This is a genomic window from Bulleidia sp. zg-1006 (genome assembly GCF_016812035.1).
In the GTDB taxonomy this organism is placed as follows: domain Bacteria; phylum Bacillota_I; class Bacilli_A; order Erysipelotrichales; family Erysipelotrichaceae; genus Bulleidia.
In genome coordinates this window covers 115343-346028 of sequence record NZ_CP069178.1, presented here as the reverse complement: position 1 = coordinate 346028, position 230686 = coordinate 115343, and the positions used below count along the sequence as shown (strand labels likewise).

The 230686-nt window shown below is 35.5% G+C and carries 233 protein-coding genes, 11 tRNA genes, 3 rRNA genes, 1 other RNA gene, 3 pseudogenes and 1 riboswitch (2 of these 252 cut by a window edge); of the genes and pseudogenes, 35 read left to right on the top strand and 216 right to left on the bottom strand.

Annotated features, from left to right (window positions below; translation table 11 throughout):
• The 3 genes from arcA to JOS54_RS01825 all read right to left on the bottom strand — a co-directional run.
• Positions 1 to 882, bottom strand: the 5' portion of a protein-coding gene (gene arcA, locus JOS54_RS01835; RefSeq protein ID WP_203245374.1) for an arginine deiminase. It extends 348 nt beyond the left edge of the window; the window shows 882 of its 1230 coding nt (coding positions 1–882); its start codon is at positions 880 to 882; its stop codon lies off the left edge, out of view.
• 164 nt (positions 883 to 1046) lie between these two features.
• Complete coding sequence (gene argS / locus JOS54_RS01830) at positions 1047 to 2705, bottom strand: arginine--tRNA ligase (RefSeq protein WP_203245373.1); 1659 nt, start codon at positions 2703 to 2705, stop codon at positions 1047 to 1049.
• 80 nt (positions 2706 to 2785) lie between these two features.
• A tRNA-Arg gene (locus JOS54_RS01825) sits at positions 2786 to 2859 on the bottom strand.
• 208 nt (positions 2860 to 3067) lie between these two features.
• Here JOS54_RS01825 and guaC point away from each other — a divergent pair.
• Entirely contained in the window at positions 3068 to 4054 is a 987-nt protein-coding gene (gene guaC, locus JOS54_RS01820) for a GMP reductase (RefSeq protein ID WP_203245372.1), read from the top strand.
• Between the two features lie 16 nt (positions 4055 to 4070).
• Positions 4071 to 4565, top strand: a complete 495-nt coding sequence (locus JOS54_RS01815; protein ID WP_203245371.1) for a phosphatase PAP2 family protein — start codon at positions 4071 to 4073, stop codon at positions 4563 to 4565.
• Between the two features lie 320 nt (positions 4566 to 4885).
• Here the strand turns inward: JOS54_RS01815 and JOS54_RS01810 are convergent, their stop codons facing one another.
• From JOS54_RS01810 to JOS54_RS01735, 16 genes are all read right to left on the bottom strand, one after another.
• Positions 4886 to 5107, bottom strand: a complete 222-nt coding sequence (locus tag JOS54_RS01810; RefSeq protein ID WP_203245370.1) for a DUF3784 domain-containing protein — start codon at positions 5105 to 5107, stop codon at positions 4886 to 4888.
• Between the two features lie 25 nt (positions 5108 to 5132).
• Positions 5133 to 5501 carry a DUF3021 family protein gene (locus JOS54_RS01805; RefSeq protein ID WP_203245369.1) on the bottom strand — a complete coding sequence of 123 codons (369 nt, stop codon included), beginning with the start codon at positions 5499 to 5501 and terminating at the stop codon, positions 5133 to 5135.
• A 340-nt stretch (positions 5502 to 5841) separates the two neighbouring features.
• Entirely contained in the window at positions 5842 to 6081 is a 240-nt protein-coding gene (locus JOS54_RS01800) for a hypothetical protein (RefSeq protein WP_203245368.1), read from the bottom strand.
• Between the two features lie 23 nt (positions 6082 to 6104).
• Entirely contained in the window at positions 6105 to 6533 is a 429-nt protein-coding gene (locus tag JOS54_RS01795) for a zinc-binding dehydrogenase (RefSeq protein WP_238928362.1), read from the bottom strand.
• A gap of 26 nt (positions 6534 to 6559) precedes the next feature.
• Positions 6560 to 7024 (bottom strand): hypothetical protein, encoded by a 465-nt coding sequence (locus tag JOS54_RS01790; protein ID WP_203245367.1) that lies wholly within the window; start codon positions 7022 to 7024, stop codon positions 6560 to 6562.
• Positions 7008 to 7661, bottom strand: a complete 654-nt coding sequence (locus JOS54_RS01785; protein ID WP_203245366.1) for a HEAT repeat domain-containing protein — start codon at positions 7659 to 7661, stop codon at positions 7008 to 7010. Before JOS54_RS01785 ends, JOS54_RS01790 begins: the two co-directional genes overlap by 17 nt.
• A 6-nt stretch (positions 7662 to 7667) precedes the next feature.
• Entirely contained in the window at positions 7668 to 8192 is a 525-nt protein-coding gene (locus JOS54_RS01780; RefSeq protein WP_203245365.1) for a PadR family transcriptional regulator, read from the bottom strand.
• A gap of 420 nt (positions 8193 to 8612) precedes the next feature.
• On the bottom strand, positions 8613 to 9455 hold the full coding sequence (locus JOS54_RS01775; RefSeq protein ID WP_203245364.1) for a nucleotidyl transferase AbiEii/AbiGii toxin family protein: 843 nt from the start codon (positions 9453 to 9455) through the stop codon (positions 8613 to 8615).
• A complete protein-coding gene (locus JOS54_RS01770) occupies positions 9448 to 10041 on the bottom strand; it encodes a type IV toxin-antitoxin system AbiEi family antitoxin domain-containing protein (protein WP_203245363.1) in 594 nt (197 codons plus the stop codon). The genes JOS54_RS01775 and JOS54_RS01770 overlap by 8 nt, the downstream gene beginning before the upstream one ends.
• A gap of 192 nt (positions 10042 to 10233) precedes the next feature.
• Positions 10234 to 10479 carry a hypothetical protein gene (locus tag JOS54_RS01765; protein ID WP_203245362.1) on the bottom strand — a complete coding sequence of 82 codons (246 nt, stop codon included), beginning with the start codon at positions 10477 to 10479 and terminating at the stop codon, positions 10234 to 10236.
• 189 nt (positions 10480 to 10668) lie between these two features.
• Complete coding sequence (locus JOS54_RS01760; RefSeq protein WP_203245361.1) at positions 10669 to 11253, bottom strand: MptD family putative ECF transporter S component; 585 nt, start codon at positions 11251 to 11253, stop codon at positions 10669 to 10671.
• Between the two features lie 10 nt (positions 11254 to 11263).
• Positions 11264 to 11968, bottom strand: a complete 705-nt coding sequence (locus JOS54_RS01755) for an energy-coupling factor transporter transmembrane component T (RefSeq protein WP_203245360.1) — start codon at positions 11966 to 11968, stop codon at positions 11264 to 11266.
• Entirely contained in the window at positions 11958 to 13475 is a 1518-nt protein-coding gene (locus tag JOS54_RS01750; protein WP_203245359.1) for an ABC transporter ATP-binding protein, read from the bottom strand. Before JOS54_RS01750 ends, JOS54_RS01755 begins: the two co-directional genes overlap by 11 nt.
• 2 nt (positions 13476 to 13477) lie before the next feature.
• The gene (locus tag JOS54_RS01745) at positions 13478 to 15187 is read right to left on the bottom strand and encodes an ABC transporter ATP-binding protein (protein ID WP_203245358.1); all 1710 of its coding nucleotides are present in this window, start codon (positions 15185 to 15187) and stop codon (positions 13478 to 13480) included.
• Complete coding sequence (locus JOS54_RS01740; protein ID WP_203245357.1) at positions 15180 to 16919, bottom strand: ABC transporter ATP-binding protein; 1740 nt, start codon at positions 16917 to 16919, stop codon at positions 15180 to 15182. The genes JOS54_RS01745 and JOS54_RS01740 overlap by 8 nt, the downstream gene beginning before the upstream one ends.
• A 102-nt stretch (positions 16920 to 17021) precedes the next feature.
• On the bottom strand, positions 17022 to 17594 hold the full coding sequence (locus JOS54_RS01735) for a TetR/AcrR family transcriptional regulator (protein WP_203245356.1): 573 nt from the start codon (positions 17592 to 17594) through the stop codon (positions 17022 to 17024).
• Positions 17595 to 18207: 613 nt separating this feature from the next.
• Between JOS54_RS01735 and JOS54_RS01730 the strand changes: the two genes are divergently transcribed.
• Positions 18208 to 18369: a hypothetical protein gene (locus tag JOS54_RS01730; protein ID WP_203244948.1), complete on the top strand. Its 162-nt coding sequence runs from the start codon at positions 18208 to 18210 to the stop codon at positions 18367 to 18369.
• A gap of 227 nt (positions 18370 to 18596) precedes the next feature.
• Here the strand turns inward: JOS54_RS01730 and JOS54_RS01725 are convergent, their stop codons facing one another.
• The 9 genes from JOS54_RS01725 to JOS54_RS01685 form a co-directional block, all read right to left on the bottom strand.
• Positions 18597 to 21119 (bottom strand): Cna B-type domain-containing protein, encoded by a 2523-nt coding sequence (locus tag JOS54_RS01725; RefSeq protein WP_203245355.1) that lies wholly within the window; start codon positions 21117 to 21119, stop codon positions 18597 to 18599.
• Between the two features lie 510 nt (positions 21120 to 21629).
• The gene (locus tag JOS54_RS01720) at positions 21630 to 21797 is read right to left on the bottom strand and encodes a hypothetical protein (protein WP_203245354.1); all 168 of its coding nucleotides are present in this window, start codon (positions 21795 to 21797) and stop codon (positions 21630 to 21632) included.
• 4 nt (positions 21798 to 21801) lie between these two features.
• Positions 21802 to 22419, bottom strand: a complete 618-nt coding sequence (locus tag JOS54_RS01715) for a hypothetical protein (protein WP_203245353.1) — start codon at positions 22417 to 22419, stop codon at positions 21802 to 21804.
• A 129-nt stretch (positions 22420 to 22548) separates the two neighbouring features.
• Positions 22549 to 24165: a putative manganese-dependent inorganic diphosphatase gene (locus JOS54_RS01710; protein WP_203245352.1), complete on the bottom strand. Its 1617-nt coding sequence runs from the start codon at positions 24163 to 24165 to the stop codon at positions 22549 to 22551.
• Between the two features lie 94 nt (positions 24166 to 24259).
• Positions 24260 to 24685, bottom strand: a complete 426-nt coding sequence (locus JOS54_RS01705; RefSeq protein WP_203245351.1) for a flavodoxin — start codon at positions 24683 to 24685, stop codon at positions 24260 to 24262.
• A 72-nt stretch (positions 24686 to 24757) separates the two neighbouring features.
• Positions 24758 to 25282 (bottom strand): anaerobic ribonucleoside-triphosphate reductase activating protein, encoded by a 525-nt coding sequence (gene nrdG / locus JOS54_RS01700; protein ID WP_203245350.1) that lies wholly within the window; start codon positions 25280 to 25282, stop codon positions 24758 to 24760.
• A 48-nt stretch (positions 25283 to 25330) separates the two neighbouring features.
• Positions 25331 to 27529 carry an anaerobic ribonucleoside-triphosphate reductase gene (nrdD, locus tag JOS54_RS01695; RefSeq protein ID WP_203245349.1) on the bottom strand — a complete coding sequence of 733 codons (2199 nt, stop codon included), beginning with the start codon at positions 27527 to 27529 and terminating at the stop codon, positions 25331 to 25333.
• Between the two features lie 202 nt (positions 27530 to 27731).
• Positions 27732 to 28184 (bottom strand): thioredoxin-dependent thiol peroxidase, encoded by a 453-nt coding sequence (gene bcp, locus JOS54_RS01690; protein ID WP_203245348.1) that lies wholly within the window; start codon positions 28182 to 28184, stop codon positions 27732 to 27734.
• Between the two features lie 32 nt (positions 28185 to 28216).
• Positions 28217 to 28741: a phosphatase PAP2 family protein gene (locus JOS54_RS01685; protein WP_203245347.1), complete on the bottom strand. Its 525-nt coding sequence runs from the start codon at positions 28739 to 28741 to the stop codon at positions 28217 to 28219.
• Positions 28742 to 28890: 149 nt separating this feature from the next.
• Here JOS54_RS01685 and JOS54_RS01680 point away from each other — a divergent pair, with 149 nt between their 5' ends.
• From JOS54_RS01680 to JOS54_RS01660, 5 genes are read left to right on the top strand one after another with little or no spacing between them, the layout of a single operon-like run.
• On the top strand, positions 28891 to 29310 hold the full coding sequence (locus JOS54_RS01680; RefSeq protein WP_203245346.1) for a Fur family transcriptional regulator: 420 nt from the start codon (positions 28891 to 28893) through the stop codon (positions 29308 to 29310).
• Entirely contained in the window at positions 29307 to 30311 is a 1005-nt protein-coding gene (locus JOS54_RS01675) for a metal ABC transporter substrate-binding protein (RefSeq protein ID WP_203245345.1), read from the top strand. Before JOS54_RS01680 ends, JOS54_RS01675 begins: the two co-directional genes overlap by 4 nt.
• A gap of 14 nt (positions 30312 to 30325) precedes the next feature.
• Positions 30326 to 30991 carry a metal ABC transporter ATP-binding protein gene (locus JOS54_RS01670; protein WP_203245344.1) on the top strand — a complete coding sequence of 222 codons (666 nt, stop codon included), beginning with the start codon at positions 30326 to 30328 and terminating at the stop codon, positions 30989 to 30991.
• Positions 30988 to 31818, top strand: coding sequence for a metal ABC transporter permease (locus JOS54_RS01665; RefSeq protein ID WP_203245343.1), 831 nt, complete (start codon positions 30988 to 30990; stop codon positions 31816 to 31818). Before JOS54_RS01670 ends, JOS54_RS01665 begins: the two co-directional genes overlap by 4 nt.
• Positions 31815 to 32240 (top strand): hypothetical protein, encoded by a 426-nt coding sequence (locus JOS54_RS01660; protein WP_203245342.1) that lies wholly within the window; start codon positions 31815 to 31817, stop codon positions 32238 to 32240. Before JOS54_RS01665 ends, JOS54_RS01660 begins: the two co-directional genes overlap by 4 nt.
• Before the next feature lie 5 nt (positions 32241 to 32245).
• Here JOS54_RS01660 and JOS54_RS01655 read toward each other — a convergent pair whose 3' ends face one another.
• Entirely contained in the window at positions 32246 to 32935 is a 690-nt protein-coding gene (locus tag JOS54_RS01655) for a DNA alkylation repair protein (protein ID WP_238928361.1), read from the bottom strand.
• A gap of 317 nt (positions 32936 to 33252) precedes the next feature.
• On the opposite strand from JOS54_RS01655, the gene JOS54_RS01650 reads away from it, so the two are divergent.
• Positions 33253 to 34419, top strand: a complete 1167-nt coding sequence (locus JOS54_RS01650; protein WP_203245341.1) for a CapA family protein — start codon at positions 33253 to 33255, stop codon at positions 34417 to 34419.
• A gap of 251 nt (positions 34420 to 34670) precedes the next feature.
• Here the strand turns inward: JOS54_RS01650 and JOS54_RS01645 are convergent, their stop codons facing one another.
• From JOS54_RS01645 to JOS54_RS01590, 12 genes and pseudogenes are all read right to left on the bottom strand, one after another.
• Positions 34671 to 35381 carry a DUF554 domain-containing protein gene (locus JOS54_RS01645; protein WP_203245340.1) on the bottom strand — a complete coding sequence of 237 codons (711 nt, stop codon included), beginning with the start codon at positions 35379 to 35381 and terminating at the stop codon, positions 34671 to 34673.
• A gap of 36 nt (positions 35382 to 35417) precedes the next feature.
• On the bottom strand, positions 35418 to 36014 hold the full coding sequence (locus JOS54_RS01640; RefSeq protein ID WP_203245339.1) for an NUDIX hydrolase: 597 nt from the start codon (positions 36012 to 36014) through the stop codon (positions 35418 to 35420).
• Between the two features lie 136 nt (positions 36015 to 36150).
• Positions 36151 to 36648 (bottom strand): hypothetical protein, encoded by a 498-nt coding sequence (locus JOS54_RS01635; RefSeq protein WP_203245338.1) that lies wholly within the window; start codon positions 36646 to 36648, stop codon positions 36151 to 36153.
• A gap of 118 nt (positions 36649 to 36766) precedes the next feature.
• Positions 36767 to 37435: a hypothetical protein gene (locus JOS54_RS01630; RefSeq protein ID WP_203245337.1), complete on the bottom strand. Its 669-nt coding sequence runs from the start codon at positions 37433 to 37435 to the stop codon at positions 36767 to 36769.
• 558 nt (positions 37436 to 37993) lie between these two features.
• Positions 37994 to 38395: a hypothetical protein gene (locus JOS54_RS01625; protein WP_203245336.1), complete on the bottom strand. Its 402-nt coding sequence runs from the start codon at positions 38393 to 38395 to the stop codon at positions 37994 to 37996.
• 23 nt (positions 38396 to 38418) lie between these two features.
• Positions 38419 to 38871 (bottom strand): hypothetical protein, encoded by a 453-nt coding sequence (locus JOS54_RS01620; protein WP_203245335.1) that lies wholly within the window; start codon positions 38869 to 38871, stop codon positions 38419 to 38421.
• 60 nt (positions 38872 to 38931) lie between these two features.
• The gene (locus JOS54_RS01615; RefSeq protein WP_203245334.1) at positions 38932 to 39801 is read right to left on the bottom strand and encodes a DUF2262 domain-containing protein; all 870 of its coding nucleotides are present in this window, start codon (positions 39799 to 39801) and stop codon (positions 38932 to 38934) included.
• 75 nt (positions 39802 to 39876) lie between these two features.
• A pseudogene (locus tag JOS54_RS01610) lies at positions 39877 to 40393 on the bottom strand (MobA/MobL family protein).
• A 240-nt stretch (positions 40394 to 40633) separates the two neighbouring features.
• Entirely contained in the window at positions 40634 to 40954 is a 321-nt protein-coding gene (locus JOS54_RS01605) for a DUF3847 domain-containing protein (protein ID WP_203245333.1), read from the bottom strand.
• 157 nt (positions 40955 to 41111) lie between these two features.
• On the bottom strand, positions 41112 to 41528 hold the full coding sequence (locus JOS54_RS01600) for a hypothetical protein (RefSeq protein WP_203245332.1): 417 nt from the start codon (positions 41526 to 41528) through the stop codon (positions 41112 to 41114).
• Positions 41529 to 41574: 46 nt separating this feature from the next.
• Positions 41575 to 41997 carry an Imm12 family immunity protein gene (locus JOS54_RS01595; RefSeq protein WP_203245331.1) on the bottom strand — a complete coding sequence of 141 codons (423 nt, stop codon included), beginning with the start codon at positions 41995 to 41997 and terminating at the stop codon, positions 41575 to 41577.
• A gap of 165 nt (positions 41998 to 42162) precedes the next feature.
• Positions 42163 to 43833: a recombinase family protein gene (locus JOS54_RS01590; protein WP_203245330.1), complete on the bottom strand. Its 1671-nt coding sequence runs from the start codon at positions 43831 to 43833 to the stop codon at positions 42163 to 42165.
• Between JOS54_RS01590 and JOS54_RS01585 the strand changes: the two genes are divergently transcribed.
• Complete coding sequence (locus JOS54_RS01585; protein ID WP_255520669.1) at positions 43832 to 44164, top strand: tyrosine-type recombinase/integrase; 333 nt, start codon at positions 43832 to 43834, stop codon at positions 44162 to 44164. The genes JOS54_RS01590 and JOS54_RS01585 overlap by 2 nt on opposite strands.
• A gap of 51 nt (positions 44165 to 44215) precedes the next feature.
• On the opposite strand, the gene JOS54_RS01580 is transcribed toward JOS54_RS01585, so the two are convergent.
• The 4 genes from JOS54_RS01580 to JOS54_RS01565 form a co-directional block, all read right to left on the bottom strand.
• Positions 44216 to 44295: transfer RNA gene (locus tag JOS54_RS01580), tRNA-Leu, on the bottom strand.
• A gap of 77 nt (positions 44296 to 44372) precedes the next feature.
• The gene (locus JOS54_RS01575; RefSeq protein WP_203245328.1) at positions 44373 to 44792 is read right to left on the bottom strand and encodes a hypothetical protein; all 420 of its coding nucleotides are present in this window, start codon (positions 44790 to 44792) and stop codon (positions 44373 to 44375) included.
• 146 nt (positions 44793 to 44938) lie between these two features.
• The gene (locus tag JOS54_RS01570) at positions 44939 to 45271 is read right to left on the bottom strand and encodes a hypothetical protein (protein WP_203245327.1); all 333 of its coding nucleotides are present in this window, start codon (positions 45269 to 45271) and stop codon (positions 44939 to 44941) included.
• A gap of 102 nt (positions 45272 to 45373) precedes the next feature.
• Entirely contained in the window at positions 45374 to 46300 is a 927-nt protein-coding gene (locus JOS54_RS01565; protein ID WP_203245326.1) for an FAD-dependent oxidoreductase, read from the bottom strand.
• Positions 46301 to 46392: 92 nt separating this feature from the next.
• On the opposite strand from JOS54_RS01565, the gene JOS54_RS01560 reads away from it, so the two are divergent.
• Together JOS54_RS01560 and JOS54_RS01555 are read left to right on the top strand one after the other, a co-directional pair.
• Complete coding sequence (locus tag JOS54_RS01560) at positions 46393 to 47025, top strand: hypothetical protein (RefSeq protein WP_203245325.1); 633 nt, start codon at positions 46393 to 46395, stop codon at positions 47023 to 47025.
• Positions 47026 to 47041: 16 nt separating this feature from the next.
• Positions 47042 to 47114 (top strand) — tRNA-Val (locus JOS54_RS01555).
• Between the two features lie 24 nt (positions 47115 to 47138).
• On the opposite strand, the gene JOS54_RS01550 is transcribed toward JOS54_RS01555, so the two are convergent.
• On the bottom strand, positions 47139 to 48248 hold the full coding sequence (locus JOS54_RS01550) for a DHHA1 domain-containing protein (protein ID WP_203245324.1): 1110 nt from the start codon (positions 48246 to 48248) through the stop codon (positions 47139 to 47141).
• A 128-nt stretch (positions 48249 to 48376) separates the two neighbouring features.
• Here JOS54_RS01550 and JOS54_RS01545 point away from each other — a divergent pair.
• Both JOS54_RS01545 and pyrR read left to right on the top strand, forming a co-directional pair.
• Positions 48377 to 48449 (top strand) — tRNA-Thr (locus tag JOS54_RS01545).
• Between the two features lie 632 nt (positions 48450 to 49081).
• Positions 49082 to 49624: a bifunctional pyr operon transcriptional regulator/uracil phosphoribosyltransferase PyrR gene (gene pyrR, locus JOS54_RS01540; protein WP_203245323.1), complete on the top strand. Its 543-nt coding sequence runs from the start codon at positions 49082 to 49084 to the stop codon at positions 49622 to 49624.
• 183 nt (positions 49625 to 49807) lie between these two features.
• Here the strand turns inward: pyrR and JOS54_RS01535 are convergent, their stop codons facing one another.
• The 4 genes and pseudogenes from JOS54_RS01535 to JOS54_RS01525 form a co-directional block, all read right to left on the bottom strand.
• Positions 49808 to 50263 (bottom strand): bacterioferritin, encoded by a 456-nt coding sequence (locus JOS54_RS01535; RefSeq protein WP_203245322.1) that lies wholly within the window; start codon positions 50261 to 50263, stop codon positions 49808 to 49810.
• A 56-nt stretch (positions 50264 to 50319) separates the two neighbouring features.
• Positions 50320 to 50519, bottom strand: a pseudogene (locus JOS54_RS07975) (DUF4368 domain-containing protein); the annotation flags it as partial.
• A 96-nt stretch (positions 50520 to 50615) separates the two neighbouring features.
• Positions 50616 to 50688, bottom strand: a tRNA-Lys gene (locus JOS54_RS01530).
• Between the two features lie 20 nt (positions 50689 to 50708).
• On the bottom strand, positions 50709 to 50912 hold the full coding sequence (locus JOS54_RS01525; protein ID WP_203245321.1) for a hypothetical protein: 204 nt from the start codon (positions 50910 to 50912) through the stop codon (positions 50709 to 50711).
• Between the two features lie 113 nt (positions 50913 to 51025).
• On the opposite strand from JOS54_RS01525, the gene JOS54_RS01520 reads away from it, so the two are divergent.
• Positions 51026 to 51874: an aldo/keto reductase gene (locus tag JOS54_RS01520; protein WP_203245320.1), complete on the top strand. Its 849-nt coding sequence runs from the start codon at positions 51026 to 51028 to the stop codon at positions 51872 to 51874.
• Positions 51875 to 51990: 116 nt separating this feature from the next.
• Here JOS54_RS01520 and JOS54_RS01515 read toward each other — a convergent pair whose 3' ends face one another.
• From JOS54_RS01515 to JOS54_RS01505, 3 genes are read right to left on the bottom strand one after another with little or no spacing between them, the layout of a single operon-like run.
• Entirely contained in the window at positions 51991 to 52239 is a 249-nt protein-coding gene (locus tag JOS54_RS01515; protein WP_203245319.1) for a heavy-metal-associated domain-containing protein, read from the bottom strand.
• On the bottom strand, positions 52232 to 54724 hold the full coding sequence (locus JOS54_RS01510) for a heavy metal translocating P-type ATPase (protein WP_203245318.1): 2493 nt from the start codon (positions 54722 to 54724) through the stop codon (positions 52232 to 52234). The genes JOS54_RS01515 and JOS54_RS01510 overlap by 8 nt, the downstream gene beginning before the upstream one ends.
• 8 nt (positions 54725 to 54732) lie before the next feature.
• Entirely contained in the window at positions 54733 to 55026 is a 294-nt protein-coding gene (locus tag JOS54_RS01505; protein WP_203245317.1) for a metal-sensing transcriptional repressor, read from the bottom strand.
• A gap of 98 nt (positions 55027 to 55124) precedes the next feature.
• Here JOS54_RS01505 and JOS54_RS01500 point away from each other — a divergent pair, with 98 nt between their 5' ends.
• Positions 55125 to 55862, top strand: coding sequence for an endonuclease/exonuclease/phosphatase family protein (locus tag JOS54_RS01500; protein ID WP_203245316.1), 738 nt, complete (start codon positions 55125 to 55127; stop codon positions 55860 to 55862).
• Here JOS54_RS01500 and nrdD (JOS54_RS01495) read toward each other — a convergent pair.
• The 14 genes and pseudogenes from nrdD (JOS54_RS01495) to upp form a co-directional block, all read right to left on the bottom strand.
• On the bottom strand, positions 55854 to 57380 hold the full coding sequence (gene nrdD, locus JOS54_RS01495) for an anaerobic ribonucleoside-triphosphate reductase (protein ID WP_203245315.1): 1527 nt from the start codon (positions 57378 to 57380) through the stop codon (positions 55854 to 55856). The genes JOS54_RS01500 and nrdD (JOS54_RS01495) overlap by 9 nt on opposite strands.
• Positions 57367 to 58470: an anaerobic ribonucleoside-triphosphate reductase activating protein gene (locus JOS54_RS01490; protein ID WP_203245314.1), complete on the bottom strand. Its 1104-nt coding sequence runs from the start codon at positions 58468 to 58470 to the stop codon at positions 57367 to 57369. The genes nrdD (JOS54_RS01495) and JOS54_RS01490 overlap by 14 nt, the downstream gene beginning before the upstream one ends.
• 61 nt (positions 58471 to 58531) lie before the next feature.
• Positions 58532 to 59211 (bottom strand): annotated as a pseudogene (locus JOS54_RS07970) (YaaA family protein).
• A gap of 179 nt (positions 59212 to 59390) precedes the next feature.
• On the bottom strand, positions 59391 to 60365 hold the full coding sequence (dusB, locus tag JOS54_RS01475; RefSeq protein ID WP_203245311.1) for a tRNA dihydrouridine synthase DusB: 975 nt from the start codon (positions 60363 to 60365) through the stop codon (positions 59391 to 59393).
• Positions 60340 to 61224, bottom strand: a complete 885-nt coding sequence (hslO, locus tag JOS54_RS01470; RefSeq protein WP_203245310.1) for an Hsp33 family molecular chaperone HslO — start codon at positions 61222 to 61224, stop codon at positions 60340 to 60342. The genes dusB and hslO overlap by 26 nt, the downstream gene beginning before the upstream one ends.
• Positions 61214 to 62761 carry a glycoside hydrolase family 2 protein gene (locus tag JOS54_RS01465; protein ID WP_203245309.1) on the bottom strand — a complete coding sequence of 516 codons (1548 nt, stop codon included), beginning with the start codon at positions 62759 to 62761 and terminating at the stop codon, positions 61214 to 61216. Before JOS54_RS01465 ends, hslO begins: the two co-directional genes overlap by 11 nt.
• Positions 62751 to 63113, bottom strand: coding sequence for a hypothetical protein (locus JOS54_RS01460; protein WP_203245308.1), 363 nt, complete (start codon positions 63111 to 63113; stop codon positions 62751 to 62753). Before JOS54_RS01460 ends, JOS54_RS01465 begins: the two co-directional genes overlap by 11 nt.
• Before the next feature lie 74 nt (positions 63114 to 63187).
• On the bottom strand, positions 63188 to 64189 hold the full coding sequence (locus JOS54_RS01455) for a hypothetical protein (RefSeq protein ID WP_203245307.1): 1002 nt from the start codon (positions 64187 to 64189) through the stop codon (positions 63188 to 63190).
• A gap of 125 nt (positions 64190 to 64314) precedes the next feature.
• The gene (ftsH, locus tag JOS54_RS01450) at positions 64315 to 66153 is read right to left on the bottom strand and encodes an ATP-dependent zinc metalloprotease FtsH (RefSeq protein ID WP_203245306.1); all 1839 of its coding nucleotides are present in this window, start codon (positions 66151 to 66153) and stop codon (positions 64315 to 64317) included.
• A gap of 2 nt (positions 66154 to 66155) precedes the next feature.
• Positions 66156 to 66704: a hypoxanthine phosphoribosyltransferase gene (hpt, locus tag JOS54_RS01445; RefSeq protein WP_203245305.1), complete on the bottom strand. Its 549-nt coding sequence runs from the start codon at positions 66702 to 66704 to the stop codon at positions 66156 to 66158.
• Between the two features lie 2 nt (positions 66705 to 66706).
• On the bottom strand, positions 66707 to 67909 hold the full coding sequence (gene tilS, locus JOS54_RS01440) for a tRNA lysidine(34) synthetase TilS (protein WP_203245304.1): 1203 nt from the start codon (positions 67907 to 67909) through the stop codon (positions 66707 to 66709).
• A gap of 19 nt (positions 67910 to 67928) precedes the next feature.
• The gene (locus JOS54_RS01435) at positions 67929 to 68450 is read right to left on the bottom strand and encodes a hypothetical protein (RefSeq protein ID WP_203245303.1); all 522 of its coding nucleotides are present in this window, start codon (positions 68448 to 68450) and stop codon (positions 67929 to 67931) included.
• Between the two features lie 47 nt (positions 68451 to 68497).
• Positions 68498 to 68689: a DUF1146 domain-containing protein gene (locus JOS54_RS01430; RefSeq protein WP_203245302.1), complete on the bottom strand. Its 192-nt coding sequence runs from the start codon at positions 68687 to 68689 to the stop codon at positions 68498 to 68500.
• Positions 68690 to 69310 (bottom strand): uracil phosphoribosyltransferase, encoded by a 621-nt coding sequence (upp, locus tag JOS54_RS01425; RefSeq protein ID WP_203245301.1) that lies wholly within the window; start codon positions 69308 to 69310, stop codon positions 68690 to 68692. It lies immediately after the preceding gene.
• A 101-nt stretch (positions 69311 to 69411) separates the two neighbouring features.
• Between upp and JOS54_RS01420 the strand changes: the two genes are divergently transcribed.
• On the top strand, positions 69412 to 70299 hold the full coding sequence (locus JOS54_RS01420) for a hypothetical protein (protein ID WP_203245300.1): 888 nt from the start codon (positions 69412 to 69414) through the stop codon (positions 70297 to 70299).
• On the opposite strand, the gene JOS54_RS01415 is transcribed toward JOS54_RS01420, so the two are convergent.
• Complete coding sequence (locus JOS54_RS01415) at positions 70291 to 70875, bottom strand: L-threonylcarbamoyladenylate synthase (RefSeq protein ID WP_203245299.1); 585 nt, start codon at positions 70873 to 70875, stop codon at positions 70291 to 70293. The two genes, JOS54_RS01420 and JOS54_RS01415, sit on opposite strands and share 9 nt — an antisense overlap.
• 52 nt (positions 70876 to 70927) lie before the next feature.
• On the opposite strand from JOS54_RS01415, the gene JOS54_RS01410 reads away from it, so the two are divergent.
• On the top strand, positions 70928 to 71959 hold the full coding sequence (locus JOS54_RS01410) for a low specificity L-threonine aldolase (protein WP_203245298.1): 1032 nt from the start codon (positions 70928 to 70930) through the stop codon (positions 71957 to 71959).
• A 7-nt stretch (positions 71960 to 71966) separates the two neighbouring features.
• Here the strand turns inward: JOS54_RS01410 and JOS54_RS01405 are convergent, their stop codons facing one another.
• From JOS54_RS01405 to ispF, 13 genes are all read right to left on the bottom strand, one after another.
• Positions 71967 to 72632 (bottom strand): UDP-N-acetylglucosamine pyrophosphorylase, encoded by a 666-nt coding sequence (locus JOS54_RS01405; protein WP_203245297.1) that lies wholly within the window; start codon positions 72630 to 72632, stop codon positions 71967 to 71969.
• A 10-nt stretch (positions 72633 to 72642) separates the two neighbouring features.
• On the bottom strand, positions 72643 to 73419 hold the full coding sequence (gene srtB, locus JOS54_RS01400; RefSeq protein WP_203245296.1) for a class B sortase: 777 nt from the start codon (positions 73417 to 73419) through the stop codon (positions 72643 to 72645).
• A gap of 20 nt (positions 73420 to 73439) precedes the next feature.
• Positions 73440 to 75731, bottom strand: coding sequence for an LTA synthase family protein (locus tag JOS54_RS01395; protein ID WP_203245295.1), 2292 nt, complete (start codon positions 75729 to 75731; stop codon positions 73440 to 73442).
• A 138-nt stretch (positions 75732 to 75869) separates the two neighbouring features.
• A complete protein-coding gene (gene prmC, locus JOS54_RS01390; RefSeq protein ID WP_203245294.1) occupies positions 75870 to 76724 on the bottom strand; it encodes a peptide chain release factor N(5)-glutamine methyltransferase in 855 nt (284 codons plus the stop codon).
• Positions 76721 to 77797 carry a peptide chain release factor 1 gene (gene prfA / locus JOS54_RS01385; protein WP_203245293.1) on the bottom strand — a complete coding sequence of 359 codons (1077 nt, stop codon included), beginning with the start codon at positions 77795 to 77797 and terminating at the stop codon, positions 76721 to 76723. Before prfA ends, prmC begins: the two co-directional genes overlap by 4 nt.
• Before the next feature lie 71 nt (positions 77798 to 77868).
• On the bottom strand, positions 77869 to 78081 hold the full coding sequence (gene rpmE / locus JOS54_RS01380) for a 50S ribosomal protein L31 (protein WP_006626362.1): 213 nt from the start codon (positions 78079 to 78081) through the stop codon (positions 77869 to 77871).
• A 95-nt stretch (positions 78082 to 78176) separates the two neighbouring features.
• Positions 78177 to 79439 carry a UDP-N-acetylglucosamine 1-carboxyvinyltransferase gene (locus JOS54_RS01375; RefSeq protein ID WP_203245292.1) on the bottom strand — a complete coding sequence of 421 codons (1263 nt, stop codon included), beginning with the start codon at positions 79437 to 79439 and terminating at the stop codon, positions 78177 to 78179.
• Positions 79423 to 80088, bottom strand: a complete 666-nt coding sequence (locus JOS54_RS01370) for an HAD family phosphatase (protein ID WP_203245291.1) — start codon at positions 80086 to 80088, stop codon at positions 79423 to 79425. The genes JOS54_RS01375 and JOS54_RS01370 overlap by 17 nt, the downstream gene beginning before the upstream one ends.
• A 92-nt stretch (positions 80089 to 80180) precedes the next feature.
• A complete protein-coding gene (fba, locus tag JOS54_RS01365; protein ID WP_203245290.1) occupies positions 80181 to 81047 on the bottom strand; it encodes a class II fructose-1,6-bisphosphate aldolase in 867 nt (288 codons plus the stop codon).
• 81 nt (positions 81048 to 81128) lie between these two features.
• The gene (gene rpoE / locus JOS54_RS01360) at positions 81129 to 81461 is read right to left on the bottom strand and encodes a DNA-directed RNA polymerase subunit delta (protein ID WP_203245289.1); all 333 of its coding nucleotides are present in this window, start codon (positions 81459 to 81461) and stop codon (positions 81129 to 81131) included.
• Between the two features lie 102 nt (positions 81462 to 81563).
• Positions 81564 to 81911, bottom strand: a complete 348-nt coding sequence (locus tag JOS54_RS01355; RefSeq protein ID WP_203245288.1) for a DUF1934 family protein — start codon at positions 81909 to 81911, stop codon at positions 81564 to 81566.
• Positions 81895 to 83118: an HD domain-containing protein gene (locus tag JOS54_RS01350; protein WP_203245287.1), complete on the bottom strand. Its 1224-nt coding sequence runs from the start codon at positions 83116 to 83118 to the stop codon at positions 81895 to 81897. Before JOS54_RS01350 ends, JOS54_RS01355 begins: the two co-directional genes overlap by 17 nt.
• On the bottom strand, positions 83118 to 83594 hold the full coding sequence (gene ispF / locus JOS54_RS01345) for a 2-C-methyl-D-erythritol 2,4-cyclodiphosphate synthase (protein ID WP_203245286.1): 477 nt from the start codon (positions 83592 to 83594) through the stop codon (positions 83118 to 83120). The genes JOS54_RS01350 and ispF overlap by 1 nt, the downstream gene beginning before the upstream one ends.
• A gap of 49 nt (positions 83595 to 83643) precedes the next feature.
• Between ispF and JOS54_RS01340 the strand changes: the two genes are divergently transcribed.
• A complete protein-coding gene (locus JOS54_RS01340; protein WP_203245285.1) occupies positions 83644 to 84831 on the top strand; it encodes a CCA tRNA nucleotidyltransferase in 1188 nt (395 codons plus the stop codon).
• Positions 84832 to 85180: 349 nt separating this feature from the next.
• Here JOS54_RS01340 and JOS54_RS01335 read toward each other — a convergent pair whose 3' ends face one another.
• From JOS54_RS01335 to dtd, 5 genes are all read right to left on the bottom strand, one after another.
• Complete coding sequence (locus JOS54_RS01335) at positions 85181 to 85504, bottom strand: cyclic-di-AMP receptor (RefSeq protein ID WP_203245284.1); 324 nt, start codon at positions 85502 to 85504, stop codon at positions 85181 to 85183.
• Positions 85505 to 85572: 68 nt separating this feature from the next.
• A complete protein-coding gene (ychF, locus tag JOS54_RS01330) occupies positions 85573 to 86676 on the bottom strand; it encodes a redox-regulated ATPase YchF (protein WP_203245283.1) in 1104 nt (367 codons plus the stop codon).
• Between the two features lie 3 nt (positions 86677 to 86679).
• Positions 86680 to 86874: a DUF951 domain-containing protein gene (locus JOS54_RS01325; RefSeq protein ID WP_203245282.1), complete on the bottom strand. Its 195-nt coding sequence runs from the start codon at positions 86872 to 86874 to the stop codon at positions 86680 to 86682.
• Positions 86867 to 87709 (bottom strand): bifunctional methylenetetrahydrofolate dehydrogenase/methenyltetrahydrofolate cyclohydrolase FolD, encoded by an 843-nt coding sequence (gene folD, locus JOS54_RS01320; protein WP_203245281.1) that lies wholly within the window; start codon positions 87707 to 87709, stop codon positions 86867 to 86869. The genes JOS54_RS01325 and folD overlap by 8 nt, the downstream gene beginning before the upstream one ends.
• A complete protein-coding gene (gene dtd, locus JOS54_RS01315) occupies positions 87697 to 88155 on the bottom strand; it encodes a D-aminoacyl-tRNA deacylase (protein ID WP_203245280.1) in 459 nt (152 codons plus the stop codon). Before dtd ends, folD begins: the two co-directional genes overlap by 13 nt.
• Positions 88156 to 88298: 143 nt before the next feature.
• Here dtd and JOS54_RS01310 point away from each other — a divergent pair, with 143 nt between their 5' ends.
• The gene (locus JOS54_RS01310) at positions 88299 to 89456 is read left to right on the top strand and encodes a CHAP domain-containing protein (RefSeq protein ID WP_203245279.1); all 1158 of its coding nucleotides are present in this window, start codon (positions 88299 to 88301) and stop codon (positions 89454 to 89456) included.
• A gap of 156 nt (positions 89457 to 89612) precedes the next feature.
• On the opposite strand, the gene JOS54_RS01305 is transcribed toward JOS54_RS01310, so the two are convergent.
• The 19 genes from JOS54_RS01305 to JOS54_RS01210 all read right to left on the bottom strand — a co-directional run bounded on the left by JOS54_RS01305 (position 89613) and on the right by JOS54_RS01210 (position 109749).
• Entirely contained in the window at positions 89613 to 89777 is a 165-nt protein-coding gene (locus JOS54_RS01305; RefSeq protein ID WP_238928360.1) for a type II toxin-antitoxin system mRNA interferase toxin, RelE/StbE family, read from the bottom strand.
• 45 nt (positions 89778 to 89822) lie between these two features.
• Complete coding sequence (locus JOS54_RS01300) at positions 89823 to 90092, bottom strand: type II toxin-antitoxin system RelB/DinJ family antitoxin (protein ID WP_203245278.1); 270 nt, start codon at positions 90090 to 90092, stop codon at positions 89823 to 89825.
• A 304-nt stretch (positions 90093 to 90396) separates the two neighbouring features.
• Positions 90397 to 91134, bottom strand: a complete 738-nt coding sequence (locus JOS54_RS01295) for an SIS domain-containing protein (protein WP_203245277.1) — start codon at positions 91132 to 91134, stop codon at positions 90397 to 90399.
• A gap of 3 nt (positions 91135 to 91137) precedes the next feature.
• Positions 91138 to 92388 carry a PTS ascorbate transporter subunit IIC gene (locus tag JOS54_RS01290; RefSeq protein WP_203245276.1) on the bottom strand — a complete coding sequence of 417 codons (1251 nt, stop codon included), beginning with the start codon at positions 92386 to 92388 and terminating at the stop codon, positions 91138 to 91140.
• On the bottom strand, positions 92388 to 92672 hold the full coding sequence (locus JOS54_RS01285; RefSeq protein ID WP_203245275.1) for a PTS sugar transporter subunit IIB: 285 nt from the start codon (positions 92670 to 92672) through the stop codon (positions 92388 to 92390). The genes JOS54_RS01290 and JOS54_RS01285 overlap by 1 nt, the downstream gene beginning before the upstream one ends.
• Positions 92669 to 93103: a PTS sugar transporter subunit IIA gene (locus tag JOS54_RS01280; RefSeq protein WP_203245274.1), complete on the bottom strand. Its 435-nt coding sequence runs from the start codon at positions 93101 to 93103 to the stop codon at positions 92669 to 92671. The genes JOS54_RS01285 and JOS54_RS01280 overlap by 4 nt, the downstream gene beginning before the upstream one ends.
• Before the next feature lie 5 nt (positions 93104 to 93108).
• On the bottom strand, positions 93109 to 94716 hold the full coding sequence (locus tag JOS54_RS01275; RefSeq protein ID WP_203245273.1) for a transcription antiterminator: 1608 nt from the start codon (positions 94714 to 94716) through the stop codon (positions 93109 to 93111).
• 576 nt (positions 94717 to 95292) lie between these two features.
• Complete coding sequence (locus JOS54_RS01270) at positions 95293 to 95439, bottom strand: hypothetical protein (RefSeq protein ID WP_203245272.1); 147 nt, start codon at positions 95437 to 95439, stop codon at positions 95293 to 95295.
• A 445-nt stretch (positions 95440 to 95884) separates the two neighbouring features.
• Positions 95885 to 96211 carry a phage holin family protein gene (locus JOS54_RS01260; protein ID WP_203245271.1) on the bottom strand — a complete coding sequence of 109 codons (327 nt, stop codon included), beginning with the start codon at positions 96209 to 96211 and terminating at the stop codon, positions 95885 to 95887.
• Between the two features lie 11 nt (positions 96212 to 96222).
• A complete protein-coding gene (locus tag JOS54_RS01255) occupies positions 96223 to 98505 on the bottom strand; it encodes a heavy metal translocating P-type ATPase (RefSeq protein WP_203245270.1) in 2283 nt (760 codons plus the stop codon).
• A 196-nt stretch (positions 98506 to 98701) separates the two neighbouring features.
• Positions 98702 to 100594, bottom strand: coding sequence for an ABC transporter ATP-binding protein (locus JOS54_RS01250; protein ID WP_203245269.1), 1893 nt, complete (start codon positions 100592 to 100594; stop codon positions 98702 to 98704).
• 1 nt (position 100595) lies between these two features.
• On the bottom strand, positions 100596 to 102353 hold the full coding sequence (locus JOS54_RS01245) for an ABC transporter ATP-binding protein (RefSeq protein ID WP_203245268.1): 1758 nt from the start codon (positions 102351 to 102353) through the stop codon (positions 100596 to 100598).
• Between the two features lie 150 nt (positions 102354 to 102503).
• Positions 102504 to 102812 (bottom strand): PTS lactose/cellobiose transporter subunit IIA, encoded by a 309-nt coding sequence (locus tag JOS54_RS01240; RefSeq protein ID WP_203245267.1) that lies wholly within the window; start codon positions 102810 to 102812, stop codon positions 102504 to 102506.
• Between the two features lie 2 nt (positions 102813 to 102814).
• On the bottom strand, positions 102815 to 103120 hold the full coding sequence (locus JOS54_RS01235; protein ID WP_203245266.1) for a PTS sugar transporter subunit IIB: 306 nt from the start codon (positions 103118 to 103120) through the stop codon (positions 102815 to 102817).
• An 83-nt stretch (positions 103121 to 103203) separates the two neighbouring features.
• Complete coding sequence (locus tag JOS54_RS01230) at positions 103204 to 103962, bottom strand: M15 family metallopeptidase (protein WP_203245265.1); 759 nt, start codon at positions 103960 to 103962, stop codon at positions 103204 to 103206.
• A gap of 38 nt (positions 103963 to 104000) precedes the next feature.
• Positions 104001 to 104108, bottom strand: a 5S ribosomal RNA gene (gene rrf, locus JOS54_RS01225).
• A gap of 82 nt (positions 104109 to 104190) precedes the next feature.
• A 23S ribosomal RNA gene (locus JOS54_RS01220) occupies positions 104191 to 107089 on the bottom strand.
• Between the two features lie 218 nt (positions 107090 to 107307).
• Positions 107308 to 108832, bottom strand: a 16S ribosomal RNA gene (locus tag JOS54_RS01215).
• Together the 16S, 23S and 5S rRNA genes form the textbook arrangement of a ribosomal RNA operon.
• Positions 108833 to 109215: 383 nt before the next feature.
• Positions 109216 to 109749: a DUF402 domain-containing protein gene (locus JOS54_RS01210; RefSeq protein ID WP_203245264.1), complete on the bottom strand. Its 534-nt coding sequence runs from the start codon at positions 109747 to 109749 to the stop codon at positions 109216 to 109218.
• A gap of 82 nt (positions 109750 to 109831) precedes the next feature.
• Here JOS54_RS01210 and JOS54_RS01205 point away from each other — a divergent pair, with 82 nt between their 5' ends.
• Positions 109832 to 110281: a GAF domain-containing protein gene (locus JOS54_RS01205; protein WP_203245263.1), complete on the top strand. Its 450-nt coding sequence runs from the start codon at positions 109832 to 109834 to the stop codon at positions 110279 to 110281.
• Here JOS54_RS01205 and JOS54_RS01200 read toward each other — a convergent pair.
• The 4 genes from JOS54_RS01200 to JOS54_RS01185 are packed head-to-tail and all read right to left on the bottom strand — an operon-like array spanning position 110278 to position 113466.
• On the bottom strand, positions 110278 to 111087 hold the full coding sequence (locus JOS54_RS01200) for an aminoglycoside N(3)-acetyltransferase (protein ID WP_203245262.1): 810 nt from the start codon (positions 111085 to 111087) through the stop codon (positions 110278 to 110280). The two genes, JOS54_RS01205 and JOS54_RS01200, sit on opposite strands and share 4 nt — an antisense overlap.
• On the bottom strand, positions 111087 to 111992 hold the full coding sequence (locus JOS54_RS01195) for a pseudouridine-5'-phosphate glycosidase (RefSeq protein WP_203245261.1): 906 nt from the start codon (positions 111990 to 111992) through the stop codon (positions 111087 to 111089). The genes JOS54_RS01200 and JOS54_RS01195 overlap by 1 nt, the downstream gene beginning before the upstream one ends.
• The gene (locus JOS54_RS01190; RefSeq protein ID WP_203245260.1) at positions 111989 to 112924 is read right to left on the bottom strand and encodes a carbohydrate kinase family protein; all 936 of its coding nucleotides are present in this window, start codon (positions 112922 to 112924) and stop codon (positions 111989 to 111991) included. Before JOS54_RS01190 ends, JOS54_RS01195 begins: the two co-directional genes overlap by 4 nt.
• Positions 112921 to 113466, bottom strand: a complete 546-nt coding sequence (locus JOS54_RS01185; RefSeq protein WP_203245259.1) for a DUF3783 domain-containing protein — start codon at positions 113464 to 113466, stop codon at positions 112921 to 112923. Before JOS54_RS01185 ends, JOS54_RS01190 begins: the two co-directional genes overlap by 4 nt.
• Before the next feature lie 91 nt (positions 113467 to 113557).
• Here JOS54_RS01185 and JOS54_RS01180 point away from each other — a divergent pair, with 91 nt between their 5' ends.
• A complete protein-coding gene (locus JOS54_RS01180; protein ID WP_203245250.1) occupies positions 113558 to 113935 on the top strand; it encodes a metal-dependent transcriptional regulator in 378 nt (125 codons plus the stop codon).
• 143 nt (positions 113936 to 114078) lie between these two features.
• Here the strand turns inward: JOS54_RS01180 and JOS54_RS01175 are convergent, their stop codons facing one another.
• The 7 genes from JOS54_RS01175 to JOS54_RS01145 all read right to left on the bottom strand — a co-directional run bounded on the left by JOS54_RS01175 (position 114079) and on the right by JOS54_RS01145 (position 120395).
• Complete coding sequence (locus JOS54_RS01175; RefSeq protein ID WP_203245258.1) at positions 114079 to 114684, bottom strand: SIS domain-containing protein; 606 nt, start codon at positions 114682 to 114684, stop codon at positions 114079 to 114081.
• A gap of 2 nt (positions 114685 to 114686) precedes the next feature.
• On the bottom strand, positions 114687 to 116771 hold the full coding sequence (locus JOS54_RS01170; protein ID WP_203245257.1) for a BglG family transcription antiterminator: 2085 nt from the start codon (positions 116769 to 116771) through the stop codon (positions 114687 to 114689).
• Positions 116772 to 116781: 10 nt separating this feature from the next.
• Positions 116782 to 117528: an HpcH/HpaI aldolase/citrate lyase family protein gene (locus tag JOS54_RS01165; protein ID WP_203245256.1), complete on the bottom strand. Its 747-nt coding sequence runs from the start codon at positions 117526 to 117528 to the stop codon at positions 116782 to 116784.
• Positions 117529 to 117591: 63 nt separating this feature from the next.
• Positions 117592 to 118884, bottom strand: coding sequence for a PTS ascorbate transporter subunit IIC (locus tag JOS54_RS01160; RefSeq protein ID WP_203245255.1), 1293 nt, complete (start codon positions 118882 to 118884; stop codon positions 117592 to 117594).
• A 22-nt stretch (positions 118885 to 118906) separates the two neighbouring features.
• Positions 118907 to 119191 (bottom strand): PTS sugar transporter subunit IIB, encoded by a 285-nt coding sequence (locus tag JOS54_RS01155; protein ID WP_203245254.1) that lies wholly within the window; start codon positions 119189 to 119191, stop codon positions 118907 to 118909.
• Positions 119184 to 119648 carry a PTS sugar transporter subunit IIA gene (locus JOS54_RS01150; RefSeq protein WP_203245253.1) on the bottom strand — a complete coding sequence of 155 codons (465 nt, stop codon included), beginning with the start codon at positions 119646 to 119648 and terminating at the stop codon, positions 119184 to 119186. The genes JOS54_RS01155 and JOS54_RS01150 overlap by 8 nt, the downstream gene beginning before the upstream one ends.
• 276 nt (positions 119649 to 119924) lie before the next feature.
• A complete protein-coding gene (locus JOS54_RS01145; RefSeq protein ID WP_203245252.1) occupies positions 119925 to 120395 on the bottom strand; it encodes a hypothetical protein in 471 nt (156 codons plus the stop codon).
• A gap of 524 nt (positions 120396 to 120919) precedes the next feature.
• Here JOS54_RS01145 and JOS54_RS01140 point away from each other — a divergent pair.
• From JOS54_RS01140 to JOS54_RS01130, 3 genes are all read left to right on the top strand, one after another.
• Complete coding sequence (locus JOS54_RS01140) at positions 120920 to 121102, top strand: hypothetical protein (protein WP_238928359.1); 183 nt, start codon at positions 120920 to 120922, stop codon at positions 121100 to 121102.
• Positions 121103 to 121198: 96 nt separating this feature from the next.
• Positions 121199 to 122914 carry an IS1634 family transposase gene (locus tag JOS54_RS01135; protein WP_203245251.1) on the top strand — a complete coding sequence of 572 codons (1716 nt, stop codon included), beginning with the start codon at positions 121199 to 121201 and terminating at the stop codon, positions 122912 to 122914.
• A gap of 354 nt (positions 122915 to 123268) precedes the next feature.
• The gene (locus tag JOS54_RS01130; protein WP_203245250.1) at positions 123269 to 123646 is read left to right on the top strand and encodes a metal-dependent transcriptional regulator; all 378 of its coding nucleotides are present in this window, start codon (positions 123269 to 123271) and stop codon (positions 123644 to 123646) included.
• Positions 123647 to 123765: 119 nt separating this feature from the next.
• Here the strand turns inward: JOS54_RS01130 and JOS54_RS01125 are convergent.
• The 35 genes from JOS54_RS01125 to JOS54_RS00955 all read right to left on the bottom strand — a co-directional run bounded on the left by JOS54_RS01125 (position 123766) and on the right by JOS54_RS00955 (position 152480).
• Positions 123766 to 123836 (bottom strand) — tRNA-Gly (locus JOS54_RS01125).
• 8 nt (positions 123837 to 123844) lie between these two features.
• Positions 123845 to 123917, bottom strand: a tRNA-Lys gene (locus JOS54_RS01120).
• Positions 123918 to 123935: 18 nt separating this feature from the next.
• Positions 123936 to 124007: transfer RNA gene (locus tag JOS54_RS01115), tRNA-Gln, on the bottom strand.
• A 35-nt stretch (positions 124008 to 124042) separates the two neighbouring features.
• A tRNA-Tyr gene (locus JOS54_RS01110) sits at positions 124043 to 124127 on the bottom strand.
• 4 nt (positions 124128 to 124131) lie between these two features.
• Positions 124132 to 124207, bottom strand: a tRNA-Thr gene (locus JOS54_RS01105).
• A gap of 13 nt (positions 124208 to 124220) precedes the next feature.
• Positions 124221 to 124296, bottom strand: a tRNA-Val gene (locus tag JOS54_RS01100).
• 237 nt (positions 124297 to 124533) lie between these two features.
• Positions 124534 to 125562: an IS30 family transposase gene (locus JOS54_RS01095; protein ID WP_203245249.1), complete on the bottom strand. Its 1029-nt coding sequence runs from the start codon at positions 125560 to 125562 to the stop codon at positions 124534 to 124536.
• Between the two features lie 55 nt (positions 125563 to 125617).
• A complete protein-coding gene (locus JOS54_RS01090) occupies positions 125618 to 126076 on the bottom strand; it encodes a hypothetical protein (RefSeq protein WP_203245248.1) in 459 nt (152 codons plus the stop codon).
• Between the two features lie 10 nt (positions 126077 to 126086).
• On the bottom strand, positions 126087 to 128417 hold the full coding sequence (locus JOS54_RS01085; RefSeq protein WP_203245247.1) for a type IV secretory system conjugative DNA transfer family protein: 2331 nt from the start codon (positions 128415 to 128417) through the stop codon (positions 126087 to 126089).
• A 299-nt stretch (positions 128418 to 128716) separates the two neighbouring features.
• Positions 128717 to 130063: a relaxase MobL gene (mobL, locus tag JOS54_RS01080; RefSeq protein ID WP_203245246.1), complete on the bottom strand. Its 1347-nt coding sequence runs from the start codon at positions 130061 to 130063 to the stop codon at positions 128717 to 128719.
• A 448-nt stretch (positions 130064 to 130511) separates the two neighbouring features.
• The gene (locus tag JOS54_RS01075) at positions 130512 to 130838 is read right to left on the bottom strand and encodes a DUF1778 domain-containing protein (protein WP_203245245.1); all 327 of its coding nucleotides are present in this window, start codon (positions 130836 to 130838) and stop codon (positions 130512 to 130514) included.
• A 29-nt stretch (positions 130839 to 130867) separates the two neighbouring features.
• Entirely contained in the window at positions 130868 to 131095 is a 228-nt protein-coding gene (locus JOS54_RS01070) for a hypothetical protein (protein WP_203245244.1), read from the bottom strand.
• 37 nt (positions 131096 to 131132) lie between these two features.
• Complete coding sequence (locus tag JOS54_RS01065) at positions 131133 to 131723, bottom strand: CHAP domain-containing protein (RefSeq protein ID WP_203245243.1); 591 nt, start codon at positions 131721 to 131723, stop codon at positions 131133 to 131135.
• 133 nt (positions 131724 to 131856) lie between these two features.
• A complete protein-coding gene (locus JOS54_RS01060) occupies positions 131857 to 132081 on the bottom strand; it encodes a ribbon-helix-helix protein, CopG family (RefSeq protein WP_203245242.1) in 225 nt (74 codons plus the stop codon).
• A gap of 56 nt (positions 132082 to 132137) precedes the next feature.
• Entirely contained in the window at positions 132138 to 134741 is a 2604-nt protein-coding gene (locus tag JOS54_RS01055; protein ID WP_203245241.1) for a VirB4 family type IV secretion system protein, read from the bottom strand.
• Positions 134707 to 135045: a hypothetical protein gene (locus JOS54_RS01050; protein ID WP_203245240.1), complete on the bottom strand. Its 339-nt coding sequence runs from the start codon at positions 135043 to 135045 to the stop codon at positions 134707 to 134709. Before JOS54_RS01050 ends, JOS54_RS01055 begins: the two co-directional genes overlap by 35 nt.
• A gap of 261 nt (positions 135046 to 135306) precedes the next feature.
• The gene (locus JOS54_RS01045; RefSeq protein WP_203245239.1) at positions 135307 to 136743 is read right to left on the bottom strand and encodes a hypothetical protein; all 1437 of its coding nucleotides are present in this window, start codon (positions 136741 to 136743) and stop codon (positions 135307 to 135309) included.
• Positions 136744 to 136780: 37 nt separating this feature from the next.
• A complete protein-coding gene (locus tag JOS54_RS01040) occupies positions 136781 to 137089 on the bottom strand; it encodes a hypothetical protein (protein ID WP_203245238.1) in 309 nt (102 codons plus the stop codon).
• Positions 137073 to 137369, bottom strand: a complete 297-nt coding sequence (locus tag JOS54_RS01035) for a hypothetical protein (protein WP_203245237.1) — start codon at positions 137367 to 137369, stop codon at positions 137073 to 137075. Before JOS54_RS01035 ends, JOS54_RS01040 begins: the two co-directional genes overlap by 17 nt.
• Complete coding sequence (locus tag JOS54_RS01030) at positions 137369 to 137647, bottom strand: hypothetical protein (protein ID WP_203245236.1); 279 nt, start codon at positions 137645 to 137647, stop codon at positions 137369 to 137371. Before JOS54_RS01030 ends, JOS54_RS01035 begins: the two co-directional genes overlap by 1 nt.
• A 12-nt stretch (positions 137648 to 137659) precedes the next feature.
• Positions 137660 to 138787, bottom strand: coding sequence for a hypothetical protein (locus JOS54_RS01025; RefSeq protein ID WP_203245235.1), 1128 nt, complete (start codon positions 138785 to 138787; stop codon positions 137660 to 137662).
• Between the two features lie 53 nt (positions 138788 to 138840).
• Entirely contained in the window at positions 138841 to 139182 is a 342-nt protein-coding gene (locus JOS54_RS01020) for a hypothetical protein (protein ID WP_203245234.1), read from the bottom strand.
• A 9-nt stretch (positions 139183 to 139191) separates the two neighbouring features.
• Positions 139192 to 141111 carry a zincin-like metallopeptidase domain-containing protein gene (locus JOS54_RS01015; protein ID WP_203245233.1) on the bottom strand — a complete coding sequence of 640 codons (1920 nt, stop codon included), beginning with the start codon at positions 141109 to 141111 and terminating at the stop codon, positions 139192 to 139194.
• 155 nt (positions 141112 to 141266) lie between these two features.
• On the bottom strand, positions 141267 to 141941 hold the full coding sequence (locus JOS54_RS01010; protein WP_203245232.1) for a hypothetical protein: 675 nt from the start codon (positions 141939 to 141941) through the stop codon (positions 141267 to 141269).
• A gap of 194 nt (positions 141942 to 142135) precedes the next feature.
• On the bottom strand, positions 142136 to 144931 hold the full coding sequence (locus JOS54_RS01005) for a SpaA isopeptide-forming pilin-related protein (RefSeq protein WP_203245231.1): 2796 nt from the start codon (positions 144929 to 144931) through the stop codon (positions 142136 to 142138).
• 190 nt (positions 144932 to 145121) lie between these two features.
• A complete protein-coding gene (locus JOS54_RS01000; protein ID WP_203245230.1) occupies positions 145122 to 145796 on the bottom strand; it encodes a hypothetical protein in 675 nt (224 codons plus the stop codon).
• A 495-nt stretch (positions 145797 to 146291) separates the two neighbouring features.
• A complete protein-coding gene (locus JOS54_RS00995) occupies positions 146292 to 146675 on the bottom strand; it encodes a hypothetical protein (RefSeq protein WP_203245229.1) in 384 nt (127 codons plus the stop codon).
• Positions 146676 to 146678: 3 nt separating this feature from the next.
• Entirely contained in the window at positions 146679 to 146999 is a 321-nt protein-coding gene (locus tag JOS54_RS00990) for a hypothetical protein (protein WP_203245228.1), read from the bottom strand.
• Between the two features lie 42 nt (positions 147000 to 147041).
• Positions 147042 to 147581, bottom strand: coding sequence for a hypothetical protein (locus JOS54_RS00985; protein ID WP_203245227.1), 540 nt, complete (start codon positions 147579 to 147581; stop codon positions 147042 to 147044).
• Between the two features lie 97 nt (positions 147582 to 147678).
• Positions 147679 to 148017: a hypothetical protein gene (locus JOS54_RS00980; protein WP_203245226.1), complete on the bottom strand. Its 339-nt coding sequence runs from the start codon at positions 148015 to 148017 to the stop codon at positions 147679 to 147681.
• A 12-nt stretch (positions 148018 to 148029) separates the two neighbouring features.
• A complete protein-coding gene (locus tag JOS54_RS00975) occupies positions 148030 to 148791 on the bottom strand; it encodes a hypothetical protein (protein WP_203245225.1) in 762 nt (253 codons plus the stop codon).
• Positions 148791 to 149561, bottom strand: coding sequence for a ParA family protein (locus tag JOS54_RS00970; protein ID WP_203245224.1), 771 nt, complete (start codon positions 149559 to 149561; stop codon positions 148791 to 148793). The genes JOS54_RS00975 and JOS54_RS00970 overlap by 1 nt, the downstream gene beginning before the upstream one ends.
• A 15-nt stretch (positions 149562 to 149576) precedes the next feature.
• Entirely contained in the window at positions 149577 to 150611 is a 1035-nt protein-coding gene (locus JOS54_RS00965; protein ID WP_203245223.1) for a hypothetical protein, read from the bottom strand.
• A 295-nt stretch (positions 150612 to 150906) separates the two neighbouring features.
• Positions 150907 to 151164, bottom strand: a complete 258-nt coding sequence (locus JOS54_RS00960) for a hypothetical protein (RefSeq protein ID WP_203245222.1) — start codon at positions 151162 to 151164, stop codon at positions 150907 to 150909.
• Between the two features lie 167 nt (positions 151165 to 151331).
• Complete coding sequence (locus JOS54_RS00955) at positions 151332 to 152480, bottom strand: CapA family protein (RefSeq protein WP_203245221.1); 1149 nt, start codon at positions 152478 to 152480, stop codon at positions 151332 to 151334.
• A 97-nt stretch (positions 152481 to 152577) separates the two neighbouring features.
• Here JOS54_RS00955 and JOS54_RS00950 point away from each other — a divergent pair, with 97 nt between their 5' ends.
• Entirely contained in the window at positions 152578 to 153837 is a 1260-nt protein-coding gene (locus JOS54_RS00950) for a methionine gamma-lyase family protein (RefSeq protein WP_203245220.1), read from the top strand.
• Positions 153838 to 154056: 219 nt separating this feature from the next.
• Here JOS54_RS00950 and JOS54_RS00945 read toward each other — a convergent pair whose 3' ends face one another.
• The 3 genes from JOS54_RS00945 to pnuC form a co-directional block, all read right to left on the bottom strand.
• Positions 154057 to 154812, bottom strand: a complete 756-nt coding sequence (locus tag JOS54_RS00945; protein WP_203245759.1) for an SDR family NAD(P)-dependent oxidoreductase — start codon at positions 154810 to 154812, stop codon at positions 154057 to 154059.
• On the bottom strand, positions 154796 to 155353 hold the full coding sequence (gene efp / locus JOS54_RS00940; protein WP_203245219.1) for an elongation factor P: 558 nt from the start codon (positions 155351 to 155353) through the stop codon (positions 154796 to 154798). Before efp ends, JOS54_RS00945 begins: the two co-directional genes overlap by 17 nt.
• Positions 155354 to 155425: 72 nt before the next feature.
• On the bottom strand, positions 155426 to 156640 hold the full coding sequence (gene pnuC / locus JOS54_RS00935) for a nicotinamide riboside transporter PnuC (RefSeq protein ID WP_203245218.1): 1215 nt from the start codon (positions 156638 to 156640) through the stop codon (positions 155426 to 155428).
• A gap of 199 nt (positions 156641 to 156839) precedes the next feature.
• On the opposite strand from pnuC, the gene ftsH (JOS54_RS00930) reads away from it, so the two are divergent.
• The gene (gene ftsH / locus JOS54_RS00930; protein WP_203245217.1) at positions 156840 to 158693 is read left to right on the top strand and encodes an ATP-dependent zinc metalloprotease FtsH; all 1854 of its coding nucleotides are present in this window, start codon (positions 156840 to 156842) and stop codon (positions 158691 to 158693) included.
• Here ftsH (JOS54_RS00930) and JOS54_RS00925 read toward each other — a convergent pair.
• The 19 genes from JOS54_RS00925 to JOS54_RS00835 form a co-directional block, all read right to left on the bottom strand.
• Positions 158690 to 159775: a CdaR family transcriptional regulator gene (locus tag JOS54_RS00925; protein WP_203245216.1), complete on the bottom strand. Its 1086-nt coding sequence runs from the start codon at positions 159773 to 159775 to the stop codon at positions 158690 to 158692. The two genes, ftsH (JOS54_RS00930) and JOS54_RS00925, sit on opposite strands and share 4 nt — an antisense overlap.
• Before the next feature lie 30 nt (positions 159776 to 159805).
• Positions 159806 to 161377 (bottom strand): FAD-dependent oxidoreductase, encoded by a 1572-nt coding sequence (locus JOS54_RS00920; protein WP_203245215.1) that lies wholly within the window; start codon positions 161375 to 161377, stop codon positions 159806 to 159808.
• A 130-nt stretch (positions 161378 to 161507) separates the two neighbouring features.
• The gene (gene rpiB, locus JOS54_RS00915) at positions 161508 to 161942 is read right to left on the bottom strand and encodes a ribose 5-phosphate isomerase B (RefSeq protein WP_203245214.1); all 435 of its coding nucleotides are present in this window, start codon (positions 161940 to 161942) and stop codon (positions 161508 to 161510) included.
• The gene (lgt, locus tag JOS54_RS00910; RefSeq protein ID WP_203245213.1) at positions 161939 to 162700 is read right to left on the bottom strand and encodes a prolipoprotein diacylglyceryl transferase; all 762 of its coding nucleotides are present in this window, start codon (positions 162698 to 162700) and stop codon (positions 161939 to 161941) included. The genes rpiB and lgt overlap by 4 nt, the downstream gene beginning before the upstream one ends.
• The gene (locus tag JOS54_RS00905; RefSeq protein ID WP_203245212.1) at positions 162693 to 163301 is read right to left on the bottom strand and encodes a DUF308 domain-containing protein; all 609 of its coding nucleotides are present in this window, start codon (positions 163299 to 163301) and stop codon (positions 162693 to 162695) included. The genes lgt and JOS54_RS00905 overlap by 8 nt, the downstream gene beginning before the upstream one ends.
• Positions 163302 to 163755: 454 nt before the next feature.
• On the bottom strand, positions 163756 to 164289 hold the full coding sequence (locus tag JOS54_RS00900) for a DUF1697 domain-containing protein (RefSeq protein ID WP_203245211.1): 534 nt from the start codon (positions 164287 to 164289) through the stop codon (positions 163756 to 163758).
• Positions 164290 to 164337: 48 nt separating this feature from the next.
• A complete protein-coding gene (locus JOS54_RS00895) occupies positions 164338 to 164844 on the bottom strand; it encodes a GNAT family N-acetyltransferase (RefSeq protein ID WP_203245210.1) in 507 nt (168 codons plus the stop codon).
• A gap of 360 nt (positions 164845 to 165204) precedes the next feature.
• Positions 165205 to 165564, bottom strand: a transfer-messenger RNA (tmRNA) gene (gene ssrA, locus JOS54_RS00890).
• Positions 165565 to 165597: 33 nt separating this feature from the next.
• Positions 165598 to 166050 carry an SsrA-binding protein SmpB gene (smpB, locus tag JOS54_RS00885; RefSeq protein WP_203245209.1) on the bottom strand — a complete coding sequence of 151 codons (453 nt, stop codon included), beginning with the start codon at positions 166048 to 166050 and terminating at the stop codon, positions 165598 to 165600.
• 14 nt (positions 166051 to 166064) lie between these two features.
• Complete coding sequence (gene rnr, locus JOS54_RS00880; RefSeq protein ID WP_203245208.1) at positions 166065 to 168374, bottom strand: ribonuclease R; 2310 nt, start codon at positions 168372 to 168374, stop codon at positions 166065 to 166067.
• 40 nt (positions 168375 to 168414) lie between these two features.
• A complete protein-coding gene (secG, locus tag JOS54_RS00875) occupies positions 168415 to 168651 on the bottom strand; it encodes a preprotein translocase subunit SecG (RefSeq protein WP_203245207.1) in 237 nt (78 codons plus the stop codon).
• A gap of 53 nt (positions 168652 to 168704) precedes the next feature.
• Entirely contained in the window at positions 168705 to 169337 is a 633-nt protein-coding gene (locus tag JOS54_RS00870) for a hypothetical protein (RefSeq protein ID WP_203245206.1), read from the bottom strand.
• Positions 169338 to 169566: 229 nt separating this feature from the next.
• A complete protein-coding gene (gene eno, locus JOS54_RS00865; protein ID WP_203245205.1) occupies positions 169567 to 170916 on the bottom strand; it encodes a phosphopyruvate hydratase in 1350 nt (449 codons plus the stop codon).
• 26 nt (positions 170917 to 170942) lie between these two features.
• The gene (tpiA, locus tag JOS54_RS00860) at positions 170943 to 171695 is read right to left on the bottom strand and encodes a triose-phosphate isomerase (RefSeq protein ID WP_203245204.1); all 753 of its coding nucleotides are present in this window, start codon (positions 171693 to 171695) and stop codon (positions 170943 to 170945) included.
• Position 171696: 1 nt separating this feature from the next.
• Positions 171697 to 172875, bottom strand: a complete 1179-nt coding sequence (gene pgk / locus JOS54_RS00855) for a phosphoglycerate kinase (protein ID WP_203245203.1) — start codon at positions 172873 to 172875, stop codon at positions 171697 to 171699.
• Positions 172876 to 172994: 119 nt separating this feature from the next.
• Positions 172995 to 173648: a uracil-DNA glycosylase gene (locus tag JOS54_RS00850; RefSeq protein WP_203245202.1), complete on the bottom strand. Its 654-nt coding sequence runs from the start codon at positions 173646 to 173648 to the stop codon at positions 172995 to 172997.
• Positions 173641 to 175431 carry a DUF885 family protein gene (locus JOS54_RS00845; RefSeq protein WP_203245201.1) on the bottom strand — a complete coding sequence of 597 codons (1791 nt, stop codon included), beginning with the start codon at positions 175429 to 175431 and terminating at the stop codon, positions 173641 to 173643. Before JOS54_RS00845 ends, JOS54_RS00850 begins: the two co-directional genes overlap by 8 nt.
• The gene (locus JOS54_RS00840) at positions 175428 to 177113 is read right to left on the bottom strand and encodes a phospho-sugar mutase (protein WP_203245200.1); all 1686 of its coding nucleotides are present in this window, start codon (positions 177111 to 177113) and stop codon (positions 175428 to 175430) included. Before JOS54_RS00840 ends, JOS54_RS00845 begins: the two co-directional genes overlap by 4 nt.
• A 57-nt stretch (positions 177114 to 177170) precedes the next feature.
• Positions 177171 to 177437 carry an HPr family phosphocarrier protein gene (locus tag JOS54_RS00835; RefSeq protein ID WP_203245199.1) on the bottom strand — a complete coding sequence of 89 codons (267 nt, stop codon included), beginning with the start codon at positions 177435 to 177437 and terminating at the stop codon, positions 177171 to 177173.
• Positions 177438 to 177607: 170 nt separating this feature from the next.
• Between JOS54_RS00835 and JOS54_RS00830 the strand changes: the two genes are divergently transcribed.
• Positions 177608 to 178093: a ferritin gene (locus tag JOS54_RS00830; protein WP_203245198.1), complete on the top strand. Its 486-nt coding sequence runs from the start codon at positions 177608 to 177610 to the stop codon at positions 178091 to 178093.
• Between the two features lie 266 nt (positions 178094 to 178359).
• Here the strand turns inward: JOS54_RS00830 and rlmH are convergent, their stop codons facing one another.
• The 14 genes from rlmH to rplM form a co-directional block, all read right to left on the bottom strand.
• Complete coding sequence (gene rlmH / locus JOS54_RS00825) at positions 178360 to 178836, bottom strand: 23S rRNA (pseudouridine(1915)-N(3))-methyltransferase RlmH (RefSeq protein WP_203245197.1); 477 nt, start codon at positions 178834 to 178836, stop codon at positions 178360 to 178362.
• The gene (locus JOS54_RS00820; RefSeq protein ID WP_203245196.1) at positions 178836 to 179081 is read right to left on the bottom strand and encodes a hypothetical protein; all 246 of its coding nucleotides are present in this window, start codon (positions 179079 to 179081) and stop codon (positions 178836 to 178838) included. Before JOS54_RS00820 ends, rlmH begins: the two co-directional genes overlap by 1 nt.
• A complete protein-coding gene (locus JOS54_RS00815) occupies positions 179023 to 179823 on the bottom strand; it encodes an MBL fold metallo-hydrolase (RefSeq protein ID WP_203245195.1) in 801 nt (266 codons plus the stop codon). Before JOS54_RS00815 ends, JOS54_RS00820 begins: the two co-directional genes overlap by 59 nt.
• Positions 179820 to 181310 (bottom strand): peptidoglycan DD-metalloendopeptidase family protein, encoded by a 1491-nt coding sequence (locus JOS54_RS00810; protein ID WP_203245194.1) that lies wholly within the window; start codon positions 181308 to 181310, stop codon positions 179820 to 179822. The genes JOS54_RS00815 and JOS54_RS00810 overlap by 4 nt, the downstream gene beginning before the upstream one ends.
• A complete protein-coding gene (gene dnaB, locus JOS54_RS00805) occupies positions 181307 to 182674 on the bottom strand; it encodes a replicative DNA helicase (RefSeq protein ID WP_203245193.1) in 1368 nt (455 codons plus the stop codon). The genes JOS54_RS00810 and dnaB overlap by 4 nt, the downstream gene beginning before the upstream one ends.
• Positions 182674 to 183120 carry a 50S ribosomal protein L9 gene (gene rplI, locus JOS54_RS00800; RefSeq protein WP_203245192.1) on the bottom strand — a complete coding sequence of 149 codons (447 nt, stop codon included), beginning with the start codon at positions 183118 to 183120 and terminating at the stop codon, positions 182674 to 182676. The genes dnaB and rplI overlap by 1 nt, the downstream gene beginning before the upstream one ends.
• The gene (locus JOS54_RS00795; RefSeq protein ID WP_203245191.1) at positions 183092 to 185071 is read right to left on the bottom strand and encodes a DHH family phosphoesterase; all 1980 of its coding nucleotides are present in this window, start codon (positions 185069 to 185071) and stop codon (positions 183092 to 183094) included. The genes rplI and JOS54_RS00795 overlap by 29 nt, the downstream gene beginning before the upstream one ends.
• A 5-nt stretch (positions 185072 to 185076) precedes the next feature.
• Positions 185077 to 185955, bottom strand: a complete 879-nt coding sequence (locus JOS54_RS00790) for a DUF2232 domain-containing protein (protein ID WP_203245190.1) — start codon at positions 185953 to 185955, stop codon at positions 185077 to 185079.
• Positions 185956 to 186271: 316 nt separating this feature from the next.
• On the bottom strand, positions 186272 to 189133 hold the full coding sequence (locus tag JOS54_RS00785) for an LPXTG cell wall anchor domain-containing protein (RefSeq protein ID WP_203245189.1): 2862 nt from the start codon (positions 189131 to 189133) through the stop codon (positions 186272 to 186274).
• Positions 189134 to 189801: 668 nt separating this feature from the next.
• Positions 189802 to 191493, bottom strand: a complete 1692-nt coding sequence (locus JOS54_RS00780; protein ID WP_203245188.1) for an FAD-dependent oxidoreductase — start codon at positions 191491 to 191493, stop codon at positions 189802 to 189804.
• A 24-nt stretch (positions 191494 to 191517) separates the two neighbouring features.
• On the bottom strand, positions 191518 to 192846 hold the full coding sequence (locus JOS54_RS00775) for an APC family permease (RefSeq protein WP_203245187.1): 1329 nt from the start codon (positions 192844 to 192846) through the stop codon (positions 191518 to 191520).
• Between the two features lie 5 nt (positions 192847 to 192851).
• Entirely contained in the window at positions 192852 to 194111 is a 1260-nt protein-coding gene (locus JOS54_RS00770) for a YeeE/YedE family protein (RefSeq protein ID WP_203245186.1), read from the bottom strand.
• A gap of 405 nt (positions 194112 to 194516) precedes the next feature.
• Positions 194517 to 194924 carry a 30S ribosomal protein S9 gene (rpsI, locus tag JOS54_RS00765; protein ID WP_203245185.1) on the bottom strand — a complete coding sequence of 136 codons (408 nt, stop codon included), beginning with the start codon at positions 194922 to 194924 and terminating at the stop codon, positions 194517 to 194519.
• A gap of 14 nt (positions 194925 to 194938) precedes the next feature.
• Positions 194939 to 195373 carry a 50S ribosomal protein L13 gene (rplM, locus tag JOS54_RS00760; RefSeq protein WP_203245184.1) on the bottom strand — a complete coding sequence of 145 codons (435 nt, stop codon included), beginning with the start codon at positions 195371 to 195373 and terminating at the stop codon, positions 194939 to 194941.
• 396 nt (positions 195374 to 195769) lie between these two features.
• Here rplM and JOS54_RS00755 point away from each other — a divergent pair, with 396 nt between their 5' ends.
• Genes JOS54_RS00755 through JOS54_RS00735 form a run of 5 tightly spaced genes read left to right on the top strand, consistent with a single transcriptional unit; the run spans position 195770 to position 200358 of the window.
• Entirely contained in the window at positions 195770 to 197596 is a 1827-nt protein-coding gene (locus JOS54_RS00755; protein ID WP_203245183.1) for a transcription antiterminator, read from the top strand.
• Positions 197593 to 198045, top strand: a complete 453-nt coding sequence (locus tag JOS54_RS00750; RefSeq protein WP_203245182.1) for a PTS sugar transporter subunit IIA — start codon at positions 197593 to 197595, stop codon at positions 198043 to 198045. Before JOS54_RS00755 ends, JOS54_RS00750 begins: the two co-directional genes overlap by 4 nt.
• Positions 198046 to 198089: 44 nt before the next feature.
• Positions 198090 to 198413 carry a PTS fructose transporter subunit IIB gene (locus JOS54_RS00745; RefSeq protein ID WP_203245181.1) on the top strand — a complete coding sequence of 108 codons (324 nt, stop codon included), beginning with the start codon at positions 198090 to 198092 and terminating at the stop codon, positions 198411 to 198413.
• Positions 198410 to 199501 (top strand): PTS fructose transporter subunit IIC, encoded by a 1092-nt coding sequence (locus JOS54_RS00740; RefSeq protein ID WP_203245180.1) that lies wholly within the window; start codon positions 198410 to 198412, stop codon positions 199499 to 199501. Before JOS54_RS00745 ends, JOS54_RS00740 begins: the two co-directional genes overlap by 4 nt.
• Positions 199501 to 200358 (top strand): class II fructose-bisphosphate aldolase, encoded by an 858-nt coding sequence (locus JOS54_RS00735; protein WP_203245179.1) that lies wholly within the window; start codon positions 199501 to 199503, stop codon positions 200356 to 200358. Before JOS54_RS00740 ends, JOS54_RS00735 begins: the two co-directional genes overlap by 1 nt.
• Positions 200359 to 200692: 334 nt before the next feature.
• Here JOS54_RS00735 and truA read toward each other — a convergent pair whose 3' ends face one another.
• From truA to JOS54_RS00600, 27 genes are all read right to left on the bottom strand, one after another.
• Positions 200693 to 201658 carry a tRNA pseudouridine(38-40) synthase TruA gene (truA, locus tag JOS54_RS00730; RefSeq protein ID WP_203245178.1) on the bottom strand — a complete coding sequence of 322 codons (966 nt, stop codon included), beginning with the start codon at positions 201656 to 201658 and terminating at the stop codon, positions 200693 to 200695.
• Positions 201655 to 202455: an energy-coupling factor transporter transmembrane protein EcfT gene (locus tag JOS54_RS00725; RefSeq protein ID WP_203245177.1), complete on the bottom strand. Its 801-nt coding sequence runs from the start codon at positions 202453 to 202455 to the stop codon at positions 201655 to 201657. Before JOS54_RS00725 ends, truA begins: the two co-directional genes overlap by 4 nt.
• Positions 202448 to 203305: an energy-coupling factor transporter ATPase gene (locus JOS54_RS00720; RefSeq protein ID WP_203245176.1), complete on the bottom strand. Its 858-nt coding sequence runs from the start codon at positions 203303 to 203305 to the stop codon at positions 202448 to 202450. Before JOS54_RS00720 ends, JOS54_RS00725 begins: the two co-directional genes overlap by 8 nt.
• Positions 203281 to 204111 carry an energy-coupling factor transporter ATPase gene (locus JOS54_RS00715; protein WP_203245175.1) on the bottom strand — a complete coding sequence of 277 codons (831 nt, stop codon included), beginning with the start codon at positions 204109 to 204111 and terminating at the stop codon, positions 203281 to 203283. Before JOS54_RS00715 ends, JOS54_RS00720 begins: the two co-directional genes overlap by 25 nt.
• The gene (locus tag JOS54_RS00710) at positions 204090 to 204779 is read right to left on the bottom strand and encodes a hypothetical protein (protein WP_203245174.1); all 690 of its coding nucleotides are present in this window, start codon (positions 204777 to 204779) and stop codon (positions 204090 to 204092) included. The genes JOS54_RS00715 and JOS54_RS00710 overlap by 22 nt, the downstream gene beginning before the upstream one ends.
• Positions 204780 to 204853: 74 nt before the next feature.
• Positions 204854 to 205333 (bottom strand): hypothetical protein, encoded by a 480-nt coding sequence (locus JOS54_RS00705; protein ID WP_203245173.1) that lies wholly within the window; start codon positions 205331 to 205333, stop codon positions 204854 to 204856.
• A 32-nt stretch (positions 205334 to 205365) separates the two neighbouring features.
• Complete coding sequence (locus JOS54_RS00700; RefSeq protein WP_203245172.1) at positions 205366 to 206103, bottom strand: hypothetical protein; 738 nt, start codon at positions 206101 to 206103, stop codon at positions 205366 to 205368.
• A 45-nt stretch (positions 206104 to 206148) separates the two neighbouring features.
• Positions 206149 to 206895: a 2,3-diphosphoglycerate-dependent phosphoglycerate mutase gene (gpmA, locus tag JOS54_RS00695; protein WP_203245171.1), complete on the bottom strand. Its 747-nt coding sequence runs from the start codon at positions 206893 to 206895 to the stop codon at positions 206149 to 206151.
• An 81-nt stretch (positions 206896 to 206976) separates the two neighbouring features.
• Entirely contained in the window at positions 206977 to 208344 is a 1368-nt protein-coding gene (locus JOS54_RS00690; RefSeq protein ID WP_203245170.1) for an NCS2 family permease, read from the bottom strand.
• Positions 208345 to 208408: 64 nt separating this feature from the next.
• A riboswitch (purine riboswitch) is annotated at positions 208409 to 208508 on the bottom strand.
• Between the two features lie 154 nt (positions 208509 to 208662).
• Positions 208663 to 209301 carry an ABC transporter ATP-binding protein gene (locus JOS54_RS00685; RefSeq protein ID WP_203245169.1) on the bottom strand — a complete coding sequence of 213 codons (639 nt, stop codon included), beginning with the start codon at positions 209299 to 209301 and terminating at the stop codon, positions 208663 to 208665.
• 15 nt (positions 209302 to 209316) lie between these two features.
• A complete protein-coding gene (locus JOS54_RS00680; RefSeq protein WP_203245168.1) occupies positions 209317 to 210705 on the bottom strand; it encodes an ABC transporter permease in 1389 nt (462 codons plus the stop codon).
• Between the two features lie 289 nt (positions 210706 to 210994).
• Positions 210995 to 212248 carry a HAMP domain-containing sensor histidine kinase gene (locus JOS54_RS00675; RefSeq protein WP_203245167.1) on the bottom strand — a complete coding sequence of 418 codons (1254 nt, stop codon included), beginning with the start codon at positions 212246 to 212248 and terminating at the stop codon, positions 210995 to 210997.
• Positions 212249 to 212391: 143 nt separating this feature from the next.
• On the bottom strand, positions 212392 to 213063 hold the full coding sequence (locus tag JOS54_RS00670; RefSeq protein WP_238928358.1) for a response regulator transcription factor: 672 nt from the start codon (positions 213061 to 213063) through the stop codon (positions 212392 to 212394).
• Between the two features lie 1033 nt (positions 213064 to 214096).
• The gene (locus JOS54_RS00665; protein ID WP_203245166.1) at positions 214097 to 214747 is read right to left on the bottom strand and encodes a metal-dependent transcriptional regulator; all 651 of its coding nucleotides are present in this window, start codon (positions 214745 to 214747) and stop codon (positions 214097 to 214099) included.
• Positions 214698 to 215825 carry a metal ABC transporter permease gene (locus JOS54_RS00660; protein ID WP_203245165.1) on the bottom strand — a complete coding sequence of 376 codons (1128 nt, stop codon included), beginning with the start codon at positions 215823 to 215825 and terminating at the stop codon, positions 214698 to 214700. Before JOS54_RS00660 ends, JOS54_RS00665 begins: the two co-directional genes overlap by 50 nt.
• A complete protein-coding gene (locus JOS54_RS00655; RefSeq protein WP_203245164.1) occupies positions 215822 to 216688 on the bottom strand; it encodes a metal ABC transporter permease in 867 nt (288 codons plus the stop codon). Before JOS54_RS00655 ends, JOS54_RS00660 begins: the two co-directional genes overlap by 4 nt.
• Positions 216682 to 217398 (bottom strand): metal ABC transporter ATP-binding protein, encoded by a 717-nt coding sequence (locus JOS54_RS00650; RefSeq protein WP_203245163.1) that lies wholly within the window; start codon positions 217396 to 217398, stop codon positions 216682 to 216684. Before JOS54_RS00650 ends, JOS54_RS00655 begins: the two co-directional genes overlap by 7 nt.
• A gap of 14 nt (positions 217399 to 217412) precedes the next feature.
• Positions 217413 to 218342, bottom strand: a complete 930-nt coding sequence (locus JOS54_RS00645) for a metal ABC transporter solute-binding protein, Zn/Mn family (protein WP_203245162.1) — start codon at positions 218340 to 218342, stop codon at positions 217413 to 217415.
• A 121-nt stretch (positions 218343 to 218463) separates the two neighbouring features.
• Positions 218464 to 219852 (bottom strand): Sapep family Mn(2+)-dependent dipeptidase, encoded by a 1389-nt coding sequence (locus JOS54_RS00640; protein ID WP_203245161.1) that lies wholly within the window; start codon positions 219850 to 219852, stop codon positions 218464 to 218466.
• A gap of 138 nt (positions 219853 to 219990) precedes the next feature.
• Positions 219991 to 220221, bottom strand: a complete 231-nt coding sequence (gene rpsR / locus JOS54_RS00635) for a 30S ribosomal protein S18 (RefSeq protein ID WP_006626602.1) — start codon at positions 220219 to 220221, stop codon at positions 219991 to 219993.
• A 14-nt stretch (positions 220222 to 220235) separates the two neighbouring features.
• Positions 220236 to 220709, bottom strand: a complete 474-nt coding sequence (gene ssb / locus JOS54_RS00630; protein WP_203245160.1) for a single-stranded DNA-binding protein — start codon at positions 220707 to 220709, stop codon at positions 220236 to 220238.
• A complete protein-coding gene (rpsF, locus tag JOS54_RS00625; protein ID WP_203245159.1) occupies positions 220709 to 221014 on the bottom strand; it encodes a 30S ribosomal protein S6 in 306 nt (101 codons plus the stop codon). The genes ssb and rpsF overlap by 1 nt, the downstream gene beginning before the upstream one ends.
• A gap of 195 nt (positions 221015 to 221209) precedes the next feature.
• Positions 221210 to 223192, bottom strand: coding sequence for an excinuclease ABC subunit UvrB (gene uvrB / locus JOS54_RS00620; protein ID WP_203245158.1), 1983 nt, complete (start codon positions 223190 to 223192; stop codon positions 221210 to 221212).
• The gene (locus JOS54_RS00615; RefSeq protein WP_203245157.1) at positions 223185 to 224705 is read right to left on the bottom strand and encodes a S41 family peptidase; all 1521 of its coding nucleotides are present in this window, start codon (positions 224703 to 224705) and stop codon (positions 223185 to 223187) included. Before JOS54_RS00615 ends, uvrB begins: the two co-directional genes overlap by 8 nt.
• Positions 224706 to 224753: 48 nt before the next feature.
• Positions 224754 to 225644 carry a permease-like cell division protein FtsX gene (ftsX, locus tag JOS54_RS00610; protein ID WP_203245156.1) on the bottom strand — a complete coding sequence of 297 codons (891 nt, stop codon included), beginning with the start codon at positions 225642 to 225644 and terminating at the stop codon, positions 224754 to 224756.
• Positions 225634 to 226326, bottom strand: coding sequence for a cell division ATP-binding protein FtsE (ftsE, locus tag JOS54_RS00605; protein WP_203245155.1), 693 nt, complete (start codon positions 226324 to 226326; stop codon positions 225634 to 225636). The genes ftsX and ftsE overlap by 11 nt, the downstream gene beginning before the upstream one ends.
• A 10-nt stretch (positions 226327 to 226336) precedes the next feature.
• The gene (locus tag JOS54_RS00600; protein WP_203245154.1) at positions 226337 to 227191 is read right to left on the bottom strand and encodes a YitT family protein; all 855 of its coding nucleotides are present in this window, start codon (positions 227189 to 227191) and stop codon (positions 226337 to 226339) included.
• Between the two features lie 107 nt (positions 227192 to 227298).
• Here JOS54_RS00600 and JOS54_RS00595 point away from each other — a divergent pair, with 107 nt between their 5' ends.
• The gene (locus JOS54_RS00595) at positions 227299 to 228516 is read left to right on the top strand and encodes a peptidoglycan bridge formation glycyltransferase FemA/FemB family protein (protein ID WP_203245153.1); all 1218 of its coding nucleotides are present in this window, start codon (positions 227299 to 227301) and stop codon (positions 228514 to 228516) included.
• A 24-nt stretch (positions 228517 to 228540) separates the two neighbouring features.
• Here the strand turns inward: JOS54_RS00595 and JOS54_RS00590 are convergent, their stop codons facing one another.
• The gene (locus JOS54_RS00590) at positions 228541 to 230010 is read right to left on the bottom strand and encodes a murein hydrolase activator EnvC (RefSeq protein WP_203245152.1); all 1470 of its coding nucleotides are present in this window, start codon (positions 230008 to 230010) and stop codon (positions 228541 to 228543) included.
• Between the two features lie 19 nt (positions 230011 to 230029).
• Complete coding sequence (locus JOS54_RS00585; RefSeq protein ID WP_238928357.1) at positions 230030 to 230506, bottom strand: aminoacyl-tRNA deacylase; 477 nt, start codon at positions 230504 to 230506, stop codon at positions 230030 to 230032.
• A 68-nt stretch (positions 230507 to 230574) separates the two neighbouring features.
• On the opposite strand from JOS54_RS00585, the gene JOS54_RS00580 reads away from it, so the two are divergent.
• Positions 230575 to 230686: the 5' portion of a ThiF family adenylyltransferase gene (locus JOS54_RS00580; protein WP_203245151.1), read on the top strand. 593 nt of this gene lie beyond the right edge of the window; 112 of the gene's 705 nt are visible here — the first part of the coding sequence; its start codon is at positions 230575 to 230577; the stop codon falls past the right edge of the window.

Here is a 230686-nt window from a genome sequence, read left to right as displayed (position 1 = left end):
TGTTCCCATGATACCTGGGTGAATTGTAAAGGCATCCTTGTCGATTTGTGTAAACACAGTGTCTAAGTGCATGAATGCACGACTTACTGGAATGTTGAAAGCCAAAATTGTTTCAATTGTGTTGCCTTCATTTTCGTAGAACATCTTCATTGCTAATTGTTGAATAGCATCTGGTTGGGTTCTTTGAGACATACCAATGAATAATAATTTTTCATTAACATTTAAGACGTCACCACCTTCAATGTGGAATGGGTTCTTACGACCATATAAGTCGGGAACATTTCCAGCATATTCTGGATGGAAACGGAAGATATAGTCCGCATAAATTGTTTCACGGTTACGTGTAACAGAGTACATTCTGTTAATAACAGCACCATTACCTACAGAAGCGAATGGATCACGTGTGAAGTAAAGGTTAGGCATTGGATTGACTAATAGGTAAGAATCCGAAGAAATACGGTCTACTAAGTAATTAGTCTTAATGTCACCTAATTCATCAAAACGAACACCAGACATTGTCTTCAATACTAAGTCTTTATTATTTGTAAACTTACCATAGAAATCTTTTAAAATCTTGTGGTATGCAGGTGTATGAATACCTGCTTCTTCGATAAATTGATCCAAGAATTGTTCTTTGATTTCCGGATGTGCATCTAATGTTTCTGCCATCAAATCTTCAAGATAAACAACCTCTACGCCGTTATCTCTTAAGATGTTCGCAAAGCGATCATGTTCTACTTGAGCTTCCTTTAAATCAGGAATATCATCAAACAACAACTCGCCTAATGTATCAGGAGTAAGATTTAATAATTCCTCTCCTGGCCGGTGCAAAAGCACTGTTTTTAATGGAGCAATTTCGCTCCTAACTCTAATACCTTTCATTTTTTCCTCCTTGCTGATTTAATCAGAAATGTAATCGGTATCATTTCTACTTATCATTATCTATCATTAAAAAAATAAAGTAGGAAAAAAAGTTATTTCATTTTTGTATATTCTAATAAAAAGGCTATATTAAAAAGCGATACATTTTGTACCGCTTTTCCAACTTACATTTGTTCTAAAGCTTCAACACCAATTAGTGCAAAGGCATTCTTTAAGGTAATCTTAAGAGCCATCAACAAACCAATACGTTGGATGGTCAATTCTGGATCATCAATGTTATTAACCTTAGCGCTACCGTAATAGCTATGGTAGTTCTTCGCTAGATCCATGATGTATTCTGTCACTTTATTTGGCTTACGCAAACGAGCCGCGTCCGCTACTAATTTAGGGAATTCAGCCATTAGCTTCATCAAATAAAGCTCCTTTTCATCTGTTAAACGAGTAAAATCATTTGTTGGTTTGAATTCAGGCAAGTCTTCTTTTCTTAAGATAGAACTCATACGTGTGTACGCATATTGGCAATAATACACTGGGTTATTATTGTCTTTCTTACGGGCTAAATTGAAATCAAAGTCCATGTGTGAAGCCACATCCTTAGATACAAAGAACCAACGAGCCGCATCAACACCAACATCTTCACAAAGTTCACGCAAAGTAATCGCATTACCAGTACGTTTTGACATCTTCACTTCTTGACCATCTTCGACCATACGTACCATTTGAATGATATCCACATCCAATGTACCCTCCGGATAACCAAGCGCCTTTAACGCCAACTTCATACGCGTCACATAAGAATGGTGATCAGCACCCCAAAGATCAACTAATTTTTCATAACCACGCTCTACTTTATAAACATGGTTAGCAATATCTGGTGTTAAGTAAGATAAAGTGCCATCGCTCTTTCTTAAGACACGATCCTTATCATCACCATATTCAGTCGCCTTAAACCATAAAGCCCCATCTTTTTCGTAAGTAAGACCCATCTTATCCATCTTCTCTAAAACCGCATTAATTCTTTCCATGTTATTTTCATAGAAGAATGTTTCCGGCATCCAAGATTGAAAATGAACACGATAAAGTTTAAGATCTCTTTCCATCTTCTCTAATTCTTTTTTCTTACCTGTTAATTTGAAATGTTCCAAACGTTCTTTAGGATCAGCGTTTAACCACTTATCTCCTTCTTCAGCTAAGATTTCTTTAGCAATGTTCTTTACATCTTCCGCATGGTAACCATCTTCCGGCAAAGGATATTCCTTACCCAATAATTCAAAATAACGGGCAATTAGGCTTTCTCCTAACATATCAATTTGATGACCAGCATCATTAATATAGAATTCTCTTAAGCAGTTATAACCGGACTTTTCTAATAGGTTTGAAATACAATCACCCCAAGCCGCATTACGTGCATGACCACAATGTAAATCACCTGTCGGGTTAGCGGATACCCATTCGACTAAGATATTTTGACCAACACCGGATGTGTTTTCACCGTATTTATCACCAGCTTTTAAAACTGTATTAATAACTTCTGATAACACTTCTTTTTTAATTCTAAAATTAATAAAACCGGGTTTTACCGCTTCAATTGAGGACGCTTCTGATAAGGTATTTTTTAAATCATTTACTAATTCTTCCGCAATCACAATTGGAGCCTTATGTAACACTTTCGCAAGACGCATAGCTGCGTTGGTTGAATAATCTCCCATGGAACGATCACGGGGTTCTTCCACCATCAATAAACCAGCCTCTGTCTGGATTTGGAAGACATTGTTGACACTCTTTTCAAGAGCTTTAATAATTGTTTCTTGTATTTGGCTCATTCTAAAACACTCCTTTTATAGATACCCTATCATTCTACTGTAAACATAAGAAAAAAGGAAGATTTCTCTTCCTTATTTAGCGCGCCGAGCAGGAGTCGAACCCGCAACCTTTTGATTCGTAGTCAAATACTCTATCCAGTTGAGCTATCGGCGCATGACTCTCTAACTAATATTATACAAATGTTTTTTAAAATGGCTAGAACTTTTTTTGCTATTTTATAAAAAATAATATAAATCTTGTAAATTTTTCATTTTTTGCAAAGAAATCTTCTCCTTCCCCTACGTCCTTAAGACCTTTCCTTTCAATCCATGTTATATTAGACGAGGATACTTTTTACTCCCCTATGAAAAGAGGGCTTTTTATGGATAATTTTTCTGTTTTTGATTATGAGGATATTCAGCTTATTCCAAATAAGTGCATTGTTAAGTCACGCTCTGAATGTAATCCAAATGTTACTTTTGGCAAATATCATTTTAAATTACCCGTGGTTCCAGCAAATATGCAGACAGTGGTGGACGAAGCTTTATCTGAAGAATTAGCGAGGAAAGGCTATTTCTATGTGATGCACCGTTTTCAACCAGAAAGACGATTAGCTTTTATTCAACATATGAAGGCACAAGGTTTAATTTCTTCTATTAGTGTCGGCGTTAAACAAAGTGAATTTGATTTCATTGAAGAATTAAAAGTACAGGGTTTACAACCAGACTATATCACAATTGATATTGCCCACGGTCATTCCAACTCAGTGGTAGATATGATTCATCATATTAAGAATAATCTACCGAATAGCTTTGTGATTGCCGGTAATGTTGGTACTCCAGAGGGCGTTCGTGAATTAGAGAATGCTGGTGCTGATGCCACAAAAGTCGGTATTGGTCCAGGCAAAGTTTGTATTACAAAATTAAAGACCGGTTTTGGAACAGGTGGTTGGCAATTAGCGGCTCTTCGTTGGTGCTCTAAAGCGGCGCGCAAACCAATTATTGCGGATGGCGGCATTCGTACCAATGGTGATATCGCAAAGTCTATTCGTTTTGGGGCTTCTATGGTAATGATTGGATCTTTATTCGCTGGTCACGAGGAATCACCTGGTGAAATTGTGATGCAAGGCGGGCAAAAAATGAAAGAATATTTTGGTTCTGCTTCGGAATACCAAAAAGGTGTTCATAAAAATGTAGAAGGGAAAAAAATGTTAGTGGCTTGTAAGGGGTCTATCTTTGATACTTTGCAAGAGATGGAACAGGATCTTCAATCTTCGATTTCCTATGCTGGCGGTCGTGATTTAAACGCTATTCGTCATGTAGATTATGTGATTGTTAAAAATTCAATTTTTAATGGCGACCGTTTTTAGTCTATAATTAGTTGTTATGGAACTGAAAATATTGCGCTTCTTACAAGATTTATTTCCAAATCCTTTTTGGATTCATTTGAACCAAGGTATGTCCTTTCTTGGCGATGGTGGTCTTATTTGGTTTATAACAATGATTGTTCTTTGGTTTATTCCAGAATATCATTATTTGTCAAAATTGATGTTAGTTACCATTGCTATTCAGGCTTTAGTAGTAAACGTTATGTTGAAACCATTATTTAAACGAACTAGACCTTTTTACAGTGAAAGGAATCGTTTATTGCTAAAAAAAGAGCCTAAGGATTCTTCTTTTCCATCGGCTCATAGTAGTTCTTCTTTCGCTATGGCTGGTTTAATGGTTTTTACAAAGTTTCCTTATTGGCCTATCTATCTAGTGATTGCTTGCGGGATTGCTCTTAGTCGATTGGTATTATTTGCACATTGGTTGAGTGATGTGATTGTGGGAATTATCATTGGCTTATTGATTGCCTATATTATGGTTTATTATTTCTAGGGTTCTAAGAACCCTTTTTTTGATATGTTTTTTACAAAAAACTCCCTAAATATAAAGCATTTAACTAAGCCTTGGATATTTCTACCCTCGCACTTGCTGTCAAAAATTTTAGCCTCACATTTCTTTCTAATCTAATTGTATTCATAAAACGCATACTAGAACCCGCAAAAAAAGAAAAGCCCTTAAAATCTATATTATGTGTCATTACAATTTATCTTTTGAGAAAATCCGTCCATTTACCCGTCCACTTCCTTATTATAAAAAATAAGTGCAGATGTTTCATTGACATCTACACTTATATAGTACGAAACCGGAATTTGTTATTTAGTAATCATCACACAAATCCCAATTACAACAAGGATAATTCCAATGATAAACTCCGCTAATCCAACCTTTTTAGCATAGGATTCTGTCTTTCTTCCAGATTTATAATCTTCTTCAAAACCATTAATCAAATTATATTTTTCTTTAAAATAAATGAAATAGCCCAATGTGGTAAGGACAACTCCTATTAATATCAATATTACCTTTAGTAAAGTCATTAAAATCACCTCTATAAATTCTTATCTATTTATCTAATATCTTCCCAAAAATAAAGTAGGCAACACTCCACAATACAATTCCAACTAACAAAAACATTCCAAATACTTTAAGATAATCCAAAGCGCTATTTAATTCATACCAACCGCTTATTAATAAGCATGGAAATACCGTCAGGAACATAATTATAAAGTGAACAATTGATTGCTTGAGTAAAGACCATTTTTCAATTTCATATATGACAGAAGCCGCAGTTATCGAAGTTGCGATAATCCCAACTAAAAATGTACCCTTAACTTGAAAAGTATCTATTCCTTGATATTTCATGATTATTGATAGTGTCGTCATTATGATTAATGGGATAATTCCCCTGATTATTGCTTTTTTTATTAACATTTTTCACCCCATCAGATTCTATTTTGCATATTGTATCATTTTTAAGCTCTTTTTTCTACTGTCGGATTCCCTGCTATTTAAAAATCATTTATGGAGATACATATGAAAATGATAGAAAGTATAAATGTAAAAACTTGAAACTATAGTTATATTCAATTATATTCATCTTAATTCTTAGCCCGATATATAGGATATCATATAGTGCATATTTTTCGGAATTGAAAAATATATATATCTCGTACTTCAAATCTTCCGCTTAATCCTTTACTCATGGCTGTCTGGTGAAAATGTGATAATGCTATTCCGATATCTAAACGTTTAATTTTTTTCACATCATCATTTAGGTTGTTCTTATAGTTCCATATGTTCCAAGTTGCACGTTTTTTGCGCCGGTATCTTTGCTGATATACTGTACCTTAACATCTATACCAAAAGGATTAGTCAAAGTTTTATTAAAATCCATCAGATTATTTTTATCTTCATCCGATAATGACCTTGCTTTAAAACTTCTGGTACTAACACGCTTTTCTATGGCTTTTTCAACATCAATTGGCAATTGATTTACTTCTTTAAATTCCATCTATATTTCTTCCCCTCTCTGATTTATTCTCTTTCCATAACAATAACCGTCTTACCCTTAGAGTGTCCATTGGCTACCTTATCTAAAGCCTTATTCACTTCTTCAAACGGATAAACAGTATCAATGGATGGTTTTATTTTAAGATTATCAAATATATCCGCCACTTCTTGTAGTTGTTTGCCATTTGATTCTACAAAAATAAAATCATACGTAACACCGTATTTTTCTGCTAACTTATCGAACTTACGCCCTGCAATACCTAATATAATTTGCTTCCACTTAGGCAACTTCATTCTTTTTGCAAAAGCCCCATTTGGCATGGCTCTTAAAGATACTAATTTTCCTCCCCTTTTTAAAATGCTCATCTGCTTTTTTGTTTCATTTCCTCCAAGCGTATCTAAGACATAATCGACATTGGATAGAACCTTTTCCCTAAATACAAATTTTATCACTAATCACAACTTCATTTACTTTACTTTTAATACATCTCAATCTTCCCCTTATACTTATTTGCTTTGTCTATTAAACTTCCCCTTGCCCCCATTGTAAAAGTAATATCACTGCTACGAATAGACAAGAGCCTATCTCCGACTTTTATTTCCAAGTCTTTCATTAACGTAGTTGAGAGATAAATGGAATTATCTTTTAGTGCAAGCCAGCCATATTTTCTTCCTTTGTAGGAAATTAACACGCCCTCTCTTAAACTTCTATCTGCTAAACTTGGATTTTCTTCTAATATATTTTTAAGTTTTGAATGAGAAAGTAAGGGTTCTGTCATTACACAAAATCCCCCTGTCTGCTTGCTACCGGAAATAATATAAATATAGGTTTCTTCTTGTAAATTATATTCTTTTACCGCCATTGTTGGAAATGTGAGTTCTCCATTTTCTCCTATCTTCGACCAACCAAAAATATATTTTCCGCCTTTAGTCATCTGTGGCATTGTCTTCACTCTCCTTTAATGCTCTTTTTGTAATTCGTATTGCACCGGCACTATGAATACGAACAACAGGGTTTGTATCGTTATCTGCAAACCATTGTAGTTTTTCTAAATAAGGCTTTACATACTGCGTTTTTCTTTTTCCCATTACTCGAAACATTTCTGGAGCTTCTATCCGCACTCTCTCCCCTTTGTCCTGTATCATTTCATAAAATAATTCCAGTTTTTCACAAAACAGTTCCGGAGCATTTGTTGCAATATTTTCACAAGCCCAAAGGAATGCGAGTCTTACTTCATCTACATTATCTTTTCTCATTTCCATTATTTTGTCTAAATATGGAACAATCAAATCCTTATCAGCTCTGCCTATTCTTCCAAGTGCATTTACTGAACGCTCTCTTAATTTAGGGCAATCATCATGTAAGTAACTTGCAATATCTGCAACATATTTTTTTACTTTTAGATGATAATTTAATCCCATTTCTCCAAGAAGCCATAAGACCTTTGCTTTCACATCATCAGAATGATTTTCATTCAAGTAAATAGAAACTTCATCAATAGTTGTTTTCCAATTCTCCTTATTTTTCGTTATCTCTCTTAATTTCTTTAGTAGCCCTCTATCTTCGCCTATATTTACCAATTCAAATTACTCCTCAAAATACAGTTTTCTAAAATCACTTATCCAATCGTTTAATGCTTCTGATAGCAATGCTTGTTGATTTAAGATAGATTTGGCGCAAACAGGAATATCTTCTCTTTCCATCTCTAACTTCCTTACTGCATTTTTGTACTTCTCAATCTCTGTTTCAATATTGCCTATAATCTCTTTACTTTCATTTTTTGATAACATTGCCATATTGATAATAACTGCATTAAAGTCTAAAAATACATTGACCATTTGAGCAGATATTTTCTTCATCAATTCTAAAAAATATTTATCTCCACTTTCCGTAATGTGATAAATCAACTTCTCAGGCATATTTCCATCTCTTGATAAATTGCCTTTTATATAGCCTTTTTCTTCCAACTGAATTACTTTTTTATAAATTGATGGAGTGCTGACTTTAACCCATTTAGAAATATTTCTGTACTCAACATTTTTTTGTAAGTCATAAGCACTTTGTTCTTTTTCCTTAATCATTCCTAAAACGATTAAATCTATTGTTGACATATTATTATTCCCCTAAACTAAAAACTACTATAAACTATATCACTATATTTTATAGTAGTCAATTTTTAGGCAGTTACAAAGCAAGCTGATTTTTCTTTTTTGTTTTCCCACTATCCCTATTTCTACATAATCTTACTCTTGTATTTTGAATCTTTATCTATCAAAAGCTTAAAAAAGGACTTCTGCACATGGGCAGGGATAGTCCTCTAAAATGAAAGAAACTTGCTCTTTCCCTATATTTTAAATTTGATTTTTTATGATAATTACCGGTATCAAAAAGGTCTATTGTTTTTTCTATATGAATAACAGACCCTAAATAATGCATAGCAATTATCTCCATTATTTAATCCGTTTTCCTGTTTTGGAATAACTTACATAAAAATATTTGACGCCTTCTTTTCATTGAAAAACGGTTATATGCTAATCTTCATTCTTTATTTTTTTCACCATTTTTATTCCATTATCCAATACTTCTTCAAAGGTTATATCCTTGGCATATATATTTTTTCTTGAATAGGCTTGCCATCTTTTCAAAAAAGCTTCATTTGTTTTCAAGTTTTCAAGCAAATCAATAATTTTACCTATGTCAAATTCTGTTTTTCTATACTGAAAAGTTTTTCTACAAGCTTCCCTTAATATCTCTGCATTTACATCTTTGTCCTTTAATTTATAAATAATATAAAGATCGTAATAATCCTTACTTCTACTATTTAAAAATCCTCTTGCATAAATGGTCTGTATTTTTTCTGCAAGCATAGTTTCTATCGGATAAGCCTTGATTATTATTTCTTCCTCTCCAAAAGAGCTTACATACTTATAATCTATCGGATGAGGTGTAATAACATCTCCTGTTGCAATGTCAAGTGGTACAATCTGTCTTATATTTTCCATTTTACATAAGATATTTGCACGAAACCCTCCATATTGATCTTCTTCTTTGATTGGCACAATACTTTGCAATTCATAAAATATATCGTCGGATTCTTCCGGTTTTAAAGTTTCGTTCAGCATTTGAACAATATTTTCTTCTGATAACTGCATGTTTCTCAAAAGAAAGTCTATATCTACAGTACTTCTTGAATCAATTCCAACTACACTTGATAACAAAAAGTCGCCCTTAAAAATAAATCGTTCACTATATTTGCTTCCTGCTAATTTTTTCAAAATACTTTCTAAAAAATAATACAGCATAACCGAATTAAACGAAAGACCGACTTCTTTGCTGACTTTATGGCAAAGAGTTGTTAATTTTGCTTTATTCATAAACCACCTCCATAACTTCTCTCACTTTATTTTCAATTCCCATTTTCATTGCAATATCATAAAGGGAATGAACATCTCTTTCTTCATAAGAGGAATACGAACGAATAAGTTTTACATAAACCTCTATATCCATTTCTTCTTTATGAGCAATAAAATCACAGAGTGTCCTCTCATATGAATATACCTTAACTTTATTTCCAAACATTGTAGGTTTTTGGATTACACCTAAGTCATAAATTGATTTTTTTACATAATGAATATTGAAACCATTCGGTTTTTCATTAAATTTATATCCGTTATAAACGGTTACATCGATATTCCAAGGAATTTTATCTGTTTGTCCAAGCAGATAAAGAGCGGTTTCATAAGAAAATATCGCCTTTTTATACTGATATTGAAAGAAATAATACTCATCATAATCTCCATCTTTTGTCATATAAATTCCTTTTTTAATTTTCAACAATCTCCCATCTTTCGATAGTCGACTGAGATATATCGTCGGTATATTATTTTCCTTACAGTATGCTGTTGTAATAATTCCACCTGATTGTTTTAGATGTTGTTCAATTTTATCTTCATAATTCATACCATCCACCCTTTTGTTGCGTTTACACTTGCATTATATCATTTTTTAAGTGTAACCGCAACAAGGTGGGTTGATAATTTATACCTACATTTTATTCCTCATCTTCTTCATCATCATAATCGTCATCTTCCTGTTTTTTCTTGTGAATTTTAAAGTAATATCCCGCTCCAATTACTGCAAGAACGATGATTCCTAAAAAAAATATAAGCACCTCTGCCTTTGCTTTCTTCCTTTATTCGGCTCTTCTTTTTTTACTTCACTTTTCGGTACAGTTTCTTCTATTTTTTTGACTTCTTCTTTTAGATTTTCCTTTTTCTCTACCATATTAAGAAGATCATCTTCAGATACTTCAGTTAAAGGTAATATTCTTTTGGCATATATGCTTCCTCCATTTCTTTTTTGTCTGCTTTTTAAGACAAAAAAGGAGGACTCCTGCACATAGGCATAATAAGTCCTCTGAAATGAAAGAAACTTGCTCTTTCCCTATATTTTAAATTTGATTTTTTATGATAATTACCGGTATCAAAAAGGTCTATTGTTTTTTTCTACATGAATAACAGACCCTAAATAATACATAGCAATTACCTCCATTATTTAATCCATTTTTCCATCACTAATAAAGATTGATTAAATCACTCCTGCTTTTTCAAAATGTTTTTTGAGTATCCTTGTTGCAACAAATGCTCCTATGCAAGCAAGAACAAAAGTTATCAAGCCAAATCCTACTGCCCATGAAACTTTGAAATAGGATAATGCTTCATTTATTTGTGCTTCACTCATTTTCCATTTTGATGCTCTTTCCACAAAAGAAGCTGTTCCGAATAAAATCACAGGAATTACTGTTCCTAAAAAATCTGCTAATGCAAATGTTCCATATCCAATAATCATTCGTCCCTTGCTCTCATAATTTCCTATAATCAAATCACATATAATTCCACCAATTACAGCAAAGGCTGCATGAGGCAAATGTCCTCCTGACAACGCAATTAAACCAAGAAGCGTTCCTGATATTGTAAATACGCCCTTCTTTTTAACTTTTACAGCCATAAGAATATAAACAGTGGCAGCTACCATAAAACTAACTCCTGAAGCAATAAATCCTCCTATAACTGTTGTTGCCATAGCAAAACCGGCTGCCATGTATATGACAATTCCAATTGCATTAAAGATTCCGATTGTAATAAAATCACGACCGTTTAATTTGTTTTTCATAAAAGTCCTCCTAATAAATTTTCTGTATTACTATCACGAGAGCAATCATCAAAGCTCCTAATAGTCCAATCAATAAATCTGCCCATCTAAACCGCAATTCTGTTAATGTTACCCTGTTCTCACCACTATCAAGACCTCTAATGAGTGCTGAAGCTGACAATTCATCTGAAATCTTAATCATTCTCATTAAAAGCGGAACAAGCGTATATTCAATATATTTAATTGGATGAAGCAATGGGAAAAATCTGCTTGTTACGATTCCTCGAATCTTCATATTCTCTTTTAATGCCTTAAATTCTATTTTTATAGTTGGTACAAACCTAAGCAAAACACTAAAAGGTATACCAATGCTTCGGGGTACTTTCATTCTATTTAATGCTTCCAGCATTTCACTTACACTTGTAGTCTTTGTTATATATCCACCAAACATAGCAATTAAGGTCATTCTTGACGCAAAGTAAATAAACATATATATTGCGAATACGATGCTTGCTTCACAAAACTTTCCAAGCCCTAACTCTATGCAGTATAAAAGCACAAAAAACAAAATAAAGCGTAATGCTCTTTTCCACATACTGCTATATACATACAGAAAAAAGGCAAAGACAATTAGTCCAAAAAGTAGAATTGTGTCGCTTATAAAAAAGCTCGTGAATCCAACAATTGGAAGTAGAGTAAGTTTTATTCTCGGATCGACTGTTTTTCTATCTATCAATCTCTCTACCTCCTCTCATCTTGTCTAATATGAGAAATTTATTACTTTCACTCATATTCAAAACTTTTTCTATTTTTCCATCTCCCATTACCCAGAGCTTGCTCACTGTGTTTGCTAAAAACTCAAAATCATGACTTATCACCAAAACTGTTGTCCCATTTTTTAATTGTTCTTCAATCAATTTTGCGACCGAAAGCATTGAGTCTTTATCACAACCTGATGTTGGTTCATCATAAATAAAAACTTTTGCCTGTTTCATCATTCCACAAGCTATTGTCAATCTTTGTTTTTCTCCTCTTGATAAAGCAAACGGATGCTTATCTATATATTTATCTAAGCCAAGTACATTCAAAATAGACTTTGCCTTTTGGGTATTTTCTTTTTTATCTTTACTTGAAATACCAAGTAACATTTCATCAAGTACACTCTCCGAAAATAACTGATAGTCTGAATCTTGAAAGACAAAATATGACATATCCATTAAATCTTTACGATTCAACTCTTTATCTTTTTCCGCCCATATTTTTCCCTCTTTTATCTTCTCAAGTCCTGAAATTACCCTTGCAAAAGTAGTTTTCCCGGTACCATTTAAGCCGATAAGACCGATGGCTTTTCCACACTCTATATTGAAATCGAGATGATTTAAAATGTACTGTTTTTGCTTCTTTCCGTCCTTAGCTACATTCGGATAGCAAAATTTCAAGCCTTTTCCACTAATACTTTCATCATTTAATTGATATGAATCTTTCTTCTCACTTATCCTGTATTCTTCTAATTCAAGAGTTCTTAGTCCATTCTCATCCCAAAACTCTTGGTTAAGAGAAATAACTTCTTCCCGACTCAAGTCCTGTGCAATTTCTCCATCTTTCACCAAAAGAAAACGGTCAAATAAAGACTTTACATAGTACAAACGATGCTCAATTAGAACAACCGTTGTACCTTTTTTCTTTAATTTCTCCAAAATTAAAAATAGGTCAAATGTTGCTTTCATATCCAAATTTGCTGAAGGCTCATCTAAAATTAAAACTTTCGGATTCATTGCATAGATACTTGCAATAGCTATCTTTTGTTTCTGTCCGCTTGATAATTCAAAAACGGATTTTCCTTTCAGTTCCTCAATATCCAATTCCACATATACTTCTTCTACTCTCTGTTTGATTTCATCTCTTGATTTGCAGATGGTTTGAAGCCCAAAAGCTATTTCTTCATCTGTCGTTGTCGTGAAAAACTGACTTCTTGGATTTTGAAATACAGTCCCTACAATATGTCCTACTTCATGAAGTAATAGTTTGCTTATATCTTTTCCGGACGCAAAGGCTTCCCCTTGCATTTTGCCTTTGTAATAATGTGGAATAAGACCATTCATCACACTTCCAAGAGTGCTTTTACCACTTCCACTTTTTCCTGAAATTAAAACAAATTCACCTTTTTTAATTTCAAGATTGATATTTTTTAAAGCAGTTCGTCCATCTTCCCATTCATAAGAAACATCTTTTAACAAAATCATGGTTACACCTCATACTGAGCTTTCCATAATTTTGTGTAGTAACCATTTTTCGCAAGAAGTTCGACATGCTTTCCTTTTTCAAGCAGTGTTCCTTTTTGGAATACAAGAATTTGGTCAGCTTTTTGAATGGTTCTTAAATGATGAGCAATCACAAGTACGGTTCTATTCTTTGCAAGTTCTGTAATGGCATCTTGTATCAGAGATTCATTTACAGGATCAACATTACTTGTCATTTCATCAAGTATTAAAATCGGGGCATCTTTTAGAAAAGCTCTTGCAATAGATATTCTTTGTCTTTGTCCACCTGACAATATTCCGCCGTTTTCACCAATATCCGTTTCATAACCATTTGGTAAACTCATAATGAAATCATGTATCCTTGCTTTCTTTGCAGCTTCAATGATTTCTTCTTTCGTTGCTCCTTTTTTACCTACTCTGATATTTTCTTCAATGGTATTATCAAACAGTTGAACATTTTGCATGACAATACTGATACGATCTAAAAGTTCATCATAAGGGATCTCTCTAATATCCACACCGCCAAGTGTAATTTTACCTTGCTGCACATCATAAAATCTTAGAAGTAAGTTGGTTATCGTAGTCTTTCCACTACCTGATTCTCCAACTAAGGCTGTCATTGTTTTTTCAGCAATAGAAAAGCTCAATTTTTCCATTTTAAATTCATCTTTTTCATAGGAAAAATCTATGTTTTCAAAAGCTATATCATTATCTTTCGGAACAATTCCATCCACTTTGTCCGATATTACATCTGCATATAAAATTCTTGAAAGTCTTTCGTAACTATCTACCGCCGAAACATAGTACATATAGTGTTGTTCCATAGAAGCAAACGGCTTATAAAACTCTTTTGAAATTACTGCAAAGATAATAAAATGAAGTACATCAAGACTTCCCTTTGTAACAAGTATTGCTCCTGAAATTAAAAGAATTAAATATCCAATATCCAGTAAAAAACCAAATATAGATAATTGTTTTGCCTTGAATCTTGAAGCTGCTTTGCTTGTTTCTCCAAACTTTTTTGTCTTATTCATAAGCTCATTATCCAAGCTCTTATTGTTTGAAAAACTCTTTAATACAGGTATTCCTCTAACATATTCAACAAATAAGCTAACCATATCAAGAAGTGCTGAGTTGTTCTGATTTTCGATTCTTTCAGATTGCTTAATTGTCAGATATAGAAAGATAAGTGCAATCAGAACAGGTACAGCCATCAAAATAGCAAGTTTTAAATCAATACTTGCAAGACCGATAAATACGACTGCACCTATCAAAAAATCACCAAACATTCTTGACCACATATGTCCTACAACAAGGGACATATTATCAACATCTTTGTGTAAAATTGTATTTATTTCCCCAAGTCGTTCATTGGTATAAAATCCCAAACTGAATTTCTTTAATTTGATAATCATGCGTTCTCTTATTTGCTGAACAATATCAAAGCCCGCACTATGCTTTTTCATATCTGCAACCATGTTACAAATGCCTTTGAATACTACAAGTAATCCAATCGCAATAAAATATTTATAAAGCCTATCTAAACTCGTTCCATCAAATATCTGAAACAGTATAAAAAATACGATAACAATCATAGCTATGGAGCTTAAGCCATAAAGGGCAAAGAATACACTTGATATAATCAAATCTCTCTTGCCGGTTTTTGTAAGTAGTTTTAACATTTCTCTAAACATTTTCTGTTACCACCTCTTTCAAATTCCATCTGTCAACCTTATTTTGAGCTTCCACCATATCACGATAAAAATCACAACGATTCATCAGCTCTTCATGGCTTCCTGTATCAAGAACAACCCCCTTATCCATAACTATAATTTGGTCTGAATCTCTAATCGTATTTAGATGATGAGCAATTGTAATGATGGTTTTATCCTTACTTAAATCATCAATCGCTTCACCGATTAGTCTTTCATTTTCACTATCAACAGCCGCCATTGCTTCATCTAATATTAAAATCGGTGCATTTTTCAGTATCATTCTCGCAATGGAGATTCTTTGTTTTTCTCCACCGGATAACTTAACTCCCATTTCACCGACTCTTGTATCGTATCCATTCGGCAAAGCGGAAATAAAATCATGGCATCTTGCTTTTTTAGCTGCTTCTATAACTTCTTCTTTTGTTGCATTTAGTTTCCCGATTGCTATATTTTCAAAAATACTTAAATCAAAAAGGATAACCTCTTGTTGCACACTACCAATCAACATTGAAATATTTTCTTGACTATATTCTTTTATGTCTTTTCCATTTATCAATATCTGTCCTTTGTCTGCATCCCAAAATCCCATAAGCAAATTAGATACGGTACTTTTCCCACAACCGCTTGCTCCTACAAAGGCATTCAAGCTATTTTTCTTAAAAGTCAAATTGATATTTTTAAGCTCAAAGCTATCTTTTCCGTATGCAAAATTCACATCTTTAAATTCTATGTTTCCAAATTCTAAACCTTGTTCTGTCTTTTTCTTTGGAAGTGGAACTGTTAAAACTTTTCCAATCGCCTTTAACGCTTCCTTAAACACAATAGAAAAATGTTGCAATGTAGCCGTCTTACTTATAGATGCAGTAAAAGCAGACGATAAAATTATTGCAAGAATAAAATTAGGTGTTGTAATATTCCCGTGATAAAGAAAGATACTTCCTAAAATCATGACAATAACTACTCCAATTTCCATAAATATGTCAATGAGTCCCATTGGAATTGTAATGGCTCCCATACTCTTTTTAACCCAGTAAATATACTCTCTTGCCGTTTTTAATGTTCTTTCGCTAATCTCCTCTTCTTTCGCAAAAGCCTTAATCACAGAGATATTTTTTACATATTCCATCAACTCTTCTCTCATCTTATTTTCATGATTAAAGTAAATCGAAAAGTTTTTATCCATTGTTTTCTGTGAAAGAACTTTTACCAAATACATGAGTGGAACTCCGGCAATCATTCCAAGAGCAAGACGAAAGTCCACAAAAATCATAGCTATGAAAATGATAGTAGGCAGAAGTGTAACTGACATTATTTCAGGAAGACCATGAGCAAGATATACTTCCACTTGTTCTACATCATGCTGAACAATGTTGGTAAGCTCTCCTGTATTATGTTCTTTAAAGAATCCCAAACTTAGTTTTTTTAAATGACCGATAATATCTAACCTAAGTTCTGTCAATTTTTCGTATGCCTTCTCATGAGCAACCTTTGCCTGTAAATAATAAAATACTCCTTTTAATACAAACGATATAAAGATTCCTAAGAAAATATATTTCAAATTATCTTCGCTAATATTGTTTGTGATAAAAGAACTAATCAAATATACAAGTAAGATTTGTGGTATCAAATCAAATACTATTTTTAAAGCAAGAAGTGAATTGGATAATCCGTTTTTCCCAATCACTTTTTTTCTTAATTCTTTTTCCGGCATGAACAACGCTCCTTTCAAAATTGAATAATATTGAATTTTAATTCAGTATTAGAGTTTAAAGTAAGACTTTGCCGATTAAGCAAAGTCTATTTTTTGTGCTGATTATAGGGATTCCACTCCCTTATAATAACACCTTGCAATAAGTTTTAGCATATCTTTTGCCCACTTTTCACTTTGATAGTGTCTTGCTATTTCAAGAAGCCCCTCTGTAAAGTTATTGGCTAAAATATGGGCAAGCATCAGATCATATTCCTCTTTCGATTGTCTTTTCAAGCTCACTTCAATATGAACCTGCATTTGTGAAATAAGTTTTTGTTTTGCTTCTGTATGCTTTGTACCTGAGCTTTTATCCATTAAAATAATTAACTTCTTACGCTCTTTTAAAAGTTCATGAATATAATTTTCTCCAACTTCATCAAACCTTTCATAAGCTGTTCCTTTTTCTAAGGACTCTTCATCATTAAAAGCTGACTCAAAATTTATATAAACAGAACTTACTACTGCATCAAACAAAACTTCCTTATTTTTGAAATAGGTATAAATTAGTGCCACAGGAATATCTGCTTCTTTTGCAATTTCTGTTAATTTGGCACCTCTATAGTCTTTTTCATAAAACACTTTTTCTGCTGCATCGAGTATTCTATTTCTAACTTCTTCTTTTAATACCTGTGCCATAGCACACCTCTTCCTATTTCAATACTGAATTTATATTTAATAATAAATTTCTATTCAATATTTGTCAAGCTGACCTTACTTTTTAACTATCTTTTCTCTCATTAATTTTTCGTTTTTCTTTAGTTTCTTCTTTTGTTGCTTCAAAGCACTAATAAAATAAAAATAAATTTCTATCCTTTACCTTGATATTAGCCTTTCTTTGTGTTTCTTTTATAGGCGAAAATTTTTGCGATAAAAACACATTGACTATTTTTGTTGCAAGTTCCTCAAACTTTTCATAGCAATTATTGCCCTCTTATTCAAAATCATATCTTATAAATTTTGCATATCAATCTTTCAATCTGTTTGGCTTTTAATAAAGCTTGCCTTTCTCTTTTTCTAAAATATTTTTCAAAACTTATCCATAATTTTAGACTCCCTTTCAGATTTTTGCTTTACTTAACTTATATCTAGTTTTAAACGCAAAAAAACGGCAAGTTGTCAAGTAAATAAAAATAATCATAGTGGGTAAACATATTGGCAATTTGAAATTTTGTAGGGTCTAGTTGTATAAAATTAAAAACTCCTTTTTAGAATGAGATTGAATCTTATTCTGAAAGGAGCTTTTTTATTTATGATTAACGATTCAATCAGTTCTATCATCGCTCTTAAAGATGATGAAGTAGAATACTGTAAAGAGGTAATATCTAAAAAGAATAATAAAGATGTACACACCTTCTATGTACGCTTAGTAAACCACGGAGGTAGATGCCCTTATGATACTAAGTTTAGATAACGGGTATACATCCTACTCACCGGATAAACCAACTAACAAGGTTAAGAAATCAAGTAATCACATAAAAAGGAAATGATAAATCACTCCATCATTTCCTTAACTTTAGGTAAAACCTTATGTTTTTTCAAAGGGTTTTCCTACAAAATTTCAAAGGTTTTTCTAATCAATCCTACGAAATTTCAAATTACCGATTCTTGGTCTAACTTTTGGGCTTCACTTCAAAGTCTTTATTGCTGTTGTCTTTTTCTAATACCCAACAGAACAAGTAAACTTCCTGAAACAAACATCAACCAAGCGTATAAGAACGGATTGGTTCTATCTTCTGTTTTTGGTACGGTTTTATTTGGTGGTGTTGGCGGAGCTTCTTTCTCGTTAGTGATGGTGAAACCTTCTTTCATGCTCCCTCCATAGACTACCTTATACTGCTTGCCATCAAATTTAATGGCATTTCCATCTTCTCCAACTTCTTTGACTGTGTATTTGTAGTAGTCTGTACTTCCAAGTCCATTTCCTACTGCTAGATTCTTAAACTCTCCACTCCAGTTATTGTCCTTTGTCAGCTCAAGTTTCTTTCCTGTAGGATTACCGTCTTTATACAGTTCCACTTTAATCTTTTCTATCGGAGCTTCGCTTAAGTTATTTCCTGAACTATCTTTCCACTCTTTAGTAACTTTGATAGTTCTTGTTGGTGGTATCATCGGTGTCCACGATGGGAATTTTTTATTGGTAACAGTTAATCCATTTTGTATATTTCCTCCGTAGGTAACCTTGTACCAATCTCCTTCAAGCTGAATGGAATTAGCCATTTCTCCTACTTCCTTTACAGTATAGATATACTCATTTCCTTGAGAATCCATTTTATCCAAGTCTGTCCAAGTATGGGTAGTTGTTCCGTTTGTCAGTTCAATCGGACTTCCTTCATTTTGTCCATTCTTTAAAAGCTGTAACTTAATGGTAGGATGCTCTCCTGTCACATCTTCCCATGCTTTCGTTACTTTTACTTTTATTTTGTCTTGCACATTCTTAATAATCAATGTGCCTGTCGGATCGGTTTCGTAATGAACTGTATAGCCTTGCGGTACATCTTTTTCTTCTACCTTATACTTAATAGGTGAACCATCTGCAGCATATTTTCTAAGCCCTGTAAAGGTATGTTTCCAACCTTCACTTTTTTTAAGCTCATATTCCTGCAAAATAGTCTCACTTCCTTCTGCTTTAAGCTGTACTGTTACGGAATCACCGATTTTTCCCACCCATTTCTTTTCTACCGATATTGAAATCTTTTCAATTTCTTCAGGTTGTTTTTTATTCACAACAGTTAATTCTACATTTTCTTTTTCTGATTCATATTCTTCTTGAAAATCCCATCTATGACTTTCCCCACCTATAATATTTACTGTATCTGCAATTATACAACCATCAACATTTTGTCCTACATTAATAGTATTCCCGACTGCTAAAATACTGCCTTGAAATCTTGCTCTATTAATATTTATGACTTGATTTATAGCTCTATTTTTAAAATTCCATAGAACTTTCGCATCACTAAAATCTTCTGTTTCATGATTATTTCTATCTGTCCCATCTGTATATTGCAATTTGATTTCTGCACCTATATTTATAGTTTGTGCATTTTTTGTATCAACATTTATAACTATGTTCGGACCATTTTTCTTTATACCTTTTATAGTTATTGGTCTGTCTTTTTCCAATTCTTCTTTTGTTAAATCTAGGTATATAGTTTTTGGTGAACCAATATTTTTATCAGTAATGGAAAAATTATGATTGTTTGTATTGAGAATATATCCTTGTAAAGTAGATATTTCCTTAAAGTAGTAATCACCTTTTTCTAAATTATTTACAATAATTTTCCCATTTGATGTTTTATGTTTTGAAATAGGTTTATTTTCACCCTTTTTATATAATGCAAATTCAACATTATCTAAAGGTTTCCCATCTTCATCAGTTTTTGTTAAAACAGCAGTGCCTAATTTAGAAGATTTAACTTTACTAACATCAAAATATCTGTTATTTTCATCATTAAAATTTTTTTCTACTCCATCAGTTTGCAAATTAGAAGCTAACTTGTCTGAGCTTTCTTTTAATAATTGAAACTCTTTTTCGAAATCTATATATTTACTGCCATTTTTATCTTGATAAATTTCATCTTTTGTCAAATGATCCAATTTATTTCCATTTGCGGCAACTTTATTCCCATTATCTACTAAGGTTAAATTTACTTTTTCTCCAAAAACCGCCTTATTTTTTCTGTTTTCATTTGAACTTACGAAAGAACTGCTTTGAATATAACCGGCATTTTGAATATAGGAAATATCTGTATTTAGCTTTCCTTCTTTAATTCTAGTTCCGAAGTTACTTTGTGCATCCAAATCCCCAACAGCAAGATTTCCGGCTGTATCAGCCGTTAGTTTTGCTTTATTAGCAAATATATGAAAATATTTAGCTATCCCTAAAAGACCATATCTCTTTAAATCAGTGTCAACTTGTCCTGCCTCTTTTGCTTCAAATGTGCCATTCTTATTTAATTTGGGATTAACAGACTTCTCAGCAACTTTTTTCTCAAAAGTAATGCCTAGTTTACTTTTTCCATTATTGTTATCAGTAACTCCACTTACAATCGCACTATCTGAAATTGTTTCATGTGCTTCTTTTGCCACAACAACGTAAGGAACAAAGTTTGACAAAATAATCATAATCGCTAGCAACAATGTAGTCATTTTTTTCTTCATTTTTCTTCTCCTTAATTTTAAAGTCAACCAAAATAGTACATAAGAAAATTTCGGATTAAACAAAACAGACTTTAAATGTCAATAATATTAGACTTTTTAAACCATTTTATAGTACAATAAATAAAACAGATTTGGCATGGATTTTAGAACTTTTGTAGAAGTGTTTTACCTGTAAATTAAAGTCTACCTTTATTGCCACTTTATGGTGAAATTTATTTGACAAAGATGTTATATTTATCCTTTTATTGTTGATATATGCTTTTCTTCCTTTAGCCATTTTGCCGGCAAGGTATGACTAATTCCCAAAATTTTTGCTCCTTGCCTTATACTGATTTCTTTCTTTTTCCATCTATATGCTACTTCGTGAAATTCCTTTGGAATTTCTTTTTTAGTTCTTCCATAAGTCCTCCTTTTCGTCCCACGAAAAATGAGTTGCTGGCGAATTGAGACGAGGGTATTTGTACCGACTTCCCTATCGTTAGATTTTGGTCTAACTTTTTGGGGGTCACATCACACTTCATCTCCTTTTTTTAAATCTAGGGAAGATACATCTTCTAAAAGACATACTTTAAAAGCACTGCCTACCATTTCTTCCAATTGCCTACGAATACAATCGACCACCGGTATAACACAAAGCTTATTTTTAAAAGGATGGAAACCAATTTGTTGACACTTCATAAAACTACCCTCTTCCTGTGTATAAGAACACCAAATTATTATCTTCTAACTTTTGCGAAATGAAAGTAACCCGATTTAACTTATGAATACCAATGTCTTGATCTGGTTCTGATAACAAAGTCCCCACAAAAGTATCCCCATTTACCCCTTCAATACGAATCCATGCGCACTCCACCTGTGTTCCTTCTTGAGCAAAATACACAAATATATCATCCACAAAGAACATATCACGGTATTTATCTAATAATTCTTGCGTTCTTGTCCAAGCAATATCATCCGCCACATTATATTCGGATAATACTGCCACTTTATTATGATAACGCTTTAATAATTGCTTATCTTGAACAATCTCAATTTCTTCATTCGGAATACGTTGAGCCCTAATGAAAAAACGATGTTCTTCATGGCTGTCAAAGAAATCATAACCATCTTTTCCACGCTTAGCAGCGCAAATTACTTCAAAAGTAAAACCGGCTGTATGATCAATATACCCATAGCTCAATAGACAATCAGCTTCTTGGATACTCGGGTAATCTTTTAATCCCTCTAAATAAATCTCCTGCATCGGGATGGTACAAAAATGATGGTCAAAGGGTCTAAATCCCGCCTCACAATACTTCATAAATTCACTTCCTTTTAATGACTATGGTCTACTTATTCTTTGTGCCTTCATGTTAGCATTACAACTCTTTTCATAACCGGCTAAAAAGGGGAGAAAAATTGTATAAAAAAGCACAAGTTTTCACTTGTGCTACTCCAATACTTTTGAAATCATCGGCACTACTTGTTTCTTACGAGAAATAATACCGGTTGCGAAGCATCCATCTTGGTTTTCCAGGAAAGCCTTTAAAGCTTCTTCTTTCTTTGGTCCAACCGCCATAATATAAGAACCAAGACCTAAAGGATCCGTAAATAAGAATAAAATCAAATCAAACTTCTGTTGACTCATGATGTCACTAACATATGGCTCAAAACGCTCTTTCACCGCTTCAAACTCTTCAATCGTGCGACATGGTTGTTGCCCAATTCCGACTTTAAAATCACCAAAGCGGAATTCCTTGAAATCATCGTACATAATCGCTACATTTTCTTTCGCCACTAAATCCGAAGTCGCATTCATCATTTCCTGATATAACTCTAAAGCACTAATGCCAGCAATCCTTTCCAACTCTTCAACCGCCACTTCATCCTCTTTCGTAGTTGTTGGCGACTTCAAGCACATCGTATCATTGATAACACCACCCAAAAGTAAACCTGCCATATCTTTAGAAATCTTAATGTGTTCATCTTTATAAAAATAATAAATAATAGTTGCTGTACTACCAATAATACGACAGGTAATGCGAATTGGTTCAGGAGAAATAAAGCCGGCAATACGATGATGATCCACAATTTCAATGACCCTCGCCAAGTTAATATCATCCACCGCTTGTGTCTTTTCGTTATGATCGACTAAAATCAATTCTTTCTTGTGGTAATTAAATAAGTGATAACGAGAAATAGCTGCCACAACCTTGCCATCCTTATCCAATACCGGATACGTACGGAAACGCGTTTTTGCCATCTTCTTACTAACTTCTTCAACACCCTCATTTTCTTTAAAACACATCACCTCTTTTTTAGCAATCGCTGAAACGGAAGGAACCTGATAAATCAAACGACTGACTTCTAAGACGGTTCGATGACAATGAAGAACAGAAGTATTATGTTTCTTAGCCAATTCTAAAGTAACATCATCCAACCAATTTTCACCACAAACAATAAGTAAAGAAACACCTGCTTCAATCGCAAAGCGTTGTGATTCTGGTGTATTACGAACAATCACTATCGCTTCATTTAATTCCCTTGAATTATCGCTTAGTGACGGTTGTACAAAGACCTTTCCATTTGTTTTAAAATCTTTTGTTTGATGAAAATAATGACCTTCTAAGACATGAAGGACATGATCCAAACGAATGGTAGAAACCAATTGTTCCAATTCATCCGCCGGTTTTAACCAAACACGGCTAAGGTCAGACATGGAAACAACTCCATCAAGTTGACCTTTTTCATCAACGATAAATAAACCTTTATTCTTTCTAGCTAAAACATATTCTAGCGCATCATGAATAACAGTATCTGCGGAGATACATAAAGCCTCATCTTTATCAATTTCTGCTAGTGTACAACTTCCTTTCAACAATAAAGATGGTGCTTCAAAATGATATTTCTTTAATAAAAACTGTGTTTCAGCTGGTGGACAGCCTTGTGCTCTTGCGACAGCGTTAATTCCTAATTTTTGTTTTAAATGAGCATAGGCAATCGCTGCTACAATCGAATCACAATCGGGGTTTTTATGTCCAACAACGTAAATTTCCTTATCTTTCATAATTTCATTATGGAGAATACTAGTTAGACAGTCCTAACAATTTTCCATCATTTTTTTGTAAAAAAAAGGATGATTTATCACCATCCTTGCTCACCTATTTTACTAAAGTAGCGCCTAATTGACGACAAGCTTCTAACCCAGCTTCATCTGGTGTTAAATTAGCAATAACACCATCTTGAACAAGATTAGCACCAACAGCGACTACGCGATCTTGCCATTCACGCATCCAGCCACCATCGCCCCAGTCATAAGAACCAAATAAGCCGATTGTCTTACCCGATAATTGACCCTCTACTTCTTGGAACATTGGTTCAAAAGTACCTTCTTCCAAGTTTTCAGCACCATAAGCTGAACATCCAAAAGCGATTGCATCGTAGTTCGCCACATCACTGGCTGTAAAATCACCGGCTTCAATCAATTCAACTTCAGCACCAGCACTTTGAGCTCCAGCCACAACAGCTTCCGCCATCATTTGACAATTTCCCGTAGCACTGTAATAAACAACTGCTAATTTTGCCATTTGTTATTCCTCCTAATTTTCTTTATAATCCTACATTAACAAGCCTAAAAGTTAGTGTCAACTAACAAGCTCTTATTTTGGCTCAAATAACACAACTTTCCCACTTTTTCTCGTTTTCTTGAGATCAATTAAACGCTGATTTTCTGACCCACGAAATTGCAACTGAATATTTTTCTTTTGCCACATAAACGGACCATCTACTAGAACATCCAATAAATCCAACATTTCATCGGTACAATAACCATATCTTCTTCCCCCAGTTACTAAATCCCGATCATAGACAAAGCCCGTATATGACCAATAATTCTTCTCTGGATAACGCTTCTTCGCTTCTCGTAATAGCTTTACAAGTTCCTTTTGATTTTCCAGTTCAAATGGTTCACCACCTAAAAGAGTTAATCCTTCAATATACGGTTTGTTCATGGCTTCTAAAATATAATTTTTTGTTTCTTCTGTATATGGCTTTCCATAACAAAAATTCCATGTTTGTACATTAAAGCAACCCTTACAACGATTGGTGCAACCTGACACAAAGATAGAAACACGTATACCCGGTCCATCCGCAATGTCATATTCTTTGATATTACCGTAATACATGGTCACCCCCCCTTTTAGAAAAAACGATTGTTTTAACAACCGTCTTTATTATAAATGTAAAACACGTTCCTTGATTTCTTGTGTACGACCTTGGTTCCAGAATTGTGTGCCAATATAACCGCAAGTACGACGAGCCACATTCATCTTATTTTGATCGCGATTTCCACAACATGGACATTGCCAAACCAACTTACCTCCCTCATCTTCGACAATCTTGATTTCTCCCGAATAACCACATTCTTGACAATAGTCTGACTTCGTATTCAATTCCGCATAAGTAATGGTTTCATAAATATGACTCATCAAAGCCAATACCGCATCAATATTATTTTGTAAGTTAGGGACTTCCACATAAGAAATTGCTCCCCCAGGAGATAAGGCTTGGAAATTCGCTTCTAAACTCAACTTATCAAAAGCATTGATTTCTTCTTGCACATGCACATGATAAGAATTTGTGATGTAATTATGATCCGTTACACCTTCAATAATTCCAAAACGCTCTTGTAAGCATTTCGCAAATTTATAAGTGGTACTTTCCATTGGTGTTCCATAAACAGAGAAATCAATATTGGTTTCTGCTTTCCATTTAGCACAAGCATCATTCAAATGTTGCATCACACGTAAACCAAATTCTTTACCTCTTTCAGAAGTAATGGTTTCACCGGTCATATACTTCACACACTCGTTCAAACCACCATAGCCAAGTGAAATTGTTGAATAACCATCAAATAGTAACTTATCAATCACTTCACCCTTTTCCAAGCGAGCAATCGCACCATATTGCCATAAAATTGGCGCAACGTCTGACGGCGTGTTCAACAAACGATTATGACGAATCATCAAAGCCTTATAACAAAGTTCTAGTCGATCATCAAAAATCTTCCAAAATGTTTCCTCCGTTTGACTAGAAGAACAAGCAATATCCACCAAGTTAACGGTAACAACCCCTTGATTAAAACGACCATAGTATTTATGTTCATACTGATAATTTTCCGCCTTCGCAAGATTACCTTTACCAGCATCCGTGAAACGGTCTGGTGTTAAGAAACTACGGCAACCCATACATGGATACACATCACCCTTAAGTTGTTTCATCACCTTCGCTGAGATATAGTCAGGAACCATTCGTTTTGCGGTGCATTGAGCCGCCAACTTTGTTAAGTAGTAATACTTAGAATTTGGATAAACATTGTCTTCATCCAAAGCATAGATAAGCTTAGGGAAAGCCGGTGTAATCCAAACCCCTTTTTCATTCTTGACCCCTTGCATACGTTGTTTCAACATTTCTTCAATGATGAGAGCTAAGTCTTGACGAGTTTGACCAGCTTCCACTTCATCTAAGTACATAAATACCGTCACAAATGGAGCTTGACCATTGGTTGTCATTAAAGTAATGATTTGGTATTGAATGGTTTGCACACCCGTTTTGATTTCTTTACGAACGCGAAGTTCCGCCAATTTTTCAATTTCTTCTTCACTACAAGTCACACCGGCTTCCACCATTTCCTTGCGGACACTTTCTTGGTGCTTCTTACGAGAAATCTGCACAAAAGGAGCTAAATGAGATAAGGTAATCGTTTGCCCACCATATTGATTAGAAGCCACTTGAGCAATAATCTGTGTCGCAATATTACAAGCCGTCGCAAAGCTATGTGGTTTTTCAATTAAAGTTCCGGAAATAACCGTTCCGTTTTGTAACATATCTTCTAGGTTAACCAAGCAACAGTTATACATTGGTTGCGCAAAATAATCGGAATCATGGAAATGAATAATGCCTTTTTCATGTGCTTCCCAAATCTCTTGTGGTAAAAGAAAACGCTTAGTAATATCCTTGGAAACTTCCCCAGCCATATAATCACGTTGCGTACTATTGACAGTTGGATTTTTATTGGAATTCTCTTGTTTCGCTTCTTCATTACTTCTTTCCAATAACGAAAGAATTTTCTTATCCGTCGTATTGGCTTTACGCACCAAAGCTCTTTCATAACGATAGGTGATATAGTTGTGCGCCACTTGATAAACCTTCGCTTCCATTAAGGCATTTTCCACCATATCTTGAATTTCTTCGACGGATACCGAACGGTTTAAAGCTTCACACTTTTTCACCACCTCTTGACTAACTTGTTCAACGGTTTCTTCACTTGTTTGATAACGAGCATCGGTTGCCTGATTAGCTTTTTGAATGGCTTTTTTTATTTTATTAGCATCGAATAAGACTTCTTCTCCACTTCTTTTAATCACTTTCATATAACTTCCCTCTCCATATCCAACAAATTAGTTGCGTATGCAACTAATTAAAGCTGTAACGATATAGTACAACTAAGAAATCAAAATTTCAATCCAAATCATCTCAAAAAACAAGTTTATTTTTTGTGAAGAAAAACACAACAATCAAAAGCTTTTAAACAAAGGACTTTTAGCTATTTTCATTTTCATAAAAAAGGAAATCCTATACGACTTCCAATACTTCCTTTGAATGCTCTTTTGGCTTCACCTTTTGAAACGTCTTTTCAATAATACCTTCTTCATTAATAAGATAGGTAGACCGTTCAATACCCATATATTTTCTACCATACATTGACTTTTCCACCCAAACCTCATAAGCTCGGATCGCTTGTAAATTCGGATCCGACAATAAAGTGAAAGGAAGATGGAAAGCCTCTTGAAACTTCTTGTGTGATTGCACGCTGTCCTTGGAAACACCTAAAATAACTGTTCCTTTTTCTTGAAATTGCGGGTAGTTATCTTTAAAACCACATGCTTCGCTGGTACAACCACTTGTATTATCTTTTGGATAAAAATATAAAATAACCTTCTTCCCCTTATAATCATCCAAACAATGTTTCTGATTATCTTGGTCCAACAATTCGAAAGTCGGTGCCTTTGTTCCTACTGCTAACATTTCAATCTCCTTTTCTCCTATTGTCTATATTTTCAAGCGTTTATTCCAGGGAAACGCTTGAAAGGTTTACTGAAAACAACGAAGTAGCTAATTCCTAAACCAATTCCTATTCCAGAGAGAATATCACTTGGCCAATGTACATAGATGACCATACGACTAAACGCCATCATTAAGGCAAAAGTCGTGACCCAATATCGATATTTGGCATGTGACCAAAGGAAAACTCCCGCTACTGCAAAAGCACTAGCGCTATGCCCCGATGGCCAAGAATAATCTTGTGGACAAAAGTTTCCTTTTAAGAAAACAGGATAAACCATACAAGGTCTTGGACGATGAAAAAGTGGTTTTAACATTATGTTAACAAGAATGAATTCAATCAATAATGATACTAGTCCCAAAAGTGCTATTTTTCTAGTCCTTTTAAAACAAAGTAAAAGTAATAAAAAGAAAATCCAAACTTCACCATGTTCTCCAATCCAACCAAGAAATTGGCTAATTTGAACCAGGAAAGATGCTCCAAAATATTTTTGTATTGCTAGTAAAATAGTTTGTTCCATACAATTTTATATTTTAAGCTTCTTTTCTAATTTTGAACATTCCCTAAAATACACATTTAATTGTACTAACTTGAAAATGATTTTCATATTGACATTCTGGTTCATTCTTTTAAAATGAAAATGGTTTTCAAATTCTAGGAGGTTTCAACATGAGTCAATCTAGATCTAATTACCATACCAAGCAAAAAGAATTGATTCAAACATTTTTTAAAGAACAGCCTGGTATTCATTTTACAATTGCCGGTGTTTACAAAGCTTTACAGGAAAAAAATAGAACGATAGGCATGACCACACTTTATCGTCAAATTGAAGCCCTAGTCAAAGAAGGTGTTTTACATCAGTATCCTTCTATTCCTGGTGAAGCCGCCTGTTATGAATACTTATGCGAACACCAACAAGTTTTTGTCCATTTCCGTTGTGAAAACTGTGGGAAATTATATCATCTTCCTTGTGAAGATATTAAAGAAATCCGGAATCGACTTCAAGAAAACCATCGTTGCCAAATTAATTTAACGAAAACCGTCTTTGTTGGAAAATGCCAACAATGTTTAGAAAGGGAAATTCAATGAAATTATTTAAAAAAATAGTATTGGCTATAGTTCTATTTACAACTATCTTCGTTAGTGCTTGTTCCACAAAGCCAACCAGTAAGACAAGTACCAAAAAAATGAAAGTTGTGGCCGCAATTTATCCAGCGTACGATTGGATAAAAGAAATTATGGGGGATAACTTTAAAAATGCGGAAGTTACTTACCTTTTAGATAAAGGGGTGGATTTACATAGCTACCAAGCCAGTGTGGAAGACATCGCAAAAATTAAAGAAGCCGATCTTTTCTTACACGTTGGTGGTGAATCCGATAAATGGGTAGCTGATGCTTTGAAGGATCCGAAAAATAAAAATCGTAAAGTTATCAACATGGTTGAAACGATTGGCAAAAAAGCTTTAGAAGAAGAAATCGTTGAAGGCATGCAAAAAGACCATGATCACCATCACGAACATGAACACAAAGAAGATCATAAACACGAAGAAGAAAAACCAGAACTAGATGAACACGTTTGGCTATCTTTAGAAAACGCAAAGAAGTTGGTACAATCTATTTCTGATCAACTGATTGCTCTTGATTCCAATCATAAAGAGCTTTACAGCAAAAATACCAAGGAATACCTAGCAAAGTTAGATAAGCTGCAAGGTCAATATAAAGAAGTCATTTCCCAAGCCCAAAATAAAACGTTGGTCTTTGGTGACCGTTTCCCATTCCGTTATTTAACTCATGAATTTGGTTTGAAGTACTTCGCCGCTTTCTCCGGTTGTTCAGCCGAATCAGAAGCAAGCTTTGAAACCATTGCATTCTTAGCTAAAAAGGTGGATGCCTTAGGCTTAAAGAACATTTTAGCCATTGATGGATCCAATCAAAAAATTGCTAAAACAATCATTTCCAATACCAAAACAAAAGACCAAGGAATATTAACTTTAGATTCCTTACAAACATCCACCACAAAGGATAAAACCTCTTATCTGGAGGCTATGCAAAAGAATTTAGAAACACTTAAAAAATATTTCAGCAACTAAAGAAAGGAGTAGCCATGGAACAACTTCTTGTTAAAGAATTAAGCACCGGTTATGAAAATCATGTCTTACATTCTCACATCAACTTCTCTGTTCATCAAGGGGATTATCTTTGTGTCATTGGTGAAAACGGAAGTGGAAAAAGCACACTATTAAAAACCATACTTGGTTTAATTCCTAATTTATCGGGGACCGTTCAATTCAACCCAAAGGTATCGATTGCTTATCTTCCCCAACAAAGAAATATCCAAGCTGATTTTCCTGCTTCCGTAAAAGAGGTTGTTCTATCCGGTTTTATTGCCCAGCTGAAATGGCGTCCTTTCTACAATAAAAAAGAAAAAGAAAAAGCTGCTTTCTTTATGAAAAAAATGGGTGTTTACGACCTGGCCGATAAAGCTTTTACCACCCTATCCGGCGGTCAACAACAGCGTGTTCTTCTAGCAAGAGCCTTATGTGCTAGCCAAGAATTTCTTTTTCTGGATGAACCGGTCGCTTCTTTGGATGAACAAGCAGCCAAAGAATTCTATGCCTTAATCGATCATCTTAATGAAAAAGAAAATATGACCATTGTTATGATTACCCATGATCGTTCTTATGCTTTAAAAAGAGCTAGCCATATTCTCAGTTTAGAAAAGGGCTTCTTCTTTGGCACAAAAGAAGAATACCTGGGAGGACAAGTATGAATACCTTATTATTGTATCTATCTTATCCTTTCGTTCAATATGCCTTTATTGTGACCATTTGTGTCTCTCTGTGTGCTTCTTTATTAGGGGTCACTTTAGTTTTAAAACGTTATTCTCATATTGGGGATGGTTTAAGTCACGTGGCCTTTGGGGCTATGACAGTTGCTGCGGTGACTGGTTTAACGAATGATATTTGGATCACTTTACCTTGTACCACCTTAGCGGCGGTAATCTTGTTATCTGGTCGCACAAAAATGAAAGGAGACGCAGGCATGGCTTTGGTGTCCGTCAGTTCCTTAGGTATGGGCTATTTGATTATGAATGTCTTTAGTAAGCGAGCAAATTTATCAGGTGATGTTTGTGCCTCATTATTTGGGGCAACCTCCATTCTTACGCTAAGTCTTGAAAAGGTGGTCTTATCGCTTGTTCTATCGGTTTTATTGATTCTTTTGTTTGTGTACCTGCACCACCGTATCTTTGCTCTAACCTTTGATGAAGGCTTTGTGAAAGCTACCGGTTTTAACACCAAGCTCTATAATCTTTTGATTGCAGTATTGATTTCTTTGGTTATTGTTTTAGCGATGAATTTAGTTGGCTCTTTACTTATCTCAGCTTTAATCATTTTTCCAGCACTTTCAGCCATGCGGTTGTACCATAGTTTTAAAGCGGTAACGATTTGTTCGACAGTGTTATCGGTTTTATGTTCTATTAGTGGATTGGTCTTATCCATCTTACTAGGTTCACCCGTTGGATCAACGATTGTGTTAATGGATATGATTGTGTTCATTGGTATATGGCTATGGGAAAAAGTGGAGGCTAAAAGATGAAGAAAATCATTGTGTTCATTACTGTATTTTTATTGGTAGGGGGTTGTTCCATGGTCTTTACAACACCAAAAAGTGATGTTCAAGTGGACTTAACACAACTATCTTCCACCATGGTGTATTCAGAAGTATCTCAGATGTTGATGCAACCAGAGGATTATATTGGTAAAAGTGTTCGGATAAAAGGCATGATTGTTCACTTTAAAGATGAGAAAACCCAGAAAACCTATGTGTCTTGCTTAATTATGGATGCTTTAAAGTGTTGCCAACAAGGGATTGAATTTGAATTAAAAGAAAATACTAAGTTACCTCGCGACGGAACGGAAATCACTTTAAAAGGAATCTATGATTTCCAACCTGATGACGTTGGTCATGCAGGAAAATTGAAAAATGCTGTACTAGAAAAAATAGAAGAGCCAAAATAGCCCTTCTATTTTTTTACTTTTAAAGTTCGCAAATAAGTCTTTTGTTCAAAGGTAATTCGATAACTCTCCAGAGCTTTTTGAATGGTCTTATTATGTGTCCATGTATCCAAATACTTTCCTTCCATATAAGGAAGTATTTTTTCATATTGTTTAGCTAGACCGGTCGCAAAATACCAAGCCACCATCATTTTGACATAATAGGAATCTAAGTGAACCTTTGTGACTAGTTCCACATATTCTAAAGTGAAATCATCACCTAAAAAATGTTCCATCAACATTCCTATCGCAAAACGAACTGTATATTCCTCTTCGGATTTTAACCATTTTCTTATGTAGACAAGTAGTTCTTGATGATATCTTTGAAATACCTTTGGTGACAGCATATCACAAACCGCCCAATTATTGATGTAAGGAAGAAATTGATTGACTTCCTTTAAGCACAAATCAAATTCTTTTATTTCTGCCAAAACGAGACCATGTAGTAAATTTTCATCCTGATATCTATGCGGAAGTGCCTTTAAAAAATCACGCACATCTTCTCTTTTAACTAATTGCTTCGCGTATTTTCTAAGCACAGGTGTACGAACACCAATGATTGTTTCTGGGTTTGTATTGGGAATTAATCTGCAAATAAAATCTCGATAGTTTAAATCCTGCTTACGAAAAAGCTCTTCTCTTATTTCTTCTACAATCATCTTTAGTTCCTCTCATGAAGATTAGCGATGGCTAAATGTCTTCGTATTCAATTTCTTTTTCTTCCAAGATATAAATGATTTTATCCTTTGGAATTTTTAAACACTAGAGCCTTTTTCAAGGTCATCATCTTACCTATGGTTTCTAACATCATTGACTTTAACTCTGAATGCTGCTCCACAAGTGTCGCAACATTTAAATCTAAATCAATAAATTTTTCCGTGAAGTCTCCTTTTCGTTAGTATACCATCGCTTCTTTAAACTCATAGGAAAGACATTCCCAACAATGTTAAAATGGTAGAGTACAAGGGAGAAAAAGATGAAGAAGAAACTTTGGAAAATACTTTATAGTGTATTATTACTTGCTAGTATGGTTGCAATATATGTTTTACATCCAAAACCAGCAAATAAGCTAACCCAAACCATTAAAACTCAAAAACCAACGGAAAAGAAAGAGGTGAAAAGCACAAAGACCTCTGCCACTTTGTTTATGGTTGGAGACTCCTTAATTCATAATTCTGTATATAAAGATGCGAAAAAAGGAAATACTTACGATTTCACGAAACAAATCGAACTCATAGGTCAAAGTGCAAAGCCTTATGATCTTCGTTATTACAATCAAGAAACCATCCTAGGTGGTAGTGCTTTAGGATTAAGTAGCTATCCGCTTTTCAACAGTCCGCAAGAATGGGGACAAAACATGATTGATCAAGGCTTTAATCTCGTTTCTACGGCAACAAATCATTCTTTAGATAAAGGTGAGGCTGGTATAATGGCGCAAAGAAAATTTTTTGATCAACATCCTGAAATTATTGCTGAAGGAACCTATACTTCCAAGCAAGCCCAACAAGCCATTCGCATTCATGAAGTCAATGGTATTAAGTACACGTTCTTTTCTTGGACCTATGGAATGAATGGTTTTAAAGCACCGGTCGGTAAAGACTATTTAGTGAATTGCTACGAAGGGCGTGAACAAGAAATGTTGCAACAAATTAAAGAAGCTAAAAAACAAGTGGATGTAGTTTTAGTGGCTATTCATTGGGGCATTGAATATCAAGATATGCCTAGCCCTGAGCAAAAGCGCTTAGCCCAAGCTTTAGCCGATGCTGGTACAGATATTATCATTGGTAATCATCCCCACACCATTCAACCAATCCAATGGCTCAACAATCGTAAAAGCATTGTCTTTTATGCTTTTGGTAATATGATTAGTGACCAATGGAATCGTGAACAAAGTATGAATGGTTACATGGCTTCCATTCGCATCAATAAGACGATTGATAACGGCATCACGACCATTACGCTTGATGATTTAAAAACCGAATTTATTTATACTTATTCTAAGCCACGCAATCATAATTTTAAGGTATATCCTTATAGTCAGCTAAGCACTAAACTTTATCCAAATAAAGAGAAGATGAATAAAACTTTAACGAAAGTTATCACCGCTTTAGATTCTTCTATTCCCGTTAATAACATGCACTAAAAAAGAAGAGCATTTTACCCTTTACGAACGGTTGCAATCAATCATTTCTCATCTTGGAAACTAATTTTTGAATGCCTTCTTTTTGAAATTAATCTATACCATCACTTCATTCCTTTATTTCTATCTTTATTAGAAAATGCCAAAACCATGTTATTTCTGATTGTGAAGTTCGCTAGTTCCGTTTCTTATCGAACCATTTTAGAAGAACCACTGGCTTGTGATAAACTTAAGTCATCATTCACTCTCATCAACTACCAAAGCCAAAAAAGCGCAATCAATAATGCAGGTAATAAATTCATAACTCGTATCTTTTTATCAAATGCCACATTTAAACCAATGCACATAATTAAAATGCCACCCATCATGGTTAAATTCGTTAAGGATTTTGGGTAAATCATATCGCCAAATAAACTGAAAATAGCTGTGAAAGAAATCTGTAGTAAGAACATTGGTAGATTTGCAAAGATAGCTCCTTTGCCTAAGGAAGCACTCATTAAAGAAACTAAGATTAAATCAACAATTCCCTTACAAATCAATAAAGAATGATCCCCACCTAAAGCATCCTGCACACAACCAAGAATACCCATAGCTCCAATCGCTATCATACAAGTCGTCGCTAAGAACGCTTGCACAAATTGAGGGTCTTTCGTGTTTCCACTTTTCTTTTTAACAAATTCAGCGAGGTATTCTAATGAGCGTTGGATATGGAGTATTTCGCCAATGAGCGTTCCCAAAGGTAAACCAGCTAATAATAACATGGTATTTTGTGTACGAAGATGGTTTCCTTCTAAATAAATCATGCCTGTCAATATATTTGAAAGACCTAAAATGATAAGCGACAGACCTACCACCGGTAATAAAACCTCTTGTAAATTTTTATTTAATCTAGGTCCACAAATAAGACCAATAATTCCTCCAACTAAACCTAGGGCTGTATCAATAAACGTTCCCAGCGCGAACATACAAAAATCCTCCATTTAGCTCTAAGAATAGCACTATCACCGCAGATTTCCTCTCCATTTTTCGTCAAAATATTGTATGATTCTACCATTTAATTTCTGATAAATTCTTTCTTTCATCCAAATTTCATTAACCTCACTCATAAAGGTGGCACAATCAAACCAAGCAAGCGCTGAATTTTCATCTTCTTTAATATGAAGCCTTTCTTGATCATTTGCTTGAAACAAATAGGTTACATTGAAATGAAGATGACTTGGTATATATTTCCCCTTCTTCTCATGACCATTGACCACTAATGTTTCAATCGATATCGGCTCTTGAGATAGAACTTTAATATTCTCTAAGCCACTTTCTTCTCTAGCTTCCTTTAAAGCAACCCCTAAACAATCTTCATCACCATCACAATGACCACCTAGCCAAGCATACGATTGGTAAATATTGTGGTAAGCCAACAGAACCTTTGTATAATCTTGATTCACAATCCAACAAGATGCTGTAAAATGCCCCACTTCATTTTCACGTTTAAAGATATTATCAATACTTAATTGTCTTAAAAAAACTTGTTTATCTTTTTCTTCTTGCTCATTAAAAGGAATAAATTCCTTTAATTGTTGAATTAAATCCGTTCGCTTCATAGACTCTCCTTTTTATCAAGAAAAAAGAAGCGATAAATCGCATCTTTCCTGTATCCTCCATGGAACAAAGATGAACCACTTGTCCCTATCTATATTACCAATTTTTACCCTTGTGTACAAATTCATTCCTAGCCTTTTATCTCACCCGAATTTCATAAATTCCATCGCAATAAAACTGATGAAACTGGTTTTTTCCCTTCACCATATAGAAGGTCGTATCGCCTGAAATTTTGTAGCAGATAGGGTAAAAATAAATCGCTATTTTACCTTCCTGTAAAGGAAAATCCTTAATATGACTAAACTTATGTGAAATTGGCAATGATGCATTCACTTTCAGCCATTGACTAAGCATTTCTTTATGCTGAAGAGTATCACTTTGTAGGCTAAAATCTGCCATATCTTGAAACCCATTCCAAGTGTCTTTAGATACTTTATAATCAGCCGTTAGTTTGATCGGTGAAAGAAGAGTTTCTTTAATAATTAGCTGTTTAAGAGGATTCTGATTCATATCATAAACCTCTTCTTTTAACAATATCGGTTTTTTAAAATCTATAGGATGAAATTCTAAATCATAGAAAAAAGAATTCTTTTTCACTTTTAAAGATTCGACAGAGATTGGCTTTAATGAACGCATATTTTGTACTTTTTGTGGTGGTACAGAACCTCTTTGCAAGGATGGTGAATTAGAAGTGGGGGCACAACCACAAAGTAAAACCAACCCACTCAATAACATGCAGAAATAAAGATGTTTTTTAGCGTAAGATAACTTCATATAAACCATCTGTAAATGAGCCTAATTTTTTTGGAAAATAGACACGTGTTGCAGTACCACGTCCGTGTGAATCAATATACTTACAATTTCCGACATACAAAAATGGCGTAAAATATACAGCACCGATTTTACCAGATGGAATACCGAAATGTGCTCCAAATGATTCTGCACTAGTGGAGGATCTCGTATACGATACACCAAATTTAAGGGCTACCGCTTTAAAAATTTTTAGGTTGATTTCTGCCCCAAAATTAACGCTATACCCACTGCTCGTCGTGACTACTCTTCCATATGTTAAAGTAGCTGGTCCTCGAACATCTGGAGTTACTTTTACCCTTGAACCCGAACCTTGATAGTGAGAAGTAACTAATACTGTATTGGTAAAGGGATATACAGGGACTCTTTTAATTGATGGAATTTCTTCCTGAAAATTCATCTTACTATTTAGTAAAGTTTTTGCTCGTTCAATTGTTACAGGGTTTCCATATATATCAAAGTATTGATGTGTATGCCCTTTATTATCAACATATGAATAAGTTTCTAAAGGTAAATTTTTTTGATTTTCAATTGCATAAGTCCTGAAATTAGAAACAATACACACGCAAAGAAACGCAAAGGTTGTAGTGATTGTTATTATCTTTTTAAACATAGCTAGCTTCCCTTCTACCCAACATATATTTATTGGGATATTTATTTCATATAATTTCGCTAATTAAATTTAAAAATTGACAGTAATCTCCTGTTTTATACCTTGCCATACATACATGATAGATATTATCCTTCTTCATATTAATATGATTCCCTCTCTCTAGCTTAATTGTATATGAATCATAATTTAAATAAAAGTCTTATATTTCTCGAAAAAGATTGCTATAACATGGCAGTTGTGTTGATAAGAGTTTTACTCCGAGATAAAGGTTGTCTTGGAGTTTTTTTCGTCCGCTTTTCATGATTCTCTAAACCTTCAAAATGGATGGAAATGTTGTAAAAAAGAGCTTTATACATCGCTCAAATTTGATTTTCATTAAAAACACGGCTATATAAGCATTCTAAAATTCTTTCATTCACAAAATTTTAGGAAAACAAAAAAGAAAGTACATTAATTGCTTGTCCAATTTTTGGGATTCACCTCATTGTGATTTACTGTTTCGGAAGTTGCTATGTTATTTTTTTATTTAATTATTTCATCTTGACAAACCGGGATTTATCAAGACAAAAAGTCTTGAGCTAATCTTCTTATTTCTTCTTCAATATCCTTATTATGAACAATGTCGTTTAAAATCTCAAAGTATACCTGCTGCTCTTGCTCTCCGTTTTTCACTCTGTTCAACATCCAAACAGTGTGCATAGTGGGACATCGTTTGGCAGAAGAGATTAAGAGAGGTTCATATCCCTGCTTATAAAATTTTTCTACAAAATGGACAATCGAACCCGGTGCTCCAAAATCAGAAAGTGGGTGTCGCTCTATAAATTGTAATAGTGGTTCCACTGCTTCAATGCCAATACCACTTTCTTCAATTTCCTGTATACAATTATCCATAATTTCAATGAAATTATCTGTATCTATTTCGTTTTCCATTCTTTCAATTAAGCTATTTAGATTGCTCATCGTCATCCCTCACAACTTCTAATTTATACTACAAAATCCATATTTTTATATCTGGCTGTAACAAAAACTGAAAGGCGAATCTGTGGGATATTCCACTCACCAGATAAATAAATCACACATTCAATCTCATCTCCCTTAGAGTTTGTAGTTATAAATTCGTATCTCCCTATTTCCTCATTATTTGAAATGCGTTCAATATCCGCTATATATGTTTTATCAAAAAATGCATTAAATTCACGCCAAATAGTTTCTACATCTTCCAATGACAGCTCAACTTTTGAACGATATTCTATCCCTGTTTTACATCTCTTTTTCTTATCATTTTCATCAGGTTGGCAAACTTTTGTTATTCCACTATCATATGTCCAGTCTGCAATTTCTAACGCTCTAACTTTGGTTGATAAAGTTTCCTTAAATTCACTAATTGTTTGTAAAAAATATTTACATGCCACCTCAAAAATTTCTAAATCTTCCATATAACAATGTCCTTCATAACTCCTTATTTACATATCCCTATAAACCGGGAGTTGTACGGATTATCCCTCCATATCCGCCGATACAATTCCCTTTTTCAAACTGCCACGTACTGTAACACAATGTCCAAAAAACATATAGTCATCATCGAAATAGGCGGAAAAAGAACCTCCCGAGGTTATTGATATGCTCTCGAGCGTAATTCGCTCTGAAAAGCTCTGCTCCGTAATTTCTGGAATCGGCTCATCTGCCGAATCACGCCATTCACATGCAAGAGTAGTGAGCTTATTTGCCGCAAATCGGCGCATTTCTTTATCCCATTTTTCCTGTTCTGATAACAAATTCTTCATGGCGTTTCTTGCCTTTGTCCAGTTGCTCTTATTATCCTTGTTTACTTCGAGTAAAATCTCTATCCTTTCACCCTGCCATGAAACATTACCCTCAAACCAACTAAATTCTTTATTCAGAGTCAGCTCTCCTAAAATTTTATCTTGCAAAATAATCGGCTTGTTGTATTCCGTGAGAATTTCTTCCAGTGGCATACAAGATACACTTTCTTCAAGAATTTCTGTTACAAGCAGTCGATTCCTTGCAGACTTGGTAATGCCCTCAGGAACATCTTCCTGCTTTTTCATCCGTACCTTTAAGCGATAAATCGTTTCATTCTTAAATCGATCGAGAATACGATTTTTTTCATATTCCTCATCGCTAACAGGATAGACCAGCCATCCCTCATCCTTGTATAATTCCCTTGTTTTGCAATCTACATAAGCTAGAAAATTAACTTGGGCTTCCCAAAAGCCGTTTCTCTTGCCTGCTCCTCTCGTCTTCTGTATCAAAGCAAGAACTTCAATCTCCTCTTTCTCAAAGGTATCTTCCCATTCTTGCCTTGTCATTTCGTTTCTCTTTCGTATATATTCAATTAAAGTCATTTGGTATACCCCTTTTATAAATACTAATTTGTTTTACTTAACATTTACAATATTGTACCATATTTAAGCCAAGTTTTATAGGTCTAACTCGTTCCTCTTTACCTGTGATAGTTGTTTTTCTTGTTCCTGTAACTGCTCTATACAGGTCTTAACTTTTTCAGCCTGTTCTACTTCTTCTCGTATTTCTAATATTTGACTATGTAGGCTCTTTTTATCTTTCTTCAAAGTGGTAAGTTCCGATTTCCATTTGGATATATTTAAGGTCTTGTTTTCTCCTAAATGCTCTTTGAGATGTTTCCTTGCACTTTCAAATAGAATAAGCTCCGCCGTATGCTCATTATAAAAATCTTCCTGTTTGTTTTTCTATTTTTTCCACACTGTTCCATAAGGCAGAACGGTTTATAAATTCCTGTGGTGCATTTTGTGGTAATAGGATTTCTGTATGGGCTATTCCGCCTTTTCTTGTAAAGTCATGGACTATGCCGTCATATTCATTTTTTATCTTTTCGCCACTTCGATAGGCGGAAGCTGCTACCGCACTTTTGCCTTTTCCTCTTGAGATAATCTTTATGCAAAGATGGTATATCGCCATAGCTAAAAACCTCCTCTTTTTTTCTTATATGGATATGGTGGCGATAGATAAGACTTCCTAAAAAAATCGGATAGCCTTTATCCGATTTCTTTTGGGAAGTACACAAGGGGTAGGAAATTTATTTCCGTAGGGGAGTGTAGCTCCCCTGTATCAGCGTTAGCTGATATGCCCTCTGCTAAGAACCTTCGGAGAACGCACACACCCTTTAGGGTGTATAAGTGCGCCCTTGTAAACAAGGGACTATTCCTCTGTGTCCATTTCTTTCTCTTGGTTTTCTGTATTTTGATTTTCGCTTTGTTCTCGTTCCTCTATGATTTTTAAGATTTTTTGATTGATTATTTCTTTGATATTTGGGAATGTGATTAGCTGATAAAATTCATCTTTGCTAAAGTCTTTGCTTTCAGTAAATATACTTTCAAAGACTCCTCCTTTTTCATAAAGCCGTCTATCTCTCTTTTTTCTTTCTTCCTGTTTCTGCTGACTGATGAGCTTTTTTCTTTTGTTTTGTAACTGCTTGATTTCTTCTTCTGTCATTAAAATTTTTTCATCTATATTTTTCATTTTCTGTTTTCCCTTCTTTCTGTTTTTAGGCAAAGAAAAAACAGTAAACCTTTGTGATTTACTGTTTCGTAAGTTGATATATTATTATTTTTATTTACTTATTTCATCTCGACAAACTGAAAATTTTTTCTAAATTTCTACAATTTAGCAATATACTTCAATTAAATTCCTTCTTGCAACATAACAAACTTTCTATCATAACCAAAAGCAAATTTTCTGGATTTATTTCAAATCCATTAGCTGTAATCCTATTATTAAAATATTCAACTGATTTATCGTGATTAAGAAATTTATTGATACAGAGATACTGTTCAACCTCATCAAGTACAAAAGCACTTTCTTTCAAAGACAAATCGCTAAAACCATTTGCATAATGAACACTTTTCATGATTGGTTTTAGCTTTATTTTTGGATATTCTTCCTTGAGCTTATCTCTTAATAAAATCACAAGATGATTAAATGTTTGACAATTCAAATCCTCTACGCTAATATCTTTAATAATATTTTCATTGTGTAAATGTTCAATTAGTTGAATCAAACATTGTTTCAAATCAGTAACGATATTTTCACTCATTAAAAGCATTTCTCCCTTACAAATTTAAAATTTAACTATTTAACTATCAAACATATATTTCCAAATTTTCAAAAACTCTTCTAATCATATCCTCATAACACTCATTATCAAAATCAGACTTACGATTCGCCATTTTCTTCTTAATGGTATTCGAGAGCTCCAAAAGATAATTCTTATAAATTTTAAGAAACTTACTTAAATTTTCTTCCCTATTAGAAGTCCACTCATTAGAGCAGAAATGAACATATACAACAAATTTCTTGGTTGTAAAATAATATCTTGGCTGATAAATTCCCGATTCCGAATAATATTTTGATATATTTCCGCTAAAACAAAGGCAAATATCCATCTTCTGCAATGCCTCTATCTCAATGCTTTCAAAAAAAATTTTCATTTCTTTTCTTACTGTTCTTGCGACAGATAATATATCTATTAACATATCATCCGTTCCGCCAACAATAATATTCATATTGACTTTCACATTTTTCCTCGACTTTCAACTGTGAAATCAAATTCCACACCAAAATTGACTACCAGTATATCATTTCCTTAAACTTATTTATAACTCTATTTATTTAAGATAGAAATCAAAGCAAATTTATCTTTCTAAATATTTAATGATATTATACCATTTTTAAGCCATTTTTTCCATATCTACTTTCTCTGGCACTTGACAGTTACCTATAAAGTTAAAGTACACATCAACTTGTTGTTTTCTATATTTGCCTTTTCTTCCTCCTGTGGCTTCATGGACTACTACTTTTTCTATATACTCATTTATCATTGGTACTGTCAATTCCTCAATATCGGTATACTTTTCTATCATTTTTAGGAATTTATCGGTGTCAACTTTTCTCTGATGGTAGCTTTCTATTTCATTTTCAAAATACTGTATTTGCTTTTCTAAGTCTTGTTGCTCCGTATCATAGATATTAAACAATCTGTCAAAGTGTTTTACAGGTATTTTTCCAAGAGCATGGTCTTCGTATAGCTTTGTAATGAGGGTTGTTAGTTCTTCATTTCTTGATGACAGTTTTTCTAATTTCTCTTTATCTTCTTGATACTTTTCTTCTCGTTTTTCATCGGATAGCTTGTTCATCACTTTTAGAAATTCTTGCTTTTCTTCTTTTGCAAAGTCGGTTATTTCTTTGATTGATTTTAAGAGTATTTCATTCACTGTTTTTACTTTGATATAGTGCATACTGCAAGTGCCTTTTCTGTGTCTGTAATGTTGACATACAAAAGAGTAATCACTATCGTATTTCTTTTCTTTATGTTCTGCCGGCTCTCTGTAGCTTAATTTACCTCCACAATCTGCACAGATTAAAAGTCCTGTAAATGGGTGTGAGGTTGTCCCGTACTTTGGACTTCTTCTTACTGTCTTTCTTAGCCTTTGAGCATTATTCCATGTTTCTTCGTCAATGATAGCTTCATGGGTATTTTGGAAGATAATGAGTTCATCTTCTTTTGCCTTTCTTCGCTTCTTAGTTTTGTAATCAAGGCATATTGTTTTACCAAGTACGGTATGTCCCATGTATTCTCTTTTTTCTAAGATATATCCTACTGTGGTCGGTGTCCAAAAATACGGGTCTTCTATTCCTCTTTTCTTTGAGCTATGATTATTTTCAGGGTAATGTATTTCTGCATAGGCTGACGGTATAAGGACTTTATCTTTGGTTAGTATATCTGCTATCTGTGTTACTCCATATCCCTCTATAACAAGCCTATAAATGCGTTTTACGACCTTTGAACTCTCTTTATCGACAAGTAGCTCCTGTTTATTCTTAGGGTTTCTGTAATAGCCGTATGGAACGCTTGGGGATACTCTTTTACCCTCTTCCATTCTTGCTCTGAAGATAGATTGTATTTTTCTTGAGGTATCTCTCGCATACCATTCGTTCATAATGTTTAGAAATGGGGTAAAATCGCTTTCTGCTTGTTTTTCACTGTCTATTCCGTTATTGATGGCGATAAACCTTACTCCCTTTTCTTTGAAAAGTATTTCGGTGTAAAAGCCTACTTTGAGGTAATCTCTGCCAAACCTACTCATATCTTTTACTATCACAGTAGATACTTTGTTTTCTTCTACTGCTTTTATCATCTTTTGAAATCCCTCTCTATCAAAGGTTGTTCCGCTTACTCCGTCATCGGTATAGTGATAGATATTTACAAAGCCGTTTCTTTTCGCATAACTTTCAAGTAGTTGTTTTTGATTGGTGATGGAATTGCTTTCTCCTTGCATTTCATCATCTCGACTTAAACGCTCATAAAGGGCTGTCTGTCCTATTCTTTTCGTATTTGACATGAGAATTACCTCCTTTCCAAGTTTTTATGATTTTCTCTGTCCCTATGAGGTTAATCCTTTAGCGACAGTTCGAACCTATCCTTCAATGATAGAAAGTGTTTTTAAAAAAGCTATTTCTGAATCAGGTGTTCAAAAAATACGTGTATACGATTTACGACATAGTCACGACACTTGGCTAATTAGCGAAGGAATTAATATTGTGGCTGTCTCAAAAAGATTAGGACATGCAACAATAGAACAAACTTTAAAAACTTATACTCACTTGTCAAGAAATTCAGAAGAACAATTAATCAAAAAAATTAATGAATATAATAATGAATATAAGAATTAATCCGTCCATAGAATGAAAAAAGCCCCATTTTACTGGGGTTTTTATATTAAATGCGGATAACAGGGGTCGAACCTGCACTCCGAGGAACTAGATTCTAAGTCTAGCGCGTCTTCCAATTCCGCCATATCCGCGTGCCTACCATTTTAACGAATTTCTATTCATCTGTAAAGTTAAAAAGACTGCCATTTTTAAAAATGGCAACCCTTTTCTACTTACTGGTGAGTTTAAATTGCTCTTTGTCTTTATCAAAGCTCAACTTATATTCTTTTCCACTTTCTACTTGAATTTCAACTTTCGTTGGTCCCCAAGTCCTACTAACCTTTTTGTACAATACACCAGGTCTTATGTAAGTATAGCTAACCTCTAGAGTGACGTTCCCTGGTGCTGCATAAATTATGTATTTTGTGCCTTCAGCAAAAAACGCCGCTTCGCCACTAATAACTTGTGCATGAAAATCCTTTTGTATAAAAATACCATTCTCTGAAGCAAGCTCGATTTTTGCAAAATCCGAATGCGTTGCCAACCAATTTTCTCTTGAATTCTGATTGACTTTCATGGAGATGAAGCTAATAACAGCCCCTAAAACCAAAGTGCCTCCTACGATTAATGCAATGATGTGTGGTTCCATTTTTTACTCTCCTTTCTTTTTATGATACCTATCAAAACTACATTTTTTCTTTTTCATCTGTGAGTTGAATAGCCTTACTTTTTTCACCAATGATGCCTAAATCTTCTAATAGTTCATGAAATCGCCGATACCCTAGCATAGATAAATCAAAATAATCTTTTTCTCCATTTATAGTAGTAACATATAGAGAATGTTTGATAATCAGCCGATTTTGATTGAATAGAAACTTCATCAAGATTATAATGATAAGCTTTTTTTCCATCATAGACTGAAAAATCGTTATCGTGAACAACAACCTTAATTCGACTTTCCTTATAAATCATTGTTAAAGCAAGCAATAAAGCAATGCCGGACGCAATAAACCCAGCCTTTGAACCACCAAAATACCCCACAAATAAAAAAACAAAAACGACCGCAAACACCATAATGATTAAATTAAGCATTACAGCCATAAGATTTCTTTTATATACTTTTTCCATCCAAACCTCCTCTTTTTTATTATAATATATCCTCTATTTGCTTTGCAATTTTTTACAGTATAAATTCTTTAATAAATTATTGAATTCATAAAACAAAAGGGCTTAATGCCCTTGACTTAAATATTCAAACACCTCTTCACTACAAGCTTTTCCATCTTTTATTGCGTTACCAATCATAGCTGGACCATACAAAGCATCTCCACAAACAAAGACCCCTTCTAAATTGGTCTTATGTTCTGATTTTGATAAAGTCTTTAACCCCTCATCCAAAACAGAGAAGTCAACCTTTTGACCAACAGCCGCAACCACCAAATCTGCTGGAATGAAATGTTTCGAACCTTCTTGCACATGCACAGAAGCTCGACCGCTTTCATCTTTTTCGCCAAGAACCATCGTGTCCGCTTGAACACCTGTCACAGACCCCTTCACATCCCGAACAATATCCGCAATATTTTCAAGGTAATGGAAAACAACACCTTCTTTTACAGCGTCCTTTACTTCTCCTTTACTAGCAGGCATTTCGTCTTGTGAACGACGGTACAAAAGTTGCACATCCGGCAAAATTCTTTTCAAGCTTCGGCAACAATCCATCGCCACATTGCCACCACCCCAAACAATTGCACTTTGGTACTTTTCTTGGTAATCCTTTTCTTGATGCAAAATATTTAGGTTATATAACAAAGTCAACCCTGCTTCGTAGCCATTCCCTGCTTCAAAGCCTGCTAAATTTTCAATCTGAGCACCAATCGCTACAACCACCACATCATTTTCTTCACGAAGCTTCGCAAAAGGAATATCTTTTCCTACTTCGACATTATAGTAAAACTGAGTTCCCTTCTCTTTTAATTCTTTTTCAACTCTATCTATAAAAGCTAAGCTAAAACGCCAAGATGGAATACCTGTGTAAGCAGCTCCTCCTGAACGATTATTTTTATCATAAATGGATATTTGATAATCCCCTTTATTTAATAAAGCCTGTGCTCCAAGTAAAGCAGAAGGTCCCGCTCCGATATACGCTATTTTTTTCATCACTTTTCTCCTTGCGGTCTAATTCTTGATGAAATGGATGAAAATGTCAATTTTAGTGCTACTTCTGCTAAAATAAAGCAAGGGAGAATATCATGAAGAAAATTGTTAAAATCTTGTTTGTTTTAGTCGTTTCAATTAGTCTTTTTGCTTGCAATAATGGTTCATCCGAAAAGAAAGAAGTACAAGCGATTACGGAAAAATTTCTACAATCCTTTGATAAGGGAGATTATGATAACTGTAAAAAGTTCATGACAAAAGAAGCTAGTAAGATGATTGATACAATCAATCAAGCTTTAAATACAGATGGCTTAGGTGGCAATATTTTTACTTTCACTATAGAACAAAAAACGCAATTGAAAACAATTTTCCATCAATTGTTAGATAAAATGATAAAGTTTTATCAAATAGGTGAAATCAAAAAAGAGGGTGATGTTTATGTAATAGACGTTACTTTTGAAGGCGTTAAAGAATTGGATACTGTTTTAGAGGTATTCCAAAAGAAATTTAATTCCCAAAGAAATAATTTCATTAAGACTTGGACAGAGAAAGGCGAGAATGAGGCCAAGAAGATGATGGCTTCTATACTTATTAAAGACTTACAAGAAACCGTTGATACATTGGAAACTTATGCTACTTTCTCTAACTTTTCAACGAAACTTTCAGTTGAAAAAGTTGACAACAAATGGCTGATTTGTGAATTTTCAAATAAAGAAAACAAGAAGTGATTCATAACTTCTTAATGAGTGATTAGCTCAGCTGGGAGAGCACTTCCTTGACGTGGAAGGGGTCATGGGTTCGAGTCCCTTATCGCTCACTAACATACATAAGAAAAGGAAGTTCAACCTAGAACTTCCTTTAATTTATCGATAACTGATTCAATCGCTTCTTCACATTGGAAACTGACCAGTTTCAATGATCCACCACCACGAATCATCATACTTTCCTGGATGCTCCTTAAATAAACTCTCGCGTTTCCATTGCTTGACCCCAAAGCCACATGAACTTGATTATTCAGCTTTGATACAAAAGCTATTTCACGATTATCAGTCAATAAAGGATTTAAGAAAGAAGCTAACTCTTTACTTGTAAAGCCGTCTATTTCAATCACTTTTTCATTCGTCTTTTTTACTTTTTCTAATTCAAAAGCTAAGACTTTTTCTTTCCAAGTTTGTTCGCTCTTATTCTTTTCTTTTAAGTCATTTTGTAACTTTTCAATACGGTCTTTTAGTTCATTTTCTTTCACGCCGGCTTGCCTACTAGCTTCCATTAGATATTGATGTTCCAACTGAAAACGTTGCTTCGTTGCCGGTCCAACTGTACATAGAACTCTTGTACCACGGGAGGTTTTCTCCGCTCCTAAAACCACTGCCGAACCTATTTCACCAGTATGATTGACATGAAGAGTGCCGCATGGTTGCTCGTCATAATCCCCTATTTTAACAACACGAACAAGATTTAAATGTTGGTAATGAGAATCTGGATAATCCTTTCCTGGCACATAAGAAAATTCAACTGGAATATCATCCCAAATCACTTCATCCATATACGCTTGAATATTCTTTAATTCTTCTTCATCCACCGTTTCATTGACTTCATACCATTGATTCATAGCTTGTACACCAATCGCAATGATATATTTACCTTCTTTTCGGCGATAATAGCCATCCATCGCATGAAATAAAGTTTGGACGCTTGTATTCATATAGCGTGTTTCACGATCTACCTTCATTTCAATCGGATTACTTAAAGTACCATCCACCTTATGCCAAAGAACTTCGTTTTCATCGTATTTTAAATCTGTCACAGTCAAGCCATTGATAGTACCAACATCTGCCAACATACCACCTTTATTACCATAAAAAATAGTATCTTCAAACTGGTAATAGCCTTCTTTTTCTTCTTTGATAGTCGTTTTTATCTCTAATTGTTCAAAATGGTCATTACTCATAACGAAATCCTCCCTCTCAATAGCTTTATTGTATCATTAGCTATTAATTAATTCTCTACACTGTATTCCTTCAAAATGTTTTGTAATGATTGAAATCTTTTTTGTTTTTCAGTATCATTACTAAGTACGCCGATATAGCTCAGTCGGTAGAGCAACTCATTCGTAATGAGTAGGTCGTTGGTTCGATTCCGATTATCGGCATATCTTTCTATTTCGCTAACATCTGTTAGTGTTCGAAAAACCAGTTAAATACTGGTTTTTTAATTATATATATTTTTTTTGGAATGACGCTGAAATACACGGATAAACAATAGAAAATATTCATAAAATACTGAGAAGAATGACATTTTAAGCTTTTTCTTTAATAACTTTAAAGTATATTATGTTGATGAAAAAAAGATTAAAAGTCTACCAGCTAATGAAAGTAGGCTTTTTGACAAAGACCTAAATAGACTGGGAGTAAAAAGATTTTTTATTTATCATTCAACTACACAGATAATTTCCCCATCCTCAAAGTGGGCTATTTTACTAAAGAATACACATCATATCCTTTTCACGAATGGTATTTTCACCACCTGGAAAGACCTTTTCAATTCCAATACCCAAACTAACAATCTCTGCCTTAGACTATTCACAAATAGCTATTACCCCGATGTGGCTTACCCTGTTGCTAGAAAATCATCTACTTTTAAAATATTTTCAGGGAATATTTTTCCATCCGCTAAGATACAGTTTTCTAATAACTTCATACTACTACATAAGCTTTCTTTTTTTCAGCGAAATCTTTTTCTAAATTAAGTCATTTTCAGATAAAATAGAAATGTGAGGTAATCATGGGTAAAATTATACAAATTATGGATGAAAACCAAATGGATCGCTCTTTAAGTCGTTTAGCACATGAAATCATCGAAAAGAATGATGGTTTAGAGAATATTGCTCTATTAGGAATTAAAAGAAGGGGCGTTCCTTTGGCTAAACGTTTGGCAAAAAAACTTAAGAAATTTGTTGATGTGAATGTACCTGTAGGAGAAATTGACATTACTTTATATCGTGATGATTTGAGTGAAATCAAAAATGGTCCTCGAACAAAATCTTGTCAAATCCCTGTTTCTTTAAAAAACCATACCATTATCCTTGTGGATGATGTTTTATACACTGGAAGAACAGTGCGAGCCGCAATTGATGCTATCTTTGATGTAGGAAGACCGATTTCCATTCAATTAGCTATTCTAATTGATCGTGGGCATCGAGAGTTACCAATCCGACCGGATTATATTGGCAAAAATATCCCGACTTCTAAAAAAGAAATCGTTCATGTTGAATTAAAGGAAATTGATGATAATAATCAAGTTTATGTACAAAAGGAATTGAATTAACCAATTCCTTTTGTGATAGAATTCTATTTTCTGTTCTCTTGTAAGTTTTTCCACAACAAAAAATGAACCTCCTTTATTGGTTTGTCCAACTTTTGGGGTTCACTTTACTGATTGATTGACTGTTTTTGAATTGCTATGTTATAGCTTTGTATTTAGTTGTAATTTCTAACTGTTAGTACACTTTTACAGCTGTTGAACAAGCCAATTTTCTTTTCCAATCATTTCAATCAACTCTAACTGCTCTTCAGCCCAGTATGCATCTTCTTCTTCGTCCTGATAATACTTTTTCAAAATATCATATGTTGTGTAATCTCCTCTTGCTTCCTCAGTCAAAGATGCAAGCCAAGCAAGTCCATCCTTAGAAACTTGCAAATCATATTTAATCCATTCAATTGGATTTTTGTAAACTACTGCTTCTTGCTTTGCTTCAAGTTTTACATCTCCACCTAAATCTATAAGTCTATCTATGCACTGCTGAACATATCCTCGCTCTTCTACTGCATGCTCTGCATATTTATCTGCCAATTTGCTAAAACCCTGACTCGCAAAAACTCTTGCCTGGATTATATGTCCATCTGCCTGTTGGGATAAATTTGTAATTATCACTTGAAGACCTTTCATAACCTTTTCATTGTTCATGTGCTTTACCTCCATCTATTTTTATGTCATCATATTATACCTTTTTTACAGCATTCTCAATCACTTTGCTTAGAATTTTTACCGTTTTTAAGCCATTTTTCTATATTAGCTTTTGGCGACACATGACAGTTGCCTATGAAGTTAAAGTAAACATCGACTTGTTGTTTTCTCTCTTTGCCTTTTCTTCCACCTATTGCTTCACGGACTACAAACTTTCTATATACTCATTTATCATTGGTGCTATCCATTTTTCAATGTATTCGACTAATATATCCACCTATTTTATCTCATTTCATTATCAAACAACATTCAATACAAATTAAAAACACAACCTAACGATTGTGCTAGTAAGTGGTTCCTGTCGGGCTCGAACCGACGACCCACTGATTAAGAGTCAGTTGCTCTGCCAACTGAGCTAAGGAACCATCTGTGGATTGCTTGATTATTATAAAACAACCCACAACCTATTTGCAAGCAAAACTTCATATTTTAAAGCATGAATTTTCATCCTTTTTTCAAACTTTGGCCAATCAACTTTTGCTAGCTCCTGCCAATTATTCTCTTTTGAAAATAATTCGTACAATTCGAAGGTGGATAACTTGTCTAATTGAATGCGACTGTTGGCTTGAAATATAGATTTGACTACCATAAAACGTCCTCTCTTTCTGTCTTTATCCTATCGCTCAAGCATGATAACAGGCGGTAAATATTTTCCTTTTACTTGAAACGGTTTTCAACTAAAAACAAGGCTATAATAGAGACATGAAAACCGCATTCCGAATCACAAATTTACATAATGGAATTATTATTCCATACCCTGGTTACCGCATTGATCATACAAGAGCAAATTCCATTTATAAGGATGTTTTAAAGGCTCTTACCTTCGGTTTCCGTCATCTTGATTTACCATCAGATTCGACGTATTTTCCACTCATTCAAAAGGCGATTGAAGAAAGCCATGTTCATCGTGATGATTTATTCTTAACCGCCAAACTTGGCAATCATGACCATGGCACTAATGGTGTAAAACGTTATTTTGGTCATTTATTAAAGATTTTTAAAACCGACTACATTGATTTGTTCTTAATCAACTGGCCGAATCCTTTGGAATTTAGAAAAAACCATTTGTATACTGAAAAGGAAACTTGGTTTGCTTTGGAAGATTTATACCGAAGTGGAAAGGTGCATGCGATTGGTATTGGTAATTGCCAAGCCCATCACATTGAAGAATACTTAGAGTTTTCAAATATTGCCCCAATGGTCAACCAGGCTCGCTTTTATCCCGGCTTTCCTTTTGAGAATAACTTGGATTGTGCAAAACTTCATGGCATTCAAACCATTGGCTTTCTACCGCCTAACCATGAAGCTATCCTAAAAGCAAAGGAAATTCAGATATTCGCGAATAAATATCATGTGTCTACTCGGATGATTTGTGCTCGTTATTTATTGGATAAGGATGTACTTCCACTTGTTCAAAGCAATGATTTGAATGAAATGGAAGATTATTCTCAGTTACATTCTTTTCAATTAGCGAAAGAAGATATTAAATTTCTGGATGGAATTCAAAATTATGGTCCTGCTAACATTAATCCGGATACCTGTGATTTTTAAAGGACTAGAAGCTGTACCGACCTCCCTATCGTTAGATTTTGGTCTAACTTTTGGGGGACACATCAAAGCTTCTCGCCTTTTTAATTTCCAAATAAAAAGATGGCTATCACCACCTTCTAAAAGAACCAAAGTTTTTTCTTTTCATACACCTTTGTTGAAATACCCTTGAACTCATAGCCCGAATCTTCAATTGCCTTTTGAATTAACTTTGGATCCAACGCTTCTTCTGAGACAAAACAAGCTTCTTTCTTTTTTCGACTTGCTTTAACCTTTGAAACAGATCCTAAACGACGAAGTGCATCTTGAATATGGCTTTCACACATTGAACAAGCCATTCCCTCTATTTGAATGGTTGTCTTAAACATTTTCCACTCCTTTGAACTCATACTCCTTTTCTTCAATTGCCTTTTGAAAGGCTTCACTCGGAACATCCTTTGATAAAGATACCTCTGCAATCCCTTTTTCATGAGATACAACAGCGCTTTCTACTCCATCAATTTTTTCCAAGGCTTTCTTAACGCTCATTTCACAATGTTCACACATCATACCTTCTACTTTTACAATCTTTTTCATTTTACTTTCCTTCTTTCTTTTCCATTCCATCCATTGAACCTCTACTCTTTTCTTATTCTTCGGCTGACGGGTAATCCTAACATAATTTAATCTTAAGGCATTTAATACCACAGTGACAGAGCTTAATGCCATAGCTGCTGCAGCCCACATTGGTTCAATCGCAACTCCGGGAATAAATCCTGCTGCGGATGGCACTAACACCAAATTATATATAAAAGCCCAAAATAAATTTTCATGGATGGTTTGGACTGTCTTTTCACTTAAATAAATAGCTTGTACCACTTCTGATAAATGCGATTGGCTTAACACAATATCCGCCGCATCTATCGCTACATCCGTACCGGCTCCAATTGCTAAGCCTAAATTTGCGTCCGTTAAAGCTGGTGCATCGTTAATACCATCACCAACCATCGCCACTTTCCCAAACCGCTTTAGCCAAGAAATAACTTGTTCTTTTTCATCTGGTAAAACGCCTGAAATTACGTGTTGAACACCGGCTTGCTTACCAATTGCTTGTGCGGTAGCTTCTTGATCGCCTGTAATCATCACCACTTCACGACCGGATTGTTGTAGGATTTTAATAGCCTGCTTAGAATCTTCTTTGATTGGATCAGCTACAATAATAGATCCTAGATACATTCCATTTTGTATGAACAATAATGGCGTTCTACCCATCTTAGCTTGTACTTCCAAATCTTCTTTTTGTGTTTCACTCAATGAAGTCAAAGAAGAAATATAACTATAAGAACCACCCACAATCTCTTTGCCCTTCACATAAGCTTTTAAGCCATGCCCAACGACGGTTTTAAATTGTTCCACCTCTTGTAAATTTATCTTTTTTTCACGTGCTTTTTCGACAATGGCTTTCGCAAAAGGATGTTCACTTTTTGCTTCTAAGGCGTACGCAAGTGACCATAATTCAGAGTTTTCTTCAAAGACCTCTACCACTTGTGGCTGTCCTTTAGTGATTGTTCCTGTCTTATCCAAAGCAATAATATCCATCTTACTCATTTCTTCCAAGGATTCAGAAGTTTTAAACAATAAGCCATTTTGGAAACCAACACCACTACCCACCATAATCGCTACTGGCGTTGCTAGACCAAGGGCACATGGACAAGCAATCACCATGACCGATACGGCATGTTGCATGGATAAGCTAACATCCTTAGTCCAAATGAACCAAATAAAGAACACGAGAAGTGAAATTACTAAGATGGTTGGTACAAAGATAGAGGAAATCTTATCCGCAATTTTAGCAATTGGAGCTTTTGTCATGGAAGCTTCTTTCACCAGTTGAATAATTTGCGCCAAACTGGTATCCTTACCCACTTGCGTGGCTCGAATGACCATGTATCCAGTTCGATTGATGGTTGCGGATTTGACAACATCCCCTTCCTTTTTATCTACTGGTAAGCTTTCACCCGTTAAAGCACTCTCGTCCACCGTTGCTTGTCCCTGTAAAACAATACCATCTACAGCAATCTTTTCACCGGCCTTCACTAAGATACAATCATTGACCTTTACTTCTTCAATGGAAACCATTTTTTCTTCCCCATTCATAAACAAACGAGCTTCATTTGGACTTAGTTGAATGAGAGATTTTAAAGCGTTGGTTGTTTTTCCTTTGGAATAAGCTTCTAATGTTTTCCCTAAGACAATAAAAACCAAAATCATCGCAGCTGATTCAAAATAATATTGATGATGCGCTAAAGTCATTTGTTCCAATGTCGGTGTGACTGTCATGCGAAATAAAATACCAATCGACCAAAGGTATGAAATCCCCGAGCCTAGGGTAACTAAGGTATCCATATTTGGTGTTAAATGAATCAGTGATTTCCATCCTGATACGAAGAAAGAACGATTAATCACCATTACCACAAGTGCCAAAATGGCTTGCACCAAACCCAAAGCCATATAGTTTTCATTGAAAAAAGAAGGTAGAGGCCAATGAAACATCATATAGCCCATACTGAAATACATTAAAACTAAAATGACCCCTAACGATAGTACAAAGCGTTTCATTAACTTAGGCGTTTCTTCTTCCGATAGTTCATTCCCCTTTGTTTTAACATCTGTATGACTATTTGAAATAGCTTGATAGCCAGCTTTTTCCACTGCTTTTTCAATATCTTGATGCGAAACATTTCCTTCAACCACCATAGAATTAGTCAATAAAGAAACCGAACAAGATTGAACACCCGGAACTTTTTTAACAGCTTTTTCAACCGTTGCTTGACAAGCTGCACAACTCATCCCTTTTACTTGATAATTTTCCATACAACCTCCTACTTCATTAACTTTTGAATCATCTTCACAAGTTCTTGAATACTTTCTTCATTTCCTTCACGAAGATCTTCCACTACACAAGTTTGAATATGACTTGCCATTAGTTCTTTAGAAAAGCTATTTAAGGCTGATGAAACAGCGGATACTTGCATAACAATATTAGGGCAATATTGATCCTCATCCACCATCTTCTCAATACCTCTAATTTGTCCTTCAATTCGATGCAAGCGCATTAATAAAGCCTTCTTTTCTGCTTCACTTCTTTGTTTATATTCGTGTGCGTGACATTTCATATATGGTCCTCTTATAGATATTACTATATACCCATAGGGGTATATGTCAAACAAAGTGATTAGCTGTCTTTCTTTTTGTTTTCTAGTATAATCATGGCATGAAAAAGTATTCTATTATGACTTTTAACTTATTATCTGATGTTGTTTATCCATTTGGCTCTAAACGCTTTTCTCGTCGCTTACCAGCTATTTTAGCCTGTTTAGACGAATATAAACCCGATATCCTTTGCGTGCAGGAATACACAAGAACCATGCGTCAATCTCTAAAACCACTAGGAAAAGACTACCAAGTTTTTGGTGAATACCGGCATAGTTTTATTAGGAATGAAGCCAATCTCATTTTCATTCATAAAAACCATTTTAAAGTGTCAAACTATCAAACCCTTTGGTTATCCAAAACACCAACGAAAAAAGGATCGAAATTGCTTCTATCGCAATTCCCAAGAATTGTAACCATCGTTACGCTTCAAAATGAACAAGGTAAACAATTCAACATTGCGAATACACATTTAGATGCAGGGTTTGAAAGCGTTCGATATGAACAACTTCATATTCTTTTATCCCTTCTTCCTAAAGGACCAACTATTCTATGTGGAGACATGAATACTACCTTATCCGGAAAAACACTTTCTTACTTGGAATCTACTTGGATACGCCCACAAGCTCTAGGTAGTACCTTACGAGGGAAGTTTGGTTCTGCCCGTTATAAGCAAGAAGCTGTTGATCAAATTTTACTTCGTCAATTAAAACTTCTTGATATTAAGAAAATAAAAAAGGATTATGTGGGGCAAGAGCCTTCCAATCATTGTCCTTTATTCGCTCATTTTTCACTTTAAATGGAAGCCAAGAAGACGTAGATGATAGGTTTTTTGAATTTTTGATAGATAATGCAAAATATCCTTATCACTCATTTCTTCTGGTAAATCGATGGATTGTAGCTTCCCAAGACCATCCAAACTTTGTGTTTTTTCTTGTAAAGCAAAACCTTTCATAATATCTATTTCTTTTTCAGGAATAAATTCCATGTAGATGCCTTCTTTTTCAAGGACTTCTTTTTCTTCCTGCAATAGCTCTATTAAATCCGTTGCTTGTTCAAGCGACACATTCTTCCAACAAATTTTCGCGATTTTTTTATCAGGTAAACCATAGGCTTTACTATATGGATACAGACCATTTTCAGTCAATTTATCAAGAATAATTTGTTGGGTTAATAAAGCTTTATGAGCTAAGGTCAATTTTTCTTTCCAAGTTTCCTTGTCAAATGAAATACTCACTTTGCCGCTAATCATTTGGCTATCCACATCTTGAGGCATTGTTCGCCAAAATAAACATTGGTCTTTCTTTAATAAATCAAGCACCTTCTCTTCCAAATAATTGACTGTTATCCATGGATACGCAAATGGTTTTCCTTCGCCATCACCTTCTAATAAAACTTCATAGAAAGCTTGACGGATTTTCCCCGCTTCTTTTTCTAAATCTCCATAAACAAATGTCATTTTCTTACCAGCGATAAACACTTCTTGATGAATAAATTTTTCGGGAATACGACCATCAAAGGCAAAATGGCTAAAAGGAGCTTTTCCGCCCCAACGAGAAGGAACATTTAAACCATATACCAGGGTTTGAATCGATTGTTTAATTTCAGCATAGCTTAATTCATCTTGACGCACAAAAGGAGCTAGTAAGGTATCTATGTGTTCAAAACCTTGTACACTCACCCATTCATTTTGGATAATGCCGATAAAGTTGGTGATATGTGAACAAGCGGTGCTTAAATGTTTAGCTGGTAAAGTACCTACCTTTCCTTGCACTGGCAAAATTCCTTTTTTTAATAGTAAATTCAAATCCCAAATACAAGCGTAAGGAGCCATCATCTCCATACCACCGATTTCTAATGTGCCTTTATGAACCGCCTCTCGAATACTACGGTCGTAAATATCCTCTAACCAATATAGTTCGGTTAAGGAAGCTGAGTTATTTAAGATTAAACCACCAATGGTATTTTCTTGATTCCCCTCTAAATAGCGTTCAATATCTTTTAAATACTGATGGTTCGCCTCTTCAATTTCACGCAAGCGTTCATGTTCACGGCGATATAAAATATAGGCTTTCGCCACTTCGGAATAACCACATTCCGCTAACACATGTTCCACACTGTCTTGAATATCTTCAACACTAATCACATCGTCCGCAATTTTATCTTCAAAATCAGCCACTGCTCGTATCGCAATTAAATCTAATACCGAAGAAGGAACCCTTTTTTTCGAGCCATGAAAAGCTTTTTTAATGGCAACTTTGATTTTATCTACCTCAAACTCGGTTAAGCTATTATCTCTTTTTCTAACTTTCCACATGACTTATCTTCTCCCATTCTTCTTCACTCCACTCCACTAAGTCTTTTTGAATCACTTGATTGCTTTGTCTAAATGGATACAACTTCCAATGCTTATCGCCTTCTAATTCTTTATACATTTGTTTTACATCTTTTTTACCATGGAAAGCTTTCACTAAAGTGGTATGGATTTCATAGGGAATTCCCGAACATTGTACCAATTTCAAGCTTTCTTTCATGCGCCGGATAGGAACATCCCTTGCCAACAAACCAACAGTTTCCGGTATTTTCCGACTTGCATTTTTCCAATCAAGTTGGATGTAATCCACTAGTTTTCTTTGTATAAGACTTTCTAACACATAGGGAAAAGTACCATTGGTTTCTAATTTAACCGATAAGCCTAACTTTTTAATTTCTACTAAGAAAGGAATAAGGGCTTCTTGTTGACAAGGTTCTCCACCACTGATACAAACTGCTTCCAAAAAAATTGTTCTGGATTTTAAATCTTCTAAAACTTCTGTAACATCTAATAAATTCGCTTCTTGGGGCAAGAAAACCAAATCTTTTTGATTACAAAAAGGACACTTTAAATTACAACCGGATAGATAAATAGTGGCGCTTACTTTATCGGGATAATTTCCTAAATCTAAATTTTTATATTTACCAATGCGTAAGGATTGGAAATCTTTATCTTCCTCTTTATCATTCGCTTCTGAATTCTTCATCACAATCGTCAGCTCTTCTAAAAAATGTGAAAAATCAACGTCTTTAGCAAGACTTTGTCCATATTCTTGACGATAATGATAGATGGAGCTAATGATATCTGATGCTTTGGAAGTGGTGTAAAGATGTTTTACACGACGGTCTTGTTCATCAATTTTTACTTTTAAATAGCCATTATCTAATAAGTTTTGTACAACCTTTGAGGTTGTTCCTTTATCCACAACCGACCTTTGGGTTAATTCTTGCATGGTAATACCAGCGTGTTCATTGACCATAAGTAAAGGAAGTACTTGACCCCAACCCAAATTATATTGGGATAGACTATGGTCAAAGTACTTTTTAGTGTTTCGATAAAGCAACGACAAAGCTAATAAATAGTTATCTTCCATCACATTTATTTTAATCAAAAATAGTTAAATTTCCTAGGAAATTAAGTTGCGACTTACAATATCATGCGTATAAATAAACAATGTGTTCTTCATCTGATAAATCTTCTCGATACCAATAGTGGTCAAAGCTGTTTCTTAATTTATTGACTTCTTCGATTTTTCTTTCTGCCATGGAATAAATCAAGTCGCCTCTTCCTATCTTCGCAAGTGTTCCTTTGGTTTTAAGTTTTCCTTTTTCTAAATGACCAAAGAGGATATGGGTTACTTTCCCATCATAGTCTTTTAAAAGGGTATCGCTGTATTCTTTTGAAGCTACATTAATAATTTCTTCCTGTTGAAAGTACTCTTTTAATTTATTTTCCAATAGGAATAAAGACTTCCACTTGGCAGAAAAGCTTGCATCTCCAGACGATAGGAAACCACCGCATCCATTGGTTTTAAAACACCATACATAGCGGATAGTATGCACAAATGTTCTTCTAAATAATCCAATTCCTTTTGTCCTAAAGCATTCGCTGATAAATGTTGGAAAGCTAAGCCTTGATAAGCAAAAAGAGCTGGTGTTTTACCGGACATCGATTTAGTTTCTAAAAGCATTTGATTGGTTCTTTGGAATAAAGCATCCGATACATTCCAAATCTTTTTTCTTTCTTTATCGGAATATGATTTCATCGCTTCTAATAATTCATTCGCTTCTTTTAAGAAGAAAGGATTTTGGGTAGTAAGAAAATCTTCATCCATCTTCATTTTCTTGCTTGGAGAAAAAATAATTTTCATATTCTTATTGTACTGGAAAATAGTTGAATTAAAAACGCAACTGCCTAACTAAAAAGCAGTCCATTCATTTGAATTTACTGCTGACCATTCTATTCCCATCAAAACAATTCAATTATTTCTATAAATGCCAAAAGATCCACTTACTATAGGCTCTCCTCATATTCTTTTAAGATAAGCCGCAAATCATTTAAAGAGTTAATGCTCGAAACAGCTTTCTTAATTTGCGAACAATTAGGCATTCCGGTTAAATACCAAGCCGCCATTCCCCTCATCATCTGCATCCCATTTCTTTCTCCCATTCTTGCGGATAAACGAACAGCGTATTCTTCTAATAAATGAAGTCTTTGCGAAAGACTTGGTTCAATGAATTTCTCCCCCTTTAAAGCCGCCACCATTTCTGACATAAAATAAGGGCGGCCAAGTAAGCCTCGACCAATCATAATCGCATCTACACCTGTTTCCTCAAACATTCTTTTCCCATCCGCAACAGTTCTAATATCCCCATTGCCGATGACTGGAATAGAAACCGCCTCTTTCACTTGCTTAATAATATCCAAATCAACTTTCCCACTGTACATCTGACTTCTCGTTCGACCATGAACCGCAATGGCTGAAACACCTACATCTTCTAAACCTTTCGCCACTTCCACCGCATTGATGTGCTGAAAGTCCCAACCCGACCTGATTTTAACCGTTACCGGTTTGTGAGAATGATCAACAACTGCTTTCGCTACCTTTTGTGCTAACCGTGGATCTTGTAATAAATACGAACCGGCATGTGATTTGATAATCTTTTGCACAGGACAACCCATATTGATGTCTATTATGTCACAATCACTATGTTCATTTAAATATTCTACCGCTTCAGCCATGGTTTCCAAATCCGAACCAAATATCTGTAAAGAAACAGGATGTTCATCCTCGACAGTTTCACACATCCTAAATGTCTTCTCACTTTTATAATGCAAGGCTTTGTCAGAAATCATTTCCGATACCACCAAGCCTGCCCCTGATTGATGCATTAAAGAACGATACACGGGATTAGAAATACCGGCCAAAGGAGCCGCTATCACACGGCTTTCCATTTTAACATCAGCGATTTTCCAACTGTTTTGCATGGACTATTTCCTTTAATTCATCTTCACTAAATTGATATTTTGTATGACAAAATTGACAAGTAACTTCTGCCCCATGGTCTTCCTTAATCATTTCTTGCAAGTCCTTATCCGCTAAGGTGGTTAAAGCATGGAAATAATGTTCCTTAGAACAAGAACAGTTCCACACCACTTCTTTTTCATCTAAAATTTGTGCATCTGGTATATAGGCATAAATCATTTCTTCCGGGCTTAAACCTACATCCACCAATTCAGTGATGGGTTTCATCGTACGAGCAATTTCTTCCAAAGCACAAATCGTTTCTTCACTAGCTCCCGGCATAAGTTGAAAAATCATTCCTCCAGAAGCACGAATATCTCCTTCCGGATTAACCAATACACCTACGCCAACAATCGATGGTGTTTGTTCAGAAACCGCAAAATAATAAGCGAAATCATCACCAACTTCACCACTTTGAATATTCACCACACCTGAAAAAGGTTCTTTCAAACCCAAGTCTTTCGTTACTTTTAAAGTTCCTGATTGACCAATGGCCGCCCCAACATCCAAATGACCATCTTCACGAACCAAATAAATATTGGGATTACTCACAAAGCCACGCACATGCCCAGACCCATCTCCTTGCGCTAAGACCGTTCCAATTGGTCCACCGCCATTAAAAAGTGCTGTCACTTTCGCCTTTGGATTCTTTAAATCGGAAGCTAAAATAGCTGTAAGCGTTAATGTTCGACCAAGAGCTGCCGCTGATGTGGCCATCAAATGGTGACTTTTACGTGCTTCTTCCACTAAATTCGTACTATGAAGAGAACGAATACGCACTTGCCCTGCAAACGCTTGGGCAATCACAATTTTATCTTTCATGTTTATACAACCTCCTAAAATAACGATTCCATTGTTCAAATATCCTTGGATTCACCTTTATTACCGATGCTTCTTTACTAAATAAACCATCATTTTTACGACCACAATCCTGAAAACGTTTATAGAAATAACCGGCGTAGCCTTTTTGGACACTTGTTTCAACTTGTGCTTCTAACAAATCTTCAATCGCTTGGTTCCAATCAATCTTATCACCATACTGTTTATGGGCATGACCCAAGCCATGGTGGCTTTCTTGCCAATAACCTAGGCCGCCAATAGTTTTAATGGAAATACGACTCGCATCCAAATGACCATTCAAACAAAAATCACCACTAAGCAGCCTTTGTCCCTCGGAAATATCCCACAAACAATTTACCTTTAAATTCTTCGGTTCAAAAGCACCATGACCATCCGGGAAAAGTATCCAGGCCACTAAACTAGGATGGGTTTTGTATTGTTCGAAAAGAATAGAGGTTTCTTGCCTATACTCCTTCTTTTCACTTTCACTTCTTTCCTTCTTTCCCCATGCAAAAAGAGATGAAACTTCTTGAAAACTTTGCGGAACATCTTGAAACACAAGAATACCCATTTGATCGCATAGATAAAACCAACGGCTTCTTTCTAATGTACCGTATTTACGAATGGCTTGAAAACCAAGTGCTTTGATTTGCGAAAGACGTTCCTTCATTTCTTTCTCACTAGCACAAATTGGTCCACTCTTTTCTAACCAAGTTTCGTCCACAATACCATTAATCCACATGGCTTCCCCATTTAAACAAAACTTACCTTTTTTCTTTTCAATAGTTCTTAAGGCAAAATAACTCTTGACCAAGTCTTCCTCTGTCTGAACATAGATATCATACAAAAAAGGATCTTCCAAAGACCATAAATGTGGATGCTTCATTTCGACTTCATAGACTTTTTGATTGGTAATACCCGAATGAATGAGCTTCCCTTTTTCTGTAATGATAATCGCCGCCTGTTCAAAATCACCTTTCAAATGAACAAACACTCTTTTATCTTTGTACTCAACATAAACTTCATCTACACAATGTATCGGTCTATTTTCTAACCAAACCGAACCATAGATTCCTGAAAAAGGATGGTCTTTTTGGTATCCAAAAGCCGATAATTCATTATCTTCTACACGAACAACAAGGATATTTTGATATTTGATGACTGAAGAAACATCCACTTCAAAAGCATCATAGCTACCTCGATGATTGCCTAAATGAACACCATTCAAGTAAATTTCACAATCTTGATCGACCGCCTCAAAATGAAGAAAAGTCTGTTTTTCACAAGGCAAATACGCAAATTGAAGTTGATACCAAAGAACCTCGTTTTCCCTTGGCTTTTTAGGATATAAAGAAGCAGAGGTTCCCGGCACAAACGGAACAAGAATTGATTGAAAACCATCTTCAACCGGATCTTGTCCTTTTGAACAAATCTGTAAGTCCCATAGACCATTTAAAATCACATAATTATCTCTTTGCAAGGACATTCTTGGGTATTCTTGGAATGGTTTAATGTTCATAAGTATCTCTTTTCTTTTGTAAAAAGTTTGTGATAAAAATTAGAAGAATTTCCACAAAATGCCAAATCAACCAATATATAACTAAAGAATACTGAATGGAACGATAACTGATATAAACCACAAAGAAAAGACCAATCATCGTACTGACAACCACCATTGTGCTTTGTAGAAAATAAATTCTCTCTATCCACTTTTTGAGCCAATCACTTAATAGAACAAGTGAACCACCAATAAGTACAAACAGAAACATATCTAATACAGAAGTACTTAAAAAACGAAATTTCCATAAATATAGTTCTAAGCCTGCTAGTAAAAAGCCTAAAAAAATACCAAATCCAATACTTTTTTTCATCCCTTATATTTTAGCGAATTATCTGACTTTTTAACAGAAAAAAAACTAGGAATTAACCTAGTCTTTATCAGCTGTTACTTAACCTCTTTAACATTTGCGAACGCTTTTACGATAGCCTTTTGGAATTCATCCACACCAATCGTAGCCCCAGATAGAAGGTCCTTATCCGTTGAAACAACGTGATTGTTCTTAACTTCCGTCTTCATACCTTCCACATCAGCTTTCGTCTTACCAACAAACCACTTATCCAAAGCTGCGTTTTGTTCATACCATTCTTTACCAATCTTAGAAGCCTTCTTCATGCCATAAGCATCCTTCTTTTCAAGCTTAGTTTGTTCGGGCTTTACTTCACCATCAAAAGCACCCTTATTCGTTACTTTTACGGTGTTTTGAGCAACGTCTGTTAAAGCTAAAACAATCTTATTATCTTTATCCAAAGCCAAAGCTGCATAGGTTACATTAGAACGAGTACTTTTCGCATCTTTATTTTCCATCTTTGTTGAGCTTGCACTTGCGACTTGGGTAACCCCTTCCACCTCAACCGCCGCATTTACTGCTTTATCAAAGCTGGCTAAGAAATCATCCACACGAACAGTTACTCCTGTTTGTAAATCCGTTTCAGCTACTTTTGTGCCATGGTCATCTTTCTTTGTCTTCATATTCTTGAAGTCGGAAACCTTCTTTCCAATCGCCCATTTTTCAAGAGATTCAGCTTGTTCATACCACTCTTTACCAATCTTAGAAGCTTTCTTCATACCATAGTCATCTTTCTTTTCCTTCTTCGTTGGTGTTTCGGTATGATTGGATGTAAATTTACCTGTGCCATCAAAGGTTGATGTGTTTTGAGCAACATCAAAGTTTAAATACTTGATAACATCTCCTTCTAAAGCAACTGTGGCGATGGTTGTACTAAATTGAACAGAACCTTGATTATCCTTTAATTCCTTTGGTTTCAAATTAGAAACGGAACCAATACCAACCTTCAATTTCTTAACTTCCGGTTTTTTGTTGGCAGTACTTGAACAGCCAGCCAATAAGGCAACTGATATAACAGCCGTTAACACTTTCTTCATCATTTTTCCTCCTCAAATACTTTTTTTATTTTAAAATATGTGATTTTTTTGTCAATAAATAAGTGTTTCACTCTGAAGATACTTTCTTTTAAAAAGAACTCATCACTAAAAAGTACTCTTACGAGTACTTATTCAGTTTCTGCATCCATTGGTAATCCCTTAACAATGTTACGGATTTGTTCATTCGTTAATGTTTCATTTTCCATCAACGCATGTGCAACACTTTCTAATTCAGCCTTATGTTCGGTGATAATTTCCTTTGCTTTATTATGACAAGCGTTCACAATCTTACGAACCTCTTGATCAATTTCATAGGCCACTTCACCAGACACATTATTGGGTTGATTATAATCACGACCCAAGAACACATTCTCACTACCAGAATTATACTTAATCGGGCCAAGATCCGACATACCGTATAATGTGACCATATCTTGAGCAATATTAGTTGCTCTCTTGATATCATCTACCGCTCCGGTTGTAATATCATCAAAGAATAATTCTTCTGCGGTGCGACCACCCATATAAGAAGTAATGGAAGCCATCAGGTCTTTCTTAGTATGCATCATCTTTTCTTCTTTTGGTGTCATTAAGTTATAACCACCGGCTTGCCCACGTGGAATAATCGTTACTTTTTGGACGATTTGAGCATCATCTAAGAATAAACCAATAATCGCATGACCACTTTCATGATAAGCCACTAACTTTTTCGTTGCTTCATCATAAGTACGGGAAACTTTCGCCGGTCCCATCATCACACGGTCAATCGCTTCATCCACTTGATTCATATGAATCTCTTCTGTATTTTCACGAACCGCTAAAATAGCCGCTTCATTTAAGACATTTTCTAAGTCGGCTCCTGAAAAGCCGGGTGTTCTTTTCGCCAGAGCTTCTAAATTCACATTTTCCGCCAATTTCTTATTACGAGCATGCACTTCTAAAATAGCCTTACGTCCTTTCCAGTCTGGAAGAGAAACCGTAATTTGACGATCAAAACGGCCGGCTCTTAATAAAGCAGGATCTAAAACATCAGGACGATTTGTTGCCGCAATGATGACAACACCATTGTTTTCTTGCATACCATCCATTTCCACTAACAATTGGTTTAAGGTCTGTTCACGTTCATCATGACCGCCGCCAAAACCGGCGCCACGTTGACGCCCTACCGCATCAATTTCATCAATGAAAATCATACATGGAGCCGTTTGCTTAGCTTTCTTAAACATATCACGAACACGCGAAGCACCAACCCCGACAAACATTTCCACAAAGTCCGAACCGGAGATGCTATAGAAAGGTACATTCGCTTCCCCTGCAACCGCCTTCGCTAATAAAGTTTTACCCGTTCCTGGATGACCACTCAACAGAATTCCTTTTGGAATCCGAGCTCCCATCTTTTCAAACTTCTTCGGATATTTCAAGTAGTCAATAATTTCCGACATCTCTTGTTTCTCTTCATCACAACCTGCCACATCCTCAAAACGAGTACGCACCTTGCTTTCCAAACGAGCTTTTGAATTAGAAAACTCAAACGCTTTCCCATTCGCACCACCATTGGCTTGTGCCATACGGGAAATCATCCAAAAGCCAAAGCCCATCATTAAAATAAATGGAATTAAGCTCACAATCACATCCACAAACTTATTGGAGGCTTCCGCATCCACAACCGTAATGTTCTTTGTTTTTAAAGTATCGATGCTCTTATTGATCAAATCACTACGGCTAGGTAATGTAATATCAAAAGTTGCTTTCTTACTTGAATTGCTATAAGTTCCTTTAATATTCGTCACATTTCGACCAACGGAAAAATTAGCACTTTCAATACTGCCTGCATCCACCAATTTAGAAAATTCATCGATGGTCATCTTATTCGTATTCCGATTTGGATTCATCAACAATAAATTGGCAAGCGCAATTAAAATAATCAATATCGGTAAATAACGCTGTACTAAATTTCTATTTTTCATTCTTACTCCTCAGTTTGGTAGCACTCATCTTTCAAGACACCAATGTATGGTAAACAACGATAATCTTGATTAAAGTCCATACCAAAACCAACCACAAACTCATTGCCAATCTCAAAACCAATATATTCTGGTTTCGTATTCACAACACGACGACAAGGCTTATCCAATAAAGTTACAACCCGAATTGAAGCCGCCCCTTTATTCATCAATGTTTCACAAACCGTTTTAACCGTACGACCTGTGTCCACAATATCTTCCACTAAGATAATATCCACACCTTTAATCGAAGAATCCAAGTCTTTTAAAATACGAATATCACCAATGGATTCCGTTCCCTCATACGATGAAACATCCATAAAATCATATTGAAGGTTTAAATCAATATTTTTAATCAATTCCGCTAAGAATGGTACCGAGCCACGAAGTAAAGCCACGATTAATGGTTTTTTTCCTTCATAGTCTTTTGTAATAATTGCACCCAATTCAACGCAACGCCGTTGAATTTCTTCTTGATTAATCAATACCTTTTTAATTGTTTCTTTTTCCCACATAATTACTCCTTATCATTTAAGTATTGTATCACATTGATACTTGGGTTTATAGAGTAATGATGGACATCTGATCCCAATCCCGGAACCAAAATGATTTCTTGCTTGCAATTTAGAACAATTGGCCAAACCTTTCGCAAATACATTGGTATTTTTCGATCAATGAAAAATCGAGATATCCTCTTTTTACCAAAACGAAGTTGAATACTATCTCCTTGTTGATAATTACGGATAGTTAATGGATAATCATCTTCCCATACCGTTACTGCATTCACTCCCTTTTCACCTTTTTCTACTTTAAAGAAAGGGTAGTCTTTCATCTCAATATTGGTATAAGAATACCTTTTTTCTTTCCACAAAAAGAAAAAGCCGCCATCACTTGCTATATAGTCCTCTTCAAAAGGAATATAGAAATGATTTTTTCGCATCACTATTCGATCCATTTCTTCCAATTGAACTTTAGAATGATGTTTCTTCTGGTCCAACAGGCTTCTTAAAGTTGCCAAACGATCTTCTTTTTCTAATGCTTGATAAAAGCCTATATTCACTTTCCCTTGTTGAATATAAGTGGCTACACGACATCTTCTTTCCTGTAGAACCGAATTTCTTTTCTCTATTTCTTTCAATACCTCTTCACGCATAAAATCACTCATTGTTTCCAGTCGGCTATGACGAATTTGATTACGACGATATTCATTTTCTAAATTGGTGTGATCTATGAAATAACGATATTGATGTCGATTTAGATAAGCCATCATTTCTTCTTTACGAAGGTTTAATAAAGGACGAACCACTACGATGCCATGAATGATGGTTCTTTCTTTTAAGCCAAAATAAGCCGGTTCTAGTCCTTTTTCTTCTTGCATAAAAAAAGTTTCTAAAAGATCCTCTTGTTGATGAGCAACCAAGACACCATCTAAATTTTCTTCTTGAACAATTTTTGCAAAAAAGTCATATCGCCAATTTCTCGCTTCAGCTTCAAAGTTTCCTTTCGGCTGAAAGCTTCCATTTTGAACATGAAGTGGAATTTGGTGCTGTTTCGCAAAAGAACGAATAAAGGTCTCTTCTTCTTCCGCTTGTCTACGATGGTGATAATTCACATGAGCAATTTGAACATTCATCCCGCATTCCAAGCATTGATGCAATAAGTACATAGAATCCGGACCAGTCGAAACAGCCACCAACCATTTTCCCTCTAATTTCCTCATGTTCTTATTCTACAACATTTCAATGCCTTCTTTTAGAAAAGACAACTTTTTCTACTCTTTCCTCAATACTTTTGAACAAAGAAGAATCAGGTGAAATATAAGCTTTCACATCAATCACTCTTGCGGTATTGATAAAACGTAAATCATTTAGAAATAAAACCGACGGTTTCACTAAGCCCGGAACTAAACCAATACGCATCAAATGTTCCTTGCCACTTTGTTGATAATGAGCATCAAAGGCTTTCGCATAGGTGCTGGGATTGGAAGTCATCGGAATAATCAAAGCTTTCTTAGCAAATAAAGAAAAAACCAAACCAAAATGTTGGTAACCCATCTCATTTAGATAAGCTTGTCCATAATCCAAGTAACAAATATCTCCTACCTTTACCCGAACACCTAAGGATTGTCCACAACTATATTGCGACCTTGTAATCCAATTGGCTTCCGATACTAAGGCACTGTCCACTTGGTCAGGAACGACTAAATCATAGACCTTTCTTCGATCATCCATATAATTTGCCCACAATTCTTTCGCCGTCATAAAAAAACCTCCTATCGTTATATTCCCAATAGAAGGTAAATTCCCTTTTAACGAATAAAGAATAGGAGAAAAGAGCCAACCAAATACGCTAATGCAATAACCAATAGACCATATAATACTTGGGCTTGATTGACTTTATTCTTACGAAGAATCCTTTCAAAATCAAGGGCTTGCAAAGCATAAAAGCTAAGCACCAAGGCAATTAAATAAATGCCCGACTGAAGATAAAATTTAAACAATTATTTTGTCCCAAAAATACGGTCGCCCGCATCCCCTAAGCCGGGTACGATATACCCATGTTCGTTTAATCTTTCATCCAAAGCCGCTAAATAAATATCCACATCCGGATGATTCTTTTGAATTAGTTGCACACCTTCAGGAGCTCCAACCAAACAAACAAGCTTAATATTTTTAGCCCCACGCTTCTTAATTTGATTAATAGAGTCATTCGCACTACCGCCCGTCGCCAACATCGGATCAACGACCATCACAATGGAATGTTCTAAATCATTTGGAAACTTCGCAAAATATTCCACCGGCTCTAATGTTTCTTCGTCACGATACATTCCAATAAAGCCAACCTTAGCTGTTGGAACTAGACGACGAATACCATCTAATAGACCAATACCGGCACGAAGAATTGGTACAATCACAACTTCTTTCGATAATTGATAACCAATGCATTTAGAAACAGGTGTTTCAATTTCAACTGGTTTTGTTGGTAAATCACGACAAACTTCATAAGCCATCAATTCCGCAATTTCATCCAGATTTTCACGGAAATCCTTAGTCGTTGTTGAAATTTGTCGCATTTGTGTCAGCTTATGCGTAATGAGTGGATGATGTAAGACTTCTAGCATGGGTTTACCTCCAATTTTCTTTCGCTATTTTATACGAAATCTAATTATAATTCAAGACTGCCACGTTTTCCCTGAGCTGAAAAGCATGTTATATTGGGAACATGAAAATACTTTGGTTTATCCGCAATCAAGAAGATTACCTAACTCTAGCAAGAGCTCTTCAATTCAATCTTGATATTGATTTCGCTACTTGCTCTAGTTCTTCTCCTTCTTGGTCCAAGAAACACTACTCTTCTCCTAAAAATCATAATCTTCTTTTTTTTCATTCAGAAAATGCCTTGGAAGATATTTATACGAAAGGAGAATTATCGTATTCTTTCCTTAAAAAAGATTTCGCCCTTATGCAAGAAGCAATAGAGGATTTCCAACCGGATTGTTGCATTAGTTTAGGAAGATACGCAGCCTTTATAGCAACGAGCGTAAACCATATTCCTTTCTATTTTTTACAAGATGGCTATCTTGAAAAAGTCCGTAGTCCGCATAATCTATTCCGTGGTTTCAACCGCCTATTAAAAGAAAATCATCTTGAACAAATTCTCAGATATCGAGATTTAAGACGATTTGGTGTGTATTTTAGCTTTGATATTCCCGAACATCTTCTTGAAATACAAAGCAATAATACCTTTTCTACCAGTGATAAAATTCTTCTCGAACGGGGTACTAGTTATGAAAAGATGTTGACACCTGTATTAGATAACTATCGCTTTTTCGAACCGGACCAAATCTTATTCTACAAAGCTCCTTTGATTATTCATCAAGAAAATATGTATCTATACCAAGTTTGTAAGCAAGCCGGCATTCCCCAACTCATCCTACCTAAGAAACAGCGTATTCCCTATGATGTTGGTTTATGTTTAGAAAAAGAAGAATGTAATCCTGAACAATTAAAAGAAGCCGTTCGCTATGCCCTGACTAGCCGATACTTTCAAGAAAACACCCGAAAAGGAAAGACAATACCTTTGGATTGCCTTTCTTCACTTTTAAAATAGGGATTGGATTTGCGATAAAGTGATTGGTCCTTGACGCAAGAGTTTCCAAGCTCCCTGTTCAAAGACAACAATCGTACTGGCTTGACCATATTTAATTTTACCATTTAAAGCAGCCTTTACCTCTGGTACATCCTGTATGGTTAAAGCGACCGGCTCACCTGATAAGTTGGCACTAGTCATATACACCGGAACACCTAATTTATCAATTATCTCGGCTAAAATAGGGCTAGTTGCCAAACGAATCGCAATCGTATCTTGCCCATCATTCACAAAGGAAGGTACTCCTTCCTTTTTCTTTAAAATCATGGTCAAAGGACCAGGCATAAATTGTTCCATCACTCTTTTTTCTTCTTCTTTCATTTCACAGATTTGTAACACTTGTTGAAAATTGGAACACATAATTGGGAATGCTTTTGTTTCTGGTCTTTTCTTTAAATCTCTTAAATTTTCTTGAGCTTGAAAGTGATCGTAACGAGCACACAAACCAAAGACGGTATCCGTCGGTACCGCCACTGCTTCATCTTGTTTTAATAAGTCGACCAGCACATCGATTTCATAATTTTGACATATCAACATTGCTTTTTTCCTTTCCTACTTTATGATGAACTTGTATATGAGGAGCTTAAATATGATTCTTTTTGAAAATGATTATAGTAAGGGATGTATTCCCGAAATACTGGAAAAATTAAACACCAGTAATTTTGAACAGAATATCAGTTATGGTTTAGATAGGTATTGCGAAGAAGCGAAAAAGTTAATTCAAGAAAAACTAGAATGCGATAGTGAAATCCATTTCCTAGTGGGCGGCACTCAAACCAATGTAACGGTTCTATCGCACATCTTACGTCCTTATCAAAGTGTATTAACCGCTGATAGTGGTCATATCAACACCCATGAAACAGGAGCTATAGAAGCACTTGGTCATAAATGTTCTCTACTACCAAGCCAACAAGGTAAACTATCTGCTCGGCAAGTACAGGAAGCCTTAGAGATTTATGAAAAAGAGCCTAGTCCTGAACATTGTGTTCAACCTGCCGCTTTATACATTTCATTTCCTACGGAAACAGGACTATTATACTCCAAAAAAGAATTGATAGACTTACATTCCATTTGTCAAAAATATAAAATTCCTTTTTTTATTGATGGAGCTAGATTAGGCTATGGTCTGTGTGCAAAGGAAAATGATGTTCAATTCAAAGACCTTGCTCATTTATGCGATATATTCTACATTGGTGGCACTAAAATTGGTGCTTTGTTTGGTGAAGCCGTTATTTTTAATCAAAAAGAATACGCAAAAGGATTTCGTCTTTCCATCAAACAGAAGGGTGGTTTATTAGCCAAGGGGTTCTTATTGGGAATTCAATTTCAAACTCTTTTTGAAAAGAATCGCTATTTCCAAATTTCTAAACAAGCCATAGAGCATGCGGAACGCTTAAAAAATGGTCTTCAAGAAAAAGGATATTCTTTCTTCTATCCATGTCAAAGCAATCAATTATTCCCTATCTTACCTAAAAAAGTTACGAATGAACTACGAAGAGACTTTGGTCTCATGACTTGGCAAGATTTAGGTGAGGAGGAAGTTATCCGTATGGTAACCGATTGGGCTACGAAAAAAGAAGACGTTGAAGCCTTCTTGAAGCAGTTACCTAGAAAGAATTAGGGGAATACTATTCTCCTTTTTTTATTTTCACAATCACATCGGTTTTCTTAACAATACTATTTTCCGGCACAAAACCACGCACACCCGTCGTTGGATACACTCTTGAATTAGAGCCAATCACTGTACCGGGATTCAAAACCGCATTACAACCAACTTCCACATGATCAGCTAAAATAGCACCAAACTTCTTTAATTCCGTTTCGATGGCTTCATCACCCACATGAATCACAACCAAGCTATGATCGGATTTTACATTGGAAGTAACTGCACCTGCTCCCATGTGACTGTAGTAACCAAGGATAGAATCGCCAACATAGTTGTAATGAGGCACTTGCACATGGTCAAACAAAATCACATTCTTTAATTCCACGGAATTGCCAACCACACAATCCTCTCCCACTAAAACAGAACCGCGAATGAAAGCACAATGACGCACTTCTGTCCGTGCACCAATGATACAAGGACTTCCTAAATAAGCAGAAGGAAATACTTTAGCTGTTTTATGCACCCAAACCTGTGGTTGAACCTCTTCATAATCCTCACCTAGAGAACCACCTAAATTTAAAATCAATTCTTTAATACCCGATAAGGCAAGCCATGGATATTCATACTTTTCTAAATAAGAGCCAGCTAAACTATGGTTCAAATCAAAACAATCTTTCGTTTTCAACATACCACTACCTCTATTTCTTAACCACTTTTGCAAGCAAAGCATAACGACCATCATCAATGCTATAATCACAAGTCGAAAATAACATCAACTGATCCTTCGCACTTACCGTTTGTTCAGATTTAAAAGTACTCTTCTTTTGAAACATATTCACATAATCCATAAACTCTTGATTAGAGCTAAAATGGTAGCGCACATAATCATCTGAACCAGTTGTTTTGATGCCGGCAACCGGATAAACCTTATACTTACCCTCTGGTGTTTCTAATTCCATTTCCTTATGACTATCATAGTAAGACTGTTTCTGAAATTTATTGATATCCGCAAACATTGAGCCATCACGCATATTATGTCCATACACCGTCCAAACCCTTGACTTCAAACCACGCCCATTTTGAACATCCATGAATAATGTTCCTGAGTTTTGGTAACGACCATCCATCAAATGATGCAAATAGAACTCATTTCCTCTTCTTGCCGGATCAACAGAGTCGCCATAGACAATCGGATAATCAATCCTACTATCTTTCATTTTAATCCAAGCGGCTGTATCAGGATAAAGCTTCTTTAATTTCGCAAAATCCACCTTTTCTTCTTTTGTTTTTTGATCAATCACAACCACTTCTTTTCTAACTTCTTCATAAGCCTGTCGCGATTCACGATAATCTTTCAAAGCTTGCACAATACTCCAAGCTGAAAAGCCGGCCACCAATAAGCAACAAACCATCACTAAATCCAAAAAGACTTTCATTCCCTTGCTCAAAGGTTTTTTTGTTTTCGTTTTTTTCATGAATACCTCTCGTTTCTATTTTAATCCTGCACTTCTATATCTCCAATAAAATAGATTTGATTCTTCACATTTAAAAATCCCATCATTTCTAATTTCGATTCATCCATCCCTTGAATATCTATATTAGCCTTCCAAACACCATTCGCCAAGTCTAAATAAACCAATCTTCTCTCTTTTCCATCGCTAACAATCAAGAAATTCCCAAACACCTCACCAACAACGCCAGAATATTGAGACAATTCCACTTGCAATTGATGATTCTTAACTTGAATTATTTTTTTATCAAAGCTGGGATAACCAACAATCGTATTAAATGAGCGATGCGTTACCTCTCCTGTTTCTTTATTCACTACAAAGAAGTTAATTCCCTGTGAAATTGAGTGTTTTTTCCCTTTATACACAAACCAAGATTTCTCATTAGCATCCAAAGAAGCCAAGCATTCTACTACATTCTGTTTGTAATGAATGCTCTCTTTCGAGCTTTCTTTTACACCACTTGAGGTGAAAAGCACATTGTGATTTAAGCGTAGTTCTTTTTCCGTTAAGCCTAAAGAAATTAAACTTTTCTTTCTTTCCGAATTGACTTGGTTCATATAATCACCCGAATTAAGCATGTACCAATCGTACTTCGTCCTATCGGCTCCTTTTAACGCTTGGATAAAAGAATGAAACTCCTGACTAAAGAAATGCGGTTCGCCACGAAGTACCTCTTTGTCTTTTATCTTTAAGATTAAAGGAGAAGTTTCATCCAATAGTGCATAGCTGTTCTCTGTAGTTTTCTCTAGCCTTTGACCTTTTTGAAAAATAGAAACACCGCTTGTATCCAACCATTGGTCTTTTTCCAATAAATATTTCCAATCTAATTTCAAGTGTTTTCCTTGGACAGAGCTTTCAAAGCCTAGGTTATATGGATGTTCATTCTCTTCTTTTTTAACCGCCGCTAATTTTTCCATAAAGCTAGATTTTTTCGCTAATTCTTCATTTAAGAAATCTTCTCCATATTCTTCCACTAAGGTCTTTTTCTGACCATATAAGTTTGTGCCCAAGGCCAAACGGTCACCCGGTATCTTCACACCCAAAGCTGCCAAAGTGGTTGGAAAACTATCCATCGTCGAATAATAACGACTGATTGAGCTATTCTCTCGTTTCGCTATTCCATTCACAATGGTGTAATACACGGTTCTTTTATGGTGCATATCTACCCCTTCCATGAAGTCTTTATCCATGGTTGGATGATCGCCTGAAAGTACAATCGTTGTATTTTCATACCAAGGTTGTTTCTGACACCACTTCACAAAATCACTCACTCGTTTATCCGAACCATAAATCACATTGCCATATTGATTCTGAGAAAACTTTGTTGGTGTTTCATGGTCTTTATAACCATCTTCAAAATGAGTATCGACAGTTAATAGATGTAAGTTAAAAGGTTTATCACTTGAAGAAAGATTAGTTAGTTTCATTTTTGCAAAGTCAAAGAGTTTATGGTCTTCAAAGCCCCAAAACACATGATAGTTGGATGGAATCCAGTTTTTTTGTTTGGCATAATTATAATCATTGATTTCATAATTACCATGGCTTTTGAAGAATAGCTGACGACCACCAAACTCGGCATCCGATCCTAACATAAAGACATTCTGATAACCTTGTTTAGCAAGAATATCGCCTAAATTCATTATATTTGGAAAGAAGGTTTCTTGTGAAATCATACTATTGCCTTCCATATTAACTTTTAGAGGCAACCCGGAGGTTTGAGCAAATAAACCACCCATTGTCCATCCTGTTCCTGTCAAGGAAACAGCGCCGTTTAGTACTTTTTGATTAGCGGAAAAGCATTGATTAGACAATGCTAATTTCGTTAGCTCAGGAATGTAATTATTCTTCTTTTTTCCACCATATTCTTGACTGGAGAATCCTGTTTCTACAGATTCTAAACTAATATAAATTAAATTTCTTTTCTTCTTAGGGAATTGTAGAGCTACCGTTGAAGGATCTACGTATTCTTTTTGAATAAAAGTAGAATCAGTCCATTGATTTCTAATATAATTCGTAACATCTAGTTTTGTCCAAAAACGAACACCACTTAAAACTAGCGATATAATGGATAAAAACACCAATCCTTTTCGCAGCATTTTTCTTTTTTCCTCTGTTAATAAGTAATAAAGAATAGCCACCAGTATCCCTACAACACTAGTTGGTACAATCACCCAGATAATAAATTTTCGGATTTGATCAGAACCGGTGCCTTTTAAAGGAGTCAGTATTTCAAACAAAAACTCATGAATTTGTAGCTTAGGCCAAGTATGGAACAACCAAACGATCGTAAATGTTAAAAGCGTGGAAAACAGGAAAAATACGCTGATTAAAATTAGTATCCATTTTTTTGGTTTATTTATCATCTTGGATATATTATAGACGAAATAAAAGAGAGTACAAACTTTCTACTCTCCTTAAAGATTATGATATACAAACAACATACGATCTTTTCCATTGATATCTTTGAGAAATTCAAAGCGATCTTCCGGTAAAATTTCTTTGATTAGTTTCGTCATCGCTTCTCTTTGGTTCCAACCCATTTCAAAAGCCATGAAAGCTTTTTCTTTTAAAATACGATGAGCGTTCATAAAGACTTCTCGATAATACTTCAATCCATCTTTCCCCCCAAATAAAGCCACATGAGGTTCATAGTCTACCACAGAAGATTCCATTTCTTCCGCTTGAGGAATATACGGCGGATTGCACACTAAAACATCCAACTGAATTCCTTTTTCCAATAAAGGATCCAACATATTCCCAACCAAGAATTCGATTGTTGCTTCATTAAGCTGTGCATTTTTCTTTGCTATATCTACCGCCTCAGAAGAAATATCACTCGCTCTCATCACGCATTTTTCTTCTTCCCTGCAAAGTGTAATCGCGATAGCCCCTGATCCGGTTCCAACATCCGCAATATCTATTTTCTCTGCATTTGAAAAGAAAGTATCCATACGATTTAAAATATTGGCACACAATTCTTCCGTTTCATAACGAGGAATTAAAACATCCCTATTCACCAGTATTTTATAGCCATAAAACCAAGAGTAGCCTAGCACATGTGCCATTGGTTCACCCTTGAGAATTCTTTCCATACCGGCACAGAACTCTTTTTCTAAATCTTGTGGGCTTTCTTCTTCAAAATGCAGGTATAAATCATAGCGTTCTCTTTGGCTCAATTCCACCAAATAAGCCATAACAGTTTCTTCAGAAATAGCCTTTTCCAACGCTTTCTTTTCATAATCAAGAACCAATTCTCTTAAAAAACTCATCCTTGGCTTTCCTCTAGTTTTCTCTTTTCCTCTTCCGCTTGTAATCCTTCGATGATACCATCCAGCTTACCTTCCATAATGCGATCTAATTGCGTAATGGTTAAACCAATGCGATGATCCGTCACACGATTTTGTGGGTAGTTATAGGTACGAATTTTTTCCGACCGATCACCGGTACCAATCTTAGCCCGACGAACCGCTCCGGCCGCTTCATCTCTTTGGCGCTTAATTTCTTCATAAACACGGGCACGAATTAATCGCATGGCGGTTTCTCTATTTTCAATTTGTGAACGTCCATCTTGGCAGTTAACCGTAATCCCTGTTGGCAAGTGGACAATACGAACGGCTGAATCGGTTTTATTAATGTGCTGACCACCCGCCCCAGAAGCACGATGAGTTTCAATAGTTAAATCACTTGGGTCAATGACAATATCCGCTTCTTCCGCTTCCGGTTGGCAAAGTACCGTTGCTGTGGAGGTATGCACACGTCCTTGCGATTCGGTCTTAGGCACACGTTGAACTCGATGCACACCGGATTCCCACTTTAAATCACGGTACACTTCATTTCCTTTAATGGAGAAAATAACTTGTGAAAAGCCACCCGCTTCACTAGCCGAGGCTTCCATGACTTGAATCTTCCAACCTTTCGCTTCCGCATAACGTATATACATGCGATACAAATCCCCCGCAAAAATATTACCCTCATCACCACCAGCACCACCACGGATTTCCATAATGACATCATGATCATCATCAGGATCTTTTGGAATCAATAAATGTTGAATGTGTTCTAAAAGTTCTTCTTGCGCTGGTACACATTCTTCCAATTCCATTTTCGCCATTTCTTTTAATTCGGGATCACTTTCCTTTAACATTTCATTGGCTTGTTCAATTTGATTATCTAATTTTTTCAATTTATGCCAAGCTTCAAGCGATTGGGTTAAGGAAGCTTGTTCCTTGGATAATTTGGTTAATAAAGCGGGATTGCTAAATACCTTTTCATCCATCAAATCATTCGTGATGGTTTGGTATCGTTTTTCAATTTCAATTAGTTTCTCTCTTACTGCATCCATGGCTACGTATACTCCTTACTAAAATATTGTACTCTAATTAGATAGCTAAAAAAAAGAGTGATTTCTCACTCTTATTCGCCTTCCTTAATGCCGTATTTACGATTAAACTTCTCAATACGTCCTTGAGCTTGAGCGAATCGTTGTCTACCTGTATAGAATGGGTGACAGTTTGAACATGTGTCAGCTTTTAATTCCTTAGCTGTAGAACCTGTTTCAAATTCTGTACCGCAACTTGAACAAACAACTTTAACTTTATGGTATTCCGGATGAATTCCTTGTTTCATAAATATGTTCTCCCTTCTGCCTTAAGCCTCATTTGTGCTTAAAGTAAGTGCTTATTGCCATAATATATTAACATATTTCTTTTCAATCGCAAGTCTTATTCCACTTCTTCACGCCAAATTTCCGCCCCCAAGGCAATCAATTTTTGGTCGATTTCGGAATAACCACGTTCAATATGATAAATATCATGGATTTCTGTCACCCCATTCGCAATCAAACCTGCCACCAACATGGCTGCTCCACAACGAAGATCCGTAGCGACGACTTTTGCGCCAAACAAAGGTGTTGGACCATGAATCATCGCTTCTCCAGTTCCAACTTCAATATTCGCCCCCATATTATTAAGTTCTTCACAATGCTTAAAACGTTCTTTATAAATTGTTTCTTCCACTCGAGAATCACCATCCGCTTGGGTTAAAAGGGCGGTTAAAGGTTGTTGTAAATCAGTTGGAAAACCGGGATAAATACGGGTGGTAATATCGGTTGTTTTTAAAGAATGGCTTTCACCAACGATAATTTTATCGATTTCAATTTTTAAAGGAACACCCATATCTCTTAGTTTGGAAGTAAGGGCTTCTAAGTGTGTTGGAATGACATTACTAATCGTAACATCCTTTCCACAAGCCGCCGCCATAATCAAGAAAGTACCGGCTTCAATACGGTCAGGGATAATTTCATGAATACAACCATACATCGTACTAACACCATCAATGGTGATAACATCTGTACCGGCCCCACGAACTTTAGCACCCATATTATTTAACAAAGTGGCTACATCAATGATTTCCGGCTCTTTCGCAGCATTTTCAATGGTTGTTCTGCCCTTTGCGTAAACCGCTGCCATCATGATATTAATCGTGGCACCAACAGAAGCAAAATCTAAGAAAATATCCGTTCCCACTAACTCATCAGCATCAATCACATAACAACCTCTTTCATAGGTAACTTTAGCGCCTAATGCCTCAAAACCTTTCAAATGTAAGTCAATTGGTCTAGGCCCTAAATCACAACCACCAGGCATTTTCATCTTGACATGACCATACTTACCTAGCAAAGCACCCATGAAATAATAGGAGGCTCTTAATTTCGTAACGGCTTCATCCACCAAATCCATATCTTGCATATGACCTGGATCGATGATGAGATGATCTTTAGCAACCTGATGTACCTCAACATGCAATAGTTGTAAAATTTTCGTTAAATTTTGTACGTCTGCAATTTGTGGAACACCAACAATTGTAACTGGACCAGAAGCTAAAATGGCGGCTGGGATTAAAGCGACAGTCGCATTCTTCGCTCCTGATATAGAAACTTCTCCACTTAATGTTCTCCCACCTCGAATTTTAATGACTCTCTCCATGATTAACCCCCTCTATCCACTTCACTAATTCACTGATATTCTTCACACAAAAATCCGCTTGGCTTTGGTCTTGCCCATAACGCAAATCTTCTCTTGCAATCGTTATCATGCCTGCATTCTTACCCGCTTGGATACCAATTTGACTATCTTCATAGACAATCGCTTCTTCCACTTTCACATTTAACTGCTTTAAAGCATCTAAATAAATGTCCGGAGCCGGTTTAAAATGGGCTAAATGTTCACCGGATTCAATGTAATTGAAATAAGACTGAATACCCATTTCTTTAATCATATACATCACCGTTTCATAAGGCGATGAAGAACAAACCGCCATTTGAATACCCTCATTCTTTAAAGTTTCTAACGCTTTTGGCACATCTTGAAACATAATATCCCTTGCTTTAAGCGGATTGGTTTGGGTGAAATAAATATAATTTTCTTTGGCAATATCTTCTTTTGGTTTCTTTCCATCTAAAAGTTGGTAAAGAATATCACAGGTTCCCTCCATAGAAGTTCCAATAATCGCGTATATTTTTTCAATTGGACCATTGTATCCCCAAGATTTCATTTGGGCAATGGTTCCTTGCATATAAAAATCCTCTGAATCAAAGAGAATTCCATCCATATCAAATAAAACTGCTTTTATCATAGCTACTATTTTAAAGCAGATTAAAAAGAATGAAAAGCATACAAAAAAGTCAGAGAGGAACTAACTTCCTTCCTGACAAATTCGTTTTTTACTTAAGCCTTGTCGGCTGAACCGAAGTTCTTAATCATTGCAATGACCTTAGCGGTGATTGCGTCTGTACCCGGCTTCAATAATTTACGAGGGTCAAAGCCTTTACCCTGTTGATCCTTACCAGCTTCAATGTAAGCACGAGTAGCCTTCGCAAATTCAATTTGTAGGTCCGTATTAACATTAATCTTAGAAACACCCATGTCAATTGCCTTGTGAATTTGATTAGAAGGAATACCGGAACCACCATGTAATACTAATGGTGTGTGGTTAACAGCTTCATCAATCTTAGCTAATAAATCAAAGTTTAAACCTGCCCAATCAGCCGGATAAACCCCATGAATGTTACCGATACCGGCCGCTAAGAAGTCAACACCTAAACCAGCAATTTCCGCACACTCAGCCGGATCAGCTTGCTCACCATTGGATGTGACACCATCTTCCGTACCACCGATACCGCCAACTTCACATTCTACAGAAACTCCCTTGGCATGTGCTAAAGCGATGATTTCTTTAGACTTTTCTTCATTTTCTTTGAATTCATAGTGTGAACCATCAAACATAACCGATGTGAAACCAGCTTCAATAGCAGCCTTAGCCCCTTCATAAGTACCGTGGTCTAAATGTAACGCTACCGGAACTGTGATACCCATTTGGTCGTGAATGTTCTTAACCATATCAGCAGCTTGCTTGAAACCACACATGTATTTACCGGCCCCTTCTGATACTTGTAAAATCACTGGTGAGTTTGTTTCTTGGGCACCTGCTAAGATAGCTTTTGTCCACTCCATGTTGTTGATGTTGAACGCACCAATCGCATAATGACCCTGACGAGCCTTGTCAATCATTTCTTTAGCCGAAACTAAAACCATAAGACGTAACGTCCTCCTTTATTAACACTAGTATTTTATCCCATTTTTTCCTTTTTTAAAAGTAAAAAGAAAATGCCTCCACTAATTGTCGAAGGCATCATCTCCTTTTGGTAAATCCAAACCAATTACATCCAATTCATCGTCTTCATCATCAAACACAATGTCTTGCGTGTCCACATGAGTTTCATCAAAGCGATGACGATTTCTTAAATCCCAGCGATTGTTCTCAAAAGAAGCGAAGCGTGTATCCAACAATAACTCTGAATAAAATTGACTTTTCTTTCTTCTCTTTTTATCTTCAGGAATATCGAATTTCTTGTTCACCTCATCCCAAAGCTTTAAAAATTCAACCTGTTTTTTGTGTCGACTTAAAAAATCATAAGCCACATCTGTCATAGTTTTATTGACACTCATATAAATTCTCCTTTAATAAATCATTACGCAGTGAATTTCCTAATGAATATAAGGTAAGAATTCAAGATTGTCAATCATTCCACAACTATTTTTAAACGAAACTTACACCAAGGGTTCAACTTTCCAATGAAAATGATGAATTTCATTTTCATTCATTTCATAACTAAGATAAATCTCTCCATTTTTTTTCTCGTATCTAAGCAAACGAACCGGTATTTTCATCACACCATATTCCGAATTAACTTCACAAGAACTATCACCGGAACGACGTAAGATTAAATGCGTTTCCACTTCTGCTTTACGAATAATTTCTATTGTATCATCCTTAAAATTAACTTCTTGTTTGGTTTTTTTATCCAGTTCAAAATAACGCAATTTTCCTTCTGAATAAAATCCAATGCCATCGCTGATCAGGTTTTCTTTTGTGCATAATTTAATCGTCGCTTTCAAGTCTCACCTCTTTAGGAAAGAAAATCTTATTATCATCGTTATCTTTGCCACGTGTTAAGCTACCTACAATCACCGAGGCGGATTCTAATTCTTTGGTGACACCATTTTTCAAGCGTACCCAAATCGCACCTTGTTCATTCTTAACGTACGGCTGATATGGTTTTTGGTTGACCAAATCCTTGGTTAAATAATATTTTTCATCCAATCCTTTTCTTTGTAGTATATGAGCAATTTTCTTTTGATTTTCAGTACTGTAATCCACATAATCAAACAAGTCACGATCTCGTAATCGACCACATAAATCCGCAATAATTGAATCAGGATGGCTCACCCATTGACCAAAAGCATAACTAAAAGCATATTCATCCAAGCGAAAGTATTCTTCTAGTTCTAATTTTTCCCCTTGTAAAATGGGCTCTATGATTTCTATTCTTTCCCCTTGTAATGGAATATCCTTCAAACGACGAAACAAGGAATGAAGAATACTTTCAAAAGCACGTGCAACGGGATGGTAATACACCTGCCAATACATGTGGTAACGAGCCATAATATAGTTTTCCACCGCATACACGCCCGATTCCTTCACCACCAATTGACGATCATCATGCACCCGAATCACACGCAATATTCTTTCCAAATCAAATTCACCATATTTCGTTCCCGTAAAATATGCATCTCTTAATAAATAATCCATTCGATCCGCATCCAATTGAGAAGAAATTAATTGGCTTAATAAAGGATTTTGACTTTCGTGACGAATGACATCCGCTACTTCTTTAGCTAAACCTTTCGAAGCACGATTTAAGATTTCCGTGATTTCTGTATTTTCTTCAATGATGCGACAAGTAAAGACTTCATGATTTTCATTGGTAATAGCTTCCAAGGCATGGGAATAGGGACCATGGCCAATATCATGCAATAAGCCTGCCAACATCGCAATCATCTTTTCCCTTTGATTCAGAGATTTTTCTAAATCCGGAATTTCTGTCACCATACGACGTACTAATTCATACACCCCTAACGAATGAGAAAAGCGTGTATGCTCAGCCGTATGATAGACAACCGAAGCACCACCCAATTGACGAATACGACGCAAACGTTGAAACCAACGATTATTGATAACATCCCAAACCACTTGATATTCAACATGAATATAACCATGAATAGGATCTCTTAATACTTTTACTTCATTTGTTTTATGAAACATTATTTATCTTCCTCCAATAAAACAACCGCTTGTGCCATAGCCCCTTCTTGGCGACCAATAAAACCAAGTCTTTCACCTCTTGTTGCCTTGACATTCACTTTATTTTCATCACATTCACAAAGTAATGCAATATTTTCTTTCATCTTAGCAATATAAGGATTCATCTTTGGTCGTTCAATCAATATTAAGCTATCAATATTGCCAATGTGATAACGCTGTTGTTTCATCTTCCGGATAACATCTTTTAATAAAACAGAAGATGCTATTCCTTTATACGCTGGATCTTGATCAGAAAACCAAGTTCCCAAATCCCCTAGACCTAAGGCTCCTAATATTGCTTCCGCAATAGCGTGTAATAGCGCATCCGCATCACTGTGTCCTTGTAAGCCTTGTTCATAGTCAATTTTTACAGCACCTAAGATTAAATCACGTCCCTTCACAAAGGGATGTATATCCGTGGATTGTCCTATTCTCATAAAAGCTCCTTTTTCTTTATTATACTAGCTTTTTCTCTATAATAAGAGTATGGAACTAGACTTACCTAAGTATGTACAAGAATTAATGCAAGAATTGGAAAGCCATGGCTATGAAGCTTATTTGGTTGGTGGTGCTATCCGCAATCATCTTTTGGCTTATCCTATCAAGGATTATGATTTAACCACCAATGCGACACCAGAAGAAATGGTTCGTATTTTCAAACAGTATCCAACCATCCCAACCGGTATTCAACATGGCACTTTAACAGTTTTAAGCAAAGGTCATCCAATTGAAATTACTACCTATCGAGTAGATGGGGAATATCGTGATCACCGTCATCCTAAACAAGTACAATTTTCTTCTTCCTTACAAGAAGATTGTGCTCGTCGTGATTTTACAATCAATGCACTTTGTTACAGTAAGAAAAATGGATTAGTGGATTTTTTCCATGGGCAAAAGGATTTAAAAGAAGGGTGTGTTCGTTGTATTGGTAATGCTCAAGATCGTTTCGAAGAAGATGCTTTGCGTATTTTAAGAGCACTGCGTTTTGCGGCAAGATTGAACTTTACGATTGAAGAAGAAACAGCGAAAGCTATGTTTGCAAAGAAAAACTTATTAGCTTTTATTTCCAAGGAAAGAATTCATGCAGAACTAACACAATTATTCACTTATACAAGGAGCGGTCAATTTCTTAAACAATACTTTACTATTTTCGTGGCTGCTATTCCTGCTTTAGCGAACATTCAAAAAGAAGTGGTTTTTAAAGCTATTCAAAAAGAACCTTTGTCGCAAATCAGTCGTTTAGCTATCTTGTTTTCTACAGTACCAAACTACCATTCTGTTTTAAAAGACTTTACTTTCAGTAATCAAGAAATACATCAAATCGAAAACATTCTTCAATACCAATCTCTTCCCTTACAAGAAGATTATGATGGTTATCGTATTCTTTCTTATTTTGAGAATATAGAAGATTACCTTTTATATAGAACTGCTTTAGATGCTTCCTTGGATGGCGCACAACTTTCATCATGGTTTCAAAAGCTCAAAGAAAAACCCATTCCAACCTCTTTATCCCAGTTGCAATTTACCGGTCACGATGCTCAAGCATTAGGATACAAGGGCATTGAAATTAAACATTTATTACAAGAATTATTAAACCTTTGTATGCAAGAAAAATTAAAGAATGCCCATCCTATCTTATGGGAATATGCCCAAAAAAAGTTCAAGTCAAAATAAACATCCTCTAATCAAACTAGAGGATGTTTATTGATAACTCAAAAAAATCTTTATGTTTGTAAAAATACAACAACATCCATGTTTCTACCTATTTTTTCCTATATCCTATTGATTGGGTGCAGTGTCGCAATCATAGGTATAGATAACTCCAATCTCTTTACCTTGCAAATGGTTGTTTTTAAGCTAGGTTCCTATTCCTTCATGCAAATCATTTTGATGATGAACCGTTTCATACATAATAACTATTCTTTTCCTTTCTACAAATCCCTATCTATCCTAACCATCCATTAACAAATAAAAAGATAACTTATCTAAGAATTCTCTTCTCTTCAAAATTACCCTCTTAGGCTTATAACTTCTTAAATTGATCCACGTCTAAGACAAAGACAGTTGCTCCACCCACTTGAACTTCAACTGGGAAGGAAGCGTAATGACTTAAATCATACGATGCAGTGGATGGCACAATCTCTGTTCTCTTCTTGGCTTCCGTACCAATAATTTCAATACATTTTTCCACCAAGTCATCTTCTGTCCCCACAATGAAGGTCGTATTCCCCGCTCTTAAAAATCCTCCTGTGGTCGCTAATTTCGTCATATAGAAATTATTTTCCATCAAGGCGGCCGACACCGCTGTCGCATCGTCGTTAGAGACAATCGCTAATACAAGTTTCATAGGATTCTCCTCCTTTTATCATTTTTATCATACCATAAGCACGTTCTATTCTTCACAATTTTTTAAGATTAAACATTAAAACGGAAGAAGACGACATCGCCATCTTTCATGACATATTCCTTACCTTCTAAACGCATCTTCCCATGTTCTTTAATAGACTGCTCTGTTCGGTATTCCCTTAAATCTTCGTACGAATAAACCTCAGCCCGAATAAATCCTCGTTCAAAATCAGTATGAATAACCCCTGCGCATTGCGGTGCCTTCATACCTTCATGGAACGTCCATGCTCGACACTCCGGTTCACCAACTGTAAAGAAAGTTCTTAAACCTAATAAATGATATGTCGCCTTAATAATTTGATCTAAACCGGATTGTTGAATACCTAAATCCTCTAAGAAAGCTTTCTTTTCTTCTTTCTCTAAAGAAGATAGTTCTTCTTCCATCTTGGCACAAATCGCAATACATTGGCTATTCTCCTTTTTGGCAAAGGCTTCTACAGCTTGATAATATGAATTCTTGGTTGGATGACTGATTTCTTCATCTGACATATTCGCTACATAGATAACCGGTTTAAAACTTAATAAACCATAGTTACGAATAAAATCTTTTTCTTCTTCGCTTAAATCCAATAAACGAATTGGTGTACCGGCTTCTAAGGCTGGCTTTAATTTTTCTAAGACCTTCACTTCTTTCATCGCTTCCGCATCTTTGGAAGAAGTGGCTTTCCTTGCGATTTTACCATAACGATTTTCAACCGTATCTAAATCCGCCAAGCACAATTCCAAACTAATTTCTTCAATATCACGAATAGGATTAACGCTTCCTTCCACATGTTCAATATTGTTATCATCAAAGCAACGCACAACATGAATAATCGCATCCGTTTGACGAATGTTGGCTAAAAATTGATTACCTAATCCTTCCCCTTTTGAAGCCCCTTTCACAAGTCCGGCAATATCGGTAAATTCAAAGGTGGTATAAATGGTTTTTTTAGGATTAAAAATCTTGACAAATTCCTCCATGCGATAATCCGGCACTTCCACCACACCAACATTTGGTTGGATGGTAGCGAAGGGATAATTCTCCGCTAAAACTTGGCTATTCGTAATCGCATTAAATAAAGTAGATTTACCAACATTTGGCAAACCAACAATTCCAGCTGTTAATGACATCGTTTATTCCTCTGCTCTTTCAACAATCTTTTTTAGTTTTTTTTCAAATTCAAATCTAGGCATCATAATGGTCTTTTGACAACCTTGACATTGGATTTTAATATCTGCTCCCACTCTTGTGATTGTCCAAAGCTTTGATTTATGACAAGGGTGTTCCTTCTTCATCTCCACAATATCGCCAATATGAATATCAATCATGGTATCTCCTTTGGTGTGCATAATAGGTATTCCACAGTAACATTGTAATTGTCATTGGTCCTACTCCTTTTGGTACTGGGGTAATGTAGGACACCTTATCTAAAACATCTTCCGTGTCCACATCTCCACAAAGTTTTCCATCTGCCATACGATTAACACCAACATCAATCACAATCGCTTCTTCTTTAACATCCTCTTTTTTAATAAACTTTGCTTTGCCTACCGCTACGATAAGAATATCTGCTTGTTTCGTAAAATAAGACACATCTTTGGTTTTTGAGTGGCATATCGTTACTGTCGAATTCGCATCCACCAATAAATGAGACACCGGAGCTCCAACCAAATGACTTCTACCCACCACAACGGCGTGTTTGCCTTCTAATTCAATTGGCAAGGATTTCAAGATAGCCATAATACCTAATGGCGTGCATGGCACAAACGTTTCTTCATTGCGATATAGTTTACCAACACTAGTTCCAGTTAAACCATCCACATCCTTTTCCGAAGCAATGCTTTGTACCACAACATCTTGGTTAATTTGTTTTGGAAGTGGTAATTGAACTAAAATACCGTCTACCGTTTCATCTTTATTAAGTTGTTTCACAAGGGATAGGATTTCTTCTTGACAACTATCTTGTGGATAAACGTAGGTCTTAGTTTTTATTCCCACTTGCGCGCAGGCTTTTTCTTTCCCCTTTACATAAGAAGCAGAAGCCGGATCGTCTCCCACTAAAACAACTGCTAAAGTAACAGGTTTAGAACTTTGGCGGATTTGTTCAGATAATTGTTGGCGAATTTGTACCGCAATTTCATTACCATAAATCATTTTCCCCATGACATCTCCTGACTATCCATGTATATCGTAATTGGTCCATCATTTTGTAAGCAAACTTGCATATCAGCACCAAACTCCCCTTCTTCCACAACAATCCCCAAATTTCTTAGAGTTTCATTGAAATACAGATATAATTCCTTGGAATGTTCAGGCTTTCCTGCTTCTGTAAATCCTGGGCGATTGCCTTTTCTTGTGTCCGCAAATAAAGTAAATTGACTAATCGAAAGAATAGAACCTTGTTTATCTAAGATAGACCGATTCATTTTTCCATTTTCATCATCGAAAATTCGTAAAAGGCTTACTTTTTTTGCCATGTGCTCCACAATAGCCTTTGTGTCAGCATCGTGAATACCCACTAAAATCATATATCCATGTTCGATTTGACCAACGATTTTTTGATTAATTTCAACACTGGCTTCTTTCACTCTTTGTATAATAATTCGCATGTGTTCATTATACCAAAGCTAACCTCAATATTATAGAGAATGCTAAAAATGAGTGAAGAATTTAATTCGTATAATCTTGTGAAGATTATGTGAAAAAACGTCAAAACTTGCTAAAGAAGGGTAACTTACTATAGAATGTACTTATGCTGAATAAAAAACTGAAAAGAATTGGCTCATTTATGGTCAGTTTAGCTACAGCTTGTGTATTCGCAGTAGCTAATAGTGCTCCCTCTATTGTAAGGGCGGCGGGCAATGATACAAGTACCACCATTGCTGATTTACCTTTAATTGAAGTTAGCATGGAAGACTCCAATCCAAAAGAAACCATTAAGAACCTTGTTATACAAAATTGTGCTCAATACGATAAGAATATTGATATTAATAATGTTGATTTCACGAAGAGCACTGCTGAAATTTCTGATTTTGATCGGACTGTTTCTGGTATTCAATCTGTGACTGCTAAAATCAATCTTGTTTATCGTAATAAGAACATTTCGAATGACTCCGTTGGTTATTCATTAGTTCAAAACGTTATGGTAAAAGTTGAACAGAGTGGCGCACCAATCTTACGCTTAAAGAGTAATAGAGTTGTTGTGAATAATGGTGATAAATGGAATCCTGCTAACTATGTTTCCTATGTAAATGATGAATCCGGTGTATTACCGGTTCTTAAGTACTCAGGAAAGGTAGATATGAATAAGGATGGTCGTTATAAGGTAACTTATATGGCGGTTGATGTTGATGGTAACTCCACTTCCACTACCTTGGAAGTGATTGTTCGTACGCCGACAGAAGTCAAAGATGCTGTCGAAAGAGATAAGAAAAAACTGGAAGAAAAGAAGAAAGAAAAGGAAAAGAAAAAGAAAGAATTAGAGAAAAAAAGGAAGAAAGAGGAAGAAATGAAACAAGCTTCTCAAGATTCTTCTGATGACTCTGATGCTGAAAGTTCTAGTCCTAACGCAATAAGAGGTGGAGGAAATAATCCTTATGGTGGCGGTTGGTCCAATTGTACCTTCGGGGCATGGCAGGCTGCTCACGATCGTTCTTCGGTTAATTTACCGAACTGGGGAAATGCTGGAGCTTGGATTTCTAATGCTAGAAGGACTGGTTACGCTACAGGTTCTGCTCCAAGAGCCGGTTCTATTGTTGTTTATTCTCACCACGTTGCTTATGTGACAGAGGTTTCCGGTGATCGTGTCCATATCGTAGAAGGTAACTTCAATGGTCACTATAATGAGCGCTGGGTATCTCGTTATGGAACGGGTACACAATCTCTACGTGGTTATATCTATTTGAAGTGAAAAAAAGTGCTAAAAGAAGCGTTCAGTTAGAAATTTAGAAAAATCATATTTAACCGAAGTCTTTAAGTAGTGAAAAACCACCAGCATAATGTACCGACCTCCAATCATTAGATTTTTGGTCTAACTTTTGGGGGTCGGTACATAACTGGTGGTTTTTCATAATACTAAAAGCCGGGCAGGTTCTATATGGCACTCTCTTGTCCCCTTATAAGTTCCTGAAAGGTCATGATCTCTATACTTCATATCAAGTTTTTTACCTTCTGCTAATAAACCTACGACCTCAAACAGCTTTTCTAAATTTTTATTTTGTTTTTTTTGCAAGTTTAAGGTCTTTCTTAAACTGTGTTGTAAACTTTATTTCGTATTTCATGCTTCCAATGCTTCCCTTAAATCATCTATATTAGAATAGCCCTTCACACTGCTATCTCTTGCAATATTTCTTCCTTCTTCTATTGCCTTAATAGTAGTATTTGGTATCTCTAGTTTCAAATTAAAAGGAATGCCATTTTCTCTAATGGTTGCTCTTAAAAATATATTGATAGCAGTTGTCATATTAAGCCCCAATTCAGAAAATATTACTTCTGCTTGGTCTTTAACTTCTTTATCTATTCTGATATTCAAATTTGTTGTTGCCATAATATCTACCTCCGTTCTTAAATATATTATGCTATTGTTTCGTGCATTATCAATACATGGTCATTATAAACTACATGTATCTGTAGCTTTATTGCATCTATCTGCTCTTATAATTCCAGGAGATAGACACATTTCTATTATCCTTGAATAAATCCCGGCAAGCACTATATGGAGTGAACCCAATTTCTTGGGCGTTAAAATAATATACAAAAAAGAATGATTTTTAACCTTCATTCTCTTCTATTTTCGGGTAAACCCTACGTTTGTGTACATTACCGATTAAACCACTTTTATTTGTTTAAACTTATAATTTATAATGAATTGTGCTTTTATATTTTTTAAATAATTCCTCATTCAATTTATCTCCACCATCTAAATTCGCTGAATAGAAAATTGGTAATGGTGATACATTTTTTTCTGATAAATTATTACAAACTTGTACAACTATTTCATTTAAAATACTTGCTCCTACAACAGTAGACGTTGGAGCTATTTTTTGTTTATAACCATCTATACTACAACTAGCATCTCCTATATCTCCATGATTATCAATCACAACATCTGAAATTTCTAACATTCTTAACTTTGATGAATGTCTACTAAGAGTAGATAAAGAATATTTTTTATTAGTAATACAAGCTATAATAACTCCTTTTGATTTTGCATATAAAGCTAAATCAATTGCTACAGGATTTCTTCCTGATACTGAATGTACTATTAGTAAATCTCCTTTCTTAAATTCTACATTTTCTCCTATTATAGTTCCATAACCTTCAAGTCTTTCCATTTTACTTGTTGAAGTAATAGGAGAAATATCAAGCATAACTTCTTTTGCAAATATAGGATTGATAGTAATAAGTCCTCCTGCACGATAAAATAATTCTTGTGTTAAAATACCTGCATGACTTGCCCCAAAAATAAATATAGATTTATTATTCATAATATTTTCAGACATTATAGAGGCAACTTTTATCATGTTATCTTTTTCTTGGTGTTTAACAATCTCTAATAACTCGTAAATTTTATCAAAATAGGAAAACATTAATTAAAATCCTCTAAATAATTGAGAAACTAACTTACCTAAAATTCCCATTAAAGAAAGATCATTTCCACCAAAAACTAACATCCAGTTTTGTATTGTTGTACTATAAATAACGGCTGATATACCTACAAGTAAAACCATTGCTAAAGAGGCAACTGCTGTTCCAATTATAGCTCCTCTTAAACCACCTTGCCCCTCACCAATTACTGCAGCTCCTCCACATTCAAAAAAGCTTGTAATAACTAATGGAACTAGCATAACTCCAAATACATGAGATGTATTTACAAAAATAATTAAAATGGTTGAAGTAATCATCGCAACTAAAAATCCAATTAACACTGCATTTGGTTTATAGTTAAATAAAATGGGTATATCAAATGCTGGTTTTGCATTTGGAACAAGTTTTTCTGCAATACCTTGGAATGCTGGAATAATTTGATTTATAAGTAATCTTACTCCATACAACATAACAAGTAATCCTGCCCCAAATTTAATACCTGCATTTAAAGCAAACATTATAATATTAGAACCCTTAGGAACAAAGCCTGGTGAAATTATGGCAGTGATTATATACATTAAGAATAAAACCAGCCCACTTGTGATCGAAATTTCTCTAAAGAATGATAAATTTTTAGGTATATTAATCGATTCGGTTGATTTACTCTTATCACCAAACATTTTAGCTGCAACACCTGATATAAGAGATAAAATCCCTGTTGGATGTCCAATTAAGAACGAATCATCTCCAACAACATCCCACACAAATTTTCTCATAATCCAAGGCATAAATGACCAATAACATGCTGATAAAAAGGCACTAAGTATAATTGTTGCAGTATTGCTTAATCCTGATTCCACACTTATCGCAACAAATATAAATGGAAACCACCAAAGCATGTGTCCTGTTAGAAATATAGTTTTAATAGGTGTAAATCTTGCGATTAACAAGTGAATTAATAAGCCTAAAAACATTGATATGCCAACTATTCCACCATAATTTGCTGTAAATGTTACATCTGTTAATCCATCAGCAACAACAACTCCTAATCGTGATTGAACGGCTTGGTTTATAGGTACAATTTGTCCAACTAAGATATTGACACCTTCTGTTAGTATTACCATCCCAAAGGCAACCGTTAATGTACCTTTAATACTATCTGATATCGATTTCTTTTGTAAAACTAATCCGATTAGCGCTATAAGTGCTAATAAGATAGGTGGATTTCTTAATATATTATCTGTTAAAAAACTCATTATTCATTTCCCCTTTCACTTAAATACTGTTTTAAAGCATCTTTTACTTCCTCTTTATCCATATATTTTTTTATAGGATAAACCGGCTTTGTTGTATTTCTTGACAATTCTTCTTTTAGTTCACTACTTGTTAAGTAAACATCAGCGTCCATCGATTTTGCCGAAGATAAATCTGTATTTTCCACTTCTGCATCTATATTTAATTCACGAATAGCTTTATCAATTGTCATTTTAAGAACCATTGAGCTACCTACCCCAAAGCCACATACTGCCAAAATCTTCATTTTCCCACCTCCTTCATCATTTCTTTTATTTCTTCAATATTTCCATTTAATATACATTCAAAATATTTTTGATTACCAAAAATACTTACAATTTTTTGTAATGATTCTAAATGGGAATGATTATCTTTTGTTGCTAGTACAAGCATAATTTTTACTGGTTTTCCAAGTAAATCAACAGCTTCCTTTAATACGAGTAAACTCATTGCTTGCTCATTTACATATTGACTAGGCTTTGCATGCATTAATGCAAAATAGTCTGTTAAAACCATATAAGGACCATTTTGTATTACAGAATTTTTCATTTCTTCAATATATTGTTTTACAATTTTTTTATCGTCTAATATTGGCTTACTAGCAAGTTCTAAAGCCTCTTGCCAAGATTCTGTTTTATCTTTTACTAATACGTATTGGGGTGAAATAAGATAATTCATAGTTCTTACCGCCTCTTTTTCATTTTTTCTAAAAATAGTGCTTTATTATTAACTTCTTCTACTAATTCATTCATAAATTCTTCTAACAGATAGGATTCTCCTTTTTTTACTAAAAGTAATATGATCGTATCAACAATATTTGTACCATCCCATAAAATAGGTTTTTCTAATACAGCAATTAATACCATTGTTTGATTTATAAATTTAGGGTCTCCATGTGGAAGGGCAATTCCATTACCCAAATATGTACTTTGCATGTGCTCTCTATTAAATATAGAATCGATAAACAATGGTTTTGAACAATCATCTAAATTATTAACTTTCTGAATTAGTGCTTTTATAATGTCTTCTTTATTTTGTAAATCTAAATGATATATATAATGCGGTAAATTTTGTTTCGTTGTTTTTGGACTTATATAATCTTTTTCTTGATATATAAATCTTAGATATAAATCAAATATTTTTTTCATATCTTCTGTTTGAACAAGCGGAGAAATAACTACTGAAGGTAACTTTTTTTGGTCTAGTTCTCTTGTACTTACTATATAAGCAATTTTTTCTGTAAGTAATTCTTTGTAATTTAATTCTGAGGCTACTTCAACGAATACATCGCTAGGTAAACTGGATTTTACTTTAGCTGATATAAATGAGCCAAATCCATAGCCGCTTGGACAGACAACTAATATTCTTTTTTTGTTTTTGTTTCTTTCTATAGCTGCTTGAATATGTATTACAACATACATAATTTCAGCATCCGTTAATTTTGTTTTATAATAATCGCAAAAATTTGTCAGCCATAAACTAGTAAGTTGGTATAAAACAGGATATTTATTTTTGATATCATTTATAAGTGTTGAGTGCATACTTATATTTATACTTCTTCTAAGTACCATATACATTAAATGAACAGATAAATCTCTAAGTAATTTATTGTCTATCATATCTTTATTTGATAAACCAATTGATATTTGTTGTATTAAATCTTTAACTTGATTAATCAAACCATCCGGAACATCTATATTGGTGAAAAAGTCACTCATTCTATTTCCAAGAAGGAAAAGTGCGATATAGTATACATCTTCTTTACTTAAGCTATAATCTAATTTACTTCCTATATAATAAATTAATTCATAGATTAATGGAATATTTTGAAAGTTAAACATTTCTACAACATCTATACTATTATTTAATTCTTCTATATATCTTCCTTTATTTTTTCTTGAAAATAAAACTGCAAATGATATAGATATTTTACGTACCGTATCTAAGTATATAGGTAATTCTTTTTCTTCTAAAAAATAGATTAAATTATTATGTATGGCATTTAATTGGTCTTTTTTAATAAATTTTTCTTCAAAATAACCGGGTTTTTCTTCAATTAGGTTTTTTATGAAATTTTGTATCTTTGTCTCAGAAGCTTCTATATATGTGCCTCTTTGATTAAAGACTAAATATAAGTCATAAGGTTTTATTAGCTCTCGAATATATTCAAAATCTTTCGCTATACTGCTTTTAGAAACAAAATATTCTTGAGACAATGTTTGATAGGATACTTTTTCTAAGTTTAGTAATTTAATTAATATTTCTTCTTTTCTGTGTTTACTATCTATCATACTATTGCCTCCTTTGTGCTCATTGTATCCTTTAAAACTATGTGACAGGTAGCACATAATTTTAAGTAATATAAAAAATAGAAGGTGTACACCTTCTAGCTATATGGGCTATATTATATAATTTATTAAAATCAATTTTCTGTTTTTTGATACAGTATCAAATTGATGTTTGAATATATATTTTTCCATCATCTTGTAGGTTTATTTCACTCCAGCAAGGGCTGTAGGGCTACTTCTGTGGTTGTTTCTGTTTCTATAGTGCTTTATTTTTCCTCTCACTATCCGGGACCATTTTTAGAAAACTTATGTTAATTTCCTATCTTTTTCTACTATGAAACTTTTATGTCTTGTGATGTGGTTACAAACTTCACTTTATAGGTTGGTTGTCCTGCACCTTCTAATTCTTGAGCCAAGGTCTTTACACTTTCTATAGCATTGCTGATAATAAGAATAAATAGGATTTTTAGGATTATTTAATAAAGTCTCAGCATCTTCAACAGTATCTTCTAAAGAAACCACTTTAACCCCCTAGACTTTAAAGGTTGTTTTACCTAATTTATAGCTATCATAGATTGATTAATGGTTTCTTTTATCTACCAACATCATAAGTACCGGTTCTGTTCCTTCCTTATGAGCTGTATTTTCAGCATAGTATACTGAATTCGATTTTAAATTATAGTAACCATCTCCAATCAATACTACTGTCAATACGATTATTGTCATAATCCCCAGTAAAATTTTCTTCTTGATCTTCGACCTTTCTTTTTCTCTACTATAATATAAGCATTTTCCTTATAAGATTTAATCCAGTTAAAAAGCATTCCATACGATAGAAGACCATATTCTAAAGCTGTCGACACAGCCGATTGTTTATCCATTAAAACTTTATTAATAATTTCAAGTTTTAATTCAGGGCTATAATAATTATTCTTATCTTTTCTTAAAATGTTTTCTCCATAAGTATCGATTAGTTTGATAAGGCAGTTTATGTGGCGTCCTAAGATTTTGTATTGTTTTGATAGAGATTTAACCGTTTCTTTGCCTTTTCTTTTGTGCTAGATTTCTATTTTCTGTTCTCTTGTAAGTTTTGTCATAACAAAAAGTGAACCTCCTTTATTGGTTGTCCGACTTTTGGGGTTCACTTCAAAAAGGCTATATATATATTTTATTATTTAACAGCCATGATAACGTCTACAATTGTCAATAAAATTCCAATTATAATCGCTGTTGAAAAGTCATTAATCTGAACCTCTGATAGACGAAACGCTACATATACCACAATTCCATTAATCACAAGTGCAAATAAGCCAATTGTCAAGATTGTAATGGGTAGTGCCAAAAAATGCAGAATTGGTTTTAAAACACTATTTAACACCATTAGCACAAATGCAGTGACGATTAACTTTCCAAAGCTTCTAAATTTCACCAAATGAAACAAATATTCCATTAGCCAAAGGGAGAACACCTTAGCCGCCAGATGAACAAAAAATGACATAAACACTCTCCTTACTGAACATCATGAACTTTTAGTAAACGTAAAGAATTAAGAACACATAAAATAGCCACCCCTGTATCAGCGAAAATAGCCATCCACATATTCGCAAAACCTAAAGCACCAAGTACTAAAACAAGTACCTTAATACCAATCGCAAACCAAATATTTTCCAATGCAATTCGGATTACCTTTTTCGATTGTACCAAAAGGCTTTCCACCTTAAGTATACCATCATCCATCAAAATAACATCAGCCACCTCTATCGCCGCATCAGAACCAACACCACCCATCGCAATCGATACATCAGCTCGACTTAAAACAGGTGCATCATTCGTACCATCTCCTACAAAACAAGTAAAGCCTTTTTTCATTTCCTGCACCAAAGCTTCTACCTTATCCACTGGTAGCTGATTCGCTAGATAAGTCTTTATATTTAACTCTTTCGCTACCTTTGCGACTATCTTTTCTTCATCACCGGAAATAATTTTTGTATCAATCTTCTTTTCATCTAAATATTGAATAAAACTCGTAGCATGCTTCTTTAATTGATCATTTAAGATAAGACAACCTAAATACTCATTCCCTTTAGAAACAAAGACCTTTGTGCCAATTTCATCAATAGTCGGAGTCAAAATACCAACTTCTCTCAACTGCTTTTGATTACCCACACGAACTATTTCCCCATTAACGAATCCCTCTAGTCCTCTACCGGCCACCTCTTTGACATTTCTTACATCCCATGCACCAACATCAAGCTCATTCTTCGCTAAAATTGCTTTTGATAATGGATGATTGGACTGTACTTCCAAGGCTGCCGCATATTTTAATACTTCTTCCGGACATTCAGAAATAATTTTTTCAACCTTAAATTCCCCTTTAGTTAAGGTACCTGTTTTATCAAAAACCATTCTTTGAATACGATTGATTTTTTCAAAGACATTCGCTCCTTTAACTAAAATTCCTTCCTTTGATAAACCCCCAATTCCCGAGAAAAAAGATAAGGGAATGGAAATAACCAAAGCACATGGACAAGAAATAACTAAGAAAGTACCAGCCCTACGAATACCCTCTTGATAATCTCTTAATTGTAGACTTACCACAACTGCTACTAATACCGCTAAGAAGACTACCACTGGTGTATATACTTCCGCAAATTTTGTAATAAACCGTTCTTCTTTGGACTTAACTTGGTCATTATTTTCTACCAAATCTAAAATCTTAGCTACTGTAGAATCCGCATAGCGATTGGTGCAAATTACCATTAACGTACCATTCTGATTGATTGCTCCACTCATTACTTCATCGCCGGCCTCAACATCCTTCCAGGCACTTTCCCCTGTTAAAGAAGTCATGTTTAAACTACTTCTACCTTCTACAATCTTCGCATCCACCGGAATTCTTTCCCCAGGTAATACACGAACTAAATCACCAATTTGAACCTCTTCCGGTGCAACCATCTTAAATTCATCAGCTCTTTTAACCATGGCCACTTCAGGACGAATTTCCATCAATTCACCAATGGATTTACGCGAATGATTCACCGCTTTATCTTGGAAATATTCCCCCACCTGATAGAACAAAATAACCGCTATTGCTTCACGCCATTCTTGTAGAAATAAAGCAGACACTGTTGCAACAACCATTAAAAAATTCTCATCAAAGACTTTTCCTTTAATGATATTGCGAAATGCTTTGTATAAAATGTCATAGGCTAAGACCATATAGCCCAATAAAGAGACACCAATTTCCACATATCCATTCGTTACCATCGAACCAATAAACAACAAAAATCCAACAATCAAACGCACAAGCATCCAATCCAATGATTTTTTCACTTGCTCATTTCCCCTTCCAAAAGTCACATGCACCTCTGGTTCGTGGTTAAGAATAATTGTTTTAATTTCTTGCTTCGCTTGTTCTAAATAACGTTTATCCAATTGAACATTGATTTTCTCTTGCATGAAATAGGCTTCTGCATGACTGACATAAGGTAACTTTACAATTTCTTTCGCTAAATAATCCGCACAATCTACATCATCAATTCCTTCAATACCAACTGAAATAACTTCCTCATTCAGTGGATAAACACTAGCTTCTTCCTCTTCTTTCAACACGACCTCCAGAATCTTTGGAAATACAAGCTTCTCTTCTTCACTATATTCCACTTTTAAAGTCCCTTTTACAAAATTGACTTGAGCTTTATTAACATTGTCTAGCTGCGAAATCTTCTTTTCTAAATTTGCTGCACATTCTGCACAATCTAAACCATCAATTTTATAAGCCTTGATTTCCATCTTGCCACCTCATTTGAACAACTATTCAAATGTATTATAGGTCTTCCTACCTATAATGTCAATGTACTAAAAATGGTATTGTCGTAAAGTATCCTCTGGTAGTAGTCCCCAATTTCTCTTTTCGGATTCATCTAAAAAGTTTTGTATTGTAAACTTAAAGTTCTAATCTTATTAAAAAAAACTCCCTAAAGAGTTCTTATTCAAGTTCAAAGGCACCTGTATATAACTGATAATACTGACCTTTTTGATTCAATAATTCTTGATGTGTACCACGTTCAATAATATGACCATGATCTAAAACAATAATGACATTGGAATTCTTAACGGTCGATAAACGGTGGGCAATCACAAACACTGTTCGTCCTTCCATTAAGTTATCCATACCGGTTTGAACGATTTGTTCTGTACGTGTATCAATGGATGAAGTTGCTTCATCCAAAATCATAACTGGTGGATTATTGACTGCCGCTCGAGCAATCGCCAATAACTGTGTTTGTCCTTGCGATAAATTAGAAGCTCCACCATGTAAGACAGTTTGATAGCCTTGTGGTAAATGTTTGATGAATTCATGAGCACCAGCCAACTTAGCAGCTTGAATACATTCCGCATCCGTCGCATCTAAATTTCCATAGCGGATATTTTCCATAACTGTTGCTGTAAATAAGACCGTATCCTGAAGAACAATGCCTAAAGACTTACGCAAAGAAGACTTCTTAATCTTCTTAATATCTAAGCCGTCATAAAGAATTTGTCCTTTTTCAATATCATAAAAACGGTTAATTAAGTTAGTAATGGTTGTTTTACCAGCTCCCGTTGCTCCAACAAAGGCCACTTTTTGCCCCGGCTTTGCGTATAAGCTTAAATCATAAAGAATTTGTTTATCAGGGGAATAGGAGAAATCCACATTCTTAAACTTGACATCTCCCTTTAAAGCAAGCAATTCCGTCACGCCATTATGCTCTACCTTCCAAGCCCATTGTTTCGTCTTTTCTGAGCTTTCAACAAGTACTCCATTTTCCTCACGAGTGTTCACCAGTTCATAGCTACCTTCATCTTCCTCTACTTCTTCATCTAATAGAGAAAAGACTCGTTGTGCTCCTGCCAAACCCATAACCATTGCGTTAATTTGGGGAGAAATTTGTTGGATAGCACCAGCAAATTGACGAGACATTTGTAAGAAAGGAACCGCAACCGCAATTGAAAAGCCAAGTCCTGAGATGGAAAAATTAGGGAATTTTGTTTCAATAAAGATACCACTCATAACCGCTACTAGCGCATATACAATATAGTTAATATTATTCAAAATAGGCATTAATGTATTTGCATAACGGTTTGCGATATGGCTAGCCTCAAACAATTCATTATTCGCTTTGTCAAAAGCTTCTTGTGCCTCTTGTTCATGATTGAATACTTTAATGACTTTTAGACCATTAATCATTTCTTCAATGACACCTTCTGTTTGTCCTGTCATTTTTTGTTGAGCAACGAAATACTTCGCTGACAAGCCACCCACCTTACTCGTTACACTAACACTCACGAAGGCACCTAAAAGAATGACTAGTGCTAATGGAATGGAATAATACAGCATAATCGCTAAAATCGTTACTAATGAAATAGCAGATACCAATAACTGCGGTAAGCTTTGTGAAATCATCTGTCGCATTGCTTCAATATCATTCGTATAATACGACATAATATCCCCACGCTGATTTTGATCGAAGAAGCGAATTGGTAAATGTTCCATATGATTAAATATCTTCTTTCTCATCTTATCCAAACTTCCTTGAGTAAAGATAGCCATGAGTTGTTGATTGGTAAAGTTGATTATTAAAGCTAAAGCGTACACAAATAGTAAACCATACACCACTTGCATTACAAGTGGCTTCGTAGCTTCCCAAGTCCGGCCATTATCCCAAGCCTGTTGTAAAACAGAAACAATATTTTGTTGGAAAATAGCCGGCAATGAAGCCAATACCGCATTCGCAATAGTTAGTATTAAAATAATCGGTAATAATTTTGGATAGAATTCAAGCAACATCTTAATGACACGTTTCACCATTAAAATTTGATTTGCTGTCTTATTTCTCATATTAAGCCACCTCCTCACTAATGGTTTCTGTCCCTTGTTTATTCTGTGATAGATAAACTTCACGATAAATTTCGTTTGTCTTAAGCAATTCTTCACTTGTTCCAATCGCATTGATACGACCATCTTCAAGGACAATCACACGGTCTGCATCTTCTACGGATGATGTTCTTTGAGCAATGATAATCTTCGTTGTTTCAGGAATATAAGTTCGCATCGCCTTACGAATTAAAGCGTCTGTCTTTGTATCTACAGCAGAAGTACTATCATCTAAAATCAATATCTTTGGTTTCTTTAATAAAGCTCTGGCAATACATAAACGCTGCTTCTGACCACCAGAAACATTCGTACCGCCTTGTTCAATCCATGTATCATAAGCCTTAGGCATTTGATCAATGAATTCATCTGCACAGGCTAAGTGACAAACCTCTTTTACTTCTTCTAAACTGGCATCTTTATTTCCCCAACGAATGTTATCCGCAATCGTGCCTGAGAATAAGACATTCTTTTGTAGGACCATCGCTACTTCTTCACGTAGACTAAAAAGATTGTAATTCCGAACATCCACACCACCGACTTTAACCGAACCTTCGTTCACATCATACAAACGAGCAATTAGCTGTACTAACGAAGATTTTGAAGAACCGGTTCCACCTATAATACCGATGACTTCCCCCGGTTTAATATGTACATTGATGTCTTCTAAAACTTTTTCATTGGCATCTTTTGAATAGGAGAAGGAAACATGCTCAAAATCAATTGAGCCATCCTGAACTTGTTCAATCGCATTTTCAGGCGAAACTAAATCGCTCTTTTCTAACAAAACCTCAGAAACACGTTCCATTGATTCTTCTGAGAATGTTAGCATCACAAATACCATCGATAGCATCATTAATGAAACTAAGATTTGGAAACTATATGTCAACAAGGTCGCAAACTGACCAATATCCAAGGCTTGACCACCGGTTGTGATAATTCTTTCCGATCCAACAATCATGACAAAAATCACAACAATATAAATAGAAATGGACATTAATGGGTTGTTCAAAGCTAAAATTCGTTCCGCTTTTGTAAATAAAGTACGAATGTTTTCCGAAGAAACATTGAACTTCTTAATTTCCTCATCTTCACGAACAAATGACTTAACAACACGAATTCCGAGAATGTTTTCTTCAACCGAGTGGTTTAAATCATCATACTTAGGGAAAGCTTTTTTAAATATCGGCATAACAATTTTAATAATTAGAATTAAGCCGAAAAATAGAATCGGTGCCACAAACAAGAAAATAAGAGCCATCGATCCACCCATCACATAAGCCAGTGTAAATGAGAAAATAATATTCAATGGAGCACGAACCGCCATACGAATAATCATCATAACCGCCATTTGAACGGTTTGAATATCGGTGGTCAATCGAGTCACTAGGGAAGCACTTGAGAATTTATCAATATTGTTAAACGAGAAATTTTGAATGTTCTCAAACACATCATGACGTAAATTCTTGGAAAAGCCTGTCGATGCCTTGGCTGAATAGATACCTGCTAAATAGCCAAACAAAAGTGCTATCAAGGATAAGGCTATCAACTTCCACGCATAGCTAAAAATAATTGGTAATCCTGATCCTGCTTTAATATCATTAACCAATAATGATATTACATAAGGAATTAAAGCTTCTAACAGTGTTTCGCCAGCAACGAATAATGGTGTTAAAATGGTCGGAAATTTATATTCACGTAAGCTTTTTACTAAAGTTTTAATCATTTGTTCCTCCTTCCATAAACAACAAAGGACTATTAATAAGCCCTTGTGAGTTATCTAAAAAATTAACTGGAAATCCGTTATATTTTATCATTTTTAATTCAAAAACACTAGTTTTTAAAAAGAAGAAAAAAAGGCGGAAGCCTTTCTTATCTATTTCAATTTTTTGTATAAGTTCACAAACTTTTCAGCTAAAATCCCAAAAGCTTCTGCACTCATCAGCTGATCCTCAGCATGGGTAAGAAGTAAATCCATCGTTACGGTTTCTCCTTGTGCCATGGCTGTTAATAATTTTGCGTGCGCTTCATGACCTTGATTAAACGCATCTTGTCCTTCCGCAATCAGCTTCTCAGCTCCATCAAAATCCTTTTCCGAAGCCGCATCAATTGCCGCAATGTAACTAGAGCGAGCTGTACCAACAGACGCAATAATATTAAAAGCAACTAATTCTGTGCTTTCCATTACTACTCACCCATTAGCTTCTCAGCGACACTGATAACACCTTTACCATCCATCATGCCATACATCTGCATCGGAATATCCGCAATCTTGTAATTTGGGTATTCAGCTTGTAATTTAGCCAAAGCATAACGAACTTGAGGTCCTAACAAGCAAACATCCGCTTCAGCCGCATGCTGTTCGAATTCGTTTAATGAAAATGCAGCGATATCATAATCCTTACCGGCTGTTTGGGCAGCTTCCTTCATCTTATTCACTAATAAGCTTGTGGACATGCCAGCCGCACAAAATAATCGAATCGTCTTTACCATACTGTTCTCCTTTTATAATTTTAAACCTTTAATAATTTACTACTTTTTAAATGCCTTTGCAATTGTAAAACTTGCAGTAAACATTACTTTTTCTGAACAAATTCATCAAAAGTTAAACCACTTTTATAAATCTCAAGAGCCAATTCTTTACCAACATAACGAAAAGACCATGGGTGAAATTTATAACCCGTTACATCTTCTTTTCCATTCGGATACCGAAGGATATAGCCATACTTATACGAATTTTTTTCCAACCATTTGAACAAGTCCGTATTCGCAAAACTTTCTTTTAATAGGTACTTTCTGCTTTCATCTCCTAAATCAATGGCTAATCCTAATTGGTGTTCGGATTTTCCCGGTAAATTATCAATTCTATCCAAATCAGATTTACTAGATTTTTTTAGGTAGCTTTTGTATAGCTTTTGCTGGTACTCATAAGAACGATAAGCGCTAATTAGTTGTAAAGAATAACCATCATGTTTAGCCGCCTTAAATAATGTTTGTACGGCATCACTCGCTTCTCTTCTCAACTGTTCCTCTCTTAAGGATTGAACATTTACTTTCACTAAATCACTTGGTTTATAATCCCTTGGAATAGGATTTTTTTTACTTAAGTAGAAACTAACAGACCCTAACTTATTAAAAGAATAGGTCTTTTTTTGTATAGAAGAATTGCTTTCAGACGTTGGAATATTTGATTGATCCTTTGCTTGTCCATGATGTATAACCTCCGGAACTTTAGATGAACTTGATTTCATGTTTAATAATAAAAATGAACAAGCACTAATACCAACTAAAGAACTTAAAAGGATAGCCATGTATTTCTTTTGCAGTAAATTCATATGTTTATTATAAAGTAAAAAAAGGATAAAAAAAATAGACCCGGCAACGAGCTCGATTCACCCAAAGGGCTATTTTTGCCGCTGAAGTGCTTAACTTCTGTGTTCGGGATGGGAACAGGTGTGGCCACTTCGCTATCGTCACCGGATCTTTTCAGAGTCAATTCTCTGAAAACTAAATAACAGCTTAGAAGACATTTTCTGTCTTTTCGTAAAATTGGCGTTCTCTTCGTGAATAAACCTTCGACCTATTAGTATCAGTCAACTCAACATATCACTATGCTTACATCCCTGACCTATCAACCTCATCGTCTTTAAGGGGTCTTATTCATTTGAAATGATGGGAAATCTTATCTTGGAGTCGGTTTCACGCTTAGATGCCTTCAGCGTTTATCCGGTCCATTCTCGGCTATCCAGCTATGCCACTGGCGTGACAACTGGTGCACCGTAGGAATGTCCACCCCGGTCCTCTCGTACTAGGGGCAGCTCTCCTCAAATTTCCAACGCCCACAACAGATAGGGACCGAACTGTCTCACGACGTTCTGAACCCAGCTCGCGTACCGCTTTAATGGGCGGACAGCCCAACCCTTGGAAGCGAATTCACCTCCAGGATGCGATGAGCCGACATCGAGGTGCCAAACCTCGCCGTCGATGTGAACTCTTGGGCGAGATCAGCCTGTTATCCCCAGGGTAGCTTTTATCCGTTAAGCGACGGCCATTCCATTCTGCACCGCCGGATCACTAACACCGACTTTCGTCCCTGCTCGACCTGTTTGTCTCGCAGTCAAGCACTCTTCTGCGTTTGCGCTCGTTGAATGATTTCCAACCATTCTGAGAGTACCTTTGTACGCCTCCGTTACTCTTTGGGAGGCGACCGCCCCAGTCAAACTACCCACCTGCCACGGTCCTCCGCCCGGATCACGGTCCGGAGTTAGAATTTCAATCAAGTAAGAGTGGTATCCCAACGGTGACTCCTCTGACCCCGAAAGGCCGGTCTCTTCGTCTCCCACCTATACTGTGCATACTTAACCGAAACTCAATAGCAGGCTATAGTAAAGCTCCATGGGGTCTTTCCGTCTAGTTGCGGGTAACCTGCATCTTCACAGGTACTAAGATTTCACCGAGTCTGCTGCCGAGACAGTGCCCAAATCATTACACCTTTCGTGCGGGTCAGAACTTACCTGACAAGGAATTTCGCTACCTTAGGACCGTTATAGTTACGGCCGCCGTTCACTGGGGCTTCGGTTCAAAGCTTCGGATTACTCCTAACTAATCCCCTTGACCTTCCAGCACCGGGCAGGTGTCACCCCCTATACTTCGTCTTGCGACTTTGCAGAGAGCTATGTTTTAGTTAAACAGTTGCTAGGGCCTATTTACTGCGGCTCTTTCGAGCACCCCTTATTGCGAACGTACGGGGCCAATTTGCCGAGTTCCTTGGCAACAGTTCTCTCGCTCACCTTAGGCTATTCGCCTTGACCACCTGTGTCGGTTTTGGTACGGGCCACTAATCAATTGACGCTAGAAGCTTTTCTTGAGAACCGGTATCACCATCTTCGCTACTTGCTCGCGCGTTCACTCCCTGCAAGGCTTCAATTACGCTGACGGATTTGCCTATCAGCCTCTTCTCCTTACAATCCCCAATCCATTAAGGGGTCTGGTTAACCTTTTCTGTCACTCCTTCACTTGATTCGCGGGTGCAGGAATATCAACCTGCTGTCCATCGACTACGCCTTTCGGCCTGGCCTTAGGTCCCGACTTACCCAGGGCGGACGAACCTTCCCCTGGAAACCTTGGTCTATCGGTGTGTAGGATTCTCACCTACATCTCGCTACTCACACCGGCATTCTCACTTCCATACGCTCCAGCACTCCTTACGGTATACCTTCAATGCTGTATGGAACGCTCCCCTACCACTTGAATTAAATTCAAATCCATAGATTCGGTATTACGCTTAGCCCCGGTAAATTTTCGGCGCGGAGATACTCGACTAGTGAGCTGTTACGCACTCTTTCAAGGATGGCTGCTTCTGAGCCAACCTCCTAGCTGTTTGCGCGTCTCCACATCCTTTTCCACTTAGCGTAAATTTTGGGACCTTATCTGATGATCTGGGCTGTTTCCCTTTTGACCATGGACCTTATCACCCACAGTCTGACTGCTGAATATTCTTGCCCGGCATTCGGAGTTTGATATCTATTGGTACGGCTAGGTGCCGCCCGCAAGATTTCAGTGCTCTACCTCCGGGTAGATCCGTTCAACGCTAGCCCTAAAGCTATTTCGGGGAGAACCAGCTATCGCCGTGTTCGATTGGAATTTCTCCGCTAATCACAAGTCATCCGCCAACGTTTCAACGGGGGTCGGTTCGGTCCTCCATCTGGATTCACCCAGACTTCAACCTGCTCATGACTAGATCACTACGGCTTCGGGTCTATCCCTACGTACTCTTCACCCTATTAAGATTCGCTTTCGCTTCGGCTCCGCATTGTCTGCTTAACCTCGCACGTAAGGATAACTCGCCGGTTCATTCTACAAAAGGCACGCCATCACACATGAATGTGCTCTGACTTTTTGTAAGCATACGGTTTCAGAATCTATTTCACTCCGCTCCCGCGGTTCTTTTCATCTTTCCCTCATGGTACTGGTTCACTATCGGTCATATAGGAGTATTTAGCCTTACCGGATGGTCCCGGTCGCTTCCGTCAGGGTTCCACGTGCCCCGACGTACTCAGGATCCCACTAGGCCATTTGAAAATTTCGTCTACAGGGCTTGCACCTTCTGCGGCTGAAGCTTTCAATCTCATTCGACTATCTTCATCTGTACCATCTCGTGGTCCTACTACCCCAGCTCTTAGCTGGTTTGGGCTCTTCCAATTTCGCTCGCCACTACTCTCGGAATCATTGTTATTTTCTTTTCCTCCAGTTACTAAGATGTTTCAATTCACTGGGTTTTCTCCTCATAAGTTATGTATTGGCTTATGGGTGATACATCATTTCCTATGTATCGGGTTCCCCCATTCGGATACCCCCGGATCGTTGCCTGTGTACGACTCCCCGAGGCGTTTCGCCGTTTGCTGCGTCCTTCTTCTGCTCTATATGCCAAGACATCCACCGTACGCTCTTGTTCGTTTAATCACTCTTTTTTGCGTTTGTACGAGAACTGTTAACTTTTTGTCTTTCAACTTTTTCTGTTAATCTTGTTATCACAACTTTACGAAAAAGACCTATCTATTGTCTTCTTCTGTTATTCAGTTTTCAAAGAACTGCTCTTGAGAGTCTTTTTCCGAAATCTCTCAAAACTAAATAGGAATTTATTACTCCAACTTCTTTCTTGTGTACATCTTTCTCCTTAGAAAGGAGGTGATCCATCCCCACGTTCTCGTAGGGATACCTTGTTACGACTTGACCCCAATCATTAGCCCTACCTTCGACGGCTCCTTCCTTGCGGTTAGGCCACCGGCTTCGGGTATTGCCAACTCTCATGGTATGACGGGCGGTGTGTACAAGGCCCGAGAACGTATTCACCGCGACATGCTGATCCGCGATTACTAGCGATTCCAACTTCATGGAGTCGAGTTGCAGACTCCAATCCGAACTGAGACTATCTTTCAGTGATTCGCTCCTGTTCACACAGTCGCTGCACGTTGTAATAGCCATTGTAGTACGTGTGTAGCCCAGGCCATAAGGGGCATGATGATTTGACGTCATCCCCACCTTCCTCCGGTTTATCACCGGCAGTCTCTCCAGAGTCCCCAACTGAATGCTGGTAACTGAAGACAAGGGTTGCGCTCGTTGCGGGACTTAACCCAACATCTCACGACACGAGCTGACGACAACCATGCACCACCTGTCTCCTTGATAACCTCTTCCCTATCTCTAGGGCTTTGCAAGGGATGTCAAGGCCTGGTAAGGTTCTTCGCGTTGCGTCGAATTAAACCACATACTCCACCGCTTGTGCGGGCCCCCGTCAATTCCTTTATGTTTCACACTTGCGTGCATACTCCACAGGCGGAATACTTAATGCGTTAGCTGCAGCACTGAGTCTCCCCAATACTTAGTATTCATCGTTTACAGCGTGGACTACTAGGGTATCTAATCCTATTTGCTCCCCACGCTTTCGTGCCTCAGCGTCAGTCTTTGGCCAGCAAGTCGCCTTCGCCACCGGTGTTCCTCCATATATCTACGCATTTTACCGCTACACATGGAATTCCACTTGCCTCTCCAATACTCTAGTCTGCCAGTATCCATGGCGTGATGGGGTTGAGCCCCACAATTTGACCATGAACTTAACAGACCGCCTACGCACCCTTTACGCCCAATAATTCCGGATAACGCTCGCCACCTACGTATTACCGCGGCTGCTGGCACGTAGTTAGCCGTGGCTTTCTGGTAAGATAATGTCTGACTGAAATTCTCTTCCGGTTTATCTTTTCTTACAACAGAGCTTTACAACCCGAAGGCCGTCTTCACTCACGCGGCGTTGCTCGGTCAGGGTTGCCCCCATTGCCGAAAATTCCCTACTGCTGCCTCCCGTAGGAGTCTGGGCCGTGTCTCAGTCCCAATGTGGCCGTTCACCCTCTCAGGCCGGCTACGCATCATCGTCTTGGTGAGCCTTTACCTCACCAACTAACTAATGCGCCATAAGCTCATCCACTAGTGTTTTTAACCTTTAATAAAGAAAAGATGCCTTCTCCTTACCTATCCGGTATTAGTCCCCGTTTCCAGAGGTTATCCCGGTCTTTGTGGGCAGATTGCTTATGTATTACTCACCCGTTCGCCACTCTTTCCACCTAGCAAGCTAGGTTTCCAGCGTTCGACTTGCATGTATTAGGCACGCCGCCAGCGTTTATCCTGAGCCAGGATCAAACTCTTCATTTGATTGACTCTTTATTCCGTAGCTCTTTGGCTACTTCTTTCTTATTTCGTTGACGTTGTTCTGTAATGTTTTTAATTCCTATTCAGTTTTCAAAGATCTCTCACGCTCTCTTCAAGCGTGCTTGACTATAATACCAATACCTTCTGACTTTGTCAATTACTTTTTTTCGACTTTTCTCGCTTTCTTTTCCCCTTTGTTTTGAGTACTTTATACCTTCTTCCCTCTTCCAAAAAGCTCTGCCATTGTCTTTTGTACTGCTCTCTAGTGCCCAGTTATAATATCATCTCATCCCTCCTATGGCAAGCCTATTATTCATACTTTTTTTGAAAAATTTGGAGTTTGCCATATCTAAATTTAAAAGTCTAACTTTGGGGTCACATCATCATCAGAATTCCTTTTTTAAATTCAAATACAATTGATAGTACTTATTGATGCATTCTTTTTGAAAAGGTTCTTCTTCCCGTTCCATCATGCCAATTAAAGATGTCATTGATTTCTCGACAACTTCCTTCAAATCATCAGAGTACACATATTCCTCACCATGTTCTCGATATTCATCTTCATCTAATATCACATAGCTTCGATCGGGAAATAATTTCACATCTAAATCATAATCTACATTCTTAATTGCCTCTCCATCATATAAACTCGGGGAAGCTAAGTTGCAATAGTAATAAATACCACTATGGCGAATCATGGATATCACATTAAACCATTTCTTTTTATAAAAGAAACAGACCGCCGGTTCTCTGGTTATCCATTTGCGACCATCTGATTCAATCACCCAAGCTCGATCCGTGACTGCCACTATTTTCTCTTCATCCGCCTCTAAAACAAAAGCCTTACACCAAGTTCTATGTAAAGAACCATCGTGTTTAAAAGATTGGACATAGACTGTATCTTTTACTTTTGGATTCATCTAATCTCCTTTTTTCCGTTTTTTATTTTACTCCAAACCATGCAAATTGTCGAAACGTGCATTCTTGAAGTACACTATAAATATGATTATCTTGCAACAAACACAATCTCTTTTAGAAGAGGTAGACTTCTTAGCTGCAACGAGCAACTTGACAGCGTATATCAACCAATTACTTCCTAATATTAATTGGGCTGGTTTTTATTTCGTTAAAAATGGTGAATTGGTTTTGGGTCCATTTCAAGGTAAGGTGGCTTGCACTCATATCCCTTTTGAAAAAGGCGTTTGTGGGAAATGCTATCGTGAAAAAAGACTATTGAACGTTCCAAATGTGTTAGCAGTTCAAGATCACATCGCTTGTGACTCGGATTCACGAAGCGAACTCTGTGTTCCTATTATGAAGGACAACGAATGTATTGGCATGATTGATATTGATGCACCCATTGAAAATCGCTTTACAGAAGAAGATGAAAAAAAGGTGTCCTTGATTGCTTCCTTATATGAGAAAGCCGTTCAAAAACACCATTGGTTCTAACGGTATAAGTCAAACACACTTGCATTTTCTAAATAACGTGTCGCTTCATCGATGGCGGCTACAGCTGAAAAAAGCATTACTGGGCATCCACAAATCGTGGTTTCTCGTAGTAGCTCTTTTTTTCGCAGGATTTGTTCGACCCTCACAAAATCATCACTATCTAATTGGAGATTTAAATATTCTTTCCATTTATGTTCATCTTTCGTTTCAATCATAGCCCCTTGAATTTCAACCGGACGACAATCAGCACGATATTCCGCTAAATGCAAAGCCGTACAGCTGGAAAAATCTACTCCCATCAATAACACATAGCCTTTTAATTCATAAAGACGAGCGGCTGGACTTTCTTCACTCAATGGAAAATGCATGGATTGACCATTAACCAACAGTTTCGCATATCTGCCCCAAGCCGCATAGGAATAACTTGGATGGCCGGAACTCACCACGCCTTTTCGATGCTGAAAATTCAAAACAACAGAACCCATGTAGTGCGTATCCGAACTTTCCGAATCAAAGACAGGAATTTCCTGGCGCACTGTTTTCCAAAGTTCTGGTGAAATTGGCGGATTTTTCCAATCACTAGGCTCGCTATTGTCCGCTACTTGTGTTGGCATTAAAATCGTTCCTCCATTTTGACATAACTCCAAAAGACCATCCACGATAGTTTTCGCACCACCAATCACATAATTAAAAGCAGACATTTTGGTATGTACTTCTAATATTTGGCTTCCCGTAATTCCTAACATTTGTAAACCGGAAATTAATTTTCCTTTTGTTAATACTTCAGAAAGTTCGGTATCATGCATTATTTATAGTACTCCTTGGCAATTGCACAGCCTACTTTTGCGTTATTGAACACCAATTGAATATTGGAATTCAAGGATTCACCATCAGTTAATTCAGCTACCTTGGCTAACAAGAAGGGCGTTGCTTCTTTACCATGAACACCCTTTTCATCCATTTCAGCAATGGCCTGGTCAATGACTTTATTGATTGCCTTTGAATCCATACTGTATTCTTCAGGAATAGGATTTGTAATCAATACACCCCCTTTTAAGCCCAATTCTCTCTTAGCGTGGATGATCGATGCGGCTTCACTGGCATCTTTTAAAGCATGGTCTACTTTTAGACCCGAGGTTCTTGTGTAGAAAGCCGGTAATTCCTCCGTTTGATAACCAAACACCGGAACGCCCTTTGTTTCTAACACCTCTAAGGTCTTAGGTAAATCCAAAATTGCTTTTGCCCCCGCGCAGATAACCGTTACATTTGTATTACCTAACTCCTCTAAATCAGCGCTGACATCAAACGTTAACTCAGCACCACGATGAACGCCCCCAATACCACCAGTTACGAAAAACTCAACGCCTGCCATGGCCGCAAAAATCATCGTTGTTGCAACTGTTGAAGCACCCCAATCCTTATTGGCAACAATCGTTGGGATATCACGACGAGACACTTTAGGAATGGATAAACCACGCTTACCAAATTCTTCAATTTCTTCCGCCGACATACCAACAACCGGTTCACCTTCGATAATACCAACCGTTGCAGGAATACAACTATTTTCACGAATAATCTTTTCAACCTCTAAAGCTGTTTTTACATTTTGTGGATAAGGCATACCATGGGAAATAATAGTCGATTCTAACGCAATGACCGGTTTCCCTTCAGCAATAGCCTTCGCAACTTCCTGACTTGTTCTTACTTTCATAACTTTTCCTCCTGTATATTCATGCTTTCCATACACTCGCGCACTTTTGCCCTTTCTAAACTACGACGTCGCACAGCGTCTTGTTCAATACTAACAACCGCTGCACTAAGACCAAATCGAATAGCCTCGCAAGGACTTACACCTCGAATTCTTTCAGAAACATACGCTCCTAACAAGGAATCACCGCCTCCCGTTGCATTAGAAAGATGAATTGGACGATGACGATACCGGAACATACCTTCTGAACTTCCAAGTATAACACCTTGATCGGCTAATGACACAATAATTTCTTGCATTCCTTGATTTAAAAACCAAGTAAGGCATTGTCTAGCCGTCTCTTTATCTTTCACAAAGATACCGGTTAACGCCTCGGCTTCATATTGATTTGGCTTAAATACATTTAAGTACGGTAGAATAGGTACTAAGCGCTTTGATTTTTGAACGGATACAGGATCAGCCACCAAAAAAGATTTCGCGTGTTTTGTTAAATATTCAATACTATTTAAATCTAAATTAGCATCCAGAATTAAAGCATCCCCTTCATCTAAATCCTCTAGCGCTTTATCAAGAACAGCTGTATCCATCGCTCTTAAAATGCGCATGTCACTCATCGCAATTTTCATATCTCGATTTTGATCTAAGATAGCCAAATAAATAGAACTTGGGTAATCCTTTGTGATTGAACTTTTAGAAATATCCATTCCTAACCTTCGGCAATCTTCTTGTAACATTTTGGCGTAAGGATCCGAAGAAAAACAAGTAACGAATTGCACTTCTTCCCCTAATAAAGCACAAATTTGGGCGATATTACGACCAACCCCGCCAAAACTTAAATTGATTTCTCCGGGATTAGAGTCGTATTGACGAAGTGGCTCCAAACTAGATCCACAAATATCAATATTCGCTCCTCCTACAACACATATTTTTTTCATCGCTTTCTCCTTAATAATCGCTTTAATTCATCTAATTGTTTTTGTATTTGTTCTTTTTCAAATTTTCCTTGCATCAGTGTCATATAAGCCATCATCAACGCATTTTTAATATCTCCTTTTTGACCTTCTTCAAAAGAATTCAAATCCAATTGATTACTTTGTAATAAGATATTCTCTAATTCTAACACTTTTTCCATCAACTCTTTTTCCTCTTTTGTTTCAAGGAATAAATCGGATAAAAGCCAGTTTTGGTTATGCACTGTTTTGATTATTGTAATCATCGCATCTGTTTCTATCTTTTCATTCACCGCTTCAAATAGAATAGATAATTCTTCTTTCGATATCCCATCAATTAAGATATATTCATTTTCAAACTCACGGTGAGACCCATCTTTATCTTCTTCTAAAAGAAACACCAAATTTACGGTTAGTTTTAGTTGTTCATCACTTATTTGCACAAAAACAGAGTGGAACTGTTGCGCCACTTCTTTAAAAATAGCGATTCTTTCTTTGTTTGGACTATACATTAAAATTTTCTTCATAACTGTTATAATAATACTAAAAGAGGGCTTACAAAAGTATTGTTATTCCTCGAAATTAAAAATCGGGTATAATGGTTGAAAAGGAGTTTAAATGTCTATTTACGAATCGGGTGAGGATTATCTATTAGCTATTTTAGTGATTAAAGAAAGAAAAGGTATCTGTCATTCTATTGATGTGGCGGAAGAAACCGGATATTCCAAGGCGAGTGTTTCTATCGCTATGAAAAAATTAAGAGAAAATGGATATATTCAAATGAACCAAGATGGTTCTTTAGAATTATTGGAAACAGGTCTTGCGATTGCTGAAAAAATTCATGAACGAAATACTGTGTTGACCGGTTATTTTAAACAATTAGGAGTTGATCCGGATATTGCTTATCACGACGCACATAAAATTGAGCATGATTTAAGCAATCAAACCTTCAACAAGATTAAAGAGCAATACCAAAAGAATAAAAAGAGTGACTAGGGATGTTTATTAAAATGGCTCCTATAATAGACTTTTTAATTGTCTACTATATAGGATCCATTTTACTATTCTCCTTTCCTTTTATTTTTGTTTGAATTGTCCAGTACAATTTTTTTCCTATCGACAACCTATGTCTTACTACATTACACCGTATTTTTATCTTGACTGATTGAAGCACCTAAAGCTCCACCAGGATGCCACTTCACATATTTTTGAGAATCAAGATTTCTTTCGGCTTGTAATAATATAGATAAGCATTGTAATGTGAACATTTCAACCAAAATTGATGCTCGCGGAGGCTTGTTTAAGCCATCGCCTTCTTTAGAAACCGTTGCTTTTAGAAAGACATCTGAGTTTTTAGCTAACCAGGATTCTTCATTACCTGAAACAGCAATTATTCTCGCTCCATTGGATTTTAATGTTTCAACGGTATACCTTAACTCAGAAGTTTGACCGCTATTTGAAATAGCGATAACAACATCCCCCACATCAACTTGTCCCGCACTGCCATGAACTGCTTCAGTCCCATCAAGAAAATAGGCTTTAGTTCCAATTGAAGATAGAAGAGAAGCAATATATCCTGCAACATAACTTGGTTTTCCAATACCAGTAACATGAACTCTTTTACCACTTTGTTCCTGGTTCAAAATCAAATCTTTCGCCTGCTTTAAATTTTCTTGATTCATGGCATCAATATGTGCCTCAAGTTCTTCCTGTATTGTTTTAATATATATATTTAAATCATTCATGCTTATCTCCAATCATAATTTACGATATAGTTCATAATTTTATTTGAATTTGTCTCTTGGTCTAACAACTTCAAAAAATCTTTATCATTCAATAAAATGAGTAAATCTGACATAGCTTTCATGTGTGACTCATTATCAACGGCTGACAATCCGAACAAATATTTAATAGGATTATTGGGACTTTCACCAAAATTCAAAGGGGTTTTAAGTGTTACGATTGAAATGCCATTTTCCAAAGCTCCTTCCGAGGATTTTGTATGAGGCAAGGCGATATGTGGTGTAATCGCAAAATATGAAGGACTTTGTTTTTGCAAACGAACCACGCTATTCTGATAATTTTTTGTAATCATCTTATTTTTCATTAAAGGTAAAAGAGACAGTTTCACCGCTTCAAGATCACTACTGCACTCAACTTGAGTCATAATGAATTGTTTCGATAAGATGTCCACTAATCGTTTAGGTTGAGTTTCTGTCGTCTCCTTAGAATTTGTACTATAAAATAATCCAACTAAGTCTGAAACCAACCGATTTTCTTCACTGATATTACCTAGATGATTTCTAAGAATAGATAAAATATCATCTGCGACAACCATCGTATTATGTAAATTGCCTAAGTGAGCCTTAACCTCTTTTAATACGATAAATTTTTCATCGTCATCCATAATTGGATTTACTTTGACGACAGGAATCGATGATTCAGCAATTTCTTTGAATATGCTAGTTGTAAAAATAATATCAACATCAAAACGATTCGGATCAAATTGGCTGACTTCAATTGGTTTTAAAAACTCAATACTAGGAAATAATAATTTCAACTCATTGTGCAGAATCACCGATGAACCTATTCCATTAAGACAAACAATCAAGGCTCGTTTCTTTTTAATAATTTCTTTAGAAGGTTCATCAATGAAAATTGAAGCGAAATGCATCGTCAGATACGTTAATTCATCATCATTAATATCTTGATTAAAAAGATTACTCATCGGTTTCATGGTTTCCCTAACCAAATTAAATAAAGCCGGATATTGTTCTTTGACTTTATCTTTTAACGGATTATATATGGGTAACTTAAACAGCAAACGATAATATGCCGGTCTAAAATGAGCATAAAGATGCTTAAATTTATCTTCAATGTTGTCATAATGAATTCCACTGAGAATTTCAAAGCGAGTCATAATTTTAGAAACTAATTTAGCAATTAACAAACAATCTTCTGTGTCATCTAAGACATTTCCAAATGAAATCCCTAAAATCCAAGAACTTAAATACTCTCGATCTTGTTTTTTCATTTTCATTCTAAATGGGAAGAAATTGACCAAATCATCTACAAAATCGTATTCTTTAAAGGTAGGCATCATTTCCACTTTTGGTAAATCGTCCACTATTTGTTGGTGACTGTGAGCAATAATGCGATGAGTGACAAAAATAAAAATATAAATAAATTCTTTTAATCGATCTTCAACAAATGAAATTCTATGTTTTTCAGATAATTCTTGAATAATTAATTTTGAAAATTCAAACGTATAAAGATGAAGCTTCTCAATAACCATATCAAGCACTTGATGTGTTGTTTCTTGAGAAATAAGTGAAATCACAGTCATCATCATATAGCGTCGAATGTCCATTTCATTACCGGTTAGAAAATAACCATCGACACGATTATAATCCAACCTGATATGTTCTTTTTCCAAATCAAATGACAATTCACTTAAATCTTGAAAAATCGTTGATTTACTGATGGTAAGATAATCCGTGAAGTGATTTGATGAGAGATATTCGTTTGACACAAATACGCATAAAAAGAGAAATATTTTTCTTTCGTTTTTATTTAAATAATAGGTTTTATCGCCAGTAGAAGAAAACAGGGATTTAATCAGAAAATCTCTCGTTGCTAAATCGACAATAAACTCTTTATCTTGCCCAATTTTTATTGTTTCGTGTTGACTCTCTTCAATTAACACATTAAGTTTGTCTAATCGATATAATATTTGTCTTCGTGTCGCTTGACTTTCCCTTTCTGCATCCAATAACGTTGATTGTGACCTTTTAATGATAAGTTGTAACAGTTGAAGTATTTCTCTATCCATCTATAACCTTCTATTTTGTTATTTCTTTATATTTTGCAACTGCATTATGCAAACCGGATCTTAGAATACTCAAATCATTCGCTGAAATAAAATAATTTAAATCATCTTTAAAATATTCAAGAATTTCATTCGCTCCAATAATTCCAACCGGTTTATTCAGTTTTTTACTCACGCTAATAACTTTAGTGATGGTCTCTAATTCTTTTTTATCCATAATATTGTCCGTCACGCCTAAAGATATACTTAAATCGACCGGTCCAATGATACAGGCATCAATACCCGGGGTCTCTAGGATTTCTTCAGCATTTTTAACCCCTCGTTCCGTTTCAATTTGAGCAATAGTAACTACTGTTTTATTCTTAAGTTCCATATTCCCCTGATGATTTCCACTAGGACCATAATTGGTATGAGCCCCACTGGAATAACCTCTAAGACCAATTGGCGGGTACTTGCTAAATTCAACTAATCGTTCAGCTTGTTCTTTCGTTTCAATCATAGGTACCATTATACCGACTGCACCATTATCAAGGGCTTGTCCGATTTCTCTACGGCTAAGTTCACTTACTCTGATAAAGCTTGGCAAACCTATATTGTTACCAAACAAGAATAAATCGTGTAATTTTGATTTAGAAAATGAGTTATGTTCATTGTCATAAAACAAGAAATCTAACCCTGCGTCTTTGGACATGACAAGCATGGCTGGATTAGTCACTAGTTTTACAAACAATCCGAAATATTTTTTATTTAAATTTTTCATGTTCTTTCCTATTATGAATTAGAGCAAGGCAACCCTTGCTCTAATGACACTCTATTCTTAGAATCAAAACAATCCTTTCATAAAGTTTATAATTGCATAAATTACCGCACCAAAAATATTGTAGTCAATGTTTGGGAATGATGCTTCAGCAATTCCTAATTGAGCAAATGCCGGATAGAGAACAAGTGGTAACACAACTAGTCCAATTCCTACCAAGAATGAACCAACTAAGGCACCTTTCCATCCACCATATGCATTACCAAAGACACCTGCTGTTCCTCCAGAGAAGAAGGCAATCCCTGCTGCCGGAATCAGTACAACCGGACTCTTAAACATAATCATTAACCACATTCCCAAGAATCCTCCAAGCAAAGCTCCGACAAATCCAATTAAGACTGCATTAGGCGCAAATGGGAAGACGGCCGGGCAATCCACTGCAGGTTTTGCATCTGGAATATATTTTTCTGAAATACCAACAAATGCTGCCGTAATTTCTGCAATAAATTGACGAACCCCATAAATTAATACACTCATTCCTGCCGCAAATTGTAATCCTTGTAATAATGGCCAGATAAACCATATATCATTCATCGCCATTTTTTTAACTACATCCATATGTCCATTGACAACACAAGCAATGGTTGCGACATAGAATAATACCATCATAAAGACAGCGACAGAGAAAACAAAATCTCTAAATAATTTTAAGAAGTCAGGTAAATTAACATCTGAAGAATCACTTTCTTCTTTTTCAGCAGATTTAGCAAATAGCTTTCCTACCCATCCCGCAAAAGTATAACCTATTAAGTTAAAATGACCCATCGCAATGTCATCAGATCCTGTAATTTTCTTCATGAATGGTTGAGCTAATGAAGGGAGGGCTGCTCCGGCAAAACCTAAAACTAAACCTCCAACTAATACGGTTACAATCATTGGGGACCCCAAAGCTATAAACACAAGTGCCAACACTGCTCCAAAATATAAGAAATGTTGTCCTGTTAAGAAAATAGCTTTAAATTTAGTGAATTTAGCAATGATTAGATTAAATATAAAACCTAAAACAAAAACTAAAGCCACCTCTGTTCCAAACTCGTTTAAAGCTAAGGCGGTTGCAACTTCAACTTGAGTTGTGACTCCTTCAACACCAAAACCTAGATTAAATAACTTTGAGAAGTTATTGACAACTCCGGACATGGCACCGGAGCCAATATTGAAAATCATAAATCCGATAATTGTCTTAACTGTTCCAGATATGACCTCTGAAGATTTTTTCTTTTGAAGTAGTAGCCCAACTAAGGCGACTAATCCAATAATAAGGGCAGTATTTCTAACTTGACCTAATAAAGCTTCTATCATTATTCTCTCTCCTTCCGCTTAATTATTGATTTGATTCAAAGTTTAAATATTCTTCCAATTTAGATTGAATTTCGTTCTTATCTACAATGTTTCGAATACCAATAGCATATTTCACTGTATCTCTTAGCTCTTCAGCCAGATCTTCCATCGAAATAAACAAATCACCGGTATACCCGATTAAAGAATCCAAATTCCCGTGTTCAGTTTCAATGGGATAGTTATTTTCTTTAATCACTTGATCTACTTTGATTTTCAATAATAAACTGGATCCCATACCCGCTCGACACGCAACCAATGCCTTATACATCTGTCCAACTCCTTTCTACATCTTTTAGATAATTTAAAATCTCCTTTGGAGAAGTTGCATTATCCAGAAATTCAAAAAATGAGGCTTTTTCAAACAACTCCGCTAACATTGATAAAGCACCTAAATGAACATTATTATCAATGGCACTAATGACAAACAAATATTTGATCGGATCATTTGTTTCGCTTTTAAACTCAACCGGATGCTTTAAAGTCGTGATTCCTATCGCATTCTCAAGTGCCCCTTCTTCCGAACGAGCGTGCGGTAAGGCCACCTGAGGTAAAAGGACGAAGTACGGACCCGTTTTTTCCAAGACCTTTAAGATGTTATCAACATAATCTGTACTAATTTTTTTATAGTCGACTAAGGGTTGGGCGGCGATACGAATTGCCTCTTCTCTATTCTTTGCTTCGACATTTAATTGAATTAAATTTTTATCAAAAAAATCACTAATCATGGCTTCACCCTTTCCGGTATCATTTATCTATTTGCATTATAAAATCAGAAGTGCATTAAACCAATATTAATTGAAATCAACTTTTGTTGAAGCATGGTGACAAAAAGTAAATGTTTAATTATTGAATTTGCACTCTAAGTGCAATAAAAAATGATTCATAGTTTTCTGATAAAATAGTGTTTGTAAAGATAACTAAAAACAAGAGAAAATATGAATCACTATAAAAATATTTTACACGAAGTTAATATGAGTTTTTACTTACTAAAGCTGTCTCATTTAGTTGTACAATCTATCATTTTCAAAAAGCTCATCCTTTATTCGCTTTTCCAAAAATCGATGTCCCATTATTAAAATAAGTCCTAAAAGTGGAATTCCGTTAATCATCAATACTGGAATCAATTTAATGGCGATAAGAATAACTGTCGCCCTTTTCTCATACATGGCACTTCCCCAATCTCCACTAATCAATGGGAATACGGATTCCAAAATACCCTGATACCATATCACAAAATCATTCTTCCTATATTCCGGATTCATAATAAAGCCAATGAAAAAAATCAACATCGCCATGATATAAAATGGAATAAAAATCAAAGTGAATTTTCTCGTCTTTTGAGCAGACTCCATACAGATTCGATCTTTATCATTTTGACTTAAACTTTCTAAAGATTCATTCTTTAGACACTTTTTCTTAAATACATATCCAATAAATCTGTATTGAATAGATTTTTTTATATCGATTTTCATATATAAACTCCTGTCTTAATTTTATTCTATAATCTTATAGATAGTTTTATTGATATAGACGATTCTACTTTGACTTTCCTGCTAAGCTATTCCCAAAGTGTATATTGTGCATATATGGATAGATCTGCATTTTGAGAATGAATTGTTCATTTTCTTTTCTTTCTTCATAACTTAGGAGAAAATGAAAAAATATCTCTCCTATTCTCTTGTATGGTATCTATTAGAAAATATGAAATACGTAATTATACTCGCTATGACTACTCCAATTATATAGAAATTGACTACATTTAACAAAGACCGGTTTTCAACTTCATATATTATTGAAGCAAATACAAGCAAGAATGTACTTTTAACTTGAAAAGCATCGTTCCCTTGGCATTTTATTATTGGTATTTTACATCTCCATGATTTCTATTTTGTTTCACTAAACATTTATAATGTTCATAATACTAAAAGAGGGCTTACAAAAGTATTGTTATTCCTCGAAATTAAAAATCAGGTATAATGGTTGAAAAGGAGTTTAAATGTCTATTTACGAATCGGGTGAGGATTATCTATTAGCTATTTTAGTGATTAAAGAAAGAAAAGGTATTTGTCATTCTATTGATGTGGCGGAAGAAACCGGATATTCCAAGGCGAGTGTTTCTATCGCTATGAAAAAACGGGAATTTGACAGTTTTGAATTTTATATTTTCTTAAAAAGCTAGTAAATACTAGCTTTTTTGCTGTTTTCATGTCAAATTCAGGGGATTTCGTTTGTAATAATATGTAATATCTGATATAATATTAGTGGAGGTGTGCCTATGTTTATCACTAAATCGAAATCTAAAAACTCGACCTTTTATTATCTTGCCTATTCTAAAAGAACCGGTAAAAAAGTTTCTACCCATATCTTTGAAGCCCTTGGAAGTGCTGATGATATTCGTAAAAAGGTGGGTGACCCTAATCTTGATGTTGATACTTGGACTAAAGCATATGCTAAGCAAAAAACTTTAGAGATGAAAGAAGATAAGGAAAGAATTACTGTTTCTTTTGCACCTGCTAATCGAATTAATCATAAAACAATTCGTCATGTGCATATTGGTTATTTCTTTATCCAAAAAATATTAAAGGACTGTGGTTTAACTAAGATTAGTGATAAAATCAAAAAAGAAGGACAATTCAAATTTGATTTAAACCAAATTATGCGTTATCTTGTTGCGAGTAGGATTTTAGCACCCAGTTCTAAACTATCCACTTTTGAGTTTTCAAAGCATTTCTTTGAAGCCCCAAATTTCGCTTTACACGATGTATATCGTACTTTAGAAAAAATGTATGAATACAAAGATTTTATTCAAGAAAGTTTATACCAAACAACCCACAATAACTTTAAACGCAATTCATCTATCTTATATTATGATTGTACTAACTACTTTTTTGAAATTGAAGAAGAAAAAGGAATTAGACAATATGGATTATCTAAAGAACATCGACCTAATCCGATTGTGCAAATGGGCTTATTTTTAGATCAGTATGGTTTACCCCTTGCTTTTGATATCTTTCAAGGCAATAAAAACGAACAAGCTTCTCTAAAACCTATCGAACAAAAAATTATTAAAGACTATGGATTAGATAAAGTGATTATCTGTTGTGATGCCGGTTTAAATAGTTGTACTAATAAGAAATTCAATGATATCACTAATCGTGGTTTTATTATGACTTATTCACTTAAAAAGGCAAAACAAGTAATTAAAGATTGGGTATTTGAAGATAGTGGTTGGAAAAGAGATGGTGATGGTAAAGTTTTTCGATTATCAGAAATAAAAGAATTAGAAAATGACTATCATATCTATTATAAAGAAAGATGGATTAAGGAAAATGGTGTTGAAGAAAGAATCATTGTAAGTTATTCGCCGGAATACGCCGGTTATCAGGAACATCTTAGATCCAAACAAATAATCAGAGCAGAAGCAGTCATTTCAAGTAATAAGAAATTAAGAAATCATCAAAAAGCAACAGATTTTAAACGATTAATAGCCATTGACTATACCAATGAAGATGGAGTATCCGCAAAAGAACAACATCTATCCTTAAATAGTGAAAAAATAGCTGAAGAAAGCAAATGGGATGGTTTATACTGTATTAGCACTAATTTAGAAGATAATATCAAGATTATCTTACAAGTACATCGTCAAAGATGGAAGATTGAAGAAAGTTTTAGAATATTAAAAAGTGAATTTAAAGCACGACCGGTATATCTTAGTAGAGAAAGTAGAATATACTCACACTTTTTAACTTGCTTTATGGCATTGTTAGTTGAAAGGATTATTGAAAAAAACTTAGTTCAATACACCACAAAAGAAATTATAACAACCTTAAGAAGTATGCAATTATGTGAGATAGGCAATAAACAATACATTCCTGCTTATACTAGAACAGTAATAACTGATAAATTACACGATGTTTTTAAGTTTAATACTGACTATGAGATTATGAGTTTTAAAAGCTTAAATGAAATTAATAAGAAGACCAAAAGTTAAAATATTATTACATTTTGAATAAAGAAAAAAGATGAAAAAAAGGCTTAAATAGAGCGTTTTTTCATCTTTATCTTTTTAAAACTGTCAAATTTAGGATTATATAGAAATTGACTACATTTAACAAAGACCGGTTTTCAACTTTATATATTATCGAAGCAAATACAAGCAAGAATGTACTTTTAACTTGAAAAGCATCGTTCCCTTGGCATTTTATTATTGGTATTTTACATCTCCATGATTTCTATTTTGTTTCACTAAACATTTATAATGTTCATAATACTAAAAGAGGGCTTACAAAAGTATTGTTATTCCTCGAAATTAAAAATCAGGTATAATGGTTGAAAAGGAGTTTAAATGTCTATTTACGAATCGGGTGAGGATTATCTATTAGCTATTTTAGTGATTAAAGAAAGAAAAGGTATTTGTCATTCTATTGATGTGGCGGAAGAAACCGGATATTCCAAGGCGAGTGTTTCTATCGCTATGAAAAAATTAAGAGAAAATGGATATATTCAAATGAACCAAGATGGTTCTTTAGAATTATTGGAAACAGGTCTTGCGATTGCTGAAAAAATTCATGAACGAAATACTGTGTTGACCGGTTATTTTAAACAATTAGGAGTTGATCCGGATATTGCTTATCACGACGCACATAAAATTGAGCACGATTTAAGCAATCAAACCTTCAACAAGATTAAAGAGCAATACCAAAAGAATAAAAAGAGCGACTAGGGATGTTTATCTCTTAGTCATTTTTTTAAATAAATTGATTGAAGAATGTCAAAATTTAATGGCCAAAAAGTATGTCAAGAAATCAAAAAAGCCCATTTCACCGGGACTTTTAAAATAAGAGCGCGTGATGAGAATCGAACTCACGTATGCAGCTTGGAAGGCTGCCGTTCTACCATTGAACTACACGCGCATAAGAGGTGACTCGGAAGGGACTCGAACCCTCGACCCACTGATTAAAAGTCAGTTGCTCTACCGTCTGAGCTACCGAGTCATATAAATAAAGAAAAGGCTGGGGCAGCGAGATTCGAACTCACGCATGAGGGAGTCAAAGTCCCTTGCCTTACCGCTTGGCTATGCCCCAATCCGAAATCATTGCGATAAACACAACAAATAAAATGGTGGAGGCGGGTGGTTTCGAACCACCGAACCCATAGGGAGCAGATTTACAGTCTGCCGCGTTTAGCCACTTCGCTACGCCTCCAACATGGTGCCGACTATAGGAATCGAACCTACAACCTATTGATTACAAATCAATTGCTCTGCCAATTGAGCCAAGTCGGCATTTAGAAAAAAATGGTGGAGGTTAACGGGCTCGAACCGCTGACCCTCTGCTTGTAAGGCAGATGCTCTCCCAACTGAGCTAAACCTCCACAGCTATTTACTGCTTAGTTATACTAACACGCCCCTACCTATCCGTCAACATTTTTTTCATATTTATCGAAAAATTGAGAATGTCAAGATTTAATGCGAAAAAATTTTTATAAAATTGGTTAGTCGATTTTTCAACTAACTTTTTTCATAAATAACTGATTTTAACGCTATTTTAAAACGCTTATCCTACTTTTAAACACACTAAAAACAAGTTATTAGAAAACAAGCTATGAGACTTATATTTTTTCTAATTCTTTTTGATAAGCGTGAAACGAAGTATCGTAATTTAATATTTCCCTAGGATAATGATTAATCCAATTTTCTATTTCTCGAATTTTCTTTTCACTAATATTTGTGAAATCTGTGTACTTCGGTATCCATCTTCTGATTAATCTATTGGCATTCTCATTCGACCCTCTTTCAAAGCTTGAATAAGGATGACAATAGTAAAGCTTAGTCCTTTTACCTGCATACAAACACGACTTTTCTATTTCATTGAAATAAGAGAATTCTATGCCGTTGTCCACCGTAATTGTTTTGAATATCTTACTGAATTTAGATTTTAATTTCCTTTCAATCCGATTGACCATTTTAACTACATTACTAGCATTTTTCTCTTTTAATTTAAAAATTAACTCCATCCTGGTTTTTCTTTCGGTCAAAACTAATAATGACACTTTCTTGTTTCTTTTTCCTATCACACTATCCATTTCCCAATGACCAAACTCTTTTCTGGATAAAATTGACTTATCTCTTTCTTCAATCGTTGTACCTTTTAGATTTATCCATTTTCTTGGTACTATTTTTCTTTTCTTTTTTCTTCTCGGCATTGGAAGCTTCTTCATCTCTAATTTTGAAAAAATATCTTTTTTAATATAGTTATAAATGGTTGTCGTACATATAGACACTTCTTGAAACAATTTTTTCATTTTTATCTCTTCCAAAACCGCTTTTGGTGAATAATGTTCTCTTACTATTTTATCTTCTATATATTTGGCAAATTCATGATGTTTTCCTAACTTAATTGATACTCCTTTGTTTGTTAAATTATTTCTATAACTTTCTTCAGCGATAATTGGACTATATCCCTCCACCTCTTGTAAGTGGGTATCCAAGTGAATATATCTCCCTCTTTTTAGTTCTCTATAAATCGTTGAATTATGTACATTAAGTATTTTAGCTATTTCACATGGTTTTACCTTTTCCTTTAGTAAGTTTTCAATTCTTAATCTTTTGTAATAGCTTAAATGGGAAAAGTGTCTCATAATAAAAACTCCTTTTTCTTTCATAAATAAAGTATCATCAATACAGATTAAAAACTTATAATTCTTTCATAGATAATTTTATTAAACTTTGATTAAATACTAATTCATCATCCTTTTTAGCCTTAGCTTTGTGGAATATTTCCCAATTCCCACCATCTTCCGGATGCTCTACTGCAATACATCCGATGCTTGGATATTTACCAAAATAATCTGAATATCGATCCAATATTGTTTTCTTTTTATTCATAGGAACGACAATAAAATTTTTATGACAGTATTTTGAATTTTCGTAAGCCTGTGCAAAAGCTTTATCAATATCTGTAAGCTTAAACTCAAAGCTGCACACCTCATAATGAGGTTGTCTGTCATCTTTAGATAGTACTTTATCGATTGTAACTAGGTCCATCGCTCCATGCCTTGCTTGGCACTCAAATTGATAACGGATAATATTCTTCCTATATCCATATCTCTTCCAAAATTGATTTCTTAAATCTATCTCTTGTACAAATTTCATTTTTTCCTCCTTAAAATTTAAAATCTTGTATTCTCTGCCATTCTTTCGTTAGTAAAAACCAATTCAATTCAGGAAGCTTTCGATCCATTAAATCGGCGGATGGTTTCCCTAATTTTTTATAGTAGCCATATTTTTTAAACTCCCTAAGATGGGTATAAATAGGATTTTTCCTTTGTGATAAAATCAATGCTTCTCCATATTGAAAGCGACTAAGTCTTTCCGCAGGCATGATTGGTACTTTATCAAATCTATTTAGTTCTTTATTCCAACTTAATCGATGACCTGCCTTATACGATATGTCTTCTAAAGTTGATTTTTCCCCGGCTAATAAGTAAATAGTATTCATAACATTATTTTTAATGGATGAAGCTGTATTTTTTCCATATTTTTCATCCAATTGTGAAAAGTCTTGAATAACCATAGTCATTCTAATTCCACGAAATCGCATAGCCGATAACATGTTATCTATATTTTTTAATGCCGGTGAAATCCCAAACTCATCCCAGATAATATTTAATGGAATCGGTAACCTTTGATCAATATCTTCACGAGCCGTTTTAACCAACTCTTCATACGCTTGTTTAATTAACATTGACACGAATGGATAGTAGGTTTCTTTTTCATCATGCACACCAATAAATAACGCTGTTTTCTTTGTTCCTAAATCATGAAAATCAATATTAGATTGACTTGTCATTTTCGCTATGGATTCATTGAGTGTACCAATACTAATCTTTGTGTCGAATGTTCCTAAAATATTGGATCTAGTATTTTCCGGTTGATCCAATACGCCCTTCATTCTTTGCATGGAGAAATCTTCTGATGATTTTAACATTAAGAAATGATTGATAATTTCATCGTTTCTAAAAAACGCTTCTGTAGTAACCATTTCATCTCGAAAAAGTTTTATTGTTCTGAAATTAATCTGATTATCATCTAGTTTCTTGAGGATATATTCCCCTTGTTCATCTTGATCTAGGTATTCATATTCCAACATGAACAGAATAATTCCTTCAAAAAGGAATTGCGCTTGTTGCCAAAAGAAAGAATTTTTCGAATCTTTTTCCAGAAACAAGGTATTAGAAATATCTCTTAGATATTCTAGTGCTTCAGAAAAATCAATTGGTGGAAGTGATGTTTTCTTCTTCATTTCCACTTGGATTTTCTTTTCTTTAAATCTATCTAGCAATTTCTCGAAGACATACATGTTTTGCAACTGCTGATCTAAGGGCTTTCCCCTAATCAAAATTTCTTTTGCGGATTCCACTAAAGGCTTGACATTCTTGAATCCTAATTTTGCAAAGTGAATTATTCCCGTTGTTGAAGTGCATAATTTATGCAGGTGAATCAGGGAATTAAATTCTTTAATCAAACCTAAGTATTCTTTTTTATACGCTAAATAGGCTTCCTTTTCAGTTCCTACTGTGCTTAAAATCTTCTCTTCATAATTTTTTTCAATCGATCTGTATTTTTTAATGACAATACTTAACGGATTCCATAATGAAGATGTTTCAGGATCAATAAAATTAACGGAAATGATAGTGTAGCCTTTTTCTTTTAACTTATGGTAAAAAGTGGGCATTAATTCCCCTTTAATATCATTGATAATCATACTTTCCCCAGCCATCATGGATCCCATAATCATAGGATTAATTTGTGATTGCGTTTTACCTGAATTGGTAGTTCCGACTACAATATTATGACTATCGGAAGCATCTACATACATTTTATTTTTAAATGTTTCTATCGGAATACCCGATCTAAAGTAAGTCTCCTCTCTGTTAATATTCCATTTTTTCAAGGTGGTAAAGCGGAAGTCTTTATTCATTTTTAGGAAGTCCATTAGCTTGTTTGCTCTCTTTTTAGATTCATTGAAACAATAATTACAATAATCTCTAAAATAATCCCAGGTGAATCTTTCTCCTTCTTGCCGGTTTGATAAACTTTTTTGAACATTGACTATAAAGGAACACACAAATACAAATATTCCAATCAGAAGAAAAGCAATCCATATCTTTATAAATGGTATACAATATATGTTATACATTGTCTTGATGTTCTTTAACTTACTAACCGCATATGTAATTGTCCCAATGGTGGCTCCGACCATTATTGCTAGAACACTTATTAAAGTTAGCAACATTGACCAATAACCAATAGCACTTTGTAGCTTATCTTCTTTCAAATGATTCAATACAGCTTCATCGGTGAAATTTAATCTTTGCAGTCCTACTCTTGTTTCCTTCTTTGTTGATAAGTGCTTATACTCTAGTCTTTCTTCAGCCGTCAATCTTCTTTCAGCTCTTCTTCTTTCTCTTTCGCTTTTGTTTGGAGAAAACAAAGTTAAAAGGAAAAAGAAAGTCAGTAAACCGGAAAAGATTAGGCTTAATCTAAAATAGTCACTGTTTCCTTGCCAGTAAACCACCGACCAGGGAAGTAAGAATTTTTGCTGCTTACTCCAAGCAAGCAAATCATAATGAAAACTTAAAAAGTATGCAATCTGCGTAACCGACAAATATAATAAGGGAAACCAGGTAACAATTAACAAAAATTTATATCTTAATTTCATAATCTGAATTGGTATGATTCATACCAATCTCTCCTTTCTATTCAATTGGTATGATTCATACCAATTGGTTTTTATAAACTTTGGATAATTTCAAAATCATCCACTACATTAACAAGTTCATCCGTATTTCTTAGATAGGCATTAATTTCTGATTTTGAATTAGAAAGGTATTGCCTAATTTCAGGATCAACATTCTTTCTAAATTGGCTATTTAAACGAAAAGCAAAGCTACTTTTTTCACTCTTATTCAAAACATAGTTTTTCCCTTTTACATTATTGGAGAAGCCGTTTTCAGATAAATATTTTTCTCTTCTCTTTTTAATCTTTTGAACATTATAATCATTCATCAGATCATCTTTTTTTGAATTGGTATGATTCATACCAATTGCTTCTTTTGTTTCATCATCCTTATAAGCCTTCAAAACCATATTTGCAATTTTGATTTTCAAATCATAAAGATTAGTCAGTGCATTATTGAATACATTTTCTTTTGCGACTGAATTTAAAGCTTTATCATTGTCTTTTAGCAGTTTTAGAAAATTTTGATAATCTTCCTTCCCAACTGTATCTTTTAATATCATTTCAGATATTTCTAATAGTTCTTTTCGTTTGGATTTCTGATGAATTGAATGAAATTGCAATCTCCCTGTATCTTCCAAGCGAATGTATAAATTGAAGATCTTATTGATTGTCATGTAATTTAAATGCTTGTTCTTAATTGAAATAGAATCCAGAATTTCTTTTTTTCTTAAATCAATCTCTTGTTTAAATTCCAAGGAGCTTCTTTGTTCTAAAGTTCGCTTTCGATCATAAAGCTCTGTATAGATAATTCTTTTTACCCGATCCAATTTTCTCTTATCAATCTTGCCTTTTGTCAGTGTTTGTTCCTTTTCAAAAAAATTAAAATGGATATGAGGGTGCTTTGTGTTTGTGTGGTAATCCATCCACCACATTAAATTGGTATAATTCATACCAATTGCCTTAGCAATTTTTGGCATACATTTGTCCATTAAGGTAGCAAAATCAGATTGGCTATTTAATCCGTAAGATTTCGCTTCTTCATAATTTTCGAAAGATAACATTTCTTGAAATAATAAATTGCCTTTTTTACTAAAAGATTCTTTTGCTTCCCGAAGCCATTCTTTTTCTTTTTTATCCGTTAAAAAGCCATTATCAGAATAAGTATAGTAAATTTCTTTTCGTTCAGACGAATTAACCGCATAGGCTCTTTGTGTATAATCAAAAAATGAATAATCTTTTTTTGAGTCTCCACTTTTTTTGATTGCTGATTCTCTTTTGTGATATTTGAATAAGCCCTTTTCTCCAAAGATGGAATTGGTATCAATAACTCCTTTGAAATTTGAATTAGGCGGAGCTAAAGTTCCATATTTTAAAAAGGTACTTTTAAGAATAGCCATAGATTATTCCTTTCTATTGAAAAAGGAATTGGTATGATTCATACCAATTCAATTATTTTGTTCCAACTATTCAATTTATTTTTTATGAATTGAGACTTTCATTAGTTATTATTCATTCCTAATACTCAATTCACTTCCTTATTTACCATGATTTTTTTCATGATTTAGCTTCATTTATGAATAAATTCCCGCTAAATTTCGTAAATAAGAAAGCAAGATAAGGAGATTGTATTCAAAACTCGTGTTTTTCATCGTCCAATCTCTTCGGACAATCTAGCAAAGCTAGATTTCATCGATATTTTAGTGTGTTGCTATCATCTACACGTTTTGATATACAAATCGGCTATTTTTTTGGTTTCGTGTACGGATATGTGTTGCCATCGTCTACACAAGTAAATACTAGGTAATTTCATTTTTTTTTCGTTTTTTTATCCGTACATTTTTAAACTTATTGATAGTCAATTTTTGATAATTTTTCGTAAATCTTTTCTTCAATGATTCTATCCATTTCAAAGCTTATTTTATTAATGTCCAATGAAGGAAATTGTTGCTTCAAGGTTAGTAAATTCATAACCAATAAAGCATTTATTTTATCCTCTGTATGCAACTTTGAATCTGAATTGGTATGATTCATACCAATTCCTTTTGAATCTACTTGATATTCTTTAATCAACTTAACAACAAAGTCAGTAATATTCAGCCCTTCCTGTGTAGCCAATGTTTTTAAGTTTTGTTTTATTTCTTTATCAATTCGGATATTTAAATTTTCTTTCATTCTTCATTCCTTTCCAAAATTGGTATAATTTATACCAATTTCTCCATCTTCTTCAGCAAGCAATATATTTCATGGATTTCCTTTTTTGTGTCATTATCCAATATGTTTTCATTACTCTTATCTTCATATTTCAAATAATAAGAAGATAGCATTTCTTGAAATAACGCTGTATTACTTTTTTTCAATTGTTCGGTTAGATAAGAAAATTTATTATACTCATTTTCACTCAACCTAAATTCAAGTCTTCTTGTTTTCATAATTACCCCTTTTTGAATTGGTATGATTCATACCAATTCATTTTTTTGGAACTGCAAAAGAACAACCCCTTTTGCAAAAATGATTTTTGAAATCTTGCCAACTGTACTTCCAATTCAATTGAATCCCGCCTGGAGTTTGTGTATTCCCATGACTAATCCATATAGATTGACCATCAAAAGATTCTACATAACCGACATGACCATGGACGGGGCTCCCCAACGTCCATTCAGAACTAAACACAGAATTAGGAGCTGGCGTACTACTTAGAACAAATTGTTCAGGATGTGCCAACACAATTTCTTTTGCGTTCACTTTTCCATCACCTCTAGCACCCGATGAAACATGGTAGGTTTGATAGAATCTGCCCCATGCAAAAGCGGTGCATTGTCTTCCATCATAACTTCCAGGATATTTTGGAAAAGGATTTCCATTAGCAAAGATTGAATCCCAAATCCTATAGTTTGCCGGATCACTTCCTGAATAGTATGTTCCTTCCTTGATGGTAATATTAGAAGATCCGGTATAACCGGCAGATACTTCTGTTCCTAAACTTACTTTAGGATGAGTATTCAGCAATGCTAATATCGGAATCATCAATAACATGATTAACAAAACATAGGGTCCCATTATTCCAAAAACAATACTAACTAATTTTTTTACTATTTTCAGATTAGATCACCTCATTTCTAAAAAGATTGGTATGGTTTATACCAATCTATTTTTATTGAAATACTATAATTCATATCAATTCAATTATTTATTATTTTATTTCTTTCCAATATAATTGAAGAATATTTGACAGCTCTCTTCTTACCACTTTTGAAATATAATCATTGTTATGATTTAAAAAACTTCTTTCATATTCTTCCTGTATCAGCTTTTCTAAAAGCTCCGTAGTCGATGTTCTACCACTGGCTTGTTTTAGATATTCTAATTTTTCTTTTGTTGATTCATCTAGGCGAATCGTTGTCGTTGCCACTTTCATAAGAAATACCTTCTTTCCTGAAATTCCTCCATAATTTCTAAAAATGAAGCTAGATATTAATCATATCCAGCTCCCATTTCAACTAATTCATTATCTGTTGCTAAAATATGAATAGGTAATCTCTTAGATCCACAAATAAACAAGCTATCTCCTTGCATTAAATCTTGAATTAATAACTGCTCATTATCATTTAAAGAGTCAAGTTTAGCAACATCAGTTACACCATCTTTATCCAAATTCATAATAATCTTGTAAACCGCATTTTGAAATATTGCTTTCCCGTGAGTAAGGACTTTATCATCAGCGAAATCTCTTGGAGAGTGAGTTATCGTACATATAATATTCTTGTACTTTCTCGATCGACGATAAAATTGCGCTACTAATTCAGCTGTCTTGCCTTTTAAAATCATCGTATGAGCTTCATCTATAATAAAAGCCGATTCTTGCGTTTCATCCAAACACAATGACCAGGCATAAGTAAACATGACATAGTACAAAGCCGTTTGAAGATTATCTGATAGATTGAATAATTTTTTTGTTCCAAAAGAAATGATTTGTCTGCCTTGTTCATCAGGTAGCTTAACCGTTGTATGACCGTTAAAATAAATCGACCATTCATTTAAAAGTCTTTGTAACTTCATGTGAAGATCATTTAGATATTCACTTTCCTTTTTATACTGTTCCTTATTGGAACTGTTTAGCAATCTCATTCTAGCTTCTAAGATTCTATTGAAATCTGAAAAAGTAGGCATATCTTCATAAGTCTTATCCTTGAAGGATTCATATTTGCCATCCTTATCTTTAGAAATACCCACCTCTTCATAAGTCTTTTTAACTAGATTCCCAACAAGAGCCAGGCTATTTTCTGATATGCTTGGAAATAAATACCGCAACAGCAAATTCAAGTCTTCAATAACGTTAAAAATAGCTAATTCAGTATCCCACATCTTGAAATCATCTTCATCATCATCAGTAGAAATAGGTTTTAAATCAAAAATATTAATAATATTATCTCGTTGCCCCCAGTTCACAAAAGTACCGCTATACTTTTTGGTAATACGATTGTTTTTGTTTTCAGGATCAATCCAAATAATCTTCCACTTATTTCTAATAAAGTTTCTGATATTAAGATTTACGGCAGTTGTCTTCCCCGATCCGGCTTTTCCTAAAACAACCATGTTGCCATTCACTCTATTGTCTTTAGGAGCTTCTTTAGGATTGTGCATATAGTATGCCGGATCAAACAAAACTATCCCCCCGTTTTGCTTTTCATGACCAAACAAGAATCCTTTTTCATCTTTTAAAGTATCAAATACCCACGGATATAAACCAGCCACAGTAGTAGAAGGCATAGGTTGTCCAAACTGTTCTAGCACAACTCCTGGAAGATTAATATCAATCCATAATGGATTGACCAATTTAAACAATTCTTCTTGGATAAAATTAGCCTTTGATAAGGTTAAGCCGTAAGTAGATACTCTACTCATTAAATCCAATCTTACTTGTTCTAATTCTTCCAATTCGTCCGACCACACTTGCAAAACCAGAACAACATCATGTGTTCTATCGTTATTTCTAATAACCTGTTCAATATACTGTTCTTGAGATTCTAAATTTTTTTGAATTCTAGCCAATACCATTCGATCGGTACTCTTTTTATATCTTTGTTGCATTTCAGCTAAATCTCTTCTAAGCATTTGTGCCATATTCACGCCTTTTAAATGACGATCCAACATGAATAATTTTATTCTTGGATCATTTAAAAATTCACACAAGAAGCCTTCCGTAAAATGAGTGGTAAACTTTTCAACCAGCAAATTGGAAACATATTTATTGCCTATGATTAGATAATTATTTTTTACTCCAAAGCCTGTTGGAGCTAACTTACTCTTTTCAATTCTCTTGATGGCTGGTCGAATATTATAAATTGGAGTGCCGTACTTAGAAAAATCTTCTGTTGAATCAGTCTTTTCCAACTTGTCCTTTGCTTCATTGTATTTAATTTTTTGATTTAAATAGGAAAGGATTCCTCTTCCAAACATATAATCATTAATTGAATTGTTTTCAAACGCATAGGAAATATAATTGAAAAAATCACGCTTATTTAATTCTTCAGGATAAAATAATCCTGCTTGCAAAGCACCGTATAAATCATCCATGTCCTTCTCAAGTTTTCTTGGTTCAGAACTCTTAATAAGGACAAAAAATTCTAATTCTTTAAAAGATTGTTGGAAGGATTCCATTTTATCCAAATCAGCTTCTAACATTTTTTTGACAACTTTATCATCTTCTTCATTCAAAAGATTATTCACATTATTGATATATTGATCAGCATTGACTGGGCTGTACACAAATTGAAAATATAAATTTCCTGGAGATTGATTAAAACAACTTCTTACTGCTTGAATTCTTCTGAAAAAGGCATTTGTTTCATCTATAAAAATGTTATGAGGAAGAATTTTATACCCCATAACATATTCTGTTTTAGACCCTCTTTTTAAAATAATCATATTATCCTGAACTTCATCAATATCCATCCAAGATACTGTGCTTGCCATTTTTTTTCTGATCTTCTGCACTTCTTTTTGTTGTTTTTTAAAGCGAACAACTTCTTTTTTTTCAAAGCTAGTCAGTTTCCTTTTCATCTTCTCTAACTTCATAACGAGCTATTCCCTCCCAATAGTATTCTTTTTTCTTCTTGATATACAAAATTACAATTCTTAAAAAAATGAATAAATTATGATTGATTCCAAAAGGCATCGTTAGAAAAAAAACAATAGCACTTGGAAGAATCAAAAACACAATTACTTCTACATGAACAAGATTCCCGACCATCGCAACATAGGTTATAGATGTTAAAAAACTAAATATCAAAGTTGATATTAATAGTGTTAAATCAATAGGTTTAAAGCGATTCATAATCAACCGCCCACTCTTGAAGTTTTTAGGTACAATAAATTCCATTTTTTAAATCCTTTCATTTTTTTGAAGCATTTCTATTTCTTCCATCACTTCAAATACTTCATCAGAGAAAAGTTATGATTTTCAATAGAAACAAGCCTTGCAAAAGCGTACTTTTCTCTTTTTTTGTGTGAGTTGCAGAAAAAGCCCATTTTTAAGCGTTTTTAGGCGTTTCTTTAAAAGAATGAATGGAATATCAAACTTTTAAGAGAACTACCCTAGATTGCTTTTAAAATGAGCCTTTTTTTCTGTACTCTAAAATTTTTAGTTCTTTTTTGGTCTTGAACCATGCAAAATAGCATTTCCCTTTGAAATTTGACTATTTACAAAATTTCTAACCATACCACCGACCATGGATTGACCAAACCCACTTGTTCGATAAGTATTGGATAAGAATTGCCCTTTGGATCCAACTTTCCAAGTTTGTGAAGAGGCTCTTGGTGAAGATTGCCCACCCGGATTAGAATAACTATCACTTCTTAATGGAGTGGCTCCTATCCTAGATTCCATTTCTGATGGTTCTGATTGAAGGAGATCCATGCCTAATGCCCTTGCCCCAGCATAGGATCCAACAGCAACGGTAGTTCCGGCAACCGATCCGACTTTTCCACCAGCATATTTTACCCCGGCAGTAGCTAGTTTTGTGCCAGCCAAAGCAGCCGTTCCAAATTGCATAGCCTGCCTAATTCCTTGCATACCACTGGTAGCTCCAATATCTGATCCAAGTATTTGAGCTATCCCTTGCGGTGCATTGAGGATTCCAATTAAACTAGCAATAAAAAATATTGCCTTTACCAAACCGTATTGATCAAACATTGCAGTAGCTACAAGAGATAGCCAAACAAACAGCATTTGAAAAAAGTTGCCTAAAATATCTGCTATACATAATTTAAACCAAGTAGAAGTTCCATTATCAGTAGGATTAATCAATCCACTGACTGCATAAGGAGTTAATAGAATCTTGTACAGAAGGGAAATATATCTTTGTGCAACTTGAAAAGATATATAAAGAATAAGGACGGCACAAATACCACCCATGATTAAGGCTAAAATAATTCCTACTATATCATTAAAGAAATAATAGCTTTCTGCGTTGTGTTTTTGTCTTGCATTGATATTATTCGTGGCTAATTTGTAGATATTTAAGTACTTTTTATTGCTATCATCTACCGAAGGTAGGTCAGTGGGAATTTCTTCACCACCCTTTTCCTTCATGTTATTGACGATATCTACTTTTTGTTTCGTAATTGACGTTGCACTTCCTTCTTTTGCAAATCCATTCAAAGAAGCATCAGTGATTACTTGCGATATGGTTACATCATTCCCATTAGTGATTAAACTAGGAAGTTTAGTGGTTAGTGTGGTCATGGAATTAAACGCTAAGGGCATTAAAATTGGTGTAGCGGATAGAATAAAGGCAATCATCACTACTCTTGCACTCATTCCTAATCCCGATATTCTTTGAAATACCGTTTCGTCATAGGTACTTTTTAAATACATAAACAAGAGCCTAGCTAAGACAAATAAAATAACGAGAAGAACTAGAAATTGATACATTTTCCAAAACCATTCTAGGTTTTCCATTTTTAAACCCATCATGGTTTTTAACATTCCATAACAATAGTCACAAATTCCTAAGCAGGCTTTTGTAATTGACCACAAAATTCCTCTAAAAAAATTGGTGGCTTCTAATACAAACATTCTTTCTCCTTTCTTAAATTGGTATAAACCATATTAATTACAGTCCAAGAATTTTTAAAATGGTGGTTAAAGATTCTGCAATCACCAATACGATAATATGAGTTTTCGCTATCTTAAAAAAAGGCTGTTGCTGTTTTTCTCTTTCATCTTTTCCATACCAGCCAACAAAGGCAATCAACATAGAAATAATCGCCACTGTTGGAATTAGCCATAATAACAATGTTGTTATTGGATCTAACCAAGATTTTAGCCATTGTTTGGCAGCCATTGTATCAATAGCCGCTTTGACATGAACTCCTGTTGAACTGGTTAACAAATAAGTCATCCCTTTATGTGTTGTATTCATCTTTAATTCCTCTTTCTAATCTTGTTTGATAATTTTCAATTCGTTTAAATAACAAGGCGGTTTGAACCAATCTTGCACTTGATTTTTGATCATTAAAAATCAAAATATCCGCTTTTTCTGTCTTTAAAACAAGATATTCTGTTCCTTCTATTTTTATGAGTTCCTTTTTTGGAACAATAAAGTATTCTTGTGAATCTATCCAGATTTCTGCTAAATCTTCATCCAATATTTCTATTCTTAATAACCATGTTTTTATTAACAATTTCATATTCTTTGCCATCACTCTAATCTATACATGATTTCTTGATTTCTTTTTTGAAAGATAAATACTTTATCTTTCAAATACAATCCGCCAATCATTAGTCTGTCATTTTCTTCAGGTTCATAACAAAAATCCAAAAGGAAATGGTCTGAAAGTCCTTCAAACGTCTTAGATTCTATTTTTTGTTCTTGAATTTCTAAATAGATAAATTTTTCCAACCCTTTTCGATAGATTTCCAGCCATGGTTTTATTTCAATTAGATACTCTAAGAGTAACCTTGTTTTTTTATGAATCATTTTTCTTCCTCTCTAATTTGTTAAGTGATAGCCGGTGTAAATGCCATCCTTGTCTTTTAATGGAGAACAAGTATAGGCTCCATACTTACTTCCTTCTAAAACGCAAGCTTTATATCCGGAATCCAGTGTGTAACCATCTTTAAACATGAAATATTTATTTAAAGTTATATCTGTACCCCCAACTCCTTTTGCGTTTTTAGGATAAATTGGATGCCCTTTTGCATTTGTAGGTGTTTTAATGTAGACAATTTTCTCTTCAGGTTTTACCACTTCTTTTTCTTTTAAAGTTAACTTTAAGATTTCTTTGGATGAATTTCCGGAAGAATCCTTAACGGAATATTGAATTTCTTGCTGATTCTTATTGGAATCGAATTTAGAACATTCCACTTTCTTTGTTAAATCTCCATCTACATTATCGTTTGCACTTTGAATATAGGTCTTACAAGAAAAAGTAGTATTTATTCCTCTTTCTAAAGTTAAGCTATATTGTTTTAACTTCAATACTGGAGATTCTTTATCTACTACATCAACTTCTAATTCTTTACTAATAGATTTCTTTTTATTTTTTAAAGTGAAGGTTAATGTATGTTTTCCTAATGCCGTAGTATCTAAGGCATTAGGTAATACCAATTCAACATTCTTATCTTTGGTATAACTTTTAATATAGTCTTGAGGATTAAATCCTGATCCATACTCGATTTCGATGGGTTTTTCTGTTATAAACGATAATTCCAATTTTTGAAATAATTGTTGCAAGGAGTCTTTGGAGAAGAAAAAAGCCATACCACCCAGTAGCAAGACAATCAGAATGCCGGTGATAATGAAAACAATCTTTAAGTTTTTTCTCCTTAAATCAGCTATTTTGGTTTCATCTATCACATTGCCATTTTTGATATTTTCTCTGGCATGTTCCATCATTTCCCAATCTATTTCAGATCTTGAAAAAGTAGATAACTGAACATCACTAAAACCATCTTCAATGGCTAATCGGATTTGCTTCATTTGTAGATTATCAAACTCTATTTTTGCGTATCTATCTACTTGCTCTTCATCTAAACCATGTTGAAAACCAAGTTCTATTTCTTTCTTTTGAAAAGTAGAAAATCCCTGTTCTAGGTATTTTTTTGGTAATTCAATCATTCTCTTTTTCCTTTCTATTGAAAAAGGAATTGGTATGATTCATACCAATTCCCTTATTTATTGTTCTTTTCTTTCCATGTTAAGTAGTTTTTTTGAATAACAGTATGATACTTAATAAAGATACCCACCATTTCATCCCCTGTGATTGCTTGTGGGTTTACCTGGAGAAATTTACCGTTTTCATCTTTCTCTTGCTCAAAAACTGTATATGGATATTCATCAGAATAACTTACCACATAATCTTTTCCGATTTTGTGAACGAATTTTCCATTTACCCAAAAGAACTTTTCTGTTTCACCTTCCATATCAGGCAATTTCCATAATTTTGCCTTTTCTGTTTCTGCCACTAAAAGTGAACTTGGCAAAAATAAACTCTTATATTTATTTGTTTCCATACTTTTCTCCTATTCCGTTTCTATTTGAAACCCTTTTGTTTGGATGACTTTATTTGTTAATTGTTCATTAACCCGATCCACTGTTCCTAATTGAATATCGTGATTTTCCATGGCTTCATAAATGAGATTTTCCATTTTTTCTAGTGTTTTAACTCCATAGTGTGTTTCTAATTCTCCCCTAGAATCTTTATGATTTAGAAGCGAATATCCTTCTTTAATTAAAGCATTTTCCGTTTCTGCCCAGTCCCCTTTAGGTTGACTAACAGCCACTTCTAAACATTCATTGAATTCATCTATCAATTCATCATGAGCATATTCTTTTTTCGCTATAAACAATTTACCCGTTGTTTCATCTGCAATCACCGGTTTTTCATATTGATGACGTTTATTATATTCTTCCAAACTCATCAAGCCACCATGTAGCTCCAAAAAGTCTGCTGACAGTTCTGCCAGCTTTAAAGCTCTCGGTAATACATCCACATCTTTTTGAATATGATCTATCCAGCTTGCTATATATGCTTTGTGGTTTTCAGAATGTTTCTTTAAATAACTATCTAAGTCTTCTTCCGTACCGGGTAAAGAAGTAGATACTAGGGCACCGGTCATTTCTGCCACCAATTCCTCAAAGGCATAATCAACCGTTCCAAAATAGTTCTGAAGATTGCGATCTAATCGGTTTGTTGCTCCTGTGGAATGTGCCAACTCATGTAAAGCTGTTGCATTATAGGCATAGTCATCCTTAAAATCAGTCTGTTGTGGCAAATGGATGACATCTTCCAAGGGAGAATAATAACACTTATCACTTCCCTTATGGTGGACAATCTTGACCCCCATACTTTCAGAAATCTTTGTAACAAGTTCACTTTGTGTTACTTCACTATTCGTTACCTGTTTGACATATTCAGGCAGTCCTACACACTGCTCTGCATTGAACACTGTGGCATACTTAGGAAATATTTTAAAATCATCCCCTCCTAAAGGAAGTGTTACTATATATTGGCTCATTTCTGAAATGGTAAAAAATTTCTTCTCTTTTTTGGTGACCGGATCATAAATGGGTTCATCTTTTACGGCTGCCCAATATTCTACTTTAGTACCATGTTCTCCTTTTTTGATATAGGCTCCTTCATAATCTTTTAATCCATTGAAGGTGATCCATCTTGGATCTGAATACCCTTTTTCATAAGCCTTTAATGCCAGAACAAGGCGATTAATGCCTCGATAATGTTTCCCACTATTTAGATTTTGTTGCCCACCGTTCATTCGCCAACCTTTAATCCAACTGAAGCTTTTTTCTACGTTTTCTGAATCCAGCAACTTCAAAAATTGCTTGGCAAGACCTTTTCTGAATTCATCCTTACGACTTCCTTTTTGGCTATATTCTTCTTTAGGAGCTTCTAAGGAATCATTTAGCTTTAATGATTTTTCATCTTTTGAATTTTTCCAAGTCAGACCGGCAACCACAAAATCTCCATCAACCACATCATGCCCTTCAACCCGACCGAACTCTTGTACCACGGCGTAATCTTTAACCACAGCGTTTCCATAGACCCATGCGTTGCCTTCGACCACCGCATTATCTCTGACCACAGCATTATCTGTAACCAAAGCATTATCTCTGACTTTCGCATTATCTTTGACCACAGCATTATCTGTAACCAAAGCATTATCTCTGACTTTCGCATTATCTTTGACCACAGCATTATCTTTGACCCATGCATTACCTGTAACCCTTGCTTTTCCTTTGACCACGGCATTATCTTTGACCCATGCATTACCTGTTTGGCTTAAATTTCTTTCGTTTTGAATATAGCCGCCTAAATCCCCAGCTTTTACATCTCCAAAAGAAGTCAAAGCTTTTATTCTGTATACTTTAGTCTCAAAATCTATCTTGTAGTCTGATGTTAATTCATATTTTTTCTTTTCCATAGTTTTATTCCTTTCTTTCCGCATCCATCTCTACAAATTCTTTATCTTCAAATAAAGCTTTTAAATCATCTTCTGTTAATTCGTCTGTTGTATCAAAAATCACTTCTTTTCTCATTTGAGTTTCTCCTTTCTAAAAAAGTGGTCATTTGACCACCCTATCTTTCTATTTGTTTTTCTTTTTTAGGAATATAATTTTCCTTTTGGCTATATTCTTCTTTAGCCGTTTCTTTTAAATAATTTAGATTTAATGATTTTTCATCTTTTGAATTTTTCCAAGTCAGACCGACAACCACAAAATCTCCATCAACCACATCATCCCCTTCAACCAAAGCATAATCGCTGACCACAGCATTATCTGTAACCACGGTGTCATCTTTTACTACTGCGTAATCTTTAACCACAGCATTCCCTGTAACCACAGCGTTATCTTTAACTAAGGCATTATCTTTGACCACCGCTTCACCAAAGACCCAAGCCTTACCTGTAACCCTTGCGTTTCCTTTAACCACGGCATTCCCTTCAATCAAAGCATTATCTCTGACCACCGCACAATCTTTGACCGAAGCAGTACCTGTAACCCTTGTGTTTCCATAGACCAAAGCATTCCCACCGACCCACGCACTGCCTGTAACCACCGCATTATCTGTAACCACAGCGTTATCTTTAACCCAAGCATTATCTTTTTGGCTTAAATTTTCTTCCTTTTCTACAAAACCACCTAAGTCTCCAGCCTTTACATTTCCAAAATCAATTAAAGCTTTGATTCTGTATACTTTCCTTCCCCCAACCATCTTAGTTTCGGATGTTAATTCATATTTCTTCTTTTTCATTCCTTCTCCTTTCTACAAAAAAGAGGACATCTGTCCTTCTTATCGTTCGATTTCTTCAATCTCTTTCGTTTTCTTTTTATCCTTTACTTGTTGCATAAAGATAACTCCTTTTTGCCCTTTCCACTTTTAAAATATTGTCATTTTCACGAAAAGGAAAAAGAGGACAGATGTCCTCTTTTCTCTTGTCCTAATTTTTATTGGCTTTTTTTCTTATAAATAACGATAGAAATACCTGCTAAGCCAATCAATAAGCCAACTAACCATACTGTTAAACTGGTTGAATCCCCAGTATGTACTGTCTTTTTAATGATAGGCAAGGCTTCATCATTCACTACAATCTTGACTGGATTTTCTTTTGCAAAATTGTAATCTTCGGATAAGACAACTTTATGTTGCTGAGAATTGATACGGTAGCCTAGAGGTGCTTTGGTTTCTTTGGCATAATAGCCACCCATATCTTCGTTATACTCAACCTCAAAAACAACCATTCCTTTTTCATCTGTTAAGGCTACACAATCTTTACCATTCACGTCTTTAGCAATCTTGCCGTCTTTCGTAAATAAAGTGATTTCAGCTCCTTTTAGCTTTTTGTTTGGATTTTGAGCATCTACTTTCTCCACCGCCACATAATACTTCTTTCGCCCATCAACAGCCTTAATCACTTGTGGCTGTTCTTGTGTTCCTTTTGCTTCGAACTCAATATCTTTCATGATTTCATATCCGAAAGGAGCTTCCTTTTCATGAAGGCTATATTTCTTTCCTTCTTGTAAGTATTTAGAAATATCCATTGCCTTTCCTTCTGTTTTAAATTCAGCCACGACTTTTTTGTGCTCATCTAAAACTTGAAGAACAGCTCCAGGTACTGGCTTTCCATGGTTGTCTATCTTATCTACTAAGACCTTCATTGTTTTATCCACCATGGTGACTGTAACATTCATCGTCTTATCACCGGCTTTAGGAGCTGTAAACATCACATCTTTAGCCTTATGAACACCGGCTACCACTTCTGTTTCTCTTAGGATGTACTTTTTACCTTCTTGTAGATACTTACCGGCTTGCCAATCTGTATCAGCTTTGGTCTTATAGATAGCTTTATTTCCATCTTTATCCATTGCGACTGAACCATCTTCATTCAAGATAGTTAAGGTTACATCAGCGACACGATCTCCCTTTTCTGTTACCTTTTTAACGATGACATCTATTTCTTTATCGACCATAGTTACCGTAACACTCAAAGTCTTATCTCCCTTTTTAGGAGCTGTAAACATCACATCTTTAGCCTTATGAACACCGGCTACCACTTCTGTTTCTCTTAGGATGTACTTTTTACCTTCTTGTAGATACTTACCGGCTTGCCAATCTGTATCAGCTTTGGTCTTATAGATAGCTTTATTTCCATCTTTATCCATTGCGACTGAACCATCTTCATTCAAGATAGTTAAGGTTACATCAGCGACACGATCTCCCTTTTCTGTTACCTTTTTAACGATGACATCTATTTCTTTATCGACCATAGTTACCGTAACACTCAAAGTCTTATCTCCCTTTTTAGGAGCTGTAAACATCACATCTTTTGCAATATGCACACCGGCAACCACTTCTGTTTCTCTTAGAATATATTTCTTTCCTTCTTGCAGGTATTTAGAAACATTCCAATCTGTATCAGCTTTGGTCTTATAGACAGCTTTATTTCCATCTTTATCCGTTGCGACAGAGCCATCTTCATTTAAGATAGTTAAGGTTACATCAGCGACTTTATCGCCCTTATCCGTCACCTTTTTAACGACGACATCCATGGCTTTATCCATCATCTTGATGGTTACATCTTTATCTTTGATGGCTACAGCAACATCTTCAGCTCTAACATAACCCTTAGGCGCTTTTAATTCATGTAAGACATACTTTTTACCCGGTACTAAGCCTTCAATTGCAGTGGCTTTTTCTGTGGTCGTAAACTCTTTGACCTTTGGTTCTCCGACATCATACTTTCCATTCTTGTTTACATCTTCATACAAACCTAATTTAGCTCCAGCTAAAGCAAGTTGTCCTTCTGTGAGTTTTTGGATTTTAGCTGTACGTCCAATGGCACGAATGGTAATAGAACCATTACCTGGATCATTTAAATCACCTCGAACAATCACGTTTTGAGCAGACCCATATAGGATAATTGGTCGAACCCCAATTTTATGTTCTTTACCTCTAAAACTCATTGTATGATTAGTATTTAAATCTTTTTCTGTTAAAGTAATCGTTACTTTGTTTCCAGATACTTTGGCATTAGAAAATGTGTTTTTCGTCAAGTTCTTATATTTCAAAACATTTTTTTGATCCACAACGGTATAAGTCTTACCAACAATACCATTTTCATATTTAGCGTGCTGTCCTGTCTTCCCTACTTTTTTTCCATTCTCACCATAAATCTGAAAATTAGGTTCACCTAGACTAGCTTCATAACGATTCACATCCTTTAAAATGGCTGCTTTGATTGTTTTAACTTTATCCGTTACTTTATTAGCGTTCGATAAATGACCATATTGCGGATTATTTGGTAAATAATGAACCTCCGAATCTTTATACTTGGAATCTAGGGTTTGCCAAATTAATATCTGTGTTGCAATGTAGTGAATTGGCTCTTTCCTTCCGTTATGACCATATCCAAAATAAGAAATTGCCGAAATCTTTTGTTTAGTAGAAGCTGATAAGGATTTATAGTCTTCTAAAGAAGATGTCGCATATACATCTTGTCCTATTTTCATCGCTTTCTTTGGCTCAATACAGTAAGCTGGTGTTCCATTATGGAAATGCAGTCTTTGTGGAAGAATCTTATTCCCATTCGTTAATGTCGTGTTTTTAACACGAACCCAATAACCTGAATAGCCGCCATCTGATACCGTAGCAGCTTGTACGGTGGTCTTGACTGTCCACATGGTTGTAATCATCATCATGGTCGCAAAAATTAAACTGAATAGTTTTTTAAATTTATTTTTCATCTTTTTTCTCCTTTTTCATCAAAAAAGACGGAATTTTATCCGTCTAAATAATTCTCTTTTTATTTTCTATCTCTAAGGTGGAATACCTTTTAGAAATTTTTTCTTCATCATTTCTTTTTCCTTTCTTGGGGGCGTTTCGCCCCCACCACTTCGATACAAAAAAAGACGGAAAAGTCCGCCTTTTTATTGATTAATCTTCTCCAGCTTTGAATGAGCCATCGTTTGTAAATATCACATGGCAACCATCAAAGTCGGAATCTCCATATGTAAATCTTCCGTAGTGATTATGCTTTTCAGCCCATTCCACATATTTTTGATAGACCTGTTCACTAGTCATACATACTTTTTTATGTGTTTCACAATTGCCATCCGCATCATAATTTTTATATGGACAAGCCTTTGGTTTTGGTTTGGAAGTATTCGTTGCCCCAGATGGTTTTTTAACTGGCTTTGTTTTGCCTTTGGAATTAGAAGATGTATTCCCTTTGTTTGTATTCTTCCCTTTCGAGTTTGTATTAGAAGTAGACTTCTTCGTTTGAACATTGGATTTAGAACTTTTCACTTTAGCTGCTGTGCTATTGTTCTTCTTAGTTGAAGTTGAAGTGGATACTTTAGAGACTTCCTCTTTTTTCGTGGAAACTTCCTTTTGAGCCGGAGCTGTTTCCTTAGCTTCCACTTTCTTTTCTGATTGTTTCACTTCTTCCTTTTTCGTTATTTCCGGTTGTGGTTTTGAATTTGAAGTGGTGATGGTTTCCGTTTGTCCATCATTCTTTTCAGCAACAGTTGCACTTTGTTTCGTACCGCAACCATTCAGTAACATGACCGCCACTAAAGCACTCATTCCTAACGCATTTATCTTTTTCATATTAACCTCTCCTTTATCTTATCTCTTTCTTTTTATTTTTCCTATCCCTTCCTACCAATTCATTTTTTTGTTCTCCATGTTTTTTTAATCTCCTTTTTCCTTGATACTTCTTCTCCGTTTTACTATTAATCTATCTCCATCCCCAAAAATAAAAGTTGATCCCTGAAGACCAACTTTCGCTAGAGAATGAAATAATTAAAACGTTAATTTCTTTTGACTTATAGTTAAACGCACTTTTAACTACATCCATATTGTATGTCAAGTAAGTTTCCAAAATCAACCCCTTTTTTGGAAACTTTTTTGTGAAAAATCACTGTTTTTTCGATTTTCGAACCCTTATAAATCCAGTATTTAATAGGGTATACGCCACTTGTGAAGGATTCTTACATTGATATTTTCAGAAAAAAAGAAAATTAATTAATTTCTTCACAAGTTATGTAAGCGTCTTACATTTTTGTTGATTAGTATGAGCCACATCAACTAAAAAGGGTATGATTACATCATCATTCCCTTATTCTCTATCTTTTCCTCCGATTCTTCGATCTCTTCCTCTTGTTCCCAAGGATGATAGACTAATTCAATGTTCCTATTGCAAAACTTCGTTAAGTCCAGTTCACTATCTTTAGCCGTTGTTAATGTGGTTTCTCTATTAGCTAGGTTTAGCCAGTCATATTCATTTAATAAGTCTTGAAAAATTTCAATTGCCTCTCGATTAGTGATACTTTTTTTTGAAATATACACGGAACCTTGATTCCATTCAAAGCCATTTTCTTCCATATATCTTTTAATATCAGAATAAGCATTTCGCCAACTTTTTGATGGATAATATGAATCTAGTAACTCTGTATCTAAATCAAACGCTATTTGTTTCCTGGACACACACTAAAACCTACCTATTTTTTTTAAATGCTTCATACTTAATGCAAGATCATCTGTGTTTTCTTCAGGATCTTCTTCATTAGTCGTTTTCCAACTATCTAAGAGCTCTAACAACTCCTTTTTATATCCTAATTGTACATTAGCGTATAACAGAGTTTCATATTCTTTTTGATTTTTAGCAATAAACATCAGTTCTTTAAGAGTGGTGCTTTTGTTACTCAATTTCCCTATTTTGTTATTAAATGAAGCTTCAATTTCTTCTTTCCAGTAATCATAAATATTTTTTTCAATATTCTTCTTGAAAATAAACGTGGTTGTCTTCATAATCTCTCCTTCGTAATATTTACCTCTTTGATTCTATCTTTCTTATTCTTCCCAGTCAAATTCCACTCTCTCAAAAATACGGTGGTAGGTTAGCCCTAATTTTTCCCACCTCTCTCGCCTATCATCTTCAATTTCATTAGATCCCTGGACAAAATTTCCATATTCCATTGTTGACCACATATCTAACCAGCAAGATGTTATCATTTTTTCGATTGCCCTTTTCTTATATTTTGAAAGCGTTTTTTTACTGACAGATAAATCCTTAGCCAATTCTTCCAATGACTTATTTAAATAGGAATTAAAATATTTGTGAATAAACATCAGTCTTTCCATTTTTTCTAATTGGTTAAACTGATCCATAAAAATCTTAACCCTTCTTTGATAAGTAATTTCTTCATTAATCATTAATTGATTTTTATCAATTGGGATAGATTGTGAGCTTGTATCATTCTTTTCATAGGAGATTGCCCGAACCAGCACATTATTTTTCCAAGCCGAAGGATTAAGAGAGAATAGATATTCCTCATTGAACACAATTAATTTGGGAGAATATTGATTATTTTCTTCGATGATATCTATCATTAGGTGATTCAATCTTTCTTCATAGCTGTTAGCTGATGAGTCACTGAATATGTCGTAATAGCTTCTCATTTTTATTCTCCCTTCTAATTGGTATAATTCATACCAATTGGTTTTTTGTGATCAATTCCAAGATTCCATTCATTAATTCATCTCCAATCTGTTTATTTTCTAAATCTTTTAGAGTTACTTTAAGTCTCTTTTCATTTTGAAGATCGTTGACTAATTGAATTAATTCTTTCTTACCGGCAGTTTTCAAATAATGAATGACAAGCTTTTTTTGAGTGAAACTATTGACTAGATTTCTATTTACTTTGTATTTCAAAGAAGAAAAGTGAGAGGCTAATCCTAAATACTTAAACAAGCTATTTTCCTTTTCAAATTGTTCTAGTCTTGAAATATCTAATTCTATTGTTTCTTCTAATTTAGTGAAGTCCATATCTTCTTACCTTTACTTTTTCATGTTGGATGATATTTCTTCAATCATTGTCATAATATCCATTAATTTTTCTACTTCTAATTTATTCAAATAAAGATCTGTATACTCTTCTGATAAGCGATAAAGTTTTTTTGTTGCCTGGAAAAGTTTTTTTCCAAACTTGGTAGCAGTTAAAACTGTGTCATCTTTTTCCTTTGGTTCATCTACTACTTTTGAATCACCTATGGATTTTTTATTCTTGCTGGATAGATAATTTCCAACAAACGCTTCCTTAATACCAGTTAATGTGGCAACCCTAGTTCTTACCCTTCCGAATCCATACTTTTTTTTAATTACTTCTAGGGATAAATCAATAATCCTTTCCTTTTCTTCCTTAGTGAGATCTCTATGATTGTTTGCTCCGATGATTTTTAAAATCTCTTCATCGTGATTTTCAATCTTAGGTTGAATCAGTATTGGAACAGACCCGGTTATATCTTTGCCATGATATCGATAAGATTTTTCATCTAAGAAAAGGTTTTTAAGAGCTTGCAATCGTCTGTGACCTGAATATAGAACTACATTTCCATCTGAATTCAAATAGCCGGTTAGGACTTCTTCTAGTCCTTGTTCCTCAATATTTCTTTCCAATAATTCAATATCTGTCAGTTCAAAAGGATTTTCTGAATTTCCCAAAACCAAATCTAATGGTTTTAGAAATACCTTGGTTAAATTAGCAACTTCTAATTGACTATTAGATGAACCAACAATTCCCTTAATATCAAAACTAGTCATTATTCTTGTACCTCCTCAATCCAATTTCTATAATCTTCTGCTACGTTTGCTTTTTTATAATCCAAAAGCGATGTATGGAGGAAATATGTTTCCCTAATAGCTTTTGCTTGATAGCGAATAGTTTGGTTATAAACCACATCTCCATAGATTTCTTTTAATTGTCTTAACGCCTCCTTTTCTGTTGAATTTCTATTTACCATGGTTATTAGTATTCTAATTTTTACAGGGTTTTCTCTAGGTAATTCATTTAAAGCATTAATTGTATTGGTATATGTATCTTTGACCCCTTTAAATGAATTGCGATCAATATTAGAAACAATAATAATCTCATCCGCAGCATAAATAGAATTAATGGTCATTAAGTTTAGAGCCGGGTTATTATCAATGACAATCTCATCAAAATCTAAACTCTTTAGAATTTTATTCAGTGAAAATTGAGGTAATCCATTCGCTGAATTAGACTGTAACGTATACGCTACATTGAACAATTCCAACGAAGCTGGCAAAACGTATAAATTTTCAAAATCACTTTTCCAAAGACAGTCACGTACTTCTTCCTTTTTCATCAAAAGCCCAGCTAAGTTTCTACGACTGATTGTTTCATCTTCGTCAAAATTTAAATTTGGCAGTAAATAATTAGTCGCATTTCCTTGCCCATCACAATCAACTAATAAAGTCTTTTTCCCTTCCTTAGCAAAGCCTTCTGATAGTTGTAAAGCTGTAGTGGTTTTTCCTACACCACCTTTGATATTTATAATCGATCGAATCATTTCTTTTCACCCTCCCTAGATTCCACATATGTATTTCATTAGAAATTCATTCATTTCAGTATCAAAATCTTCTATCAAACTATCTAAATTTTCTTGCACTCGAACCACATTCATAAAAATTGAAAAAGATAATTTTAGTTTTCTGTTTCCTGATAAGACTTTTGTATAAAATCCTTTTTTCATGCGATTTAGATATTTCTTAGATAGCGTCATAAATCGATCATATGTTTTCAAATCTTGATAAAAATACCCATCTCTAACAGCAATCCACCCTTGTTGAATTTCTCGTTCAATATGTCGGATAGCCGTGTTAATTCTGGTTAAATTTATGTTTTGATATTTATTCAACCAAGAATGTCTTTTCAATCTTGGAATGCTAAAGGATTTAGAAAATGAAATTTTCATCTTCACCAACGCCGCAACAATACACTGACGGATATGATTTAACAATCGATCAAAACCAATACGCTTTTTTCTATCCCTGTTCTTTCTAGCAAACCCATCTGCTGAAAACAATCTACTCTTTAAACTGAAGTGTGATTTCCAAGTCTTTCTAACATCACCAGGACTTACAATTTGTTTCGCTTCAGGATCAGTCGCCTTACACAATTTTCCGGTAGTTCTATTTTGAAACCTAGCTGTTTTCCAATAATCAACATATTCTACTTCTTCTGAACTGTAATAACGTTCAGAGATAAGAATGTGAACATATCGACCGGCTCCTTTTTTCACTAACCAAGCCGCATAAGGCAAAGCCGCTTCCTTTCCAAACACTTCCTTCATCACTTCCTTAACAAAGCCACGAATATCTTGCAAACTTTGTGGAAGTAAAATGGTAAGGCTCTTAGCTTGAATATTAGCTGTCATGATTCTTTTACCGGCTCGACTAAGTTCAAACTTCTCTAACAAGCGGAAGAACTCAACACAGCCAATCGTTGAAACCGTCGCATCTAAAACAAGTTCACCAATATTTCCTGCCATCCAATCAGAAATGCTTACAACCGATTGTAAATCATCATAAATATTGCTTCGATTTAAAAATACTTCCATAAGACTCCTTTATTCAATTAACTACACATCATAGGTTTCCTATGTTGTTTTTAAATTTTGATTTATTCAAAATCATGAAATATTTATCCGTTTTTTGAAAATAATAAATTTAATTTAACTTGATAAATAGTATCCTTTCATTTAGAATTACCTTGTAAGCCATTAAGAATAAATAAGGTGGATGAGGCGACTTAGGTATTCTTAATAAATCTATTCTTAGATTTTTAATTAATGAATTGTCAGTTCATTAATTAATGTGCTTGTTGGTTGATTAGAAGCAGTTTCTGCTTCTTTTTTATTTCTCCAAATTTGAAATAAGTTCCGATAAATTTTCAAATTCAGGAAATTCATTATTTTCAATGATTTTTTTGTAAAAAAGATATTCCGTTCTAAATTGCTTTAAAGCTGATTTGACAGACAGATGATGGCGATTATATTTTTTTAAAATTAAATCTAAATTACTCCACCCAAACTTTTGTATGTCCTTGGCAATACAGTATCTTTCTTCTAATTTAATGCGATCATTTTTTCCCCTTTTATGTGTAATTTCCATTTATCCCTTCTCCTTTCAAAGAAACAAAAAATGCAGACGATACATTTTTATATCTTTCTGCATTTATTTTAAAATTTACATATTTATCGAAAAATTTCAACACATATTGCGAACTAATTTTATTTTCAAAGGGAAACCGTTATTTTTGCGAATGTCTAAACTAAATCTTAAAGTTGTTCCAAGATATACTTCTTCACATCTTCCAAAGAACTTTTTTCCCACTCCCTCTTTTCTGCTTCTAAAGACAAAGGATAAATGATTTGAAAATCCAAGACCTCACCGGGAACACGACCACTTCTCTTTTCCTGTAAAAAATTCTTTTTCCACTTTTCTTCACTAGCATTTTTAAATTCATCTGGCTTTTGATACAACAATTGACGCTTATAAGCCGCCACCATCATTTTCGCCGCCAAAGGAAGTAATAAACGATACTCCTTTTCATTCACATTCTGAAAAATAGATGGTAAAGGGCAAGCTTCAATTCTTCCTGTCTTGCGATTGATGAAAATTCCCTTTGCCTCCCAAGTCATTTTTTCTTTCGTGAAATATAAGCGAACCACCTCACCAAACTCTGTATTGAACTGACTACGTTGATAATCTGTATCAAAAATGAAATTCCCTAAAGAATAGAAAATCATCTTATCACCTACTATCTCATAATTCATTGGTACATGCGGATGATGAGCCACAATCACATCTGCTCCCATATCCAAATAAGTCAAATAACGATTACGAGTATAGGGAGAAGGTAAAGAAGTAAATTCTTCCCCTCCATGAACCACCAGCACACACCACTTACACGATTTCTTAATTTCCTGGATACTTTCTTGAATCAATTCCATTTCATTCCATAAATAACAACCCGCTTTATTTTCGCCGGCCGGTTTACAGCCTCTACGATAACCCAAACTGAAAATACCAATACCACCAGCTTCATTTAAGTAAATAGGTCTTCTGGCTTCGGCTATATTCATTCCTGCGCCAATTGTCTGAACCTGATGCAGACGAGCTAATTTCAAGGTATTTTCAATTCCTTTTTCACCTGCATCCATAATATGATTGTTGCAGAGGTTCCAAATATCAGTCCGCATCTTTTTCAATACGGAAATAGCTTTCGGATTCATCGTATGCACCAATTCACGGTCGCTTTCTTTCTGTTCAACCAAGGCTCCTTCCACATTCACAACCACATGGTCAGCCTCATGCAAAAAAGCCATTATTTCTGAATCAATCAAATCCTCATCTTCCCATTTATGATTCATATGTTTATCAAAACCGATATCACCTGTAAATACCAATGAACTACTATCTTTCATTTCAACCTCTTCATTATTTTCTCTATCATCATAGCACGCATTCTTTCTTACTTAATACTAGAGTATAATGATAAGCGCAGAAAAGGAGTTTTATAAGATGATTCAAAATCAAATTAAACCAGAACTATTCAAACTAGCCAAACAATCCGATATTGATTTAAAAGAAATTTATGCACACATTGACGATGTCTGTCTTTATAATTCCGATCGTATTCTTTCTGCTTTTATTGAAAACAAGGTTTCTTATTCCGATTTTGCGGACATTAACGGTTATGGTAACTACGATGAAGGTCGAGATAAATTAGAGTGCATCTTTGCTCGTGTTCTTGGTTGTGAGGATGCCTTGGTTCGCCCACAAATCATGTCAGGCACCAACGCTTTATATCTAACCTTTTCTGCCCTTTTAAAACATGGAGATACGATGATTTCCCTAACCGGAACACCCTATGACTCTTTGCAAGAAACGATTGGTTTAAGTGGTAATTCCAGTCAATCCCTAAGAGCCAATGGTGTACTTTATGAACAAATCGATTTAATTAACAATGAGTTGGACGAAGAAAAAATTATTACTCGTTTAAAAACACCTAATGTTCGATTGGTCGAAATTCAACGTTCTAGGGGTTACTCTTCTCGTGATTCTCTTTGTTTGAATAAGATTGCTCATGTAATTCAGAAAATCCGTGAAGTAAACCAAGAGGTAATAATCATGGTGGATAATTGTTATGGCGAGTTGGTTGAAAAACAAGAACCTGGTCATATTGGAGCCGATGTGGTTGTTGGCTCTTTAATGAAGAATCTAGGTGGAGGAATTGCTTCGACCGGTGGTTATGTAGCTGGTAAAAAAGACATCATTCAAAGTATCGCCGACCGTTTAACCGCTCCTGGTATTGGTAAAGAACTGGGAGCGAACTTTAACACCAACAATTCTTTCTTTAAGGGCATTTTTATGGCACCAAGTGTGGTAAGAAATGCTTTAAAGACACAAATATTCACTGCCTATATGCTGGAAAAGCTACATTATAAAAACGTATCCCCAAGATACAATGAATGTCGCACTGATATTATCCAAACCGTCGAGTTAGAAACAAAAGAAAACTTAATAAATTTCACCCAAGGCATTCAAGAAACCTCACCAATCGATTCCTATGTGAAAGTACTACCGGCCACAATGCCCGGTTATCCCTTTGATGAGGTTATGGCTTGTGGGGCATTTACCCAAGGTAGTACCATTGAATTAAGTGCTGATGCACCTGTTGTTCCACCTTATACACTCTACCTACAAGGTGGTTTATCCTTAGAATATGGTAAGCTATCCATTCTTCTAGCTTTATCCAAATTGAACACAACTATCCAATAACCCGTTACAACGGGTTTTTTGTTTCCAAGATACCAGAAATTATCAAAAAGGCTTGGTTGATTTTTGCCAACTATACCATTTCCCTAAAAAGAAAGCACTAGTGTACAGGTCTTTCCCTGCATCAGCTAGTGCCTTGTTTTTATATGTTTTTCAATCTACAAATTTTTGCTTACTCCAACATTTGACATAGAGTCTTAAAAAATAATCCGTCATTTCTCACTAACAACTTCCCATTTGTCCACCATCGATACGAATGACCGTATTATTGATGTAGCTTGCTTCATCACTAATTAAAAAACGAACCAAATTAGCGACTTCTTCCGGTTTACCATAGCGCTGAACTAGAATCTTTTCACATTCCTTTTGCAAGAAATCCTCATCGTAGCCATCCAGCTCACTCTCTGTACCAATAAAACCAGGTGCAATTGCGTTCACATTCACGTATGGCGAACACTGCCATGCTAGGTTATGGGTTAAAGAAATCAAAGCCGCTTTCGAAGCATCGTAGTCAAAACTCATAGGATAATAACTATTCATTCCATTAGTAGAAGAAATATTGATAATCTTACCATACTCTTTTTCAATCATATGAGGATATACTCTCTTTGCGCAATTGTATGCCCCCACCACATTCACATCCAAAGTCCGACGAAATTCTTCAGCTGTCTTTAAATGGAATAAATTAGATAAATCAATCGCTGCATTGTTGATTAGAATATCGATATAACCTAACTCTTTTTCAACTTGGCTGACCATCGCATCCACTTCATCTTCCTTAGAAACATCCGCTTGAATGGCCAGACAAGGCATAGGACACTCCTTATCTAACATTTCTTTTAAAGCCAACGCTTCTTTTTTTGAGTGTTGATAATTAATCACCACAGCGTATTGATGCTTCGCCAATGTCATAGCAATTGCTTTACCAATCCCTTTAGCGGCCCCTGTAATTAAAGCAATCTTAGGCACGACTTGCATATTTACCATCAGCGGTAGACACAAGAATCTTTTCCCCTTGTTCGATAAATTGAGGAACGCGGATTGTGATTCCTGTATCCAAAGTCGCATCCTTTGATTGCGTTGAAGGAGCACCCTTAATTGCCGGTGTTGTTTCCACGACGGTTAACGTTACCTTATCTGGTAAATCAATGGATAACACATTGCCATCAAAGAACATCAATGTGACTTCCATACCATCCACTAAGAAATTCTTACTGTCACCAACATGCGCATCATCCAATTCATACATTTCATAAGTTTCTTGATCCATGAAATAGTAAATAGAACCATCATTATATGAATATTGTGCATTCTTCTTTTCAATCATCGCCGCTTCAAACTTTGTTGAAGCGTTGAAGTTTCTCTCTTGCGTCGATCCTGTTTTGAGATTCTTCATCTTTGTTTTTAAAATAGCTGCTCCCTTACCTGGTTTCACATGTTGAAAATCCAGAACAACCCATGGATCATCATCCACTAATACGGTTAATCCCGTCTTAAAATCACCTGCTAAAATTGCCATAGTATCCTCCTAAATCAATTCTACTCACACTAATTCTAGCCTTTTCAAGTCATTCACGCAATGAAGCTTCTCTTAGAAAACTGTTAGTCTCTCTTCTTTATGAGACTTAATATACTTTGTCCACTTAATATAGCCATAGGTTGAATTGGTTAAATAACCAAGCTTCAATACCAATAAGACGTATTGTCCTAACATAATATTCATCGTTGCCTCTAAAATAGCACTGATAAACCACGCCAACCATTGTTCACGAAAGCGAAAGAAAATGAATAAACCATTCGCTATACCAACCGCTGTTGCGCAAGCATCTAAATACGCAAGCCAAGTAGCTACTGTACGATTCATCACAAAGTCAGTTTGAATATCTAAGCCACTAATAAAATAGCCAACTACAACTGTAAAGACCACAATACCGCTAATAACTAAAACTTCTTGCCAACCAGTCAAACGGCGCACAATGGTTAAATCTTCATCTTCCCTATCTTCATGTTTCGACCAATTGATAAAGCTTAAAATATCAATCGGTATCCAGAACAACAATGTAACCACCATAGACGCAAAGCGATACATCAAGACCAAGCTAATCGCTATTTCAACCAATTCCACTGCAATCGAGACAAGGAAATTGTATTTACTTTGTTTCGATATTAATAGTTCACATAAGATATTAAGGAAAGTATCCATGAGGTACAACCACATAATGATAATTCCATTCACCCCATTCGCACTTTCCGATGGAGAGACGATGGCGACTATCGTCGCTAAAACCATAATCGATAAGAACCACGACTTCTCGTAGGTCGTAAACATTTGTCCAAAGACAATCATAATCAATAATGAAATGGATAAGATTGTTAAGGCTGAACATAGATTAAAAAAGAACATTGTTTTTTCAGCCATCTTTTCTTTATAAGTAGCCTGTATTTTTTCTAAATTAGGATTTTTCTCTGTAAAGAATAAGTTCGTACCATCTTGACTTTTGTATTGATGGGCTTGAATGGTATCCTTTTTCAAATGGTCGTATTCCTCTTTGGAATAATTCACAATCATCTTTTGTTCACCCTGTCGGTAAACCACATCAAATACCGTCGCATCTTCACTGAAATCTTCACTTTCTTTATCTCTTGTCATTTCTAGTTGACCAACGTATTTGGTTTCACCCACCTTGGCATTTAATTTTTGGTAACCCATTCCACCAGAGACGATTGCCCCAAGCATCAACAGTGCAAAAATAAGTGTCGCAATTTTGATCATTTTCTTTGAAAAATCAATTTTTATTTTCTTCATTCATTCAACCCCTTAGCTCTGTTTCTATTTCTAAGCCAAAATCTTACTTATTATAATATAAAGCCACTCTTTTTGACGAATAAATAAGTGACCGTCTGTCAACACACAACTTCACATAATCAACCTGCTTTACAATTCAACTGGGGATGATAAAATAGTTTTAGCACTTTTTCATTAAGAGTGCTAAAGAGGTGACAATATGAATAATAACAATAACAAACAACGAAAACCGTTGTTGTATTACTACTCTTTGGTTATGTTAGTGCTGATTTCCATGAATTTAATCTTGCGACCAATTGTCCAGCAACAAAATATCAAGGAAACATCCTACACCACTTTCATTGAGAAAACCAATAATAATCAAGTTAAGAAAGTCCGTGTCGAACAAAATCAAATCTATTACGAAGTTGAAAACGATAAAACCATTTATAAAACAGGGGTTATCCATGATCCACAATTAACGCAACGTCTTTATGAACACAAAGTAGATTTTTCTTCCACCATCAAAGAAGCAAGTAATACTTGGATAGACATTCTATTAGCTTGGATATTCCCGATTCTAATCGCCACTTTCTTTGTTCGTATGTTGATGCGAAATGCCACTAAGAATGGTTCCAATTCCCCTCTTGGTGGTGGAATATTTAACTTTGGTAAATCCAATGCACGTGTACATGAGAAATCCAAAGAAGATATTCGCTTCAAAGACGTTGCCGGGGAAGATGAAGCCAAGGAAAACTTACAAGAAATCGTCAACTACTTACATGATCCAAACCAATACAAATCCATTGGTGCTACGATGCCAAAGGGCATTCTCTTAGTTGGTCCTCCAGGAACGGGTAAGACCATGTTAGCGAAAGCCGTTGCCGGTGAATCCAATGTGCCATTCATCTCTATTTCCGGTTCTGAGTTTATTGAAATGTTTGTTGGTATGGGAGCTTCCAAAGTTCGTGATTTGTTTAAAAAAGCGAAAGAAAAAGCACCTTGTATCGTCTTCATTGATGAAATTGATGCGGTTGGCGGTAAACGCTCCGGTAACATTGGCGGTAATGATGAGCGTGAACAAACTCTGAACCAATTACTAACGGAAATGGATGGTTTTGAAAACAATAATGGGGTGGTTATCCTAGCTGCCACAAACCGTCCGGAAAACCTTGATCCGGCTTTACTTCGTCCAGGTCGTTTTGACCGCCGTGTGCCTGTTGAATTACCGGACCTGCAAGGTCGTGAAGATATTTTAAAGGTTCATGCTAAGAAGGTAAAAACAGAACCAAATATTGATTACAACATCATTGCTCGTATGGCTTCCGGTGCTTCTGGTGCTGAACTGGCGAATATCATTAACGAAGCCGCTTTAAGAGCTGTTCGTGAACATCGTCAAGCCGTTAGTCAAAGAGATTTAGAGGAAAGTATCGAAGTTGTCTTTGCCGGTTATCAAAAGAAGAATGCGATTTTAACGGACAAAGAAAAGTTGGTTGTTTCTTACCATGAAATAGGTCATGCCCTAGTGGCCGCTTTACAAACACATAGCTCCCCTGTGCAAAAGATTACGATTATCCCTCGTACTTCCGGTGCTCTTGGTTATACCATGCAAGTGGAAGAAGGAAACCATCCTCTATACACTAAAGAAGAATTGGAAGAAAGAATCGCGACTTTAACAGGTGGTCGTGCCGCTGAAGAAGTAGCGTTTGGTTCAATTACAACCGGAGCTTCCAATGATATTGAACAAGCCACTCGATTAGCTAGAGCCATGATTACTCGTTACGGTATGTCTGATTTTGATATGGTGGCGATGGAAACCGTGCAGAATAAATACCTAGGTGGCGATACATCTATAGCTTGCTCCGATGCGACAGCTGGTGAAATTGATAAGAAAGTCGTTGCTTTGGTTAAGAAGCAACACGATTTAGCAAAATCCTTATTAACCGAACATAAACAAGACCTAGATAAACTAGCTCAATTCCTTTATGAAAAAGAAACCATTACCGGTGAAGAATTCATGAATATCTTGAATGGAACAAGTGGACAAGTCCAAACAGACGAAAACCAAGACTAATCATCTTGGTTTTTTTCTTGATAGTGCATAAATCGTAAACTAAGCTCTAACAAGGGCTCTTCTTTCTTTAAATCCAGCCCAAACAGTTCTTCCATTTGTTTGAAGCGGTATTTAACAGTATTTAAATGAAGCTTTAATAGCCGAGCACATTCACTTTTAGAATAATTGCCTTGAATATAAGCCTCTAAGGTTTGACAATAGTCACTGTGGTATTGGTTGTCATAATGTTTCATTCGCCATAATGATGGAAGAATAAAAGCCTGACCATTATATTTTTCATTCAAGCTTTGATAAATAAATTCCCAATACACATCTTCAAAATGGAGAATATGTTTCCTTTTAGAAAGAGCGAAAGAGGCTTGCTGATACGCTTCTGGCAAATACTGTAAATCATCGTAATAAAAAGAAGATCCGGAAATCATTTCCTTTTCCAAAACAATTGATTGGTTGCTTAAAATAAGAGCTTGTTCTTGTTGCACATAGGCAATCTTCGGTTCAGGAATTTGCTTCAACCAATTCCATAAATACGCTTGGGCATTACTATTGTTCTCAACCATCTCCACTAACCATAAACGATAAGAACGATGCCAAGGTAATTTATTCGGTGTAACATCTGAAGAGCGATGGAGCAATTGATATAAATAATATTCTTTTGAAGAAAAAGGAAGTTGTTCTTTTTGTTTGCGAAGATAAATCGAGGCTCCTTGTACAATTTGTTTTAAAACAGAGGATGGAATAGGAACACCATCTACATTCATAATCGTTAAACGACCAATCCGTTTCTTCCCTTGGCGAACATCCAGAGCATAGGTTTGCACATGAAAAAAATAATCTTCAAAGGATTGGTACTCTTCTTCTAAGCTACGATTGGATAAAGTATTATTCCATTGATCCAGCACTTCTAGCCAAGTGGCACTTTCTTGTATCCTTTTGAGATATTGACTAGCGTTTTTATAGTTAGATATCGCTAATACTTGAAAATATTCATCCATCAGCCACATTGGACATTGGATTTCTTTAGCAACCGCATTGATATAAGCCTCAAGCGTTTCACATTGATAAACAAGTTCAAATACATCCATATTTTTATTTTAGCACAAAGAAAAAGGGAACTATTTCGAGTTCCCTACGTACTTCGCCGCTTGTTGACCAGCCATGCGTCCGCCTACTAAAGCAAACATCATGGATACACCTTCCACTAATGGATAGGAGTTGTTGTATTGTTCAGCAATTTCATTCCCTGCCGCATACAAACCCCTGATAACCGTACCATTTTCCTTGATAACTTGTTGACTTGCATTGACTAAGACACCGCCAATACCACCAAGAGAAACAGGACGAGCTTTAACAGCGTAGAAAGGACCATCACCTAAGCTTTGCATATACTTCTTGTCCTTACCAAAGACAGTATCCTTACCCGCCTTTGCATCAGTGTTGTAAGCTTTAATCGTTTTTGCTAAGGTTTCAGCATCAATAGTCATTGCCTTCGCTAATTCTTCAACTGTATTTCCTTTAAAAACGGTCTTTTTAGAAACACCTTCATCCAAAGCTTTTCTAAATTCAGTCCATGGCTTATTCACATCAAATAAAGGAACTGTTGGTTCGTATTTTACAACTTCCTCAATACCCAATGCTTTTGAGCCACCTTTTTCTAGCTTAGAAACCATTTCTTCACTAAGAATGGAATAGTAGTATTCCCCTTGCGTGGCTGCTGCGTTAGAACTTAAAGCTGTATCATAGTTCAAATCTTCAGGGCAGAAACGAGATCCTCTTTGATTAATCCACACAGAAGTGGATAAGTAAATAGCTTTCGCAATTTCATCCTTACCAGTTCCTGTTTGGATGCCGGAATAAGAAGTAACACCATGGTATTGTTGAATGGTTTTACCAACACCTGCCCCAATTTCTTGGGACATACGAGCACCGTCTCCGGTTTGTGTTCCAGTTGTGAATGTTTCTAATGGAAAACCAACTTTTTCTTTAATCACATCTTTGTTAGCACCAAAGCCCCCCGTTGCTAAAACAACGGACTTTGTTGAAATGGAATATTCTGTACCATCTTTTGCTTTGGCTACAACACCTGTCATCGCATCGTCTTTTGTTTCTAGCTTTGTGGCTGGTGTTTCCATTAAGATTTCACCACCTTTCGCTTGAAAATTCTTCGCTAAGCCTTGGAAATAACTTAATTTTTTAGTTTGATCTTTAAAAATATGATAGGTTTGATACCCATCTTTATGCGAAGCTTGCTCCGTTCCCATAAATGTGAATGGTAAGCCATTTTCTTGCAACCAATCAATTGTTTCGCCGGAACGACTAGCGATATTATAGAATAAACTACCATCACTCATCCAAGCGTTATAATCTTGCCAAGACTTTGTGACATCTTTTGCACTAAAAGTACCAGCAACACCGGATTCTTTTTGAGCTTTGGAATTAATTCCCATAACTCCACCCGCAAATTTTGAAACACCACCTACAGAAGCCGCCTTTTCTAATAAGATTACCTTAGCTCCACCTTGTTGAGCTGATAATGCGGCACTTAAGCCGGCAGCACCTGCACCAATAACCACAACATCTGCTTGTTTCTTTTCGACTTTTTTAGCTTGGTTTGTGGAAGAACCGGAACAACCTGTCAGTAACATTGCCAAGGCAACCGAAATTGCCATTATTTTTTTGAATTTCATCTTTTCTCTCCTAACAAATTCATTTTTTCACCAATTAAAAGAACTGTCATTGTCCGTTTCGGACAAAATAAAAACAAAGTTTTTAGACTTTGTTTTAAACACTTTTATTTTCACAAATGAGACGTATTTTTCAACGAATTTGATTCAATAAATCCACTCTTCTTTGGTGACGACCACCTTCAAACTCTGTTTCTAAGAAAGTATCTACAATCATCTTAGCCAACTCATCTCCAACCACCCTTGCTCCAAAAGCAATAATTTGAGCATTATTATGTAAACAGGCCATCCTAGCTGAATAAGGATCACTGCAAATACCACAGCGAATACCTTCTACTTTATTACAAGCAATGCCAATACCAATGCCGGTTCCACAAATCGCAATACCACGCTCTACTTCACCAGCCATAACTGCCTTTCCTAATGTTTCACCATAGTTTGGATAGTCAACGGATTGAGTTGTATCAGTACCATAATTGATAAGCTCATATCCTTTTTTACTTAGATAATCAATAAGCTCTTTTTTTAATTCTACAGCACTATGATCGCCGGCAATCCCAATTTTCATCCAATAACCACCTTTCTTTTGTTTTCAAATACCAATAGGGCAATTCCACCTATCACTACAAATAAACTAATAAATTGTGAAGTAGATAAGATACCAACACTACCACGAATCAAATCGCCACGGATAAATTCAATCATAAAGCGACCAAAGCCGTACAAAATAAGATACCAAGCTCCTGTCTTATTGGATTCTTTTGTCCTAGTTAGAACATAGTATAAAATAGCGAAAATAATGAAATTTCCTAAAGAAGAAATCAATTCTGTTGGAATAACCTTTACATTTGCCCCGGGACCTAAAGAATCGGCCGGGAAAGTTACACCATACCAAGCATCTGTTGGTATTCCATAGCAACATCCCGCCAAGAAACAGCCAATACGACCCAATGCTTGAGCTAAAGCAATACATGGAGCCAATACATTAAAATAAGTGAAAAAATCTAAATGATGATGACGACAATACAAGTAACCCACCAAAGCACCTGCAATAATACCCCCATACACCACAAATCCTTGTGAACCGAGAACGGCAATTGGATTAGCCATAAAACTCTTTAAATCCGTTAAGATAAATAAAGCTTTCGCCCCAATAAAGCCCACAATGACACACAAAAAAATTAAATTATCAATCTTATTCGTTTCCAGATGAAATCGTTTCGCCAATCTTTCTGCCATCCAGAAGGCTGCTAGAATACCTAACGCAATCATGACACCATAGCCATGAATGGTCACTGATCCAATTTTAAACCAGTTATTATACATTTTCTTCCTCACTTTCTTTCACTTCTTCCCTAGGAGTCTGTGGATTTTTTAATGTTTCAACGGCTTTTTTATAGGAATTTTCCAAAACAAATAGAGCAAATAAATCTGATATACCGGCGTATATTAAACCAATACCAATCACAATAAATAGCACTTGTTGCGACTGATGCCCTGCTAATATAAAGATAACCACTAGACCAAGGATTAACGCAACAACCGATAAAATGAAATAAGTCATTTCTTGATTGGATTTAATTCTATGGGCAACAACGGCTTTCTGAAGCTTCATTAAACCACTAGACATAATGACTAGACCTAATACAATTGGAATTAGAGTTAAAATTAAATCTTTTTGAATGATAATGACCAATCCGGCTAAGATGGATAAAATACCAAATACGAAATCGTTTCGGTATAAAATTTTATCAATATCTAAAACAAAGTAAGTTGTTAATAAGATAACACCAATGATGACGAATACAAGTCCTACGCTTATGGATAATAATTGGGCACTCATCCCTGGAAAAAGCGCCATAACAGAACCAATTAAGATATATAAAGTAGCGGAAAGAATCGACATATTTTTTGATTCAGGAAACATACATTCACCTCTTTACTACTTATTGTATAATAAGATACTTCAAAATAACAAAATATCTATTACAATAAACCGTTCAGGTGTTTCATCCATCTTAAGAAAATGGTTTTCCTTAGCATGAATCATTCATACGAACTTAGTAGAGCTATATCATAATATCCATTGAAAAAATACTTATAACAAGACAGCAATTCAAATTCATGAAGGAAAAAAAGAATTGATACACAATTTTTCGAGTAGGAGATTTCTTACGGTTCATATAAAAAGATATTTTTTATTGTCTGATTTCCTACTTAAGCCTAGAACATACAGTAAAAGAACAGAAAAGATAGATACAACATTGAAGTGAACCCCCAAAAGTTGGATAAACAAATAAAGGAACTTCACTTCATTTTTTAATTTACTGTTCTTGTGTTAGTTATGTTCCATTGTTACTTCAATAAGATGATATTTATTCCTATTTCTTACATAATTCGACTAAATGCTCAACAACATTTAATTTTCTCATTGTCATGGTTATTGAAAGCTGTTTTTCAAGATAATTTGTATTCAATCTTTTTGTACTTGCATCTCTCGGAAGATACATATACAAACATTCAGAACCAATAATAAACTTTTCATCTCCAAAATCTTTATTTTCAAGTTTTTTTAGTTCATCTTCTCCCATACTATCGTTAGTGAATACTAAATGTATTCTTGAAAAATCATAATTTTCATTAAAAGGATTTTCTTCAATAGCTATCTGTAATTGATTTTTTCTTTTTATGATAACACTTAAATCTGCTCCTATTTCTTTAGCTATTGTGTCATGAATTGACTTTGCGGTTTTCTCTTTTGATAACTCTGTTTCTAAAATAACATTACCACTTTGAATATAAGTCTTTGCATTTTTCAGTCCTACTGTTTCAAGTATTTCTACCAAAAATGACATTTCAGGTATTCTATTTTCCCCTGTCGGCGTTACTCCTCTCAATAGTGCAATTACTTCCATATTCTAAAACTTCCTTAATCTGACTTTCAACTCAATTTAAGATATTCATTAAAGTTTTATCTCATATCCAAATTCATGTAAAACAAAACCATCATCAAATTTTTCTTCATAAATACCTTTGGCTTTGTTAAATCCACTTTGGGTATAAAGATTGATAGCAGGCTTATTTATATCAACCACAAATAGTCTTAAATATTCCGCTCCAAAACTTTTACTAATATCTTTTGCTTTATTTAACATATAGTTGCCTATTCCTTTACGAAAATATTTTTTATTTACTCCTAATCTGTCTAAATAGAATACCTTGTTACTTCTTTTCTCCCATTCAACTGATGTTTCTCCGATATTCTTCTTAGTTAAAGCAAAAGCTGAAACTATTTCATCTTTATCAACTAAAACAAATAGCTGTTTTTCCCTAATATCTTCCGCAAAAAATTCACAAGGATAAATCTCGTCCCAAATTTCTATGTTTTGTTTATTCATCTCTTGAATAATACCTTTGTATACTTTTTTTAATTGGGGTAAATCAGCTAAAATTGCCAACCTAAACTCCATTTTCCATCCACCTCTTATAAATATATCTCAATTATTATTTGCGATATTGTACCATTTTTTCGCTTCGTTTTATAGCTCTAACTCGTTCCGCTTTACCTGTGAGTTCCTTTGAATGTTTCTGTAACTGCTCGGGAGTTTGACAGTTTAATGCTGTAGAAACTCGTGAAGCCCATTTGCGAGGAAAAGGAGAATAATATGAAAAGATTCAATTCAATTAATGAACAAATTGAAAATTTAATAAACTTTGGAGAATCAGCCATCCACTGATATGTACCCAGAATCCTGGACACATTTATTAGCGAAAAATATAATTGAAGTCAGATATAAAAAACCACCATTTAAAGCGGTTTTTTTACTATAAAGTGGAGCTGAGGGGAGTCGAACCCCTGTCCAAGAAAAGTCCCACATTCGAGCCTCTACAGTTTAGTTACTTTGTAATAAGACGAATACTTCTAAAGCAACCAAGATATATTCGAATTTGTCTATTGATTGTCGGAAAAATAAGCTAGACCATTATTCTTCGTATCCGTTTTTTTACACTATTGAAAGCAGACGGCTACTCTTCCAATAGGACGCCGCGAACGCCTCTAGCGCTAAATCAAGCAGCGAATGCGAAGCTTGCGCTTCTATTTGTGTTTGCGTTTAATTTGTTTAATGATTAGGTCATCACTCCACTGCCACTCGAATCAAACATTAACCTGTCGAAACCTTGACAGCCCCATGCGATAACTATAAACGAGTTTTTATCAGAAATCAATATCGCTTTAAGGCTTTCGCCATCTCTCTTTTCGCATCCCTTTCCTTTTGACTTTCTCGCTTATCATGAAGATTCTTACCCTTAGCCAATGCGATTTCTAATTTTGCCTTGCCATTCTTCAAATAAATACGAACTGGAATTAATGTATATCCTTTTAAACGAACCTTTTGTTCCAAACGACGAATTTCCAATTTATGTAACAATAACTTCCTATCTCTTGTTTCATCAACATTGAAAATATTGCCATATTTATAAGGAGAAATATGTAACATCTTAACCCAAGCTTCGCCATTACGAATGGTGATATAAGAATCCTGAAATTGAACCTTAGCTAAACGGATGGATTTAATCTCCGTACCCGTTAATAACATCCCACATTCAAAATGATCTTCCAAGAAGTAATCATGCGAAGCACGACGATTTATCGCCATCACTTTTATAGAATCCATGTTCTCTCCTCTCCTTATCGATACCTAATTTTTTTCTTATGTCTCTTTTTATCAAACAATTTGTGGCTTTCTTTTTTTCGTTTTGCATGATCTTTATAAATTTTTGGCTTTTTCTTATCCTTTTCAAATTTCTGCTTACGATCCTTTGGATTATCCCAATATGAAATAGAATCTTCTTCTCTTCTTCTGGAATCCAAGGATTTCTTTCCACGATTATCTTGAAACTTCTGCCTTGGTAATACAAATTCAAAAGTCACATTACCCTTTTGTTTATCCGCCTCAACCACTTTAACTTTAACCGCTTGACCAATGCGATAGGTAACGCCATTTCTTTGCCCAATCAATTCATTTCGATCCTCGTGGAACATATAATAATCCCCTGGGATAGAACGAGTTTGCACCAAACCCTCTACTGTATTTTCCAATTGAACAAAGACACCAAAGCGAGTAACGCCTATAATAATCCCATCAAAACGTTCACCTAAGTGGTCTTGCATATATTCTGCTTTCTTCATATCCAAACAAGCATATTCTGCATCGGCACAATTTCTTTCTTGCCTAGAAGCATGTTCCGCAAATTCCTGATTACGACTATTATCCTTGTCCTTATTCCACTTCTTATTCCCATCAAATACATATTTCCACAACATTCTATGTACAATCAAGTCTGGATAACGACGAATTGGTGAAGTAAAATGCAAATAATCTTGTTCCGCCAAACCAAAGTGACCAAGATTCTGAATATCATAACGAGCTTTTTGCATGGTTCTTAGCATCATCATATTCAAAACCGGAGCACTATGCTCATCTTGAATACTCGTTAAAAACTGTTGCACATTCTTAGGACGAATATTCGATGCCTTTAAGGTAAAAGGTTTTCCTAAAATTTCTGCCAAATGACGATATTCTTTGATACGCTTTGCACTGGGTTCTTCATGAATACGATAAATTCCAGGTATTTTATGTTCCTGTAAGTATTTAGCAACCGCTACATTAGCCGCAATCATACAATCTTCAATCACTTCTTCGGAAACTCCTCTTCGTTTAGCGTAAATACGAATTGGTTTTCCCTTCTCGTCCAGATCCATAGACGTTTCCGGATGCTCAAAGTTAATCGCCCCTTTGTTCACTCTTTCATGACGAATAGCATCAGCACACTCCAATAATGCCATGAAAAAGTCACCCATTGAAGCGTATTCTTTCATAACACTTTCGTCACCAATCAAAATTTGATTAACTTTGTTGTAGGTCATTCTTTCTTTTGAGTTGATAACCGATGGATAAACATCATAGAACACAATTTGACCTTTCTTTGAAATTTGCATTTCACAAGTCAATGTCAAGCGATTCACATGAGGATTTAAAGAACAAATACCATTTGACAATTCATGTGGTAACATTGGTACAACTCGATCCACCACATAGGTAGAAAAAGAACGTTGTTGTGCTTCTCTATCCAAAGCCGTATCTTCTTTGACATAACTAGAAACATCGGCAATAGATACCCACAAACGATAACCATCCTCATTTCTTTCAACTGATACCGCATCATCAAAGTCTTTTGAACTATCCCCATCAATTGTCACAAAGGTTTGATTACGCAAATCTTTTCTACCAAGTAGTTGTTCACTCTGTACTTCCCGGGGAATAAATTTTAATTCTTCTACGACTTCATCTGGAAACTCTAAAGGAATTTCATGGTCCACTAAAATTGAAGCAATATCTGTCCCCGGATCATCCTTATGTCCAATGGCTTTTAGGATGATAACATCTAAAGGATTACCATAACCGGTAATATGACCAACCACCTTTAAACCATCTATTACCAAAAAATCTTTAGAATATGATAAACGAACTTTCCTTTCTTTCAAACGTTCATCATCAGCTTCAAAATAAATTTTCTTTCCTCTCACCAAAAGCGTACCAACAATCGTATCCTTCGCTCTTTCTTTAATCGCAATCACTTTCGCAAAAGGAGGAATTTTTAAGGCTTGAATAAGAACCAAATCACCATGCATCGCACTTGCTAAATCAGCCGTTTCAATTCGATAGGACTTTTCATCTTCCATATCCACAAAACCAACACCCATTCGATTTACCGACAAGCGTCCTTCCATCACTTTGGCTTGACTTTGGGTTAAAAATTCATTATGCGTATTGCGGAAAACAAGGTATTCTCTCTCCATTTTTTCTAAAATGCGGTTCAAGCGAATAAAATCAGAGGAAGAAACCATTTGAAAAGCCTCCAAGAGATGTGACACTGTGTGTTTATGCCTTGGTTCTGTTTGTAAGTAACGCAATATTCTTTTTTCTAATTCTTCCATAAAGATCCTTCATACAAAAAACCGGTAGGATTACCGGCTTTTATTTAACGACGCGAATTGCGACAACTAAGATAAAGAAGATAACACCCAGAATTAAAGTCATATTGGAAATGACTTTCTCAGATCCTCTTTCCTTTTGATTCGCAAATAAGTTCAGTCCACCGTTTCCTGTAAACGCTCCAGAAATACCATCAGACTTACCACCTTGTAACAACGTTAAGACGATGATCAAAGCAGACACAATCATTAAGATTGGATTCAGAATATTTGTTACCATTTATACCACCTTTTTATCACAAGAATTATAGCATCTACTTTCCATTTCAACAACTAGCCTACTTTACAAGCTGGGTTATCACTATTACAACCACCATCTTGGTTCTTTTCTTGGGCTTGTTTATTTTGCTTCACAAACTTCGTTAAGCGTTGTTTTAATGCATCCTTCTTTTCACTTGTCCAATAATCTTTGGTTTCCATTCCGGAAATATCACTGGTTTCATTATCAAAGCCAACAATCTTGCCATGTTCAACAAATAAAACTAAAGGCACATAAATCACTTGTTTGCCCTCATTATCGTATCGTACAATCTTTTTACCTGTCGTATTTACTTTTTCTAAAGTAGACGCAAGCTGATCATAGAAAGAACGGTCGGCTTTCTTTTGTTCATAAATATTAAAATACTTTGTTTTAAGAGAAGCATCTTTTAAAACATCATTGAAATAAGGGTAATAAGCTTGACACCATTTACATTCCGGAAAGCCTAGTGTTAAGACACCTGTTCCATGTTCTAAAAAGTTTAAAACATCCTTTTTTTCCATTTGTTCGAATTGGTTATCTTTTGGTAAATCCTTATAAAGAGTGGATAAATTCGCTTCCCTTTTTTCTGTTGGTTTCACTGTTTGTTTCGCACAAGCCACCAATAAAACCGCAAGCAAAGAGAAACATAACCATTTCTTTTTCATAGCTTTTCACTCCTTTCAATTCAGCCCAAATATACCATACTTTAGTCTTGAAGTCTAACCAAAATGATGTCTTAAAGTTTAATCTATAAATTGAAACATTAATTGCAAATGATATTTTTTAATAAAAGTAGGATTGTTTTTTAAGAATTTTTAAATTTTAAAAACCAAGCTTGAAAAATCAAATAAAAAAGAAGATTTCAAATGAGAAATCTTCTTCCTTGATAAAAACTTATTTTGAAGAAACAGCTTTAACGTTGTAGAAAGCCTTTCTACCACGGTATTGAGCCACTCCATCTAATTCTTCTTCAATTCTCATCAGTTGGTTGTACTTCGCAATACGATCTGTACGACTTAGAGAACCAGTCTTGATTTGACCGGCATTTGTTGCAACAACCAAGTCGGCGATAGTGCTATCTTCAGATTCACCGGAACGGTGAGAAACAACAGCTGTATACTTAGCTTCCTTAGCCATTTCAATCGCATCTAATGTCTCTGTTAATGTACCAATTTGGTTTACCTTAATCAATACCGAGTTAGCAGCACCAAGTTCAATACCCTTCTTGATGTAAGTTGTGTTTGTAACGAATAAATCATCACCAACTAATTGAACCTTTTCACCTAAACGCTTGGTTAATTCAACCCAACCGTCCCAGTCATTTTCTGCTAAGCCGTCTTCAATAGAAATCAATGGATACTTTTCAACCCATTTTTCTAACATTTCAATCATTTCTTCGGAAGACTTTTCACCTTCACCGGAACGAGCTAAGACATACTTACCCTTTTCCGAATCATAGAATTCAGAAGCGGCTAAATCCATTGCAAAGCAAATATCCTTGCCTAATTCATATCCAGCTTCTTTAACAGCTTCAACCATCAATTCTAATGGACCTTCATTTCCTAATGTTTCTAATGGACCATTATTACCGGCAATGGTAGATGGAGCGTAACCACCTTCATCACCAACTGATGTGTTGTAACCATACTTCTTCAATACCTTCTTCAAAGCATGGAAAGTTTCAGCACCCATACGAACCGCTTCGTGAACACTGGAAGCACCTACAGGCATAATCATATATTCTTGACAATCTGAAGCCGAGTCTGCATGCTTGCCACCATTTAAGACATTCATCATAGGAACAGGCAATACTTTTGCGTTTGTGCCACCAATGTATTCATATAATGGAAGACCGCAAGAATCAGCAGCGGCACGAGCGGCGGCCAGAGAAACAGCTAAAGTAGCATTAGCTCCTAAATTACTCTTAAATTCTGTACCATCTAATTCAATCATCACTTTATCAATTAAGACTTGATCAAATACATTCAAACCCTCAACAACCGGAGCAATCTTTTCATTGATATTTTCCACAGCCGTTAAAGTCCCCTTACCTAAGTAACGGTTCTTATCACCATCACGTAATTCTAAGGCTTCGCGTTCACCGGTGGATGCACCGGATGGAACGATAGCACGACCAAAGGCACCAGATGCTGTGTAGATTTCAGCTTCTACTGTTGGGTTTCCACGTGAATCTAACACTTCACGAGCAAATACTTCCGCAATTGGATCAATAAAATTAGGCATTCTTATATCCTCCTATCCTAATGTAATTACTTTGTTGCATCAATGAGTTCTTTAAAGGAGTCTTCTTTAAGCGAAGCACCACCAATTAAAGCCCCATCAATATTTTCACAAGCCATGTATTCCTTGATATTACCAGGCTTTACCGAACCACCATATTGAATACGAACAGCTTGAGCTGTTACTTCATCATATAAAGCACAAACGGTTTCACGAACTAGTTTACAACAAGATTCAGCCGTATTGGAATCCGCTGACTTACCAGTACCGATAGCCCAGATTGGTTCATAGGCAATCACCATTTTTGAAACTTCTTCAGCGCTTAAATTCGCTAAAGAACCAGTTAACTGTGTCTTAATCACTTCTTCTGTCTTACCAGCATCGTATTCCGCTTCTGTTTCACCAATGCATAAGATAGGTGTAATACCATCTTGGAATAAACGCTTAGCCTTAGCGGCACAAGCTTCATTCGTTTCGTTGAAGTAAGTTCTTCTTTCGGAGTGACCAATAATGCAATAAGTAACACCCACTGCTTTTAACATCGGAACAGATACTTCACCAGTATAAGCACCATTGTCCTTTTCATGACAATTTTCAGCCGCAATGATTAAATGCTTCGCATTGCGAACAGCCACATCCAAATCCACAAATGGTGCGCCAATACCATAATCGGCCTTTTCATCACCTGTTAAAGTAGCTTCAATGGCTCGCACAAAAGCTTCTGTTTCAACCGGTGTCTTATTCATTTTCCAGTTACCAACAATAATCGGTTTTCTAGTCATTTTATTTTTCAGGAATAATCGCAATTCCCGGTAACTCCTTTCCTTCCATATATTCAAGTGATGCTCCACCACCGGTTGAAATATGGCTGAACTTCTCTGCATATCCTAAGTTCTTAGCGGCCGAAGCGGAATCCCCACCACCAATAATCGTTGTAGCGTTTTCCAAACCGGCTAATTCTTCACAGATAGCGATGGTTCCCTTAGCGAAACGTTCATCTTCGAATACCCCCATAGGACCATTCCAGAATACTGTCTTAGCACCTTCTAATTCTTTCTTGAATAATTCAACCGTCTTAGGACCAATATCTAAGCCCATGAAATCACTAGGGATATAACCTGCTTCAACCGTTTTGATTTCCGTTGGATTTGAGAAATCGTTTGCAATAACGGTATCCACCGGTAAGAATAATTTACCATGACTCTTTGCCATGAATTCCTTTGCCAAATCCATCTTATCTTCTTCTAATAAAGAAGTTCCAATTTCACCGCCATTGGCTTTCGCAAATGTATAGGACATGCCGCCACCAATAAGAACCTTATCGGCAATCTTCAATAAGTTTTCAATAACACCAATCTTATCCGATACCTTGGCACCGCCCAAGATAGCGACGAATGGACGTTGAGGATCATTGACTGCCTTGCCTAATACGTTTACTTCTTTTTCAACCAAGAAGCCTAAAGCACTAGGTAAATGACTAGCAATACCCACGGTTGAAGCGTGTGCTCTATGAACAGAGCCGAACGCATCTTCCACAAACAAATCCCCTAAAGAAGCCCAATAAGCCCCAAGCTCTTCATCGTTTTTGGATTCACCCTTTTCATAACGTGTATTTTGCATCAAGACAATGGAACCATTTTCTTGTTTCTTCACTGCTTCTTCCACTTCAGCACCACGAGTCGCATTCACAAATTTGACTGGAGCACTTTGAAGCTTTGCAAGACAATCTGCCACGATAGACATATCATTCTTCGCTTTGTCTTCCTCTGTCTTCACCTTTCCAAGATGGCTAAGCAATAATACTTTTGCACCTTGTTCTGTTAAATAATTGATGGTAGGTAATGCTGCACGAACACGATTATCGTCCGTAATAACACCATCTTTATGAGGTACATTGAAGTCAACACGAACAATGACGTGTTTTCCTTTTACCTCTAAGTCTTTAACCGTAACCTTTGCCATGGTTATCCTCCTTTTACTTGTTTATTATATCACTAAGTTTTCAAGGCTTTCTATCCTTTTCATTGACTTTCTGGGTGTAAGCCTTTTCATGTAAAAAACGATTCCCTAAGAACCGCTTTTTACCATTGAATTGAATCATAACCCCATTGTTCTAATTGTTCATTCACCTTACGAAAAACATTTGAACCAAAGAAACCTCGATGCGCCGATAAAGGAGATGGATGAGCTGACTTTAATACCAGATGTTTCTGATGGTCAATCCACCTTTCTTTCGCTTGTGCTTGTCTACCCCAAAGTACAAACACCACATGTTCCTTTTCAGCACTAATCTTCTGTAACACTGTATCCGTAAATTCTTCCCATCCTTGTCCTTGATGGCTTAATGGTTGCCCTTCTCGGACAGTTAAAATGGCGTTTAAAAGAAAGACACCCTGTTTCGACCAATCTTGCAAATTCCCTTTTTGACGTTGATAACCATATTCACTTTGAATTTCTTGAAATATGTTTTTTAAACTGGCTGGTAGACTTCTACCTTCTTTCACTGAAAAAGCTAATCCATGTGCCATCCCTCTTGTTGGATAAGGATCTTGACCTAAAATGACAACTTTAATCCGGTCAAAAGGACATAAATCAAAAGCATGAAAGATTTCATCTAATGGTGGGAAAATAGCGTGATGACTATATTCTTCCGCAACAAATTCATGGAGATGCTGATAGTTTGGATGACTAAGCTCTTGTGCTACATAACCATTCCAAGCTTTTGTTTTAGCCATTTAAAATAAGCTCCTGAAAACCTTGAATCAAATCTCGAATAAAATTCTTGAAAGAAATTTCTTTTTGAACACCTTTTTTGATCAAGAAATCTTCTACATCTTTTTCCACCATCCAAAAAGGACGATCACCATTTTTTAAGAATACTTCGTGCAATTCTTTTAAAGAACCCACACCAAGTTTTTCAACCACTTTGTACTTCATTGTTAAAAATTGAGCTAAACCAACTCCATAAGGTACATAAGCCGCCGGATCACGCACCACAACATCATATAGATTCTTCGCTACATCTCCGCTTAATCCTTTGCTGTTTACATAGCTGACAACATCTTCTTGCTTCCAACCAAGACCATTAACACCAATATCAATCGCTGCTGAAAGCATATAGTTGATATTCGTTAAAGAACGATTATATTCCACTGCTTTTTTATTCATACCGGAAAATTGCCACATGGCATCTTCCACATACATAGCCCAGCCTTCACTATAACCAATATGACTAACCACTGAACGAATTGGATGCGGATTGGTATTTAAATACCAAGTCATTTGATATAAATGACCGGGATAGCCCTCGTGGGCTAAGGTTGAATACATTTCATTAGTATTGCTGACGGCTTTTTTGTTGATACGAATTACATTATTTTGAATATCATCGATCATTGGATTTAAATAATAAGCCACAACTCCATCATTCGCTACCGATGGATCCAAATAACTAGCCTTGTACTGTACCTTAGCAGGAGTAGGAAATAGCTTTTCTAAGTTCTTCTTATGTCCTTCTAAAATAGCGGTTGGGTCTTTTGGAGGCAGTTTTTCTTCTACTTCACTTTCCTTTGAAGACATCGCTACCGATACTAACGATTGAACTTCTTTATCCAAAGCCTTATCAACAACACCAAAGATTTCTTTAGGACTTCCCTTGCTGTTCGATTTCTGACGTAATAAATGACTGTAATACGTCAATCCACCTTTCATATCATAAAGCGTTTTCCCTTTACGACTACCACGAAGTGCCCCTAATTCTTTACGAATCTTTTCATAACAAGGGATGTAACTTTGCAAAACAAGTTCACGATTCTTCTTTTCATATTCGGCTTTTTTTGCACTAGATAAACCCTTAATAGCTCTCACTTTTTCATGGAAAGTAAGAATTAAAGCACTATCTTTCTTTTTCCTAACAAACTTATTGATTTGTGAGATTGTTTCATCCAAGGCTTTATCGCTCATAAAGAAACCACGACCGGCTTGGTCCTTGGTCATCGTCAAAGCCCCATCCACATAAGATGGAACACTTTCTAAAACCTTAAGATAGTTTTTAATATCTTCTTCATTTTTAATTTTAAATTCAGTAAAATTTGTTGTTAAATTCGTCACCAAGCCGGATTGTGGCAAAAAATGAAATTGAAAATCATAGAAATTTTGGCTTCCACTTTCCTCTAAATAGTCTTTCAATACATCATAATCCACTTTTTCTTGTTCACTTAGTTTAGAACGATCAAACTGTTTTAATTCTTCTAAGGACTTCTTATTTTCTTCTAAGCCTTTTTCATATTCTTTTCGACTGGGTGCTTTACCAAGAGAAATATCTTTGACTTGGATACCATATTTCGCCGGATTTTTGACAGAGAAATGAAGATTCATATAATCTTCTTCCATACTATCCTTGAATTGTTTCATTTCCCAATCACGAAAGCTTTGCTCAGCCTTGACCGGTGTCAAAAGTGATATTGCCATCCATGCACAAGATAAAGAGATTATTAATTTATTTCGCGTAATCCTCATGATTGCTCCCCTAGATGAAGTTGTTGTTGCAGTTCTTCTAAGAATGGAACTGCCTTTTGTTTAGCAAGTGTTTCATTCTCACCAACAATTGTAAGATAAATCTTTAATTTTGGCTCTGTACCGGATGGGCGAATCATAACTTGAGTTCCTGTTTCAAAACGATACGAAAGGACATTGGCTTTTGGTAGACCTGTTTCAGCTTGATAATCCACAATATCCACCACTTTTTCCCCGTTCACCATAAGCAATGGATTTTCACGAAGATGGCTCATAATAGCTGCCATCCTTTCCATTGCCTTAAATCCAGTAAACTCATAACTATTTACCTTAGAATAATAATATCCATGTTTCTGATAAATTTCTTGTAAAGCTTGCATAATAGAAGAACCAATAGAGCGATAATAAGCCGCCATTTCACATATCAACATACTGGTCACAACTGCATCTTTGTCACGCACATAAGTTCCTGATAAATACCCATAGCTTTCTTCAAAACCAAATAAGAAACGTTCTTCTTCTCCTTTTTCTTCTAAATGATGAATTTGGTCGCCAATCCATTTAAAACCCGTTAAGGTATGGCGTAATTCAATACCATACTCTTTCGCCACTTCATCTGCCAAAGGTGTCGATACGATAGAACGAACGGCAACGGATTGGGGCACTAAGATACCTAATTCTTTTTTACTCTTGGCTAAATAATCCAAAAGAAGAACACCCATTTCATTGCCACTAATCAATCTGTATTCTCCATTCTCCAAACGTGCCGCAATTCCCACACGATCCGCATCTGGATCCGTTGCTAAAACAAGGTCAGCTTCTTTTTTCTTGGCTAAAGCAATCCCCAACTCCATCGTTTCTTTCTTTTCTGGATTTGGATACGTACAAGCTGAAAAATAACCATTTGGATACGCTTGCTCTTTGACTAAATAAATATCCTGAATACCAACTCGTTTTAAAATTTCACAAACCGGGACTAATCCTGTTCCATTCAAAGCACTGTACACCAACCGCAAACCAGATTGTTTCACTGCATCTTTACGCACTTGTTGAGAAAGAATGGCTTGATAAAAGGCTTCTATACATTCTTCAGAAACAAACTCAACCAAACCGGCTTGCACAGCCTTCGCAAATGACATCTTCTTAATATCCCTGAAAATATCGGTCTTCTGAATTTCCTTGTAAACAATTGCAGCCCCTTCATCTGTTAATTGACAACCATCGCCGCCATACACTTTATAGCCATTATAAGTCGCTGGATTGTGAGAGGCTGTCAACATAATTCCAACTCCACAATGATAATAACGCGTCGCAAAGGATAAAGCTGGCACCGGCATCGCCGCACTATATAAGTAAACATGAATACCATTCGCCGCTAATACCGAAGCCGCCTCTTTCGCAAAATCCCATCCTTTTAAGCGGGTATCGTAACTAATCGCTACTTTTAGATTTTGGATTTGCTGAACATAATTCGCTAATCCTTGGGTGGTTTGACGCACCACAAATCGATTCATCCGATTTGTACCAACTCCTAAAACGCCTCTTAACCCGGCTGTTCCAAAGCTTAAAGACTTACCAAAATGGTCTTCAATCACATCTTCTTGACCTTCCATTTCGTGTAACTCTTCAACCAAATCTAATTCCTCTAAATCTTGTTGGCACCAACGACCGTATTCCACATTCATACAATTCCCTCCTTATCTAAAAAAAGAGGAGCATAAAGCCCCTTCTCGAATTCTTAATTAAGCAATTACTTTTTGCGCACGCAATACGTCTTCGATTGTCTTAGCGGCTAATTCTTCATCATCACCTTCACAAGAAACAGTAATCTCCGACTGTGTAGGAATACCTAAAGACATAACACCCATAATGGACTTCATATTCACTGTACGTCCCTTATAAGAAACTTTAACTTCACTCTTAAACTTGCTTGCAGCGTTAACGGCTACGGTAGCAGGACGTGCATGTAACCCAACCGGATCAATGACCATAACTGTAATTTCCTTCATGTAAAACTCCTCCTAACGTTCTAACTATTACATTGTCATTTTATACCCTTTTATTTTTCGTTGCAATCGAAAGTTAAGCGATTTCATAATCAAAATAAGAGTATATGATTTGAACTTTCTTATCTCTAAGATACAATGAAGACACATATGTATCTAGGAGGAAACGAAATATGTTAAATAAGAAAGTAACCGATTTACTACAAGCTCAAGTCACAAAGGAACTTTATTCTGCTTATCTTTACCGAGATTTAGCCGCTTTTTATGAAGATAAGGGTTTAAAAGGATTTGCTCATTGGTTTGTTAAACAAGCCGCCGAAGAAGTAGAACACGCTGAAAAGTTTATTTCTTACCTACAAGAAAACGGCGTTCGTCCAATCTATGCGACTATTGATGGTATCCATAATGACTACAAAAATTTAGGTGAACCATTCAAATTAGCTTTAGAACATGAACAATTCATCACTAAGTCAATCAATGACATTTACACCGAATCTGTTGAAACAAAGGATTACGCAACCCAAGAATTCTTGAATTGGTTTGTTAAGGAACAAGTGGAAGAAGAAGACAATGCTTCTAACAATTTACAAACCTATGAATTTGTTAAGGATGATAAAGCTGCTCTTTACTCTTTCAACAATAGTTTATTACGCAGATAAATAAAAAGGAAATGTGCCTTCCCGTAGGGTATCCTATAAAATTAAAAGTCTCCTTCCTTAAAATGGTATTGAACGTACTATCCGGAAAGGGGACTTTTGCCTGTATATGATTCTTTCTCTTCCCTTATTAATGTTTATAAAACTACGAACCGAAGATACTCAGAGATATTGTTCGCTACTCCTCTTAATTTTTATACTATTTCTTCACATAAAAATTTTTCTGCTTAACAAGAGATTGGCTTCACTTCATCCCAAGAAGAAGTCTTTTATTTATGATAAGGTTCATGATTTAAAATACGAAAGCTACGATAGATTTGTTCTAAGAGAAGAATACGAACTAACTGATGCGGAAAAGTAGATAAAGATAAACACCAACGATCATTCGCTCTAGCAATCACTTCTGAGCTAAAGCCCAAACTACCGCCAATCACAAAACAAATTTGACTTTTTCCTTGTGTATAAAGCTGATCTAATTGACGAGATAACTCTTCACTACTTTTCATTTTTCCGGCTAAATCCAATAAAATCACGTATTCCTGATCTTTGATTTTCTTTAGAAGGCGTGCACCTTCTTTTTTCTTGGCTTCATCATTTTGCGCATTGGAGTTTGACTCTGGTGCTTTTTCATCATTGACCTCAACCACTTCTATTTTTTCATAGGCAGACAAACGTTTTAAATATTCTTGAATACCCGAACGCATCCAAGCCTCTTTGACTTTACCAACCACAATTATGCGTATCATTAAACATCACCAAATAGCACTTTCTTTACCCACACGACGAATTGACAAATGGATACTATTTCCTTTTTAAACAAAGAATCTTTTGGACTATCCACCACTAGAACACCCACATCATCAATTTTACTCTGTCTTGCCCTATTTAAAGTAGGAATGGTACGTGAATGATGGTCTAAAAAGACTTTCCAACTAAAAACGAGATTCCATACAAACAGTAGCGCAATAATTACCAAAATCCATTTCTTCATCCATTCCCCCTTTCTGTAAAGCTCGAAATTGTTCGGCGGCAGCGACTTGAATGGTATTCTCTAAGCCCATTCTGTTTAGCGTCTCCACTGTTGTCCTTAAAGCCAGTTCCGGTGTATTGGCCTCTTGGGATAAATGTGCCAACCAAATATACTTTGTATTCGCAGTTACAATTCTTTCCAATATTGTTGCGCAATCTTCGTTATTTAAGTGTCCCTCATCATCCAATATTCTTCGTTTCAAATAATGAGGACGATGGGTTTTCATCAACATTTCAACATCATGGTTGCTTTCAATAATGATATAATCCATCCCTTTTAAATAAGAAAAATACTTTTCATTTAAGTAACCGGTATCGGTCATATACAATAAACGCTCAATGCCATTATCAAAGACATAGCCAACTGTTTTGCCTGCATCATGTGATAAAGCAATAGGCATAATTCGAAGGGTTTCAATTGTAAAGGATTTATCCGCATCGACTAAGAAAACATCTATATCCTCCAATTCAACAGGCGAATAAATGGGATAGTCTTTAAAAGCTGATACTGCCGCAATGTGATCACTATGACTGTGCGTAATCAAAACCGCATCCAAATCCTTTTCATCAGCACCGAAATTATGAAGTCCAGTTAGAATTCTTTTCTTTGAAGAACCACAATCCACTAGGATATGAGTGCTATCATCTTCTAAATAAAAACTATTCCCTTTTGACCCTGAACAAATCAATGTATACTTCATCATTTCAAATACCCTGTACAATCCATCAAACCATCACATGCGTTAATGAACTTATCTGTTTTTCTTTGCCGAATGGAAAAGTGGACATGTGGATGGCTAGCTTTCCCACTCATCCCAATCCAACCAATTACATCCCCTTTTTTAACCGTTGAACCAAGCTGTCCCATCGCTTTTTCTTTTAAATGACCGTAGATGGTTTCATAGCCATTGTGATGATTAATCACCACATAATTCCCTAATTCATCCGTTTTCGCCATCTTTTCAATCGTACCATCATCACTCGCATAGACTTTTCCCCAACGCTGATAAGCATCAATAAAATCAACACCATTGTGTCCTGTATAACATGCCCAAGTACAGCTGATTCTAGCATTATCCACTGGTGCTCGATAACTACCCGTTCCTATCACTCTATTGTTCTTATTATTGATAGCAATCAACGCATTCTTAGCTTCTTCTACATTCTTATGACTAATTTCCTTCGCACTCACTAAAATACCATTCACCCATTTTTCTTCATATAGAACATTACGAAAACCATTATGCCCGGCTTGAATCTGTTTCCATTGTCCTTTCGCAAGAGAGTTATCATAAATATATTCATGTCGATAAGGAATTTCTTCTTTCTTTAAAACCTCTTTATACACAACCACTTCCAATGGGGATCGGAAATATTGCACATTCCATTTTTGTCCTTCGGAAACGGTATTTAAGCTTGGATTTAAGTTCTTTAACTGTTCCACACTTAAACCACCATTTAAAGTGCCGATACCATCCGGCTGATCACCTTGCTTTGCGATATAAGTAGTTTTATCCTCTAAATCACCATACTCTAAGAAATGAAGTACTTCTTCTTCACTACTTTTAATATCCTTTGGTAAAGCATAGCTTGTTTCTATTTTTGTGTTTTCTGATAAAGAAACAGACTTTACTTTTGTTCCATAATCCTTGAATTGACTTTCTGGTTTCTTTAAATCCTTTAAGCTTTCTTCACGAACGAAATAATGCAAGAAGCGTTGATAAGCCTTTTGGTATAAAGCCTCAGAAGACACATACATTCTAGCGTATTCATTTCCATTTTTCAGAAAACGAACGACTTTGGTCTCTAAGGTATAGGCTTCATTTTTTTCCAAATACGCAAAGATTTTTTTATCTTGATTTTCAATCTTTTCAAATCCTTTCTGCTTCAAAAGATAAAAACCATTCCCTAAAGCACAATGACTATGGGGATATTTTTGTGCATACTTAGTTTCATAAACCTTTTTCAAGTGCTTTTGATAGACTTCTTCAGAAGAAATAAAGCCAACAAAAGTATCTTGATGGTATAAAGCCAACTGCACTTTTGAAGATAAGAAAAGGGACTCCACTTTCTGATTAAAAACACCCATCTTTTGTGTTTGAAATAAAGGCACAGATGAAATATCTTGACTACAGATTGTGATGCTAATAGCTAAACCAAGAGCTACTAACAAATGAGCCCATTTTTTCATTGCCGGCTACCTCGAAAATCCACGGAGCTAATTGCATTGGTACTACCGGTGAACGCTAATAACACAGTTCCTGTTTCACCATTACGATGCTTTGCAATAATTACCTCTAAATCATCGGATTTATCCTCATCTTCCGGCTTCTTTTCCACTTCATCTCCAGCCTTATCATAATACGCTTGACGATACAACATCATAACAATATCCGCATCCTGTTCAATCGCACCCGATTCACGCAAGTCTGATAACATTGGTCGTTTATTTTCACGTTTTTCAACTTCACGGGACAATTGGGAAAGGGCAAGAACAGGCACCTCTAACTCTCTTGCCAGTCCTTTTAAAGCACGCGAAATCTCTGAAACTTCTTGTTGACGGTTTTCACCCGGTCTACGATCACCGGATAATAACTGAATGTAGTCGACAACCACAAGACTAAGACCATGTTGCTTTTTAATTTCCCGACACTTCTGATACATATCCCTAACTTTTCGATTAGGGGCATCATCAATAAAAATCTTATTCTTTGCCTTGAAGTCATTCATCACTTCATACAATAAATTCCATTCATCATTATTTAAATTCCTTGGTGATTTTAATTTATTGGATTTAATACCCGATGCGGCACTGAGGATACGTCTTCCTAAATCCACATTCCCCATTTCTAAAGAAAACATAATTACAGCCCCTTCATTATGATTCGCAACGTTCTTTAACACATTTAAAGCAAAGGCTGTTTTACCCATCGCCGGACGAGCCGCCACAACAATTAAATCTCCTTTTTGTAGACCATGGGTCATACGATCCAAATCCTTATATGCCGTTTTATAACCCGTTATATCTGTATTTAATTCCGCATTTCTCTTTAGTTCATCTTTTAATTCATCCATGGTTTGAACCATATCTTTAAAGTCACCCGCTTGCCTGGAGCGAGCAATGCGTAAAATATGGTCCTCTGCTTCCGACAGGTATTCCCCTACATCCACTACGCCTTGATAACCTTTTTCAGCAATGGCTTCACTGGCTTGAATCATTTCTCTTTGAATGCGTTTTTCTTTTAAAATTGGCACAAATTGTTCTGGCTTATTGTACGAAACAGCCGATTCTTGTAGCTCTAATAAATAGGGGAAACCACCCACTAAATCCAGTAGATTTTCATCTTCCAAGGCGACTTGAACTGAGGGAATTTCACTTGGTATTCCTTTTTCTCTTAGCTTTTTTAAAACACGGAATACATATTGATGTCTTTCTTCAAAGAAATCTTGTTCCTCCAAACTTTCTAAAACTTGATGATTACCTTCCGGGTACAGTAAAATAGTCCCTAAAAAGCTTCGTTCTATCTCTGGGACAGTTGGTAATTTCTTAGCCATTAGTTTGTTCCTAACACTTTCACTGAAATGGTACCAATAACACCCTTAAAAATTTCCAAGCGGACTTTAGTTGTACCTAAGCTTTGAATAGGATGAGTATCTAAGATGACATGTTTATCAAAATGATAACCAAGCTTTCTTAATTCAGTCATGATTTGTTTGGTGGATACAGAACCAAACATACGACCTCCTTCTCCCGATTTTACATGGAAAGTTAACACAAGATTGTCTAATTCTTTCGCTGTTTCTTGCGCTTTTGCTTTATTAGCTTCATATTCCTTTCTCGCCTCTTCTTTTTGTTCAGAAAGAATTTCACGAGAAGCTTTTGTTTCCATAACAGCTAAACCACGAGCGACTAAAAAGTTACGTCCATAACCATCAGAGACTTCAACGACTTCTCCTTTTTTACCTACTTTTTTAACGTCCTGTTTCAAGATCACTCTCATTCTCATTTCCTCCTTCTTGTTGAATCTGTTGAATCAATTGGGCTTTTAATTCTTTAATATCAATATCGTTTCTTTGTACAGCGGCGGCACTTAAATGACCACCACCACCTAATTGTTCCATTATTCTTTGTACATTCACATTCCCATTACTACGAGCGCTAACACAACTTAGACCTTGTTCATCATTCGCAATCACAAAGGCAGCTTCACTGCCTTGAACACTTAATATCTTATCAGCGATTTGCGACATCATTGAACGAGAAATTCGTTTTTGTGTAACTAGGGAAATTACAATTCCACCCTCATAGCGTTCGGAATTTGACATGATTTGGTTCTTAAGTTGGAACTCTTCATAGGTTTCCTTTAAATAACCATAAGCAACTTGAGGATCCCCACCATAACTACGAATGACACTCGCCGCATCGTAAGTACGAGAACCCGTGCGCACACGCCATTGTCTTGTATCAATAATCATCCCTGCTAACATGAAGGAGGCATCCAATGGACTAATATCTGCCTTAGGTGCCACATATGGTATCATCTCCGAAACCAATTCATTGGCACTTGAAGCTGCTGCTTCGATATACATTAGAATTGGCTTAACACCCATCTCGCTACTACGACGATGGTGATCAATGATAACCACTTTTTTAGCTTGTTCTTCTACTTTAGAACCATTGGATTGTTGTACATTATGGTGATCAACCATAATGACCAATGTTTCAGAGCGAAGCTCATTCAAAGCTTCATTTTCAGAAACAAAATGAATACCTTCTTCTTCAAATTCAGTAAGGTGTTCTTCTAAAGCCGCTCCAACTTTTTCTTCTAAACCACCTGTTTTGGTAATAATCGAAGTATCCTTGCCTAAAGACATGGTCATTTTAGCAAGTGCTAAAGCCGAGCCAACACAATCAAAATCCGCATCTTTATGCCCTGCAATAATCACATTTGAACTATTTAGAATTAAATCACGAAGGGCATGAGAAATCACACGTACACGTACCCGAGAACGTTTTTCCGTTGCTTCTGAAGAACCACCAAAGAACTGGACTTCTTCACCTTTAGTTTGAATAGCTACTTGATCGCCCCCTCGAGTCTGGGCTAAATCTAATAACTTGGTGACCATTTCATCTAATTCCAAGAAATCCGTTGTTCCTTTCGCAAAAGCCATGGATAGGGTGATGGATACATCTACTGCATTAGCGGCTTTACGAATGGTTCTTAAAATAGAAAATTTATCTTCCACCAATTCTTCATAGATTTGTTCATTTAAAACCATTAGGTAACGATTATTACTTAAACGGCGTAAAAACATCTTATGTTCTTGGGCATAAACATTCAATGGGGTACGAATACCGGCATTAACGAAAGCAATATCCCCTTCATCCGCATACAAGGTACTTTCTTCGTAGTTGTCAAAGTTGGCTAAGGCAACCACTATCTTTTCTTGTTTTAATTGATTTTTTAATTCATGCAAATCCGTCACATCTTTAAAGAAAATAATTGGTTCATCTTCTTGACGAGTTAATTCATAGATTCTTCCATCCAGACTAACATAACTAATATCCGCATCGCCACTTAATAAATCATTCGCTTCTGGTAACCAACTTAATAATTTATAGCCAATACGGTCAATTCCTAAATCTTTAAATAAATCAGACATTTGAATAATGACATAGTTCTCATCATAGACAATCATACCTAACTTCGCTAGGCGATAACCATTCATAGCTGATTTACCCAAGACATGTTCAATGGTGGTGGTTTCCTCTAAAGAACTTTTTTCAAGGTAATCGAAACACCAAACCAAAAGAACCACTTCGGCAATCAAAACTAACATCATTGGCCAAACACTGATTTTAACGAATACACCTAGGGCAATCGCCATAAGTAGTTCAATCCCCATGATGATGGCGGCTATTCGTTGTATTTGCGATAACTTTTCTTTCATAATTCTTATCCCCTAATTTTTGGATAGAAGACGGAAACCATCCCTATCAATACGATGACATAGCTTAATAAAAAAGCCACTATTAACACCAATAAAACCGATACCATTCTTGGAAAATGAAAACGCATCAACCAAATGCTTACTGTTAAACAACCCCAGAAAAGTAGGTATAAAAAGCCAAGCAAACCAATGGTTAATCCTAACATTTGCAGTAATTCTTGTTGCAATGGTTGACGCATTAGATAGACAAAAAGGATGGTCGCAAATGAAGCTAAATAACCATATAAAGGTTTTGTCCTTTGTTTGTTAAAACGTTCAAAAGCAGGGCTTGCAATTTTTAAGCGATTCAAAAGAATTTGTGATAATAAACAGGTACTCAAGGCTTGTAAGATGCCTAGCAAAATAGAACTTAAATACACAAGATTCTTCAAAACTGATGGTTGATACATCCTTGTTAAAGATGGGAATAATTCCGCCATTTCTTGGCTTTGTTGATCAAGGCTAATTCCGAAGACTTTTAATGAAATGGTGAAATCGATTAATTGTACCACAACACCAACTACCATTAGTTTCCAAAGAATTTGTTTAAAGCTATTTCCTTTATTGGCTAAATAGCCATAGAAAAAACCAATCACTTCTTCTGCCGATACCAAGAATAAGGACAAAGGACTGACTAATAAGACATTCAAGAAAAAGGCTGCTATTAAGACAATGATTCCTGCTTTCTCACCATGTTTTCGAGTGTAAACCGCCATTGGTAATGGCATCACAAAAGCAAAGATGGACGATAAACCTCCAGCTAATTGCCGATCAATCAGGAGAAATACTCCCATCATCGCTAAAATCATAGCTCCTTCTGTCGTTTGTAAAGTTGCTTTTTTCATTCAATTCATTGTAACACAATGTAGAATACAAAGAAAAAAGAGAGCATTAAAGAAATTTATATTTCTACCAAAAGTATCTGTTATTACATATAAAGTCATTAAAAAACGGAAATATAAATAATATACATTTATGGAAAATACCATGAAATTTTATGCTATTTTTATCCTCTTAAATTTTATGAAATGGTCTGCGATAACTACTTTTTTAATATCCATGCCATAAATTTTTTCATAAATGCTGTTCCATCAATATTTTTTGAAAATAAAACCCCTCATCCTAGTTTCATCTAGCATAAGGAGTGTTTCCAAGAGTTATTTACTTTTTATCTTTTTTCTTCAATATCATAAATACAACACCTAAGCTAACCAAAGCGGCTCCAAGTAATCCTACCAACATCCAAATGTTCGTTGAATCACCGGTATCAGGCATCTTAGGATTATTAGGATTAACTGATTTCCCTGATATTGGATTAGCTGGTTTCCCTAATATTGGTTTAGCTGGTTTTTCACTGTACTTCAACGTGAAAGTAATATCTTTACTTGTCGGATTGATGAAGTCAGCTCCTTCAGCAGATTGTTCAGCCATCCAATTCAGCTTGAAATGAACGACACTACCACTTACGGTATCCAAAGCATCAGCCTTTAAGTTACCTTGCATCATACCCTTCACTGTATAATTGGTGTTTGGCTTAGCTTTTGCATTAAATTTAGCACCACTAACAACCACATTCAACCTATCTTCCATACCTAACACAGCATCACGAAGATCAGCGAATGTTCGAACTTCCTTCGTAACAGTCATGGTAACAGTCACTGTCTTACCATCAAACTTCGTATTAACAATCTTATATTTACCATTATCATTCAAAAGTGTAACCGTTGGATGAGTTACGAAATCCATTTCTTTTGGAAGCGTTAACTTAGCAGTAAATGTTGAACTGTAATTATCCAAAGCGATACCATTTGGATTAACACTCGTTTTGTTGTATAACGTTTCAATATCTCGTAATTGTTTCTTAACAGTTGAAACATCTAAAGAACCTACAAAATTGACTGTTTCATCTTTCGCTATTTCATAAACCTTATCATGCTCTGTTTCATTACCGACTAAGATATCACCGGATAATTTTTCTGTCTTTTCATAAGTTCCTTCAGAACCCTTTGTATATTTAACCGTTAACTTAATATCGTTTGTTGTAGAATCAGTGAAATCTTCACCACCATCCAATTGTTCACCTAACCATTTATAGTTAAAATTAATCACCTTCCCAGTTACTGTATTGGTTGCTTTCGCACTGAATAAACCGGAAACATTACCTCTAATTGTATAATTAGTACCCTTAGTAGCGCTTGGCGCAAAAGTGACACCATTCACATCTACCCTAAGTTGATTATCCACCGCAGTAACAGCATCCTTTAGTTCTTGGAAATTATTCACTGGATTTGTTAATACAAGCTTAACTGTTAATTTCTTTCCCACTAATTTCACTTCCGAAATCTTAAACTTGCCATTAGCTCCAACCAAAGAAACTTTATCTTCAATGTTATTCACAAATTGGAGCCCTTCCGGAAGTTCCATTGTCGCCGTGAATTCATTCTTCATGTTTTCAACAGAAATATTGTTAGCATTACCAGCCATATTGTAATGAGCTTCAAGATTATGAATTTTCTTCTTAATTGGTGAAACATCTAATAAACCGGTTACTTTAAAGACATCACTCTTCTTAAATTCAAGTACCTTATCATGTTGCGTATCATCATTGGCTAATAAATCACCCTGTAACTTACCGGTTTCCGTAATATTACCAGTCGTTGGGTTTTGCCATTTAACAGATAGAGCAATCGCATTAGGATTACTTTCACTCTTACCTTCATCGGTTTGCTTACCATTCCACTTCAAGTCAAAGTTGATAACTTTATTTGAAACAGTGTGCGTTGCCTTAGCTTTGAGACTACCTGCAATACTGCCTGTCACTTCATAGTCGGTATCGGCTTGGGCATTCCCATTAAACTTAGCTGTCTTAAAAGTTACTTTTAATTCATCTTCTACTTTATTAACAGCTTCTTTTAATTGCGCAAAATTCGTAATCTGATTAGCATTCTTTAATTTAAACTTAACCACTGCTGTCTTAGCATTATTTTCTAAAGTTGTACTTTCAATTTCAAAAGAACCATTCGCACCACTTAAAACTGGATTTTGTGCGGTGAAACTTAGTTGTTCTGGTAGGTTCAATTTTGCTGTGAAAGAAGTGCTTAAATTTTCTAATTTAATATTTTGCGCTTCTGCTTGGTATTGACTTTCAATATTAGCCATTTGCTCTTTGATGGTCTTAGCATTAATAACACCTTCAAAATCCATGTTGTCATCACGTTTCTTTGTGATAACTTGGTTGCCTGTGTTACCACCCAACTTCAAATCAGCAGGCAAATCAACTGTATATGTCACATTTCCTTCTTGTACCTTGAAAACATCTGACTTCGCAAAATCTTTCGTTAAAGGAAGCGAGGAAGTATCTGAATTGAAGGTTTGAAGCCCCACGCCCCATTTGCCCCATGATTTACTTGGATAGAACGAAAAGTTTCCTTGCCCCATAATCTTTTTTGAATCAAAACTTTCCGCTTCACTCTTACTGTTGGCTTTTACAGTATATGGAATTGCAACATCGATTGTTCTATTTTCTGTTCCGGCAGCCTTATCTTTCTTATAAGCCTCTAAAATATCTGCCCAGTTTGAATCTATGAGCTTAAATTTAAATGAAACTTTTTGTCCCGATACTGTGCTTGTTACAGTTGAATTAGGGAACATTTCTGATTTACTATTTGCAACGGGTGTCCCAATTGTCACATTCTCCGGGAATGTAACATTATAGTAAACAGAAGCACTTGTGCTGACCGTTTCCTTATCCCATGGGAAATAACCGTGGTCTGCTTGAAACTTCATATCTTCTTCAAAAGCGGCCATAACATCAGCCATAGGAACTTTTGCGGTCCATGTACCTGTGTAAGTACCTTGGTTTGAACCAGTTACACCACTAACTGTCCCACTAACACTTGTGTGCTTTGCAATTTCTAATTCCTTCGCAGCATGAACAATACTTGCTGAAGGAACCAGCATACCTAACGCTATCATAAGAACTACAAACACGGAAGTAATCTTATGACCTAACTTAGTTTTCATAATTTTCTTTTCCTTTCTCCTGTCGTAATTAAAGACACTTCATTACTCAATATATTTCTGTTATGACAATAATCACCACAAGAATATACATTGCCAAGCTAAGTATACCACAATATACTTCTAGGGACTATTCGCCTTTACCCAATCTTTACTAAACATATAATTTTAGTATCTTTATTTGTTTTCTTGAAAATGTTGAATGGCTTATTTTTAAATGTTTAGCGCCTTCTCTACGGTTGATTTTATCGTTTTGTCATAATGTTACGATTTCGTAAAAATCTTTCGGAAGTTTTTGTTTTGGTTTACCAAACTTGGCACTTTTCTTTGGCTTCTTTTATACCTTCCGTTTGTCTTTGATGGGTACTTTTTTCGCTCTACTTGTGCGACATAGGATAAGGCTTGCAAAACGTTGTCTACTAAGAATTTGTTTGTCTATGGTTTATCCCCTAGTTGACTTAGAACCAATTATGAAAATAATCATCATCTACAATTAGGTATAATGTATTTTGCATTTACAAAAAAAGATAGAAATTGTAAACTTAGAGACATTACTCTCATCTACTCTTTCTACCCTTTGTTATTTTATATTATGTTTCATTGTATTGATAATTAGGATTAAGCTATGATTCATCTATTCCTAATTATATTTTTGAGTATAACGCCTACTATTAAGCAAAATTATACTCTGTTACAATCGGCTTTCTGCCTTCCGCTTTATCTTTGTAATACTCATAGAAGCTAATACCGAGATAGGATCCGGAAATATTATAGAGATTCGTATATCCGAGCTTCTGTAGAGCACAAATCACATTGTAGCTACGTTGTGAGGAGCGACAATGCAAGTAGACCGGAACATCCTTCGGGATTTCAGAAAGTCTCTCTCTAAACTGGGACATGGGAATATTCACCGCATTAATGAGGTGCCCTTTTGCAAACTCACTTTCCTCTCTCACGTCAATAATGCATGCATTGCTCTCCACCAACTCTCTAACCTTGTAAACCGGAACCTGTCTGAATTTCTCATGTAAAAGATTCAACGCTACAAGGGCGGTATGGTTAACAACATCTTTAGCCGTAGAATAGTAAGGAGAATAGCAAAGCTCTAGTTCCTTTAAATCCTCTAATGTTGCATTCATGCTAATCATAGCCGCAATCACATCAATTCTCTTATCTACACTTCCCTTTCCAACAGCTTGGGCTCCCAAAATTCTTCCTGTAGGCTTTTCATAAATCAGCTTAAAGAAGAGTGGATTGCATTCCGGCATAAGACTGACCTTATCTGCTGGAATGGTGTAGGCAAAATCATAGTTATAGCCATACTTCTGACAATCTTTCTCATTTAAGCCGGTATTTGCCACATTAAGATTAAAGAGGTGAATACAGCTGGATCCAATCACTCCTCTATTACTATGTGTTTCTCCAAACATGTGATCAGCAGCAGCTCTTGCCTGTCTTTGTGCAGGACCTGCAAGTGGGAGTCTAGTCTTATCATTCGTCAGTCTATTTGTCACTTCAATAGCATCTCCCACAGCATAAATATCGGGATAATTAGTCTGATAATTATAATTTACTAAAATAGCTCCTGTCTTTCCGAGTTTGATTCCACAATCCTTTGCGAGCTTCGTTTCCGGTGTAACACCAATAGCCATAATGACTAATTCTGCCGGAAGGCGCTCTCCGCCGGAAAGAACAACCTCTCCCTCTTTCACTTCGGTCAGGGTCTTTCCCAAATAAAGTTGAATGCCGTTATCAATGATTTCCTTATGGAGAATTTGCGCCATGTCCTCATCAAGAGGCTTCATGACCTGTGGTAAACCTTCCACGAGATTCACTTCTTTTCCCGCTTCTTGGAAATTTTCCGCTACTTCGAGACCAATAAACCCTCCACCAACAACAGTTATCTTATTTACCTTCTTTTTAGCAACAAAAGCTTCGATTCTCTTGATATCAGTAACATTTTTCACAACAAAAACATTCTCTCTATCAATTCCTTTGATGGAAGATGGTAAAATAGCATTCGCTCCCGGTGCAAGAGCAAGCTTATCATAGCTCTCCATAAAGCATTCTCCTGTAAGTAGATTTTTTACCTTCACTTCTTTTTTACTCGGAATAATCTCTGTAACCTCGTGCTTTACTAGCGCCTTAATTCTGTATTTATTCCAAAACTCGTCCGGATTCATGAGCACTAGCTTATCACTGTTATCCACTACCCCACTTAAAGCGAAAGGCAAACAGCAGTTAGAAAAGGATACATTTTCTCCTCTTTCAAACATAATGACTTCCGCTGTCTCATCGATTCTTCTTGCTCTTGCAGCAACACCGGCTCCACCCGCTACACCACCTACAATTACAATTTTCATACTTTCCTCCTTTTCTATACTATACTATGAATTCTTTCTTTTTCTAGTTTGAAATTGATATACCAAAACACCACAAAACACCCACAAAATCAGACTGATAAAGGCTCCCTTTGAAAGTCTTGCGGGAGATCTTGGAAACACCAAGAGTACAATAAAACCTATGGAAATCAGCACAGATAGTACACTTAAAACTTTTTCTACTTTCCCTTTCGCAAAGGAAATGCTGATAAAGCTAACATACATATAGGCTACCGCAGCCAGAACACTCGCCATATCCACAATGTAAATAATCACTCTTCTGCCTATAAACGCGCCAATAAGGCTAATGGCACAAACAAAGATAATGGCATAAGGTTGTACCCCTTTTTTATTCTTTATACCATATCTTTCCCCAAGATGCTTTCTTCGGGAAAGACTGGCAATGAGTTTGCTTGCCGCAATCATAAAGCCATTGATTCCACCTACTACTGCAGCCGCCAAGGCAATCAACATGACATAAAATCCTGTTTTCCCTAAAATATGAATCACGGCATCCGCTACAGCCCAATGTGTTTTCACTGCTACATCTGGTGAAAAGCCTAGTCCAGCTATAGTATTTAAAGCACCATAGAGAAATATACCAACCAGCACCGAAATCCCTACAAGTAAGGTAGACTTTTCGGGTTTAAAACCCAACTCCTCTGAAACCTGTGGCACTACATCAAATCCCACAAACAAAAAGGGAGCAATCGCAATAATTTTAGAAATCTCCTTTAGAGAGAAGTGGTAATTTCCCACATAGTTTTGATGAAAAGCCTGTAGATCGCTTTTCATAAACATAAGGCAGAGAAGCACCGATACAATCATGGCTAAAAGAATACTCATAACATTCTGCACCTTAGTGCTAATTTTTAATCCTTGGATATTGATGAAGCCAAACAACAGAATCACGGCTGACATCACAAGCACATCCGTAAGGTATATTGGGTAACCTGAAATGGAATACAGATATAAAAAGTCCATCTTCGACCCAAATATCTCACGGAGAAGAAGCACAAAGGCGCCCGCATTTAACGGAACCATACTTAAATAACAAAGACTTAAGGACCATCCTACTACAAAGCCGTGTACCTTGCCTAAATGATTTAAGGTATAAGTGAATTCTCCACCATCTTCTCTATGACTTTCCAGCATGATGTGATAAGCATTTTGTATCACCATGATAAAAATACCTCCAATCAAAAGTCCTATAAAGGTATTGATTACACCCGCTTCTTTTAAAAACTTTGTGCCCGGCAGAGTAAAGGAGCCCCAGCCTATAATGGCTCCTATTACCAAACCAAGAACATCAATGTATCTTAATTTTTTATTCATCAATTTTATAGGTGAACTTTTTTTGCCACCATATTCCCGATAATTCCTCCAGCTACTAGGACGACAAGGAAAATCCATCCAGATAAGGAGAAGTTTGCAATTGGAGTATATAAAGCTCCTACGTTACATCCGTTAGCAAGTCTGGTTCCAAATCCCATTGCAAATCCACCAAGGGCATAGAAGAAGGCTTGCTTTGCATTAATCTTCAGACTTGCCTTGCATGTAGATAAGAAGCTGTTAGAAGTAAGCATATAGAACAATGTGCCTAAGACAATACCAATATTCTGTACATTTATTGGATGCTTAAAGAAAGGCATTTCATAAGGTCCTGCCACTCCCTTTGTAAACTCTACGATAGCATCTGCCTTAACTCCAAAGACCATAAGAATTTTCCCGAACCAAAAGCCGTATGGTGTACTTGCTCCCCAACCAGCCTTAGTAACACCCATCAGAAGTATAAAAACAGCAGAAATGACAAGAGTCGCTGTCTTTAAGCTCCATGGACGTACAAAGATTTTCTCATAACCGTTCTCGCAGAAAGGACAAACCTCTCCACTTTCTTCCAGAGACTTCTTTTCACCAGAAAGCTGTGCGGTTTCACTTATGACCCCAAAATATGTACCTGCTTTCTTTCTTCTGTTTTCGTAGATATAACTCAACTTCACTACGATAAGGCAAAGAATCCCAGTCAAAATGAGTGCACCTAGGTAACCCTGTAAACCGTCAAATCCGAATAAATCCGGAAAATACACACCGTTTTTTCCTTCAATTTTAATCAGAGAATCCTGTACCCAGCTTGCTGTATTTTGAATTGGAAAGCCTACAAAAACACCCATACAGAAAAATATTAAGGTAACAAAAGCTCTTGGGAATGCAGCTACAAGGTCTGTCAATACTCCCGATGCACAGCAAGACGAAAACGCCATACCAAAACCGAAGAGAAGTCCTCCTAAAAGCAAGCCAATATTAATCGGATTTATCCAGAGATCAAACTTTGAAACATCCGCATTGTATAAAACCGCAGTACTAACTGCAGCCGTAACAAAAAACATAAACATCAAAGCCCTCATCAATTTAGTAGAACCACCATTATAGGCACGATTGACACTTCCCGCAAAGCCCATATAGCCTCTAGATAGCGCATAGCCTAAAAGCACACCCATCAATAACCTGAAATATAGCATAGAGGAACTCAGTCCAAACATGCCGAACAATACTACAATTGCAAGCAAAATAAAGCCGGCAATTCTCTCCATTTGTTTCATCCTTTTCAAATTCTCCTTCTTCATTCTTGATAAAGCCAACTATCCATTAGTATGAAAGCCCTATCTCATTTACGTTTATAGACATAGAAAAGTGCAGGACTTATGTAGGCTGTTTCCCCTGCAACTATGTTTTTTATAATATATCATACTTTTTTCTAATAGACCATCAGGTAACCATAGGTAAACATCAAAGGAAAGACTCCAATATTTTTAAAAGTTCCCTTTTATCATACTTGTACAAAGGATATGTGCTAGAAAAGTAGATATTAAAGCCTCTTTTACTGCCTAATAATAAAAACACCAGAAGTCCATTGAAGGGCATTAATCAAAACAATCATCATAGAAATACAAAAAGAAAAGCCCCTATAGATGGGACTTTCCGAATATTTGCAATAATACGTTGAATTAACGCTTACTGAATTGAGGAGCACGACGAGCACCCTTTAATCCGTACTTCTTACGTTCCTTACCACGAGAATCACGCGTTAAGAAACCGGCCTTCTTAAGAGCCGGACGGTAATCCTCACTTGCTTCAAGCAAAGCACGAGCAATACCATGACGCATTGCACCGGCTTGACCAGTGTATCCACCACCATAAACATTAACCTTGATGTCAAATTGATCTTTTGTTTCCGTTAATACTAATGGTGAATTAACAACCATTCTTAACGTTGCTAATGGAAGATATTCCTCTAACGCTTTACCATTCACTGTCATTACACCAGTACCCGGAGTCATAAAGACACGAGCTACGGATGTCTTACGACGACCTGTACCAACGTAGGTAACACCTGTTTTCTTCTTAGTTGCCATCTGTCTTTTCCTCCTTATTTAACTTCTAACACAACTGGTTTTTGAGCAGCATGTGGATGTTCATTTCCAACATAAACAAATAAATGAGTACGCATAACATCACCAAGCTTTGTGTGTGGTAACATACCCTTGATGGCTTTTTCAACCCATTCAATTGTATAGTTTTCACGCATTTCCTTAGTGCTTCTTGTACGTAATCCACCCGGGAATTGAGAATGACTGTAATAGAACTTCTTGAAGTCTTGATCGCCTGTGATTTGAACCTTGTCTGCATTCACAACGATTACATAATCTCCACAATCCACATTTGGTGTATAAGTAGGCTTGTGCTTACCTCTTAAAATAGTTGCGACCTGAGTTGCTAAACGACCTAAAGTTTTGCCATTACCATCAACGACATACCAAGTGCGCTTAACTTCTGCCGGTTTTAACATAGTTGTTTGACGCATAATAATTTCTCCTTTTTTGACTGAGTTTCCGGGGCTCACGCCATAAAGTGACATGAAACATGATACTTCAAAACCTTGTTTAAGTCAATTTGATTTTAGCTTCTTTATCCTTAAATCCATTCCCGAAAAGAAAGTCATTCATAATATCTTTTTTTATTTACCTCTCTATCCCTTTAAATTCCATCTCCTATAAAGCCATTTCTTGAAAAATGAAACACTTTCGGTAGTTGATTGCCCCCCAATAGAGATGATACATGTAAATCTATCTACTCTTTGTGAAAAACATAGCCAAGCCCATCCAATCAAGACAAACTCTATTACTTGTCCATATATGGTGACATTTCGTAAATTAATTAAATTGATGACTCTATTTATCATAGGCTTAGGGAGGGCTATATGTTTAACGATAAAGAAACAAACATTTTAAAAATGTTTTTAAACGGTGAATATATTCATATTCAAAAAATCGCTGATGATTTATCCATATCCAACCGTACGGTAAGCAGAGCCATTTCCGATATCAAAGATAAATTGAAGGATTATCACATGACTCTCCAGTTACATAAACATTTAGGTTATAAATTATCCTTCGACAATCACAACCATCTATTAAACTTACAAAAAGAGCTGGATATTTCTTCAAAAAATACCATTGAACTTCAAATCATTGCGGAAATTCTACAGAACTCACCGACCAGCATTACAGATTTAGCTGAAAAATTGTATTATAGCGAATCGGTTATCAGTTCTAAATTAAAAAACGTGGAGTCTTTATTAAACAAATATCACCTCACGTACTTTTCAAAACCAAATTATGGAATTGAAATCAAAGGAAGTGAAGCTCATATTCGAAATTTAATCATCCAAGAATACATGATTTTCAACAACAATCGCATCGTCGATACCATTCTTCCCATCTTCAACAAAGAAAATTTCAAATTACTAGAAAAAATCATTAAAAATAAATTATACGACTATCATTTCATTCTGTCGGATATGGATTACTCCAATCTATTAGTAGTGATTATTGCGGCTTCTTTTAGAAATTCCCACACCAAAGCCGCTTCTACTTTCCAAGGAAATGAAGACGATTCTTTCATTCAGGAAATTGTCAACGAAATTAACGAATCCTTTCAACTCAACATGGACGACAAGGAAATTCATTATATCAGTACCAATACAATTCTTAATAAGGAAACAGCTTCCGATGTCACCAGTAATAAAATTAAAGACTTTATTCACATGGCAATGGCGGTAATTCATCAAGAAAACCCTGATTATTATCAATTCAATGATAACTTTTATAACCTATTATTCATTCACATGGATTTATTAATCAAACGCACCAATACTCCAAACGTATTCATCAACCCTTTATTAAGCAATATCAAAAAAGAGTATCTGGTTGAATTCAATGACGCTATTAAACTGGGAAACTTAATTAAAGAATACTTTGATTTGGAAATATCCGATGATGAAATCGGCTACTTAGCCATTCATTTAGCTTCTTCGGCTAGGAGAATAAACAAAAAGAAAACTGCCATCATCCTTTGCAATTATGGTGTAGGAACCTCTTTGATTGTCAAACAAAAAATCGAAAAAACATATGATGACATCGAAATTATCGGTGTTTATCCTTCAACTTTTTTGAACATTGCTATCAACAGTTCCCCGGATTTCATCATTACCACAACCAAGTTGGATTATTATCCATCCAATATCCCTTTAATCGATGCTGGTGATGTTTTATTAAAGGACAACTACGAGCTGGATTTTACCACCGACAACAATCTAAACTTTTTCTTCAGTCCAAACTTATTCTTCAATATTCAAGGTCGCAATAAAGATGAAATCTTGACCATCATTGAAAAGAAATTAATCGATACCCTTGCTATTGAACAAGACCTCATGGAGGCCATCATGGAACGAGAACAACTATCCACCACTGAAATCGGTCATCTTTTCGCTATGCCGCACGCTATTAAAAGTGGCGATTTCAAATCCTTTATCGCCGTCTTTAGAAATGATAAAAAAATCATTTGGTCAACAGAGGAAGTACAACTAATTTTTATCCTATTACTCAATCGTAAAGACCTGAATAAAATTGAAATACTCAAAAAACTGTATAAAAAAATTGGCGAATATAAAATTGTTGATCAATTATTATCTTCTTACAGCTACCTCGAATTTATCCATATCTTAAACGAAGGAGATGAATCATGAATGCCATTCTTAATAAAGAAGCCGTGATTTTAAATATGAATATTGAAACCAAAGATGACTGTTTTAAGTTTATTAGTGAAAAAGCTGAATCATTGCGCCTAATTAGTGATTCGGAAAGTCTTTATCAAAGCCTTTGGCGGCGAGAAAACGAAATCAGCACCGGTTTTACCGATGGAATTGCCATTCCACACGCCAAAGATGCTTGTGTTTTAAAACCCGCTATTCTATTCATTAAAAACAATCGTGGAATTGATTGGAAAAGTTTAGATGGTCAGCTCATTCGTATTGTTATTTCGATTATTGTACCCGCTAATTCCGAATGCAATTTGCATCTGATATTACTAAGCAAGCTTGCAAAAAAGCTGATGGATGAAGATTTTAGAGCTCAACTTACATCCGAAAACAATCAAGATGCTATTTATCAAGAACTATGCGCAAGTCTTGAATAAATCATTCGATTAGAAAGTGGAAAATATAGAAAGGAGGAAATGAAATGTATGTAATTGGTATTTCCGCATGTCCAACAGGAATCGCACACACGTATATGGCGGCGGATGCTATTGAAAAGGCGGCTCAAAATCTCGGAGCTGAATTCAAGGTTGAAACCCAAGGTTCTATCGGTATCGAAAACAAATTAACCATCGATGATATTAACAGGGCTGATATTGTCATTATCACAGCGGCTGTTGCTGTTAGAGAATTTGAACGATTTCAAAACTACCAACATAAGATTTTCGTAGTTTCGCTTCAAAATGTCATCGCAAAAGGAAATGAACTTATTAAAAATGAAATGATGAAAAGAGGTATTCTTAAATGAATAAACAAAAATTAGAAAATATTCAGAAACAACTCATGACTGGTATTTCTTACATGATGCCAATCATCGTCATTGCGGGGGTCACATTAGGATTGACAACTCTACTTGGTCAAACCATCTTCAATGTCAATATTGGATCTAAAGATATTATCAAAGAAGCTACCGGCTTGAAATATATTTTATGCTGGTTGAACCAAATTGCCGGTAAAGGAATGTTTAGCTTGATGTATCCTGTTTTAGCCGGCTATATTGCCTTCGCTATTGCCGACCGTCCGGGTCTTTCTCCCGGTATGCTGGGTGGCTACTTAGCCGTTCATTTAAATTCAGGATTTATTGGGGCTGTCTTAATTGGCTTTTGCGCTGGTTATCTAGTGAAAAGTCTTAATACACTCATCAAACTGGATAGAAAATATGTTGGTGTTAAATCGTTATTTATTTTACCTGTCTTGGGAGGTATATTCACCGCTATTATCGCCTACTTTGTGATTGCTCCTATTGGCTCCGGTTTTTCTTTACTCAGTAAAACCATTGTTAACTCCATCGGTAAAGGAGGAGGCTCTTTGTTATCGGCAGCTTTAGGGGCTGCTCGTGCCTTTGACTTTGGTGGACCGGTGAATAAAATGGCTGGTACCATTGGTAAACAATTGTATTTTGATACCGGCTATTCCTACATTGCTTTAATGTTAGGAGCTTTGATACCACCTATTGGTATTGGTTTATCTACTTTGATTTCCAAGCACTTATTAAAAGAAGATGTGTTTGATCCTCAGCTTCAAGCTGGTGGCTTATCTTGCTTAATTTTAGGGGTATTGGGTATCTCTGAAGGTGTCTTACCATTTATTATCATGGATCCAATGATTATTCCTATTTGTATGATTGGTTCTGGTATTGGTGGAGCAATTGGTTTCAGCATGGGAGCTAATGTTTTCCCAGGGTCTTCCTATGGTTTCTTCATGTGGCCAATCGTTGAAAACATCACCGGATTCTTACTAGCCTTAATTGTTGGTGTCTTCGTTGTTGCCTCTTTGATGATTATTCATGAAAAACGTGTATACGCTAAAAAGAATCGTAATAATGAGGTAGCCTAATGTCCTATGTTAATTTAAAGGAAGTTTTGAGGAATACAAAAAATCAAAAATTCGCTGTCGGGGCTTTTAACTTTAATGGTTACGAAGATGTCCAAGGCATTGTCAATGCTGCCAGTCATTTAAATGCACCAATCATTGTGGCCGCCTCTATGAGTGTGGTTCGTTATTTTGGTTTAAAACAAATTGTAGGCCTGGTCAGAGGTATTGCTGAAGCCGTGGATATTCCTGTTTGTTTACATCTGGATCATTCCACTTCAGTTGATTTGTGTAAAGAAGCGATTGTGGCTGGTTTTGGTTCTGTCATGATTGATGCTTCTGCGAAAAGTTATGAAGACAATATCCATGATACCGTGGAAGTGGTTCAATTTGCTCGTAAGTATGGAGCTAGTGTAGAAGCTGAAATCGGTCATGTTGGTGGAGTGGAAGATAACATCGTTGTTTCCAAGGAGGATGCTTTATTAACAAATCCTAGTGATGCTCAAAAGTTCTATGAAGCAACGAAAGTGGATGCCTTGGCGGTAGCTATTGGTACTGCCCATGGTTTCTATAAAAAAGAACCTAAAATTGATTTTGAACGTCTTCAAACCATACGGAATCTCGTTCCGTGCCATCTAGTCTTACATGGTGGTACAGGTGTTCCTGATAAAGATTTTAAGCGTTGTGTGGATTGTGGTATGAGTAAAATCAACGTGGGCACTGAATTGAAAAAGGTGTATACAGATACTATCCGAAATCAATGTGCGGTTGTTAGTCGTCAAGAAATTGATCCTAAAAAGCTAACAAAGCAAGTTAAAACCAATATTGAAGACGCAGTCATGAAGAAGATTATCACTTTTGGTAGTGATGATAAAATCTAAAAATAGTTTGGTAATCGTCATCAAAATTTGATTTAAAATAAGCCGATATTCTCAATATGAAACCTAATGTTTCAGTGGGGATGTCGGTTTTTATGGAAATATAGAAAATATTTATGATATAACCAACAAACCTTATTTGTGTTAATTCACGATAGTTATCAAGGCTAGAAGAGTTTTGATAATTAGGCAAACACAAGGACATGAGCAACACTATCCACACAAAAGAAAAAGCCCTTGAAGAGCTGGACGAACTACTTCAAGAGGCTAAAGACTACGGTAAGAGAGCTGAATAAGCGTTCTTACCGATACCGTTATACCACAATCAATTCATGATTCACTTTGCCTTGTCAATGATACAAAGCCCTTTTCTCTTAGCTTTTTCAACAATTTCCAGGAAATTAGCATCCGTTGGTAAACTACCCTCTAACAAACAACCAGACGAATCCAACGCATAACAACAACCATTCTCTTTTCGCTCGATTAACACATAAGCAACCTTTTCATCCAATCGATCATATGAGCTGACATCCCGCAAAAGATATGCCTCATTCCGAGCCAAAGCATGATGATAGGTCACATTCTTTAAACACAAGCCCTGTGCAGCAACTTTCTTCGTCGAATACTTTCGAGAAGGTTCCTTCAACATAGTACAAACCTCGTCCAAAGAAAGTTTATTTCTTCCCACTTCAAGACAAGTTCCCACCAACATGCGAACCATATGTCTCAAATATCCACTACCACTAATTTCAAATTCAACATCACCATTCACTTCTCTCATTTCTATGTGGAAAATAGTTCGCACTTGATTCGGATGCTCTAATAAAGAAGAGGTATTAAAAGACAAAAAAGAATGTGTCCCCTTGAACAAATGCCAACAAGCCCTCATGACATTTAAATCCAAACTTTCATCCAGTTGCAAAGCACAATCTTTTTGAAAAACATCATACTCCCCCAAATGAAGCCGATACACATAGGTCTTTTGTTCCACAAGAAAGCGAGCATGAAAATCCTCATCCACTTCTTCTATTTCTTTTACATAAATATCCTTTGGTAAAAAAGAATGAAAAATACCCAACCAATGATACGCATCAATATCCTTCTCACTTTGAAATTGGAAACATTGTCCCAAAGCATTCACTTTCGCATCCGTTCTTCCCGAAGCAATAATACTCGTCTTTTTTTGATTGATTTGTTCTAGTATATCCTCAATCTTTTCTTGAATAGAATTTCCTTTTTTCTGGGATTGCCAACCACAATAGTTCGCTCCCACATAGGACACAATGGCTTTAAAGTATCTCATAACCAAATTGCTATTCCCATTAAAACGAGTAAAAGTATATGCACAAAGACTAAAAGAACATAATCCACCTTTGTAAAATGAAGTTGCTTATATCTAGTACGCATACGCCCCGGCACAAAACCTCTCGCTTCCATTGCTTCAGCCAAATCTTCCGCTCTTTGAAAAGCTGACACAAACAAAGGCACAATCAAGGCTAAAATAGCCATTACCTTTTCCTTGAGTTTTCCTTCCTTCAAATCCACACCACGTGATTCTTGCGCTTTCATAATTCGTTGTGTTTCTTCAATTAAATCCGGAATAAAACGCAAAGCAATTGATATTAACATCGCAATCATATGACTAGGCACATGAATTTTTTCAAAAGGCTTTAATAAATCTTCTATTCCTAACGTCATATCCAATGGCTTGGTGGTAGCTGTTAAACAAGTAGTAATCATAATCATCAACAACAATCTCACCGCAATATATAATGTTTGAAAAACCGCTTGTGAATGAAGCTCAAAAGAACCAATTTTTAACCAAACAGAGCCCGATTGAATAGAAAAAATGTTAATGGCGAATAAGAATACCAACATAAATAACATTGGCTTCATACTCTTCCAAATAAACTTGAATGACAACTTAGCAATCAAAATAGCTGAACAAGCAACCACAAACATCAAAGCATAGCCGACCCATCCTGCCGGAATAAAAATACACACCAGCAACACCAACATCGCCATGATTTTTGCTCTAGGATCCATGCAATGAATCGGTGAATCCATCGGGACGTAACGACCAAGTGTAAAATTAGACATGCGCCACCTGGCTTTCTATCCACGAAAAGAATTCTTCTTTTGTTTGGAATAACTCCTCTAAAGGAAAACCCTTCTGAATCATTGCTTGTTGAAAACGAATGAAGGAAGGAGCTAAAACATGGAGCTGTTCCAACAAAGCAGGCTCATGGAAAAAGTCCCAAGCATTACCCTGAAAAGCTAGTTTTCCTTCTTGTAAAACAACCACATCTTCACAATATTGCAAGACTTGATCCATATCATGAGAAACTAAAATAACCGTTAAATCTCTTTCTTTTTGTAACTGTGAAAATAAAGTCATCATTTGTTTCGCACCTTGTGGATCTAAACCGGCTGTTGGCTCATCTAAAACTAAAATCTTTGGTTCCATGGCTAAAATGCCCGCAATCGCCACTCTTCTTTTTTGACCACCAGATAACTCCAAAGGACTTCTTTCATACAAATTCTCGGAAATACCAACCGCCTTCAAAGCAAGCTTCGCTTTTTCAATAGCCTCTTCCACTGACATACCAAAATTCTTTGGACCAAAAGAAACATCTTTTAAAACCGTTTCTTCAAATAATTGGTATTCAGGAAACTGAAACACCAAACCAACTTCTTTGCGTAAGGATTTTAGACCTTTATTCTTATCTCCTGCCACAATGGTTCGATTCACAATTTCAATTTGCCCTTCATCCGGCAATAATAATGCATTTAAGTGTTGCACCAAAGTACTCTTACCAGAACCGGTATGACCAATAATAGCTGTCATTTTATGTTCTGCAATAGACAAGCTAATTTTCTTTAAAGCTTCTGTTTCAAACTTAGAACCCTTGGAATAAAAGTGACTTACTTCTTGGAAATGAATTGCCATAACTCATCCACCATCCCTTCTATTCCTTTCGTTGCATCTACCGAAATGCCCTTTTTCTTCAATCTTGCTTCTACTTCAACCACGAAAGGGACTTCAACTTGAAGCTTCTTTAATAAATCCGGTTGGTGAAATAATGGCATCGGATCACCTGTATAAATTGGTCTGCCATCCGCCAATGCAATCACATTTGTGCTTTGAAGCACCTCGTCCATATCATGAGTAATCGAAAGAATCGTTAGACCTTCTTTTTTGTATAGTTGCTTAATCAATTGGTTGATACTATATTTTCCCATTGGATCTAACATTGACGTAGCTTCATCCAGAATTAGCACATCCGGAGACATGGCTAAAACACCCGCAATCGCCACTCTTTGTTTCTGACCACCGGAAAGATGACTTGGTTCTTTATCTAAGAACGAAAACATTCCCACTCTTTGTGCATTATCTTCAATAATTGCATCCATTTTAGCAGGCTCCACTTGGTGATTTTCTAAACCAAAAGCAATGTCATCTCGTACGGTTGAACCAATAAATTGATTATCTGGATTTTGGAAAACAATTCCGATTTGCGAACGAATTTCATCCAAACTTTCTGCACTCATTTCTTTTCCTTGAATTTGAATGGAACCAGATTCTTTTTCCAATAATCCTGCCAGCAGTTTCGCTAATGTGCTTTTTCCACTACCATTGTGACCAATAATCGTAGTATAAGAACCGGCAGAAATAGAAAAAGAGGCGCCTTGAATGACTGGGTTCCCTAGCTCATACGAGAAATATAAGTCTTTTACTTCGATTGTGTTTGCCATTCATTATCCCCTAATTCTTTAAATATCTGTGGCAAAGTTTCTAAAAGAGCTCTTGTTCGTTTGTGCTTGCTATTAAGGTATTTTCGATTACGATCTAAAAGAATGGAGTTCAAACCAACTTCTTTTTCCGCAACTTCCAATTCCTCTAAAATGGAGCTGATATTCAACACTTCCTCTTTCTTCACTTGTGCCACTTCTAACGCCTTTTCAAATGCTTCTTTATTCATCAATGTCTTTTCAACAAAATCAGCGCTAATCACTTCTGCTACATGCAAATTGTTTCTTTTCAAATTCACCCGAACATAATCCGCTGATTCATTACAGATAATATACACCGGTATCGGACATTGTCGTAAAAAATTTTTGAAGTCATCACTAATTGGCGCGTACATCCAAAAGGTTTGGAGAGCACGTATGACTTTTTGTGAACTCCCTTTAAATTTTATATCATCAGATTTATATTTGAGAATATTTAAAACCGTATTTTCTAATTTCGTATAAGGTTTATCTTGCACATAACTATCCATCTTCTTCAAAAGCCAATCACGTGCCTCCTCTGTGGAATTTAATTTACTATGATGCACAACTTCATCACTAACCGCTTGAAAATCTTCACCCTTAGGTAAGATAACGGATAGAATATAGTTTATAAATACAGCTTTTATCATTTCCAATCCTCCTATATGAAAAAATTAAGCGATAAAAAAGTTGGTACATACCAACTTTTTATTAGTATGAATCATTAGACTTTTTCAACAAAGGTCTCGTGATAATTACCACCTAAGGAAATCACTTGGTTTGCGACATTGAAGATATCACTCGCAACAGCACCCTCTTCATAAGCAAACGAACGCTTAACGCTATAAGCTAATACTTCATCCTCCGAAACGCTGTAACCGGCACTTTCTAAAATACCTTTAAAATCTTCAGCACTTTCTTGTGAGTCATAAGATACATGATGCACAATCTGAACTTCTTCACCCGGTATAAATCTCTCCACATAGTTGTTTTCATTTTCCACAGTTTCTTTTAAAAAGTTCGTTGGTAAAAAAGGATACACTGTCTTTAATTCCAAAATTTCATCACTTTCTCCGGAATTATCAACTTCGACAAGTTCAACTTCTTCCATTTCAGACTCATCTTTTTTGTCCAATACTTTCTTCGCTACTACGATAGCTCCAACCGTCGCCGCCGCAACAATTCCCCAAAATTTAATACTCATATTTATAACCTCTCTTTATTTATTTTACCATATTATTTATTTTTTACATCTAAGAGCCAATTTTCTATCTCTTTCACTTGATAATAAACGGTATCCACATACGCAAAAAAGTGATAATAATTTTTCGCACAATCTTTTTTCAAACATATTCCAACCTTATCTTGATTGGCTAGGGAATGCGAAGAACCTCTTTCTTTTAAGACAATATCACTTTCTAACCATGGTTGTTGCACTTCAGAATTAAACTCAAATTCAACACTATCTACCCTTAAAATGGGTACTTGTACAACACTCACCTTTTCTTCCCATAAACATTCCCAGTCAATACAACCAATGGAATGCGGTACCAAGTTATTCAAAATAGGATCTGAGAAAGAAGAAATGATTTCTTCACCTGTGGTTAATGCACTTAGTTCTTGCTGATATTGGCGAAAGCCTTGTAACCCATAATGCGCTAAAGAGGGATAGATGTGTAAGCTCACATTCTTAGCATCCGGGAAACGCTTCTTCATTTCTTCAACAAAGTGAACCAAACTCATCCCTGCTTTTTGTTTGAATTGTGGTATTGAACAAGACACTTTTTCCTCTTTTAAACAAATAAGGGCCTCTAATTCATGGACGGGATAATGATGGATATCATATACTCTCCATTCAATACCTTGGATACGTTTCTTATCTTTCTTTTGGTCTAATAAAACCCAATTTATTTCTTTCTTTTCTAACAACTGTCTACTAATTAGACTTTCAATTCCGTAAATACCGACTTTCATAAATGTTTCTTTCTATTAAAAAACTTCCCGAAGGAAGTTTTCCCTTTATTTCTTAACAGAACCTTGATTAGCAACCGCAGCCATCTTAGCTTCAATAGCTGATTGATCACCTAAATATTCCTTTGAAATGAAATGACCTTCATCATCGAAAGTATACACAAGAGGAACACCGGTTGGAATATTAACACCGATAATTTCCTCATCACTTAAACCTTCAAAATACTTCACCAAAGCACGTAAGCTGTTTCCATGAGCTGTAATTAACACTCTCTTACCTTCTTTCATCTTAGGTAAAATTTCTTGTTCATAATAAGGAACAGCACGCTCAATCGTTGTCTTTAGACTTTCAGATAATGGCAATTCATCCTTGTTTTCATTACGATAAGCTTCTTGATTAGCCGGGTTACGATTATCACTAACCTCCAAGGCAGGTGGTTGAATATCAAAAGAACGACGCCAAATCTTAACTTGTTCTTCACCATACTTTTCCGCTGTTTCTGACTTATTCAAACCTTGTAAAGCACCATAATGACGTTCATTTAATTTCCAAGTCTTTGTGACCGGTAACCATTCACGATCCATTTCAGCCAAAATGTGATTCAATGTATGAATGGCTCTCTTTAAATACGATGTATAGCATAAATCAAAATCATATCCTGCTTCTTTTAAAGCACGACCACCGGCCTTCGCTTCTTCAATACCTTTTTCTGATAACTCAACATCTGTCCAACCGGTGAATAAGTTTAACTTATTCCACTCGCTTTCACCATGACGAACTAATACTAATTTCATAGAATCCTCCATCTATTAACATATCTACTTTAGCATTTTTTAGCCAAAGAAAAAAGATGCCTAAGCATCTCTTCACTCATTTTATACTAAGAAATATTTTAAAACAAAGACAACACTTAAAATATACATCAATGGTGATAACTCATCTTTCTTACCTGTGAATAAATGTAAAATGGTATACGTGATGAAACCAAACGCAATGCCATCAGAAATACTATACGCAAACCCCATCATCGTGATTGTAACGAAAGTCGGAATAGCTTTGGTTAAATCTTGCCAATTGATATTTGCGACTTGTTGCATCATTAAGAAACCAACAAATATCAAAGCAGGCGCTGTCGCAAAAGATGGAATTGTTAAGAATAATGGACTAAAGAATAAAGCCAATAAGAATAACACACCCGTTGTAACACTTGTTAAACCAGTGCGACCACCTTCGGAAATACCGGAAGAAGATTCAACGAATGTTGTGACGGTAGAAGTACCTAAGCAAGCACCGACCGTTGTCCCAATCGCATCGGATAATAAGATACCCTTAATTTCAGGTAATTTACCTTCCTTATCCAACATGCTGGACTTTTCAGCACAGCCAATAACTGTTCCAATCGTATCGAATATATCCACAAATAAGAACGCAAATAACACCACAATAAAATCACCCAAATGTGATGTTATGAAACCAAAGTCAAATTTAAACATAGTTGGAGCCATACTAGAAGGCATTGAGAACAAATCACTTGGAATAAGAGAATAATAACCAGCCGCCGCATTTGGTACATAGAAACCAAGCAATTGTAAGATAATTCCTAATCCCCAAGTGATTAAAATTCCCCATAACATATATCCCTTAATACCCTTGATAAACATAAATGCAATCAGTAGTGTACCAAGTAAAGCCAATAGAACCGCAACCCCTTGGGTATGAATTGTTCCCGAAGAAATCGCCGCTTTCAAACTAAATAAACTAACTAATGTATTACCATCAACGATAATACCGGCATTTTGTAAACCAATAAATGTGATAAAGAAACCAATGCCGACACCAACAGCCGTCTTTAAAGAAGCTGGAATTGCGTTGAAGATTGCTTCACGAACATTCGTTACCGATAAAATAAGGAATATAATTCCTTCTACCAATACAGCTGTTAAAGCCACTTGCCAACTAAATCCCATTTGTCCACAAACTGTATACGCAAAGTAAGCATTCAAGCCCAAGCCGGCCGATAAGGCAAACGGTTTATTCGACAATAAAGCCATTGCGAAACAAGCAATAGCTGAAGCAACAGCCGTTGCCGTTAAAATGCTTCCCTTATCCATACCGGAAGCACTCAAAATCGATGGGTTTAACGCCAAAATGTAGACCATGGTTATGAATGTGGTTACACCGGCCATGAGTTCAGTACGAACATTCGTACCATTCTTTTTAAGCTTAAAGAAATTTTCCAACATATTTTCTCCTTTTTCTTATCACACATCGAAAAAAGAAAAACTCTGTAGATTCCTACAGAGTGCCTAAAAATATCCTAGACACCGTAGTCCCATAGTTAAGGCCATGGGGTAGAAACTCTCTCGCCAATCCGAGAGGATATACGATATGTGACCCTTGTATTATACATTAAAAATTTAAAAAGTGTTAGGTGAAAATACAAAAAATAGAAAGCCATCTGATAGAATGAGTTTAACTAACAAATCGTAGTATCAGAGAAAGGCTTTCTATGAGAATAGTTGTAACACATGTTTTATCACATGACACAACTTCCAATTTTCCTAATGGGCTTTCATAAGTTTCCTACCTTTTAATCTAAAAACAATATCCGCTTGTCTTGAAAGCTGTTTACTATGGGTCACTACAATTACGCATTTGTTTTGGTCATGTGCTGTAGACTTTAATAAACTAATAATTTCATCCGATGTATTTTCATCTAAATTTCCAGTAGGCTCATCAGCCAAAACTAATGGTGCACCAGACACTAAGGCTCTAGCAATCGCTACACGTTGCTGTTGACCTCCCGAAAGATGTAAAACATTTCTATTAATTTGTTCCTCTTCTAAACCCATACTCAATAGTATGTCACTTTTTGCATCCGGTTTTACTAGTTTTATATTTTCTAATGGAGTCAAATAATCTAATAGGTTATAATTTTGGAACACCATTGAGATATCGTTCTTTCTGTAAAATGTATATCCTATGTCTTTTATGCTTTTATCTTCAAATAGTACATTTCCACCTGTGGGTTCGTCAAGACCGGCTAGTATTGACAGTAGGGTAGTTTTACCTGAACCTGATTCTCCAACGATTGCGTAAAACTTTCCCCTTTCAAATTCACAACTCACATCACTTAAAATTTTATTTTTTTTGCTATCTTTATATACATAACTTACATTTTTTAGTCGAATAATACTCATAATTTATATCCTCTCTTAGCTCATTTTAGATAGTATTTCTTTTGGCTTTAATTTAATGATATTCATTGAAGAGATTGCAACTGATACTACTATAATTGCAATTCCCATAATCCACACCCACATAAACTCATTGGCTCCAATTGAAACATTTAAGTTGTCAAGTGTTTTAGCAATTAAACTTGATTCGGCATCCGCTCCTAAATTAAGTCCACCAAGGTTTTGACCAAGAGCTAATCTACCGGCATTGTTTGCCTGCTTAACTAAACTGTCCCCCAATTTTTGTGCAATTAAAAATCCTGACCCAATGGAGGCTCCAAAACTGAAAATAGCTATCATCAATAATTCAATTACATATTGAACGACAATATTTATTTTTGAAATTCCTAGTGACAGTAAAACTCCCGTTTCATGAATACGACCATTAATCCAGAAGGCTAATACAAGTGATAAGATGATTGAACTGACCACGATAGAACCAACAATTAGTTGACTGATTAGATTATCCATTGCATCTAGTGAAGTTGTTAATGCTAGGAAGTTTTTATCTGAACTTGTTACTGTATATTGTGACCAGTCTATATCTAATTTTTTAACTTTTTCAATAATTTCATTTAATCTTGCCGGATCAGAAACATAAAATTTTACATCTTGATAGTATAGATTCTCTTTAGAATTTCCACTTAATTGTGTAGCAGTATGTACATCTGACATCAAGATATTTTCTATTAACTCGATTTCATGAGTAGCTCTATCTTGGTTACTACCAGTAAAGAGCCCTACTATCTCAAGCGTTACTTTAGCATTTAATTCTTTATCTAAATTTACAGATCTATGCTTGCTTGGTGTAACAGTAATCTTATCACCAATTTTTAGATTATTTAATTTAGCAAACTCTTCATGCACTAAAACTTTATTGACATCCCCTCTTTTAATATGTCTACCTTGTGTTAGTTTTAAAGCTCCACCTACAAATTTATTATCAAATTTTGATTCTTCATTACCTTGTAAATCCGCCATTTTCTTAATGATGGCTTCTTTTTCAGGATTGTACTGTCTTCTTGGGGTATTTAACGGCACCTTTTTCAAGCCGGAAATATCAACTTCAGATATAGTTCTCAAATCATTTGAAGTAACTCCATCAATTGACTTGACTTTTTCAACAATAGATCCCGGTACATTACCAAGCCCCCTTGTACCTACTCCAAAACTATTTTGTAAATTTACACCAATTTCAAAACTCGCTCTAATTGAACTATTTATATTTTTTCTAGTTTGTTTTGTGGCGGACTTAATAGCAAAACCCGCAATCATAGAAGTTGCGATTCCAAATAAAATGAAAAACATTATGATGGATTTAGCTTTCTTTCTTGTTACATATAGTAACGCCCTTTTTAATACTGACATTTTTATGACCTCCTCATCTGTATCTATATTAATGTTCTATATGAAACCCATATGAAATTTTTAAAAATAATTCCATTAGTTTTTCCCTTAAACTCATCAGGATGCTTTTTCTAGTTCATCTTATCTCTTTCTTTATAAAAAATATGCTCTTTTTTCAGCACACAAAACCCCAAAAGTAAATTTTTCTAATTTTTGCTCTTGGGGCTTAGTTCTAAATTATTCTGCTGATATTTTTTCTAATTTCACTATTAATTATACAATTCGATTTTTCAAAATTAGGATATTAACTTTAATGGCTTCTAAAATCAATAGTAAATTTCATACCTAAATGGCTAGGTTTAAACTGAAACTCAAGATTAGCATCGGTTAAAATATTTTTAACGATATATAGACCTAGACCAGTCCCACCATCTTTTTTATCCCTACTAAAATCCGGTCTATAAAAAGCTTTAAATACATGCTTTAACACATCTTCAGAAAGTGATTTACACTCGTTTTCTACTATTAATATTCCATTTGATATCTGTATATTGATTCGATTGCCTTGGTCTGTGTAGTTAATAGCGTTTGAGATAATATTAGAAATTACTTTTTTCATAGATTCCTTGTTCATAAAACAATCACATGGCTCTTCTATTTTCAAATTTATTTTTAAATCCTTCGCCCTTGCTAAAACCTTATATGATTCTATTATCTCAACTAAAATCATTCGTATATCCAAGTCCTCTTCACAACCTTTATTAACTACCTGCAATTTGCTTATATCTAATATGCTTTGAACCATATCTGTCGATTCTATGACTATTTCCTGTGCCTTGTCTAAATAAAAATCTCGATCTTTATATTTACCAATCTTATAGCGCATATTTTCCAATAAAACACGTAGTGATGTTAAAGGCGTTTTAAGTTCATGGGAAGCCGCTCGTAAAAATTCTACCTTTTCTTTTTCTACTTGACTAATATCATCAATCTTTTGTTTTAGTGATTCAATTGTATTCCATATCGTGTCATATAAAGAATTAATATTATTAGCTATCATTCCAATTTCATCTTCACTTTCTACGTTGCAATAACTATCTTTTTTTAACCTTTCCATATCTTTTGTGGATTTTAATATGTTTTTTATAGGTTTAGTAATTTTTTTACTATAAATATATGCTGCAATAAGAGAAATAATAAAACTAATGCCTATGGAATAAGGAAGAACTTTAATAGTAACTTGTTTTGTTTCGTCTATAGATCCGGTACTTAAAATTAAGTAAAGATCACAGACTTGATTATCTTTATTTTTAAAGGTCTTTTTATCAATGATAACCGGATGGTCACCAAGTGATTCTAACTGTGTAATAGAAGTATCTCTCCTTAATATATCTTTTGCTCTAACAGGGTCAAGTTGGATATTAGCAGGTGTAAAACCGTGATACTGATATGTATTGTTTCCAATATAAAGAGTTATATTTACGTTGTATATAATAGCGTAATTCTTTGTTACTTCTAACGCCTTTGATTCACTAGTTTCCTCCAAAATTTTAACCAGTTCCATAGACCTATTCTTGACCTCCTCTTGCTTTTTATTGAAATAAAAGCTAGGTAGGAGAAAATATATAAGACCATGAATCATTATGGTGATAACACTCATAATCACCATAGTGTATATGAAAGTCTTCGGGAATAACTTTAATCTTTTCATACATCACTCTCATACTTGTAGCCCACACTTTTTACCGTTTTTATGCAGTCTAGGTGAAGCTTTTTTCTCAAATTTTTAATGTACACATCTATCACCCTATCAAAAGGCACTTCATCAATCCATAACCTATCCAGTATTTGGTCACGTGAAAAAACTTGTCCCGGATGGTTAATTAGAAGATTTAATATTTTTATCTCCTTGGGCTTGATATTTACATACTGACCTTTGTAGGTGGCACTAAATCCGGATAAATTCACCCTAGCATCCCCATATACCCATTCTTCTTTTTTATGTTGAAAATGACTTCTTCTAATCAAGGCTTCGACACGTTTTTCTAAAATTGCAAGCGAAAATGGTTTACTTATATAGTCATCTGCCTGTTCATCAAAACTCATAATCTGTGTACTATCATCAGCCATAGCTGTTAACATTAAGACGAATGTTTGATTGTGTAATCTTATTTTCTTCAAAACTTCAAAGCCATCTGCCTTTGGAAGCATAATATCTAAAATAACTAAATCAAAATCTTGATTTAGAAACGTACGAATAGCTTTTTCTCCATCTGCAACAGATACTACTTCGTAATTCTTTACAGTAAGAAATTCAGCAATACCTTCACGTGTAACTTCATCATCTTCAACTAATAATATTTTTCCCTTCATTAACATACTCCTTTTTCCTTTTAGATATCACATGTTAGGTGATAATACACTATGCTATTATCTCGATTATATTGTCAAATAACAAGTAAGCTCTTTAAGGTATTTATTAGATGGTCATGTCACATATGTTTGACAATCCTAGATTAGAAGCTATTTTATAACAAATGAAACCGTTTACTTTTTTGAAATGTACTTGATAACTTGATTGAGAAAGGTAATCATATATTTTATGTATATTTCCAGGTATAAGACCAACGCTTCTAAAATACATATTGTCACTTCATTAGATGTGGTTAAAGTAAAATAATCCTTTGGGAGGGAAAATGAAAAAACTAAAAATTATACGAAAAATGACATGATTGTTTATTCTGGCACTCCTCGTTTCCGACTGCGGTAAAAAAGAAATCTAATACAGAAATGACGTAGGCTTTTCAAAAGAAAATCTTCCCTATAAAGAAGTGAAATTCACTGTTTATCACTCTAATACCGGTCAGCATAAGTGGAAATCCATACATGACTTCAACATTCCTATCAAGGATATAGAGAAAAATGAATACCTCAAGGTTGAACTCGACTCTAAAAACAGCGAAATATTCATTCATATTGTCAAGAAATCAATCATCAAAAAAAATAAATCCGCAATCATTGATTCTCAAACCATAGCTTCAACAAAATTGACCATACCGAAATTTACTTCCGGTTTAAATAGCTATATAGCCGTCAAGCTATTATCCAAAGTGAACAAGAGCAGATTTTCTTGCTATATCCCATCAGCAATAATTCTTCCGCCACATACTTTCCTAAGCTTTCATTAAATGATTCTTATATCATAACCTGGATAATATCTTGATAACAGTGAAACTTACTACGTAGTCTAGCAAAATTGAAAATGCGACACTATATTTATCTAAAGGGCAGATGATAAACTGCCCTTTTTAGCTCTTCTCCCTTTATCCCAAAAATAATTCTAAATACCTGGCTTCTGTGGGATTTCTATAATCATCACTATCAGATTCACTAAAAAAGAGCACTATGGCTCTTACTTATCTAAAACTTTAACGTAAATATGGCGCATGGCTTTTATGGAAATTGAAATCTTCTTTCCCTTACAAAGCACCAATAAAGAATCATCAAAAGAATCTCTCTCTAATATTTCCAGCTCATCATGAAGTTCTAAACCAATGCGATCCAAGTAAGCTAAAAATTGTTTCTCATCATCATCTACTTTAATAATCATCGCCTTTTGACCAACTTCCAAATCCGCTAAGAATAAGCTTTCTTCCACCGGTCCATCCATGTTTTCATAGATGATTGAACCATGTGGACAATTCTTTGGATAATTCAAATACACATTAAGATGCTTCTTTAATTCATCATTGGTAACATGTTCCAATAAATCCGCTTGTTCATGCACATCTTGCCAGTTGTAATGTAACTTTTCTAAAAGGAAAGTTTCCCATAAACGGTGGCAACTTAACACTCGCTTACTTTCTTTTACTCCCTCTTCAGTTAAACAAATTTCTGTACCATTGAAGATAATAAAGCCCTCTGATAACAACTTCTTCAACATTTCTGAAACAGAAGCCGGTGCAATGTTTAAATGCATCGAAATCTTTTTATTCGTTGCTTTTTCGCCTGATTCATGAAGACGAAATATAGTTTTTAAATAATCTTCTCGATTGTTGGTCATATAAATTCTCCATTAAAAGTGTAACACGCTTTAAGCCTTTTGGTCTAAGTTCATAGACATTAAGTGTTTCATTTTCTACAATCCAGTCGAATTTCAAAAGATCTTGAATGATTTTTTTTGTTTGTTTCGATGACCAATTCAGATGATTTTGTATCGTGTTTAATCCAATTTCTTCTTGATTTCCCGGATGATGATAGACATGCATTAAGAATAAATCACGATACACTTCCTTTCTTTGTTTGGATCTTTTTATCTTTTCACTCAACCAACCATTCTTATGAAAAAGAATCACTAGAATACACTGTAAAAGACCAATAAAACTACACATACCGGCAATTGACACATTCCATAAATTACCAAGAGCAAAACCTAAAATAGAACTGCTCATCGCAAAGAATAAGCTTACAATAAGTGTGTATTTCAAATCCTTTGTGACAAGACAAGCACAAGCTGCTGGTGCTACCAAGAAAGAAATCACCAAAATCGCTCCGACACTATCAAAAGCTGTTACGGTTGTTAAAGAAGTCAAAGTCATTAAGCCGTAGAACAAATACCCCGTCTTAATGCCTTTTAAGCGAGCGTATTTTGGATCAAAGCTAGTTATCTTTAAAGGTTGGTAGAACAATAGCACAAAAGCTAAGTTTAAGATAAATAGTATCAACATCACCACAAAGGATCTCGGTAAATCAAACAAACGAATAAATGGTGCAAATAACGGATTCCCCATTAACACAATGTCCACATCCAAGTGCGCATTGCGGAAAAAACGACTGATTAAAATCACCGCCAATGAAAAAAACATCGGAAAAATAATTCCTAGGGCATCATCCTTTTTCACTTGATATTTATCGGCTACCGTCTCAACCACATAAACAGTCAATAGTCCAAACAAAGCGGCCCCAATAAACAACCAAGGTGAATTCAAATCTTGCACATACATAAAGGCCACTACAATTCCCAATAAAACAGAATGAGAAAGTGCATCAGCCGTCATCGATAATTTCTGTAAAACAAGGAAAGGTCCTAGAATGGCACAAGCTAAAGAGGTCATTAAAATGACCAATAGAACTTCCATCATACAAGTGACCTCCTTTTTTGCAAGGCACTATTCTTACCAAAAATCATTGAAAGAAAAGTTAATGTGCCCATCACTAAAATAATGGTGGGACCGGTCGATAGACCACGATATAACGAACTCAAGAACGTTCCTAAGAAAGCACTAAAGCCTGCCGTGCCAGACGCAATCATCAACACATTCTTTAAACGATGACTATGCTGATGAGCGCAGATACATGGAATAATTAAAAAAGAAGAAATCAGAATAGCTCCCACACTTTTAATACCAACCGCAATCAACGCAATCGTCATAATCAAAAGAATTCGATCCACCAATTTAGAAGAAATGCCAATACTTTCGCCATACGATGCATCAAAAACACTTAAAACCAATTCTTTATAAAATAAAAATAAAATCAATGAACAAACGCCCGCCACAATAAAAATCAACACAACATCCTTTTTCATCATGAATGCCGCTAAACCAAAAATATAATTTTTCAACCCTGCTTGCGAAGCATTCACATAACTTGGATGACCCTGAATATAGCTTTTTAAAACCAAGCCCAAGCCAAAGAAGCCACTTAATACAATTGCTAAAGCCGCATCAAATTGAATTTTACTATGACGCACGAAAGCCTGTATCACTTCATAAGCAAGCCCGGCCGATAGCGCAGCTCCAATCGTTAATAAAAGTGGATTTCTAGTTTGGAAAAGCATAAATGTCAATACAATCCCCGGAAAAGTCGCATGCCCTATCGCATCACCAACTAGACTTTGTCCTTTGTAGACACTAAAACAACCCACCACAGCACTAACCATGGCTAACACTGTTGTCCCGAAGGCAACCACTAGAAAGTCATACGATGTTAATACCGCTAACATACCGGTCCCTCTTGGAAAGTAATATCTAAATTTTCTTGGGTTAATATGTCTTTTATTGGTCCATAAGCAATAATGTTTCGATTGATAAGAACTACATGGTCAAAATAATCTCTTAAAGTCTGTAAATCATGATGCACACAAACTATCGTTCTTCCTTCTTTTTGAAGAGCCTTCATTTTATCCATAATGATTTTTTCGCTTGTTTTATCCACTCCAGCCAATGGCTCATCCATTAAAATTAGCTGGGCATTTTGACACAAAGCACGAGCAATAAACACACGTTGTTTCTGACCACCTGACAATTCCGAAATCTGACGATCTTTCAAATCACTAATTTTCATTTCTTCTAAAGCATCCATGGCCAGCTTTTTTTCTTCTTTGTTTGGTCGATGAAACCAACCCAAAGAAGAATAACGTCCCATCAATACAACATCAAAAACCGTAATTGGAAAATCCCAATTCACAGAAGCTTGTTGGGGGACATAGGCCAAACGATTTAACACATCTTTCAAAGGTAAGTCATAGAGTGTTACCACGCCTGACAAAGATTTCACAAAACCTAAAATAGCTTTCAATAAAGTCGACTTGCCAGCTCCATTCGGTCCTACAATAGCGGTCAAACTAGCTTCTTCAATATCCACATCAATATCCCATAATACCGGTTGATAGCCATAAGAAACGGTCAAATCCTCCACATGAATAACACTCATACGCACTTCCTTTTCTATTTCAAATTCGATACCATTAAATCCACATTCATCTTAACCATGTCGATATAGGTATCACCCTTTTGTCCCTTAGGTGCTAAAGAGTCACTGAATAATTCTTGCCCTTCACCTTTTACGACTTTAACCTTAAAGCCCTTTGCGGCACAAGATTCTTTTAATTTTTCCATACGTGCCGGATCGGTTGTGGATTCCGCAAAGATGGCCTTAATTTGATGGTCAACAATAAATTGAGCTGTCTTAGCCATATCTTTCGTACTTAATTCCGCATCCGTGCTAACACCTTGTGGCGCTTCCACTGCAATACCATACTGTCTGGAAAAATAACTAAACGCATCATGAGGAGTAATTAAAATACGTGATTTCTTAGGAATCATGTTAATTTGTGATTGGCAATATACCTTTAAATCATCTAACTTCTTAAGATAAGCTTGCAGGTTTTCTTCAATCTTGTCCTTATATTTTGGCAATTTTTCTTTCAAGCTATTCGCCGCTTCGGTAGTTGCTTTCTTGTATAAGTCAACATCAAACCAAAAGTGTGGGTCAGTAATCTTAACACCATCTTCTTCCATGGTTAATAGTGATTTCTTATCAAAGTTTTTCGTAACCGCATGTCCTTTGGCGTTTTCTAACAATTCAACCATCTTTCCTTCAAAGTGAAGACCATGATATAAAACTAAATCCGCATCCTTAATCTTGCTATAATCTTCCGGTTTTGCTTCGTAGGTATGAGGATCTTCACCCGCTGGAATAACCAACTTAACATCGGTGTAATCCTTCGCTAACTGAGTGACCATATCCTGTAAGAAAGAAGTCGTAACCGTTACCTTCAATTTCTTTTCATTAGTAGGTTGTGTGGTACTTGTACTTGGCTGACCACAAGCCGCCAGCATCAATATACTTAGCATTGACGCAATAATTTTCTTCATAGTAAATTCTCCTTATTAGGTATACCTTACCTAGTAATCTACACCCCCTAATGAACATAGTCAACCAATATTATCACTTTTTTACATGAAAACTGATCCGGAACTCCCGTTGAGCCATTCTTTATTCTTTTTCACAAGCTAAATCATAAAGGATGTTTGCATAAACCGCACAAGCTCTTAACATCGTTTCAATCTCGAAGCCTTCATCCGCTTCATGCTCCCCCGCTACCCAAGATGGATAAGGACGATTTGGGAAAACTGGTCCACAAGCAACGAAATTATCAAATGTACGAGCATAAGTACCACCACCAATGCTTAATGCAGGTGTGTAAGTGTCTCCACTCATTTCACGATAATGCTTCATAACTGTCTTTACCAATTCACTATTCGGATCACTCAATAACCATTTAGAATCATCAAAGATTTTTGCTTCTAAACCTAGGCTTTCTTTTAAGATCTTAGCACTTTGAGCAAATAATTCTGATCCCGTACATTCATTTGGATAACGATAATCACAGAACATATCAATTTCACCATCGTGAATGTTTACTTTACCTAAATTAAAAGTTAATGGTCCCATATATGCACCATTAAAATCAACACCAAAGCCCTCTCCATAATGATCCGCTAAGATATGGCTTGCTTTTAAAGAGAATTCATCATTATAGCAACTGCCAATAAATTGGAACATCTTCACCGCCGCATTGATACCATGGAATGGTTTTGAAGCATGGAATGGCTTTCCATCAATATGATAATGAGCTCCCTTTTCATCTTCATAGCAACTTCCGGCGATATTTTGTGCTAATAAATATTTTTCAAAGTAGTCTTTTTCTAATGGTTTATGAACAAGGGCATTCGCTTTACCAATGACCACATTATAGGCATTGCCGGCTTCCATTTCTTGAATACATGTGTTTACTTTCCCATAAACATTGAAATCTAAAATTCCTTTTTCCGCATAAATGCAAGGGAAATCCGCATCTGGTACAATTCCCATTATTGGATTTTTTTCATGTGCCTTATAATAAAGAACACCTGCTGAAGTTGTCTCCTCATCTGTACCAAAGATACATTGAATATTATGTTTCAACTTAAAACCATGGTCTTTCAAAATGCGAACCGCATAATAAGCCGCAATAGCCGGTCCTTTATCATCAGCACTACCACGACCCATAATAAATCCATCTTTAATTTCACCTTTCAAAGGATCAAAATGCCAATCGTTTAAATCACCCAATGGAACTACATCCAAATGACCTAGAACACCGACCGATTCTTCCTGATTACCATATTGAACCACACCAGCGTAGCCGTCTACATTCTTAACTTTAAAACCATCTCGTTTGCCAATTTCAAGCATTGTTTCTAAAGCTTTACGGATATTCGGTCCAAAAGGTTGACCGGGACCGGCATTTTCATCATCACGCACTGATTCAATTGCCATTAAAGAGCGAATGTCTTCAACCATATCCTTTTCATAGTGTCTTGCATCTTCTAAAAATTTCATGAAACCTCCTTATTTTCTCTAACTTCATTCTAGTTAGAATAAACTGACTGTGTAGGATGAATTCAAATATATTTTTTTGTATATTCTTATATCTTTTATCCTTTCACAAAAAAAGGACAAATTTCTTTGTCCTTTCCATTAGTCAGCTACGTATGGTAGTAAAGCCATTTGACGAGCGCGCTTAATTGCGATAGCCAACGGTCTTTGGTATTTAGCACGAGTACCGGTTACACGACGCGGTGTAATCTTAGCATTAGGGCTAATAAACTTCTTTAATAATTCAACATCTTTGTAGTCAATAAACTTGATGTTGTTTTTTGTGAAGTAACAAACCTTACGACGACCCATTCTTTGTTTTCTAAAAGCCATGTTGGTCTCCTTTTCTAAAATGGTAAATCATCTGTGGATAAATCAAATCCACCATTACCGAAATCATCATCACCAAACCCTTGATTACTTGGTTCAGGATTAGCAGAATTATTAGATGGTTGATTATAATTCATAGTATCCGAATTATAAGAACCGGTTTCTGCACGTTGTTCACGAATCAAACGAACCGAATCCACAACTACATCCGTTGTATAAATTCTTTGTCCATCACGTTCATAACTACCCGTTTGGATATGACCATCTACTGCTACTACATTCCCTTTATGAGCGTATTGCCCCAAGAAATCAGCAGACTGACGCCAAGCTACACAACCGATGAAATCAGCTGTTGGTTGGTTAGGATTCGCATCTCTACTAACTCGACGATCACAAGCAACCGTAAATCGAGCCGAAGAAATACCGCTTTGTGTCTTACGGACTTCAACATCTTTGGTCAAACGACCGACAAGCACAACACGATTAATCATTACTTAGCCTCCGCTTCAGCCGCTTCATCACGAGTAATCATGAAACGAACTACATTCACATTGATACTCATTAAACGGTCAAATTCTTTGACTGCTGTATTGTCAGCTTCAAACTTTAATACAACGTAATAACCCTTCTTCATATCATCAATTTCATAGGCAAAGTCTCTCATTCCCCATTCATCTGTCTTTGTGATAACAGCACCATTGCCGGTTAAGAATCCAGCGATTTGGCTCACTAATTCACCACGTTTTTCTGTTTCAACAGATTCCTTGATGATGTACATTACTTCATACTTTCTCATTTGTACACCTCCTTCTGGTCTAATGGCCTTTTCAGGCAAGGAGTGGTTAATCCACTCACGTAATATGCTAGCATAGATTTAGCTAAAAAGGAATACCCTCTTTTTCTTGATAACAACCTCAATTCCAGCCGACTGAATTATTAACTTTTAACATCATAACTTATACTTCTACTTTTTCAAGTTCATAAATACCATCTAAGCCATTTCCGACTTCAACTCCAAAACCATATCCCTCAATTCAGCCGCTCTTTCAAAATTCAAGGCTGTCGCGGCTTCCTTCATTTCAGCTTCTAAATTAACAATCAAGGTATTGGTATCCTGTTTCGACATCTTCGCTTTCTTACGAACATAACGACTTGCCATTTCTTGCGTTTCTTTGCCACGAATCACATCACCCACTGACTTCATAACTGTTTTTGGTATAATACCATGTTCCTTATTATAAACCTCTTGAATAGAGCGACGACGATTCGTTTCATCCATCGCTTCACGCATAGAATCGGTGATTGTATCTCCATACATATACACATGCCCATTCGCATTACGCGCCGCACGACCAATAATCTGAATTAAAGAACGTTTAGAACGCAAGAAACCCTCTTTATCCGCATCTAAGATACAAATCAAACTAACTTCCGGTATGTCCAAGCCTTCTCTTAATAAGTTAATTCCAACAATCGCATCGTATTTCCCAATACGTAAATCATGAATGATTTGCGAACGTTCAATCGTATTCGTTTCATGATGAATATACGCTACTTGATAGCCACGCTCTTTCAAATAAGAGGTTAAATCCTCCGACATGCGAACCGTTAAGGTTGTAATCAAGACCTTTTCTTTCTTTTGAATACGCTCATCCAGAGCCATACAGATATCATCCACCTGCCCTTTGGTTGAACGCAGCTCCACCACCGGATCCAATAACCCCGTAGGTCGAATAATCTGTTCAACCACCTGATTATGTACCCTTTCCAATTCATAATCTCCCGGCGTTGCTGAACAATAAATAGCTTGCGGTATCATAGCTTCAAATTCATCCCATTTCATTGGTCGATTTTCCAAAGCACTCGGAAGACGGAAACCATAATCCACCAGGGTTTGTTTACGAGAATGATCCCCATTGTACATACCTCGAATTTGCGGTAAAGAAACATGCGATTCATCAATCATAATCAAGAAATCTTCTGGGAAATAATCAAATAAATTCCATGGTCGTTGCCCTTGTTTGCGATGGTCAATATGAAAAGAATAGTTTTCTATACCTGACACATAACCATTTTCACGTAAACTTTCAATATCAAATCGCGTTCTTTGTTCCAAACGCTCATATTCCAATAACTTGTCATGCTCTTTAAAATACCTTAAACGCTCTTCAAGTTCTTCTTCAATCGCATCACAGGCACGCTGAATAGATTCTTTATTTCGAGCATAACCGGAAGCCGGGAAAATATTATAAAATTGATATGCATTTAAGGTTGCCCCTGTGGTCGGATTCACTTCTGTGATTCGTTCAATTTCATCACCGAACAATTCAATACGAATATTAAATTGATCCGTATAAGATGGCGTTAAATCAATTACATCCCCACGAACCCGCATAGAACCACGCACTTGGTCAATATCATTGCGCACATATTGCATTTCAACCAATCTTCTTAATAGTGCATTACGGTTATAACTTTCACCGACACGAATCGTAAAGAACATGTCTTTATACTGTTTCGGATCGCTCGCCGCATAAATACAAGCTACCGAAGCAACCACAATCGTATCTCTTCTTTCTAACAAAGAATTGATGGTAGATTCTCGAAACATATCCAATTCGTCATTAATCGCCGCTGTTTTTTCAATATACATATCCCTTTGTGCTACATAAGCTTCTGGTTGGTAGTAATCAAAGTTTGAAATAAAATACTCGACTCGATTTTTAGGAAAGAGTTCTTTAAACTCAGAATATAATTGTCCGGCCAGGGTTTTGTTGTGAGAAAAGATTAAGGTTGGCTTATTCACTTTGGCGATAATATTCGCCATTGTAAAAGTTTTACCGGTTCCCGTTGCCCCTTGTAAGACCTGTTCTTTTTTACCAGATAAGATACCTTGCACCAATTCATCAATTGCTTTTGGCTGATCACCCGTTGGTTTAAAAGGAGATACTAGTTCAAATGGTCGATTATCCATGTAAAACCTCTAAGGCTTTTTGATAGGCTTTATCTTTGGATTTATCGGTGTTATACACATAAACCATGCGAGACACAATAGCGTTATAGGTCTTACGGTTAATAGCACCCGTTGTTTCTAAGCCTTCCTTCTCTTGAAACTTCAGAATCGCTTTGCGCATTTGTTCAGAGAAATAGCCATCCCTTCTTCCTGGTTGATATCCCAAATAAGCCAAAGCTTCTTGTGCATACTTCGTAACCGGTGAAACACTATCTACCTTTAGAACATCCCCTTCCTTCAGATTTGGTTGTGCCGTTCTTAAAACTTCCGGTACATCGGTCTTAATATCCGGTTCAATTCCTTTTTTATTAATCCATTCTCCTTTTGGTGAAACCCATTTACTTGTGGTGTATTTGATAGCTGATCCATCTCTGAAAGCTCGACTCACCTGAACGGTTCCTTTACCATAGGTTTTTGTGCCAATCACCGTCACATCTTTTCTTTGTTCCTTAAGAGCTAAAGTAAGCACTTCTGAAGCTGAAGCTGTATTTTCATTCACCAACAGAACAATTTGTTTGAAATTTTTATAAGGCTTTCCCGAGGTACGAATCACTTCTCTACTACCATCAGAATACACTTGTTCCATGACGGTTGTTTTTGGCGATAAGAAATAAGAAGCAATATCCTTTAAGGTTGTTAAGTAACCCCCACCATTATCTCTTAAATCAACAATCAATTTGGTGACACCCTTTTTTTCGAATTCATCTAAATACGGTTTTAATTCTACGTGTGTGCTTTCACCAAATTGGAATAATTCAAGATAAGCAGTCGTATCATTGATGATTTTTCCATAAGTAGAAGCTAATACCGGACCACGGGTAACTTGAAGGGATATTATTTTTGAGCCACGTTGAACTTCAAGGACAATCTTTGTGCCTTCTTTTCCTCTTACTAAATCTCTTGTTTCATTCACCGTTTTGCCTTCTAAAGAAGTACCATTAACCTTACTGATTAAATCACCCACCTGAACCCCTGCTTTTTCAGCCGGAGAATTACGGAAAACTTTTTGAACTAGAATTTTTTCATTGCTTTTTAGGTATTGAATACCAATACCTACATACTGTCTTTTCAGTTGATTATTAAAGGCAACCACTTCTTCTTTCGTCATGTATTCCGTATGGTCATCTTCTTTATTACTCGTGATACCTTTTAAAGCTTGGTCTTCCAAACGAGAAGAAAGATTAGAAATATCCTTCCCAAAAAACCAATTTTTTTTCATGATATCTAAAACAGCATTAATCTTATTATCCGAAATAACTTGTCCTTCTTGAAGTCTATTCCTTAATTGATTTAAGCCTTGTGAAGGTAAAATAGAACCTGCCACATAACCTAAAATTAAAGAGATAATAATTGATACAAATAGGATATTTTTTAACTTCTTTTCTTTTCGCAAGGATTTTTGTAAAGCCTCTTCTTGAAAAACATGTTTCTGAAGAGGGATTAATTTCGTATTTGATTTTTCTAAGTCTTTCATAAAAACCTACTTTCTATTAGGGCAAAAGCCTCAGAGCACTCTGAGGCTTCAACGATGTTGTCGTAAATAACGGTTCACAGAAATAAAAGAACCAACCAAACCAACGCCCATTCCCACGGCCGCTAAAGCCAAGGACACATAAACCACAAATGGATTTGGTTTGTATAATCGGAATAAACTCGATAATAAAATACCGTTGGTTCGATTATAAATGTAAATATAGGACCAAGCCGTCAGAGCAATTGGGATAATCGACCCCATAATTCCTATCAACATTCCTTCTATCAAGAATGGGCTACGAATGAAATGATTAGTTGCCCCGACGTTTTTCATAATCGTAATTTCATCTTGACGTGAGAAGATGGTCAAACGAATCGTATTTTGAATTAAGAAGATAGCTAAGATACCAAGACCGGCTCCTAAAATCAAACCGGAACGACGAATCCCGTTCATTGCCGTTACTAAGGTAATGGTACTTTGACCACCATAGTTAACCGAATAAATACCTTTAATCTTACGAATTTCTTTCGCAATAGATTCAATCTTATTACCCGACTTTGCTTCAACATAGAAGGAATCGTGCATTGGATTTTCTTCCTTAAATGGTTCAAAAATCTTCCTTGTTTTCTCATCATCGAAAGAATTCAAATAATATTCCAATTCTTGTGCTTTGGAAGAAAAGTTCACTTTTGCAACACCATCAATCGCTAGAATTTGATTTTTAATGTTTGCTTCATTGCCTTCTGCTTCATAAGCCACTTGAACCGAGATTTGAACTGTATTTTCAATAGATTTAGTAAAAGATTGTAAATTTATCGATAAAATAGAAATCAAACTAATGATAATCAATGTAATCGTTACTGCTAAAGCAGAAGAAATAGACATAGCCCAATGGCGTCCTACACCACTAATGCCTTCTTTAAAAGGTCTACTGATCATGACGAACATAGCCTCCTTCCTTCAAGTCAGCCACCACATGACCATGTTCTAAAACTATCGTACGATTACGATACTTATTCACAATCGTTAAATCATGAGTAACCATCAATACAGTGGAGCCATATAGCTTATTAATGCGTTTCAATAATTCCATGATTTCATCCGACTTAGTAGGGTCTAAATTACCTGTTGGTTCATCTGCCACCAATACTTTAGGACGATTAGCAATCGCTCTGGCAATAGCGACACGCTGTTGTTGACCACCGGACAATTGCTTCGGAAAAGAATCACCCTTATCCTCTAAACCAACAACAGATAAGACTTCTTTAACACGCACTTGAATTTGATGTTTACGCATACCAATTACTTCTAAAGCATAAGCCACATTTTCACTAACGGTCTTAGCTGGTAATAATTTATAATCTTGGAAAACAACCCCAATATTTCTTCGAAACAAAGGAATTTGGCGTCTTCTTAATTTACCAACATTGATACCAATCATTTTAATATCCCCTTTTGTCGGTACTTCTTCAGCATTAAACATCTTAATCAACGTTGATTTTCCCGAACCGGTTGGACCAATAATATAAACAAATTCCCCCTGATCAATGTTTAAATTGACATCATAAAGAGCATTTGTGCCACTTTTATAGCGTTTATAGACACTCTTACATTCAATCATAAGCCACTCCTTAAATTCCCACAGAAGGATATGTAAATCCTTCGCCATGCATATCTGAAGCATCTGTAGTAATCACAAAGGCTTTATCATCAATTTCATTGATGATTGCCATCAATGTACTATATTGTTTATCAGATACTGCACACAAAACCATCGGTTTCACTTCTTTTGTAAATCCGCCAGTACTTTGAATCACCGTTGCCGAACGCTTTAAACGTTGTGAAACCTCCAAAACAATTTCTTCCCAATGTTCTGAAATAATCTGCACTGACTTCGCTCTGGAACCTTGTCCATAGCTCAAGACTCTATCAATCGCCGCGGCAGCAGAAAAAACGGAAACCAAACCGATTAAGGCGGCCGATAAACCATACGCCGCAACTCCTAATAAAACAGTTAGTCCATCGGTAATAATCACCAAAGTCGAAACCTTAACACCAAAATATTTATGCACAATTAATGGTGGTACATCCATTCCACCTGTACTGGCTCCGGTTCGCATTACAAGACCAATTCCGGCTCCACCAATTAAACCGGCGTAAAAAGAAGCTAAAATTGTTGGTATTTCAACAGACAATGCAATATGCGATAACAAGCCATTGAACACAGGATACAATAAAGAACTAACCATTGTATTAATCGCAAATTCTTTCCCTAAAGTCCAAGCCCCTATCACAAATAAAACCAACACTAACACATTCGCAAAAAGGGTTTCATCAATGTGGAAAAAAGGGTTAAACGCTACTGCTAAACCGGCTACTCCACCAGAAAGAATGTGATAAGGCAAGATAAAAAATTGGACGGAAACTGTCAATAAAAATGTCCCAATCACAACAAATATTAAGTTTTTAATCACTTTTCTATCCACGTTGCTTATTATAACATAGCCACTTTATTTCTCACTAGCCCCTAATTTTCATTTTCACTGCCTGCTAAAATCAAGTATAATGACTTGGCAATAAGCAAGGAGATTTTATGATTTATAAACAAATGGAAGATGTTCAACAGTTCGATGCATTTGTCCAAAGCCATCCTTATTCCCACTTTCAAAAAACAGCTATGTGGGGTGAATTTATTCAAAAAACAGAACACAGCCCCTATCATATGCTAGGGTTTTATAACAATCAAAATGAATTAGTTGCGACCGCTTTAATCTTGGTTAAAAAAACATTGTTCGGTCATTACCTTTATGTTCCAAAAGGACCATGTGTTGATTACAAAGATCAAAAATTAACCAATCAGGTTCTTACTTTATTGAAAGAATATACCAAAAAAAATCGTGCTCTTTTTATGACCATTGACCCCAATGTACTACGCATGGAAAGAGATATCAAGGGCAATAAAATTGAACATGGTGAAAATAATGAATTTGTTACAGAGTATATCAATCAAATCGGTTTTAAGCATCGTGGTTATACGTATGCTTATGATGGTTCCTTCTCCAATCGTTTTACCTTAATCACCAAATTAGATGAACCAATTGAAACTATTTTTAAAGGCTTTAGCACGCTACGGAAAAGAAGTATTAAGAAAAACCATAAGTTTCATTTATACACAGTAGAAGCCGATCGAAGTGAAATCCAAGAATTTGTTCGTTTAGAGGATGATTTAGGAAAAACCAAAGAAGTCATTCGTCATCCACTTTCTTTCTACGAAGCAATTTATGATGCTTTTGCGGGACATGTTCACTTTTACAAAACTATTTTACCGATGGAAAGCTATCTTTCCGTCCTGCTTGATAAAACAAAGTCTGATAATCCAAAGGAAGCCTCCAGTGCCTTGAAGCATTACCAAGAAGCTTTAAAATTGCAAAAAGAAAAAGGGAACAATCCCATCTTAGCGGTAGGTATGATTTTTGATGATGGTCATGTCAGTTATGGAAAATATTATTATCGTGATCATGCCATCGAAAGCTTAAGTCCTTTGGATTCTTTGCTATTCCACGCCATCCAACAAGCCAGAAATAATGGGCATAAGGCTTTTGACTTTCTAGGCTTTGGTGGACTAACAACTCCACATGATTGGGATATTGGTTACTCTCTTTATCAATACAAGCATCAATGGAACGCAACTTTCATTGAAGATATTGGGCAATTTGACTATGTTTTAAATCCAACCGGAAAAAGAGCTCTCGAATTATCCAATAAGATCAAACGAAAGCTACAAACCTTATTTATTAAGCTACATAAATAAAGCCTTCTAACGAAGGCTTTTACATTATTCTCCACCAAAGAAACTCTCTGGTCGTAAGCGACAAGGGGCACGACCACCACGGCTACTGCAAGTATTTGCTAACGCCGCATGACCCCAACCGGCCCCAAAGGCTAAATCACCATTCCAGCTTTGCGCATAGCTTGCGAAATTACTTGAATTTCCTAAATAAAAGACTTCAATGTGACAATGTGGACCGGAAGAATTACCCGATGAACCAAGAAGACCAATCTGTTGACCGGCCATCACAATTGTACCTGTAGCAATTGGCGAACCCTGTTGCAGATGCAAATACTTGATGGCATATAAATTTCCATTGATTTTAGTTAATAGGTAAACTTGATTACCACCACCATAAGAACCACCATTACTTGGACCACAACCACTACCAATTCCACCAATCGTCGGACAACCATCTGCCGATTTTAGAATAACACCATTACCAACAGCTAAAACAGGAGTACCTACCGCCGCCGCAAAGTCATAACCCAAATGAACACCGCCACCGGAATAATACCAAGTACCAGCTGAACGATACGCTCCATTCACCGGTCTAACCCAACCACTGGCGGTATTGATATTACTTGGGTTTGTGTTATGTGGATTCGTTTCTGGAACTTGCTCCAAACGAGTGGTAATACTAGCCATCTTCTTCTTGATGCTTGCAATATCACCAGCAATCGTATTTCCTTGCGCTTCTAATTGAGCTGATTGGCTTTCATAAGCATCTTGAACCACTTCCGCTCTCGCTTTTAAAGCCATAATCTTTTCCGCTTGAACGTTCAAAGCTTTCTTTTGCACATCCAAATTGGTTTTCGCTGTTTCTAAATCTCCTTTTTGTTTGCCTAAATCTGCTTTTTCTTTGTTTAATTCTTCAACAGCCGTTAAGAACTCACTATGTGCTTTTTGATCACTTTTAGCAATCGCATCCAAACCACTTAAGATACGTAAAATTTCATCAAACGATTTTGCTCCCAAAAGTAATTCCACAAGGCTATTCATACGCATGGTTGGTTGTTTTTCAACCATACGCTTCTTTAATTTCCCTTTGATTTCATCAATTATCTTTTGCTTATCCGCAATTTTAATCATAAGGTCATCAATATTTTTTTGAATATCGTTGATTTGTTGCTCAAAACCTCTAATCTTTTGTGATAATTCACCAATCTTAGCCTGCACTTCCTTTGATTGATTCGCATAATCATCGATTAATTTTTGGTATTCTGAAATATTCTTTAAGATTTCTGAGCGTTTTGAGGCAATATCTTTTAATTGTTTATTCAAATCATCTGATTTTGAAGCCAAATGAGCACGGAATGCTTTGCAAGCTTTCACATCACTCGCTCTTGGAACCGCTTTGCTGCACTTCTCTGTCCAATACGCTGTATCATCGTAACTCGGCTCTGCCTGTACACGAATAGTACCCAAGCAAACCATCATTGAAAAGATTATAATTGTTACCCAATTTTTCTTCATATTCCGTATTATAACACCATTATCCGATTTCAACATCTGCAACTTTTACGCCAATGTATTCCAACAAAGCCTTTCGATTCACCTCGACAAGCAATCCGACTCTTCCACCAGAGCAAAGAATTTTATCATGCTTTAAACAACTTTCGCCAATGAAAGTAGGAAATTTTTTCTTCATACCAACGGGTGAACATCCACCATGAACATAACCTGTTAAAGCCAATAAATCTTTTTGTGCCAACATTTCAATTTTTTTCACGCCTGCTACTTTAGCCGCTTTTTTCAAATCCAATGTTTGGTCTACTTGTACCATAAACACAAAGTATTCTTTTGTATTTGCCTGTGTTACCAATGTTTTATATACATTTTCATGATTATTTGAAGTTTGATAATCTAAAACCTTTTCATCCACATCAAATTCATGATTGACATACCCAATCTCATTTTGGTCTAACATGCGTTGTGCATTGGTCTTTTTTTCTTTCTTAACCATATTCATCACTCATCCTTTCTTTTCTTACTCGGAAAAGTCTAACACATTTTTTTCTTTCATTATAGAATGGAGATATGAACGAAGAATTATTTCAAAGAACCGCCTTCCTTGTTGGTCAAGAGCGAATGCATATCTTGCATCAGAAACATATTTGTGTTTTCGGCGTAGGCGGTGTTGGGGGGCATA

Coding starts and splice junctions, on each gene's coding strand:
- JOS54_RS00815 (WP_203245195.1), bottom strand. CDS start 179,823: ATGATGAAGTATACATTGATTTGTTCAGGGTCAAAAGGGAATAGTTTT.
- ssb (WP_203245160.1), bottom strand. CDS start 220,709: ATGATTAATCGTGTTGTGCTTGTCGGTCGTTTGACCAAAGATGTTGAA.
- JOS54_RS01790 (WP_203245367.1), bottom strand. CDS start 7,024: ATGCCACAGATGACTAAAGGCGGAAAATATATTTTTGGTTGGTCGAAG.
- JOS54_RS01370 (WP_203245291.1), bottom strand. CDS start 80,088: ATGATAAAAGCAGTTTTATTTGATATGGATGGAATTCTCTTTGATTCA.
- JOS54_RS00990 (WP_203245228.1), bottom strand. CDS start 146,999: ATGAAGACAACCACGTTTATTTTCAAGAAGAATATTGAAAAAAATATT.
- JOS54_RS01570 (WP_203245327.1), bottom strand. CDS start 45,271: ATGGAAAAAGTATATAAAAGAAATCTTATGGCTGTAATGCTTAATTTA.
- JOS54_RS00660 (WP_203245165.1), bottom strand. CDS start 215,825: ATGATGGAAGTTCTATTGGTCATTTTAATGACCTCTTTAGCTTGTGCC.
- JOS54_RS01775 (WP_203245364.1), bottom strand. CDS start 9,455: ATGAATAAAGCAAAATTAACAACTCTTTGCCATAAAGTCAGCAAAGAA.
- JOS54_RS01190 (WP_203245260.1), bottom strand. CDS start 112,924: ATGAAAAAAATATGTGTTGTAGGAGGAGCGAATATTGATATTTGTGGA.
- JOS54_RS01620 (WP_203245335.1), bottom strand. CDS start 38,871: ATGGAAGATTTAGAAATTTTTGAGGTGGCATGTAAATATTTTTTACAA.
- JOS54_RS01375 (WP_203245292.1), bottom strand. CDS start 79,439: ATGGAGAGAGTCATTAAAATTCGAGGTGGGAGAACATTAAGTGGAGAA.
- JOS54_RS01200 (WP_203245262.1), bottom strand. CDS start 111,087: ATGCATGATACCGAACTTTCTGAAGTATTAACAAAAGGAAAATTAATT.
- JOS54_RS01515 (WP_203245319.1), bottom strand. CDS start 52,239: ATGTTTAAGACAACCATTCAAATAGAGGGAATGGCTTGTTCAATGTGT.
- JOS54_RS01585 (WP_255520669.1), top strand. CDS start 43,832: ATGAGAATTACCTCCTTTCCAAGTTTTTATGATTTTCTCTGTCCCTAT.
- JOS54_RS01675 (WP_203245345.1), top strand. CDS start 29,307: ATGAAATTATTTAAAAAAATAGTATTGGCTATAGTTCTATTTACAACT.
- JOS54_RS00680 (WP_203245168.1), bottom strand. CDS start 210,705: ATGTCAGTATTAAAAAGGGCGTTACTATATGTAACAAGAAAGAAAGCT.
- JOS54_RS00645 (WP_203245162.1), bottom strand. CDS start 218,342: ATGAAGAAAATTATTGCGTCAATGCTAAGTATATTGATGCTGGCGGCT.
- rnr (WP_203245208.1), bottom strand. CDS start 168,374: ATGGAAGAATTAGAAAAAAGAATATTGCGTTACTTACAAACAGAACCA.
- JOS54_RS01645 (WP_203245340.1), bottom strand. CDS start 35,381: ATGTTCGCGCTGGGAACGTTTATTGATACAGCCCTAGGTTTAGTTGGA.
- JOS54_RS01290 (WP_203245276.1), bottom strand. CDS start 92,388: ATGAGTTTTTTAACAGATAATATATTAAGAAATCCACCTATCTTATTA.
- JOS54_RS01155 (WP_203245254.1), bottom strand. CDS start 119,191: ATGTATAAGGCATTGGTTGCGTGTCGAGCGGGTATGGGATCCAGTTTA.
- JOS54_RS01040 (WP_203245238.1), bottom strand. CDS start 137,089: ATGAATACAACACATAAAGGGATGACTTATTTGTTAACCAGTTCAACA.
- JOS54_RS00840 (WP_203245200.1), bottom strand. CDS start 177,113: ATGAATGTGGAATACGGTCGTTGGTGCCAACAAGATTTAGAGGAATTA.
- JOS54_RS00835 (WP_203245199.1), bottom strand. CDS start 177,437: ATGAAGGAAATTACAGTTATGGTCATTGATCCGGTTGGGTTACATGCA.
- JOS54_RS00715 (WP_203245175.1), bottom strand. CDS start 204,111: ATGGCAAACACAATCGAAGTAAAAGACTTATATTTCTCGTATGAGCTA.
- JOS54_RS00905 (WP_203245212.1), bottom strand. CDS start 163,301: ATGTTTCCTGAATCAAAAAATATGTCGATTCTTTCCGCTACTTTATAT.
- ychF (WP_203245283.1), bottom strand. CDS start 86,676: ATGTCATTAACAGCTGGAATTGTTGGTTTGCCAAATGTTGGTAAATCT.
- JOS54_RS01525 (WP_203245321.1), bottom strand. CDS start 50,912: ATGGTAGTCAAATCTATATTTCAAGCCAACAGTCGCATTCAATTAGAC.
- JOS54_RS01010 (WP_203245232.1), bottom strand. CDS start 141,941: ATGAAAAAGAAGAAATATGAATTAACATCCGAAACTAAGATGGTTGGG.
- JOS54_RS01565 (WP_203245326.1), bottom strand. CDS start 46,300: ATGAAAAAAATAGCGTATATCGGAGCGGGACCTTCTGCTTTACTTGGA.
- JOS54_RS01745 (WP_203245358.1), bottom strand. CDS start 15,187: ATGTTTAGAGAAATGTTAAAACTACTTACAAAAACCGGCAAGAGAGAT.
- JOS54_RS00795 (WP_203245191.1), bottom strand. CDS start 185,071: ATGAAAGAAAAGTTATCGCAAATACAACGAATAGCCGCCATCATCATG.
- JOS54_RS01640 (WP_203245339.1), bottom strand. CDS start 36,014: ATGAAGCGAACGGATTTAATTCAACAATTAAAGGAATTTATTCCTTTT.
- JOS54_RS01060 (WP_203245242.1), bottom strand. CDS start 132,081: ATGAAAGTGGCAACGACAACGATTCGCCTAGATGAATCAACAAAAGAA.
- JOS54_RS01180 (WP_203245250.1), top strand. CDS start 113,558: ATGTCTATTTACGAATCGGGTGAGGATTATCTATTAGCTATTTTAGTG.
- rplI (WP_203245192.1), bottom strand. CDS start 183,120: ATGAGAGTGATCTTGAAACAGGACGTTAAAAAAGTAGGTAAAAAAGGA.
- JOS54_RS00705 (WP_203245173.1), bottom strand. CDS start 205,333: ATGAGTATTAAATTTTGGGGAATTGTTGCGGCGGCGACGGTTGGAGCT.
- JOS54_RS01195 (WP_203245261.1), bottom strand. CDS start 111,992: ATGAAAGTAAGAACAAGTCAGGAAGTTGCGAAGGCTATTGCTGAAGGG.
- JOS54_RS01780 (WP_203245365.1), bottom strand. CDS start 8,192: ATGTCAACAATAGATTTAATCGTTTTAGGAATGATTAAGGAAAAAGAA.
- JOS54_RS00665 (WP_203245166.1), bottom strand. CDS start 214,747: ATGACCAACAATCGAGAAGATTATTTAAAAACTATATTTCGTCTTCAT.
- JOS54_RS00725 (WP_203245177.1), bottom strand. CDS start 202,455: ATGTCTAATTTTACACTTGGTCGTTACGTCCCGATGGATTCACCGATT.
- JOS54_RS00745 (WP_203245181.1), top strand. CDS start 198,090: ATGTATGTAATTGGTATTTCCGCATGTCCAACAGGAATCGCACACACG.
- JOS54_RS01535 (WP_203245322.1), bottom strand. CDS start 50,263: ATGAACAATGAAAAGGTTATGAAAGGTCTTCAAGTGATAATTACAAAT.
- JOS54_RS01205 (WP_203245263.1), top strand. CDS start 109,832: ATGATTATCTTGCAACAAACACAATCTCTTTTAGAAGAGGTAGACTTC.
- JOS54_RS01255 (WP_203245270.1), bottom strand. CDS start 98,505: ATGGAAATCAAGGCTTATAAAATTGATGGTTTAGATTGTGCAGAATGT.
- JOS54_RS01635 (WP_203245338.1), bottom strand. CDS start 36,648: ATGCGTTCATTAAAGCCAATCTCTGTCGAATCTTTAAAAGTGAAAAAG.
- JOS54_RS00655 (WP_203245164.1), bottom strand. CDS start 216,688: ATGTTAGCGGTATTAACATCGTATGACTTTCTAGTGGTTGCCTTCGGG.
- JOS54_RS01325 (WP_203245282.1), bottom strand. CDS start 86,874: ATGATTGATATTCATATTGGCGATATTGTGGAGATGAAGAAGGAACAC.
- JOS54_RS01670 (WP_203245344.1), top strand. CDS start 30,326: ATGGAACAACTTCTTGTTAAAGAATTAAGCACCGGTTATGAAAATCAT.
- JOS54_RS01615 (WP_203245334.1), bottom strand. CDS start 39,801: ATGACTTTAATTGAATATATACGAAAGAGAAACGAAATGACAAGGCAA.
- JOS54_RS00985 (WP_203245227.1), bottom strand. CDS start 147,581: ATGATAGATATCATCGAAGAAAATAATCAATATTCTCCCAAATTAATT.
- JOS54_RS01250 (WP_203245269.1), bottom strand. CDS start 100,594: ATGAGAAATAAGACAGCAAATCAAATTTTAATGGTGAAACGTGTCATT.
- JOS54_RS00845 (WP_203245201.1), bottom strand. CDS start 175,431: ATGAGGATTACGCGAAATAAATTAATAATCTCTTTATCTTGTGCATGG.
- upp (WP_203245301.1), bottom strand. CDS start 69,310: ATGCTAGAAGTCTTACATCATCCACTCATTACGCATAAGCTGACACAA.
- JOS54_RS00780 (WP_203245188.1), bottom strand. CDS start 191,493: ATGAAAATTGTAATTGTAGGTGGTGTAGCGGGTGGAGCCGGTGTTGCT.
- JOS54_RS00650 (WP_203245163.1), bottom strand. CDS start 217,398: ATGAGTGTTATTCATGTGGAGGATTTGACCGTTTCTTATGGCTATCAA.
- JOS54_RS01210 (WP_203245264.1), bottom strand. CDS start 109,749: ATGAATCCAAAAGTAAAAGATACAGTCTATGTCCAATCTTTTAAACAC.
- JOS54_RS00900 (WP_203245211.1), bottom strand. CDS start 164,289: ATGGAAGTAATTGCACTATTGAGAGGAGTAACGCCGACAGGGGAAAAT.
- JOS54_RS00810 (WP_203245194.1), bottom strand. CDS start 181,310: ATGAAAAAATGGGCTCATTTGTTAGTAGCTCTTGGTTTAGCTATTAGC.
- JOS54_RS01095 (WP_203245249.1), bottom strand. CDS start 125,562: ATGAGACACTTTTCCCATTTAAGCTATTACAAAAGATTAAGAATTGAA.
- JOS54_RS00955 (WP_203245221.1), bottom strand. CDS start 152,480: ATGAAAGATAGTAGTTCATTGGTATTTACAGGTGATATCGGTTTTGAT.
- JOS54_RS01175 (WP_203245258.1), bottom strand. CDS start 114,684: ATGAATGATTTAAATATATATATTAAAACAATACAGGAAGAACTTGAG.
- JOS54_RS00720 (WP_203245176.1), bottom strand. CDS start 203,305: ATGGCAATTCATTTCCAAGAAGTAAGTCACTTTTATTCCAAGGGTTCT.
- JOS54_RS01815 (WP_203245371.1), top strand. CDS start 4,071: ATGGAACTGAAAATATTGCGCTTCTTACAAGATTTATTTCCAAATCCT.
- JOS54_RS01665 (WP_203245343.1), top strand. CDS start 30,988: ATGAATACCTTATTATTGTATCTATCTTATCCTTTCGTTCAATATGCC.
- JOS54_RS01500 (WP_203245316.1), top strand. CDS start 55,125: ATGAAAAAGTATTCTATTATGACTTTTAACTTATTATCTGATGTTGTT.
- JOS54_RS01410 (WP_203245298.1), top strand. CDS start 70,928: ATGATTCTTTTTGAAAATGATTATAGTAAGGGATGTATTCCCGAAATA.
- JOS54_RS01350 (WP_203245287.1), bottom strand. CDS start 83,118: ATGTTTCATAAAACAAATGAAGTAAAAGTATTAAGAGATCCTATTCAT.
- JOS54_RS01335 (WP_203245284.1), bottom strand. CDS start 85,504: ATGAAACTTGTATTAGCGATTGTCTCTAACGACGATGCGACAGCGGTG.
- ispF (WP_203245286.1), bottom strand. CDS start 83,594: ATGAGAATAGGACAATCCACGGATATACATCCCTTTGTGAAGGGACGT.
- bcp (WP_203245348.1), bottom strand. CDS start 28,184: ATGTTAGCAGTAGGAACAAAGGCACCGACTTTCGAATTGTTGGACCAA.
- JOS54_RS01150 (WP_203245253.1), bottom strand. CDS start 119,648: ATGATTAGTGATTTTTTTGATAAAAATTTAATTCAATTAAATGTCGAA.
- JOS54_RS01725 (WP_203245355.1), bottom strand. CDS start 21,119: ATGAAGAAAAAAATGACTACATTGTTGCTAGCGATTATGATTATTTTG.
- JOS54_RS01575 (WP_203245328.1), bottom strand. CDS start 44,792: ATGGAACCACACATCATTGCATTAATCGTAGGAGGCACTTTGGTTTTA.
- JOS54_RS00945 (WP_203245759.1), bottom strand. CDS start 154,812: ATGCAAGTCGTGCCTAAGATTGCTTTAATTACAGGGGCCGCTAAAGGG.
- JOS54_RS01280 (WP_203245274.1), bottom strand. CDS start 93,103: ATGAATTATCTTATTTCACCCCAATACGTATTAGTAAAAGATAAAACA.
- JOS54_RS01415 (WP_203245299.1), bottom strand. CDS start 70,875: ATGTTGATATGTCAAAATTATGAAATCGATGTGCTGGTCGACTTATTA.
- JOS54_RS01600 (WP_203245332.1), bottom strand. CDS start 41,528: ATGAGTGAAAATATCGTTACTGATTTGAAACAATGTTTGATTCAACTA.
- rpmE (WP_006626362.1), bottom strand. CDS start 78,081: ATGAAACAAGGAATTCATCCGGAATACCATAAAGTTAAAGTTGTTTGT.
- JOS54_RS01005 (WP_203245231.1), bottom strand. CDS start 144,931: ATGAAAAATAAATTTAAAAAACTATTCAGTTTAATTTTTGCGACCATG.
- rpiB (WP_203245214.1), bottom strand. CDS start 161,942: ATGAAAATTGGGATTGCCGGCGATCATAGTGCTGTAGAATTAAAAAAA.
- JOS54_RS01275 (WP_203245273.1), bottom strand. CDS start 94,716: ATGATAGATAGTAAACACAGAAAAGAAGAAATATTAATTAAATTACTA.
- JOS54_RS01270 (WP_203245272.1), bottom strand. CDS start 95,439: ATGACAATAATCGTATTGACAGTAGTATTGATTGGAGATGGTTACTAT.
- smpB (WP_203245209.1), bottom strand. CDS start 166,050: ATGGATTCTATAAAAGTGATGGCGATAAATCGTCGTGCTTCGCATGAT.
- hpt (WP_203245305.1), bottom strand. CDS start 66,704: ATGTGGGAAAAAGAAACAATTAAAAAGGTATTGATTAATCAAGAAGAA.
- JOS54_RS01730 (WP_203244948.1), top strand. CDS start 18,208: ATGATTAACGATTCAATCAGTTCTATCATCGCTCTTAAAGATGATGAA.
- JOS54_RS01090 (WP_203245248.1), bottom strand. CDS start 126,076: ATGAAATTTGTACAAGAGATAGATTTAAGAAATCAATTTTGGAAGAGA.
- JOS54_RS01595 (WP_203245331.1), bottom strand. CDS start 41,997: ATGAATATTATTGTTGGCGGAACGGATGATATGTTAATAGATATATTA.
- JOS54_RS01810 (WP_203245370.1), bottom strand. CDS start 5,107: ATGACTTTACTAAAGGTAATATTGATATTAATAGGAGTTGTCCTTACC.
- JOS54_RS00670 (WP_238928358.1), bottom strand. CDS start 213,063: ATGTTAATGAAGGGAAAAATATTATTAGTTGAAGATGATGAAGTTACA.
- JOS54_RS01770 (WP_203245363.1), bottom strand. CDS start 10,041: ATGAATTATGAAGATAAAATTGAACAACATCTAAAACAATCAGGTGGA.
- JOS54_RS00965 (WP_203245223.1), bottom strand. CDS start 150,611: ATGGAAGTATTTTTAAATCGAAGCAATATTTATGATGATTTACAATCG.
- JOS54_RS00970 (WP_203245224.1), bottom strand. CDS start 149,561: ATGATTCGATCGATTATAAATATCAAAGGTGGTGTAGGAAAAACCACT.
- JOS54_RS00735 (WP_203245179.1), top strand. CDS start 199,501: ATGTCCTATGTTAATTTAAAGGAAGTTTTGAGGAATACAAAAAATCAA.
- JOS54_RS00690 (WP_203245170.1), bottom strand. CDS start 208,344: ATGTTGGAAAATTTCTTTAAGCTTAAAAAGAATGGTACGAATGTTCGT.
- JOS54_RS01140 (WP_238928359.1), top strand. CDS start 120,920: ATGTCTATTTACGAATCGGGTGAGGATTATCTATTAGCTATTTTAGTG.
- truA (WP_203245178.1), bottom strand. CDS start 201,658: ATGAGATACTTTAAAGCCATTGTGTCCTATGTGGGAGCGAACTATTGT.
- JOS54_RS01550 (WP_203245324.1), bottom strand. CDS start 48,248: ATGAGTAATGACCATTTTGAACAATTAGAGATAAAAACGACTATCAAA.
- JOS54_RS01035 (WP_203245237.1), bottom strand. CDS start 137,369: ATGGCAAAGAATATGAAATTGTTAATAAAAACATGGTTATTAAGAATA.
- lgt (WP_203245213.1), bottom strand. CDS start 162,700: ATGTATAATAACTGGTTTAAAATTGGATCAGTGACCATTCATGGCTAT.
- JOS54_RS00675 (WP_203245167.1), bottom strand. CDS start 212,248: ATGGAACTGGTTAAAATTTTGGAGGAAACTAGTGAATCAAAGGCGTTA.
- JOS54_RS01405 (WP_203245297.1), bottom strand. CDS start 72,632: ATGTTGAAAACGAAAGATTGTTTTGATTTGAACCATAGTTTAGCTGGC.
- JOS54_RS00585 (WP_238928357.1), bottom strand. CDS start 230,506: ATGAATATGGTTAAGAAAGAAAAAAAGACCAATGCACAACGCATGTTA.
- JOS54_RS01435 (WP_203245303.1), bottom strand. CDS start 68,450: ATGACGGCGAAAGAATTGTGGGCAAATTATATGGATGATCGAAGAAAG.
- JOS54_RS01465 (WP_203245309.1), bottom strand. CDS start 62,761: ATGAACATTAAACCATTCCAAGAATACCCAAGAATGTCCTTGCAAAGA.
- rplM (WP_203245184.1), bottom strand. CDS start 195,373: ATGCGTCAAACAACTATGTTAAAACCGGCAGAAGTTAAGCGCACTTGG.
- efp (WP_203245219.1), bottom strand. CDS start 155,353: ATGGCAATTTTAGCAGGTGATTTTAAGACGGGATTAACCGTATTAGTG.
- JOS54_RS00830 (WP_203245198.1), top strand. CDS start 177,608: ATGTTAAATAAGAAAGTAACCGATTTACTACAAGCTCAAGTCACAAAG.
- JOS54_RS00850 (WP_203245202.1), bottom strand. CDS start 173,648: ATGGCTAAAACAAAAGCTTGGAATGGTTATGTAGCACAAGAGCTTAGT.
- JOS54_RS00590 (WP_203245152.1), bottom strand. CDS start 230,010: ATGAAGAAAAATTGGGTAACAATTATAATCTTTTCAATGATGGTTTGC.
- JOS54_RS01805 (WP_203245369.1), bottom strand. CDS start 5,501: ATGTTAATAAAAAAAGCAATAATCAGGGGAATTATCCCATTAATCATA.
- rpoE (WP_203245289.1), bottom strand. CDS start 81,461: ATGAGTGTCAATAAAACTATGACAGATGTGGCTTATGATTTTTTAAGT.
- nrdD (WP_203245315.1), bottom strand. CDS start 57,380: ATGTGGAAAGTTAGAAAAAGAGATAATAGCTTAACCGAGTTTGAGGTA.
- fba (WP_203245290.1), bottom strand. CDS start 81,047: ATGGTTTTAGTTTCGGCTAAAGAAATGATTGACAAGGCTCGTCAGGGT.
- JOS54_RS01455 (WP_203245307.1), bottom strand. CDS start 64,189: ATGATGAAGAAAGTGTTAACGGCTGTTATATCAGTTGCCTTATTGGCT.
- dusB (WP_203245311.1), bottom strand. CDS start 60,365: ATGCAAAACAGTTGGAAAATCGCTGATGTTAAAATGGAAAGCCGTGTG.
- ftsX (WP_203245156.1), bottom strand. CDS start 225,644: ATGATCAGTAGACCTTTTAAAGAAGGCATTAGTGGTGTAGGACGCCAT.
- rpsI (WP_203245185.1), bottom strand. CDS start 194,924: ATGGCAACTAAGAAGAAAACAGGTGTTACCTACGTTGGTACAGGTCGT.
- JOS54_RS01025 (WP_203245235.1), bottom strand. CDS start 138,787: ATGATTGAATTACCAAAAAAATACCTAGAACAGGGATTTTCTACTTTT.
- JOS54_RS00615 (WP_203245157.1), bottom strand. CDS start 224,705: ATGAAAGACTTAGAAAAATCAAATACGAAATTAATCCCTCTTCAGAAA.
- rlmH (WP_203245197.1), bottom strand. CDS start 178,836: ATGATACGCATAATTGTGGTTGGTAAAGTCAAAGAGGCTTGGATGCGT.
- JOS54_RS00980 (WP_203245226.1), bottom strand. CDS start 148,017: ATGGACTTCACTAAATTAGAAGAAACAATAGAATTAGATATTTCAAGA.
- eno (WP_203245205.1), bottom strand. CDS start 170,916: ATGCCTAATTTTATTGATCCAATTGCGGAAGTATTTGCTCGTGAAGTG.
- JOS54_RS01625 (WP_203245336.1), bottom strand. CDS start 38,395: ATGAGCAATCTAAATAGCTTAATTGAAAGAATGGAAAACGAAATAGAT.
- JOS54_RS01655 (WP_238928361.1), bottom strand. CDS start 32,935: ATGATTGTAGAAGAAATAAGAGAAGAGCTTTTTCGTAAGCAGGATTTA.
- JOS54_RS00925 (WP_203245216.1), bottom strand. CDS start 159,775: ATGGATGTATTTGAACTTGTTTATCAATGTGAAACGCTTGAGGCTTAT.
- JOS54_RS01045 (WP_203245239.1), bottom strand. CDS start 136,743: ATGTTTGTATTAGAAGCCACCAATTTTTTTAGAGGAATTTTGTGGTCA.
- dtd (WP_203245280.1), bottom strand. CDS start 88,155: ATGCGAATTATTATACAAAGAGTGAAAGAAGCCAGTGTTGAAATTAAT.
- JOS54_RS00870 (WP_203245206.1), bottom strand. CDS start 169,337: ATGAAAAAGAAATGGTTATGTTTCTCTTTGCTTGCGGTTTTATTGGTG.
- JOS54_RS01230 (WP_203245265.1), bottom strand. CDS start 103,962: ATGAATTTACTGCAAAAGAAATACATGGCTATCCTTTTAAGTTCTTTA.
- JOS54_RS01560 (WP_203245325.1), top strand. CDS start 46,393: ATGAAGAAAATTGTTAAAATCTTGTTTGTTTTAGTCGTTTCAATTAGT.
- JOS54_RS01050 (WP_203245240.1), bottom strand. CDS start 135,045: ATGGAATTTATTGTACCTAAAAACTTCAAGAGTGGGCGGTTGATTATG.
- JOS54_RS01715 (WP_203245353.1), bottom strand. CDS start 22,419: ATGAAGTATTGTGAGGCGGGATTTAGACCCTTTGACCATCATTTTTGT.
- JOS54_RS01630 (WP_203245337.1), bottom strand. CDS start 37,435: ATGTTTAAAAAGATAATAACAATCACTACAACCTTTGCGTTTCTTTGC.
- JOS54_RS01460 (WP_203245308.1), bottom strand. CDS start 63,113: ATGAAAAAAAGTATTGGATTTGGTATTTTTTTAGGCTTTTTACTAGCA.
- JOS54_RS01135 (WP_203245251.1), top strand. CDS start 121,199: ATGTTTATCACTAAATCGAAATCTAAAAACTCGACCTTTTATTATCTT.
- dnaB (WP_203245193.1), bottom strand. CDS start 182,674: ATGGCTAAGAAATTACCAACTGTCCCAGAGATAGAACGAAGCTTTTTA.
- JOS54_RS01295 (WP_203245277.1), bottom strand. CDS start 91,134: ATGTTTTCCTATTTTGATAAAATTTACGAGTTATTAGAGATTGTTAAA.
- uvrB (WP_203245158.1), bottom strand. CDS start 223,192: ATGGATAATCGACCATTTGAACTAGTATCTCCTTTTAAACCAACGGGT.
- JOS54_RS01075 (WP_203245245.1), bottom strand. CDS start 130,838: ATGAAAGAAAATTTAAATATCCGAATTGATAAAGAAATAAAACAAAAC.
- prfA (WP_203245293.1), bottom strand. CDS start 77,797: ATGGATGCAGTAAGAGAGAAACTAATTGAAATTGAAAAACGATACCAA.
- ftsE (WP_203245155.1), bottom strand. CDS start 226,326: ATGATTGAATGTAAGAGTGTCTATAAACGCTATAAAAGTGGCACAAAT.
- JOS54_RS01520 (WP_203245320.1), top strand. CDS start 51,026: ATGAAAACCGCATTCCGAATCACAAATTTACATAATGGAATTATTATT.
- JOS54_RS01740 (WP_203245357.1), bottom strand. CDS start 16,919: ATGCCGGAAAAAGAATTAAGAAAAAAAGTGATTGGGAAAAACGGATTA.
- JOS54_RS01750 (WP_203245359.1), bottom strand. CDS start 13,475: ATGATTTTGTTAAAAGATGTTTCTTATGAATGGGAAGATGGACGAACT.
- JOS54_RS01130 (WP_203245250.1), top strand. CDS start 123,269: ATGTCTATTTACGAATCGGGTGAGGATTATCTATTAGCTATTTTAGTG.
- JOS54_RS01065 (WP_203245243.1), bottom strand. CDS start 131,723: ATGGGACCCTATGTTTTGTTAATCATGTTATTGATGATTCCGATATTA.
- JOS54_RS01800 (WP_203245368.1), bottom strand. CDS start 6,081: ATGGAATTTAAAGAAGTAAATCAATTGCCAATTGATGTTGAAAAAGCC.
- JOS54_RS00820 (WP_203245196.1), bottom strand. CDS start 179,081: ATGAAGAAATGGATTTTGGTAATTATTGCGCTACTGTTTGTATGGAAT.
- JOS54_RS01705 (WP_203245351.1), bottom strand. CDS start 24,685: ATGGCAAAATTAGCAGTTGTTTATTACAGTGCTACGGGAAATTGTCAA.
- JOS54_RS00755 (WP_203245183.1), top strand. CDS start 195,770: ATGTTTAACGATAAAGAAACAAACATTTTAAAAATGTTTTTAAACGGT.
- JOS54_RS00960 (WP_203245222.1), bottom strand. CDS start 151,164: ATGGAAATTACACATAAAAGGGGAAAAAATGATCGCATTAAATTAGAA.
- JOS54_RS00685 (WP_203245169.1), bottom strand. CDS start 209,301: ATGAGTATTATTCGACTAAAAAATGTAAGTTATGTATATAAAGATAGC.
- JOS54_RS01285 (WP_203245275.1), bottom strand. CDS start 92,672: ATGAAGATTTTGGCAGTATGTGGCTTTGGGGTAGGTAGCTCAATGGTT.
- ftsH (WP_203245306.1), bottom strand. CDS start 66,153: ATGAAAAATAGAAATTTAGTACAGCGTTATTTACCGATATTGATTATT.
- JOS54_RS01650 (WP_203245341.1), top strand. CDS start 33,253: ATGAAGAAGAAACTTTGGAAAATACTTTATAGTGTATTATTACTTGCT.
- folD (WP_203245281.1), bottom strand. CDS start 87,709: ATGGGGAAAATGATTTATGGTAATGAAATTGCGGTACAAATTCGCCAA.
- prmC (WP_203245294.1), bottom strand. CDS start 76,724: ATGAGTTTTTTAAGAGAATTGGTTCTTGATTATGAAAAGAAAGCGTTG.
- pgk (WP_203245203.1), bottom strand. CDS start 172,875: ATGGCAAAGGTTACGGTTAAAGACTTAGAGGTAAAAGGAAAACACGTC.
- JOS54_RS00950 (WP_203245220.1), top strand. CDS start 152,578: ATGATTCAAAATCAAATTAAACCAGAACTATTCAAACTAGCCAAACAA.
- JOS54_RS01680 (WP_203245346.1), top strand. CDS start 28,891: ATGAGTCAATCTAGATCTAATTACCATACCAAGCAAAAAGAATTGATT.
- JOS54_RS01720 (WP_203245354.1), bottom strand. CDS start 21,797: ATGAAGTGTCAACAAATTGGTTTCCATCCTTTTAAAAATAAGCTTTGT.
- JOS54_RS00975 (WP_203245225.1), bottom strand. CDS start 148,791: ATGACTAGTTTTGATATTAAGGGAATTGTTGGTTCATCTAATAGTCAA.
- JOS54_RS01310 (WP_203245279.1), top strand. CDS start 88,299: ATGCTGAATAAAAAACTGAAAAGAATTGGCTCATTTATGGTCAGTTTA.
- pyrR (WP_203245323.1), top strand. CDS start 49,082: ATGGGTAAAATTATACAAATTATGGATGAAAACCAAATGGATCGCTCT.
- JOS54_RS01505 (WP_203245317.1), bottom strand. CDS start 55,026: ATGAAATGTCACGCACACGAATATAAACAAAGAAGTGAAGCAGAAAAG.
- JOS54_RS01160 (WP_203245255.1), bottom strand. CDS start 118,884: ATGATAGAAGCTTTATTAGGTCAAGTTAGAAATACTGCCCTTATTATT.
- srtB (WP_203245296.1), bottom strand. CDS start 73,419: ATGAAAAAAACGAAAACAAAAAAACCTTTGAGCAAGGGAATGAAAGTC.
- argS (WP_203245373.1), bottom strand. CDS start 2,705: ATGAGCCAAATACAAGAAACAATTATTAAAGCTCTTGAAAAGAGTGTC.
- JOS54_RS00775 (WP_203245187.1), bottom strand. CDS start 192,846: ATGAATAAAAAATTAAGATACATTGATGTTCTTGGTTTGGTAATAGGA.
- ftsH (WP_203245217.1), top strand. CDS start 156,840: ATGAATAATAACAATAACAAACAACGAAAACCGTTGTTGTATTACTAC.
- JOS54_RS01260 (WP_203245271.1), bottom strand. CDS start 96,211: ATGTCATTTTTTGTTCATCTGGCGGCTAAGGTGTTCTCCCTTTGGCTA.
- JOS54_RS01235 (WP_203245266.1), bottom strand. CDS start 103,120: ATGGTAAAGACGATTCGATTATTTTGTGCGGCTGGCATGTCCACAAGC.
- pnuC (WP_203245218.1), bottom strand. CDS start 156,640: ATGAAGAAAATAAAAATTGATTTTTCAAAGAAAATGATCAAAATTGCG.
- tilS (WP_203245304.1), bottom strand. CDS start 67,909: ATGAGGAAATTAGAGGGAAAATGGTTGGTGGCTGTTTCGACTGGTCCG.
- JOS54_RS01015 (WP_203245233.1), bottom strand. CDS start 141,111: ATGGAAAAGAAAAAATATGAATTAACATCAGACTACAAGATAGATTTT.
- gpmA (WP_203245171.1), bottom strand. CDS start 206,895: ATGAAATTAGTATTAGTTCGTCATGGTGAAAGCGAGTGGAATAAGTTA.
- tpiA (WP_203245204.1), bottom strand. CDS start 171,695: ATGACTAGAAAACCGATTATTGTTGGTAACTGGAAAATGAATAAGACA.
- nrdG (WP_203245350.1), bottom strand. CDS start 25,282: ATGTATTACGGTAATATCAAAGAATATGACATTGCGGATGGACCGGGT.
- JOS54_RS00785 (WP_203245189.1), bottom strand. CDS start 189,133: ATGAAAACTAAGTTAGGTCATAAGATTACTTCCGTGTTTGTAGTTCTT.
- JOS54_RS01660 (WP_203245342.1), top strand. CDS start 31,815: ATGAAGAAAATCATTGTGTTCATTACTGTATTTTTATTGGTAGGGGGT.
- JOS54_RS01605 (WP_203245333.1), bottom strand. CDS start 40,954: ATGAAAAATATAGATGAAAAAATTTTAATGACAGAAGAAGAAATCAAG.
- JOS54_RS01510 (WP_203245318.1), bottom strand. CDS start 54,724: ATGGAAAATTATCAAGTAAAAGGGATGAGTTGTGCAGCTTGTCAAGCA.
- JOS54_RS01055 (WP_203245241.1), bottom strand. CDS start 134,741: ATGAAGTTAGAGAAGATGAAAAGGAAACTGACTAGCTTTGAAAAAAAA.
- JOS54_RS00895 (WP_203245210.1), bottom strand. CDS start 164,844: ATGGAGTTTAGGTTGGCAATTTTAGCTGATTTACCCCAATTAAAAAAA.
- JOS54_RS00700 (WP_203245172.1), bottom strand. CDS start 206,103: ATGAAAGTCGGTATTTACGGAATTGAAAGTCTAATTAGTAGACAGTTG.
- JOS54_RS01685 (WP_203245347.1), bottom strand. CDS start 28,741: ATGGAACAAACTATTTTACTAGCAATACAAAAATATTTTGGAGCATCT.
- JOS54_RS01760 (WP_203245361.1), bottom strand. CDS start 11,253: ATGAAAAACAAATTAAACGGTCGTGATTTTATTACAATCGGAATCTTT.
- JOS54_RS01030 (WP_203245236.1), bottom strand. CDS start 137,647: ATGATTCATAAAAAAACAAGGTTACTCTTAGAGTATCTAATTGAAATA.
- JOS54_RS00710 (WP_203245174.1), bottom strand. CDS start 204,779: ATGATAAAAGCTGTATTTATAAACTATATTCTATCCGTTATCTTACCT.
- JOS54_RS01170 (WP_203245257.1), bottom strand. CDS start 116,771: ATGGATAGAGAAATACTTCAACTGTTACAACTTATCATTAAAAGGTCA.
- JOS54_RS01240 (WP_203245267.1), bottom strand. CDS start 102,812: ATGGAAAGCACAGAATTAGTTGCTTTTAATATTATTGCGTCTGTTGGT.
- JOS54_RS01185 (WP_203245259.1), bottom strand. CDS start 113,466: ATGAAGAAAATTTTAATGTATAGTCCAAACAAAGAAAGAATCGCTATT.
- JOS54_RS00920 (WP_203245215.1), bottom strand. CDS start 161,377: ATGAAATTCAAAAAAATAATGGCAATTTCGGTTGCCTTGGCAATGTTA.
- JOS54_RS01165 (WP_203245256.1), bottom strand. CDS start 117,528: ATGAAAAATTTAAATAAAAAATATTTCGGATTGTTTGTAAAACTAGTG.
- JOS54_RS01340 (WP_203245285.1), top strand. CDS start 83,644: ATGGAACTAGACTTACCTAAGTATGTACAAGAATTAATGCAAGAATTG.
- hslO (WP_203245310.1), bottom strand. CDS start 61,224: ATGAAAGATAAAATTGTGATTGCCCAAGCGTTTGCAGGGCAAGTGCGT.
- JOS54_RS01490 (WP_203245314.1), bottom strand. CDS start 58,470: ATGGAAGATAACTATTTATTAGCTTTGTCGTTGCTTTATCGAAACACT.
- rpsR (WP_006626602.1), bottom strand. CDS start 220,221: ATGGCTTTTAGAAAACAAAGAATGGGTCGTCGTAAGGTTTGTTACTTC.
- JOS54_RS00770 (WP_203245186.1), bottom strand. CDS start 194,111: ATGAAACAAATGGAGAGAATTGCCGGCTTTATTTTGCTTGCAATTGTA.
- JOS54_RS00595 (WP_203245153.1), top strand. CDS start 227,299: ATGATTTATAAACAAATGGAAGATGTTCAACAGTTCGATGCATTTGTC.
- JOS54_RS00740 (WP_203245180.1), top strand. CDS start 198,410: ATGAATAAACAAAAATTAGAAAATATTCAGAAACAACTCATGACTGGT.
- secG (WP_203245207.1), bottom strand. CDS start 168,651: ATGGTAACAAATATTCTGAATCCAATCTTAATGATTGTGTCTGCTTTG.
- JOS54_RS01145 (WP_203245252.1), bottom strand. CDS start 120,395: ATGAAAATCGATATAAAAAAATCTATTCAATACAGATTTATTGGATAT.
- JOS54_RS00790 (WP_203245190.1), bottom strand. CDS start 185,955: ATGAAAAAAGCAACTTTACAAACGACAGAAGGAGCTATGATTTTAGCG.
- JOS54_RS01000 (WP_203245230.1), bottom strand. CDS start 145,796: ATGAAAAAGATAAATGCGTTAGGAATGAGTGCTTTAGTGGCGGTCATG.
- JOS54_RS01590 (WP_203245330.1), bottom strand. CDS start 43,833: ATGTCAAATACGAAAAGAATAGGACAGACAGCCCTTTATGAGCGTTTA.
- JOS54_RS00640 (WP_203245161.1), bottom strand. CDS start 219,852: ATGAAATTTTTAGAAGATGCAAGACACTATGAAAAGGATATGGTTGAA.
- JOS54_RS01735 (WP_203245356.1), bottom strand. CDS start 17,594: ATGGCACAGGTATTAAAAGAAGAAGTTAGAAATAGAATACTCGATGCA.
- guaC (WP_203245372.1), top strand. CDS start 3,068: ATGGATAATTTTTCTGTTTTTGATTATGAGGATATTCAGCTTATTCCA.
- JOS54_RS01300 (WP_203245278.1), bottom strand. CDS start 90,092: ATGGCAACAACAAATTTGAATATCAGAATAGATAAAGAAGTTAAAGAC.
- rpsF (WP_203245159.1), bottom strand. CDS start 221,014: ATGAGAAAGTATGAAGTAATGTACATCATCAAGGAATCTGTTGAAACA.
- JOS54_RS01070 (WP_203245244.1), bottom strand. CDS start 131,095: ATGAAAACAAGAAGACTTGAATTTAGGTTGAGTGAAAATGAGTATAAT.
- mobL (WP_203245246.1), bottom strand. CDS start 130,063: ATGGCTATTCTTAAAAGTACCTTTTTAAAATATGGAACTTTAGCTCCG.
- JOS54_RS00750 (WP_203245182.1), top strand. CDS start 197,593: ATGAATGCCATTCTTAATAAAGAAGCCGTGATTTTAAATATGAATATT.
- JOS54_RS01420 (WP_203245300.1), top strand. CDS start 69,412: ATGAAAATACTTTGGTTTATCCGCAATCAAGAAGATTACCTAACTCTA.
- JOS54_RS01710 (WP_203245352.1), bottom strand. CDS start 24,165: ATGAAAGATAAGGAAATTTACGTTGTTGGACATAAAAACCCCGATTGT.
- nrdD (WP_203245349.1), bottom strand. CDS start 27,529: ATGAAAGTGATTAAAAGAAGTGGAGAAGAAGTCTTATTCGATGCTAAT.
- JOS54_RS01245 (WP_203245268.1), bottom strand. CDS start 102,353: ATGATTAAAACTTTAGTAAAAAGCTTACGTGAATATAAATTTCCGACC.
- JOS54_RS01020 (WP_203245234.1), bottom strand. CDS start 139,182: ATGGAAACAAATAAATATAAGAGTTTATTTTTGCCAAGTTCACTTTTA.